Raw genomic sequence first — 229246 nt, forward strand, 5'->3', positions numbered from 1 at the left:
CAGCAGGGCGCTCTCCAGCTCGAACGGCGAGATCTTGTAGTCGGACGCCTTGAACACGTCGTCGGCGCGGCCCACGTAGGTGATGTAGCCGTCCTCGTCGCGGGCGCCGATGTCCCCGGTGCGGTAGTAGCCGCCGGCCATCGCCTCCGCCGTGCGGTCCGGGTCGCCGTGGTAGCCGGTCATCAGCCCGACGGGGCGGTCGGCGAGGTCGAGGGAGATCTCGCCCTCCGACGCCCCGGGCTGCCCGGTGACCGGGTCGAGGAGTTCGACGGTGAAGCCGGGGCTCGGGCGGCCCATGGAGCCGGTCTTGAGGAGCTGGCCGGGGCTGTTGGCGACCTGGACGGCGGTCTCCGTCTGGCCGAAGCCGTCCCGGATCGTGACGCCCCACACCCGCCGGACCGTCTCGATGACCTCGGGGTTCAGCGGTTCGCCCGCCGCGACGACCTCGCGCGGCGGGACCTTCAACTGGCTGAGGTCGGCCTGGATGAGCATGCGCCAGACGGTGGGCGGGGCGCAGAAGCTCGTGATGCCCGACCGGTCCATCTCGGCCATGAGACGGTTCGGGTCGAAACGCGTGTAGTTGAAGATGAAGACGGTGGCCTCGGCGGTCCAGGGGGCGAAGAGGTTGGACCAGGCGTGCTTGGCCCAGCCGGGCGAGGAGATGTTCAGGTGCACGTCGCCGGGCTGGAGGCCGATCCAGTACATCGTCGCCAAGTGGCCCACGGGGTACGACACATGGGTGTGCTCGACCAGCTTGGGGCTGGCGGTGGTGCCGGAGGTGAAGTAGAGCATCAGCGGCTCGTCGGCGTCGGTCTCCCGGGCGGGGGTGAACACCGCGGACGCCTCGGCCGCGCCGGCGTACGACCGCCAGCCCGCCACCTCATCGCCCACCGCGATCCGGGTGTAGCGGCCGGGGACCTCGTCGAACTTCGCCGTGTCCGCGTCCCGCACCAGCACATGGCGGACCCGGCCGCGCTCCACCCGGTCGCGCAGGTCGGCGGGGCCGAGCAGCGGGGTGGCGGGGATGACGACGGCGCGCAGCTTCATCGCGGCGAGCGCGGTCTCCCACAGCTCGACCTGGTTGCCCAGCATCACGAGGATCCGGTCGCCCTCCCGAACTCCCTGCGCCTTCAGCCAGTTGGCGGCCCGCGCGGAGCGTTCGGACATCGCCGCGAAGGAGACCTCGGTGCGCCGGCCGTCCTCCTCCACGATGTGCAGGGCGGTGCGGTCGTTGCCCTCGGCGATGACGTCGAACCAGTCCAGCGCCCAGTTGAAGTGGTCCGCCCGGGGCCATCGGAAGCCGGCGTAGGCCCGCTCGTAGTCCTCGCGGTGCTCCAGCAGGAAGTCCCGGGCCTCCCGGAACGTCTCGGTCGCACTGGTTGCCGACATGTGCCCTCCTCATTACCAACTGGTCGCCTAACATCATGTAAACAGTGACCCAGGTCTCACCACCCCCGGACGGGGGTGCCGGTCTCCCCGACCGGGGGGCGTGCGGGCCGGGGCGGAGGGACGTCGAAGTGCCGGGAGCGGTCGAGGCGGTGGAGATGCAGGCAGCGCTGTTGAGGCTGCGCCGCACCAGCGGGCTTCCCGTGGTGTTCGGCGGCCTCCTGTCGGACGCGCGTCACGCGCGGATCGCCGAGCTGAACGGGACGCAGACCACCGCCCTGCGGGGTCTCGTCATCTCCGCCGGGAGCGGTCTCGGCGGCAAGGCCATCGCCCTGTCGCGGCCCTGCGCGGTGACGGACTACGCCTCCTCGCGCCACATCAGCCACGAGTACGACGCGGCGGTGGCGGCGGAGGGGCTGCGCTCGGTCGTCGCGGTCCCCGTCGTCGTGCGGCGCACGGTGCGGGGCGTGCTGTACGGGGCGATGCGCACCCCGGTCACGCTCGGCGACCGGACGTTCGACGCGGTGGTGGCGACGGCGCGGGACATCGAGCAGTCGCTCGCGGTACGGGACGAGGTGCGGCGGCTGCTGGCGGCGGGGCGGGAGCAGGTGAGCGACCCGGGTACGGTGCCCGGCGCCTGGGAGGACGTACGCGAGGCCCACCGCGAGCTGCGGGCGCTGGTGCCGAAGGTCCTCGACCCGGCGTTGCGCGACGAACTCCTGGAGGTGTGCGGCCGGTTGGCCTCGGCGTCGGGGGCCCGGGCCCCGGCGGCCCGTGACGTACGGCTCGCACCGCGCGAGGTGGACGTGGTGGCCTGCGTGGCGGCGGGCGCGACGAACGCGGCGGCGGCGGAGCGGCTGGGGCTGCGGCCGGAGACGGTGAAGGGGTATCTGCGGTCCGCGATGCGGAAGCTGGGCGCGCACACTCGGCTGGAGGCGGTGGTGGCGGCGCGGCGCGCGGGGCTGCTGCCCTGAGCACGGCGCGCGGGGCCGCTGCTGCTCCGAGTGCGGCGCGCGGGGCCGCTGCCCTGAGCCTCTCGGCGCTTTCCCGGTCCGTCGGGGTCGCGCCCGGGGCCGTTCGCGGTCTCCCGGGGGCATTTCGGACCGCGCGGAGGCCCGTTCAGGACAGGTCGGTCTGTGGCCGGTCACCGAAGTCCAGGAACGTGCCGAACCGGATGTCGTGGTCCGGCGCGTCCGACATCACGGCGAGCATCCGGGCGGCCTCCTCGGTGATCTCCGCCGTCTGCGCGCGGGTCGGCTTCCGCAGCGGCTGGACGGTCAGGACCGCCGTGTCCTGCTCCTGCCGGACCTGCCAGAGGGCGTCGAGGAAGCCGTCGATCAGAACGCTTCCGTACGTCTGGTTGCCCTTGCCGTTGCGGCCCTTGTTGACCGCGGGGATGACGCGGGTGCGGTCGGCGTGGCCGAGGAGGACGTTGTCGAACTCGGGCAGGAAGCGCGGTGGGGCCGGGGTGTCGGGGTCGGGGCGCGGGGCGTCGGGAAGGTCGAAGAGTTCGGCGCCGTTCTCGTCCCGGAAGGTGGTCAGCCGGGGCCTGAGCCGTTCGAACACCTCCTTCGTCCGGGTGATCCCCGCCCAGCTCTGGAAGTCCTTGACCGAGGCGGGGCCGAACGCGCCCAGATAGCGCGTCACGACGGTGTCGAGCGTGGGAGCGGGCCCGGCGGACCGGCCGAGCCAGTGCTCGACCGTGGTCAGCGCGACCTGGCCGCCGCGCCCCCACAGTCCGCGCGGGGTTACCTGGACCAGCGGCAGCAGACAGCGGGCGGCGACGGTGAGTGCGAGGGGGTCGGCGGCCGGCCAGTGGGCGAGCAGTTCCCCCCGCAGCTCCTTGAGCGGGCGCGGGCGCTCCTCCACCAGCCGCTGGGTCAGCGCCGCGAGCCGGTCCAGGTCCACCCCCTCCAGCCCGTGCCGGAAGGACGCCAGCTCCCGGTCGCGCGGCGCCCGGACCAGGGGCCCCAGAGTGAGGGCGTCGTCCGCCGTGTGGGTGTGGAGGGTGGAGCGCAGGGTGACGAGCCGCGCGACCTCGCGTGACTCCATCAGGGAGGACAGCTCGGCCGGATCGAAATCGGCCAGCCGGGCGTAGAGCTGGAAGTACGGGGGCTTGGTGTTCTGGGCCTGGAGCCCGACGAGGTGGCCGACCGCCTCGCGCGCGGACATGGAGGACCGGCGCAGCAGGAGCTGGCGCTCCAGGGTCGCCCGGTTCAGCTCCCGGACGGTGAGGCGGGCGGGGTGTGCGGCGGTGCGGTGCGTCTGCGCGGCCATGGCCCGTACGCTACCGGGGCTCGCGGACGGCCCGTGGTCGCGCGGGGGCGGCGGCGTGAGGGCCGAGCCGGGAACGTACGCCTCTCGTGCGCGGGCGTACGTACGGACCGCGCCTGCCGGAGCGCGCACGGTGGCCGTACCCGGGGTGCGCGCCGCGTACCACCACCGTGTGTGCCGCGTACCACCACCGTGTGTGCCGCGTACGCCCGCCGGGGCCCGTGCCGCGCGGTCCGGGCGGCGCGCGGCCATGATGAACCGGTGATCAGCATCCTGTTCGCCGTCCTCACCGCCCTCAGCAACGGGTGCGCGTCGGTGCTCCAGCGCCGGGCGGCGATGCGGGTGCCCGACAGCGCGGCGATGCGCCTCTCGCTCTTCGGCCGGCTGCTGCGCCAGAAGGTGTGGCTGGCCGGGATCGGGCTGGTGATCGTGGCCGCCGTCTGCCAGGCGGTCGCGCTGGCCACCGGGCCGATCGCGGTGGTGCAGCCGATCTTCGTGATCGAGCTGCCCGCCACGCTGCTGATCGCCGGGTACGTGATGCGCGTCCGGGCGGACCGGGCGCTCTGGTACGGCGTAGCGGCGGTGACGGTGGGGCTCGCGCTCGGGATGGCGTCGGCCGACCCGGTGGGCGGCTCCGACACGGTCCGGGGCGCGGCGTGGATTCCCGCGCTGGTGCTGACCGGTCTGTTCGAGGCGGCGCTGATCGGCTGCGCGCTGCGGACGCGCGGCGACGTGCGGGCGGCGCTGCTGGGGCTGGCCGCCGCGTGCGGGTACGCGCTGACGGCCGCGCTGATGAAGGACGCGATGGCGCGGCTCGACGACGGCGGGGCGGCGGCGCTGCTGTCGTCCTGGCAGCTGTACGCGACGGCGGCGGCCGGGGTCGGGGCTCTGTTCCTGCTGCAGAACGCCCTCCAGGCGGGCAGCCTGGTGGCCGTGCAGCCGATGCTGACGCTGGGCGACGCGCTGATCAGCATCGTCTACGGGGTGACGCTCTTCGGCGAGGTGCTGCGGACCGGCTGGTGGCTGCTGCCCGAGCTGGCGGCGCTGGCCCTGATCGCCGCGGGGTGTGTCCGCCTGGCCCGTACCCCGCTGGCGGCGGGGACGCTCGCCCCGCCGCCGACTGCCCGGTGAGCGCGCTCCGGTGGGCGCGCTCCGGTGGGCGCCCCGTCCGGCCTCCCGGTGAGCGCGCCGACCGCTGTCCGGTGAGCGCCCGCCCTCAGGCCGTGTGGGCCGGGGGGACGCGCTCGCCCGGCGGCACGGGGCCGGGCGGGGTGCCGTCGCCGAACGGGCGTCCGCCGAGCTGTGCGCGGTGGTGCGGGGTGGTCCACCGGGAGAGGTCGGGGCCGAGGGGGACGATGCCGGTCGGGTTGATGCCGGTGTGGACCTGGTAGTAGTGCCGCTTGATGTGGTCGAAGTCGACCGTGTCGCCGAACCCGGGCGTCTGGTAGAGGTCGCGGGCGTACGCCCACAGGACCGGGTCCTCGGTCAGCTTGTTCCGGTTGCACTTGAAGTGGCCGTGGTAGACGGGGTCGAAGCGGACCAGGGTGGTGAAGAAGCGGATGTCGGCCTCGGTGATGGTGTCGCCGACCAGGTAGCGCCGGTCCGCGAGGCGGGCGGAGGCCTGGTCGAGGCGGGCGAACAGGGCCTCGTACGCCGCGTCGTACTCCTGCTGCGAGCTGGCGAACCCGGCCTTGTAGACGCCGTTGTTGACGTCCCGGTAGATGCCCTCCATCACGTCGTCGATCTCCGCGCGCAGCGGTTCGGGGTAGAGGTCGGGGGCGCCGGGACGGTGCAGGGCGGTCCACTCGGTGGCGAGGTCGAGGGTGATCTGCTGGTAGTCGTTGGTGACCAGCTTCCCGCTGGGGACGTCCACGATCGCGGGCACGCTGACGCCGCCGGGGTAGCCGTGCTCCCGCGCGTCGTACGCCTCGCTGAGGTGGTGGATGCCGAGCACCGGGTCCGCGCCGTCCGGGTCGAGGGTGAAGCGCCAGCTGCGGTCGTCCTGGATCGGGTCGGCGACGGCAAGCGACAGGGCGTCCTCCAGGCCCAGCAGCCGGCGGGAGACCAGGGCGCGGCTCGCCCAGGGGCAGGCCCGGCTGACGACGAGGCGGTAGCGTCCGGCCTCGACGGGCCATCCGTCGCGGCCGTCGGCGGTGATCCGGTCGGCGAAGTGGCTGCGGGACCGCTTGAACGGCTTGTGGCCGTAGGAGTCGTTGCCCTCGGTCCCGGCGCTGCCGGTCGTCGTGTCGCTGTCGCTCATGCCGTGCTCCTCGGTGCGTCGGTCGTCCGGTCCGTCGTGCGTCGTCTGCCCCGCCGGTCGGCGCCCACGTCGGCCAGGGCGACGATCAGCCCGGCCAGTACGAAGGCGACGGAGACGATGAGCCCGTGGTCGTAGGCGTCGGCCCAGCCGTCCGGGCCGACCTGGGCGAAGAACACCGAGCCGACGGCGGCGATCCCGACCGCCGAGCCGACCCGCTGGCCCGTCTGGAGGGTGCCCCCGGCGCTGCCGGCCCGGTCCACCGGCACCTCGGCGAGGGTCAGGGTCTGGTTCGGGGCGATGACCAGACCGCTGCCGAGGCCGGCGAGGAGCAGCGGGGCGGCCATGGCCCAGCCCGCCCCGGTGCCGGGGACCAGGTGGACGGCGAGCGCGGTGCCGCCGAGGCCGAGGGCGACCATGGCCAGGCCCGCCACCACCAGCGGGCGGCCGAAGCGGCCGACGAGCCGGCCGCCGATGGACGCCGCGGCGCCGGAGCCGAGGGCGAACGGGGTGATGGCGAGTCCGGCCTGGAGGGCGGAGTAGCCCAGGCCGGACTGGAGGTAGAGCGTCGTGATGAAGAAGATCGAGGTGAACCCGGCGAAGTAGAGCAGGATCAGCAGGCAGCCCAGCCAGTAGGAGCGCAGCCGGAACAGGGCGAGGTCCAGGACCGGGTGGACGCGCCCGCCCGTGCAGCGCGCCTCCCAGGCGACGAAGGCGCCGAGCAGCGCGGCGGCCAGGACGAGCAGGAGCCACTTGCCGTTGCCGGGCCACTGCTGGGCCTGGACGAAGGGCAGCAGCAGCGCCAGCACCCCGGTCCCGAGCAGGGCGACGCCCACCGGGTCCAGGTCGCGCGGCCGCACCCGCCCGGCGGACGGGGTGTCGGGCAGCAGCCGGCGGGCGAGCAGGAGGCAGACGACGCCGAGCGGGAGGTTGACGTAGAAGACCCAGCGCCAGCCGTGGTCCGGGCCCGCGGCCTGGATGAGCAGTCCGCCGAGCAGCGGGCCGACGGCGGTGGAGATGCCGACGACGGTGCCGAACATGCCGAAGGCGCGGCCGCGCTCGCGGCCGGAGAACATCTGCTGGATCAGGGCGGAGATCTGCGGGGAGATCAGACCGCCCGCGATGCCCTGGACCAGACGGGCGATCACCAGCCACAGGCTGGACTGGGCGGCTCCGCAGGCGGCGGAGGCCAGGGTGAACAGGGCGAGCCCGGCCATGAAGACGGCCCGGCGGCCCCGCGCGTCGCCCAGGCGCCCGGCGGGGATGAGGAAGAGGCCGAAGGCGAGGGCGTAGCCGGAGAGCACCCACTGGAGATCGGACTCCGGGGTGTGCAGCCCCGCTCTGATGGAGGGCAGGGCCACATTGACGATGGAGACGTCGAGCAGGGTCATGAACCCCGCCACCAGGCAGACGGCGAGTGCCCGCCAACGCCGGGGGTCGGGGCCGTCCGGGGCGGCGTCGCCCCCGGTCGGGCCGGTGTGCGCCGCGCTCCGTGCCATGGTTCGCACCTTAGGGGTGGTGGGCCGTTTCCTCATCCGGGACGCGGCCGCGCCGGTGGCCCGGATTCCGGTTTCCCGGCCCGGTCCCGGTGCGGCGTGTCCGTCTCCGGCGGGGGTATGGGTTCCCGCATGACTGTGGAGAAAACGAGCGTCCTCGTCCTTGACTGTGCCGAGCCCATGGAGCTGGCCGAGTTCTACGCCGGTCTCTTTGCCGCGGAGACCCGGATCGGCACCGACCCCGATTTCGTGGAGATCGTCGGCAACGACGGCGTGCGGCTCGCGATCCGCCGCGACCACGGCTACGCCCCGCCGAGCTGGCCCCGCCCGGAGGACTCCCAGCAGGCGCACCTGCGGATCCTGGTGTCCCGTGCGGACATCGACGAGGCGGAGCGGGAGGCGATATCGCTCGGGGCCCGGCCCGTGGACACCGGCGAGAGCAACAGCGGGCCGCGTGACGTACGGACGTACGCGGACCCGGCGGGCCACTCGTTCACGCTCGCGGTCTACCCGTTGCAGGAGGACTGAGCGGCGCCGGCCCGCCTTCGGAGGGGCGCGTGGCGGAAGGGTCCCAACGGGCCCTTCCGCCACGCGAGTTAATAGACAGGAAAGTTTCCCAACACCGTTGCGGCAATGGGAAGGAACCTTTACTTTCGATGCTGCCGACATGGCGCCTCCCACCCCCTCCGAAGGGAGCACCACCATGCACCAGCGCACCACTCCCCCCACCGGCTCCGCGTCCCCCACCGGTCGCCGCCGTCTGGCGCGCAAGGCCCTGATCGCCGCCGCGTCCGCACTCGGCGTCGCCACCGCCCTCATGACCCCCGTCCGGGCGGGCGCCGCCCCGGCCCCGGCCGCTCCCGCCGCCGCCACCCCGCTCGCCGCCAACGGCCAACTGTCCGTGTGCGGCCGCCAGCTCTGCAACGCCTCCGGCCAGCCGGTCGCCCTGAACGGGATGAGCACGCACGGCACCCAGTGGTACGCCCAGTGCGTCACCGGCGGCTCCCTCGACGCCCTCGCCAAGGACTGGCGGGCCGACGTGCTGCGCGTCTCCACCTACGTGCAGGAGGACGGGTACGAGACCGACCCGGCCGGATTCACCGCCCGCGCGCAGAAGTTCGTCGACGCGGCGCACGCCCGCGGCATGTACGCGGTGATCGACTGGCACATGCTCGACCCGGGCGACCCGAACGCCAACCTGTCGCGGGCGAAGACCTTCTTCACCGCGATGGCGAAGAAGTACAAGAACCACCCGGGGGTGCTCTACGAGATCGCCAACGAGCCGTCGGGGGTGAGCTGGTCGGCCGTCAAGTCGTACGCCGAGAAGATCATCCCGGTGATCCGCGCCGAGGACTCCGACGCCGTCGTGCTGGTCGGGACGCGCGCCTGGTCCTCGTTCGGGGTGTCCGAGGGGGCGAACGAGTCGGAGGTCGTGAACAATCCGGTCCGCGCCTCGAACATCATGTACACCTTCCACTTCTACGCGGCCTCGCACCGCGACGAGTACCTGAAGACGCTGGACCGGGCCTCCGACAAACTCCCGGTGTTCGTCACCGAGTTCGGCACGCAGGACTACGCGGGCGAGGGGGCCAACGACTTCACCATGTCGCAGCGCTACCTCGACCTGATGAAGCGCAAGAAGATCTCCTGGACCAACTGGAACTACTCCGACGACCACCGCTCGGGCGCCGTCTTCAAGACCGGCACCTGCGACGGCTCCACCTGGACGGGCACCGGGGTCCTCAAGGAGGCCGGGGTCTGGATCCGCGAGCGCATCCGCCAGTGACCTACCCCGGTCCCGGGAGCGTCCGCCGGTGACCGGCTCCGGCTCCGGGAGCATCCGCCGGCGGCCGGTCCCGATCGCGCCCGACCGGGACCGGGAGCCCACCGACGCGCCCGGCGCACGCCCCTTCTCTGGGTCGCGCCGGGCGCGTTGCCGCGCCGCTCACTCCGAGTGCGCCCGGAATTAACCTTCGACGCCTTGTCATACCCGGTTCTACGCGCATAGTTTTTGCCCCTACTACTCAGTTGGGGGCACCTCCCGTGCAGATACACAGATCCGGTTCGGTCCTGCTGACCGGCGCCGTCGCCGCCGCGCTCGCCGTGACCGCCCTGCCCGCCGCCCACGCGGCGCCGTCCGCCACCGCCGTCATCTCCGAGGTGTACGGCGGCGGGGGCAACTCCGGCGCGACGCTGACCCGGGACTTCGTCGAGCTGGCCAACGCCGGCTCCGCGCCCTTCGAGGTCGGGGGCCTCAGCGTCCAGTACCTGCCGGGCAGCCCCTCGGCCGGATCGCAGTGGCAGGTCTCCGCCCTGACCGGGTCGATCGCCCCCGGCGGCCGGTACCTCGTCGCCCAGGCCGCGGGCACGGGCGGCACCGTCGCCCTGCCCACCGCCGACGCCACCGGCACCATCGCCATGGCGGCGGGCAGCGGCACCGTCGCCCTGGTCTCCGGGACCACCCCGCTCACCTGCAAGTCGGCGGCGGACTGCGCGGCCGACACCCGGATCGTGGACCTGGTCGGCTACGGCTCCGCGGTCGTCCGCGAGGGCAGCGGCCCGGTTCCCGGCGCCTCGGCCACCGCCTCCGTCGCGCGCGCCGCCTCGCTCGCCGACACCGACGACAACGCCGCCGACCTCGCCGCGGGCGCCCCCACCCCGGTCAACACCAAGGGCGAGACGTCCGGCGGCGGGCAGCCCCCGGAGGAGCCCGGACCCACCGAGCCCGGCGACGTCCGCATCCACGACATCCAGGGCACCACCCGGGTCTCCCCGCTCGACGGCACCGCGGTGACCGGCGTCCCGGGCGTCGTCACCGGCGTACGGGCCGGCGGGTCGCGCGGCTTCTGGATCCAGGACGCAGCGCCGGACGACGACCCGCGCACGGGCGAGGGCCTGTTCGTCTACACCGGTTCCGCCGCGCCGACCGTCAAGGTCGGGGACTCCGTCCTGGTCAGCGGCAAGGTCGCGGAGTACTACCCGGGCACCGGCACCCAGTCGCTCACCCAGATCACCGCGCCCCGCACCACCGTGCTCTCCTCCGGCAACGCGCTGCCCGCCCCGGTCGTGCTCGACGCCCGCTCGGTGCCCGCCCGTTACGTGCCCTCGGCGGACGGCGGGTCGATCGACGCGCTCACGCTGGACCCGGCCCGGTACGCGCTGGACCTGTACGAGACGCTGGAGGGCTCCCGGGTCACGTTCGCCGACACCCGGGTGACCGGCGCGACGACCGCGTACGACGAGATCTGGGTGACCGTGAAGCCGCGGGAGAACCCGACCCGGCGCGGCGGCACGCTCTACGCCTCGTACGAGGACCAGAACACCGGCCGGCTCAAGGTCATGTCGCTGGACCCGGCCCGCCCCGTCCCGGCGGCCAACGTCGGGGACATGCTCAAGGGCCGCACCACCGGCGTCCTCGACTACGCGAGCTACGGCGGCTACAACGTCCAGGCCACCGAGCTGGGCACAATCGTCGACAACAAGCTGCGGCGCGAGGTGACCCGGAAGCAGCGGAAGGACGAGCTGGCGGTCGCCACGTACAACGTGGAGAACCTCGACGCGGGCGACGACCAGGCCAAGTTCGACACCCTCGCCGCGGGCGTCGCGGTCAACCTCTCCTCCCCCGACATCGTCTCGCTGGAGGAGATCCAGGACGACAACGGCGCGGTCAACGACGGCACGACCGACTCCGAGGCGACGCTGAAGCGGTTCACGGACGCGGTCGTCGCCCAGGGCGGTCCGCGCTACGCCTGGCGCTACATCGCCCCCGAGAACAACAAGGACGGCGGCGAGCCCGGCGGCAACATCCGCAACGTCTTCCTGTACAACCCGAAGCGCGTCTCGTTCACCGACCGGCCGGGCGGCGACGCCACCACCCCGGTGCGGGCCGTCGACACCTGGAAGGGTGTCAAGCTCTCCGCGTCCCCGGGCCGGATCAACCCGGCGAGCCCGGCGTGGGCGGACAGCCGCAAGCCGCTGGTGGGCGAGTTCGTCTTCCGGGGCGAGCCCGTCTTCGTCATCGGCAACCACTTCGCGTCCAAGGGCGGCGACCAGCCGCTGCACGGCCGCTTCCAGGAGCCGACGCGGTCCTCGGAGACGAAGCGGATCCAGCAGGCCGCCGAGGTGAACACGTTCGTCGCCTCGCTGCTGAAGGCCGACAAGTCGGCGCGCGTCGTCGCGCTGGGCGACTTCAACGACTTCGAGTTCTCCCCGACGATGAAGGCGCTGACGAAGGACCGGGCGCTCAAGCCGCTGATCACGACGCTGCCCGAGTCCGAGCGGTACAGCTACGTCTTCGACGGCAACTCGCAGACGCTGGACCACATCCTGACGAGCCCGGGGATCCGCCGCCTCGACTACGACGTGGTGCACATCAACGCCGAGTTCGCCGACCAGGCGAGCGACCACGACCCGCAGGTGGTGCGGATCAAGGTCGGCGGCCTCTGGCCCTGGTTCTGGTAGAGCGCGGTCCCTGCGGGGGCGGGCCGGTCTCCGGTACGCCCCCGCAGGGCTGTTCCGGACCGCCCTCGGCCGTCCGGCCGGACCGGCAGGTCACGGGGCCGTCTGGACCGGCGTACCGCAGGTGCGTCCGGGCCTGAGCGCCTCAGGTCCGGACGCCTGTCCGGACCGGCAGGCCGCGCCCGCCTCTCCGGCCCGGCGTGCCTCAGGTCCGGCCCGCCCGGGCGCCCGCCTGGCGCGGCAGCGTGACGACGCCGGCCGCCGGCCGGCGGCCGGTGAAGAACCCGGCGATCAGCTCGGCCACCTCCTCGGCGCGCTCCAGCACCACCCAGTGGTCGGACTCCTCGATCGTGAGGAACCGGCTGCCCTCGATGGTCGCGGCGAACTCCCGCTGCCGGGCGGGCGAGGTCACCGTGTCGTGCTCCCCGGCGAACACGAGCGCCGGTACGCCGGTGAGCCCCCCGGAGAAGTCGGGCCGGTCGGCGAGCGCCCGGTGGAGGGAGTCCGCCGCGTGCGGGGAGTGGGTGAGCGCGTGCAGGAAGGAGCGCCGCACATAGCGCCGCGCCAATTCCCGTCGATGGACGGGCCGTTCCGGGTCCAGGCACATCAGGGCGTCGGCCGCCGTCGCGGCGAACCCCTCGCGGTCCCCGGCGGCGAGCTGCCGCCGGGCCCGCTCCCAGCAGTCGACCTGGGCCGCGTCGATGTGCACCGGCACGCCGCCGAGCGCCAGGCGCGCGACCCGCTCGGGATGGCGGCGGGCGAACCCGAAGGCGATGGCGGTGCCGTAGGAGAAGCCGAACACGTTGAGCCGCGGGGCGCCGAGGTCGTCCGCGACGGCGAGGACGGTGCGACGCAGCAGGTCGGCGCTGGGCCCGGGCGGCAGCGGGTCGGCGGTGCCCATGCCGGGAAGGTCGGCGGTGACCACGTCGGCGGCGTCGCCGAGGTGGTCGTCCATCTGCGGCCAGCCGAACATGCCCTGCAGCGCGCCGCCGATGATCAGCGCCGGTTCGGTGGCCGGGACGCCGTCGGGCCCGGAGTGCGGCTGGACGCGGTAGCTGAACCGTACTCCGTCGACCGACAGGGGCCGGATGATCTCCTCGGGCATGGGTGCGCCGCGTTCCCTTCTGTTCTGTCATGTCCGGTCCTCAGGCCGGCCCGTGAGCCCGCTCCGTCAGGCGCGGGTGAGGACGAGTGCCGCGTTGTGGCCGCCGAAGCCGAGCGAGGTCTTGACGGCGCAGTCGAAGGCGGCGGACCTGGCCTCCTTGGCGACCACGTCGATCGGGATCTCCGGGTCGGGGGCGTCCAGATTGACGGTGGGCGGGACGCGTTGGTGCTGGAGGGCGAGGACGGTGAGCGCGGTCTCGATGCCGCCGGCCGCGCCGAGCGTGTGGCCGGTCATCGCCTTGGTGGAGGTCACCAGGGGGCTCTCGCCGAGGACCCGCCGGAGCATCGTCGTCTCGATCAGGTCGTTGGAGAGGGTGGACGTGCCGTGCGCGTTGACGTGCCCGACGTCGTCCGGGGAGAGGCCGGCGTCCGCGAGCGCGGCGCGCAGAGCGCGTTCGATGCCGAGGCCCTCCGGGTCCGGGGCGACGGCGGAGAGCGCGTCGCTGGTGGCCCCGTACCCGTTGACGTGGGCGCGGACGGTGGCGCCCCGGGCCCGGGCGTGGTCCGGGTGTTCGAGGACGAGGAGCCCGGCGCCCTCCCCGACGACGAAGCCGTCACGGTGCGTGTCGAAGGGGCGGCAGGCGGCGGCGGGATCGTCCCGGCGGGTCGAGACGGCCTTGAGACTGCACGCGCTGGCGATCAGGAGGCGGGTGCAGGTGGATTCGGCGCCGCCGGCGATGACGATGTCGCAGGCCCCGGAGCGGAGCATCTGGTGGGCGGTGCCGATGGCGACGGTGCCGGAGGAGCAGGCGGTGGAGACGGCCTGGCTGGGCCCGTGGACGCCGAGGTCCAGACTGACGCTGCTGGCCGCGCCGTTGACGACGCTGAGCGGGGCGAGCTTCGGGGAGACCCGGCGGGGGCCGCGCGCGGTGAGGGCGGCCTGCTGTTCGTCGTAGAACGGGAGCCCGCCGTGGGCGGAGCCGATGACGACGCCGACGCGGCCGCTGTCCCAGACGGACGGGTCGAGCCCGGCGTCCGCGACGGCCTCGCGGGCGGCGATGACGGCGAGCTGGGCGAAGCGGTCCATGAGCCGCTGGGCCGCCACCCCGAGGATCTCCCCCGGGTCGCAGTCGGTGACGGAGTAGAAGAAGTCGCAAGGCAGACCGGCGAGTTCGGGCCGGGGCCCGGCGGCGGGCGCGAGGCGTTCGGTGACACCGTGCCAGGCGGCGTCCGCTCCCGTGCCGGCCGCGGTGACCAGGCCGACGCCGGTGACGGCCGCGGCGTACGGGGCGAGCGGGGGCCGGCGGTAGGGCACGGTGGCCGCGCTCATGCGGAGACCTTCCCGTGGACGACCTCGACGAGCCGGCCGACGGTGTCGCGCGACGTGAGTGCGACGTCCTCCAGATCCACGTCCAGCCGGTCCTCGATGTGCAGCCGCAGCTCCTCCAGCGCGAGGGAGTCCAGTCGCAGCCGGTGCAGCGGGATGTCGGGGCGGATGGCGTCCGGATCGGTCCCGAACCTCGTCACCAGCAGCGTGCGGATCTCGGCCGACGTACGCGCCTGCGGGGACGTGCCGGACTCCGGGAAGGCGCTGGACTGCGGGGAGGTGCCGGGGGCCGGGGAGGCGCCGGTCTCCGCCGACGCACGGGCCCCCGGGAACGCGCCGGGCTTCGGGAACGTGCCGGCCCGCGCGGACCCGCCCGTCGTCTCCGGCGTGCTTCCCCGCGCGGCTTCCGGCGCGCTTTCCGGCGTGCTGATCTCTTCCGACGTGCTCATGCGGCTCTCCTGGGCTCGATGACGCGGTGACGCCTGCCGCGCGGTGAGGGGGAGGTGGGAGGGAGGGGCCTTCGGGGGACGCCGGCTGCTCCGGAGGGACCCTTTATACGCCTTCGCGGGCGCGTTCCCGGCCCCTGTTCCCCCGTACGAAGGGACTTCTGCGCAGGCGTACGAATACCGGGGCGGCGTCGGGGTGCCAGGATGGAGGGACCGCCGTACCGGACGGCAGGACCGAAGGAGACGCCCATGACGGCCGAGCACGACGGCAGCACCGAGGTCACCCCGAGCCCGTCCGACTGGGTCGCCCGTCAGGCCGAGCTGTACGAGTCGTCCGGCGGCACGAAGGGCACCACCCAGCTCGGCGTCCCCTGCCTGCTGATGGACTACGTGGGCCGGCGGAGCGGCGCGGTGCGGCGCACGGTGCTGATGTACGGGCGGGACGGCGAGGACTACCTCATCGTGGCGTCCAACGGCGGCTCGGACCGGCCGCCCCTGTGGTACCTGAACCTCCAGGCCCACCCCGAGGTCGAACTCCGCGTGGAGACCGAGCGGTTCGGGGCGGTGGCGGCGACGCTTCCCGCCGAGGAGAAGGCGCGGGTCTGGCCGGGCCTGGTGGAGCTGTTCCCGCGCTACGGGGAGTACCAGGCGGGCACCGACCGGGACATCCCGGTCATCCGGCTGACCCGCCGCCGAGACGGCGGCGCCGGAGCGGCGGGGCGCACGACCGCGCACCGGCGGACGAGCGGGGGCGAATATGCCGGCGGTAAGGCCGCCGCGAGCCCTTCTGGTGCGCTGCCGCGCGCCGTACACTCCGCGATCATGACCATGGAAACGGTTCTGCCCGACCCGTCCGCCCTCGGCGGCCCCGCCCTCTTCGACACCATGTCCACCATGCGCGCCATGCGCCGCCTCACGGCCGACCCGGTGCCGGACGAGACGGTCGAGCGGCTGATACAGGCGGCCGTCTGGGGGCCCAGCGGCGGCAACATGCAGCGTTACGAGTACGTGGTGGTGACCGACCGCCAGGTGATGGCGCGCCTCGCCCCGCTGTGGAAGCGGTGCGTCGACGCGTACCTGGCGACGACCGGGAAGCACGCGCCCGAGGGCATGGACGAGGCGGCGTACGGCCGGATGGTCGCGGCGATCGAGCACCAGCGCGACCACTTCGCCGACACTCCGGTGCTGATCATCCCGTGCTACCGGTTCCCGGAACCGCGCCTGGACGAGGAGGGCCTCGCGGCCTCCGCGCGGGCGCTCGGCCCCGAGGGGACGCAGCGCATGATGGAGACGCAGACGCGCTTCCAGGCGCTGGCGGAGGGCTCCTGCGTCTACCCGGGCGTCCAGAACCTGCTGCTCGCCGCCCGAGGGCTGGGGCTCGCGGCGAACATCACCATCTGGCACCTGATGCTGGAGCAGGAGTGGAAGCGGGAGCTGGGCATCCCCGAGGAGATGAACACCTTCGCGGCGATCCCGGTGGGGTGGCCCGCGGGCAACTTCGGCCCCGTCCGCCGGCGTCCGGTGGCGGACGTCATCCACCGCGACCGCTGGTAGCACCGGTTCGCGTCAACCGGGACCGACTCCCCTGTCGGGTGACGCTCGACGTCACCCGACAGGCCCAGCGCCTTCGCCAACTCCCCACATATTGCAGGATGTTGCCAGCACGAACAGCCAGGTCACACATTGTCATGCCCTGCTCATATCGATAGCCTGACCGCGTTCGTCGTCCCTCCGGCCCCTCACGGGCCCGAGGGCTTTTCTCTTCCCGAACGCCCTTCCCCCCTCACCATCGAGCAGGAGCCCTCATGCACCGACGCACAGCCGCCCGCACCCGGGCCCGCGCCTGCGCCGTGGCGGCCCTCACCGCCGCCGCCCTCCTCGCCACCGGTCAGCCCGCGACCGCCGCCCCGCGCGCGGACACGGCCGACCCGATGAACCGCGCCTTCGCCGAAGCCGCGCGGGAGTACGGCGTACCGCGCGATCTGCTGGCCGCCGTCGGCTACGGCGAGTCCCGCCTCGACGGCCACGCGGGCACCCCCAGCCAGGCCAACGGCTACGGCGTGATGCACCTGGCGAGCAACCCGGCCAACCACTCCCTGGAGAAGGCCGCCGAGCTGACCGGGAGGAGCGCGGCGACGCTGCGCCGGAACACGGCGGCCAACATCCTCGGCGGCGCGGCCGTCCTGCGCGACCACGCCGACGCCCTGGGCCTGGACGCCTCCGAGCGGCGGGACCTGGACGCCTGGTATCCGGCGGTGGCCCGCTACAGCGAGGCCGAGAAGACGGCCGCCGTGCTCTACGCGGACGCGGTGTACACGTTCCTCGCCCAGGGCGTCTCGGCGACCGTGGCCGGCGGCGAGGAGGTGCTCGTGCCGTCCCGCCCCGTCGACCCGGACAAGGGCGAGTTCTCGGCCTTCGACGCGCACGTCCTGAGCACGGACTACCCCTCGGCGCTCTGGGTGCCCGCGTACTCCGGCAACTACGTCGTCGGGCGCAAGGCGGCCGTCGACAAGGTGGTCATCCACACGACCCAGGGGTCGTACGCCGGTTCCATCAGCTGGTACCAGAACCCGTCCGCCAAGGTCAGCGCGCACTACACGATCCGCTCGTCGGACGGCGAGGTGACCCAGTCGGTCCGGGAGAAGGACACCGCCTGGCACGCCGGTTCCACCAACTCCTCCTCCGTCGGGATCGAGCACGAGGGGTACGTCGACAACCCGGCCTGGTACACGGAGGCGATGTACCGTTCGTCCGCCGCCCTGACCAAGCACCTCGCGGCGCGCTACGGCATCCCGAAGAACCGGTCGCACATCATCGGGCACAGCGAGGCACCCGGCGCCACCCACACGGACCCCGGCCCCAACTGGGACTGGAACCACTACATGCGGCTGATCGACGGCGACCCGGCCCCCGGCGGCGACGGGCTGACGTTCTCCTCGTACACGACGCAGAAGTCCGGCTCCACCGGCCCGCAGGTCAAGGCGGTCCAGACGCTGCTCACCGCCCAGGGATACGAGGCGGGCGCGGCGGACGGCAGCTTCGGGCCCACCACGAAGAGCGCGGTACAGGCGTTCCAGCGGGCCCGCTCGCTGGAGGCCGACGGCACGGTCGGCCCGAAGACCTGGACGGCCCTGCTCTCCGCCGGGACCACCCCGGCCCTGGCCAAGGGCGCGTCGGGCGACGCGGTGAAGCGGCTCCAGCGGGCGCTGACGGCGGCGCTCGGCACCACGGTCAACGCGGACGGCAGCTTCGGCCCGGCCACGGAGACGGCGGTACGCAGCTACCAGACGTCCCGCAAGCTCTCCGTCGACGGCCAGGTCGGCCCGGCCACCTGGAGGGCTCTGCAGAGCGGCACGTGACCACGGCCCGGGACCCCGGAGGGACGGATCAGGCCACCGACGTGAGGAGGTGGCCGCCGCCGTCGTGGTGGATGGGGGTGTGGGCCCCGGTGAGGGGTACGCCGCTGCCGCCGCGCCGGACCGCGACGATCTCGGCGGCGATGGACAGGGCCGTCTCCTCCGGGGTGCGGGCGCCGAGGTCGAGGCCGATCGGCGAGTGCAGCCGGGCCAGTTCGCGGTCGGTGAGGCCGACCTCGCGCAGCCGGTCCTCACGGTCCAGGTGGGTGCGGCGCGAGCCCATCGCGCCGACGTACGCGACCGGGAGGCGCAGGGCGGCCTCCAGGAGGGGGATGTCGAACTTGGCGTCGTGGGTGAGGACGCAGAGCACGGTGCGGGCGTCGGTGCCGGTCCCGGCGAGGTAGCGGTGGGGCCAGTCGACGACGATCTCGTCGGCCTCGGGGAAGCGGGCCGCGGTGGCGAAGACCGGGCGGGCGTCGCAGACGGTGACCCGGTAGCCGAGGAACTTCCCGGCCCGGACGAGGGCGGAGGCGAAGTCGATGGCGCCGAAGACGATCATGCGCGGCGGCGGCACGCTGGACTCGACCAGCAGCTCGATCGGCCGCCCGCAGCGCGAGCCCTCCGCGCCGATGGCGAGCGGTCCGGTGCGCCCGGCGTCGAGCAGGGCGCGGGCCTCGGCGGCGGCGGTCCGGTCGAGCGCCGGGTGGCCGCCGAGCCCGCCCTCGTGACCGCCGTCGGGGCGGACCAGGAGCGGGAGGCCGAGCAGGTCGTCGGGGCCGTCGGTGACGCGGGCCAGGGCGGCCGCCGTCCCCTCGGCGGCGGCCGCGAGCGCGGCGGCGAACACCGGCCGGGCGGGGTCGTCCGCCCGGACCGGTGTCACCAGGATGTCGATGACGCCGCCGCAGGTCAGGCCGACCGCGAAGGCGTCCTCGTCGCTGTAGCCGAACCGTTCGCGGACGGATCGCCCGTCGTCCAGGGCCTGGCGGCACAGCTCGTACACCGCCCCCTCCACACAGCCGCCGGAGACCGACCCGACGGCCGTGCCGTCGCGGTCGACGGCGAGCGCGGCGCCGGGCTGCCGGGGCGCGCTGCCGCCGACCGCCACCACGGTGGCGACGGCGAACTCGCGTCCCTGCGAGACCCACCGGTGCAGCTCTTCGGCGATGTCCAGCATGGCGTGTCTCCTCGGAGGGTGAAGGGGGCGGGCGGGCGCGTCAGTGGACGCCCAGCCAGCTCTCGATCGGGTTGAGGGCGAAGAAGACGATGAAGATCACCGTCAGCCCCCACATGAAGGCCCCGACCTCGCGGGCCCGGCCCTGGGCGAGCTTGATGGCGCTGTACGAGATGACGCCCGCGGCGACACCGGTGGTGATGGTGTACGTGAAGGGCATCAGGACCACGGTCAGGAAGACCGGGATGGCGACCGAGCGGTCGCCCCAGTCCACGTGCCGGGCGTTCTGCATCATCATCGCGCCGATGACGACGAGGGCGGCGGAGGCCACCTCGGTCGGGACGATCGCGGTGAGCGGGGTGAAGAAGAGGCAGGCGGCGAAGAAGAGGCCGGTGACGACGGAGGCGAGCCCGGTCCGGGCTCCCTCGCCGACGCCCGTGGCCGACTCGACGAAGACGGTCTGGCCGGAGCCGGAGGCGACGCCGCCGATGACACCGCCGGCGCCGTCGATGAAGAGCGCCTTGGACAGGCCCGGCATGCGGCCCTTGTCGTCGGCGAGCTTGGCCTCGGTGCCGACGCCGATGATGGTGGCCATCGCGTCGAAGAAGCCCGCCAGCACCAGGGTGAAGACGATCATGCCGACCGTCATCACGCCGACGTCGCCCCAGCCGCCGAACTCGACGTTCCCGAAGAGCGAGAAGTCGGGGGCGGAGACCGCGCCGCCCGCCAGCTCCGGCGGGCCGCTGCTCCACGCCTTGGGGTCGATGTCGGCGACCGCGTTGAGCACGACGGCGACCACGGTGCCGACGACGATGCCGATCAGGATCGCGCCGGGGATGTTGCGCGCCTGGAGCATGAAGATGAGCAGCAGGGTGACGCAGAAGATGAGGACGGGCCAGCCGGCGAGTTCACCGGCGGGGCCGAGGGAGACCGGGGTGGCCTTGCCCTGGTGGACGAAGCCGGCCTTGTAGAGGCCGATGAGGGCGATGAAGAGCCCGATGCCCATGGTGATGCCGTGCTTGAGCGCGAGCGGGATCGCGTTCATGATCATCTCGCGGAGGCCGGTGACCACCAGGAGGCAGATCACCACACCGTAGATGACGCACATGCCCATGGCCTGCGGCCAGGTCATGTTGGGCGCGACCTGCGAGGCGAGCACCCCGGAGACGCTGAGCCCGGCGGCGAGGGCGAGCGGCACCTTGCCGACGAAGCCCATGAGCAGGGTCGTGGCGGCGGCGGCGAGCGCGGTCGCGGTGATCAGGCCGGGCTGGCTGAGGAGGTTCTTGTCGACGTCCGGTCCGCCGAGGATCAGCGGGTTGAGCAGGAGGATGTACGCCATGGCCATGAAGGTCGTGACGCCGCCGCGCAGTTCGCGCGCGACGGTCGATCCTCGTTCGGATATGTGGAAGTACCGGTCGAGCCATGATCTTCCGGCGGGGACGCGCGAGCCGGGGCCCGCCTCCTCCGGACTGGTCTTCGGTTCCACTGACTGCTGGGTCATGATGCCTGACTCCCAAGGTTCACAGGGGCACCCGCCGGAGATTCCTGAATGCGGGATTTGGGATGTCTGCGACGGCTGCACGACCCGGGGACGGCCGGGACGGACGGTTGAGGCAGAACGGATGTGCCGGAGGCACGGATGATCCGTGAGGCGTGCCGTGCGCGGTGGCGCGGCGGTGAGGAACCGCGAGCGGTGCGGTACTCGGTGGCTCCGGGCGGTGCGGGGTGCGGAAAAGTGTGACGTTCTCGGCGTCGCGCACCGCCCGGAGGGTTCGGGGGTGTCCGGCTCGGGTGGGCCGGACATCCGGCGGGGGCTGCTCGAAACCGCCGGGCGGGCGGCCGGTGGGGGCCCGCCCGGCGGACGCTCAGGTGCTGGTGAGGTGTTCGGGCCGCACCGGGGTCCTGTCGAGCGCCAGTCCCGTCGCGTTCCGGATCGCCGCGAGGACGGCCGGGGTGGACGACAGGGTGGGGGCCTCGCCGATGCCGCGCAGCCCGTACGGGGCGTGCTCGTCGGCGAGTTCGAGCACGTCGACCGGGATCGTCGGCGTGTCGAGGATGGTGGGGAGCAGGTAGTCCGTGAAGGACGGGTTGCGCACCTTCGCGGTCTTCGGGTCGACGATGATCTCCTCCATCACCGCGACGCCCATGCCCTGGAGCGTGCCGCCCTGGATCTGGCCGAGGACGGAGAGCGGGTTGAGCGCCTTGCCGACGTCCTGGGCGCAGGCCAGTTCGATGACCTTGACCAGGCCGAGCTCGGTGTCTACCTCGACGACCGCGCGGTGGGCGGCGAAGGAGTACTGGACGTGACCGTTGCCCTGTCCGGTCCGGAGGTCGAACGCCTCGGTGGGCCGGTGGCGCCACTCCAGCTCGATGTCGATGGCCTCGTCCTCCAGCACGTCGGCCAGGTCCGCGAGGACCTCGCCGCCGTCGGTGACGACCTTGCCGCCCTCCAGGAGGAGTTCGGCGGTGGCCCAGGCCGGGTGGTAGGTGCCGAACTTGCGCCGGCCGATCTCCAGGACCTGTTCCCGTACGGCTTCGCAGGAGTTCTTGACCGCGCCGCCGGTGACGTACGTCTGGCGGGAGGCGGAGGTGGAACCGGCGGAGCCGACGCGGGTGTCGGCGGGGTGGATGGTGACCTGGTTGACGCCGAGTTCGGTCCGGGCGATCTGGGCGTGCACGGTGACGCCGCCCTGGCCGACCTCGGCCATCGCGGTGTGCACGGTGGCGACCGGCTCGCCGTTGATGACCTCCATCCGGACGCGGGCGGTGGAGTAGTCGTCGAAGCCCTCGGAGAAGCCGACGTTCTTCAGGCCGACCGCGTAGCCGACGCCCCGCACGACGCCTTCGCCGTGGGTGGTGTTGGAGAGGCCGCCGGGCAGGGCGCGGACGTCGACGGAGGTGCCGTCGCTGCCGGCCGTGAGCCACTCCTGCTCGGGCGGCATCGGGCGGGCCTTGACCCGGCGCAGCAGTTCGGCGACCGGGGCCGGCGAGTCGCAGGGCTGGCCGGTGGGCAGGAGGGTGCCCTGTTCCATGGCGTTGAGCTGCCGGAACTCGACCGGGTCCATGTCGAGCTTCGCGGCGAGCTTGTCCATCTGCGCCTCGTAGGCGAAGCATGCCTGGACCGCGCCGAAGCCGCGCATCGCGCCGCAGGGCGGGTTGTTGGTGTAGAGGGCGATCGCCTCGATGTCGACGTCCTCGATCCTGTACGGGCCGACCGAGAGCGAGGAGGCGTTGCCGACGACGGCCGGGGAGGCGGAGGCGTAGGCCCCGCCGTCCAGGACGATGCGGCACTTCATGTGCGTGAGCTTGCCGTCCTTGGTGGCGCCGTGCTCGTAGTGGAGCTTCGCCGGGTGCCGGTGGACGTGTCCGAAGAAGGACTCGAACCGGTTGTAGACGATCTTGACGGGCTTGCCGGTGCGGAGCGCCAGCAGGCAGGCGTGGATCTGCATCGAGATGTCCTCGCGGCCGCCGAAGGCCCCGCCGACGCCGGAGAGCGTCATGCGGACCTTGTCCTCGGGGAGGCCGAGGACGGGGGCGATCTGCTTGAGGTCGGAGTGCAGCCACTGGGTGGCGACGTACAGTTCGACGCCGCCGTCCTCGGAGGGCACGGCGAGGCCGGACTCGGGGCCGAGGAACGCCTGGTCCTGCATGCCGAAGGTGTACTCGCCGGTGACGATGACGTCGGCGCGCTCGGCGGCCTTGTCGGCGTCGCCGCGGATGATCGGCTGGCGGTGCACGATGTTGGGGTGCGGGACGTGGCCGATGTGGTGGTCGTCGCGGTTCTCGTGGACGAGGACGGCGTCGGGCGCGGTGGCGGACGCCTCGTCGGTGATGACGGGCAGCTCGCGGTACTCGATCCTGATCTTCGCGGCGGCGCGGCGTGCGGTCTCCGGGTGGTCGGCGGCCACGAGGGCGACCGGTTCGCCGTGGTGGCGGACCCGGCCGTGGGCGAGGACCGGGGTGTCCTGGATCTCCAGACCGTAGTTCTTCATCTCGGCCGGCAGGTCGTCGTAGGTCAGCACGGCGTAGACGCCGGAGGTGGCGAGCGCCTCGGAGGTGTCGATGGAGACGATCTCCGCGTGGGCGACGGTGGAGCGCAGCGTCTGGCCCCACAGCATGTCCTCGTGCCACATGTCGGAGGAGTACGCGAACTCCCCGGTGACCTTGAGGGTGCCGTCGGGGCGGAGCGTGGACTCGCCGATGCCGCCCTTGGTGGGCGACCCCTGAGTGATCTTGGTGGGTGTTCCGGCCGGTACGTTCCGGGCCTGGGGCGTCGTCGTCATGACCGGGCCGCCTCTCCCTGGCGGGCGGCCGCGAGGCGGACCGCGTCGAGGATCTTCTCGTAGCCGGTGCACCGGCAGAGGTTGCCGGAGAGCGCCTCGCGGATGTCCTGGTCGGACGGGGAGGGGCTGTTCTCCAGCAGTTCGTCGGCGGCGACCAGCAGGCCGGGGGTGCAGAAGCCGCACTGGACGGCGCCGGCGTCGATGAACGCCTGCTGGATCGGGGCCAGTTCGCCGGCCTCGCCGGTCCGGCCGTCGGTGGGCCTGGCCTGCCAGCGCTTGGCGGAGTCCAGGGAGGTGCCGCAGGCGCCGGAGGCGCAGCCGCCGCCCGGGTGGGCGTCCTCGCGGTGCCTGGCGTAGTCGGCCAGGCCCTCGACGGTGACGACCTCGCGGCCCTCGACCTGTCCGGCGGCCACCAGGCACGCGCAGACCGGGACGCCGTCCAGGCGGACGGTGCAGGAACCGCACTCGCCCTGCTCGCAGGCGTTCTTGGAGCCGGGCAGGCCCATGCGCTCCCGCAGGACGTAGAGGAGGGACTCGCCCTCCCACACGTCGTCGGCTTCCTGCTGACGGCCGTTGACCGTGAAATTGACTCGCATGGTTACGCGGCTCCTTCCAGCGCGCGGCCCGCGCCGCGGTACTGCTCCCAGGTCCAGCCCAGCGTGCGGCGGGCCATGATGCCGACCGCGTGCCTGCGGTACTTCGCCGTACCGCGTACGTCGTCGATCGGGTTGCAGGCGCCGGACGCGAGGGTGGCGAACTGCTGGGCGATCGACGGGGTGATGATCTTGCCGTTCTCCCAGAACCCGCCCTCCTCCAGCGCGGCGTTCAGGAACTCCTCGGCCTCCCTGGCCCGGATGGGCGTCGGGGCCGCGGAACCGATGCCGGTGCGCACGGTGCGGGTCTCGGGGTGCAGGGCGATGCCGAACGCGCAGACCGCGATGACCATGGCGTTGCGGGTGCCGACCTTGGAGTACTGCTGCGGCCCGTCGGCCTTCTTGATGTGCACGGCGCGGATCAGCTCGTCCGGCTCCAGGGCGTTGCGCTTGACGCCTGTGTAGAAAGCGTCGATGGGAATCAGCCGCTTGCCGCGGACGGATTCGGCCTCGACCTCGCAGTCGGCGGCGAGCAGGGCGGGGTGCGCGTCACCGGCCGGGGACGCGGTGCCGAGGTTGCCGCCGACGCCGCCGCGGTTGCGGATCTGCGGGGAGGCGACGGTGTGCGAGGCGAGCGCCAGACCGGGCAGCTCGGCCCGCAGGTGCTCCATGATGCTGCTGTACGGCACGGAGGCGCCGAGCCGTACGTTCTCCTGGCCCACCTCCCACTCGGACAGCTCACCGATCCGGTTCAGGTCCAGGAGGTACTCGGGCCGCCGGTGGTCGAAGTTGATCTCGACCATGACATCGGTGCCGCCCGCGATGGGCACAGCCGTGGGGTGCTCGGCCTTGGCGGCGAGCGCCTCCTCCCAGCTGGCGGGGCGAAGGAAGTCCATGAGTGGCTCTCTTCTCGATCGGGTGTTCGCCGGGACTGGGGACGGCCGGCCCGCGACTGGCGCGTTCATGTGGTGTTCACGTGGTGTGTGGCCCAGTACACAAGCCGCGCCCCGGCCGGTGCAGTCACCGAAACACCGAAGGAGTTGGCTGGTCTCCGTCCTCGTCTTGTAGATTCGAACGAATGGCGGAGGATCGTCATCTCTCCGTAATTCACAGGTACCCGTTCTCCCCCTCTCCCCCACCCCTCTCACTCTTCCCACCCCCTTCACCTGTTCCCTCTACGAAAGATCGGCGGCGACGAGAATGCGGCTGCGCGCACTGCTGGAGACCGACGCGCTGGGCCTCCGGCTGCTCGGCGGCGAGGACGAGCTGGACCGCACGGTCCGGGGCGTCATGACGACCGACCTGCGCGACCCCAGCCGCTACCTCTCCGGCGGCGAGCTGGTGCTCACGGGCCTGGCCTGGCACCGGGACCCGGAGGACTCGGAGCCGTTCGTCCGGATCCTGGCGGGTGCGGGGGTGGCCGGGCTCGCGGCGGGCGAGGCGGAGCTGGGCGACATCCCGGCCGACCTGGTCGACGCCTGCCGCCGGCACCGCCTCCCGTTGTTCGCGGTGCACGAGACGGTGGCCTTCGCGACGATCACCGAGCACGTCGTACGCCAGGTGTCCGGCGAGCGGGCCGGGGACCTGGCGGCCGTGGTGGACCGGCACCGGCGGCTGATGACCTCGGGCCCGGCGGGCGGCGGCCCCGAGGTGGTCCTGGACCTCCTCACCTCCGACCTGGACCTGCGGGCCTGGGTGCTCTCCCCCACCGGCCGCCAGATCGCCGGCGCGGGCGCCCCGCTGCCGGCGCGGCTGGGCGCCGTCCTGGCCGGCCACCACCTGGCCGCGACCCGTACCGGCCGCCGGGCCCCGCACCGGGCGGCGGTCGCCGGGACGACGTATTCGCTCTTCCCGATCCGCAACACCGGCCGGGGCGCGGTGCCCGCCGCCCGCGACGTACGGGAGTCGGTGCTCTCCGACTGGCTGCTGGCGGTCGAGGCGGACGCGTCGGACTGGCCCGCCGCCCGCCTCGACCTGCTCCAGGGCGTCACCCAGCTGATCGCCGTCGAGCGGGACCGCCGCGACGCGGCCCGCACCGTACGCCGCAGGCTCGCCCAGGAGGTGCTGGAGCTGGTCCAGGCGGGGGCCGCCCCGGCGGAGATCGCCGCCCGGCTCCGGGTCGCCGCGCCGGTCCTGCTGCCCGGTCTCGGCGCGGCCCCGCAGTGGCAGGTCGTGGTGGCCCGGGTCGACTGGAGCACGGCGGACCGGGCCGCGGCGGCGGGCGACATCGCGAGCGGTCCCGTGGCGCAGGCGCTGCTGGAGGAGATCCTCGTCGATCCGGCGGTCAGCGGCCCCGACTCGGCCGACCGGATCGCCGTCGCCCACACCGGCGAGGAGGCCATCGCCCTGGTGCCGCTGCCCACCGACCCGGCGCCGGAGGCCGGAGAGCCCGGGGACGGGCCCGCGGCGGACGGCGGGGACGCGGAAGCGCTCCACGGGGAGCCCGGCCTCCACGCCGACGCGCTGCTCGCCTCCGTACGCGAACCGCTCTCGGCGGGGCTCGCCGACGACGGGAGGCTGACACTCGGTGTCAGCGCGGCCGTGCACTCCGCCGAGGGGCTGCGCGGCGCACTGGAGGAGGCCCGGCACGCCCGCCGGGTGGCCGCCGCCCGGCCGGGGCGGGTCTGCGCGGCCGGCCACCACGAGCTGGCCTCGCACGTGCTGCTGCTGCCGTTCGTCCCGGACGACGTCCGGCGCGCCTTCACCGCCCGGCTGCTGGACCCGCTGCGCGACTACGACCGGCGCCATCGGGCGGAGCTGATCGAGACGCTGGAGGCCTTCCTGGACTGCGACGGTTCCTGGACCCGCTGTGCGGCCCGGCTGCACCTGCACGTCAACACACTGCGCTACCGCGTCGGACGCATCGAGCAGTTGACGGGACGTGACCTTTCGCGGCTGGAGGACAAGCTCGACTTCTTCCTCGCCCTGCGCATGAGCTGACTCTCCGGCGGCGTGCGGGGCCCGGACGGGCTCCGGAGCGCTCCCGCCGATTGTGAAATATTTCACCTGACATTGTCCGGACCTCTTGGCCCGGAGTGCCGATCCGTGCTGAGATGCGCCGTACCCAACAGCACAATGGCGCGCTCGGGGAGGGCAATGTGGCGCATACCGCCATGTCTGGTTCCGGAACGACAGCAGATGACGATCCGCCGCTCCAGACCGCGGTATGGCGGCTGCGGTCCCGCGCCTGCTGGACGGACGCGGCCGCCCTGCTGGAGCCCCACGCGGGCACGGACGCGGCGGCCGCGCTCCAGCGCACCGCGCTGCTGACCGAGCGGTGCCTGTACACCGGGCAGGGCTGGACCGAGGCGGAGGACGCCCTGCGGACGGCGGAGGCCGTCGCCCGCAGCGACGACGAGCGCGGCTCGGCCGCCTCGGAGCGGGGCCATCTGGCGTACGCCTCCACCCTGTTGGCGGTACGCGACCGGTCCGACGAGGCGAGCGTGGCGCTCAGCCGGTCGGCGGCGCTGCTGGCCCCCGCCTCCCCGGCGCGGCCGCTGCTGGACTTCCGGCGCGGACTGATCGCCCAGAACCTCGCGGATTCCCCGCAGTCGGCGCGGGCCGCGTTCCGCCGGGCGCACGCCGGCGCGGCGGCGCGGGAGGACACGTTGCTGCTGTCGTCCACCTGGCGTCACCTGGCCGCCCTCGACCTGCGCGAGGGCGAGCTGGCGGGCGCCCGGCAGGGGTTCGCCGAATCCCTGCGCATCCGCGAGGAGTTGGGGTTCCTGGTCGGCACGGCGCCGGCGCTGATCTCGCTGGCCCAGACGGCGGAGGAGCCGGAGGCGGCCCGGCTGCGCGCCGAGGCCGGCCGGCTGTTCCGCCTCCTGGGCGGCGTCCCCACCTGGCTCGCCCCGTACCTGGGGCCCCCGGCGCCGCGCGCGGCCGGTACGGACTGACGGCCGGGGCCCGGGTGCGGGCCGTCCGCGAGCGGGCCGGGCGGGTCAGTTCCCGGCGCCGGTGACGTGTTCGGCGACCAGGGCCTGGACGACGGCCAGGTCCCGGGCGGCCAGCGCGTCCAGCAGGGCGGTGTGCTCGGCGGCGTCGGCGAGCAGATCGGCGCGGCGCGTGGCGGGGCCGGAGACCGGCGGCCACTGGGCGCGCCGGTGCAGCTCCTCGGCGACGGCCACGAGCTGTCCGTTGCCCGAGAGCGCGAGGAGCGCCCGGTGGAAGGCCCGGTCCGACTCGGCGTAGGCGGCCAGGTCGCCCACCGCCGCCGCCGCGACCGTGGCGTCCGCGAGGGGCCGCAGGGCGCTCCAGCGGTGCGCCGGGACCGTACGGGCCAGGTCCAGCATCACGGGGACCTCGATCAGCGCCCGGACCTGGGCCAGCTCGGCCCGCTCGCGGGGGCCGCGTTCGCTGACCCGGAAGCCGCGGTTCGGCACGACCTCGACGGCGCCCTCGACGGCCAGCCGCTGCATCGCCTCGCGCACCGGCGTCGCGGAGACCCCGAAGCGGGCGCCGAGCGCGGGCGCGGAGTAGACCCGGCCGGGCTCCAGTTCGCCGTCCACGAGGGCGGTCCGCAGGGCGTCCAGGATCTGCCCGCGCACGGAGTGGCGCCGGACGGCACGCGCCGCGGGCGGCTCGTCGCGGGGGTCCTCGCCATGGGTGTGCTCGCCCCGGGCCTGCTCGGGGAGCCGGGCGGCGGCGGCCCCCCGCGCCTGCGCCGGCACGCGCGCCCCCGCCGACGTACGCGGAAGCACTCCGGAGGCGTACGCCGGACGTGCGCCGTCGTGCGCGCTGCCCTGCTCCACCGGGACCTCCTCCGTATGCCGCGGGCCGACTCGCGTGGGCCGTACCTCGTGTGCACGATAGAGGGAGGAGGCCGCAGTTCAAACATCGACGGCGTCGGGTAAGGTAAGCCTTACCTGCAAACGATCCCGATTCGGTGGTCCCCTGCATGACCCTCTCCCCGCCGCTCACCGGTGCCGCGACGTCCCCCGTGACCGCCGCGTACGCCCGTCTGACCGAGGTGTCCCCCGGTCTGCGGGCCGATGTGCTCGACGGCGACGCCGTCGCCCCGTCCGGCGCGGGCTGGGTCGGCGCCGCGGAGCTGGCGGCCGGCGGCGCCGCCGTGGACGCCTTCCTCGCCTGGGACGACGCACAGGTGCTGCGCGACTACGGGCAGCGGGCCCGGCCGGACGTCGTGGCCAGCTTCGGACTCCACCGGTACGCGTGGCCTGCCTGTCTGCTGGTGACCGTCCCGTGGTTCCTGCAGCGCCGGGTCCCCCGCGTCCCGGTCGAGGCCGTCGCCTTCCAGCGGGCGCTGGGGCACCTGACCGTACGGATCGAGGAGTTCGCCTGCCTGCCGGACGACCCGTCGGCCACGCTGCCCGGGGCCAGGATCGTCCCCGACGAGGCGGCGCTGCGGGCCGAGGTCCTGGACTCGCTGGCCGAGCACCTCGGTCCGGTGCTGGAGGGCTTCGGGCCCCGCATGCGGCGCGGGAAGCGGGCCCTGTGGGGCATGGCGACGGACGAGATCGTCGAGGGCCTCTGGTACGTCGCGCACCTGCTGGGCGAGGAGCGCCGGGCGATGGCCGAGCTGGAGCTGCTGCTTCCCGGAACGACCAAGCCGTACGCCGGACGCGCGGGCTTCCGTGAGCTGACCGGGCCGGACGGGAAGCCGCTGCCGACCCGGGACCGGGCGAGCTGCTGCCTGTTCTACACGCTGCGCCCCGACGACACCTGCGTCACCTGCCCCCGTACCTGTGACGCGGACCGGGTGCGCAAGCTCGCTGCGGCTTCCTGATCCACACCGCCCTTCCGAAGGACGGAAAATCGAACGCAACTCGCTTCGCACGGGCGGGCGTTCGAGGAAATTCCGCCCATCGATAAGCTCTCCCACCCCCATGGCGTGCTCTTGTCCCGAAACCACCGGAGCGGGACGGGAATTCCGTCACGATGGCGCACGAAACGCCCTACGTGACGCAAGGGACCGCGCATGAGACTGACCGACATATCGCTTGACTGGCTGCTTCCGGGCGCCGTACTGCTCGTGGGAGTCATGGCGGCGGTGACGGTGGTCGCACGCGGCAAGCGTGCCGCCGGCAAGGCCGCGGCAGCAGACGACTCCTGGGAACGCAGCGAGGAGCGCCGCAGGCGCAAGGAGGCGCTGTACGCCACCGCCTCGTACGTCCTGCTGTTCTGCTGCGCGGCGGTCGCCGCCGCGCTCTCCTTCCACGGGCTGGTCGGCTTCGGCCGGCAGAACCTGAACCTCAGCGGCGGCTGGGAGTACCTGGTGCCGTTCGGGCTGGACGGGGCCGCGATGTTCTGTTCCGTGCTGGCGGTACGGGAGGCGAGCCACGGAGACGCGGCGCTCGGCTCCCGGCTCCTGGTGTGGACGTTCGCCGGGGCCGCCGCCTGGTTCAACTGGGTGCACGCGCCCCGGGGCATGGACCACGCGGGCGCGCCGCACTTCTTCGCGGGGATGTCCCTCTCGGCCGCGGTGCTCTTCGACCGCGCGCTGAAGCAGACCCGCCGGGCGGCGCTGCGCGAACAGGGCCTGGTGCCGCGCCCGTTGCCGCAGATCCGGATCGTCCGCTGGCTGCGGGCCCCCCGGGAGACCTTCGGCGCCTGGTCGCTGATGCTCCTGGAGGGCGTCCGCACACTGGACGAGGCGGTGGACGAGGTGAGGGAGGACCGCAAGGAACAGGAGCAGACCCGGTTGCGGCGCCGGGAGCAGGCCAAGCTGGACCGGGCCCGCATCAAGGCCCTGAACCGGCAGAACCGGGCCTGGGGGCGCGGGATCCGAGGCGGGCAGCAGGTGGACGTGCCCGCCCTCGCCCCTTCCTCGGGCGGGGCGGCCCCGGCCGTCACGGAGCCCGCCATAGCGGAGCCGGGTCAGCTGCCCCTGCGCCCCCGGCCATCCCTGCAAGCCGTCGGCCCGAAGCAGGCGGACGGAACGGGCTCGAAGGGCCTGAACGCGTCGAACCCGGGAAGTGACCCGCGGACCGTCGACCTCACCGCGGAGGACGACACCCAGACGCTCCCCCGGCTCGACTCGCTGGAACAGAAACTCAAGGATCTGGAGCAGCAGTTCGGCTGAGCACGTCGTGCGGCGGAAGACCCTGAGGGGTCTTCCGCCGCACCTGCGCTTCTTGGCCTTCCGCCGTCGGACGTCCCTCAGGGCCTTCCGCCGCGCAGTTCGAACCAGACGACCTTGCCCAGGAGTTGCGTCTCCACCCCCCAGGCGTCCGCCAGGCTCCGGACCAGGACGAGCCCCCGGCCGTGCGTACCGTCGTCGGCGTTCGGTACGTACGGCGCGGGCAGGTCCTCGGAGGCGAAGTCCTGCACCTCCACGCGGATCCGGGCCGGTGTCGCCGTGGCGGTGACCACGGCGCCGTTCCTCGTGTGGATGAGGGCGTTGGTCACCAGCTCGCTCACCAGCAGCTCCGCCGCCTTGACCTGCTCCTGTCCGGAGCGGTGCTCCAGGAACTCCCGCAGCTCGCGGCGGACCTCCCCCACGGCGGACCGGTCGGCGTGCCCCACCCCCCGGCGCATCCTGGCCGGCGGCGCGTCACCGCCCGGTCTGCACCCCCGGGGGCCGTGTGCCTCGATGACCCCGACCATCTTCTGACGCTTCGTCATGTCCCCCGCCCGCACAGTGGTCTACCTCCTCCGGTCCGGCCGCCCGTCGAACAGCCTCACGGGATGCATGCCCCTGTACGCACACGGTCACGCTTGCGGGGTCATCAATAAGTGCGCGGTCGGAAGCGGCGAGGGGCGCACAGGACATCCCACCCGCGCACGTCATCACCACATGGGCGCAGCAGAGAACAACCACCTTCGAGCACGCGCCAGTTGTCGTCGGCCGTGCGCCGTACACGCGCTTCGCCACGACGGCACGCGCATCCCCACGGACGGCCATGACCGCACGCGCACCCGACGGACGGCCATGACGGCACGCGCTTCCCCACGGATCCCCCGGTTCGGCGGCACGGCCGCCCCTCCGCCCCGGCGACACGGGTGCGCCTCATCCTTCCGCGAGCGGCCGTCGCCCCGTCCGGAGACCGGCGGGGACTGACCGGTGGTCGCTCTGCGGCCGTTCCGGATCCTGACCGTGCGCCCGGACCCCGGCACAGCGGGGTCAGGCGGAGGCGGCCTCAGGGGCGGGGAACGTTGCGCAGGTTGGAGCGGGCCATCTGGAGCATCCGGCCCACTCCCCCGTCCAGTACGATCTTGCTGGCGGAGAGCGCGAACCCGGTGACCATGTCGGCGCTGATCTTCGGCGGGATGGAGAGCGCGTTCGGGTCGGTGACCACATCGACGAGCGCGGGCCCCTTGTGCTTGAACGCGTCCTTGAGCGCGGACTGAAGTTGCTTGGGCTTCTCCACCCGGACGCCGTAGGCGCCGGCCGCGCGGGCGATGGCGGCGAAGTCGGGGTTCTTGTTGGTGGTCCCGTACGACGGCAGTCCGGCCACCAGCATCTCCAACTCCACCATGCCGAGCGCGGAGTTGTTGAAGAGGACGACCTTCACCGGCAGGTCGTACTGGACCAGCGTGAGGAAGTCGCCCATCAGCATGGAGAATCCGCCGTCGCCGGACATTGCGACGACCTGCCGGTTCCGGTCGGTGAACTGGGCGCCGATCGCCTGCGGCAGGGCGTTGGCCATCGAGCCGTGGCTGAACGAACCGATCACCCGCCGCTTGCCGTTGGGCGTCAGATAGCGGGCGGCCCACACGTTGTTCATCCCGGTGTCGACGGTGAACACGGCATCCTCGTCGGCCATGTCGTCCAGCACGGAGGCGACGTACTCGGGGTGGATCGGGACGTGCTTGTCGACCTTGCGGGTGTACGCCTTGACCACGCCTTCCAGGGCGTTGGCGTGCTTCTTCAGCATTCGGTCGAGGAACTTGCGGTCGGACTTGGGCTTCACCCGGGGGGTGAGGCAGCGCAGCGTCTCGCGCACATCGCCCCAGACCGCGAGGTCGAGCTTGGAGCGCCGGCCGAGGCGCTCGGGCCGCACATCGACCTGGACGATCTTCACGTCGTCCGGCAGGAACGCGTTGTACGGGAAGTCCGTGCCGAGCAGGATGAGCAGGTCGCACTCGTGGGTCGCCTCGTACGCGGCCCCGTAGCCGAGCAGACCGCTCATGCCGACGTCGTACGGATTGTCGTACTGGATCCACTCCTTGCCCCGCAGCGCGTGGCCGACCGGGGACTTGATCTTCTCGGCGAACTCCATGACCTCGGCGTGCGCCCCGGCCGTGCCGCTGCCGCAGAACAGCGTCACCCGTTTGGCCTGGTCCACCATGCGGCAGAGCTTGTCGATCTCGTCGTCGCCGGGCCGGACGGTGGGCCGCTCCGTGACGAGGGCGTGCTCGATGGACTTCTCGGGGGCGGCCTTGGACGCGATGTCCCCCGGCATGGTGACGACGCTGACGCCGCCGCGCCCGATGGCGTGCTGGATCGCCGTCTGGAGGAGCCGGGGCATCTGCTCCGGGTTGGAGATCATCTCGTTGTAGTGGCTGCACTCCTGGAACAGCAGCTCCGGATGGGTCTCCTGGAAGTAGCCGAGGCCGATCTCGCCGGAAGGGATGTGCGAGGCGAGGGCCAGCACCGGGGCCATGGAACGGTGTGCGTCGTACAGTCCGTTGATCAGATGCAGGTTGCCCGGCCCGCAGGATCCCGCGCAGGCCGCGAGCGACCCGGTGACCTGCGCTTCCGCCCCGGCAGCGAAGGCGGCGGTCTCCTCGTGCCGGACGTGGATCCAGTCGATGGAGGAGTTACGCCGGATGGCGTCCACGACGGGGTTCAGGCTGTCGCCGACGACGCCGTACAGGCGCTTGACGCCCGCCCTGGCGAGGATGTCGACGAACTGCTCCGCCACGTTCTGCTTGGCCATGGGTACGCGCCCTTCCTTGCCCGTGATCCGTGCACTTCGGTTGTCCGGAGACCGGAGCGGCGAAACACGGTCCGCCGGGCTCCGGAATCCATCAACCCACGGTGGGCGCGGTTACGCCTCCCAGACGGCGGCGCAGGTGCGGTCGTCGGCGTACCCCTTCACGCGGAGCTGGACGTCGGCGAGGAAGGCGGGCAGACCGGGCGCCCCGCCGCTCCCCCAGCGGTCGGCAAGCTCGGCGGGGAGCTCCGGTTCACCGCGCATCGGCTCCGCGAGGCCGCTGCCGCAGAGCATCAGCGTGTCGCCGGGCCGCGCCACGGAGGCCCGGAAGCGGAACGGCTCGGCAGCCGGCTCCGAAGGTCCTCCGGCCTCCTCCGCGGGCGCCGAGGTGATCTGGAGGTCCATGGTCAGCCGGTCGCCGTCCGGCCCCTCCTCGGGCTCGTCGCCCGGCCGCGTGCCCTCGGCGGCCGCCGGAACGACCGGTTCCAGGTCCTGGACGACTGGTTCCAGGTCCTGCCAGAGCCCGTCGCGGAGCCGGAAGAGTCCGCCGCCGCCGACACCGAAGAAGACCCGGGTACGGCACTCGGGGTCGGCGGACAGCAGCAGGCAGCGGAGGTTCGCGGTGTACGCGTCGGGCGCGACGCCCAGTTCGGCGGCGCGGGCGCGCAGCTTTCCGTACGTACGGTCGGTGAGCCGGTGCAGCCCGGACTTGAGGTCGCTCCGGCGGCCGGCCCTTATGTCCTCGGAGAGCCGCAGATGGCTGCGGGCGACGGCTCCGCCGATCCAGCGGCAGGCGTCGGCGGCCGCGAGGTGCGCCGCCTCGCCGCCCCGTCTGCCGCCGGCCAGAGCGACGAGGACGAGGGCGCTCTCGGCGGTCCCGAACCGGGCGGTCAGCAGCCCGTCGCGACGGGGCTCGCCGCGGAAGCGGGCGGAGTCGCCGCGCACGGAGGCGGTGCGCAGGGTGTACGTGCCGTACCGAGCCCCGTCCAGCACGGTGTCGGGGACGAGCGTGTCCAGGTTCTCCGAGGTGGCGGAGGGCAGGGCGGCGGGCTCGGCGTCGTAGGTGGGCGGCCGCTCCCCGAGGTGCCCGACGGCGGGCCGCGCCCCGGCGGCGAAGGCGTCCGCGCCCGCCGGCGGCCCGTGGGGCGCGCCCGCGTCGGCCGCGCGGCCCGGCTCCGCCGGCTCCGGCGCCCGGGGCGCGGCGAAGGTGCGGGGCCCGGAACGCCCGCCGGGCGCCTCCCAGGGCGCGGGGAAGACGGCGGTGCGGGGCGAGGGCGGAGGCGGCGGCGATACGGGCGGCGGGGGCGGGGCGGACCCGTGCCCCGGCGCCCGGGGCGGGAGCGGCGGCGGGGGCCGGAGCGGCAGGCGGGGGTCGGACGGCGGGGACGAGTCGGGCGCGCCAAGGGCGGATGCACGGGCCGGGGGCGGCGGCACGGGCGCGCCGGGGACGGGTGTGCGGACCGGGGGCAGGGGCGGAGGGGCGTGGTCCGGGACGGGCACCGGCTTCGCCTCAGGTGACGCGGGGGCGCCCCGGCCTCCGTACGCCCTCTCGCCACGTTCCGGAGCCTCGTCGCGTTCCGGAGCCTCGTACCGGTCCGGCCCCTCATCGCGGTTTGGCTCGGGCTCCTCGTACCGGTCCGGCTCGGGCTCCTCGTACCGGCCCGGACCCTCGTCGCGGTCCGGCTCCGGCTCCTCGTACCGGTCCGCGTACGGGTCCTCGTACACCTCCGCGTCCGGGCCTCCGTACGCCTCCGCATACGGGTCCCGGGCGGGCTCCCGGGCGGTGTCCCGGTGGTCGTCCACCGGTCCGCCGACCGCGTCCGACACGGAGTCGAAGCGGTCTTCGAGGCTGTCGGCGCCGCCGCTGCCGGGGCCGGCGTCCGGCGCGCTCTCGTCGTACAGCTTGCGCCACCAGTCGTCCTCGTGGGCGGCGGGCTTCTCCCCCTGCTGACTCATGCCCCTATTGTCCACCGACGGGGCGGCCCGAAACCGGGACATCGGGAAAGTGCGGTCCGGGAAAGGGGTCCGCCGGACGTCCTCACCCCCCACGGGAAGGACGCCCGGCGGACCCGGTCGACGTGATCGGCGTCTCGGCGTGTCAGCCGTTCGTACGCTCAGCTCGTACGCTCAGCCGATCACCGGTTCAGCGAACCGCCGTTCACCGCACGGCGTACGCGTCGTGGACGGTCTGGACGACGGTGTTGCCGTTCGCGTCGGTCAACTCCGTCCGCAGGGCGACGGACTTGCCCGGCGCGTCCGCGTGGTCGACGGTCGCGGTCCACCGGCCGCCCTGAGCGGCGGTGGCGGCCGCGTGCCACGTCTCGCCGCCGTCGTAGCTGAAGGAGACCTTCGCGGCGGTGAGTTCGCCGGGGGTGTACCCGGCGTGTCCGGTGGCGGTCAGCCCGATCCGCTGACCGTTCTTCGCGGGCACGGTCTTCATGCCGTCCATCGGCACGTCGTAGCGCGGGAAGAGCATCGGGATGCCCTGCGAGTCCACGTCCGGCTTCCGCTCCGAACGGAAGCCCCAGGTGGTCTCCGTCAGCGTGGACCGCTTCCAGACCTGGGCGGGCGAGCCGATCTTGGTGGTCGTCATGGTCAGTTTGTACGCGGCGTCCTCGGCGGGCACACTGAACGCGCCGTACGGGTAGCCCGTCTCACCGACGACCTCGCCGTCGCGCGTCAGCCGCATTCCACCGATGTCACCGAACGAGCCCTGCTGACCCACGTGTTCGGAGTCGGTCATGAACGCCGGTGCGAAGCCGACCGTGTTGTCCTGACGCTCACCGGCGAGCGCGGGCTCGCCGTCCGCGTCGCGCGGGGCGCCGGGGACCAGGAGCCCCCGGTACCAGTTCTCCGTCAGCGCGCGGCCGGCCTGGTACTCACGGGCGTCACCGGTCATCAGCTCGCCCCACGGGAAGCTGGAGGAGAGCATCTTCTGCCAGACGGTGTCCCCCGCCGTGTAGTACTCGGTGCGCTTCCCGGGAGCCGCGACCACCGCCATGGTGGAGGCGAGGAAGGAGCCGCCGTACGGGCGGGAGACCACGAGCGTGTCGACGAAGTCGGCGGCCACGCCCATGGATTCGTGGGTGGAGACGACCGAGCCGAGCTTCTTGTCCTTGACCTTGTAGGTGCGGTCCGAGGTGATCTGCCCGTTCTCCGGGAACGACAGGTTGTAGACGTACGGGCTGACGGCCGTGGCGGTCCAGGAGACCTCCGACTTCCCCTTGCCGAGGGCCTTCTTCAGTACGGCCGCCTCGTCGGCGCGCAGCCCGAGGACGGGCAGGGGCGCCGCTCCGTAGCCGAGGCTGGGCTGCCAGTCGCCGGCCTCGGAGCGGTGCACCAGGAGCGCCTTCGCCCCGGCGGCAGAGGCGTTCCGCGCCTGGTCCACCGCGCCCGCGTCGTCATCGCCGCCGGTCCTCACCAGGGCGATCCGGCCCTTCGCTCCGGCGGCCTTCAGCTCGGCGGCGCTGCCCGCACCGGCGTCGACGACCTCGGCGCGGCCGGTGCCGTCCAGGTTGACCGAGCCGGTGGTGGCGGGCCGGGGGTGCAGGGCCGCTCCGCCGACGATGCCGAACTTCTGGATCTGCGGGGCGTAGGCACGCCAGTAGGACGTGAACTCGAAGTCCCCGTCACGGGCCTTGCCCTGGACGTCGACCAGGTAGTCCTTGATGATTCCGGTGCCGGAGACCGATCCGGAGTGCAGCCAGGTGTCGTCCCAGGTACGGCCGAACGAGAGGGTCGCGCCGCGGGTCTCGGAGACCCGGTCCTCGGTGCGCACCTTCAGGCGGTGTGCCTTGCGGGCGTCGAGGACGAGGGTGGTGTCCTTCGTGACGTTCAGCTGCGGGCGCGCCAGATAGCCCACGGAGGCGGCGAGTCGACCGGTCGGGTCGCTGGTGTCGGGCGTCTCGATGAAGCTGGAGACGAAGTAGGCGCCGGGCCGCACCTGGTAGGTCTGGTCGGCCGCGCCCTCGTTGAAGCGGCGTTCACCGGACGAGGTGTCGGTGCCGATGAGGTCGACGGAGGAGATGCCGTCCGCGGGCTTCCCGTTGCCGTCGACGAGCTTGACGCGCAGCGTGACCGTCTCCGGTGCCACGTAGAGGGAGAACGGGGTGGAGACCTTCACTCCGCCGGTGGCCGTGGCGAGGATCCGGCCGGTGACGTCGCCGTACTGGGCGGCGGTCAGCCGGGCGTCCGGGGCGACGGCGAGCGGCACCTCGACGGTCTCGCCGGCGGGCACGGTGACCGAAGTCCGCTTCAGCCGGGCGATGTCCGAGCGGACCTTCGAGCCGTCATTGCCGGTGACGCCCGCGACCTTCAGCGACAGCTTCACCGGCTTGGCGCTCGTGTTGGTGTACGGCACGGCGACGGTGGTCCGGTCGCTCTTGTCCTGCGGCCAGTTGAACGTGCCGCCCTGCACGGCGGAGGCGCCGAACACGGGCGTACGGATCGCACGGGCCACATCGAGGCGGCCACCGCCGGTCTCGCGTACGTCACCGGGAACGGCGCTGTGCGCCGAGGAGACCAGGGCCGCCTTGATCTGCTGGGCGGTCCACTCGGGGCGGCGCTGCTTCAGCACGGCCGCGGCGCCCGCGACGTGCGGGGTCGCCATCGACGTACCGGACATGGAGCGGTACGCGTCCGAGCCCCGGCCGCCCGCCGACGCGGCGGAGATCGCGACGCCGGGTGCGGCGATCTCGGGCTTGAGGGTGTGCGAGCCGGTCACGGGGCCCCGGCTGGAGAAGTTCGCGGTGGAGTCGTCGCGGTCGACCGCGCCCACGGTCAGTACGCCGGGTGCGCAGCCGGGCGAGGAGACGGTGTTGAGGGAGGGGCCGAGGTTTCCGGCGGCCACCACGAACAACGTGTCCTTGTTCTGCGCGAGTTCGGCGGCGGCCTGGGCCATCGGGTCGGTGCAGTCGCCGGGCTCGGCGGAACCGAGGCTCATGGAGACGACGTCGGCCTTGTTCTCGACGGCCCACTCCATGCCCGCGATGATCCAGGAGATCGCGCCGGATCCACCGTCGTCCAGGACCTTGCCGACCATCAGGTCGGCACCGGGCGCCACGCCCTTCTTCCTGCCGCCGCTCGCGGCGCCGGATCCGCCGACCGTGGACGCGACATGGGTGCCGTGGCCCTGGAGGTCGTCGGTGGAGCCGGTCTCGGTGAAGTTCTCCGACGCGGTGATCCGGCCCTGGAGGTCGGGGTGTTCGGCGTCCGCGCCGCTGTCCAGGACGGCGACCTTGGTACCGGTTCCGTCGTAGCCGGCGGCCCAGGCTGCGTCCGCGCCGACCTGCTTGGTCGAGCGGTCGAGGCTGGCCTTCACCTTCCGGTCGAGCCAGAGCTTCTTCAGCCCGGAGCCGGAGGACAGCGTGCGGCGTGCGGTGAGGTCGGCCCAGAAGTCGGCGGCGCGCTTCTTGTCGGCCTGGAGCGCCTGTCCGCCGATGACGTCGAGGACCGCTCCGCGCTCGGCGCCGCGCGGGGTGGCGAAGGAGCGGCGGGCCGACTCCGCGGTGTAGGTGGCGATCAGCGGGACGTGGTCGGCCCTGCTGTCGTCGTACCCCTGGCGGATGAGCCCGGTGACGTTGAACAGTTCCTCGTCCACGGTGCCGGCGGCGAGCGCGGAGACGGCGGACTCCGGGTAGACGTACAGGTCCGGTCCGGACTGCCGGGTCTGGATCAGCGGGACGCTGCCGTCCTCGCGGGGCAGGGCGGTGGCGGCGGCCGCGCCCGAGGCGTCGGTGGTCACCAGGAGCCGGTCACCGGTGACGAGGGTCAGCGTGACGGGCTTCGGGGCGGTGGCGGCGGCGGCCGCGCTCCCGGTGATCGGTCTCTTCGCGCCGGGCGCGTCCGGTGGCGCTGCCACGGACGGTGCCACGACGGTGACGGCGAGCACGGCGGCGGTCGCCGCTCCGAGTGCCGTACGCGATATCGGGCGCATCGCTCTCCCCAGGTCAATCCGGAATGAAGCAGCCCAAGGGGCAGAATTCCGGGGCTTGTTGGTGCTGCGGTGGCGCCACATTGGCAGAGGTGCCAGAGGTACGGGGGATGATGTGGGCGGCGGGTTTACGCCGTGGCCTTTTCCCGCCACCCGCAGGCCCGGCAGCACGGGCGCCGCGGTGCGCGATCAGCACGTTCGGGGAGGTCGGGAGAATGCTGGGGGCCATAGGTCTCGACGAGAGGCAGGAGACGGCGTATCGCGCGCTCGTCGCCGCGGGGGCGGCGGAGCTGACCGATCTGGCGCTCCGGCTGGCGCTGCCGGAGGCGGAGGCGGAGCGCGTGCTGCGGCGGCTGGAGCAGCAGGGGCTCGCCGCCCAGTCCTCCGCCCGGCCCGGCCGCTGGGTGGCGGCGCCTCCGGGGGTGGCGCTCGGCGCGCTCCTGATCCAGCAGCGGCACGAGCTGGAGCGGGCGGAGCTGGCGTCGGCGCTCCTCGCCGAGGAGTACCGGGCCGAGGCGAGCGCGCCGGCGGTGCACGACCTGGTGGAGGTGGTGACGGGGGCGGGCGCGGTGGCCCAGCGGTTCCACCAGTTGCAGCTGGGAGCGGTCTCCGAGGTGTGCGCCCTGGTGACGGGCAGGCCGGTCGCGGTGACCGGGATGGAGAACGAGTCGGAGGAACGGGCGGCCTCGCGCGGGGTGAGCTACCGGGTGGTGGTCGAGCGCGAGGTGCTGTCGACACCGTTCGGGATCACGGAGGTGTCGTCGGCGCTGGGCCGGGACGAGCAGTGCCGGGTGGTGGACCGGGTGCCGACGAAGCTGGTGGTCGCCGACGGGAGCCTCGCCATGGTCCCGCTGACCGGGCGCGACGCGGAGCCCGCCGCCCTGGTCGTGCACGCCAGCGGCCTGCTGGAGTCGCTGATGGGCCTCTTCGAGTCGGTGTGGCGCGATGCCATGCCGCTGCGGCTCGGCGGGAGCGGCGGGGTGCGGGAGGAGCGGGTCGGGCCGGATCCGGCGGACCTGGAGATCCTGTCCCTGCTGCTGGCCGGCCTGACGGACGCCAGCGTGGCCAAGCAGCTCGACCTGGGGCTGCGGACCGTGCAGCGCCGGGTCAAGGGGCTGATGGAGCTGACCGGGGTCTCCACGCGGCTCCAGCTGGGCTGGCACGCGTACGAACGCGGCTGGGTCGCCCGCACCGGCCCGGAGAGCTGAGGCGCGGGCCCCCGTCCGGCTGGGCATCGGCGCAGGTCGCCGCAGGTGGCCGGTCCACGCTGACGGGCGGAATGGGGCGCTCTGCGGCAGGCTGGTCGGATGAGTGTGTGGCAGCTCGTGGCCGTGGGCCTGGTCCTGCTGCTGGGCCTGGTCGGGGTGCCGGCGCCGGGCGTGCCGGGGCAGGCGATCGTCTGGGCCGCGGTGCTGTGGTGGGCGCTGACGGACATGACGCCGACCGCCTGGGGCGTGCTGATCGGCGCGACGGCGCTGATGCTGCTGAACCAGGCGCTCAAGCCGCTGCTGCCGCCGCGCCGCCCGGGCGAGTCCGGGGCGCCGCGCCGGACCCTGATGATCGGCGGGGTCGCGGGGATCGTGGGCTTCTTCGTGGTGCCCGTGGTGGGCGGCGCCCTCGGGTACGTGGGGGCCGTCTTCGGCGCGGAGCGGCTGCGGCTGGGCAGCCGGGGCGCGGCCTGGGCGTCGGTCCGCTCGGTGATGCGGGCGACGGGCTACGCGGTGCTGGTGGAGCTGTTCTGCTGCCTGCTGGTGGCGGGCGCGTGGCTGGGCGCGGTGCTCTGGGGCTGACGGAGACCCTCCGCGCGGGACGGGGCCGCCGCCACGGCGTCAGTCCCCGTACGGGTCCCCCGCCGCTTCCCGGTGGCGTACGGCGTAGGAGCGCCAGGGCCGCCACCGCTCCGCCCCGGGTGTTCCGTACGGGTCCACGTCGGGGTCGCCGAGCGCCCGCGTCCGGATCAGGGCGGCGGTGCGCGGGCCGATCCCGGGCAGCGTCAGCAGGGTCCGCTCCGCCTCGTCCCGGTCGGCCCCGGCGTCCAGCCGCAGTACGCCGTCGTCGAGCGCGGCGGCCAGGGTCCGCAGCGCCGGGTCCTCGGCGGAGCCGGCGAGCACGCCGGGCTCCGGGAAGAGGTGGGTGAGCCCGCCGCACGGCACGTCCAGCGCCTTCCCGTACCTCTCGACCAGCTCTTCGGCCCCCGCACGCCCCACGAGAACCCGCACCGCGGCCTCCTCCGGATCGGCGGCGCCCGGTGAGCGCAGTCCCGGGCGGGCGGCGACGAGCGGGGCGAGCCCGGGATCGGCGGCCAGCGCCTCGTCCACCGCGTACGGGTCGGCGTCCAAGTCGAACAGCCGGCGCACCCGCTGGACGGCGGTCGTCAGATCGCGCAGGTCGGTGAGGTGGATCCGGGCCTCCAGCCAGGAGCCGGCGGCCGGCGCCTCGTCGACCGCGACGATCCCGGAGCCGTACGGCAGCCGCAGGGTGCGCCGGTAGGTGCGGCGGCCGGGCGGTCCCGACACCTCCTCGACCCGGGCGACCGCCTCGGCGGCCAGCAGGTCGAACTGGGCGGCGGTGGCGTACGGTCCCCGGTGGGCGAGCCGCAGCGGGATACCGGAGCGCAGCCCCTCACGGCGGGCGCCGCCGAGCCCCGTGCCCGCTTCGGCGCGCAGGGCGCTGGGGGTGCGGGCGTAGATCTGCCGGATGGTGTCGTTGAACTGGCGGACGCTGGCGAAACCGGCCGCGAAAACGATGTCGGTCACCGGCAGCCCGGTGGTCTGGAGGAGCACCCGGGCGGTGTGGGAGCGCTGGGCGCGGGCGAGCGCGACGGGCCCGGCGCCCAGCTCAGCGTTGAGCTGGCGCTGGACCTGCCGGGCGCTGTAGCCCAGCCGCCCGGCGAGTCCGGGGACGCCCTCGCGGTCCACGACGCCGTCGCCGATGAGCCGCATCGCCCGGCCGACGACGTCCGCGCGGACGTTCCACTCGGCGGAGCCCGGAACGGCGTCCGGACGGCAGCGGCGGCAGGCCCGGAAGCCGCCGGCCTGGGCCGCCGCGGCAGTGCGGTAGAAGCGCACGTTGGCGCGTTTGGGGGTGACGGCGGGGCAGCTCGGCCGGCAGTAGATGCCGGTGGTCACGACGGCGAAGAAGAACGCGCCGTCGAACCGCGCGTCACGGCTGCTCACCGCCTCGTACCGGGTCCGATCGTCCATCACACCGTCCAGTGTGCGGCAGCCGGGGCCACCGCACTCGCGGCTTTCGGACATCGACCCCGGTCCGGTCCCGGGGACCGGGCACGAGCCCCCGGCACGCGGGCCGCCGCAGCGGGACCCGCCTCCTCCGCCTGGCAGAGACGGGCCCGCCCGGTGTACGGACCCGCCCGGCGAACGGGCGGTCCGGCCTACGGGCCCGCCCGGCACATGCGCCGGTCCGGCGTACGGACCGGCCGAACACCGGATCGGCCGACTTCCCGGCTACCGGACCCGGCCGCGCTTGGCCTGCATGGCCGCGCGCCCCTCCGCGCCCTTGCGCTTCCAGTCCCGCAGGATCTCCGCCCGCACCCGGGCGTCGGTCTTGGCGACGATCCGCTGGTTCTCGCGGACCAGCTTGCGGTAGCTCTCCAACCGCCGCTCGGAGAGGGTCCCGTCCTCCAGGGCACCGAGGACGGCGCACCCCGGTTCGGCGACGTGCGCGCAGTCGTGGAACCGGCAGTCGGCGGCGAGTTCCTCGACTTCGGAGAACACCTCGCCGACCCCGGTCCCGGCGTCGAAGAGACCGACGCCGCGCAGTCCGGGGGTGTCGATGAGGACGCCACCGTGCGGCAGGACGAGGAGATTGCGGGTCGTGGTGGTGTGCCGGCCCTTCCCGTCGACGTCACGGGCCGCCCGCACCTCCATCACGTCCTGGCCCAGCAGGGTGTTGGCCAGGGTGGACTTGCCGGCGCCGGAGATGCCGAGCAGCACGCTCGTACCACCGGAGACGACGACTCCGAAGACGTCGAGCCCCTCGCCCGTGGTGGAGCTGACGGGCAGCACCTGGACACCGGGGGCGATGGCCTCGATGTCCTGGACGAGGTGGGACAGGGTGACCGCGTCGGGCACCAGGTCGGCCTTGGTCAGGACCACGATCGGCTGGGGCCGGTGCTCCCCGCCGGACCCCTCGCCCAGCAGCGCGGCGCCCTCGGAGCTCGACAGGGCGAGCGCGAGGAACCGCTCCACCCGCCCGAGGTCCAGTTCGACGGCGAGCGAGACGCAGATGGCGATGTGGTCGATGTTGGTGGCGAGCACCTGCCCCTCGGACCGTTGCGAGGAGGTCGAGCGGACGAAGGCGGTACGGCGCGGCAGCAGCGTCCGGACGAACCGGGGGTCGCCGTCCGCGTCGAGCGCCACCCAGTCACCGGTACAGACGATCCGCATCGGGTCACGGGGCACCACGAACGCGGTGTCGGCACGGACCGTGCCGTCGGCGGTGATCACGTCGCACCGGCCGCGGTCCACCCGCACGACCCGGCCGGGTACGAGCCCCTGCTCGGCGTACGGGGAGAAGGCAGCCGCCCAGTCGTCGTCCCAGCCGTACGGAGTCAGCGGGTGCGAGGAGGAGGAGACGGTGGCGGAAGGAGAGAACGAGAAAGACAAGGGAAACCCTTCACAGGGTGGCCCCGGCACGCGCGCTCGGCGCGGAACAGTGAGAGAGGTCGGTCAGCCGGTGGCCACGGGGATGAGGACGATGCTCTTCCGGTTGCGGGCAGTGCCCATCGCAACGACAGTCATCAATGTCCTCACCTCCTGCTTCTTCGGCTTCCGGTCGCACACGTCTGCGCCGCGTGCGGAACGGTGATCACCCTAGCGCCGCCCCGGGGACCACCGTCAACTGATTTTCTCCCGCGCATCGGGCCAGGTCGTTTTTCTCTGGAACACCCGTAGATCTCCCTCTATCGAGTGATACGCATGCATAGGGGCCGTTCCTTGGCCGTTAGTGTGCCGAGCATGACCACACCCCAGGCCCACGTCGGCACGTTCACCCAGGCCCAGTTGGGCACCCAGATCCTGATCGGCTGGAGCGGCCGGCAGCCCGGCGCCGACCAGGACACCGCCTTCCTCCTCGCCTACTCGCTGGGCGACGGACAGGACGGCCCGGAAGCCGGCCGCGAGGCCCTGCACACGGCGCTGGGAAGGGCGGGGCTCCGCGTCGGCGGCCCGATCCAGGACGCCGCCGAGACCCCGGGCATCCAGGCGAAGCTCCTCGTCCAGGCGGGCCAGGCCGTTCTGACGCTGCCGCACCTGTCGGCCCAGTACCCCGCCCCCGCCGAATGGGTGGCCGCGGCCCAGGGGCAGGGCCAGGTGTACGGGATGTTCGCCACCACCCCGTGGCCGGAGGCCGTCCCAGGGCAGCCCGTGAGCGAGGACCGGCTGCGGGCGTTCGTCACGGACGAGGACGTCGTCCGCACCGCCGCCCACTGCCTGCTCCCCGTCCGTACCCTGGGCTGACGGTTCGCCCCACCCGCTCCGCAGACCGGCCGAGGCCCACCGTCCCCCGGGGGACGGTGGGCCTCGGCCGTCCCGTGGCTCGCGGCCGTGCATCCGGGCCGCTGTCGCGGCGGGAACGGGAACGGGCGGCCCGGAGTGATCTCCGGACCGCCCGCGTTCAGCGCTTCAGGCTGAGGAGCGTCAGTTGTTGCCGACGCCGTTGCCCGAGAGGACCGGGATGTCGTCCAGGATGTGCGACAGCGGCTCGTCACCCTTGGCCTGGGTCGAGTTGTCGGCGCACTGCTGGTTCTGCGGGTTGGACAGGACGTTGACGTCCTGGACGGCGATCGGCACGACGCCGATGAGCGAACCGACGTTCGCCTTGAGGGGCAGGCCGACGCACAGCTTGTTCAGGGTGCCCTGGATGAGCTGGCTCTGCGGGCTGAAGTCGCCCTTCGTCTCGGCGTTGCCGATCTCCGACTCGGCACCGTTGCCGTTGAGGGTGGTGGTACCGCCGTCGTTACCGATCGCCATGGCCGAGGGGGCCGCGGCCGCGGACAGACCGAGCAGGGACACGGCCACTGCGGCGCCGGCCATCATCTTCTTCATCAACTTCACCTTTCGGAGCGTTCCGTTGTGGAACGTACTGATCAACTGCCGCCGCCCCGGATCGGTTGCGCCATACCACTCAAATGGGTTGTTTCTCACGCGAGGTGGACGTTTCCTCAGGTCCCGGGGGCTGGCTCCGGGGTACGTGCCGCCGGGACGAACCCGACGACGCGGCGGGGTACGGGGGCCGGGGTCGGTTCGGCGAACGGGTGGCCGCCTCCGGCGGCCTGCCATTCGGCGACCAGCCGGTCGTAGATCGGGGTACCGGTCGGCGCGGGATGCCGCTCGCCGTCGTGCGGGGTCTGACTGTCGTACGGATCCATGGGGAGGCCTTACCCGGCCCGGCCCCGATCGTCAGCCGGGGCTACGGCATCCGGCTCAACCGGATGCCCCGGCCGGAGTCCGTACGGAGTGGTCCGCACACCACGAAGGGGCCGGCCCCGCCGTCACGGCGAGAAGGGTCGCCGTGACGGCGGAAGGGGCCGGCCCCGTGTGCGTCAGCCCGTGCGGGCCTGGGCTGCCGCCCGGTGTCAGTTGTTGCCGGCGCCGTTGCCCGAGAGGATCGGGATGTCGTTCAGCAGGTGCGACAGGGCCTCGTCGCCCTTCGCCTGGGTGGAGTTCTCGGTGCACTGCTGGTTCTGCGGCGAGGACAGGACGTTGATGTCCTGGACCGAGATCGGCACGAGGCCCAGCAGCGAACCGACGTTCGCCTTGGCCGGCAGGGCGATGCAGGGCTTGTTCAGCGAACCCTGGATGAGCGCGAACTGCGGGCTCCAGTCGCCGTGGGTCTCGGAGTTGCCGTACGCCTGGGAGGCGCCGTTGCCGTTGAGCGTCGTGGTGCCGCCGTCGTTGGCGGTGGCCATGGCGGCCGGGGCGACCGCGGCGGAGACGCCGACGATGGAAACGGCGACGGCCGCCGAGGACATGATCTTCTTGAACATGGAAAAGCCCTTCTGGATAACGAGGTGAATCAGGCGGAATAGGCCGGGGAAGGAGCTGTGTCGCGGTGGTCAGCCGCCGAGCGGAACGCCACCGAGCAGCGGGGCGGCGCCCTCGACCGCACCGGTCGCCCGGCCCGCCAGCTTGCCGACGGTGCCGTTCTCCGTGAGCGTCTCGGTGGCGTCGGCGGCCGTGTCGACCAGGGGGTCCACCACCTGCGGGGCGCTGGCCATCACCTGGTTGATACCGCTGTCGAGACTGAAGCTGGGAGCCGTGGGCATGGTGGCGGCGAAGGCGGGGGCGGCCGTTCCGAGAGCGGCCACGGAACCGACAAAGAGGGCGGCGGTCTTCGCGTACTTCACTTTTCTGGTTCCCTTCCGCGCGGCGTCCGCATCGGTCACGTTTCCGTGCCGCGCACAAGGTCTTCTTTGCCTGTGACTTCCGCCGCTTTCCCTCTGATCAACGATCGCGCCGCATTCGGGAAACTGCGGGAGGCCGCTTTTCTCCGGCATCGTCCACGTGTCCGAAAGGGGCCCGCCCACGGAAAAGGACGGGCCCCGGACGGCATCCGCCGTTCGGGGCCCACCGGTTGACGCGGGCACACGGCCCGAGCGGTCAACGGGTCAGACGTTGGCGCAGGTGTTGCCGAAGGCCGGGTTCAGCACGCCGATCACGTTCACGGTGTTGCCGCAGACGTTGACCGGAATGTGGATCGGGGCCTGGACGATGTTGCCGGACAGCACGCCCGGGGAGTGCGCGGCGATGGCCTCGGCACCCGAGTCGGCCATGGCCGGAGCGGCAACGCCCATGGCCATGAGCGTACCGGCGGCGACGGCGGCAACCTTGGTGTACTTCACTTCTCTACCCTTTCCTCGGCGGAGTCCGGTGCGGCCACGGCTGTCGTGCCCGCCCGAGTCAGGTTCTGATCTCTCACGACTCCGGCGCTGTCCTACGTAACGATGAACGGCCGGAAGGGGAACTGTTCGACGGGCGGATTCCGGGATATACGCCCGAATGCCGCAACGACCGGGGCCGGTTCGCGCCGGGCCGTCACGCGCGCAATAGGCGGCGCAACCCGGACGCGTTCCCGGCCCCGGTCCCGGAAAAGCAACGGGCCCGAGCCGCTCGGTGGGAGGAACGCCGAGGGCCCGGGCCCGAGTCGGGCGGCCGGAGATCAGTTGTTGCCGGCGCCGTTGCCGGAGAGGATCGGGATGTCCTCAAGGATGTGCGACAGGGCCTCGTCGCCCTTCGCCTGGGTGGAGTTCTCGGTGCACTGCTGGTTCTGCGGCGAGGACAGGACGTTGATGTCCTGGACCGCGATCGGCACGAGACCGATGAGCGAACCGACGTTCGCCTTGGCCGGCAGGGCGATGCAGGGCTTGTTCAGCGAACCCTGGACGAGCGCGAACTGCGGGCTCCAGTCACCGTGGGTCTCGGAGTTGCCGTACGACTGCGACGCACCGTTGCCGTTGACCGTGGTGGTGCCGCCGTCGTTGGCGATGGCCATGGCCTGCGTCGTGCCGAGACCGAGGATGGAGGCGGCGACAGCGCCCGTAGCCAGAACCTTCTTGATCACGATTAACCCTTCTCGTACTGATCGCTCCGTGGCGGAGCGCCCTGGTCAACCCGGCCCGGGACCATTTGGTTGCGCGCGTTCACCCGAATGCCGGACACCGGAGCACGGGTGACACCGGGGGCGCCGGGGACGGGCTCATCACTCCCGCTCGGCCGGCCGGCGTTCGTGAAGGAATTGCGAACACCTACCCGCTGACGCGTTCCCCCGAACGAGCGAGCGACGGTCACCGGTTCTGACGCACCCTCCGTTCCGATCTGACGGAGGGCCGTGTGTCAATCCCACGTGCATACGGCCGAGTTGACGGCGAAACGGTTCTGCCGCCTTGCCCGCCGGGATGCGCGGAAATCAGGGGCACCACCTATTCGGGTGATTGCACAACTTCCCCTCAACTCCAAGTTTCCCGCCCGGTCCCCGTCTCGTTAGGTCAGTCGTCCAGCGCGCACGTCTTCATCAGCTTTCGCCACGGCTTCCCGCGGATTCCGGCTCTGCCGCGGCTCCGCCCTGCGGCAGCCCGCTCCCCGCGCGCGAAGCACCCACGCGATGTCCCCGCGAGTGTCCTAAGGAAGGGCAAGTAATGCGACAGGTCCTGAAGAAAAGCATGATCGTCATGGCGGCCGCGTCCGGCGTCCTGGCGGCGGTGGGCGGCACCGCGCACGCCGACGCGGCGGCCGAGGGCGCGGCGGTCGGCTCGCCGGGGGTCGGTTCGGGGAACGCCGTACAGGTTCCGGTGCACGTCCCGGTCAACGTCTGCGGCAACACCGTCAATGTGATCGCCCTGCTGAACCCCGCCTTCGGCAACGCGTGCGTGAACGCCGACGGCCCGAAGCACGACCACCCGCCGGTCGACCACCCGCCGGTGGACGAGCCCCCGGTCGACGAACCCCCCGTCGACGAACCGCCCGTGGACGAACCGCCGGTGGACGAGCCGCCCGTGGACGAGCCCCCGGTCGACGAGCCGCCCGTGGACGAACCGCCGGTGGACGAGCCCCCGGTCGATGAGCCGCCGGTGGACGAGCCGCCCGTGGACGAGCCTCCGGTCGACGAGCCGCCGGTGAACAAGCCGCCGACGGACACCCCCGGTACCGACACCCCCGGTTCGGAGACCCCTGGTTCGGAGACCCCCGGGTCCGACACCCCCGGCTCCAACACCCCGGGCGCGCACCTCGCCGACACCGGTGCGGCCGACCTGGGTCTGGCCGCCGGCGCGAGCGCCGCGCTGCTGCTCGGTGGCGCGGTGATGATGCGTCGGGCCCGCAGCGCACGGGACTGATCGGGGCCGGCAGAACTCCTGCGCATGAAGGAGGTCCGGTCGGACGGCGGAGGCCGTCCGACCGGACCTCTGCGCGTCCGCGGCAGCGGCAGCGGGTTCGACCTGCACGAGGCCGTCCGGCCGGCACGTGGTCAGGAACGGCGGGAAGACGCACGCGGGCGGGCCCGGGAGCAATGCCCTGGTCGACCGTCGGTGGTCGCTCGTACTATTCCGGGATGGTGAATACGGCGTGGCGCGTCGCTCTCGGTGTGATGGCTTCCGGCGCGTTCTTCTGGGCAGTCGCCGGTGCCGTTGACCTGGGCCTGGAGCGAACACACAAGGGCTACGGCCTCCCTGACGGGCACTGGTGGTACACCATCGCTCTGTTCGGCGGATTCATCGTCGCCTACATCAGCATGGCCTCTCTCACCGATACGGCCGCGGAGCGGTACACGGCCCTGGTTCCGGCCGCGGGCGCCTGGTTCGGTGTCGCCTCGTGCCTGCTCATGGGCCAGGAAACGCGGCACTGGGTCGCCGCCGCCGTGTTGGCACTGATCGGGACCGCCCTGCCGCTCATCGTTCACCGACGGAAGAGCGGAGAACGCCGCTGACCCGGTAAGCCGGGAGGGGCCCAGGGCCCTGTGAGCGGCACCGGCCCTCGCGGTGCCGGTCACCGCCGTCGCGCTCGGGGCGCGGATCGCCCGGAGCGGGAACACGGCTCAGTCCGCGATGCGTTCGAAGACCGCGGCGAGACCCTGGCCGCCGCCGACGCACATCGTCTCCAGGCCGTACCGGGCCTCGCGGCGGTGGAGTTCGCGGGTGAGCGTGGCGAGGATGCGGGCTCCGGTGGCGCCGACCGGGTGGCCGAGCGAGATGCCCGAACCGTTGACGTTGATCCGCTGCTCGTGGTCCGTATCGCCGAGTCCCAACTCCCGTGTGCAGGCGAGCACCTGGGCGGCGAACGCCTCGTTCAGCTCGATCAGGTCGAGGTCGGCGAGGGTGAGGCCCGCGCGGTCCAGGGCGGTGCGGGTGGCGGCGACGGGGGCGATGCCCATCGTCGCGGCGGGCACCCCGGCGCGGGCGAAGGAGACGAGGCGGACGAGGGGGGTGAGGCCGAGGCGTTCGGCCGTCCCGGCGCTGGTGACCAGGCAGGCGGCTGCCGCGTCGTTCTGGCCGCTGGCGTTGCCCGCGGTGACGGTGGCGTCCGGGTCGGACGTCGCCATCACGGGCCGGAGGGCGGCGAGTTGCTCGGCCGTCGTGTCGGGGCGGGGGTGTTCGTCGGCGGTGACCGTCGTCTCGCCCTTGCGGGTGCGCACGGTGACCGGGACGGTCTCCGCGTCGTAGCGGCCCTCGGCGGCGGCACGGGCGGCCCGCGCTTGCGAGCGGAGTGCCAGGGCGTCCTGGTCGGCGCGGCTGATGCCGTACTCCCTGCGCAGGTTCTCCGCCGTCTCGATCATGCCGCCGGGGACCGGGTGGTGGACGCCTCCGGCGGTCACGCGGCCCCGGGCGAGGGCGTCGTGGAGCTGGAGGCCGGGGCCCTTGATGCCCCAGCGTCCGTCGTGGGTGTAGTAGGGGGCGGCGCTCATCACGTCGACGCCGCCCGCGATGACGACCTCGCTGAACCCGGCCCGGATCTGCATCGCCGCGTCCAGCACCGCCTGGAGCCCGGAGCCGCAGCGGCGGTCGATCTGGGAGCCGGTGACCGTGGTGGGCAGTCCGGCGTCCAGGGCGGCGACCCGGCCGATGGCGGGGGCCTCGCTGGTCGGGTACGCGTGGCCGAGGATCACCTCGTCCACGCGGGCCGGGTCGACGCCGGTCCGGGCGACGACCTCCGCGACGACGTGGGCCGCCAGCGCGGCCGGCGTCTGCTGGGCGAAGACCCCGCCGAACCGGCCGATGGGGGTGCGCAGGGGTTCGCAGATGACGACGTCGGGCTGCACGACGGGGCCTTCCTTTCTCGGGGACGACGGGTGGGGTTTCTCGGGGACGACGGGCGGGGTGCGGGTGACGGGGTACGGGTGGCGGGTGCTGGTTCCGCCGGGAGCGAGCCGCCGTACGGCGGTGGGGTGACCTTCGCATCCGGTGAATCGGTGGGTCCAATACCGAATGCGCCACTCATTGAGTGAGCGGACGTCTCAATCAGGGCCCGGCCCCGGCCCGGGGCCTGGTGTCGGCAGGGCTTCGCGGGCGACGGCGAGCACGGCGTGCAGGGCGGCGGAGGGGTTGTCGGCGCGCCACGCCAGGGCGGCCTGGAGGCGGACGGGCGGTCCGGCGAGGGGCCGGTAGACGAGTCCGCTCTGCTGGATGTGGCGTACGGAGGTGACCGTGAGGGTGACCCCGACCCCGGCGGCCACGAGCGCCATGATCGTGTACGAGTCGGGGGCCTCCTGGACGACGCGCGGGGTGAATCCGGCGCTCTCGCACGCCGCCGTCAGGGCGTCGCGCACGGTGGAGCCGGTGTTGGCGGGGAAGGAGACGAACGGTTCGTCCGCCAGCTCGCCGAGCGGCACGGCGTCGTACCGGGCGAGCGGGTGGTCCAGGGGCAGGGCGCAGAGCAGTTCCTCCTCGTCGATCACCCGGTGCTCCACTCCGGGCCGGTTCACCGGCAGCCGGACGAAGCCGAGGTCGAGCGAGCCGTCGGCGACCCGGTTCAGCGCGACGTTGGCGTACGTCTGACCGGTCATGACCAGTTCGAGGCCGGGGTGCGCGGCGCGCACCGCGCGGGTGAGGCGGGGCAGCGTCTCGTGGCTGGAGGCGCCCGCGAAGCCGATGGTGACGCGGCCGTACTCGCCCCGGCCCGCCGAACGGGCGGCGCGCACGGCCGTGTCGAAGTCGTCGATGACGGTCCGTACGGGGGCGAGGAACGCCTCCCCCGCGCCGGTGAGCCGTACGGAGCGTGTGTTGCGGCGGAAGAGCTGGACCCCGAGCTCCTTCTCCAGCTGCCGGATCTGCTGGCTCAGCGGCGGCTGTGCCATCTGGAGGCGCTTGGCGGCCCGGCCGAAGTGCAGTTCCTCGGCCACGGCGAGGAAGGCCCTCAGGTGGCGCAGCTCCATGCGGGTCCCCCTCGTGCTCCTGCCGGTCCGGGAGTCGTTCGCGGCGCTGTTCGACCGGGTGTCGTTCGTGAGCGCCCCGGTGAGACCTGGGGCATCTCAATACGAGCCTAATTCGGTATTGGACACCGATCAATGGGGCCTGGCACGGTGGGGCGACCTGCACACCGACGTCGGGGAGCGCTGTGGAACGGACGACGGACGCCGGTGGGGCGGCGGGAGACAAGGTCGTCTCGCTGCGGGAGGCCGTCGCACGCCATGTGCGCGACGGGGACACCGTGAGCCTGGAGGGCTTCACCCATCTCATCCCGACCGCCGCGGGCCACGAGATCATCCGGCAGGGCCGGCGCGGGCTGACGGTCGTCCGGATGACGGCGGACATCGTGGTGGACCAGATGCTGGCGGCGGGCTGTGTGGCGCGGCTGGTCTCGTCGTTCGTGGGCAACTCCTCGGCCGGTTCGCTCGGTGAGCTGCGGCGGCGGATCGAGCGGGCCGATCCGGAGCCGCTGGAGTTCGAGGAGTACAGCCACTACGGGATGGTGTGCCGGTACGTCGCCGGGGCCCAGCGGCTGCCCTTCCACCCGCTGCGGTCGTACGGCGGGAGCGATCTGCCGTCGGTCAACCCGGGTATCCGCAAGGTCACTTCGCCGTATCCGGGGCCGGACGGACGACCCGAGCAGATCTATGTGGTGCCGCCCGTCAACCCCGATGTGACGATCGTCCACGCGCAGCGCGCCGACCGCCGGGGCAACACCCAGATCTGGGGGCTGACCGGGGTCCAGGCCGAGGCGGTGTACGCGGCGGACCGGGCCGTCGTCGTGGTGGAGGAGCTGGTGGCGGACGAGGTGGTCCGGGCGGATCCGAACCGCACCCTGATCCCGGCGCACGCGGTGGACGCGGTGGTGGTCTGCCCGCGCGGGGCGCACCCCTCGTTCGCGCAGGGCTACTACGACCGGGACAACGCCTTCTACCGGTCCTGGTCCGCGATCAGCGCGGACCCGGCGCGGCTGCGGGCGTGGCTGGAGGAGTGGGTGTACGGGACGGCGGATCACGCGGAGTACGTGGCGAAGCGGGGCGAGGAGTTCTGGGCGCGGCTCGCGGTGGGCGAGGCGTTGAGCGGGTCGGTGGACTACGGGAGGCGGCTGTGAGCGGGCGGCCGGGGCGGGGCGCGGGCCCCGTCACGGCCTCCGAGCTGCTGTCGGTCGTCGCCGCGCGTGAACTGGCGGGCCGGCGGACGGTGTTCGCCGGGATCGGGCTGCCGACGCTCGCGGTCGAGCTGGCGGCGCTGACCGTGGCGCCGGGCATCGAGGTGGTGTACGAATCCGGGGTCTGCGGGGCGCACCCGTCCCGGCTGCCGGAGACCATCGCGGACGCCGTCCTGATCACGGGGGCCGAGGCGGTGGTGTCGATGCCCGCCCTGTTCGGGTCGGTGCTCCAGGGCGGCCACATCGACGTGGGCTTCCTGGGGGCCGCGCAGATCGACCGGTGGGGCAGCCTCAACACCTCGGTCATCGGGGAGTGGGAGCGCCCGGCGGTGCGGCTGCCGGGGTCCGGGGGTGCGGTCGAGGTGATGGCGAACGCCCGGGAGGTGTTCGTCGTGATGCGCCGCCACACCCCGCGTTCCTTCGCCGCCGCCCTGGACTTCTGCACCACGCCGGGCCCGGACCGGGCGCTGGCGGACGGCATCCGCCCGCTGGGCGTCGGGGTCACCCGTGTCGTCACCGAGCTGGGCGTCCTCGCGCGGGACGGCATCGGGGACGAACTGCGGCTGGTGGCCGTGCATCCCGGGGTGACGGTCGCGCAGGTGCTGGCCGCGACCGGCTGGGAGCTGAGGACCGCCGGCCGGGTCGCGACGACGGAGCCGCCCACCCCCGCGGAGCTGCGGCTCCTGCGCGAGGATGTCGATCCGGACCGCGTCTACCTCCGCTGACCCGGCCCTTCCCGCCGCTCGCTGTTCTCGCTGTTCTCGTTCTTCCCGCCGTTGTCGTCTTCCGTTGTCGTCTTCCGCTGTCGAAAGGGACCTCACCGCCATGCGCATCAGGATCGTCGGAGCCGGGGCCATGGGCCGCGGCATCGCCCAGTGGGCGGCGAGCACCGGTCACACCGTCGAGCTGGCCGACGTACGCCCGGAGGCGGTGCGGGAGGCGTTGGGCTTCGTCGCGTCGATGCTGGACCGGGCGGTCGCCAAGGGCCGGATGTCCGCCGCCGACCGGGAGGCGTCCGTGGCGCGGCTGGTGCCACTCGCCGATCCGTGGGCGGCGGGCCCGGACGTGGAGTTGGTGATCGAGGCCGTACGGGAGGACCTGGAGACCAAGGCCGAGGTGTTCGGGAAGCTGGAGCGGGCGCTGCCCGCCTCCGCCGTCTTCGCCACCAACACCTCCTCCCTGTCCGTGACGCGGATCGCCGCCACGCTCCAGGACCCCACGCGCCTGGCCGGGCTGCACTTCTTCAATCCGGTACCGCTGATGCGGATCGTCGAGGTGGTCCCGGGGGCCGCGACCCGGCCGGAGATCCCGGCGCTGCTGACCGCGTTGGTGGAGGGGTGCGGTCACCGCGCGGTGACCGTCGCGGACACCCCCGGCTTCCTGGTCAACCACGCCGGGCGGGGGCTGGTGACCGAGGCGCTGGCGTTGCTGGAGGAGTCGGTCGCTGAGCCGGCGGCGATCGACCGGATCGCCCGGGACGTCCTGGGGCTGCGGATGGGACCCTTCGAACTGATGGACCTCACCGGCCTCGACGTGACGGCGGCGGTGATCGACTCGATCTGGCAGGGCTTCCGCCACGAGGACCGGCTGCGCCCCTCCTTCCTGACCCCGAACCGGGTGGCGGCGGGGCTGCACGGCCGCAAGACGGGCCGGGGCTGGTACGCGTACGGGGACGGGGCGTCCGGCCCCGCGCCGGAGAGCCCGGTCACCGGGGACGGGGAGCGCCCGGTGTTCCTGGTCCGGGGCGGGCGGCCGGAGACGGCGGCGTACGAGGAGGAGCTGGCCGGCGCGCTGGAGGCGGCCGGGGTCCGGGTCGAGCGGGGCGCGCGGCCGTCGGCGGAGGCCGTGGTGCTGGTCCCCGTCTGGGGGACGGCGGTGTCGGCGGCGGTGGCGGCGGACGGGCTGCCCCGGGAACGTACGTTCGGCGTCGAGGTGCTGCCGGCCGCGGGACGGCGGCGGGTCCTCGCGGTGACGGCGGCCGGCGACGCGACGGCCGCCCGGGACGCGCGGGCGGTGCTGGCACGGGGCTCCGGGGACGGGGAACCGTACGCGGTGTCGGTGGTGCGGGACACGGCGGGCTCCGTCGCGCAGCGGCTGCTGTCCTCCGTGGTGGCGGTCGGCTGCTCGATCGCGGAGCGTTCGCTCGCCGCGCCCGCCGACATCGATCTGGCGGTGACGACGGGCCTCGGCTATCCGGCCGGGCCGCTGGCCTGGGGCGAGCGCGTCGGGGCCGTACGGATGCTGGCGCTCCAGCGGGCGCTGCACGCGACGACGGGCGACCCGCGCCACCGGCCGACGCGGTGGGTCACCGAACGGGCCGCTCTGGGGCTGGCGCTGACCGATCCGGGAACCTCGCCCGCGGACTGCCTGGGGTGAGGGGCAAGGGCCCTCCCCCGTGCCCGTGCCGTCTGCCGGGTGCCGGGTGCCGACGCGGCTACCGGTCGCTCGCGAGGCTTCCCGGGCGGCGACGGTCGCTCACGGCTTCCCGGGCGGCGGTGCGGCCTCCGGTCGTTCACGCGGTTTCCCCGGCGCCGATGCGGTCTCCCGGCTTCGACGGGCCCGGCAGGCACGCCGGGCGGGCGACCGGGCCCCGAAGGCGCCCGCCGGCCCGGGCGGGCGGCGCGGAACACGGCCGCCGGGCCGGTTGGTCGGAGGCGCGGGGCCGGGTGCCTACGATCGGTCCATGACGCCACGATTCGACTCCTTCAGCATCATCACCGCCGACCTCGCCGCCTCGCTGGCCTTCTACCGGCGGCTCGGCCTGGACATCCCCGACGGGGCGGAGTCCGCACCGCACGTCGAGGTGCATCTGCCGGGCGGGCAGCGGCTGTTGTGGGACACGGAGCAGGTCATCGCCGCGTTGGACCCGGAGTGGAAGCGTCCGGCGGGCGGTGAGCGGCTGGCGCTCGCCTTCGCCTGCGACAGCGCGCGGGAGGTGGACACGCTGTACGCCGAGCTGGTCGCGGCCGGGCACACCGGGCACATGGAGCCCTGGGACGCCACGTGGGGCCAGCGCTACGCGGTGGTGCTGGACCCGGACGGCTGCGGGGTGTCGCTGTTCGCCCCCTTGTCCTAGGGTGCCGGTCCGGCCGGCCATGGCCGGGTCCGCGACTCCGGGGCCGTAAGAGCCGGTTCGCGACGCCCGGTCCGCTGCGCCGCCTCCGCGATGCCCGCCGCAGCTCCTCTCCGGTCCTGAAACGGCCGGAGGGCCGCTAGCGCGGCGGCGTCTCCCCGGTCTCGGTGGAGTCCGCCGCCCCCTGGGCGTCCTTGGTCTCCTTCTCACGGGTCGCGTGCAGCCGGGACTTCACGTCGTCGGGCGGCAGGAAGCGCGACCAGCGCTCCGGGAACTCGGAGGGCATGTACGCGGGCCCGCCGTCCTCGTCGTCGTCCTCGTCGTCCAGATCGGCGTAGGCGGCCGAGCGGGACCGGGCGACCAGTTCGGCGGCCTGCGCGGCACGGGCCCGTTCGGTGGCCTCGCGGGCGGCGGCCGTGGCGAGCGAGGGCCACACCCGGTCGATGGCCGCGTTGACGGCGGCGCCGACCAGGACCGCGAAGGCGGAGATGCCGATCCACAGCAGGACGGCGATGGGCGCCGCCAGGGAGCCGTAGATCGTGGGGCCCTCGACGGTGCTGGTCAGGTAGATCCGGAGGAGGAAGCTGCCGAGGACCCACATGGCGAGCGCCACCAGCGCCCCGGGGACGTCCTCGATCCAGGGCGACCGCACGGGCACGGACACGTGGTAGAGCGTCGTGAGGAACGCGATCGTCAGCAGTATCACGAGCGGCCAGTACAGAACGGCTATGACCTCGGTGCCCCAGGGCACGAACTCGACCACCCGGTCCGGGCCGACGACCAGCAGCGGCAGCACCACCGCGCCCAGCAGCAGGGCGACGACGTACAGCAGGAAGGCGAGCAGCCGGGTCTTGACGATGCCGCGGTGACCGTCGAGGCCGTACATGACGGTGATGGTGTCGATGAAGACGTTCACCGCGCGCGAGCCGGACCACAGTGCGATGGCGAAGCCGATGGAGATGATGTCGGGGCGGGCCCCGGTCGTGACGTCGGCGAGCAGCGGTCTGGCGAACTCGTTGACCCCGCGCTCGGACAGCACCGTGTGCGAGGCGGAGAGGATGTTGCGCTCGATGGAGGCGACCGTGGTGGTGGTCGTCCACTCGTCGACGTAACCGAGCAGGCCGATCAGGCCGAGCAGCAGCGGGGGCAGCGAGAGCAGGGTGAAGAACGCCGCCTCGGCGGCGAGCCCGAGGATGCGGTACTCGATGCACGAGTTGACGGTGTCCTTGAGCAGATGCCACGCCATGCGGCGTTTGGAGACGTTGCGGTAGAGCGCTCGCGCCCGGTGGAGCCGGCCCGGGGGCCGCTCGGGTGTTTCGTTTGCTGCCTGCACCTCCTTACCGTATCGGCATGGCAGCCGCCGCCCGCACCGTCTCCGACCAGGTTCCGCCGCCCCCGTCCGGCGGGGCGGGCAACCGCACTGCGGGGGGGGCGGGCACATGTGTCGGCGGCGGGGTCTCGGCGGGCCCGTCGGAATCGGACTCGGCCTCCGACCCCGGGCACCCGGGCCCCGGTCCAACCGCCAGGCGGCAGGCGGCGACATCCGGCTGAGCCGGACCGCCTCGGTCGAGGTGGTTTCCCTCAGGGGCAGCGATCGTGCTGCACCGAGGTCGTATCGACGTCCACGGGCCTGCCGTGCGCGTCGGTGGGGCGCAGCTCCGGGAGCGGCTGACCGCTCTCGTCGACGAGGAGCGAGTGAGGCTCGGCCGGCGCGAAGGCGTGTCGTTCACCCCACTGGCGCGCGGCCACGATGAGAGCGAAGAGGTCTCGGCCGGCTTCCGTGAGGACGTAGTTCCGCCGCCGTCCCGTGGGGGCTGTCTGCCGGTCGAGGATCCCTCGTTCGACCAGGCGCCGCAGCCGGTCGGTGAGGATGTTGCGCGCGATCCCGGTGCGGTGCTGAAAGTCGGTGAACGCTCGCGCGCCGTCCATGGCGTCGCGAACGATCAGCAGGCTCCATCGGTCTCCGACCAGGTCGAGAGTGCGCGCGACGGGGCAGGTGGGGTCCGTCCAGGACATTTCTTCGGTTCGGGCCGCTGCGCCCACCATCACCCCTCCTGAAGAGTTGCGGTTCGAAACCATTCTGCCGTACCTTCTTTTTGGTTGCAAAATGCAACTCATTGGAGGTGTGTCGATGAGCCCGGTGTCTGGCCGCAGGACCCTGTTCGCCGTGATCTGCGCGGTCGCGGTCGCGACGATCTATGTGGCGCAGCCCGTACTGACCCGGATCGGCGAGGATCTGGGCCTGCCGGAAGCCGACTCGGGATGGATCGTCACCACCGGGCAGCTCGGCTACCTGATCGGCCTGGCGCTCCTTGTCCCTCTCGGGGACATGTTCGACCGGCGCAAGCTCATCGCCGGGCATCTTCTCCTCGCCGCGGTCGGCATGATCCTGACCGCAGTCGCTACGCACCTGTGGCTCCTGCTCACCGGACTGGCCATCGCAGGTCTGTTCGCGGTCGTCGTCCAGACCACGGTGGCCTTCGCCGCCGATCTGTCCACGGCGGCGGAACGCGGCCGCACACTCGGCGCCGTCACCTCCGGTGTCATCATCGGCATCCTCGGAGCGCGCGTGATCGCCGGCGGTCTCGCCGCGCTCTGGGGGTGGCGGAGCATCTACGTGGCGCTCGCCGTACTCCTCCTCGCGCTCACCGCCCTCGTGCTGAACCTCCTGCCATCCGACCCGCGCGACGTGCGCCCCACGTACGGCGCGGTGCTGATCTCACTGGGGCACCTGTTCCGTGAGCGCCTGTTCCTCTCGCGGGGACTGATCGCCTTCTTCCTCTTCGCCTCCTTCGGTGTGCTGTGGAGCGGCCTCGCCCTCCCGCTCGGAGCCGAGCCATGGCACCTGAGCACCGCCCAGATCGGCCTCTTCGGAATCGCCGGGCTCGCCGGGGCGCTGGGGGCCTCTCGGGCCGGACGGGGGGCCGACAGCGGCCGCGCCGACGTGATCACCGGAGGCGCACTCGTGCTCCTGGCCGCGTCATGGCCGGCGACCGGACAAGCGTCCCGCTCCCTCTGGGCGGTCGTCGTCGGCGTGATCGTCCTCGACTTCGCGGTCCAGGCAGTGCACGTCAGCAACCAACACCTGCTCACGGCCGCATACCCACAGCGGACGAGCAGCGTCATCGGCGGCTACATGCTCTTCTACTCCCTCGGCTCCGCCGTCGGGGCGACCGGCACCACGGCGCTGTACTCCGCCGCGGGCTGGGCCGGCTCCAGCCTCCTCGGTGCCGCCTTCGGCCTCTGCGCACTCGTGGTCTGGGCCGCCAACCGGCGCACAGCCGGCGACACACGCCAAGACGTGGAGGGCGCTCGGGCCGGGACGCCGGGAGCCCGTCGCCCCGTCACCCCGGTGCGCCGCCGTCGAGGCTCGCGCGGAGCAGTGCCGCCTCCTCGTCGAGGTGGCGCAGGAGGGCTGCGAGGGCGGGGGTGCGGGTGCGGTGGGCAGCCTCGGTGACGCCCACCGTGCGTCCCACCGAGGGGAGTTCGACCGGCAGTGCGGCGAGGTGTTCGTCGTCGCGCAGGACCAGTTCGGGCAGGAGCGCCACCATGTCGGTCTGGAGGAGCAGGGCCCGCATGGTGAGGATGGAGGTGCATTCCACCCGGTCGGCGGGGAGCGGCAGCCCCCGGTCGACGAAGAGGGCGCCCAACTCCTGTCGCAGGGCGGTCTGCTCGACCGGCAGGATCCACGGGTGGGTGAGCGCGTCGGTGAGCGCGACGGTCCCCCCGGCCGGCCCTTCCGCGAGGAGCGGGTGCCCGGCGCGGACGGCGAGCCGGATGGGCTCGCGGTAGAGCATCCGCTGCCGTAGTGCCTCGCCGCCTCCGGGGGCGGGCCCCACCCTGCCGACGATGAGGTCGAGTTCGCCGCCGAGCAGGGCCGGGTGGAGGACGTCGAGGGTGCCCTCGCGGACCACGACGGTGAGCCGGGGGCGCTCCTTCTTGAGACGAGCCACGGCCCGGGGCAGCAGGACGTTGGCCCCGGCGAGCAGGGTGCCCACGGTGACCGTGCCGTCCTGGCCCTGGCGCAGCCCGGTGAGGTGCTCCTTGGCCCGGCGGATCTCGGAGACCACCGCGCGGGCGTGGCCGACGAGCGCCTCGCCGTAGACGGTGGGCCGCATGCCGCGCGGAACGCGGACGAAGAGCGGTAGCTCGGCGACGGCCTCCAGTTCGCGCAGGGTGCGGGTGGCGGCGGGCTGGGTGAGGTGGAGGCTCTCCGCCGCGCGGACGACGCTTCCGTGGTCGTACACCGCGATGAGCAGGGTCAGGTGCCGGAACTTCAGCCGACCGTCCAGGAGGTCCATCGCCGGGGCTCCTTCCCGGGGAAGCGGGGGCCCCGGACCGGGGCCGCACCACTGCATACCAGGATTGTTATGGCTCTCATGCCGATCGGCATTGGATCGGCATAGCTGGGTGGGCGCACTATACCGGCACGCCCCGGGGCGAGTTTCGGACAGCTCCCCGGCCCAGCAACGGAGGTCTGCAAGGTGAGTTCACCCGTGCGGCATTACCTAGGAGGCGGGTTCGACGCGTCCGGCGTGCCGTTCCCGCTCGTCGATCCGGTCACCGGTCGCACCGTCGGCGCGGTGCCGGAGGCGTCGCGGGAACTGGTCGACCAGGCCGTCGCCGAGGCCCGTACGGCGCTGCGCGGGCCGTGGGCCGCGTGGAGCCCTGCGGAGCGGTCGCGGCTGCTGCACCGGATCGCCGACGGGATCGAGGCGCGCTTCGAGGAGTTCGCCGCCGCCGAGTGCGCCGACACCGGCAAGCCCCGCGAGCTGGCCTCGACGGTCGACATCCCCCGCGCGGTGGCCAATTTTCGCTCCTACGCGGATCTGCTGGCCGGGCGGAGCGAGCGTTCCTGGCACACCCCGACCCCCGATGGCCGGGGCGCTCTGAACTACACGGTGCGCAAGCCGCTCGGCGTCGTCGCGGTGGTCTCGCCGTGGAACCTGCCGCTGCTGCTGCTCACCTGGAAGGTCGCCCCGGCCCTCGCCACCGGCAACACGGTCGTCGCCAAGCCGTCCGAGCTGACCCCCGGCACGGCCTGCCTGCTGGCCGAGGTGATGGACGAGGCGGGCGCCCCCGCGGGCGTCTTCAACCTGGTGCACGGGCGGGGCCCGGACGCGGCCGGCCAGTGGCTGACCGAGCACCCCGGGGTGGACGCGGTCGCCTTCACCGGGGCCTCCCGCACCGGTACGGAGATCATGCGGGCGGCCGCGGCCCGGCTGGCGCCGGTCTCCTTCGAGCTGGGCGGCAAGAACGCGGGCCTGGTCTTCGCGGACGCCGACCTGGAGGAGGCGGTGGCGGGCACGCTGCGCTCGGCCTTCACCCACAGCGGCCAGGTCTGCCTGTGCACCGAGCGGTTGTACGTGGAGCGGTCCGTGTTCGACGTGTTCGCGGCGGCGCTGGCCGCCGGGGCGAAGGCGCTGTCCGGCTACGGGCCGATGGTCTCGGCCGCCCACCGTGACAAGGTCCTGGGCCACCTGGAGCGGGCCGTGGCCGACGGCGGCGAGGTCCTGGCGGGCGGCGGGGTTCCGCGCTTCGGGGACGAACGGGACAGCGGCTTCTGGGTGGAGCCCACCGTGCTGGCCGGGCTGCCGGAGGACCATCCGGCGGTCCGGGACGAGATCTTCGGCCCGGTCGTGCACCTGGCGCCGTTCGACACCGAGGAGGAGGCGCTGGCCCTCGCGAACGCGGGGCCGTACGGGCTGGCCGCCACCGTGTGGACCGGCGACGTGCGCCGCGCCCACCGGGTCGCCCCGGCCCTCGACGTGGGCATCGCCTGGGTCAACACCTGGAACCTGCGCGACCTGCGCACCCCGTTCGGCGGGGTGAAGGCGTCCGGCATCGGGCGCGAGGGCGGCGACCACTCCCTGGACTTCTTCTCGGAGCCGATGAACGTGTGCGTGAAGCTGTGACGACGAACCGGAACGACCCCGCGGTGCGCGACGCCGCCGAACGCCTGGACCGGGCTTGGCGCAGCGGGGTGCCCTGCGCCCCCGTCCGGGACCTGCTGCCGGGCGGCGACCTCGACGCGGCCTACGCCGTGCAGTCGCTGCTGACCGGGCGCCGGCTGGCCGAGGGGCGCCGGATCACCGGCTGGAAGGTCGGGCTGACCTCACCCGCCGTGCAGCGGCAACTGGGCGTGGACACGCCGGACTTCGGGGCCCTGTTCGACGACACCGCCGTGCCGGACGGCGCGGAGCTGCCCTGGGGGGCGGTGCTCCAGCCGAAGGCAGAGGCCGAGGTGGCGCTGGTCCTGGAGCACGACCTGCCGCACGAGCGGCACACGGTGGCCGACGTCATCCGGGCGACCGCCTTCGCGCTGCCCGCCGTCGAGGTGGTCGGCAGCCGGATCCGCGACTGGGACATCACGGCCGTGGACACGGTCGCCGACAACGCCTCCAGCGGGGCGTACGTGCTCGGCACCCGACCGGTGCCGCTGCGGGACCTGGACCTGCGGACCGCCGGGATGGTGCTGGAGCGGCGCGGCGAGCCCGTCTCCACCGGCGCGGGCGTCGCCTGCCTCGGCCATCCCCTGCACGCCGCCGTCTGGCTGGCGGACACCCTCGTCCGACTGGGCACGCCGCTACGGGCCGGGGACACGGTGCTCACCGGCGCGCTCGGGCCGATGGCGGCGGTAGCTCCGGGCGACGTGCTGGAGGCCCGTATCGACGGACTCGGTTCGGTGCGCGCGGCCTTCGGGCCCGCCGCCGCGGAAGGAGACCCCCGATGACCCCGGCAGACCCGACACCCCCGGCCGTGCCGGTGGACCCGGCCGCGCTGGCGGAGGCGCTGGACACGGCCGCCCGGGCGGCGCGCCCGCTGCCCGGCGGCGGCAGCGGCCTCACCACCACGGCGGAGGCGTACACCGTGCAGGAGGCGCTGCTGGCGCGGCGGTTCGCGCGCGGCGAGCGGCCCACCGGGGTGAAGCTGGGCTTCACCAGCGCCGCCAAGATGCGGCAGATGGGCGTCTCCGACCTGATCCACGGGCGGCTGACGGACCGGATGGAGATCCCGGACGGGGGACGTTGCGACGTCTCCGGTCTGATCCATCCCCGGATCGAGCCCGAGATCGCCTTCCTGCTCGGCGCGGTCCTCACGCCGGGCGGCGATCCGGCAGCGGCGGTCGCGGCGGTGGCCCCGGCCCTGGAGGTCATCGACTCCCGTTACGACGGCTTCCGCTTCTCGCTGCCCGAGGTGATCGCGGACAACACCTCCGCCGCCGGCTACGCGCTCGGCCCCTGGACCCCGGCGGGCGCGCTGGGCGGACTGCGGTCCCTGGCCGACCTGGGCGTGGTGCTGGAGGTGGACGGCCGCCCGGCGGAGACCGGTTCGACGGCCGCGATCCTCGGGGACCCGCTGCGCGCGCTGGCCGCCGCCGCGCGGCTGGCCGGCCCGCTCGCGGCGGGGACGGTCGTCCTCGCCGGCGCGGCGACCGCCGCCGTACCGCTGCCGCCGGGGACGTACGTGCGGGCCACCGTGGCCCGGCTCGGTTCCGTCGGCCTCACCACCGGGGAGGGGTCGTGATCGTCCCCGGCGCGGCCCCGCCGCGCGGCCGCTTCCCGCACCTGCGGCGCGCGGGCGACCTGGTCTTCGTCTCCGGTACGAGCTCCCGTCGGCCGGACGGCGGCTTCACCGGGGCGAGCGCCGACCCGATGGGCGTCACCGACCTCGACATCCGGGCCCAGACCCGGGCGGTTCTCGACAACATCGCGACCGTCCTGGCCGCCGCCGGCGGCGGCCTGGACGCCCTGGTGTCGGTGACCGCCTACCTGGTCAGCATGAACGACTTCGGCGGCTACAACGAGGTCTACGCCGAGTACTTCGACGAGACCGGGCCGACCCGGACCACTGTCGCCGTCCACCAGCTCCCCCACCCCCACCTGCTGATCGAGATCAGCGCGGTGGCCCACCTGCCCCAGCACCCGAGCGAGGAACAGCACCGATGACGATGAGACCGTTCAACCTCCAGGCGTGGATCGAAGAGCACCGCAACCTGCTGAAGCCGCCGGTCGGCAACGTGCAGATCTGGCAGGACGCCGACCTGATGGTGACGGTCGTCGGCGGCCCCAACCGCCGCACCGACTTCCACGACGACCCCATCGAGGAGTTCTTCTACCAGCTCAAGGGCGACATGGTGCTCCGCGTCATGGAGGAGGAGGGCCGGCCGCCGCGTGACATCCACATCCGCGAGGGCGACGTCTTCCTCGCCCCGGCGCACCTGCGGCACTCCCCGCAGCGGCCGGAGGAGGACAGCATCGGCCTGGTCGTCGAGTTCGCCCGGCCGCAGGGCCACCTCGACGCCTTCGAGTGGTACTGCGTCGCGTGCCACCACCTGGTGCACCGCAGTGAGGTGCAGCTCACCTCGATCGTCGACGACCTGCCACCGGTCTTCTCCGCCTTCTACGCCGACACGGCCGCCCGCACCTGCGGGCGCTGCGGCGCCCTCCACCCGGGCAAGGACTGGCCCGAGCAGCTGCGGCCCCGCACCCGGCGCGACGAGGCGGGCGGCGCATGACCGTCGTCGACGTCCACGCGCACGTCTTCCCCGAGATCGGCCGCGCCGAGTCGCGCCGGATCACCGGTTTTGAGGACGGCCCGTGGCTGCGCACCACGGACGGCCCCGACGCCGGAATGATGATGGCCGGGGCCGCCGAGTACCGGCCGGTGCGCCGCACCCTGTGGGACCCGGCCACCCGCGTCGCCGACCTCGACCGGCTCGGCGTCGACGTGCAGGTGCTGTCCAGCACGCCGCTGCTGTTCGGCTACGGCCTGGAATCGGCACGGGCCGCCGACTGGTGCCGGACCGTCAACGGGCATCTGTCGCGGTACGCCGCGCACGCCCCCGGCCGGCTGGCCCCGCTGTGCCAGGTGCCGCTCCAGGACACCGAGGCGGCCTGCTCGATGGTCACCGAGGCGATGCGGGAAGGCTTCCACGGCGTCCACATCGGCAACCACCTTGGCGACCGCGACCTCGACGACGGCGCCCTCCTCGAATTCCTCGCCCACTGCGCGCACGAGGACGCGGCCGTACTGGTCCACCCGTGGGACCTGCCGACCGATCCGCGCCACTCCCGCTACATGCTGGCCTGGCTGGCGGGGATGGCGGGTGAGACGCACCTGACGATCCTGTCGCTGATCCTCTCCGGCGCCTTCGAGCGGCTCCCGGCGTCGCTGCGGCTGCTGTTCGCGCACGGCGGCGGCAGCTTCCCGTACCTGCTGGGGCGGGCGGAGAACGCCTGGCACCGGCGGGACATCGTGCGCGCCGACAGCCCGCACCCGCCGTCGTACTACACCGAGCGCTTCGCGGTGGACTCGGCCGTCTTCGACCCGGGGGCGCTGCGGCTCCTGGTGGACGTGATGGGCGCGGAGCGGGTGCTGCTCGGCTCCGACCACCCGTTCCCGCTGGGCGAGGAGTCCATCGGCCGGCTGGTGCGCGAGAGCGGCCTGGCGCCCGCCGACCGGGATGCGGTCCTCGGCGGCAACGCCGTCCGCTTCTTCGGCCTCGCCCATCTGCTGAAGGAGGCCGTGCGGTGAAGGCCGCCGTCATCGGATCGGGCAACATCGGCACCGATCTCCTCATCAAGATGATCCGCGGCTCGGGGGTGGTCACCGCCGCCGCGATGATCGGTATCGACCCGGGCTCGGACGGGCTCGCGCGGGCCCGTCGGCTCGGCGTGCCGACCAGCTCCGACGGGGTCGCCGGGCTGATCGCCCTGGACGGCTTCGACGGGATCGACGTCGTCTTCGACGCCACCTCGGCCGCCGCCCACCACCGCAACGCCGCCGCGCTCGCCCCGTACGGGAAGACGCTGATCGACCTCACCCCGGCGGCCGTCGGCCCGTACGTCGTCCCGTCCGTCAACCTCGACGAGCACCTGGACGCGCCCGACCTCAACATGGTCACCTGCGGCGGGCAGGCAACTGTGCCGGTCGTCGCCGCCGTCGCCGCCGTCACCCCCGTGCACTACGCGGAGATCGTCGCCTCGATCGCCTCCCGGTCCGCCGGGCCGGGCACCCGGGCCAACATCGACGAGTTCACCGAGACCACCTCCCGTGCCCTGGAGCGGGTCGGCGGCGCGGCCCGGGGCAAGGCGATCATCGTCCTCAACCCGGCCGAACCGGCGCTGCTCATGCGGGACACCGTGCACTGCCTCGTCGACGACGCCGACACCGGCCGGATCACCGCGTCGGTGCGCGCGAAGGCCGCCGAGGTCGCCGCGTATGTCCCCGGCTACCGGCTCAAGCAGGAGCCGCAGTTCCGGACGCTCGCCGCCGACGACCCACTGGTCCGGCTCGGCGGCGGGGCCCGGCTGCTCGTCTCCGTCTACCTGGAGGTCGAGGGCGCCGCCCACTACCTCCCCGCCTACGCCGGGAACCTCGACATCATGACCGCCGCCGCGCTGCGCACCGCCGAGCGCCTGGCCGAACGGAGCACGGGCCGATGACCCGGGTCTACGTCCAGGACGTCACCCTGCGGGACGGCATGCACGCCGTCTCCCACCGCTACACCCTCGACCAGGTACGGGCGATCGCCGCCGCCCTGGAGGCGGCCGGCGTGGACGCCGTGGAGGTCGCCCACGGCGACGGCCTCTCCGGCTCCTCCGTCACCTACGGTCCCGGGGCCCACACCGACTGGGAGTGGCTGGAGGCGGCGGCCGAGGTCCTCGACCGGGCCCGGCTCACCACGCTGCTGCTGCCCGGCATCGGCACCGCCGCCGACCTGCGCCGCGCCCACGCGCTCGGCGTCACCTCGGTCCGCGTCGCCACCCACTGCACCGAGGCGGACGTGTCCGCCCAGCACATCGCGCTCGCCCGCGACCTGGGCATGGACGTCTCCGGCTTCCTGATGATGTCCCACCTCGCGCCGCCCGCCGAACTGGCCGCGCAGGCACGGCTGATGGAGTCGTACGGCGCGCACTGCGTGTACGTCACCGACTCCGGCGGCCGGCTGACGATGGACGGCGTACGGGACCGGGTCCGCGCCTACCGGGACGTCCTGGACCCGGCCACCGAGATCGGCGTCCACGCCCACCACAACCTCGGCCTCGGCGTAGCCAACAGCATCGTCGCGGTAAAGGCGGGCGCACACCGCGTCGACGCCTCCCTCGCCGGGCAGGGCGCGGGCGCGGGCAACGCCCCGCTGGAACCGGTGGTCGCGGTGTTCGACCTGATGGGCTGGGAGCACGGCTGCGACCTCTTCCCCCTGATGGACGCGGCCGAGGAGCTGGTCCGGCCGACGCAGGACCGGCCCGTGCGGGTCGACCGGGAGACCCTCACGCTCGGCTACGCCGGGGTGTACTCCAGCTTCCTGCGGCACGCGGAGGCGACGGCCGCCCGGCACGGGCTCGACACCCGTGACCTGCTCGTCGAGGCGGGCAGGCGGCGGCTGGTAGGCGGGCAGGAGGACCTGCTCACGGACATCGCCCTGGACCTCACCGGCACCGCCGCCACGGCCGCCTCTCCCACCCCCGACCACGGAGCCCCAGCATGCTGACCGACCCCGCCGGCCTCACCGGCCTCACCACCCGCGCCGCGGCGCTGGACGCCGCCGACCCGCTCGCCGCCGTCCGGGACCGCTTCCTCCTCCCCGACGGGGTCGTCTACCTCGACGGGAACTCCCTCGGCGCCCTGCCCGCCGCCGTCCCGGCGGCCGTCGAGGACGCCGTGCACCGCCAGTGGGGCACAGACCTGATCCGCTCCTGGAACGCCAACGGCTGGTGGGAGGCGCCGGTGCGGACCGGCGACGCGATCGGCCGGCTGGTCGGCGCGGCCCCCGGTCAGACCGTCGCCGGGGACTCGACCAGCGTCCAGCTCTTCAACACCCTGCTCGCCGCCGCCCGGCTGCGCCCCGGCCGCCGGCTGCTGCTGACCGACCCGGACCACTTCCCCACCGACCAGTACATCGCCGACTCGGTGGGCCGGCTGCTCGGCCTCGACGTCCGCCGGGTGCCGGCCCGGGACGCCGCCGCCGTGCTGGCCGCCGAGGCGGGCAACGTCGCCGTCGCCGCGTACGCGCCGGTCGACTACCGGACCGGCGAGCTGTACGACATGGCCGCGCTCACCGCCGCCGCGCACGCGGCCGGGGCCCTGATGCACTGGGACCTGTGCCACGCGGCGGGCGCCCTGCCGGTCGGACTCGACGCGGTCCAGGCGGACTTCGCGGTCGGCTGCGGCTACAAGTACCTGTCGGGCGGGCCGGGGGCCCCGGCGTTCGCGTACGTCGCCCACCGCCACCAGGAGGGCTTCGACCATCCGCTGACCGGCTGGCACGGGCACGCCGAGCCGTTCGCGATGGCGGGGACGTACACCCCGGCGGCGGACATCACCCGGGCCCGGATCGGCACCCCCGCGCTGCTCTCGCTGATCGCCCTGGAGGCCGCGCTCACCGCCTTCGACGGAGTGGAGATGGCCGCCGTGCGGACGAAGAGCCTGTCGCTGACCGGCTTCTTCCAGGAGTGCGCCGACCTCCTCCTCGACGGGCTCGGCTTCACCGCGGCCACCCCGCGCGATCCGGAGCGCCGGGGCAGCCAGGTCGCGCTGCGGCACCCGGAGGCGTATCCGCTGGTCGCGGCGCTCACCGCCCGGGGCGTGATCGGCGACATGCGCGCCCCCGACCTGCTCCGCTTCGGTTTCAACGCCCTGTACGTGACGCACGCCGACGTGCTGCGCGCGGTGGCCGAGCTGCGCGACATCGCTGCCTCGGGGGCCCATCTCGCCCCCGCGTTCCAGCAGCGCCCCACCGTCACCTGAGCCCTCCCCCCACCTGAGCCCCCCCGCCCGCTCCTCCCCGCTCCGCCCTTCCCGCCCCGAAAGGACCGTCCGATGCGCTTCACCCGCAGGAACACGGCTCTCGCCACCGTCGCCGCGGCCGCCGTCACCGCCGGCCTGCTCGTCCCCGGCGCGTCCGGCGCGGACACCGCGACCGCCGCCGCCACCGATCCGAACGTGCGCGCCGTGTGCGCCGACCGCCGCCCCGGGCCGGCCGACCCGGGCGCGTACGGCATGCAGCTCGACGGCACGTTCCGGCACCCCTCCCTCACCCCCGTGGACGAGGAGTCCGACCACCCCTTCCCGGGGCGCAACGCCGCGTACGACACCCGCTCGTACATCAAGAACATGAAGGTCGAAGCGGCCTACGAGGGAGCCGACTTCACCCCCGACTACTTCCACACCTGGCAGAACGTCGTCGACTTCGACGGCCGCCGCTACCTCTTCCAGTACGACCGCTCCGAGGGCCGCGTCTACGACATCACCGACGTGCGGAGGGTGAGGGTCGTCGAGCGGATGAGCCGCGAGGACGTCGGCGGCGACGAGGCCCGTGCCAACGGCGACTGGGCGGCGCACGACTACTGGGGCGCCTCCACCGTCCAGTGGAACAAGAAGCTGAACGCCTACGTCATGGTGCAGAGCTTCGAGAGCAGGCGGCAGATCTCCGAACTCTCCGACCACCCGCCGCTCGACAAGTACAACAACCCCGACGGCGTACGGAAGCTGCGGGAGAAGCCGGGGCTCAAGGGCTTCAAGGTGTACCGCCTCGACGGCCCGCGCAAGAAGGACTGGAAGCTCCTGGCCACCGTCTCCACCGACTCCACCCAGGCCGACCCGCTGCGAAGCGACCCCGCCACCGCACAGCAGGGCTCCGGCTCGATCGACGTGCCGTACTGGACGGGCGAGAAGTACATGTTCATCGCGACCGCGCCCGACGACACCTACTCCGGCAGCGAGTACCCCACCAACCTCCACTCGGCCGGCTACCAGTCCTGGGACATGTCCGACCCGGCGCACCCCCGGCTCCTGGACACCTGGCACCTGCCGGGCCAGCGGACCGGCGAGGACGCCGCCTACCGGCAGAACCCGCGCTGCGGCAACCGCACGAGCTGGATGGGCGCCCGGATGCCGCTCTTCCTCCCCAAGCCCGTGGAGAAGGGCGGGCGTTACGCCTTCGCCGCGATGGGCGGCTACGGCCTCACGGTCCTCGACGTCTCCGACCCGTCGAACCTGCGGACCGTGAGCCACCTCGACCTCCCGGCGTCGGTCTCGGGCACCGAGGGCGACAACATCGACGTCTCCCAGTACGAGAAGACCGGAATGATCTACTACTCCGGCTACCCGCTCACCGAGGACTGCTACGAGCCCTACAAGGACGTCTACCAGATCGACGCCAAGGACCCGGAGAAGCCCCGCGTCGTCGGTGTCCTCCCCCGCCCGGTACCGCCCAGGTCGTCCGGGATCACGGACTACTGCCAGCGGCGCGGCAGCTTCGGCCCCAAGCGGACCGGCTACTACACCAACCCGGGCAAGCACGACGCCGGCGTCCTCGGCTACGGCTTCTACAACGCGGGCGTGCAGTTCTTCGACGTGTCGGACCCCGCCGACCCGGAGGTCTCCGCGTACTTCGTGCCGAAGGCGTACGGCCGCGACACGGCGGAGTACGCCTACGGCAACCAAACCCACGGGGTCTACGTGGAGTGGGACCGGAACATCGCCTGGGCCCTGACCAACCACGGCATCTACGCCCTGTCGTCGAAGGTCCTGGGCAAGCCCGACCTCGACGCCCCCGCCAGGCCGTTCCGCACCAGCGAGTTCTGACCCTCCCCCGTCGCCCACCCCCGTGCAGAAGGGCCCCACCGCCATGGCCTCACCCAGCGACTCCGCACCCCTCGCCCCGGCGTCCGCCGACGGCACCAGACCCTCGCCCGGCTCCGGCTCCGGCTCCGACAAGGGGCTGGTCCGCTCGCTCACCCACCGGCAGACCACCATGATCGGGCTGGGCTCCGCGCTCGGCACCGGCCTCTTCCTCGGCTCCGGTTCGGCGATGTCCGTCGCCGGGCCCGCCGTGATCGTCTCGTACGTGATCGGAGCGGTCCTGGTCGCGATCATCGCCGTACTGCTCGGCGAGATGTCCGCCGCCCACCCCGTCCAAGGCTCGTTCGGCACCATCGCCCGCCGCTACCTGGGCCCCTGGGCCGGCTTCCTCAGCAGCTGGCTGTACTGGTTCAGCGCCGTCGTCGTCATCGGCACCGAGGTCGTCGCCTCCGCGCTCTACCTCCGCTGGTGGTGGCCGGCGGTGCCGATGTCGGTGGCGATCCTCGCCGTCGCGGCGATCGTCCTCGCGGTCAACGTGATCAGTGTGAAGTCCTTCGGCACCACCGAGTTCTGGCTCTCCAGCATCAAGGTGACGGCCCTGTGCGCCTTCATCCTCTGCGCGGCCCTGCTGGTCGTCTTCGGGCTGCCGGACACCGAGGCCACGGGCTTCACGCACCTCACCGACGACGGCGGCTTCCTCCCGCACGGCGTGAGCTCGATCTGGCTGGCCATGTCCGTGGTGATGTTCGCGTACGCCGGTTTCGAGGTCGTCGCCATCGCCTCCGCCGAGGCCGCCGACCCGCAGCGCACCATACGCACCGCGATGCGCCAACTGGCCTGGCGGCTCAGCTTCTTCTACCTGCTCTCCATCACCCTGGTGCTGGCCCTGATCCCGTGGCGCCGGATGGCTGACGGCGACGGCAGCGTGGAGGCGAGCCCCTTCGTCCGGGTCTTCTCCGAGATCGGCGTGCCCGCCGCCGCGACCGTCACCAACGCGGTCGTGCTCATCGCCGCCATGTCCGCCGCCAACGCCCACCTGTACGGCGCCTCCCGGCTGCTCCACTCGCTCGGCGACGACGGCCTCGCGCCGAAGCCGCTGGCCCGGCTCAACCGCCGCGGTGTCCCGGCGGTCGCGATCGCCGCGTCCACCCTGGGCATCGCGGCCGCGGCCCTGCTCGCCTTCTACGACGTCAGCGGTCTCTTCGGCATCATGATGTCGATCGCGATCTTCGCGGTGATGCTGGTGTGGCTCCTGATCCTGGCCTCGTACGTCGCCTTCCGACGCCACCGCACCGCGAACCCCGGGGAGTTCACCGGCTTCTCCGTCCGGGGCGGCGACAAGCTCGCGGTCGTCGCGGGGCTCGGCGTCCTCGCGGTCGCGGCGACGGCGGTGAAGGTGCCCGACATGCGGCAGGCGGCCGTCATCGGCATCGTCTTCACCCTCGCCCTCCTCGCCTGCTACGCCCTGACGGCACGGAGGCGGCCTTCCGGGGCCGGGTATCGAAAGTAGGTCGTGACCGGTGGGTGATCACTGCCCACGGGGCTCGCGGAAACTGATCGCCGGCCCATGATCCAGGGCGGGGCCCGGACACGTCCGGGCCCCGCCCTGGATGCCGTCCTTCACACCCGGCGGCGAGATCCGCCGCTCCGCGGCGCCGCCCGACTCGTCGCCACCGCCCGCCACCGTCACCTGGGATCCACCCGCCACCGGCCGTGGACCGGCGTCACGTGGCGGCCCCTGCCCTTCGGCCTTCGGCGCGGGAGACTTCTCGCGGGACTTCGCTCTGGTCTTCTTCCGGGTGGGCCCGGCGGGAAGCGACGGAGGGTGGTGCTGCGCCGACACGGCACCACCCTCCACGCTTGTGCGGCACCGCGCGACCGGGACAGGCCCGGCGCACAGTGTCTCTGTCACTCTGGTGGAGGACCGGGGAAACTCACCAGAGTTGCAGAGGGTTGCAACATGAGGTGGGCTGATCGGCGGCCCGGCATGATCAGGACGGGCCGGCGGGCGGGCCGGGAAGTGGTCGGGGGGTACGGGGACCATGACGAGCGCAGGTTCTGCGGAGGTGGTGCGGGTGACGGGCCAGGGGGCGGGCCCGCAGGCGGCCCGGTTGCTCCATAGGGCGCGGGAGGCGCGGCTGGCAGGGGAGCGTACCCCCGCGGTGCCCCGGGCGGAGATCGACGCCTCCTGGGACCGGGCGGTGCGCTGCGGCGTCGATCCCGACCAGTCGCCGGAGAGCGAGTTGCTGGAGGCCGACGAGATCGAGCACCGGCGGCACAGTACGGCGCTCGGCGAGCTGATGCCGCTGCTGCGGGCGGGGCTCGCCTCGATCGCGGACGCCGCACGGCAGATCATGGTGGTGACCGACGCCGAGGGCCGGGTGCTGTGGCGGCAGGGCAACGCGGGCGTGCTGCGGCGGGCCCACGACATCTGCCTGGAGGAGGGGGCGGCCTGGAGCGAGGCGGCGACCGGGACGAACGCCATCGGGACGGCGCTGGTCGACCGGGTCCCGGTCCAGGTCCACTCGGCGGAGCACTTCATCCGGGCGCTGCACCAGTGGACCTGCGCCGCGGCCCCGGTACGGGACCCGCGCGACGGACGGCTGCTCGGGATCGTCGACATCAGCGGGCCGGCCTCCACGTTCCATCCGGCGACACTGGCGCTGGTCGACTCGGTGGCCCGGCTGGCGGAGGGCGAGCTGCGCTCCCGTCATCTGGCGGAGATCGAGCGGCTGCGGTCGGTGGCCGCGCCGATCCTGTGCCGGGTCGGCGGGCGGGCGCTGGCGGTGGACGCGCACGGGCGGCTGGCGGCGGTGACCGGCATGGCCCCGGTGGACCGTCTGCCGCTGCCGAAGTCCCTGCGGCCGGGCCGGGTGTGGCTGCCCTCGCTCGGCATGTGCCAGGTCGATCCGCTGCCGGGCGGCTGGCTGGTGCGGGTGGGCGAGGGCCCGGCCGAGGACGTGCCGCGCCGGGTGGTGCTGGACCTGAGCAGGCCCCGGACGCCGGCCGTGCATCTGACCGGGCCGCTCGGCAACCGTACGCAGCGGCTCTCGCCCCGCCACGCGGAGCTGCTGTTCGCGCTGGCGGCGCACCGGGAGGGGCGGACGGCGGCGGAGCTGGCGCGGGACCTCTTCGGCGACGCGGGCCGGACGGTGACGGTGCGGGCCGAGATCTCCCGGCTGCGTCGCCGGCTGGCGGAGGTCCTGGCCCACCGCCCGTACCGGTTCGCCGACGGGGTGGAGGTGGAGGTGGTCCACCCGGACCACGGCGCGGACCTGCTGCCGCACTCGATGGCTCCGGTGGTGGCGGAGGCGCGCCGGGCGGCACGGGCCACCTGAGGCGGGGGCGTACGGGCCGGAGCGGGTCGGCCGAGGCCGGGCCGGGCGGGCGGGGAGGGCTGGGTCGGGCGGCCGTGGCGTGCGAGGGGCCCGATGTCCGCGCGGCGGCGGCTCCGTGGTTGTCTGGCGGTCATGAGCGACACCCCGCAGCCCGCAGCCCCGACCACCGAGGTGACCGTCTGGTCGCTGGAGCAGACCTCGCCCGACGACCTCCGCCCGGCGTCCGCGCCCGAGGGCGATGTGCGCGTCGTCCGGTCCGAGGTCCCCTCGCCGGAGTTCAGCCGGTTCCTCTACACCGCCGTGGGCGGGGACATCCGGTGGACCGACCGGCTGGGCCTGACGTACGCCCAGTGGGACGAGGTCCTGCGCCGGCCCGGGGCGGAGACGTGGGTGGCGTACGAGAACGGCACGCCCGCCGGGTACGTCGAGCTGGACGCGCAGGACGACGGCGTGGTCGAGATCGTGTACTTCGGGCTGATCCCGGCGTTCCGGGGCCGCCGGATCGGCGGGCACCTCCTGTCGTACGGGGTGGCGCGCGCCTGGGACCTGGCGGAGCGGTGGCCGGGGCGGGAGGCGACGAAGCGGGTGTGGCTGCACACCTGTTCGAAGGACGGTCCGCACGCGATGGACAACTACCTGCGGCGGGGTTTCCGGCTCTTCGGTACGGAGACCGAGGTGGAGCCGGAGGTGGCGACGCCCGGACCGTGGCCCGGAGCGTACTGAGACGCGGACGATCTCCGGGGGTGGTGGGCGGGCGCTCCACCACCCCCGGCGGCTTCCCCGAGATCCCGCCGCCGCCCGGGTGGGCGTTTTGTCAGCGAATGGTGTCGTCGCAGCGCGTGACCGACACCACAGCGTCTCACCCCTCGGGACAATGCCGTCCACATAGCGGATAGTGGTGGACTGCCCCGAGATGCGCGTGCCACGCTTCCGTCATGCCTGGAACTGGAATTGCCTTGGTGAGTCGACGCCACGTCGACCTCGGCCGCATGTCCAGCGCCATCTGTCCGGCGAGCTGAGAGACCCAGCACCGCCGCCTTCTTCTTTCCTCTGAACCGCCCTGCGCACCGCCGCGCCTCAGCGCGAGTGCGCTGCTCAGAGCCGCCCTCCCGCAGTCCCGAAGGACGTATTGTCATGGCCGCTACCCCGGATCAGCCTGCGCCCGCCACGCCCCGCCGCAAGGCCGGACGCCACCGTGGCGAGGGACAGTGGGCCGTGGGCCACCACACCCCCCTGAACGGGAACGAGCAGTTCAAGAAGGATGACGACGGTCTCAACGTACGGACACGCATTGAGACGATCTACTCCAAGCGCGGCTTCGACTCCATCGACCCGAACGACCTGCGCGGACGGATGCGCTGGTGGGGGCTCTACACCCAGCGCAAGCCCGGCATCGACGGCGGCAAGACGGCCGTGCTGGAGCCGGAGGAGCTGGACGACGAGTACTTCATGCTGCGGGTCCGCATCGACGGCGGGCGGCTGACCACCCGGCAGCTGCGGGTCATCGGCGAGATCTCCGAGGAGTTCGCGCGCGGGACGGCGGACCTGACCGACCGGCAGAACGTGCAGTACCACTGGATCCGCATCGAGGACGTGCCGGAGATCTGGCGGCGGCTCGAAGAGGTCGGCCTGTCCACCACCGAGGCGTGCGGCGACACACCGCGCGTGATCCTCGGCTCGCCCGTCGCGGGCATCGCCGAGAACGAGATCATCGACGGCACACCCGCGATCGACGAGATCCAGCGCCGGTTCATCGGCAACCCCGACTTCTCCAACCTGCCCCGCAAGTTCAAGTCCGCGATCTCCGGCTCCCCGCACCTGGACGTGGCGCACGAGATCAACGACATCGCCTTCGTCGGGGTGAACCACCCGGAGCACGGCCCCGGCTTCGACCTCTGGGTCGGCGGCGGCCTCTCCACCAACCCCAAGCTCGGGGTGCGGCTCGGCGCCTGGGTGCCGCTGGACGAGGTGCCCGACGTCTACGGCGGCGTCATCGGGATCTTCCGCGACTACGGCTACCGCCGGCTGCGCACCCGCGCCCGGCTGAAGTTCCTGGTCGCGGACTGGGGCGCGGAGAAGTTCCGCCAGATCCTCCAGGACGAGTACCTGAAGCGCGAACTGATCGACGGGCCCGCGCCGGAGCAGCCCGCCCAGACCTGGCGCGACCACCTCGGGGTGCACCGGCAGAAGGACGGCCGCTTCTACGTCGGCTTCGCCGCGCGGGTGGGCCGGGTCGACGGCTCCACGCTCACCAAGATCGCGGACCTGGCGGACCAGCACGGCTCCGGCCGGGTGCGGACCACCGCCGAGCAGAAGATGATCGTGCTGGACGTGGCGGAGGAACAGGTCGACTCGCTGGTCGCCGGCCTGGAGGCGCTCGACCTCAAGGTCACCCCCTCCCCCTTCCGGCGCGGCACGATGGCCTGCACCGGCATCGAGTTCTGCAAGCTCGCGATCGTCGAGACGAAGGCGCGCGGCGCCTCCCTGATCGACGAACTGGAGCGCCGCATCCCGGAGTTCGACCACCCGATCACCATCAACATCAACGGCTGCCCGAACGCCTGCGCCCGTATCCAGGTCGCGGACATCGGCCTCAAGGGCCAGTTGATGCTGGACGAGAACGGCGACCAGGTCGAGGGCTACCAGGTGCACCTCGGCGGGGCGCTCGGTCTGGACGCCGGGTTCGGCCGCAAGGTCCGCGGTCTCAAGGTCACCTCCGCCGAACTGCCGGACTACGTCGAGCGGGTGCTCGGCCGCTTCCAGGAGGAGCGCGAGGACGGCGAACGGTTCGCGACCTGGGCGGCGCGCGCCAGTGCGGAGTCCCTGTCATGAGCGAGCGAGCCGCCCCGTTCCACTGCCCGTACTGCGGCGACGAGGACCTGCGTCCCAACGAGACCGGTCACGGCGCCTGGGAATGCTCCTCCTGCAACCGCGCGTTCCAGCTGAAGTTCCTGGGTCTGCTGACCCGGGGCGTTCAGCGCAACGACGGTGAAGGGGACCGGATATGACGGAGACTCTGCTGAGCGGAGAGCTGACCGACGAGGAGCTCCGGGAGCTGGCCGAGCGGGCCGGTCGGGAGCTGGAGGACGCTTCCGCCACCGAGATCCTGAGGTGGGCGACCGCCACGTTCGGGCCGCGCTTCTGCGTCACCTCCTCGATGGAGGACGCCGTGGTCGCCCACCTGGCGTCGCGGGTGCTGCCGGGCGTGGACGTGGTCTTCCTGGACACCGGCTACCACTTCCCGGAGACCATCGGCACCCGGGACGCGGTGGACGCCGTGATGGACGTCAACGTCATCACGATCACCCCCCGGCAGACGGTCGCCGAGCAGGACGCGGAGCACGGCGAGAAGCTGCACGACCGCGACCCGGACCTGTGCTGCGCGCTGCGCAAGGTGAAGCCGTTGGAGGACGGCCTCACCGCGTACGCCGCCTGGGCGACGGGGCTGCGCCGCGACGAGTCCCCGACCCGGGCGAACACCCCGGTCGTCGGCTGGGACGCCAAGCGCCGCAAGGTGAAGGTCTCCCCCATCGCCCGCTGGACCCAGGACGACGTGGACGCCTACGTCGCCGAGCACGGGGTGCTCACCAACCCGCTGCTGATGGACGGCTACGCCTCCGTCGGCTGCGCGCCCTGCACCCGCCGGGTGCTGGAGGGCGAGGACGCGCGGGCCGGACGCTGGGCCGGGCGCGGCAAGACCGAATGCGGGCTGCACGGCTGATGACGACTGATCAGGAGACTTCGATGAGCGTGACGGAGACGGGGGCCACGATCTGGCTCACCGGTCTGCCGAGCGCGGGCAAGACCACCATCGCGTACGAGCTGGCGGGCCGGCTGCGGACCGAGGGCCACCGGGTGGAGGTGCTCGACGGCGACGAGATCCGCGAGTTCCTCTCGGCGGGCCTCGGCTTCTCCCGCGAGGACCGGCACACCAATGTGGCCCGGATCGGCTTCGTCGCCGAACTGCTCGCCGCCAACGGCGTGAAGGTGCTGGTCCCGGTCATCGCCCCGTTCGCCGACAGCCGTGAGGCGGTCCGCAAGCGGCACGCCGCCGAGTCGACCACGTACCTGGAGGTGCACGTCGCGACGCCCGTCGAGGTGTGCTCCGTACGCGATGTGAAGGGGCTGTACGCCAAGCAGGCGGCCGGCGAGATCAGCGGGCTGACCGGGGTCGACGACCCGTACGAGGCCCCCGAGGCGCCGGACCTGCGGATCGAGTCGCACCGGCAGACCGTGCAGGAGTCAGCGGCGGCGCTCCACGCGCTGCTCACCGAGAGGGGCCTGGCGTGAGTGCCGTCACCACCACCGTGTCCGAGGACACCGCGAACCCGTACGCGCTCAGCCACCTGGACTCCCTGGAGTCCGAGGCGGTCCACATCTTCCGGGAGGTGGCGGGCGAGTTCGAGCGGCCGGTGATCCTGTTCTCCGGCGGCAAGGACTCCATCGTGATGCTGCACCTGGCGCTGAAGGCGTTCGCGCCCGCGCCGGTGCCGTTCACGCTGCTGCACGTGGACACCGGGCACAACTTCCCCGAGGTGCTCGACTACCGGGACCGCACGGTGAAGAAGCACGGGCTGCGGCTGCACGTCGCCTCCGTGCAGGAGTACATCGACGCCGGGAAGCTCCGCGAGCGCCCCGACGGCACCCGCAACCCCCTCCAGACCGTGCCGCTCACCGAGGCCATCCAGCAGCACCGCTTCGACGCGGTGTTCGGCGGCGGGCGGCGCGACGAGGAGAAGGCGCGGGCGAAGGAGCGGGTCTTCTCGCTGCGCGACGAGTTCTCCCAGTGGGACCCGCGCCGCCAGCGCCCCGAGCTGTGGCAGCTGTACAACGGCCGGCACGCCCCCGGGGAGCACGTCCGGGTGTTCCCGATCTCGAACTGGACCGAGCTGGACGTCTGGCAGTACATCGAGCGCGAGGGGATCGAGCTGCCGGAGATCTACTTCGCGCACGAGCGCGAGGTGTTCAGCCGCAACGGCATGTGGCTCACCGCCGGCCACTGGGGCGGCCCCAAGGAGCACGAGCCCGTGCAGACCCGGCTGGTGCGCTACCGCACGGTCGGCGACATGTCCTGCACCGGCGCCGTGGACTCCGACGCCACCACGCTGGACGCCGTGATCACCGAGATCGCCGCCTCCCGGCTCACCGAGCGGGGAGCCACCCGCGCCGACGACAAGATGTCCGAGGCCGCGATGGAGGACCGCAAGCGCGAGGGGTACTTCTGAGGGCCTCCGGTGGGGACCGGGCCGGGCTCGCGTGCCCCGGTACCGCACCTCGCCCCGTTGCCGTCCCTCACCATGGCGACGCCATGACTCCCTCCGCCGCCCTGCGCTGCACGGCACCGGACCCCGCTCCCTGATCCGGCCTGATCCACACGAGAGGCCCCCATGACCACCACCGCTGAGCAGTTGAGCGCCACCACCCTGCTGCGCTTCGCCACCGCCGGGTCCGTCGACGACGGCAAGTCCACCCTCGTGGGCCGTCTGCTGCACGACTCCAAAGCGGTCCTCACCGACCAGCTGGAGGCCGTCGAGCAGGCGTCGCTGAACCGCGGCCAGGAGGCGCCGGACCTGGCGCTGCTGACCGACGGGCTGCGCGCCGAGCGCGAGCAGGGCATCACCATCGACGTGGCCTACCGCTACTTCGCCACCGCCCGCCGCCGGTTCATCCTCGCCGACACCCCGGGCCACGTGCAGTACACGCGGAACATGGTGACCGGCGCCTCCACCGCCGAGCTGGCCGTGGTCCTGGTCGACGCCCGCAACGGGGTCGTCGAGCAGACCCGCCGGCACGCCGCCGTCGCCGCCCTGCTCCGCGTCCCGCACGTGGTGCTGGCCGTCAACAAGATGGACCTGGTCGACTACGCGGAGCCCGTGTTCGCCGCGATAGCCGAGGAGTTCACCGCGTACGCCGCCTCGCTCGGCGTCCCGGAGATCACCGCGATCCCGATCTCGGCGCTGGCCGGCGACAACGTGGTGGAGCCGTCCGCCCACATGGACTGGTACGGCGGGCCGACCGTCCTGGAGCACCTGGAGACGGTGCCGGTCAGCCATGACCTCACCGCCTGCCACGCGCGCTTCCCCGTGCAGTACGTGATCCGCCCGCAGTCCGCCGAGCACCCCGACTACCGGGGGTACGCCGGTCAGATCGCCGCCGGGGTGTTCCGGGTCGGCGAGGCCGTCTCCGTACTCCCCTCGGGGCGTACGACCACGATCACCGGCATCGACGCGCTCGGCGAGAGCGTGGACATCGCCTGGGCCCCGCAGTCGGTGACGCTGCGGCTGGCGGACGACATCGACATCTCGCGCGGCGACCTGATCGCCCCGGCCGACGACGCCCCCGCCGTCAGCCAGGACGTCGAGGCGACCGTCTGCCACGTCGCGGACCAGCCGCTGTCGGTGGGCCAGCGGGTGCTGCTGAAGCACACCACCCGCACCGTGAAGGCGATCGTCAAGGACATCCCGTCCCGGCTCACCCTGGACGACCTCTCCCAGCACCCGGCCCCCGGGCAGCTCGTCGCCAACGACATCGGGCGGGTGGTCGTCCGCACCGCGGAGCCCCTCGCGCTCGACGCGTACGAGTACTCCCGGCGCACCGGTTCGTTCCTGCTGATCGACCCGGCGGACGGGACGACGCTGAGCGCCGGCATGGCGGGCGCCGCGTTCGCCGAGGCCGCCGAAGCCGTCGTGACCGCCGACGACGCCGAATGGGACTTCTGATGACCGATTTCTACTCCACCTTCGCGAAGGAGGGCGGCCGCGTGGGCAGCGGCGCCCTCGGCAGCGGCCAGGGAGGCGTCGGACGATGTGCGTGATGACGTACGCGCACTGCTCGCGCGCCCTCCAGCACCGCCCGCACCGCCGAAGACCTGCCGACCTCCCGGCCGCGCCCCCCTGACCAGACAGCGGGACGCGAGACCGGGCCGACGAGAGGAAAGCCTCCCGTGCCAGCCCCCCGTTCCACCGTTCGCCGCGGCCTCGCCGCCGTCGCCGCCCTGCCGCTGCTCGCCGTCGCGGCCACCGCCTGCGGCTACGGCTCCGAGGCGAAGGACGACGACGCCAAGGCGAACGTCTCCGCCGGAGGGAAGAAGCTCTCCTCCGACACCGTGAAGATCGGGTACTTCCCGAACCTCACGCACGCCACCGCCCTGGTCGGCATCCAGGAAGGCACCATCCAGAAGGAACTGGGCGGCACCGAGGTCGAGTCCACGACCTTCAACGCGGGCCCCTCCGAGATCGAGGCGCTGAACGCCGGCTCCATCGACATCGGCTTCATCGGCCCCTCCCCCTCCATCAACGGGTACAGCAAGTCCCAGGGCAAGGGGCTGCGGATCATCTCCGGTTCGGCCTCCGGCGGGGTGAAGCTGGTCGTCAACCCGAAGAAGATCAAGACCCTGGACGACCTCAAGGGCAAGAAGATCGCCACCCCCCAGCTCGGCAACACCCAGGACGTGGCCTTCCTCAACTGGATCTCCGAGAAGGGCTGGAAGGTCGACGCCCAGAGCGGCAAGGGCGACGTGTCCGTGGTCCGCTCGGACAACAAGGTGACCCCCGACGCCTACAGGTCCGGTGACCTGGACGGCGCGTGGGTGCCCGAGCCGACCGCCTCCAAGCTAGTCTCCCAGGGCGCGAAGGTGCTCCTGAACGAGACGGACCTGTGGCCGGACAAGAAGTTCGTGATCACGAACATCATCGTGTCGCAGAAGTTCCTCGACGAGCACCCGGACGTGGTCGAGGCGGTGCTCAAGGGCTCGGTCGCCACCAACAAGTGGATCAACGCCAACCCGGACGAGGCCAAGGCGTCCGCCAACAAGGCGCTGGAGAAGCTGAGCGGCAAGCCGCTGGCCCCGGAGATCCTCGACCCGGCGTGGGAGTCCATCGAGATCACCGACGACCCGCTGGCCGAGACGCTCAAGACGCAGGCCGGGTACTCCGTGAAGTCCGGTCTGCTCAAGGAGCCCGACCTCCAGGGCATCTACGACCTGGGCCCGCTGAACAAGATCCTCAACGCCGAGGGCCGGCCCGAGGTCGCCGACGCCGGTCTCGGCGTCAAGTAGCCCAGCCCATCCGCACCAGGACGCAATGACTCCCAGGAGGTGACGACCATGGCGACCACCACCCTCACCAAGGCCGAGGACCGTGCGGCGGTCGGGCACGCCGCCCGTCTCACGCACGTCTCGAAGTCCTTCGCCGGGCCCACGGGGGCGCAGCTCGTGCTGGACGACATCTCGCTCGATGTCGCTCCGGGCGAGTTCGTCACCCTTCTGGGGGCCTCCGGGTGCGGAAAGTCGACGCTGCTGAACCTGGTGGCCGGACTCGACCGCCCGTCCGCGGGGTCCATCGAGACCCCCGGCGGGCGGCCGGCCCTGATGTTCCAGGAGCACGCCCTCTTCCCGTGGCTGACGGCGGGCAAGAACATCGAACTGGCGCTGCGGCTGCGCGGGGTGCCGAAGGCGGCGCGCCGCACCGAGGCGGAGCGGCTGCTCGACCTGGTGCGGCTCGGCGGGGCGTACGGCAAGCGGGCGCACGAGCTGTCCGGCGGGATGCGCCAGCGCGTCGCGATGGCGCGGGCGCTCGCCCAGGACAGCCAACTGCTGCTGATGGACGAGCCGTTCGCGGCGCTGGACGCCATCACCCGCGATGTGCTGCACGACGAGCTGACCCGGATCTGGGCGGAGACGAACACCTCGGTCCTCTTCGTCACGCACAACGTGCGCGAGGCCGTACGGCTCGCCCAGCGCGTCGTGCTGCTCTCGTCCCGGCCGGGCCGGATCGCCCGGGAGTGGACGGTCGACATCGAGCAGCCGCGCCGCATCGAGGACACCGCCGTGGCGGAGCTGTCCGTCGAGATCACCGAAGAACTGCGTGGGGAGATCCGCCGACATGGCCAGCACTGACATCACGTCCGACCGGAAGCGGCCGGACGGGGCGGCCGGGAAGGGCGACGCGACCCCCGACGACCTGGCGGGTCTGGAGGCCGGTCTCGACGCGCTCGACGCGGTGCAGATCCGCCGCACCCCGGTCCGCGAGGTCCTGCTGCGCAAGGTGCTGCCGCCGGTCGTGGCGGTGGTCCTGGTCCTGGTGGTCTGGGAGCTGCTGGTCCGCGCCCAGGTGACGGAGACGTACAAGCTGCCGTCGCCGTCCGCCGTGTGGGACAGCGCGCGCGAGATGTGGCTGGCGGGCACGCTGCTGGAGGTCGTCTGGACCAGCGTCTCGCGCGGTCTGCTCGGCTTCCTCCTCGCGGTCGCCATCGGTACGCCGCTGGGGCTGCTGGTCGCCCGGGTGAAGCTGGTCCGGGCCGCGATCGGCCCGATCCTGTCCGGCCTCCAGTCGCTGCCCTCGGTGGCGTGGGTGGCTCCGGCGGTCATCTGGCTCGGGCTGAACGACCGGATGATGTTCGCGGTGATCCTGCTGGGGGCGGTGCCCTCGATCGCCAACGGGCTGGTCTCCGGCGTCGACCAGGTGCCGCCGCTGTTCCTCCGGGCGGGCCGCACGCTGGGCGCGACCGGGCTGCGCGGGACCTGGCACATCGTGCTCCCGGCGGCGCTGCCCGGCTATCTGGCGGGCCTCAAGCAGGGCTGGGCGTTCTCCTGGCGCTCCCTGATGGCGGCCGAGATCATCGCCTCGTCACCCGAACTGGGCCTGGGGCTCGGCCAGTTGCTGGAGAACGGCCGCAGCAACTTCGACATGCCCGGGATCTTCCTGTCGATCCTGCTCATCCTGTTCGTCGGCATCGCGATCGACCTGCTGATCTTCAGTCCGCTGGAGCGGTGGGTGCTGCGCAGCCGCGGTCTCCTCGTCAAGAACTGAGCTCTCCCATGACGCATCCCACCCTCCTCGTCATCGCCCACGGCAGCCGCGACCCGCGCCACGCCGCGACCGTGCACGCGCTCACCGAGCGGGTGCGGGCCGAGCGGCCGGGGCTGCGCGTGGAGACCGCGTTCCTGGAGTTCAACGCGCCGTCCGTGCCTCGGGTGCTGGAGCGCCTGGCGGCGCAGGGGGCGGACGAGGTCGTCGCGCTGCCGCTCCTGCTGACCCGGGCGTTCCACGCGAAGACCGACATCCCCTCGGTCCTGCGCGAGGCCCGCGCCCGGCTGCCGAGGCTGCGCGTCCGCCAGGCCGGCGTGCTCGGCCCGTCCCCGCTGCTGAACGCCACTCTGGAGCGGCGGCTGCGGGAGGCCGGGGTCCGCCCCGGCGACCTCCCCCGAACCGGGCTCGTCCTGGCCTCGGCGGGATCATCCGACCCGGAGGCGATCGCAGTGATCGCTGAAATCGCGCGGGAGCTGCGGCACACCGGTTGGTGCGCCGTGCGGCCTGCGTTCGCCTCCGCACTCCTCCCCCGCACCGAGGACGCGGTGCGGGCCCTGCGCGCCGAAGGCGTGGAGCGGGTGGCGGTGGCCCCGTACGTCATCGCGCCCGGCCGGCTCCCCGACCGCATCGCGGCGGGGGCGCGGGCCGCCGGGGCCGACGTGCTGGCCGATGTGCTGGGCCCGGCACCGGAGTTGGCGCGGCTGCTGCTGGACCGGTTCGACGAGGCCCGGGTGACGGTGGGGGCGTCGCTCTCGGCGTGAGCCGGGGCGGGCGGGGGCGTCCCTTTCGGCGTCGGGACCGGAGCGTCCCTTTCGGCGTGAGGGCCGGTCCTGTCGCGGCACCGGGGAGTGCCCGTAAACCGGAGGCGCCGTGACCCGTACGTCTCGTACGATCGGCCCGCACCGCCCCTCTCGTACACCGAGGACTCCGTGAAGCGCTCCGATCTCTCCGCCGAGGCCCCCTCGCTCGCGGCCGGCATGGCCGCCGCCGACCACAGCCCGACCGGCCAGCTCCTCCAGACCCGCCACCGTGCCGCGCTCGTGGCGAGCTGGGACATCGCGCCCGGCTCGACCGTGCTCGAACTGGGCTGCGGACAGGGTGACACGACCGCCGTCCTCGCCGAGGCGGTCGGGCCCGGGGGCCGGGTGGTGGCCGTCGATCCGGCCGACCCCTCCTACGGGTCGCCGGTCACGCTCGGCGAATCGGCGGACCGGCTCGTGGCGGGCCCGCTCGGGTCCCGTATCGACTTCCGCTTCCGCACCGACGTCCTCGACCCGTCCGTCGACTTCCCCGACGGCGCGTTCGACCACGTGGTGCTCGCGCACTGCTCCTGGTACTTCGCCTCGCTCGGGCTGCTGCGGGACACCCTGGCCCGGGTACGGCCGTGGGCGCGGCGGCTGTGGTTCACCGAGTGGGACCTGACGCCCACGTCCGGCGACCAGACGGCGCATCTCCTCGCCGTGCTGGTCCAGGGGCAGATCGAGGCCGCGGGGTCACCCGGTGTCGGCAACGTCCGCACGCCCTTCTCCCGCGAGGAGTTGCTGCGGCTCCTGCCCGGGACCGGCTGGCGCGCCGAGGGCGGCGGGCCGGTCGATACCGGCGCCCTCCAGGACGGCGACTGGGAGGTCGCCGCCTGCCTCGACCTGGTCGGATCACCGGAGCGCATGGCGTCGCTGCCCGAGCCGGTGCGCCGTCTCGTCCTCAGCCAGGCCGACGTCCTGCGGGCCGTCGCCGTGGAGCGCGGCAACCGTCCGCTCGCCGGATACACGGTCACCGCCCGCTGACCTGTCTTCCCGTGCGGTACGGGCCCGCTGCCCCGTTCTGTACGAGCCGGCCGGGCGGCGGCGCGGCGAGTCGGCCCGCCGGACCGGGCGCGCTCGGGTTCGGAGAAGCCCGCGTCGTGGTGGCGGGCGGCCTCGGCGTCGTACGCGGGCCACTCGCGGGGGCCGCCCGGCCCGTCAGCCGAGGGTCTTGGCCGGCTCCTCGGTCTCCGGCTCCGGGGTGTGGTGGCGGCCGACCGGGATCACCAGCGGGGTCCGGCTCACCGGGTCCGTGGTGACCCGGCAGCGCAGGCCGAAGACGTCCTCGACGGTCTCGGCGGTGATCACGTCGGCCGGGGCGCCCTCCGCGACGACGCGGCCCTTCTTCATCGCGATGACGTGGTCGGCGTACCGGCAGGCCTGGTTGAGGTCGTGCAGGACCATGACGATCGTGCGGCCCTCGTTCCGGTTGAGGTCCACGACGAGGTCCAGGACGTCGATCTGGTGGGCGAGGTCGAGGTACGTCGTCGGCTCGTCGAGCAACAGGACCGGGGTGCCCTGGGCGACGGCCATGGCGATCCACGCGCGCTGGCGCTGGCCGCCGGAGAGTTCGTCCACTGCGCGGTCGGCGAGGTCGGTGGTGCCGGTCGCGGCGAGCGCGTCGTGTACCGCCTGCTCGTCGGCCTTGGTCCACTGCCGCCACCAGGTCTGGTGCGGGGAGCGGCCCCGGTTGACGAGGTCGATGACGGTGAGTCCATCGGGGGCGACGGGTGACTGCGGGAGGATGCCGAGCCGCTGCGCCAACTCCCGGGTGGGAATGGCGTGCAGGGCGCGTCCGTCCAGGCTGACCGTGCCTTCGCGGGGGGCCAGCAGACGGGCCAGGGCGCGCAGCAGGGTGGACTTGCCGCAGGCGTTGGCGCCGACGATGGCGGTGATCCGGCCGGGCGGGACGGCCAGGTCGAGGCCGCTGACGACGACCCGGTCGTCGTAGCCCAGGCGCAGGCCCTCGGCCCGCAGGTCGGGTTCGGCGGTGGACATCGGTCAGCCTCCTGAGCCCGCGCGGTTGACGCGGATGAGCAGCCAGAGCAGCACCGGGGCGCCGAGCACTCCGGTGACGATCCCGACGGGCAGTTCGGTGCCCGGGATCAGTTCGCGTGCCAGAACGTCGGACGCGAGGACGATGGCGGCGCCGGTGAGTCCGCCGGCGAGTGGGGGCGGCCAGGCCGTACGGCAGAGCCGCTGGGCGATCTGCGGGGCGGCGAGCGCCACGAACGCGACGGGCCCGGCGGCCGCGGTGGCGAAGGCGACCAGGCCGACGCCGGTGAGCAGGACGGTCAGGCGGACGGCCTGGACGCGGGTGCCGAGCCCCTTGGCCACGTCGTCGCCGAGTTGCAGCGTCCGCATGAGGCGGCCGATGAGCAGGGCGGCGGGGACCAGGACGACGAGGGCGTACGCGAGGGGCGCGGCCTGCTGCCAGTCACGGCCGTTGAGGTTGCCGACGAGCCAGCCGAGGGCGGCCTGCGCCTGGAAGCGGCCGCCCCGGGCGAGCAGGTAGTCGGTGGCGCTGAGGCAGATCCAGGAGACGCCGATGCCGACGAGGATGATGCGGTAGCCGGTGGTGCCGCGCCGCCAGGCGAGCCCGTAGACGAGGAGGGCGCTGGCGAGGGCCCCGAGCAGACCGAGGGCCTGGGTGCCGAGGCCGAAGTCCCAGCCGAGCACGATGCCCGCGACCACGGCGGTGCCGGCGCCCTGGGTGAGGCCGATCATGTCGGGGCTGGCGAGCGGGTTGCGGGTCATCGTCTGAAACAGCGCCCCGGACATGCCGAACGCGATGCCGGCGAGGAGCCCCGTCATGGCGCGGGGCAGCCGCAGCTCCTGGACGACGAGAAGGGTGCCCGGGTCGCCGGAGCCGGTGAGGGCGCGGGCCACGTCGGTGAGGGGGATGCCGTACTCGCCGATGGAGACGTTCCAGCACAGCGCCACGAAGACGGCGACGGCGAGCCCGGCGGAGACGGCGAGTTGGCGGGGGCGCAGGGTGCCGGACACCGGCGGGAAGGCGAGCCGGAAGGGCCGGGCGGCCCGGGCTCCGGCGGTCTTCCCGGTGGCGGTGTCGGTCTGGGTCTCGGTCTCGGTCTCGGTGGTCATGGTCAGATCTCCGCGAGGCGGCGTCGGCGGACCAGGGCGATGAAGAACGGCCCGCCGAGGAAGGCGACGATGATCCCGGCCTGGACCTCGACGGGCCGGGCGATGACCCGGCCGAGGATGTCCGCGCCGAGCAGCAGTCCGGCGGCGAGCGCGGCCGAGAGCGGGAGCAGCCGGCGGTGGTCGGGGCCGAGCCCGGCGTACTGGGCGAGGACCCGGGCGACGTGCGGGACGACCAGGCCGATGAAGACGACGGGCCCGATCACCGCGACCGCCGCCCCGGTGAGCAGCGTGACGGCGACGACGCCCTGGAGGCGGACGAGGCCGAGCCTGCGGCCGAGGGAGGCGGCCACGTCGTCGCCGAGGGCGAGGCTGTTGAGGGCGGGGGCGCTCGCGAGGGCGAGGAGCGCGCCGAGTCCGAGGAAGGGCAGGACGCGCAGCACGGTGGAGGCGTCCTGGTCGGCGAGCGATCCGGCCGACCAGAACCGGAAGCGGTCCAGCGCGGCCGGGTCGGTGAGGACGACGGCGCTGGTCAGCGAGGACAGCACGGCGGTGACCGCGACTCCGGCGAGCGCGAGTTTCACCGGGGTCGACCCCGAACGCCCCAGCCGGCCCAGCAGATAGACGACGACGCTCGCCGCCATGGCCCCGGCGAAGGCGAACCAGATGTAGCCGAGCAGCGAGCCGATGCCGGCGACCCCGGCGGCGATGACGATGGCGAACGCGGCTCCGGCGCTGACGCCGAGGATGCCGGGGTCGGCCAGCGGGTTGCGGGTCAGCGCCTGCATCACGCAGCCGGAGAGGCCGAGGGCGGCTCCGGCGGCGAGGCCCAGGACCGTACGCGGGACGCGCACGGACCAGACGACGTCCTCGACACGGGGGCCGGTCGGCTGTCCCGTCAGGGCCTTGATCACGTCGCCGGGCGGGATGCTGAGCGCCCCGAGGCCGAGCGAGAGCAGGCAGAGCACGACCAGCACGGCGGCGAGTGCGACCACGAGCAGCGCGGGGCGCCATCGGGCGGGGCGGGTCACGGGGCTGGCTCCACGGTCCGGTTCCTCACGGGAGGGGTGGGCGGGCCGCCCCGCGTCGACGGGGCGGCCCGGAAGGGACGGGTGGCCGGCCAGAACGGCAGCACACCCGAGGGCGTCAGGACGCGGGGTGCTCGACCTTCGTGTCCGTCTTGCCGTCCACGGCGGCGGCCAGCATCGGGACCAGGCGGTCGACGGTGTACGGGAGGCTGAGCGGGCTCACGAAGGAGATGGCGCTGCCGAAGTGGCTGCTCTCCTTCACCATGACCTCGCGGCCCTCCTTGGCGACGGCGAGCTTGCCGTACAGCGGGTCGGCGTGGAGCTTCCGGGTGTCCTTCGCCGGGTCGGTGACGATCCAGACGACGGCGTCGGTGTCCAGGAGGTCGGTGCGCTCCTTGCTGATGTTCGCGCCGAACGCGTCGCCGACGACCGTGTTCAGGTCGGTGGGGAGCTGGAAACCGAGGCCGTTGAGGAGGCGGGAGCGGTTGTCCTGCGGGCCGTAGACGTACATGCCCTCGTACGGGGTGGCCATGACGGCGCTCCTGCCCTTGAACTCGGGGTGCGCGGCGGCGGCGTCGGTGATGTGCTTCTCGGTCCTGGCGACCAGGGCCTCGGCCTCGTCGCTCTTGCCGAGGGCCTTGCCGACCTGCGCGGTCTGGTCCTGCCAGGAGATGGACCAGTCCGGGCCGTCCTTGGGCTGGGCGACGACCGGGGCGATCTTGGAGAGGGTGCGGTACTGGTCCTTGGTGAGGCCCGAGTACAGGGCGAGGATCAGGTCGGGGCGCAGCGAGGCGATCTTCTCGACCTGGGGGCCGGTGCCGTCGTCGTGCAGGACGGTGGGCCGCGCCTTGTCGCCGAGGGCCTTCTCGGCCCAGGGGCCGATGGCGCCCTTGAACTCGCCGAGCCACTCCGTGGTCCCGACCGGGACCTTGCCGAGCGCGAGCACGGCGTCCTGGTCGGAGAGGCCGACCGTGACGATGCGCTGCGGCTCGGACTTGAGGGTGGTCGCGCCGTACTTGTGGTCGAGGGTGACCGGGTAGGCCCCCTTCTTCGCGCTGTCGCCGGACGGTGCGGCGGCGTCGTCGCCGCTGTCGCCGGAGCCGCAGGCCGCGGCCCCGAAGAGCAGCAGGGCGGACGCGGCCACGGCGGTCAGCCGGGTGCGCTGGAACATGCGGAACATGACGGTTTCCTTCGGGAGGGCGGGCGGGCGCCGGGACGGACGTGGGCGTGGGGTCAGGGGTGCGGTGCTTCAGGGGTGCGGTGCGGCACGGCTGCCGGACCAGGCGCGCCACAGGGCGGCGTACGGGCCGTCCGCGTCGCGCAGCATCTCGTGGGGGCCGCTCTCGACGACGCGCCCGGCCTCCAGCACGACGACGCGGTCGGCGGCGACGGCCTGGGTGAGGCGGTGGGCGACGACGAGGGCGGTGCGGCCGGTGAGGGCGGCCCCGGCGGAGCGTTCCAGGGCCCGCGCCCCGGCGCTGCCGGCCTCGGCGGTCGCCTCGTCGAGGACGGCGAGGGCCGGGTCGGCCAGGACGAGCCGGGCGAGGGCGAGCTGCTGGGCGCGGGCGGCGTCGAGCCGGTGGCCGCCCTCGCCGACGACGGTGGCGAGTCCGTCCGGGAGCGCCGCGGCCCAGTCGAGCGCGTCCACGGTGGCCAGGGCCGCGCGGAGGTCGTCGTCGGTGGCGTCGGGGCGGGCGAGGCGGAGGTCGTCGGCGAGGGTGCCGGTGAAGACGTGGACCTCCTGGGTGACCAGGACGACCGACGGTCCGCCCGGGCCTGCCGGTGCGGTGACCGTTCCGGCGGTGGGACCCGTGACCGTTCCGGCGGTGGGCTGCTGGACGCCGGCGACGATCCGGGCGAGCGTCGACTTCCCGGCTCCGCTGGCCCCGACGAGCGCGACGTGTTCGCCGGGCGCCAGGGTGAGGGACACCTCGTGCAGCACGGGGCGGCCGGGGCCGTAGGCGTGGCTGACGGCGTGGACGGAGACGGCGGCTTCCGGAGAGGCGACGCGCTGACGCGGTACGGAGGCGGGCGCGGCCTTTCCGGGCGTCGCCTTTCCGGCGGGCTCCGGTTCTCCGGGCAACGGCTCTCCGTCGGGCTCCCGCCTTCCGGGCTCCGGCTTTCCAGCGGGCTCCAGCCTTCCGGGCTCCGGCCTTCCAGCGGCCTCCGGCTTTCCGGGCTTCGGCTCCGGCTGTTCCGCGAGGTCGGTCACGCCGACCAGGCGGGCGAGTCCGGCCGCCGCCGACTGGGCGTCGTCGAGGAGGACGAGCGCGGCGTTGACGGGCCCGAAGAGGCTGTGGAAGTAGAGGGCGGCGGCCGTGGCCGTACCGATGGACACCGCGCCGTCGCGGACCAGCCAGAATCCGGCGATCAGGACGGCGGCCAGGCCGATGTACTCGGCGATGTGCAGCCGTCCGTAGAAGCCGAGCACCAGGTTGACGCTGCGCATGGTGAGGTCGACGGCCTTGCGCGAGCGGTCCGCGCCGCGCTCGGTGTGCCGCTCCTCCAGCCGGTGGCCGCGTACGGTGACGGCCCCGCCGATCGTCTCCAGGAGCTGTTGCTGCTGAGCCCCGTTGGCGACGCGCTGGTCGGCGTAGAGCGTGACGGCGCGGCGTACGTACCAGCGGGCGGTGAGCAGTTGGACGGGGACGGCGAGCAGCGCGGCGAGGAGGAACCGTACGTCCAGCAGGGCCAGGGCGCCGAGGGTGAGGCCGATCGCGAGGACGGAGCGGGCCATCTCGGGCAGGGCGGAGCGGACGGCCTCGGTGACCCGAGCGACGTCGCCGGTGACGCGGGCGGTGAGGTCTCCGGAGCCGGCGCGTTCCAGGCGGTCGGCGGGGAGGTTCAGGGCGCGTTCGACGAACTGCTCGCGCAGCCGGGCCAGGACGGTCTCGCCGAGGCGGGCGACGCGGGTCAGCCCGAGGGTCGTGGTGACGCCCTGGACGGCGGCGACCGCGATGAGCAGCACGACCGGAAGGGTCAGGTCTCCGGCGGGGCGGCCGTCGGCGACGACGTCGACGATCCGGCCCAGCAGCGGCTGGACGAGGAGACCAATGACGGTGGCCGCGACCAGCACGCCGATGCCGGTGAGGGCGAGGCCCCGGTCGGGCCGCACCAGGGTGCGCAGGGCTGCGCGGGTGCGGGCAGCGGTGGCGACGGGGAGGAGCTCGGCGCCCTCGTCGGCGGTGTGCGGGGGCGTGGTCATGTGAGCACCGCCGTGCGGTAGACGGGATGGTCGCGTACGAGGTCCTCGTGCGGGGCCTCGGCGGCGACGGTCCCGCCGTCGACGAGGACGACGCGGTCGGTCGCGGCGAGCAGGGCCGGGCTGCTGGTGACCAGGACGGTGGTACGGCCCGTGCGGGCGCGGCGGATGCCGGCGGCGATGCGGGCCTCGGTGGCGGCGTCGACGGCGGTGGTCGGGTCGTGGACGACGAGGACGGCCCGGTCGGCGGCGAGGGCGCGGGCCAGGGCGACCCGTTGGCGCTGGCCGCCGGAGAGGGAGCTGCCGCGTTCCCCGATCCGGCCGTGCGCGCCGCCGGGCAGGGTGGCGGCCACCTCGTCGACGGCGGCGGCGTCCATCGCGGGGTGCGGGTCGGTCCCGGCGGGGGCGGCGGCGGTGACGTTCTCCAGGAGGGTGCCGTCGAAGAGCTGGGCGTCGTGCTCGGCGACGAGCAGTGCCGAGCGCAGGGCGGCGGGGGCCAGTTCGGTGAGGGGGACGCCGTCGAGTTCGACGCTCCCCCGGTCCGGGTCGCAGCGGCGGGCCAGGCAGTGCAGCAGGGTGGCGGCGTCGGCCGGGTCGGTGACGACGAGCCCGAGGTGTTCGCCGGGGCGCACGGTCAGGTCGAGGGCGTCGAGTCCGGCGTGGCCGAGGCCGTTCAGGCGCAGTTCGCCGGGGGCGGGGACGGTGGGCTCCGCGCTGCCCCCGGTGGTCTCGCCGGGGGCGGCCAGCACATCGGCGATGCGGGCGGCGGAGGCGCGGCCCTTGGCCAGTTCGGCGCCGACCCAGGCCAGCACGCTGATCGGTCCCGGCAGGAAGAGGGCGAGGCCGACGGCGGAGACGAGGGCGCCGAGGCCGATCGAGCCGCTGAGGACCAGACGGCCGCCGACGAGGGCGACGAGCGCGATGAACGAGCCGGTCAGCGTGAGCATCAGACCGGTCTGGAGGGCGGCGGCGCGGGCGGCCCGCACGTTGGCGTCGCGGGAGGCCCGGCTGGTGGCGCGGTAGCGGGCGACGGCGGCGCGCTCGGCGCGCAGGCCCTTGAGCACACGGACCCCGGCGACCAGGTCGGCGGCCACCCCGGAGGCGTGCGCGGCCTGTTCCTGTTCGGCCTCGCTGCGGTGTTCCAGAGGGCGGGCCAGGAAGTGGCCGAGCGCCATCAGCACCGGGGCGCCGACAAGGACGAGGAGGCCGAGGGGCACGGAGGCGCGCAGCAGGAGCACCGCGCCCGCGACGACTCCGACGACGGCGGCGACGCCCAGGGTCAGGGCCATGTTGACCGCCCCGACGCGGCGGGCGTCCTCGGTGGCCACGTTGACCAGCGCGCCGGGCGGACGGCCCGCTTCCGCTCCTCCGTGCGGGGCGAGGACCCGGCGCAGGACGTCCAGGCGCAGTCGGTGGGCGGCCTGTTCGGCGGCGCGCTCACCGGCGCGGGCGCCGAAACGGAAGCCGTAGGAGAGGAGGGTGTAGACGACGGCGAGGACCACCAGCCAGAGCGTCAGCGCTCCTCCGTCGGGGCGGACCACGGCACGGTCGACGACGATCCCGATCAGAACGGGGACGAGGGCCTCGCCGATCTGGTGGCAGGCCCCGAGGAGGGAGCCGGCGACGACGTCCCGGCGCTGCCCGGCGACGGCGCGGCGTATGACGCCCCGCCCGGCGGCGCTGTCGGCCCCCATTCCCCTGCTCCTCACCGTGTCACGGACGGCGGAGAGGGCGATTTCCGGACAGCCACCTCCAGCCAAACGAAGGCAAGGCTAACCTGTATCGGGCGGGGTGGGGGCCACGGCCCCCTTACCGTGATCCGCAGCGTCCGAACCGTGATCTGAGGGCGCCGAACCGTTACCTCGGGGCCGTCGCGGCGGCTCGCGCGGTGCGTCGGCTCGCACGGCCCGGTGCGGCGACTCGCGCGGCCCGGCGCGTCGCCGCCGTGGGGGCTCGCGCGGCCCGGTGTGACGGCTCACGCGGCCCGGTGCGGCATCGGCGGGGGGCTCGCGCGGCCCGGTGCGCCGTCGCCGTGCGATCAGGCGGCGGATCCGACCCGCTCGCCGCGGCCGGCCGACTTCGTGCGCCCGTCGGCCCGGTCTCGTCCGACGGGTCCTTCCCCGTCCGCCCGGTCTCGCCCGGCCCGCCCGCCCCGCACCGCTCGCTCCGCCCGCTCCTCCCCCTCGTCGTGTTCCTCCGCGGCGAGGAGAGCGTGCATCCGGCGCAGGACGTCGAGCTGGGCCGTGTTGGAGAACTCGGCGAGGGCTTGCGCGACGACGGATCGGGCGACCGCCCCGTCGCGGCGGGAGGACGCGTCCAGGTCCGCGATGAAGGGGTGCGCCTCCTGCTGGCGGCGGGCCTCGGCCGCCAGCAGACGCGCCAGCCGGTCGCGCTCCTCCTCGGTCGCGTCCTCCGTCAGCTGCTCGAACTCGGTGGCGCTGTCGTCGCGGGGCGCGGCGAACTGCTCCCGGATGACCGACATGGCGCGGGGTGTGAGGATGCTGGAGTACGCCACCAGGAGCGCCTGCTGGGGCTGCGGCAGGTCGGACGCCGCCGCCCCGAACTCCGGTGGCAGGCCGAGGGAGGTGCCGTCGTCCAGCACGGCCGCGATCTCGCGGCGCATGCGCTGCTGCCGTTCGATGTTCCGTGCCAGCTCGCCGTCCAGGGTGCGCAGGATCTGTTCCGCCCGGCCGTCCGCGGCCTGCACCGAGGGGACGTCGGCGAGCTGCACGCCCAGGTCGACCAGACGGCGGATGCCCATCAGCCGCACCAGGTGCTTCACACCGTACCGCTTGTAGCCGTTGGCCGATCGTTCCGGCTCCTCCAGCAGGCCCAGCTTGTGGTAGTGCCGCACGGTCTTGAGCGTCGTGCCGGCGAGTTCCGCCACCTGCCTCGTGCTCCACGTCACGGCAAGCCCTCCAGGCGCCCGCTTCCTGCCGCCCGCGGCACGGCGCCGCCCGGCGGGCCGCCCCGGTGGACGGCCTCTCCACTCCTGTGCCCCGGCCCGGCTGTTCGATCCCCGTCCGCCCCCTGCCCGATTCCGCCCGATCCCGGCGGCCCCCGCCCGCTTCCCGCCCGCTTCCCGCCGCCCCCGCCCGTTCCCGCGATCACGCGGCGGGGCGGTCTTGACCATGCCCCGAGGGCACGGAGTGCGATGGGCGCGACCGCGGCACCGAGAGCGCATGGGGAGAACCGACATGACACGATCACGCGGAATCCGGCGGAGCGCGGCCCTGGCGGTCGCCCTGGGACTCGGACTCGGCGGTTCGCTCGCCACCGGACCGGCCGTCGCCGAGGGGCCGCCGAAGCGGACGCCGACCTGGGGCGCGTGCCCCGACGACGTGGTGGCCGAGGCCGCCCCCACCGTGCTGGAGTGCGCGACCGTCCCCGTACCCGTGGACTACGGCGATCCGGACGGCGCCGGGATCGACCTGATGATCTCCCGGCTCGCGAGCACCGATCCGGACCGCCGGCGCGGCACGCTGATGCTCAACCCGGGCGGGCCCGGCGGATCGGGCCTGTCGCAGCCGGCGTTCCTCGTCTCGATGGGGCTGCCCGCGAGCGTCCTCGACACCTACGACCTGATCGGCATGGATACCCGGGGCATCGGGCGCTCGTCCCCGCTGGCGTGCGGACTGACCCCGGACGGGCCGTACTTCGCCAACGTCCCGCCGTACGCGGTCGACGACGCGGCGGTCCTCTCCCAGGCGAAGATCGCGAAGAAGGTGGCCGCGCAGTGCGAGAGCAAGGACACCAAGGGCCTGCTGCCCCATGTGACCACGGCGAACGCCGCCCGCGACCTGGACCGGATCCGGGAGGCGCTCGGCGAGGAGCGGACCAGCTACCTCGGGTACTCCTACGGCACCTCGCTCGGCGCCGCGTACGCCTCGATGTTCCCCGAACGCTCCGACCGGATCGTCCTCGACAGCGTCATCGGCGACACCCACCTCGATCCGGAGGGGATGCGCCGCTACGCGCTCGGGATGGAGCAGACGTTCCCCGACTTCGCCCGGTGGGCCGCTGCCCGGCACGAGAGCTACGGGCTCGGCCGCACCCCCGCCCAGGTGCGGCGGAGCTACCTCGACCTCGCCGCGCGGCTCGACGAGAAGCCGGTGGCCGGTGTGAACGGGGTCCAGTTCCGTCAGCTCGTCTTCGCCTTCCTGTACAAGGAGACGCGCTACCCCCAACTGGCCCAGCAGTGGCAGGCGCTGGAGAACGGAGACGCGGCGGGCGTCCGTGCGGCCGCCCCGCCGGAGCCGAGCGCCGCGGACACCCCGGCCGGGCTGGACAACTCCCTCTCCGTCTTCATGGCCGTCACCTGCAACGACGTCGACTGGCCCGAGAAGGTCGGCGTCTACCGCAAGGCCGTCGCGGAGCACCGTGAGCGCTATCCGCTGTTCGGCGCCGCCGCCGCCAACATCAACCCGTGCGCGTTCTGGCCGTACGCCCCGGCCGAGCCGCCGGTCGCGATCGACGACGACGGGCCGCGCAACATCCTGCTCGTCCAGAACGTGCACGACGTGCCGACCCCGTACGTGGGGGCCAAGGCGCTCCGGAAGAAGTTCGCGGACCGGTCCCGGCTGCTGTCGGTCGCCGACAGCGGGCACGGCTCCTATGTGCTGGGCGACAACGCGTGCGGGCTGAACACCACCACGCGCTACCTGGTGGAGGGCGAGCTCCCCCGGAAGGACACCTTCTGCCGGTAGGCCGGGCGAGCGGCCGACCGCTTCCCCGACGACTGATCGCGCTTCCCGGCCGCTGACGGCACGGGCCTCGCCGCCCCGGGCGGTACGGACCCCGGGCGGTACGGGTCCGTCTTCCCGGGCAGTGCGCCCCTCGCCGCCCCGGACGGTACGAGCCGTCCGGGGCGGCGAGGGGACCCGGCCGGTTCGTTCAGTCGCGGGTCAGCTCCACCAGCTTGGCGACGGTGTTCCAGTTGCGGGTGGTGGCGGTGAGCCCCTTGACGTGGCGGGGGCGGGCCAGCGCCTCGGCCAGCTTCGAGCGGCCGAGGCCGTCGGGGGCGTACAGGTACAGACAGCGGTCGCCGAGCCGGAACTCCTCGGGCAGGAAGCCGCCCGCCTCCAGGTCCGCGAAGCGCTCGGCGTCCACGGCCCGGTCGAAGTAGGTGACGTGGAGCTGCCTGCCCTCCAGCTCGGCGGCGGGGAAGGGGCAGGCTTCGGCGACGGCGGCGAGATAGCCGGCGTCGCGGACGAGGCAGTCGACGGTGAAGCCGAACCGCCGGTGCAGGGCCTGTTCCAGCGCCGTGGCCAACGCGTTCTCGTCGTCGCCGTCGCTGCGGAAGACGGCGTTGCCGCTCTGCAGATAGGTGGCGATGCCGGTGTGCCCCAGCTCGGTGAGCACGGTGCGCAGTTCGGCCATCGGGACCCTCTTGCTGCCGCTCACGTTGATCCCGCGCAGCAGGGCCGCGTACGTCGTCGTCATGGCGACTCACCCTAGTGCGCGGTCCGCCGGGACCTCGGGTGATTCGGCCCTCCGGCGATCCCGTCCACGGGCGCCCCGGTCCGCCCCCTCCGGGAAACGGCGCAGCCGCCGCGCCCCGTGGGGGAGAGCGCGGCGGCTGCTGTGCGCGGTGTCCGGGCGGCGGGGTGTGGGGCCTCCGCCGCCCGGCGTCCGGTCAAGAACCGGATGGGTGGGACGGGGTGTTACTCGACGACCTTGAGGAGCTTGTTGGCCGTGCCCTCGGTGGCGTTGCTGATGGCGTCCGGGGTGGCTCCCTCGGTGAGCGCCGTGGCGACGGCCTCCGGGGTGGCGTCCTGGTGGCCCGCCAGGTAGACGGCGGCGGCGCCGACGACGTGGGGGGTCGCCATGGAGGTGCCGGAGATGGTGTTGGTGCCGCTGTCGCTGTCGTTCCAGGTGGACGTGATGTCCGAGCCCGGGGCGTAGATGTCCACGACCGAGCCGTAGTTGGAGAACGACGACTGCTCGTCGTCCACGGTGGACGAGGCGACGGTGATCGCCTCGGGGACGCGGGAGGGCGAGCCCTGGCCGGCGTCGCTGGACTCGTTGCCGGCGGCCACGCCGAAGGTGATGCCCGCGGCGATGGCCTTCTGGACCGCTTCGTCGAGCGCCGGGTCGGCCCCGCCGCCGAGGCTCATGTTGGCGACGGACGGGCCCTTGGCGTTGGCGGCGACCCAGTCGATCCCGGCGATGACCTGCTCGGTGGTGCCCGAGCCGTTGTCGTCGAGGACGCGGACGGCGACGATGTCCGCCTTCTTGGCGACGCCGTGCGCCGCCCCGGCTATGGTGCCCGCGACGTGGGTGCCGTGGCCGTTGCCGTCGTCGGCGTCATCGTCGTTGTCGACGGCGTCGAAGCCGGAGGTGGCGCGGCCCTCGAAGTCCTCGTGGGTGACGCGGACACCGGTGTCGATGACGTACGCGGTGACGCCCTCGCCGCCCGCGTCGGGGTAGTTGTACGCCTTGTCGCCCGCGGTCTCGGTCTGGTCGATGCGGTCGAGACCCCACGACGGCGGGTTGTCCTGGGTGGCGTCGATGCTGAACTTCTTGTTCTGCACCACCTTGGCGACGGCCGGGTCGGCGGCGAGGCGCTTGGCCTCGGTCTCCGAAAGGCCGCTGGCGGAGAAGCCGTTGATGCTGGAGGAGTAGTCGCGCTTGAGCTTGCCGCCGTACTCCTTGGCGAGTTCGGCCTTGTCGGCCTTCTTGGCGTCCAGCATGACGATGTAGCTGCCGGAGACGGCGGTGGCCGCGTCCGTGCCGTAGACCGTTCCCATGGGGGCGGGCGCGGCTCCGGCGAAGGAGGTCCCGAAGAGGGTGACCCCGGCGGCGGCCGCCACAGCGGTGACGGCGGCGGTCAGCTTGGTACGACGGGTGCGCTGGTGCTTGGCCATGAAGAGGGTTCTCCTCGTCATTCTTTGTGGGGGGATTGGCCCTCGGCCGGAAGATCTCCGGGGGCTGGTTCGAAACCCTGACCGATTGACGAGCACAGTTCAAGACCCTCATGGAAGCGTGACTTGTTGAACAAGGTTGCGTAACGGAAAAACGGCCCTGGCTGGTCAGACCGGCCGGGGAACGCCGGCACCGCCCCGGCTCACCGAAATCGTCACCCCGAAGGCGACCGGGCATGGCCGTCGGCCTTTCCCATATCGCCTGCTCAGAAGGGTTGTTGGGGCTGCCCACCGACGCCATGCCGCACGGCGTCACCGCCCCGTCACCCCGCTCCCGGCCGAAGTGACCCCATGTGAAGACACGTGAAGATCTGTGAAGGCGTGCGCGACGGGGGTGAACGCCCGGTCCCGGGTGTGAAATCGCCAGGACGGGCGTGCAGATGCGCCGACCGGACCCGGCGTCACATCGGCTTCACAGCGCCGAAACAGCGGCGCCCCGCCCCACGAAGCCGCAGGTCGCGGCGGGTGGGGCGGGGCGGGGCCCGTCCGGATACCAGTCCGTCGGGTCCGCTCAGCGCGACAACTCCGCCTCGATGAGGTCCGCAGCGCGCGGAGTGCCGCCCTCGCGCGCCATCTGTTCGCTCAACCGGGCGCAACGGGCCGCCACTTCGGGGTCGTCCACCAGGGTCAGCACGGCCTCGCGCAGGGTCGCGGCGTTCGCCTCCTCCATCGGGAGGTGCCGCGCGACCCCGAGCGACTGGAGCATGTCGGCGTTGCCGAACTGGTCGACGGCCTGGGGGACGGCGACCATCGGAGTGCCGGTGGCGAGCCCCTCCTGGCTCCCGCCCGCGCCCGCGTGCGTGATGAAGGCGTCGGCCTGCCGGAGGACCGACAACTGGGGCACCCAGTCCCGCACTTCCACATTGGCGGGTACGTCGCCGAGTTCGGCGGGGTCGACGTGTGCGCCGATCTGGAGCACCACGTGCCAGCCGGGCAGGTCACCGAAGGCCGCGACGCACGCGCGGTAGAAGGCGGGCTGCTTGGTGAAGGAGGAGCCGAGCGAGACCAGCAGCACCTTCTCCGCGCCGGCGGGCCGTCGCCACTCACCCTGGGCGGAGCGGTCGCCCTGGCAGGCTCCGACGAAGGTGTACATGGCGCGGTTCACCCGGTCCGCGTGGGGCTGGAGCGCTTCGGGGATGAGGACGAGCCCGAGGCGCGGGCGGGAGACGAAGTCGTCGGCGGGGAGGTGGCCCAGACCGTTCTCGGCGAGCCAGGCGTCGAAGCGCGCGTAGTACGCCTTGCCGCGCTCGGTCTGCCGCAGCGCGGCGGTCATCGGTTCGGCCACCTCCTTCTCGTACCCCTCCCACGGGACCAGGTTGGGCCAGAGGGAGACGGCGGGGACGCCCCAGCGGTGGGCGAGGACGCGGGCGGGATAGGAGGTGATGTCGTGCAGGACGAGGTCGGGCTCGTCGCCGGCGAAGGCGTCGGCGAGCTGCGGCAGCGCCTGGACGGCGTCGGCGAGGAAGGGCTCGATGTTGTCGATCAGCTCCGTCCCCCAGGCGTCGGGGTCCTCGTCGGTCGGCAGGGTCGACGTCCAGATCACCGGCTCGGCCCCGGCGGCGGCGACCTTGTCGGCGAAGGAGGCGGGGATGGCGTAGCTGACGCGGTGTCCACGGTCGACGAGCTCGCGGATGACGTCGAGGCTCGGGTTCACATGTCCGTGGGCGGCGATGGAGAACATGGCGATGTGGGCACGCGGGGTTTCCGTCATGCCGGTGACACTAAACGAGACGAGACGTCTCGTGCAACCTCTTGTCTCCGCCGAACCGCCGAAGGTCCGCTCCCCGGATCAGCGTTGGTAGCGGGCGAGCACCCGGTTCCCGTCCTCCACCAGCCGTTCCCTCAGCTCGTCGGCGTCGATCGCACCGCTGTAGAACTCCTGGTACGCCGGGGTCGCCACCTTGTCCTTCCACTCGGGATAGCCGCGCACCGACTGCGCGGGGGCGGACCGCAGCCCCTCGGCCAGGGCGGTGCCGACCGCCCAGCCGTGCTCTGCCGAGCGCAGCGACGGGTCGGCCAGCGCCTCCGTCCCGGTGGGCAGCATCCAGTCGCCGCGCGCCAGACGCACCATGTTCGCGGGCCGCAGCAGGAAGTCGATGAACGCGACGGCCTCCTTCTTGTGCGGGCTCTCCTCCGCGACGGAGAGCGTCTGCGGGCTGACGCCCTGGACCGCGCCTCCGGCGCCCGTGGGCATCGGCAGGACCGTCCAGTCGAATCCCTCGGGGGCCTGCTGGATGATCTGCTGGCGGTAGGAGAACCCGAGCGGGAGCATCGCGTACTTGCCGCCGAAGAACCCGGGCAGCGCGTCCGAACCTCCCATGCCCAGCGCGCTGCGGGCCGCGCTGCGGTCGGTGTTGACCTGGTCGTGGATGGTGCCGGACACCACGCCGTCGCCCGGCTCGAAGCGCAGGACCGCCTTGCCGTCGCCGTCGCGGTGGAAGAGCTGACCGCCACCGGACAGGCCCAGGTTCAGGGTGACCGAGACCGGTTCCTTGAGCGGCCAGGCGACCCCGTACCGCCCCTGGCCCGACAGCTTCTTCGTCACCTGCCGGAACTCCTTCCAGCTCCAGGGGCGCTCCGGGGTCGGGATGCGCGCGCCCGACGCCTTCAGCAGCTTCGTGTTGGCGATGAGGACCCGGGGCTCCTGGAGGAACGGCACCCCGTGGACGCCCTCGCCGAACGTGGTGGTGCGCCAGGACCGCTCGGGGATGTCCGCCCGGAGCCGGGCGGGCAGGTAGGGGCGGAGGTCCGCGAGGTAGCCCCCGTACGCGAAGTCGGCCAGGTCGTCGGAGGCGTCGTGGATGATGTCGGGCGCCTCACCGCCCTCGAACGAGGTGAGCAGTTGGTCGTGGACGCTGTCCCAGCTGCCCTGGACGTACTCCACCCGGACCTCGGGGTGGGCGGCGTTCCACTCCTTCACCAACTGCTTGTTCGCGTCGACGGACTCCTTCTGCCAGGCCAGCGACTGGAACCGGAGCCGGATCGTGCCGTCCGCGTCCCGCCCGTCGCCGTCGCCGCCGGAGCAGCCGGTGAGCAGCAGGGCCAGGACGGCGGCGGTGGCCGCCCGCCGGAGAGCGGCGCGCATCAGTGCTTCACCGCCCCGGCCGCCATCCCGCCGGTGATCCGCCGCTGGATGAAGGCGAAGAGGACGAGGGAGGGCAGGGTGGCGAGGAACGCGGCGGCGGCGAGCGGGCCGAGGTCGGCCACGCCCTCCGCGCCGAGGAAGTGGGTGAGGACGACCGGCAACGTCTGCTCCTTGGGGGTCTTGAGCAGGACGAGCGCGAAGAAGAACTCGTTCCATGCGGTGATGAAGGCGAACAGCGCGGTGGCGACGAGGCCGGGGGCGAGCAGCGGGGCGACGACCGAGACGAGGGTGCGGACGCGGCCCGCCCCGTCGACGGCGGCGGCCTCCTCCAGTTCGGCGGGGACCGCCCGTACGTATCCGGCGAGCATCCACAGCGCGAAGGGCAGCGACCAGACGACGTAGACGAGGACCAGGCCGGCCAGGGTGTTGATCAGATGCAGGTTCTTCAGCACCAGGAAGAGCGGGATGATCACCAGGACGAACGGGAACGCCTGGCTGACCACGACCCAGCCGGTCGCGGCGGAGGCGAGGCGCCCCCGGTGGCGGGCCATCACGTACGCCATCGGGGTGGCGATCACGACGGCGATCAGAGCCGCGGAGACGGCGGCGATCAGCGAGTTGGCGGCGGCCTGGAGCAGCGGCTGCTCGTCGAACGCCTGCCGGAAGTTGTCGAGGGTGGGGTGCTCGGGGATCCAGGTGGGGTGCAGCGAGCCCAGTTCGCGGGCGGGTTTGAACGCGGTCGAGATCAGCCACACGAACGGGAACGCGAGGAAGACCAGGTACGCCAGGAGCGCCACGTACTGCCCGGCGCGGGCGGCCCGGCCGGTGCGCAGCCCGGTGGACTCGCGCCCCGTCGCCCCTCGGTTCATCGGGCCTCGTTTCATCGGTCCTCCCCTCCCCTGAGCCGGCCGACGAGGTAGAGGGCGAGGAGCACGGAGATCACCGCGACCATCACACAGCCCATCGCGGCGGCGTAGCCGAACTGCCCGTAGCGGAACGCCTCCTCGTACGCGAAGAGCATCGGCAGCCGGGTCCGGCCGCCGGGCCCGCCGCTGGTCAGCACGTAGACGAGGGCGAACGAGTTGAAGTTCCAGATCAGGTTGAGCGCGGAGATCGCGAGCGCGATGGGCTTGATCGCGGGCCAGGTGACCGTACGGAACCGGCGCCAGGCGCCCGCCCCGTCCAGGGCCGCCGCCTCGTGGAGTTCGCGCGGGGTGTTCTGGAGTCCGGCGAGCAGCGCGACGGTGGTCTGCGGCATGCCCGCCCAGACGCCGACGAGGATCACGGCGGGGAGCGCGGTGGCGAGGCCGGTCAGCCAGTCCCGCCCGTCTCCGAGGCCGAGGTCGCGGACGGTCTCGTTGAGGATGCCGGCGTCGGGGTTGTAGACGAGCCGCCACATGATGCCGACGACGACCTCGGGCATCGCCCAGGGGATGATCGCCAGCGCACGGGCCAGCCAGCGCATCCGCAGGTTCTGGTTGAGCAGGAGGGCGAGGCCGAGCGCCAGGAGGAACTGCGGGATCGTGACGCCGGCGGCCCAGATCAGCCCGATCCGGAACGAGTCCCAGAACAGGGTGTCGTGGAGCAGGTCCTGGAAGTTGAGCGTGCCGATCCACTGGGTGGAGCGGGTCCGGCCGGACTGGGCGTCGGTGAAGGCGAGCGCGATGCCGTAGAGGAGCGGTCCGACGCTGAGGACCAGGATCGGGATGAGCGCGGGCAGCACCAGGAACCAGGCGGCCCGGTCCCCGAACGCCTTGCCCCCCGGCGGGCCCGAAGCCCCGGGCCGCCGGGATCCCGGCGGGCTCCCTCCCCGTCCTCCCCGGCCGGGCCGGCCGCCGCGCGGTTCGTCCGGCCCGGACTGCTGCACCGCAGTCACCGATGTCACGAAGAAGACCCCTCTGTCCCGTATCTGCCTGATGTACCTGAGGCGGACTTCATCCCGTTCCGGCTGCCCGGAAGCCCCCGTCATGGTGCTGACGGGCCGTCGCTTCGTCAAGGTGGCCTGCGCGGATGCGAAAATCGCACCCATGGACGAGATGCGTGCGCGCGAGGTACTGACGGCCGCCGGGCTCCCCGGTGCGGCGGAGCTGCTCGCGCTGGGCGAGAACGCGGTGTTCGCCGCCGGTGACCTGGTGGTCAAGGTCGGCCGGGACGCCACCGGCCACCCCGAGCTGCGAGAGCGGGCCGAGCGGGAGGTGGCGCTGGCCGACTGGCTCGCCGCCTCCGGCGTCCCGGCCGTCCGCGCCGCCGAGAGCGAGGTGCGGGTCGTGGAGGGCCACCCGGTGACGCTGTGGCACCGGCTCCCCGACGCCGTACGCCCCGCCGAGCCGCGCGACCTCGCCCCGCTGCTGACCCTGGTGCACGCGCTGCCCGCCCCGACCGGCTTCACGCTCCCGCGCCGCGAGCTGCTGGGCGGCGTGGAGCGCTGGCTGACGCTGGCGGGCGACGCGATCGACCCGGCGGACGCGGACTACCTGCGCGAGCGCCGCGACGGTTTCGCCGCCGCGGCCGCCGCTCTGGTCCCCCACCTCCGGCCGGGCCCGATCCACGGCGACGCGCTCCCGCGCAACGTCCATGTCGGGCCGGACGGCCCGGTCCTGGTCGACCTGGAGACGTTCTCCGCCGACCTGCGGGAGCACGACCTGGTGGTCCTCGCCCTCTCCCGCGACCGCTACGGCCTGGACCCGGCGGCCTACGCCTCCTTCACCGCCGCGTACGGCTGGGACGTCCGGGAGTGGGAGGGGTGCGCGGTCCTGCGCGGCGCCCGCGAGACGGCGAGCTGCGCCTGGGTCTCCCAGCACGCCCCGGCCAACCCGAAGGCCCTGACGGAGTTCCGCCGCCGGGTGGCATCGCTGCGCGAGGGCGACCCGGAGGTCCGGTGGTACCCGTTCTGAACATCGAGGGGGCACCGTCCGCAGCACTTAGGTTGACCCCATGGGATTCTTCGACAGACTGACCGGGACCAGACACCCCGAGGCCGGGGCCGAGCCGAGGTCCGCCGAGGAGGTGCGGTCGGCTCTGCTCGGTCTCAACGGGCCGGACGTCCCCTACGTCATCGGTGACGGCGCGGCGCACGGCGCCGATCTGGTGGCGGAGTGGCGGCTCGCCGAGCCCGCCTGGCAGCACGTCTTCGTCCAGTCCCAGCTGACGCACGCCGTCCGGATCCGGATGCGGCTGGCCGGGGACGTCCCCGAGGTGCGTGCCGTCGAGGAGAGCTGGGAGGTCACCCGCGTCGGGAATCCTCCGCGGCTCCGGACCTCGGCGGCGTACACGCGTGGCGGTGGACGAACCGTCTCGCGCAGGTACACGCTCCAGCGGGGGGAGAGCGGCCGTCTCGAAGCGGCCGAGTCGTTCGCCTTCGACAGCGCGCAGTTGACGGACCCGCTGCGGGACACCGCTCTCGCATCGGGCTGGACCTGGCGCGGAGTGGTCTTCGGCAAGCTCTGAGAGCTCGTCGCCCCTCCGGCGGTCCACCGGCGACAAGGACTCCGCGGGCGCTCCGGGCGCGCAGGCCGCGAAGCCGCTCAGCGCATCCGGGGAATGAGCGGCCAGGCCGGCTCGACGACCGCCGCCGGGTCCGTGGTGCGCCGCAGGTACGCCTGCAGGGACCGCGACTGCTCGGCCGCCGCGTGCACCTGGAGGCCGTGCAGCTCCTCCAGGGGCATCACGCCGACCGGCTGGTGCTGCTCCCCCATGCGCCGCACCACGCGCGCGGCGGCGACGGCGTCCGCGCGGGCGTCGTGCGCGTCGTCGAGCGCGACCCCGTAGTGGGCGCACAGGGCGTGGAGGGCCCGCTTCCCCTTCCGGTACTTGTCGACGTGCTTGTCGATGACCAGCGGGTCGATGACGGGTGAGGGCGCGGCTCCCAGCCGGTCGCTGACCGAGGCGACCCCGTACCGGCGGCACTCCCGGTCCAGCAGGGACAGGTCGTAGCGGGCGTTCATCACGACCAGGGGAACGCCCGTGCGCAGTCCTTCGGCGACGGCGCCCGCGATCTCCTCGATCGCGGCGGCGGCGGGCAGCCCGTGCTCACGGGCCCGTTCGGTCGAGATGCCGTGGATCGCCGACGCCTGCTCCGGTATGGCCACGCCCGGGTTCAGCAGCCAGGTCCGCTCCTCGGACACCGAGCCGTCGGCCTCCAGCCGGACGACGGCGGCCGTCACGATGCGGTCCGACTCGACGTCCGTGCCCGTCGTCTCCAGATCGAACGCCATCAGCGTCCCGCTGAGCCAACTCATCCCGTTTCCTCCGTCTGTGGTGCATTCCCCACGTGACGACCACCCTCGCACGCGCCACTGACAGCAGTGGACGGGCCCCTTCGTCCCACGGGCCGTCAGGTGAACGGCCGGAGCGGGATGCGCCGGGACGGCCGGGGCCCGACCGGACCGCTCCCTTCCGCGCCTACCCGCCGGGGCGCGCCACACGCAGGTCAGGAGACCGGCCGGGAGTCCGTCCAGACCGACTCGAACTCCTCGCGGTACGTCTCGAACAGGCCGTTCTCGCTGTCCTGCCCCGCGCGGACCACCGTGCGCCGGCCACCGCCGCGCAGCACCAGCACCGGCGCCTCCATGCCCCGGGCCCGCCGCAGATAGGGCTGGACCACGCCCACCGCGTCCGGGCCGTCGCCGTCCACCAGATAGGCGGTGAAGCGCGGGGTCTCGTCGAAGACCTGGATCTCGAACGCCCCCGGGTCGCGGAGCCGGGAGCGCACCCGCCGCATGTGCAGGATGTTCATCTCCACCGAGCGGCTCAGCTCGCCCTTCTTGAGGCCGAGCTCCCGCTCCCGGCGCTTCACCGCGCTGCTGGCCGGGTTGATGAACAGCAGCCGGACCCGGCAGCCCGACTCGGCGAGCCGCACGAGCCGGCGGCCGGAGAAGTTCTGCACGAGCAGGTTGAGCCCTATGCCGATGGCGTCGAGCCGCCGCGCCCCGCCGAACAGGTCCTCGGCCGGGAGCTGGCGCTGGAGCCGCACCCGGTCGGAGTGGACGGAGACCACGTCCGCGTACCGGTCGCCGACCAGCTCCTCCACGGCGTCCACGGGCAGCCGGTCGGCCGACGGTACGCCCGCCCCGCCGCCGAGGATGTCCAGGAGCCGGGCGGAGGCGCGTTCCGCCTGGGCGAGGACGGCCTCGTTCAGCGCCCGGTTGCGGGAGACGACGTTGCGCGCGACCTCCAGCTCGTCCAGGGCCAGCTCGACATCGCGGCGGTCGTCGAAGTACGGCTCGAAGCACGGCCAGTGCTGGACCATCAGCTCACGCAGTTGCGGCAGCGTCAGGAAGCTGAGGACGTTGTCGTCGGCCGGGTCTAGCAGATAGCCCTTGCGGCGCGACACCTCGCGTACGGCGACGGCGCGCTGCACCCATTCCTGACCGGCCGGACCGGCGGCGGCCACCACCCACTCCTCGCCGTGCACCGGCTCGTAGACCGGCCGGAGCACGGCGGCGACGACGGCGCGCAACCGCTGTTCGACCAGATTCAGCCAGATATAGGCGCGGCCGGCCCGCTGGGCCCGGGTCCGCACCTCGTTCCAGGACTCCGATCCCCACTCCAGCTCGGCGCCGATCTCCATGGGCTGCGCGAGGGACACCGCCCCGGGCGGGGCATCCGTCGGTTCCCCCTCGCGACCTGCGTCACCTGGGGGCAGCTCGAACCCTCCCGAGCTCACCCGCGTACCGCCTTCCACTCCCCCACCCAACGATCAAGGAAGGGTACTCCGGGAGCGTGATCCGACGCAGCCCGATGCACAGGGGACTTTGCCAACTCCTGCGTGGACACGGCTTGTTCCGTGCGGCGAGATCGGATGGAGTGAGCGGATTCATAGTGATTGGGGCCCCCGTTCCGGGGCGCGAACCGGACGCCTGCCGGGTGACGACGTCCGGAAGCACGTCCGGGGCGGCACGGAGGTGTCCGAAGTTGACCGGTGAGAGGGCCGCGGACGACGGGACCCGGCCGCACCGGGTGACGTCCTAGGTGAGCGCCCCGTTTTCGGGGAAGATTCGGGACGTATTCGGGAAATGTTCGAGGAGCCATCGGGCCGAGGAAAGCCGCAGCCCCCGGATCAGAAGTGGAAGAGTCTCATCATGCAGGTCTGGCCGGGACACGCTTACCCGCTCGGCGCCACGTACGACGGCGCCGGGACCAACTTCGCGGTCTTCTCGGAGGCCGCCCACCGGATCGAGTTGTGCCTGCTGCACGACGACGGTTCCGAGACGGCGGTCGAACTCCGCGAGACCGACGCCTTCGTGCGCCACGCCTATCTGCCCGGGGTGATGCCGGGTCAGCGCTACGGCTTCCGGGTGCACGGACCGTACGAGCCGCAGAACGGGCAGCGGTGCAACTCCGCGAAGCTGCTGCTGGACCCGTACGCCCGCGCCGTGGCCGGGAAGATCGACTGGGGCGAGGCGGTGTACGGCTACCCGTTCGGGAAGCCGGACGAGCGCAACGACCTCGACTCGGCGCCGCACACCATGAGCTCGGTGGTGGTCAACCCGTACTTCGACTGGGGCGACGACCGCCTGCCCCGGACGGACTACCACCGGACCGTGATCTACGAGGCCCATGTGAAGGGCCTGACGATGCTGCACCCGGGGCTGCCACCCGAGATGCGCGGCACGTACGCCGGGCTGGCGCACCCGGAGGTGATCGCCCACCTGACCGAACTGGGCGTCACCGCGATCGAGCTGATGCCCGTCCACCAGTTCGTGCAGGACCACCGGCTCGCGGACATGGGGCTCGCCAACTACTGGGGCTACAACACCATCGGCTTCTTCGCCCCGCACAACACGTACGCCTCGTGGGGCGACCGCGGCGAGCAGGTGCTGGAGTTCAAGCAGGCGGTGAAGGCGCTGCACCAGGCGGGCATCGAGGTCATCCTCGACGTCGTCTACAACCACACCGCCGAGGGCAACCACCTGGGGCCCACGCTCTCCTTCCGCGGGCTCGACAACGCCTCGTACTACCGGCTCACCGACGACCAGCGGTACTACATGGACACCACGGGCACCGGGAACTCGCTGCTCATGCGGTCCCCGCACGTCCTCCAGATGATCATGGACTCGCTGCGGTACTGGGTGACCGAGATGCACGTGGACGGCTTCCGCTTCGACCTCGCGGCCACGCTGGCCCGCCAGTTCCACGAGGTGGACCGGCTCTCCTCGTTCTTCGACCTGGTCCAGCAGGACCCGGTGGTCAGCCAGGTGAAGCTGATCGCGGAACCGTGGGACGTCGGCGAGGGCGGCTACCAGGTGGGCAACTTCCCGCCGCTGTGGACCGAGTGGAACGGCAAGTACCGCGACACCGTCCGCGACCTGTGGCGGGGCGAGCCGCGCACGCTGGCGGAGTTCGCCGGGCGGCTCACCGGCTCCTCCGACCTCTACCAGGACGACGGCCGCCGCCCGCTCGCCTCCATCAACTTCGCGACCTGCCACGACGGTTTCACCCTGCACGACCTCGTCGCGTACAACGACAAGCACAACGACGCCAACGGCGAGGAGAACCGGGACGGCGAGAGCCACAACCGGTCCTGGAACTGCGGGGCCGAGGGCGGGACGGACGACCCGGAGATCCTGGAGCTGCGAGCCCGCCAGATGCGGAACTTCATCGCCACGCTGATGCTCTCGCAGGGCGTGCCGATGCTGTCCCACGGCGACGAGTTCGCCCGTACGCAGAACGGCAACAACAACGCCTACTGCCAGGACAACGAGCTGGCCTGGGTGCACTGGCCCGATCCGGACGAGCCCGCCGACGCCCCGGCCTCGACGCTGCTGGAGTTCACCCGGGCCATGGTGTGGCTGCGCCGCGACCACCCCGTGTTCCGGCGCCGGCGCTTCTTCCACGGGCGGCCGGTGGAGGGCACCCACGACGACCTGTCCGACATCGCGTGGTTCACCCCCGAGGGCGAGGAGATGACGCAGGAGGACTGGCAGGCGGCGCACGCCAAGGCCATGACCGTCTTCCTGAACGGGCACGCGATCTCCGAGCCGGGGCCGCGCGGCGAGCGGATCTCCGACGACTCGTTCCTGCTGATGTTCAACGCGAGCGCCGAGACGCTGGAGTTCGCCGTCCCCGTCGCCCACGGCGAGCAGTGGCAGGTCGTGGTGGACACCGCACGCCCGGACGGGGTCCCCCCGGGGACCGGCCCGAAGGTGGCCGAGGGCGAGCGGGTCACCCTGATCGGGCGCAGCCTGACGGTCCTGAAGCGGCCCGCCTGAGGGGCCGCCGGTCCCGAAGCGGCCCGCCCGAGGGGCTGCCCGACGTTACGGCGAGGGTGAGGTTGTGCCCGGGGTGACACGGATCGCCCCGGGCGGGGTACGGAGAAAGCCATGACGCCCACCGCCACGTACCGGCTTCAGCTCCAGCCCGACTTCCCCTTCGCCGCCGCCGAGAAGGCCGTGCCGTACCTCGCTTCGCTCGGGGTCTCGCACCTGCACCTCTCCCCCGTCCTGGAAGCGGTCCCCGGCTCCACCCACGGCTACGACGTCGTCGACCACGGCCGGGTACGGGAGGAGCTGGGCGGCGAGGAGGGGCTGCGCTCGCTCGCCTCGGCCGCCCGGGAGCACGGTCTCGGGCTGGTCGCGGACATCGTGCCCAACCACATGGCCGCCTCCCCCCGGCACAACCGCCGGCTGTGGGAGGTGCTGCGCGAGGGGCCGGACTCCCCGTACGCCCGCTGGTTCGACGTCGACTGGGCGGCGGGCGGCGGGAAGGTGCTGCTGCCGGTGCTCGGAGGGCCGCTCGGCGGGGAGCTGGAGCATCTCGCGGTGGACGGGGAGGTGCTGCGCTACCACGACCACGCGTTCCCGCTGCGGGACGGCACGGCGGGCCTCCCGCTGCCGGAGCTGCTGGACGCCCAGCACTACCGGCTCGGCTGGTGGCGCCTGGCCCGCACCGAGCTGAACTACCGACGGTTCTTCACCGTCCCGGAGCTGATCGGGGTGCGCGTGGAGCATCCGGAGGTCTTCGAGGACACCCACGCCAAAATCCTCGAACTGCTCCGCGACGGCGTCCTGGACGGGCTGCGCATCGACCACCCGGACGGCCTCGCCGCCCCGGCCGCCTATCTGGAACGGCTCCACGAGGCCACCGGCGGGCGGTGGACGGTGGTGGAAAAAATCCTCACCGGCGACGAGCACCTCCCCGCGGAGTGGGCGGTGGCGGGCACCACCGGGTACGACGCGCTGCGCCGCATCGACGGGCTGTTCACCGACCCGGCGGGGGCGGCGGAACTGCTGGGTCACTACCGGGAGTTCGCGATCCCGCCCGCCGACCGGGGCGGCGACTGGACGGAGACGGCGCGCCGGGCCGCGTACCGGGTGGTGACCCATGAGCTGGCGTCCGAGACCGCCTGGCTGACCCGGTTGGCGAGCGCCGTCTGCGAACGGGACCCCGCCCTGCGCGACCACGCCCCCTGGGCGCTGCGGACGGCGGTCCGGGAGCTGCTGGTGCGGGTCCCGGTCTACCGGCCGTACGTCACGGCGGGCGAGCGGCCGAGCCGTACGGCACAGGAGGCGCTGCCCGACGAGGCGGTGCGGGACGCGAAGGCGGTGTTCGCCGTGGAGGAGGAGGCGGCGGCCGTGGACGTCGTACGGGAGCTGGCGCTCGGGCGGCTCGGCGGCGGCCCCGAACAGACGGCGTTCAGCGTCCGGTTCGCCCAGACGGCGTCCGCACTGCACGCCAAGTCGGTGGAGGACACGGCGTTCTACCGGTACGTGCCGCTGCTCTCGGCCACCGAGGTGGGCGGCGACGCCGGACGACCCGCCGTGTCGCCGGACGAGTTCCACGCGTTCGCGGCCCGCATCGCCCGTGACTGGCCCGCCACCGGGACGGTCCTGACGACCCACGACACCAAACGCAGCGCGGACGTCCGGGCGCGGATCGCGGTGCTGACGCAGTGCCCGCAGCGGTGGGCCGCGCTGCTGGCGGAGGTGACGGAGACGACCCCGGTCGCCGCTCCGGACGGCCAACTGGCATGGGCGGCCTGGCAGTCGGCGTACGGCTGCGCGGACATGCCGGCCGAGGAGCTGGGCGGGCGGCTGGAGCCGGCGCTGCTGAAGGCGGTGCGGGAGGCGGGGCTGTTCACGAGCTGGACGGAGTCGGATCCGGCGTACGAGCGGGCGGTGTCGGACTTCGTCGCGGCCGGGCCGGGGCGCGCGTCGGGTCCGGCCCGGGACCGGATCGCGGAGTTCGCGGGCGCGCTCGCCCCGCATGTGCGCGCCCAGGTGCTGGGGGCGGCGCTGGTGCAGCTGACGATGCCGGGTGTGCCGGACCTCTACCAGGGCACGGAGAGCGCGTACCTGGCGCTGGTCGACCCGGACAACCGGCAGCCGTTCCGGCGGCCCGACGCCCCCGACGAGAAGCAGGAGCTGACGGCGGCCGCGCTGAGGCTGCGGCGGGAGGCGCCGGACGTCTTCGGGGAGTCGGGGACGTACGAACCGCTGGGGGCGTCGGGTCCGGCCGCCTCGCATCTGGTGGCGTTCTGCCGGTCGGGCGAGGTGGTCACGGCGGTGACCCGGCTGTCGCTGCGGCTGGCCGAGGGCGGCGGCTGGGGGGACACGGTGCTGGAGCTGCCGGACGGGGGTGTCTGGCGGGATCTGCTGTCCGGCTCCGCGGAACGGGAGTTGGCGGGGGGCGCGGTGCGGGCGGAGGAACTGTTCGCCGAGCGACCGGTGGCGCTGTTGCGGCGTGTACGGGACTGACCGGGCGTCATGTGCCGTGGGGGGCCCGGGGCCGGCGGCCGCCGTCAGGACGGGCGGACGAGCAGCGTGCGCGGGCTCCGGGTGAGCAGACCGCCCGCCACCGGCCGGAAGCCGTCGGCCCACCGGATGCCCGGCATCGCCGTCAGCAGGGCGCGCAGGCCGTGTTCGGCCTCCAGCCGGCCGAGGCGGGCGGCCGGGCAGTGCGCCGGTCCGGTGAGGAGGGTGTCCGCGTCGGCGCGCAGCGGATCGAACCGGTCGGGGGCGGTGAACCGGGCCGGGTCGCGGCCCGCCGCGCCGATGAGGCAGGCGACGGGCGCGCCCGCCGGGAGGGTGCCGCCGCTGACGGGCACCTCCGTACGGGTGCGGCGCAGCACGATCTGGACCGGCGGGTCGCGGCGCAGGGTCTCGGCCCAGGCCCGGTCCAGCAGCGTCCCCGAGGCGTGTGGCGCCGCTGCGCCGGCGGTCGCGGCGGCCTGGAGGTCGGGGTCGTCGAGCATGTTCGCGAGGAACGAGGCGAGGGCGTGCTCGCGCAGGGCGGTGGAGCGGGCGCAGTCGTCCGCTCCCCCGCCGGTCCGCCGGTGTGGTTCGCCTCCGGTGCGGCCGTTCACGCCCGGGTAGGAGAGCCCGGCCGCGGCCGCCGCGGCCCCGGTGGGCAGCCAGCGGCAGAAGTCGGCGACCAGGTCGGCCCGGTCCCGGCCGACGATCCGGCGGGCCAGTACGTACGCGGTCCGCTCGACGGCCGGCTCCACCGTGCGGTACGGCACGGCGGGCGGCGCGCAGACCTGGGCGCCCCGGCAGAGTCCGAGCGGTACGGGGGCCCGGCCGCGCGGGGCCCCGTCGTGCGGGTAGCCGGTGAACCGGGGGTCGGTGAGCGCCAGGGCCACGTCCACGTACCGGCTCAGCAGCCAGGCGTCGAGCGCCGGGTCGTAGCCGAGCGGGTATTCGGTGCGCAGCAGGCGGTAGAGGCGCAGGCGGTACGGGTCCGTCGTGGCCCCCGGGGCGAGCAGCCCCGGCTGACCGCCCGCGATCCGGTGCGGGCGGCGGGCGTCGGGCACGGCCTCGGGGCGGTCGACCGGCATCCCTGCCCCCTGGAGTCGGTGCGCCGGTGATCGGCGCGCGCCCCTCCAGCGGACCACCGGCGGGGGCGTGCCGCAGTCGGCGGACGGCCGTTCGGGTGAAGGGCGGCGGGGCCGGGGCTCAGGCGGACGGCGGGGGCTGCGGCCCGGACGCGGACGACGGGCGGTCCGGGCCGGGCTGCGGCTGCGCGGCACCCGGCAGCGGGGGCGCGGGCGCGGGCCGCTGAGGGGGGTGCCCGCCGGGGTCCTGATGAGCGACATCGGGCTGCGGACGACGGTCCGGGCCGGGCTGCTGCTGTTGCGGCGCGGCACCCGGCTGCGGGGGCGCGGGCTGCTGAGGGGGGTGCCCGCCCGGCTGCGGCTGAGCGTGGGCGGGGCCCGGGGCCGGGTGCGGCGGCGGTATCGCCCCCTGGCGCGGCAGCTCCGGGGCCCCGGGCGGCGGTCCCGGCGCGTGGTGTCCCGGCAGTCCGGCGGAGGGGCGGGGTGCGGGAGGCGGCGGCAGTTCGAGCGGGCGGTGGGCCGGGGCGGTGAGGCGGAAGCTCATGTGGCCGAAGCTCACCTGGTCCCCGTCCCGCACCGGGATGGCGCCGACGAGCCGCTGCCCGTTGACGCAGGTGCCGTTGGTGGAGCCGAGGTCGCGCAGCAGCCAGCGGCCGTTCAGCGCGTGGAGTTCGGCGTGCAGCCGGGAGACCGTCTCGTGGTTGAGGCGCAGTCCGTTCGCCGGGTCGCGGCCGATGAGCAGCGGATGCGGGCCGGGCACGGGGAGCAGCAGCCTGGGCAGCCGCTCGGTCTGCCAGGCGCGGCGCAGCCGCCCCGGGAAGGCGGAGATCCCGCCCACCGCGCGGACCAGTCCCTGGGACCAACGGCCGCCGCTCTCCAGGTCGGAGGTGAGGGCCGCCAACTCCTCCGGGCGGCGGGCGGCGAGGGCGAGCTCCATCCGGCGCAGGAACGTGTCGTGCGACAACTTGCCCTGTGCGGCACCCTCCCTGAGCACGCCGAGGACACGGTCGCGCTGGGCGTCCGACAGCCGCGCGGGACTCATGTGGAACTCGGAGGAGGATGTCACGTCGACGATTGTCGGGCCGAAGGGCCCGGAGTGTCCAGACGAGCCAGGGTTTCCTCCCCCGCTGACCTGCGCCGCTCCCACGCGGGGCCCGCTGCCGGGGTGTTCGGCGGGACGGGCGGGGCCGCGCCGTCCGAACGCGGTGGATGGCGGGCCCTCCGTTCAAACGCGGTGGACGGCCGGTGCGGAAGGCGGCTACGGTCGGCACCGCCGTCGATCAAGATCGTGAAAGGGGGTGGGACCGTGCGTGCGAACACCACCGGTGCCGCCGGCTTCAGCAGCTTCTTCTCAACCCCGCGCTCCCGTCCCGCCCATGGGGCGGTGTCGGACTCCGTCTGACCGGGAGCGCGGCGCTTCTTCCCGGAGGATCTCTCCATGACCGATCTGGTCATCCGCGCGCTCACCACGAGCGACGCGCATCTTTTCCACGCTCTTCAGGACGCCTCCCTCGTCGGGCGCGGCGCGTTCGGCCACCGTTACGCCCCCGTGGCGGAGGGCGGCGAGTACCGCCCCGACTGGACGTGGGTCGCCCTGCGCGACGGCACCGTGGTGGCCAGGGCCGCCTGGTGGGCGGCGCCCGACGACACCGCGCCCGTCGCCCTCGACTGGTTCGACTTCGCGGACGGCGAGGAGGAGGCGGGCGCCGAACTCCTGCGCCGCTCTCCCCTCCGTGCCGAGTTCTCCCTGCTGGTGCCGCCCGGCTGGCGGGAGATGCCCGAGGTCCGGGCCGCCGCCGAGGCCAGGATCGACGCGGCGCGGGCCGCCGGGATGGAGGTCCTCGTCGAGCGCTACCGCTATGAGTGGACCCCCGACTGCCCGCTGCCCGAGCGGCCGGGCCGGCTCACGTTCCGCCCCGAGCCGGACGACGCCGTGATCCTCGACGTCCTGCGCCGGTGCCACTCCGTCACGCTGGACGCGCACGCCCGCCGGGCGATCGCGGGGCCCGGCGGCCTGGACGCGGCGGCGCAGGCGGAGTTGGACATCTTCCACTGGTTCCCCTCGCCGAGGGAGTGGTGGCAGCTCGCGTTCACCCCGGACGGAGAGGTCGCGGGGATCCATGTGCCCGCGCACAACCCGAATGGACCCTGCATCGGCTTCATCGGGGTCGTCCCGGAGGCGCGCGGCCACGGGTACGGCTACGACCTGCTGGTGGAGTGCACCCGCTTCCTGGTGGAGCGGGGCGCCGAGTCCATCGCGGGCGCGACGGACCGGGGGAACACGCCGATGGCCGCCGCGTTCGCCCGCGCCGGCCACCCCGTCGCCCAGGAACGCATCGATCTGGTGTGAGGCTACTGCCGGGCCACGTCCTCGGCGAGCCACTCCAGGCGCAGGCTCTGCTCGGCGGGGATGGTCGCGTCCTCGCCGCGCGGGCCCACGTTGAGCAGGACGTTCCCGCCGTCGGCCGCCGTGTCGCGGACCAGTGAGGTCAGGGCCGCGCGGTCGAGGAAGGCGTCCGGGCCGGAGTTGCGGTTGTAGCCGAAGCTGTGGTCCACGCCCCGGGTGATCTCGTACGGGTCGGAGCCCTCGTAGCGGGCGTACTCCGGGGTGCGGAAGTCGAAGACGGGCGGTGTGCGCGGGACGAAGCCCTCGCCCCGCGCCACCGTCCGCCGGTCCCACCAGTTGTACAGCGCCTTAGCTCCCGGCAGCCCGAGGCCCCGCCAGTGCGGTGCGCAGGGCAGCAGCCGGTCGTTGACGACGCCGTGCGGGACGGTGAAGCGGTAGAAGTCGACGAGCGAGCGGATCTCGTCGGCGGACGCCGGCCAGGCGATGTCGTTCCAGAGGATGTCGGGGCGGTAGCGGCGGATCAGCTCCCGCATCTGCGCGTCCGCGTAGGCGGGGTAGCGGCCGCGCGGGACGGCGGAGAACATGTCGGCGGCGGTGCCGATGGGCCGGTCGTCGAAGGTCCAGTCGAGTCCGCCGGAGTAGTAGACGCCGAAGCGCAGGCCCTCGGCCCGTACGGCCTCGGCGAATTCACCGACCACGTCCCGGGTGGTGTGCCAGCCGGCGCGGTGCGGGTTCCGCGTCTCGGAGGGCCAGAGGCAGAAGCCGTCGTGGTGCTTGGTGACCAGGACCGCGTAGCCGGCCCCCGCCTCCCGGAAGGCGCGGGCCCAGGCGGCCGGGTCCCAGCCGGCCAGCCCGTCCTCGAAGTCATGGCCGAAGTCGGTGTAGGGCCGCGTGCCGTAGGTGGCGCGGTGGTGGGCGGAGACCGGGGAGCCGGGGAAGCGGAGCGCGTTCTCGTACCACTCCGCGTACGAGGTCCAGCCGAGCGGGGCGCGTCTGCCCGCCGCCGGGAGTTCGGCGGCGGGGACGTAGGGCGGGGCCCAGCCGGGGACGGAGGCGGGTGTCCAGTGAACGAAGATCCCCAGCCGGGCCCGGGACCACCATGAAGCGACCATGGCGGGAAGTATTGATCACTCGGCGGGCGTCGCGTAAGCCCTTTCGGCCGCCGGATCGCGCTGCTGGGACTTCTGGGCGCGAATCAGGTCGCGGTACCAGGCGTAGGACTTCTTGGGCGTACGGGTCAGCGTCTCGTAGTCGATGTGGACCAGGCCGAACCGCTGGGACGCGCCCTCCGTCCACTCCACGTTGTCGGTGAGGGACCAGGTGAAGTAGCCGCGCACGTCCACCCCGGCGTCCATCGCCGCGCGCAGGGCGGTGAGGTGGCTCTCCAGGTAGGCGATGCGGCGGTCGTCGGCGTGGGGTTCCTCCAGGGCGCAGCCGTTCTCGGTGATGTAGAGCGGCGGGAGGCGGTCGCCGTAGCGGGTGTGGAGCGTGGTGACGATCTCGGTGAGCCCCTCGGGGACCACGGGCCAGCCGAAGCCGGTCTTCTCGTACCCCTCGATCTCGCGTATGCCGAAGGGGAGTTCGGCGGGCATCGTGAAGCCGGAGAAGGTCTCCAGGGCCTCCGGGCGGGGTGCTCCGACGAGGATGGGGTTGTAGTAGTTGACGCCGTACCAGTCGAGCGGGGTGGAGATGGTCTTCAGGTCGTCGGCGACCGGTCCCGGCATCAGGGCGGCGAGGCTCTCGTCCGGGTAGCGGCCGGTGAGGACGGGGTCGGCGAAGAGCCAGTTGGTGAGCGTGTCGTAGAGCTCCGCGCCGAAGCGGTCCTCGTCGGTGTCGCCGGCGGTCCAGACCGGGGCGTGCGAGAAGGCGGCGCCGATGTTGTCCGCGCCCGCCGCGCGCAGGGCGCGGACGGCGAGGCCGTGGGCGAGGAGCTGGTGGTGGGCGGCGGGCAGGGCGTCGAAGAGGAGGGCGCGGCCGGGGGCGTGCTCGCCGAGCGCGTAGCCGAGGAGGGTGACCTCGGCGGGTTCGTTGATGGTGATCCACATCGGGACCCGGTCGGCGAGGCGTTCGGCGACGATGCCCGCGTACTCGGCGAAGCGGTAGGCGGTGTCCCGGTCGAGCCAGCCGCCGGCCTCCTCCAGCGGGAGCGGGGTGTCCCAGTGGTAGAGGGTCGGGGCGGGGGTGACGCCGTGGGAGCAGAGTTCGTCGACGAGCCGGTCGTAGAAGTCGAGCCCGTCGGCGTTGACGGCCCCGCTGCCGCCGGGCACCACGCGGGGCCAGCTGATGGAGAACCGGAAGGCGTCCGCGCCGAGCCCGGCCAGCAGGGCGGCGTCCTCGCGGTAGCGGGCGTGGAAGCCGGTGCCGCGGGTGGTGTCGGTGCCGTCCTTGATCCGGCCCGGCTGTGCGGCGAAGGCGTCCCATCCGGAGGGGCCCTTGCCGTCCGCGTCCACCGCCCCCTCGGTCTGGAAGGCGGAGGCGGAGGCGCCCCAGAGGAAACCGGGCGGGAAGATCGGCAGGGTCATCGCGGCCTCCAGCAGCCGTACGTGTGAGCGGAACCAGTGCGGGTGAACAGAACCTGTATGAGCGGGAACCTCACCGGGCAATGATCAGGACCAGACCTTAATGGCCGGTGGCGGGCGGGAACAGGGTCCGTCGCGCGGATCGTGAAGCCCGTTCCCGGGCGACCGCGCGCCCCGGCCGGCGACGAGGAGTGGTGGATGCGGTTCGAGGTGTGGGCCCCCGAGGCGGACTCGGTCGTGCTGGAGGCGGCGGACGTGCGGTCCCCGATGGAGCGCGATCCGGGGCGCGAGGGGTGGTGGACGGCCTGGGCGGAGGCGTCGGACGGGGACCGTTACGGCTTCCGGCTGGACGACGGCCCGCTGCTGCCGGACCCCCGTTCGCGGCGTCAGCCGGACGGGCCGGACGGGCCGAGCGCGGTCGTCGACCAGGAGGCGTACGCCTGGCGCGGCCCCTGGGCGGGGCGGCGGCTGAACCGCGCCGTGCTGTACGAGCTGCACGTGGGCACGTACACCCCGGAGGGCACGTTCGACGCGGCGGCGGCCCGGCTGGGCCATCTGGCCGAGCTGGGCGTCACCCATGTGTCGCTGATGCCCGTCTGCCCGTTCCCCGGCGTCAACGGCTGGGGGTACGAGGGCGTCTCGCTGTGGGCGGTGCACGAGCCGTACGGTGGGCCGGAGGGGCTGAAACGCTTCGTCGACGCGGCGCACGGGCTGGGGCTCGGGGTGGTCCTGGACGTCGTCCACAACCACCTGGGCCCGTCCGGCAACCATCTGCCCGCCTTCGGCCCGTACTTCACCGACACCCACCACACCCCGTGGGGCGCGGCGGTCAACCTGGACGCGCCGGGCTCGGACGAGGTGCGGGCGTTCCTGCTGGGGAGCGCGCTGGCCTGGCTGCGGGACTACCGGCTCGACGGGCTGCGCCTGGACGCGGTGCACGCGCTGGCCGACACCCGGGCGCTCACCTTCCTGGAGGAGTTGTCGACGGCGGTCGACGCGCTGGCGGCCGAGGTGGGTCGGCCGCTCGGGCTGATCGCCGAGTCCGACCTCTGCGATCCGCGCACCACGACGCCCCGCCCGGCAGGCGGCCTCGGGCTGCACGCCCAGTGGAACGACGACTTCCACCACGCCCTGCACACCGCGCTCACCGGTGAAGCGCAGGGCTACTACGCCGACTTCGCCCGCGCCCCGCTCGCCGCCCTCGCCAAGACGGTGACGTCGGCGTTCTTCCACGACGGGACGTGGTCCAGCTTCCGGGGCCGCACCCACGGCCGCCCGGTGGACGTGTCCCGCACCCCTGCGCACCGCTTCGTCGGATACGCGCAGACGCACGACCAGATCGGCAACCGGGCGCTCGGCGACCGGCTCGCCTCCGCCCTCTCCCCCGGTCTCCAGGCGTGCGCCGCCGCACTCGTGCTGACCGGGCCCTTCACGCCGATGCTGTTCATGGGCGAGGAGTGGGGGGCGCGCACGCCCTGGCAGTTCTTCACCGACCACACGGACCCGGAGCTGGCCGAGGCCGTACGCAACGGCAGGCGAAGGGAGTTCGGGGCGCACGGCTGGGCGGAGGAGGAGATCCCGGACCCGCAGGACCCCGCCACCCGGGACCGCTCCTGCCTGGACTGGACCGAGCCGGAGCGCGAACCGCACGCACGGCTGCTCGCCTGGTACCGCGAGCTGATCGCGCTGCGGCGTACGCTGCCCGATCTGCACGATCCCGATCTGGCGGCGGTGAAGACCGCGTTCGACGAGGACGCCCGGTGGTTCGCGTACCGCCGGGGGGACGTGCGGGTCGTGGTGAACCTGGCGGACCGTCCGGCCGCGATTCCGCTCGGCCTCGGCCGCCACCGGCGCTCCGGGGGCCGGGTGCTGGCGTCGTGGGAGCCGGTGGAGGCGCCGGGGCCGGACGGCGTGCTGCACCTGCCGCCCGAGTCGTGCGTGGTGCTGGCGGACGACTGAGCGGGCTCGGGCCCGGTCCGCCGGACGTGCCCCGGCGGCCGGGGGCCGTGGGCCGAGCGCCGGCCGCTCGTCCGGGTCCGTGCGCGCCGTTCTACAGTTCCGGGATGAGCAACTCCGCCGCCTCCGCCGTCCTCACCACCGCTTCCCTGCCGGAAGCGATCCGCGCGGTGCGCACCCTGCTGGACATCGCGGACACCGATCGTGCGGAGGTCGACTTCGAAGCGGTGATCAGGTCGCCGGACGTCCTGGCGCGCGTGTGCGCCGTACTGCCCGGTCTCGAATGGTGGGCGGCGGAGGGGAAGGAGCACGGGTCGTCGGAGGCCGGCGACGACCCCGCGGACTTCCTGCCGGTCCAGGTGTTCGACTGGTGTCGTCCGCTGGACCGCGCCGAGCCCTTCATCGGCGCACTGGGGCCGGATGCCGCCGCGGTCAGGTGGGACCTGGACGCGTGGCCCGACGTTCCCGAGGCGGGGCTGGAGCACATCTCGCAGAAGTACGCCTACCTCACGCTGACCGTGAACTCCCGGGACCTCTACCAGGAGGAACTCTCGCGGGACCACACGGTGTACGTCCACACCCGGGCCGGGGACGACGAGCAGCTCGCCCGCGTCCACTGGCTCGCCGCCCAGGTGGGCGGCGAGTTCACCGGCAGGGTGGAGTCGGCGCGCCTGTGACCCGGGTGGTACGGCCGGCGGCGGCCGTACGCGTACGGCTGCCGCGCCGGACGCGGCTGCCCCGGGTGCGCCCGGTCCTCCGCGGAGGACCGGGCGCACCGCGGTCTACTCCACGACGGCGAGTTCGCGGGCGGTGGTGTTGAGCCGCCGTCCGCCGTCCTCGGTGACGGCCACGATGTCCTCGATGCGGACGCCGAAGCGGCCCGGGAGGTAGATGCCCGGCTCCACCGAGAAGCACATGCCGGGGACGAGGGGCTGCTCCTCGCCCTCGATCATGTAGGGCGGCTCGTGGGTGGTCACGCCGATGCCGTGGCCGGTGCGGTGGATGAAGCGGTCGCCGTAGCCGAACTCGGTGATCACCGCGCGGGCGGCCCGGTCGATCTCCTGGCAGGAGACGCCGGGCCGGACGGCCGCGCAACCCGCCGCCTGGGCCTCGCGGACGATGTCGTGGACCCGCTGCTCCTCGGCGGTGGGCTCTCCGACGTGGACCGTACGGGAGGTGTCGGAGCCGTAGCCGTGCTTCAGTCCGCCGAAGTCGAGGACGACCATGTCGCCCCGCTCGATGGTGCGTTCACCGGCCTCGTGGTGCGGGTTGGCCCCGTTGGGGCCCGAGCCGACGACGGTGAAGTCCACCTGGGAGTGGCCGAACTCCCGCAGCAGCGCGGCGAGATCGGTGGCCACGTCGACCTCGCGGCGGCCGGAGAAGCGCACCTTGAGGATCTGCTCGTACGTGGCGTCGGCGGCGGCCCCGGCGGCGGTCAGACGTTCCAGCTCGGCGGCGTCCTTCACCGCGCGGAGCATCGGCAGGGCCTCGGTGAGCGCGGTGTACGAGGTGCCGGGCAACTCCCGCTGGAGGCCCAGCAGATGCATCGCCCAGGCGTTGTCGCTGACGCCGAACCGGCCCTCGGCCTTCAGCAGGGGCGCGGTCACCGTGTACGGGTCGGTGCCGTCGGTCCAGTCCCGCAGGGTGAGGGCGGGCGCGCCGGTCGCGGCGGCCGCGTCGGGGGCCTCCAGGGTCGGGACCACCAGCACCGGGTCGTGGCCGGCCCGCAGGACGAGGAGGGTGAGGCGTTCGGTGCTGACGGGGCGGTAGCCGGTGAGGTGGACGAGGTCGGGGCCGGGCGCGACGATCACCCCGGCGAGCCCGGCCTCGGCGGCGGACTCGGCGGCGCGTGCCATCCGGGCCCGGTAGTCGTCGGCGGTGAAGGGCGGCGGGGCGGGGTGCTCGGCGGACGGGCTGGGGCGGGACATCGGGGCCTCCTGACGGTACGACACGGCACACAGCATCCTGCCCGCCCGACGGAACGCACGCGACCGGCTTCCGGGCGCGCTGCGGGCCGGGCGCGGTCGCGGGATGCCTCGGGCTCGGCGTGGCCGCTGCCTGCCTCCCGTCGCGCTTCGGCCTCGGCGCGGTCGCGGCCCGCTTCGGGCTCGGCGCGGTCGCGACGCCCCCTCCAGGCGCGTCACTCGCCACAGCCGGCGATTCCCCTCCGGCTGCCGGCCCGCCCCGGACGCCGGTGCGGCACCGCCACCCGCCCGCCTCAGCCGTCCACCTGCCACGCCCGTCTCAGCCGGCGGCCGGTGTCAGCCGTACGACCAGGTCGGCCCGGTCGCGGCCGCGCTCCACCAACCGGGCGTTCGCCTCGTCGGAGCGGGCCACCCACTCCTCCGCCTCGCGCCGGGGCCTGCCGTGACGCACGTGCCGGTCGACAAGTCGACGAACCCGCGTCCCGGGGTCGAGCTCCAGGAACCACACCTCGTCGAGCAGCCCGCGCACCGGGGCCCAGGGGCCGTCGTCGAGCAGCAGGTAGTTGCCCTCGGTGATGACGAGGGGGACGTCCGGCGTCACTGGCAACGCGCCCGCCACCGGCTCCTCCAGGGACCGGTGGAAAGCCGGGGCGTAGACCGCGTGCACCGGGTCCGGGGCCCGCAGCCGCCGCAGCAGGGCCGCGTACCCGGCCGCGTCGAAGGTGTCGGGCGCGCCCTTGCGGTCGGCGCGGCCGAGGCGGTCCAGCTCGGCGGCGGCCAGGTGGAAGCCGTCCATCGGGACGACGGCGGCGCGCCCGTCCAGGGCCGCGGCCAGCCGTTCCGCCAGAGTGGACTTGCCGGCTCCGGGCGGGCCGGCGATCCCGAGGACGCGCCGCCGCCCGGTGTCCGCGAGCGCGCGGGCCCGGTCGGTCAGCGCGGCCAGGCCGGCGGTGCTCGTCGCGTCCACGGAGTCCATGCGGCGCATTGTGCCCGGTGGCCGAGGGCCGACGCGTCGGCATACGGCACCCATAGCGATAGTGTTACGTATAACCCAGGGGCGTGTCCGGCGGATCGGGACCGGACGGGCCCCACCGCTCCAGCACCCCCGGAGGACCCCACCATGTCCCACATCGCCCTGGTCACCCTGGTCGTCCGCGACTACGACGAGGCGATCGCGTTCTACCGCGACGCGCTCGGCTTCGACCTGGTGGAGGACACCGACCGGGGCGACGGCTCCCGCTGGGTCGTGGTGCGCCCGCGCGGGGCGGCGGACCGCACGGGGCTGCTGCTGGCCCGCGCCAAGGACGAGGCGCAGGGCGCGGCGGTGGGAGCGCAGACCGGCGGCCGGGTGGGCTTCTTCCTGCACACCGAGGACTTCGCGGCCGACCACGAGCGGATGCGCGCGGCCGGGGTGCGCTTCCTGGAGGAGCCGCGCCACGAGACGTACGGCTCGGTCGTGGTCTTCGAGGACCTGTACGGCAACCGGTGGGACCTCCTCCAGCCCGCCGCCTGACGCCGGGACGTACGTACGGGTTTCCCCGCGTGGTCGCCATTCGGCCCACAGCCGGGGCGCGTCCCGGCCGCGTCGGCGGACGATGGGCACATGGAGGACACGCAGAGCGCCGCGCCGGCCGAGCGGCACGCGGGCTGGAACGAGCTGTTCTTCGACCTCGTCGTCGTCGCCGGGGCAGGGCAGCTCGCCCATCTGCTCCACGACGGGCCCCACGTCGCCGACCTCGCCCTGTACACGGTCCTCTACCTGGCGTTCTGGACCACCTGGGCCGGGTTCGCCGTCTACGGGGACATCGCGGCGGCCGACACCCGGGTCCGTACGCTGCTGATCGCGATGTTCGGCATGGCCGTGATGGCCGCCTCCGTGCACGCCGTGCAGACCAGCCACGCCGTCGCCTTCGTCATCGCCTACGTCGCACTGCGGTGGCAGGCGGGCCGGGTCTGGCGGCGGGGCAGCATCGTGGTGGACTGGCCGCTGGCCCAGTTCGGGGCCGGGGCGGTGCCCTGGCTCGTCTCGCTCTTCGTGGAGACCCCGCTGCGGTACTGGCTCTGGGCGCTCGGCATCGCGCTGGACGTCGTCACCCTGCTGGTCTCCACCCGGGACCGCACCCTGCGCAAGGCCGGCGAGCGGGCCGCGCGCCGCCGCGAGGGCCGCCCTCCGCCGGGCCCCGCCCACTCCCCCGCACCCGAGCCGCCCCGGCTCAGCGAGTCGCGGATCGACACCGCGCACATGGGCGAACGGCTCGGGCTGTACGTGATCATCGTGCTGGGCGAGGGCGTCATCCAGATCATCGACGCCGCCTCGGAGCGCGAGCACTGGGACCGGCCGCTCGCCGCCACCGGCCTGGGGGCGTTCGCCCTGCTGGCCGCGGTCTGCACGCTGAGCCTGCTGTACGGCACCAACGGCATCCCCCGGCTGCGCGAGGGCACGCTCGCGCCGAGGCTGGCGATGCTGCTGCACGCGGTGATGACCGGCTTCCTGGTCGCGCTGGCCACCGCGCTGGGCTCGGCGGTCGCCCACGGGGACGACGTCCTGCCGAAGGGGCAGCACTGGCTGCTGTGCGGGGCGATGGCCGGGTACTTCGCCGCCGGTCTGGTCGCGGCGCTCCCGTCGGCCGGGCGGGCCGACCGCCTCGGGCTGCTGGGCCGGTCGCTCCCCTGCCTGGCCGTGTCGGTCGCCCTGGCCCCGCTCGGCGCAGGGCTGCCGGCCTGGACCACGATCTGGATCCTGGTGGCGCTGGTCTGCTGGCAGATCGCCTACGACCCCGAGCGTCCGAAAGCGGCCGGGACCGGCCGGCGGCGGTGGTTCCGGCGCGCTGCCGCTCCGGGTATCGCCGGGGCGGAGAAGGGCTGAGCGGGTCAGGCGCGGGCGGCCGGGTCGGCTTCCCGTACGGCCGCCGCCTCCAGCGCGTCCAGCACCGGCCGGATCAGCGGATGGCCCTCGGCCCCCTGGCGTACGGCGGCGAAGACCCGGCGGGTGGGGGCGCTGCCCTCGACCGGGCGCACGACCACCCCGGCCAGCTCCATCCCGCGCAGCGCGGAACGCGGCACCAGGGCCACCCCCGCGTCCGCCCCGGCCAGGGCCACGACCGCGCGGAAGTCGTCCGAGGAGTGCTCCATGCGCGGGACGAACCCGGCGAACTCGCAGGCCAGGACCGCCACGTCGTGGCAGGGGTTGCCCGGGTACGGCCCGATCCACGGGTCCTTCGCGAGGTCCGCCACCGCCACCTGGCCCTGGTCCGCCAGCCGGTGGCCCACCGGGAGCACCGCGTCGAACGGCTCCGAGTACAGGGGCACGCGGGTGAGGCGGCGGTCGTCCTCGGCGGGCGCGCCCCGGTACTCGACGGCCACCGCCACGTCGACCTGCCGGTCCAGCACCATCGGCACGCTCGCGTCGCCCTCCGCGTCCTGGACCTTGACGCGGATGCCGGGCGCGGTGCGGGCCAGCTCGGTGAGGGCGGGGGCGAGCACCAGGCCGATGCCGGTGGCGAACGCGGCGACCGTGACCGTGCCGGCGACGCCCGCGCTGTAGTCGGCCAGCTCCGCCTCGGCCCGCTCCAGCTGGGCCAGGACCAGGTTGGTGTGGCTGAGCAGGATCTCCCCGGCGGCGGTGAGCCGGGCCCCGCGCGCCCCGCGTTCGACGAGGCGGTGGCCGGTCTCCTGCTCCAGGGCGGCGAGCTGCTGGGAGACGGCGGAGGGCGTCAGGTACAACGCGGCGGCGGCCGCGGTCACCGTGCGGTGGTCGGCCACCGCACGGAGGATTCGCAGCCGCCGCGCATCGATCATGTACCCATTGTCCCAGGTCGCGCGGGACGTCCCGACCCGACCGACCCGCCCGCCGGGGCCTGCTCGGGTGAGCCGGCCGTGCCGCCGGGTCAGGCGGTCTCCGCCTCCAGCGCGGTCCGCGCGTCGACGAAGGCGTCCACGGCGCGGTTCACGTCGTCGGTGGAGTGCGCGGCCGAGAGCTGGACGCGGATGCGGGCCGCGCCCTGCGGGACGACGGGGTACGAGAACCCGATCACGTAGACGCCGCGCTCCAGGAGCAGCTCCGCCATCCGGCCCGCCCGGCCCGCGTCGCCGATCATGACGGGGGCGATGGCGTGGTCGCCGGGGAGGATGTCGAAGCCCTCCTCGGTCATCCGGGTGCGGAACAGCTCGGTGTTGGCGGCGAGCCGCTCGCGCAGGTCGCCGGCGGACTCCAGCAGGTCGATGACCTTGAGGGAGGCGGCGGCGATGACCGGGGCGAGGGTGTTGGAGAAGAGGTACGGGCGCGAGCGCTGGCGCAGCAGGGCCACGATCTCGGCGCGGGCCGCGACGTAGCCGCCGGAGGCTCCGCCGAGCGCCTTGCCGAGGGTGCCGGTGATGATGTCGACCCGGTCCATGACGCCGTGCAGCTCGGGGGTGCCGCGACCGCCGGGGCCGACGAAGCCGACGGCGTGCGAGTCGTCGACCATGACCATGGCGTCGTAGCGGTCGGCCAGGTCGCAGATCTCCCGGAGCGGGGCCACGTACCCGTCCATGGAGAACACGCCGTCGGTGACGATGAGGCGGCGGCGGGCCCCGGACGCCTCCTTGAGCTGCGTCTCCAGCTCGGCCATGTCGCGGTTGGCGTAGCGGTGGCGCTTGGCCTTGGAGAGCCGGATGCCGTCGATGATGGAGGCGTGGTTGAGGGCGTCGGAGATGACCGCGTCCTCGGGGCCGAGAAGGGTCTCGAAGACACCGCCGTTGGCGTCGAAGCAGGAGGAGTAGAGGATCGTGTCCTCCTGGCCGAGGAAGGCCGAGAGCCGCTGCTCCAGCTCCTTGTGGACCTCCTGGGTGCCGCAGATGAAGCGGACCGAGGCCATCCCGTAGCCCCAGCGGTCCAGCGCCTCGTGGGCGGCGGCGATCACCTCGGGGTGGTCGGCGAGGCCCAGGTAGTTGTTGGCGCAGAAGTTGAGGACCTCGCCGGGGCGGCCGCCGGAGGTGACCTCGACGGTCGCGGACTGCGGGGTGCCGATCACGCGCTCGGGCTTGTGCAGCCCGGCGGCGCGGATCTCGTCGAGGGTGATGCGCAGGTCGTCGCGTACGGAGTCGAACATGCGGGTTCCTTAGAGGGATGCGGTCGGGCGGGCGGTCTCAGGCGGTCCAGTCGAGGATGACCTTGCCGCCGAGGCCGCTCGCGGCGTCGTCGAAGGCCGCCTCGAAGTCGCGGAAGCCGTAGCGGCCGGTGATCACGGGGGCCAGGTCGAGGCCGCCCTCCAGCAGGACGGACATGGCGTACCAGGTCTCGAACATCTCACGGCCGTAGATCCCCTTGACGGTGATCATCGACGTGACGATGCGGGCCCAGTCGACGGCGAACTCCTCGGCGGGCAGGCCGAGCATGGCGATCCGGCCGCCGTGCGTCATGTTCGCGACCATCTCGCGCATCGCCTCGGGGCGGCCGGACATCTCCAGGCCGATGTCGAAGCCCTCGCGCAGACCCAGCTTCTGCTGGCCCTCGGCGATGGTGTGCTGCGCGACGTTCAGGGCGAGGCTGACGCCGACCGTGCGGGCGAGGTCGAGGCGGGCCTCGCTGACGTCGGTGATGACGACGTTGCGGGCCCCGGCGTGCTTGGCGACGGCGGCGGCCATGATGCCGATCGGTCCCGCGCCGGTGATCAGGACGTCCTCGCCGACGAGCGGGAAGGAGAGCGCGGTGTGCACGGCGTTGCCGAACGGGTCGAAGATCGCGGCGATGTCGAGGTCGACGGGGACCCGGTGCACCCACACGTTGGAGGCGGGCAGGGCCACGTACTCCGCGAACGCGCCGTCCCGCCCGACGCCGAGGCCGACGGTGGAGCGGCAGAGGTGGCGGCGGCCGGCGAGGCAGTTGCGGCACTTGCCGCAGACGAGGTGGCCCTCACCGCTGACCAGGTCGCCGACCGCGATGTCGGAGACGTCGGAGCCGATCGCGGCGACCTCGCCGACGAACTCGTGGCCGAGGACCAGCGGGGTGGTGACCGCCTGCTGGGCCCAGCCGTCGTAGGCGCGGATGTGCAGGTCGGTGCCGCAGATGCCGGTGCGCAGGACCTTGATCAGGACGTCGGTGGGGCCGTACTCCGGCTCCGGGACGTCCATCAGCCACAGTCCGGGCTCGGCCTTCTGCTTGACGAGTGCCTTCACGGCTGTGGCTCCCTGACGTCGGTACGCGGGTGGGTGCCCCGGGCCTCGGGGCGGTCGACAGCCCTGCGGCCCGGGGTGGTCTTCGGTGGTCCGCCCCCCGGGGCGGGGGCGCGGCGGGCCGGGGCGGAGCACGCGACGCGCGAGCGCACGTCGTCGTACGCACGGCACGGCCGCACGGCATACGGACGGCGTACGGGGCACGCGCCGCAAGGCTCCACGCGCCATCCTCGGCCGTCACGGAGAAATCTGCCGCACGACGGGGCCCGGGTCCATCGAGGATTTCTTAAGCGCGGCCGCAGAAGATCTTCACACCTGGCCGTGGCCTCACGGACCGCTGCCGCCGGGCGGCCTCTCCGTACCGCCGGACGGCCACTCCGTACCGCCGGACGGGAGCGTCGCCGGGCCGAGCCCCGTGTCGGGGCCTCGCCTCGCCGGCACCGGCGTCCCGGCCCCCACAGCTCGGGCCAACGCCTGACGCAGCGTAGGAAGTTCTTTCCCGCCCTTGATAACGTCGCCCCCGCGGCTGCGGACTCCTCCCCGACCCAGCCGTACGGGGTGGGCACGGGGACCGGGCGCGGCAGGACGAAGAGGGCCGACAGATGAGCCTTGCACAGATGCACTACGCCTCCGCCGCGCCGGGGGACCAGGAAGCGGAGGGCCGGTTCACGGCGGTCGGGCCCGGGGTCTCCGGGGCGCTGCTGGCCGAGATCGAGCCCCTGCTGCGCCACGGCCTTCCCGAGGGCGTGGCCGAACGCCCGACGGATGGTGAACTCCGTTCTCTGCCACAGCCGTTCACCTATGCCGTGCTGGCCGACGGCGGCCGGCTGGTGGCGCGTTCGGCGGCGGTGCGGGAGACGGGCGGCGGGCCGGGGGTGCGGTTCCACGCCCACGCGGTGCACGTGCCGCCGGGCGTGCCCCTGCCGGACGACCGGATGGCGGTGGAGGCGTGGCGGTCGCCGCACTGGGTGGCGGCGACGCCGGGCGGGCCGGTACCGGATCCGCTGTCGCTGCCGCCGGGTCCGGCGGCGGTCTCCGAGGGCCTGGACGACTTCGCGGTGTCGCGCGGCCCCTGGCTCGCGGCGGTCCTGGCGGATCTGCGCCGGGCGAGCGGCGTGGAGCCCGCCGGGGGCGGTCCGGTGGTGCTGGTGGAGCGGCAGTGCGCGGACGTGGCGCGCTGGCTGGGCCTGGCCTCCGCGACCTTGCCGCGGGCGTACGCGGAGCGGCTGACGTTCACCACGTACACGCGCCGGCCCGGGAGTTCGACGCTGCGGGTGGTGGGTGTGCGGCCCGAGGACGCGGAGGCGGCCCGGAGCGCGGGTCTGCGGGTCCACCTGTGTGCGGGGCCGTCTCCGGCGGTCGGTGGTGCGGGGGATGTGTGGGCGGTGACGGCGGCGCGGGTCTGGCGCAGCAGGTCTCCCGAACTGTTCGACGTGGCAAGCGAGTTGCCGGGTGAGCCGTTCGCCGCGGGCCCGCTGGCCGTGACGGCGCTGTGTGCGGGGATCGCGCTCGGCCCCGACGAGCGGTCCGCAGCCGCCGGTTGGGCCGCCGACCGCCCGTACGCGCTGGACGCACCGCGCACGGGCCGGCTGGTGGAGGCCCTGACCTCCCCCGCCGTCGACGACCGTACGGGCGCGGAATTCGACGCGGTCGGGCGGCTGTTCGGCGCGCTGGAGGGCCGCTGTCCGGCGTCGGTGTCCGCTCCGCTGGCCGCGATGCTGGTGACGGAGGCGGTCCGGGGCGGCAACGGATCGGTGGAACTCCCCCACCGGGACGCGTTCACGGGCCCGGAGGGGGCGGCGGTCGCCGAGCGGCTCGGTCCGGAGATCCTGAACGAGCTGCGCGGCGGAGCGGCGGGCACGCACCCGGTGGCGCGGACGGTGCAACTCCTGCGCGTGGCACGGCTGCTGGGCGTGGACACCGCCGAGCTGCTGCCGGAGGTCGTGGCGCGCCTGGCGTCCGCGCTGCCCGCCGAGACGGTCGGATGCGGCGAGCCGGTGGACGGGAGCGGGCGGGAAGGTCCCTCGGGCGGGGCCGGGGCGGACCCGGGCGGGCCGCCGGACTTCGCCCCGGCGCTGCTGGAGCTGCTGGACGAGCAGTTCGAGGTGCGGACGGCGTTGCTCGGCGCGCTGGACCGGCTCGCGCCGGACGATCCCGGGGCGGTGGCGCGGTTCCTGGAGCGGGTGGCGCTGCCGTTCACCGGCACGCAGGCGTTGCCGCATCTGCGGATGTGCGCCGAGGCGCCCGGGGCGATGGCGGCGCAGGGCGGCGACCGGGCGGCCGTCTGGCGCCGGGTGCTGCGGTCGGCGGGCCTCTCCCCGTTCGCCGAGCCGCTGGTGCTGCGTACGGCGGTCGGCCTGGTGTGGGAGGACCGGGCCCCCTCGGTGGAGGAGGCCCGGATGCTGCTGGAGGCGGCGACGTCGGACGCGCACCGCGCGGCCGGCACGTGGGCGCGCCTGGTCGACGCGGCGCTGGGCGCCTCCGCGGCGGAGCCGTCCGCCGCCGGATCGCACGCGGACGGCCCGGCCGCCGCGGGCGCCGACGAGGGGGCCGCCCTCGCCCATGACCTGCTGCGCGGGTTCCCCGAGGAGATCGGCGGCCGGGAGCGTGCGGGCCTCCTGCTGCTGGACCTGGCGCGCGAGCTGCGTACGGGCGCGCCGGACCCCGGCTGGACGGAGACGGTACGCGCCCTGTGCGCCCGGGCGGAACCCGTCGGACCGGCGCTCCGGGAACGGGCCCACACCGCCCTGGTGGAACGGCTGCTGGCCCCGGACCGCCCGGGGGCCGAGCTGTACGCCTTCGTCCACGCCGACGACGCCGAGCTGGTCGCCGCGTACGACCGGGCGGCCCGTACGGAGACCGTACGGGCCCGGCTGCGCACGCAGCCCGCCTACGCGGCGGACTGCTTCACCGTCTGGACGGCGCACCCGCACGCGGGCACGGCCTGGCCCCCGGTGGCCGCGGCGCTGCTCGCCGAGGTCCTGCGCCCGGCTGTCCGCGCCATGTCGGCCGAGGAGGTCGCGGAGGTCGAGGCGACGGTGGGCCGCACCGGCAGCAGCGGCCGGGCCGGCGCCTTCCGCGCCTGGAACCGCTCCAGCGCCCTGGGCCGGCTGGGCCGCCGGATCGCGGGGCGGGTGCGCCGGGGGTGATCAGGCGGAGGCGCTCAGGCGCTCCTGAGCGCCCGGAGCCGCTTGACCCCGGCCTTCACGAGCGCCACGCGGCCGACCCGCAGGACGAGATTGCCGCGCTTGGCCGGCACGACGTACCAGGGCAGCCCTCGGCGGTACCAGCGCGTGCTCTTGAGGCCCGGCTGGACCGCGACGGGCTTGGACCAGCCCTCGTCGCGCTGGGACGGCAGCCACATCGACACGGCCCAGGTGCCCGAGGCGAGCCCCTGCACCGGAACGTTCGCCGTGAAGCCCTGGTCGCCCTGCGGGGTGACGGGAAGCGTGACGGCCTTGCCGCCGTCGCTCTGCAGCCGCACGCTCAGCGCGGAGACGGGCCCCGCGGCCAGCTTCCAGCTGCCGGAGACTTCGAGCTGCGAGGGGATCGACGACGACCAGCGGACGCTGTCGACGTGCAGCTTGTCGGCGACCTTGTGCATCTTCTCGCCGATGTCGAGGGTCAGGTTGCTGTACGGGTTCGTGTAGTACAGGGCCGCGGCGAAGTTCTCCTCGCCGTCGGTGACGACGTACGTCTGCGGTGCGGACTGCACCGAGGGGAGCCGCCGGTGGCCGAACCTGATCTCCTTGACCACGTCCTCGATCCGGACAGCGACAAGGACGTCCCACAGCCCCTTGGGGAGCCGGCTGCCGTCGACGGCGTTCGCCAGGTCGATCTCGGCCGAGAAACCGGCTGCGGGGTAGCGGTACTTCCCGCCATCCTCCTTGCCCGCGCCGAGCTCGGGGGTCGCCAGGACCGTGGTCGGGAAGCGGTGCTCCACCTTGCTGCCGCGCTCACGCAGCACCAGCTCGGTGGCGGCCGCGTCCTGTGAGACCCGTCGCACATAGGCGTGCCCGGTGATCTTCAGGACGCTGCCGTCCACGGTGACCGAATCCAGTTGGTGCCGGTCCTGGAGGGCCGTCGTGACGTCGTAGATCTCGTCGGGGATGCCTCGGTCGGCGTCCCGGAAGAACGGCAGCCGGGTGTAGGCGCGGTCGCCCTCGACGAGGACATCGGGCTGGACGCCGGTCGAGCGGTGCTCGCGGTCGACCTTCTCCAGCTCGATCGTCTCCTGCAGCATCCCGCGCTGAATGAGCTCGCACCGCAGCCGCGTGACGGCGTTGACCTGGGCTTTCAACGAGTCGGGGTAGGAGCGCTCCAGCAGGGCGGCCAGCTGCTGGTAGTTCTTCTTCTGCAGCTCCGGGTCGGACTCCCTGGCCAGGTGGATCAAGGCGTGGAACATGTCGATCGACAGATGCCGGTTCATCAGCCCGTCGCGGTCGGGGCCGGCCGGCACCTGCTTCTCGACCATGTCGACCATCAGCTCCAGCACGCGGATCCGGGTGTCGGCGCCCCGCGTGGTGGTGGTGATGTTGCCGCCGTCGTCGCGCTTGACGATGAAGAGGCAGTCGTAGTCGGCGACGACGGAGATACCGTCGGCCTTGAGGTAGAGCATGCCGGTGAAGAGCTGGTCCTCACAGGTCTTGTAGCCGAGCGGGAAGCGCAGCTCGTGCTTCTCGATCAGCTCTCGCCGGATCAGCTTCAACGGGTTGAGCGCCCAGTAGACCCGCGAGTTGAAGACGTCGGTACGCGGCTGGTTGCGCCGGAACATCGAGGCGGGGGCGCCTCGGCCGTTGACGCCGACCATCTTGCCGAGCACCACGTCGGTGTTGTTCTTCTCCGCCATGGCGAGCATGCGCTCGAGAGCCTCTGCACCGAGGTAGTCGTCGGCGTCGAGAAAGAAGACGAACTTGCCGCGAGCGTTGTCCAGCCCCTTGTTGCGGGGGGCGGAGGGGCCGCCGGAATTCTCCTGGTGGAACACCTGGAAAAGGCCGGGGTACTGCGCGGCGAACCGCTCCAGCTCGTCGCCGGTACCGTCGGTGGACCCGTCGTTGACGGTGATGATCTCCAGACGATCGCGTCCGATGGTCTGCTCGACCACGGAAGTCAGCGTCTTCGTCAGATACGGCATGGCGTTGTAGGCGCCGATGATCACGGAGATGTCAGGCGTGGTCAAGGTCGAGTCCGTTCCGGATGCAGCCCGAGCGCCGGACGCCGCACGCGGCGCAGCCCCGGCAGACTCGATGCGCTATTCAGGTATACAGATAAGGTCAAGTTCATCCTACAAACGACCACAGCCGTGAACGCGCAGTGAACGTCACGGTGTGGAAACAGTATACGGAGCGAAGGGTTACGGATTCCGGCGCCGGGAAGGTCTCCCCGAACGTCCGCGTTTCCCCGGCCGGGAGCAAGGACCGACCCGACGGCAAGCCGTCCCACGGCACATGAGGCCCAGGCGAACGCTTGCGTGGGTGCGGTCCGGGGCGGCTCCGGACCGGCTCCCGGGTTCCGTATCCGCCCCGCGTCGGTGCGCACAGTGTGTCCGGGCTCACCGGAGCGGATCGGGCCGCCGCCCCTGAGCCGATGGCGACAGCGGCCCGGCGACAGCGCCGAGGCGCCTCCGCCGCCGACGCACCCCGCGTCCACGCTCCGCAGCGCGCCCCTCACGCCCGGTCGCCCGGGACCTCCGTGCCGCTCAGCACGGTCCGCACCGCGTACACCGGGTTCAGGGGCTCCACGAGTTCCCCGGTGGCGACGGCCACCAGGCGGGCGGGCGCCTCGCCCTCCAGCAACGCGCTGACGTAGGCGAGGGCGTCGGCGGGCGAGAGCACGGGCAATCTCCGACGCAGGGTCCGCACCGCGTGCAGGCGACCGCGCGCCGATGCGAGGTCACGGAGCGCGTCGTGCAGATCGTCCACGGCGGTGCGGACCGGCAACCCCCTCACACGGCCCCGGTAGTCGTCCTCCCACGCCCCCGTCGCCGACGAGACGACGCCGATCGTGTGCAGCCCTCCGTCGATCCGGTCGACCAGGTACGGGCCGTTGCCCGCGAGCATGAACCTCGGGTCCCCGGTGCGCGCGAACGCCTCGGACGTCCAGTGGACGATCCACACCAGCTCGTGCTCCTCCACCTCCGCCACGGCCATGCGGAGCGCCGCCTCGTCCACGGCACGCCACCGCCGGTAGTCACGCTCCAGTTGCTCCTCGACGGCCCTGACGGCGAACTCTCGACCGACCATGCCCGCAGCCTTCCGCACCGTGCCGGCCCCGTCCAGCACGCCTCCGCCTCCGCCGGGCGGCCGTCCGCATCACGGGCGACGCAGGTCCGGGCCCCGTGAGCGACCGGCGCGATCCCCTCAACCTCGCCGGAATGCCTGTCCAGAAATCGCACATGCATACGTTGCACTGCATCGCCCGGGATAGGTTGACGCTCCGCAGGCTCGGCCCTGCCGCGCCGCCGCCAGCCGTTCTCCGGGGGGATCGAGCATGCTGACATTCGACGATGTGATGAACGCACCCGTCAGCAGGCTGAGAAATGCGGCCGACGACTGGGACACCATGGCGGCACGGCTCGAAAAACTCGCCGAGGAAGCCCGGACCGGCATGAAGGCGAAAGCGGAGAAGGCCCGGTGGGAGGGGGTCAACGCCGGGGTCACCAAAGAGTTCATCGGGAAGACGGCTTCCGAATTCCACGATGCCGCGACCCAGGCTCGGGGCATCGCGTCACTGCTGGCGGACGCCTGCACGTCGTTCACTTCCGCCAAGAGGCAACTGGCGGTGATGCAGGGCGAGGAAGGCCCGGCAGCCGGGGTGGTGATCAACGCGAGGGGCAAGGTGCTGCCACGCCACGACCTGCGCGACGACCGTACCGCCCGACGGGATCCGGCCTTTCCGGAGGCGCTGCGGCAGCAGGAGGAGGCGGTCGCCGCCTGGCAGCGAAGGGTCGATCGGGTGGTCGAGGACTGCCACGACGCCGACGAGTCGTTGAAGCGCGCGCTCGAAGCGAATATGAAGAGCGAGCACGACTTCACCAAGCCCGCCTACAAGACCCTCGACGCGGAACAGGCCGGTCACGCAGCGGAGTTGCTGCGAACGGTCACCGGCGCCGGCGGCACGGCGCGCAACGTCGAAGCACTGCGCGAACTCGAAGACATCATCGACGACAACCGGGGTGACCCGGAGTTCGCCACCGCTTTCTACCGCAGGCTGGGCGCGGAGGGAACGCTGGAGGCGTTCGCGCGGATGTCCCTGGACTCCACGTCCCTGGGCCCGGCGGGGGCGGACCGGGTGGGCCTGGTCCGCGACATCCAGAGCGACATGGGGGCACTGCTCGGCCTGGCCACCACCCCATCGGTGCCGAACCACCTGGACGCCGCCTGGACCGACCGACTGCTGAAGGCGGGGCGCCAGGAGATCGACGTCTCCGGGTTCGCGGGGGTCGGCACGAAGGTGTACGGCTACCAGGCCCTCGGGGCCCTGTTGAGGGAGGGCACGTACGACCAGCGGTTCCTGACGTCGGTCGGCCGGGACCTGATCGCCATGGACAAGAAGGATCCCGAGATCTGGTCCCGGAACCTGCCGTACAACCAGGACATGGCGTTCAACCTCGGCGCGGAGGGCGGCAGGGGCTTCAACCCGCTCACCGGTCTCATGGACGCGATGAGCAGGCACCCGGCGGCAGCGGCGGAGTTCTTCAACGAGAGCCTGAGGTCGGACACCAACAACGACGGCATCGTCACCATGCTGGACCTGGAGACCAGCGGCAAGGACGCGCAGAGTGTGGTCGACTACATGCTCGACAAGAAGCCCGCGGACGACTGGTACGACGCGACGGCCGACAGCGGCACCACGCTCGGCCAGAAGGCCATGGGCAATGCCTTGGAGGCGGCGGTCACGGGCCGCGTGCCGGGCGACGACGACGCACCGCCGGTACGCCACTCCAAGGACATGAGCGGTGTCATGGAGAAGGTCGTCGAGAAGATCGGCACGAACCCGGAACTGATCTCGGCCAAGGCCGGGGACCCGCCCGGCCCGCTGAGCGCCCTGGCCCCGCAGTTCGGCGACATGGCGGCGGAGTACATGCCGGACTTGCAGGCGACCGCCGAGAACGCCGCGGGCCAGATCAAGCCGTTCGGCGAGCCGGCCCAGTTCGAGAAGCACCTGATGACCCGCTTCCTCGGCTCGGTCGGCCAGGACCCGGACGCCTACGGCGCGATCACCCACGCGCAGCAGGCCTACACGACGGGGCTGGTGGGCGACGCCCTCCGTCACCCCGAGCGCCACGCGGACATGGGAGAGGCGATTCGTAACGCCGTCCATCCGGGCGGGGAAATCGCGGGGATGATGTCCGAGGCGAGGGCTCACGCGGTCATCGACCTCAAGACACATGAAAACAGCGAGTACAACGAAGGCGTCGAGAACAATGCGAAGTGGACGAATCGAATCATTGATCTCGTAGGGGCCAAGTATCTCGAGCTGCTCCCCGTAGGCGGGGATGTCGTCACGTGGATCCAGGAGGACATCACCACGACGGCAGTGGCGAAGTCGAGCAGGGACAGCACGGAGGAAGCCGCATTGGCGTCCGGGAGAGACTACACAAGCGCTGAAGAGGCGGCCAGGGACGCAGCAGCGAAGGCTGTTTCCGCCGGCGGAAAAGCCGCCGGCCTGACACCCGCCGAGTACGAGGTTTACCAGGGGTCTGCTTCCGCATCGACCGCAGGCGCGCACTCCGTCGGACGCGACCTGGCGCAAGCCAACCGCCCCTGAAGGAGCATCAAACATGCACTCGATCAGTAGAGTCGCGACTGCCGTCGCCCTTTCTGCCGCTCTGACGGTAACCGCAACTGGCTGTTCGCAGGAGGAGAAGAAGGCAGCACCAAAACTTCCTGCAGACTTCTGCTGGAACGCATTCTCCGCAGAGGACGTGCAGCCCCTGCTTCCGGTCGGCGACAACCTGAGGGAGGACTCCGACCCCTTCCGTTTCTCAGAGGGAAAATGGTTTGCGAGCTGCCTTCTGTACATTGACGGGAATGACGGATTCCACGCCTGGGCGAAGATGGAGGACGACGAAACTTTCGCCGAGCGAGAACTCTACGAAACAGCCGACCCCGACCCGATCCCCCTCGGCAGAAAAGGCCTCGTCTGGAATACGGGCGCGACCACCCACATCGCCTGCCGCCCCACCGAAAGCGCTGATCTGTTTCCCGGAAAGTATCTTCGACTCAGCGTCGAGTTGCGCGGCACCAAGGGACAGAACGAGCGGAAAACCCTCCCCGGCCTCCTGAAGCAGTTCACCGCCTTCGCCGAGAAGCACCTCACATGCGCATGACTCGATGAACGCACGCCACAGGCGGCAGCAGGAACGCCCGAGCGCGACGAGGCCGCAGGGTTATCCGAGCAGGGGTGCCAGGTAGCCCCCGTCGGCGTCGAGCAGGGCCGTGAGCAGGCGGCTCGGGCGCCAGTCCTCGGCCCGTTCGTCCGGGCTGTCCTGGGCGAGCCAGATGTCGAGGTCGCGGAGTTGGTCGAGGATCGCGGCACCGTGGATGAGCGCGGGACCGTGAACCGGATGCATGTGGCGCGCGGCGATCTCCAGCGCGGCCGCGCCCGCCTCCGAGTCCACGCGTCGGCCGTCGTCGGACACGCGGGCCTCGCACACCAGGCGGCACAGGTCGATCTCGATCGGGCCGAGCACGGCGAACTCGAAGTCCAGCACGGCGGTCACCTCTCCGTCCCACAACGCGTTCATCAGGGCGAGGTCGCCGTGGTTGACGCACTGCTCGACGAGGGGCGCAGCCCGGAAGTAGCCCTCGACGACCGCGTGGAGCCGCGACTGCCGGGGGCCGGACAGCCCGAGCGCGGCGGCGGTCCGGTCTGCGGCTGCGGCTGCGTCGCCGAGCGCGGCCGGGATGAAGCCCCCGTGTGCCGCGACGTACGTCCTGAGGGACGGGCTCGCGTCGTGCGCGAGGTGGACGCGGGCCCACAGTCGGCGAATCGCGTGCCGCTGTTCCGCAGCCGTCAGCGTCGGCCATGCCTCGTGCAGGTTCTGGCCGCGGACTTCCCTGGTCACGATCCAGCCGTGTCCTTCGGTGGTTCCCTCCCCGAGGATCTCCGGGTGTCCGATCCCCCGTGGCAGAGCACGTACGAGCGCGGCTTCACGGGCCATGCCCACGGGAGTGTGCGCGACTCGCACCGCGATGCCGTCACCGACCCATGTCGCGTTCGAGTACCCGTTCGCCCGCCGCATCCGCGCGAGGTCGCCGCCGAAGCGGGCGGCCACCTCGGCGGCCATGCCGCGGACCCGGGCCGCCTCGGACGGGTCACGGTGCTGGTCGAGCGGATGCGTGTCCGCGCTGGGCTCAGGCGTCATGGGAGGCATTGTCCACGAGCGGGTGGCACCGCCCCCGCGAAGGGCCCGGGGCGGGGTCTGCGGCAGGCGAGGGGCGGCACCGTCGAACCCACCCGGTGGCGTCGAGGCCGGACCGGTACTGAGCGACACGTCACCGCGGCACCCGGTAGTAGGTGACCGGTGGCAGGGTCAGCGCGAACACCGTGCCGTACCGGCTGCGGACGCCCTGCACACCTCCCTCGGGCGAGGGCTCGCACAGAAGACGCAGGCGATGGTCGTACGGAGACTCAGCGGGTTCGGGAAGAGGGGCGGCGGGCCGGTCCCAGGTCAAGGCGTGTCCGGCCCGGGACAGTTCACCGGAGTCGTGCGGGCGGTCGGAGCCGACGAGTTCACGTGTGAAGGGGATGCCGGACAAGGCGCGCTCCCCCGCGTCGAGGATCCGTGAGAGCGTTTCGGCCGATGGCAGCGGTGAACTGAAGTACGCCGTGACAAGCATCCGGCAGGACACCCTGCAGTCGGCCCTGTGCAGGGTGAACAGGCCGGATCCCGCCACCCCGGGCGCGTAGCGGTCCTCGATGACCAGGAGGCGCGGCTCCAGCGGCGTACTCACGGCGTACGTGGCCACGATGGCGCGGAGCCTGGCCTCCGCGTCTCGCGCGGCCCGGCGGGCCGGGGCGGCGGAAGCAAGGCGGCACGCTCGGCGACGGCCGGTCGAGCCGAAAGCCGTCCACACGCGGGCCACACCGGCGAATACGACCAACAAGGGCCGCTCCACCGCTCCCAGCAGACGAGGCTGCACCAGGGCCCACATCCGGCGGGCCGTTCTCGGGCGTCTCGGATCATCCATGCGTACGAGCGTCCGCCCCGCACCAGCCGCCCGCCATCCGCGCGGCTACTCACCCGCCGCAACCCGGCTCCAGTCCCCGCCCGGGACCGTCAGGCGCGGTCGTGGAGCGTGACGTGGTAGCCGTCGGGGTCGGCGAAGGTGAACGTCCGGCCGAAGGGTCCGTCGATCGGGGCCGCGACGATGGTGTGGCCGTCGGCGGCGAGCGCGTCGTGGATCGCCTGGACGTCCGTCGCGTGGAACCAGAGCGCGACGCCGATCCCGGGCTGGGGCACGGAGGCGAGGTCCGTGCCGGGGATGACCTCGCGGAGGGCGAACGCGATCGGCTTCGTCTCGAAGACGACCGCGTGCGGGGGCCCGGCCGGCGAACGGACGAGGCCGAGGTACTGCTCGTAGAACGCCTGCGAGGCGTCGAGGTCGCGCGCCTGGAGCGAAATGAAGTCGGGACCGGTGGCGGGCATGGCGATGCTCCTTGCTCTCCGTGGTTCGTGTCAGCTATCTGACACGAACCACGGTATGTCAGACTCCTGACATGAGTCAAAAGCGCTCCGGCATCGAACTCGACACCTCCCTGGGCTACCTCCTCAAGGAGGCGTCGACCGCCCTGCGCCTGGCCATGGAGGAGGTGCTGCGCCCCCTCGGGATGACCGTGACCCACTACTCCTGCCTCGAACTGCTGGCCCAGCGCCCCGGCATGTCGAACTCCGAGCTGGCGCGGGGAGCGTTCGTGACCCGGCAGTCGATGAACGTGCTCCTTCAGGCCCTGGAGCGGGACGGCCACGTGACCAGGCCCGCCGAGGCGGCGGTGGGCAAGGTGCTCCCCGCCCGGCTCACACCCCGGGGCCGGGAGAGCCTCAGAGAGGCGTCGGCGGCGGTCCGGGCCGTCGAGAGCCGCATGCTGGGGGGCATGAGCGACGGCGAGCAGGCGGAGGCGTTCCGGCTGCTCCAGGGCATGATCCGGTCCCTGCGCGACGACAGCGACGGAGGCCACGGGAGCGACGGGAGCGACCAGAGCCACGGGAGCGACCGGAAGGGCTAGACGACGCGGCCGCCTTCACCGCGCCCCACACGTACCGGCTCCCGCACCACCGGAGCCACTGGACGACGGCCCGAACTCTTAGCCGGGCAGGTCCAGTTCCGCACGGACCGTCTTGCCCGGGTTGCGGTCCAAGATCTCCCAGCGGTCCGCCAGGGCCTCCACGATCAGCAGCCCGCGACCACTGTCGGCGCCGTCGTCCGGAGCCGCGACCGCACCGGGGCCCGGCGGCCGGCGCTCGCCCCGGGCGTCGGACACCTCGATCCGCAGAAGGCGGGGCGCTTCCGGCCCGCCGGGCATGTACGAGAGCCGCAGGGCGAAGTCGCGGCCGGGGACGCGGCCGTGGGTCACCGCGTTGGCCGCCAGCTCCCCGATGATCAGCGCCGCCGACTCCGAGGCGTCACTGAGATACGGAACGCCCCACGCGTGCAGCTTGTGCAGGCCGACGCGGCGAGCGAGCCGGGCGCCCTGCGGAGTCGCCGGGTAGTGGTGATTGAACACACGTACGGTTACGGGGTATTGAGGCTGCGCGAGTGCTTCCATGCCCCCAATTTCCGGGCTTTCGGCCCCCTCCACCAGGTCAGGAACTCGTACGCTGAGTCAGCGTACGAGCGCGAAGGGTGGACGGTACGGATCACGGTCCGTAAGCATGGGCGGGTTGCTCACCGGCACCAGGACACGGGGAGGTGGCCGTCCATGACGCACGGCACCGACGGCATCGGCACCATCGGGCAGGGGGCCTCGAAAGGCAGTGGCGCACGCGGACGCGCCGCCTCGGAACCCGAATCGCAGTACAGCCTCAAGGTGTTCGGGGAGGTGGTCAAGGCCTTCCGCAAGCGGGCCCGGCTGACGCAGGAGGAGTTCGCGCCGCTCGTGCGGTACTCGGTGGAGACCATCGCCTCCATCGAGCAGGGCCGCCGCTTCCCTCCCCCTGACTTCGTGGAGCGCGCGGAAGCGGTACTCGACGCGTTCGGCGTGATCGAGGCCGCGGCGAAACACCTGACGCGCAAGAGGGGGCTCGCGAGTTGGTTCCAGCAGTGGGCGCAACTGGAGCTGTCGGCGCTGAGCCTGCACACGTACGAGTGCCGGATGATTCCGGGACTGCTGCAGACGCCCGCGTACGCACGGACGCTGTTCACCGACCAACTGCCGCCGCTCACCGACGAGCAGATCGAGGTCCAGTTGGCGGCTCGGCAGGAGCGCCAGCAACTCCTGCGGAACCGGCCGAACACCGCCTTCAGCTTCATCCTCGAAGAGCACCTGTTCCTGCGGAACCTGGGCGGCGACGAGGTGACCAGCGAACAGCTCGACCACCTCCTCGAACTGTCCGAGCTGCGTAACGTCACGATCCAGATCATGGATGTGGTACGCCCTCACCACTCCGGGCTGGGCGGCCCCATGCAGTTGCTGGAGACTCCGCAACACCAGTGGTTCGGCTACCTGGAGGGGCAGAAGTACGGCCAGCTCGTCACCGACCCCAAAGCGATCAGCACGTACCAGATGCGGTGTGCCAGTATGCGTTCACAGGCTCGTACAGCGGAGGACTCCAGGAGCCTGATGCAGCGGATGCGAGGAGCAACATGAGCACCACACCCCTGGCCTGGTTCAAGAGCAGCTACAGCAGTGGATCCGGCGACTCCTGCGTAGAGGTCGCGCTGGAGTGGCGTAAATCGAGCTACAGCAGTGGTGACGGCGACTCCTGCGTAGAGGTCGCCATGGACTGGCACAAGTCGAGCCACAGCGGCAGCTCCGGGGACGACTGCGTCGAGGTCGCCGCCTGCCCCTCGACCATCCACGTCCGGGACTCCAAGCTCGACGAGAGCCCTCAGCTCGCCCTCGCCCCGGCGTCCTGGACCAGCTTCCTCGGGTACGCGGTCCAGGGCCGGGACTGACTGAGGCTGCGGGCAAGTCGCCTACGGCTACGACGCGACGGCCGCGAAGACGCCCCGCGCGGCCGTTCCGTCCGGCCAGGCCCACCCGGCGACCAGGTGCGCCTCCGGGCGCTCCTCGGCCTCGGCCGACGTGAGGACCCGGTTGATCCGGACGTCGAACCCGCCGTCGGGGCCGGTCCCCCGTACCGTCACGGACGGATCGGGGGTGTCGCTCTCACGCTGGTGCTGCGGTTCCGCCTGTCCGCGCAGCAGCGCGCCCAACTGGGCCTGCACCACCGGGTCGTGGGTGCCGTCGTAGATCCAGCGGGTGCCGAGCACCCCGTGCTCGGAGGTGCCGAGCAGCGCCCCGTCGGGCGCGCCCTCCAGCGCCGCGCCGCGATAGCTCAGCGGCACCAGGTACGCCACCGGCTCCTCGGCCGCGCTGTCCACCACGACCATGAACTCGATGCCGACCTCGCCCTCGGGGTCGTCCAGGCGGAACCCGCCGGCGTTCGTCAGATCGGGTGTCGCCGGGCCGCCCGCGTACCACTTCTGCTGCGGCAGCCAATCGGTGATCAACTCCAGTTTGCCGGGCGACAGGGTGGTGCGGTGCACAGTGGCCACGGAAGCTCCCTCATCGGTCGATCTGCGATCGGTCCGCCCCGCCCTCCCCGGCCGGTCGGGCTCAGCGGGACGGGACGCTGTCCGAACCTACCGCGACCGGCCCGGATGCGCGGCGGCGGTGTCGTCGCCGGATCCGTCCGCCCGCCTCAGTTCGCGGAGTCGACCAGGACGCCGAGCCCCGCCACCAGACCGGCGTAGGCGAGCACCAGCACCAGGGCGCCGAGCATGAGCAGCCAGCCGGTGAGGAGGGCCAGCAGCGCCAGGCCCCGGTCCCGGCCGCCCAGCTTCTTGCCCCGGCGGCGGCCCGCGTGTCCGGCCGGGACGGCGACGAGGCCGCAGAGGAAGAGGGCGGCCGTGTAGAAGCCGCCGTACATCAGCCAGAACATCGGCGTCAGCACGATGGCGGCGATGAGGCCGACCCCCAGGGCCGCCGACCAGGCGGCGACCCGGGCCGGAGTGTTGCGCGCCCGGTTCCCCGGCACTGCCGCCGCCTGCTGAACGTTCCATGCCATGACCGGCCTCCCCCTGTCGATGTCGATCTGCGGATCTGTCGATATATACGGATCGACGGAGCTCGCTTCCCGGCCCCGCGTCAGCACCTCCGGGCGCCCGGACCGGTCCGGTGATCCTACGAGCCGCCCTGCGGCCGTCGCACGGTCCGGTGCCGCCGGTGGTACGACCAGGTCACCACCGCGAGGAGCGGTCCCCGGAGCAGAAGCGGGGCGTAGGCGGCGGGCAGCCCCTCGCGGTCGGGCGCGCTCAGGGCGGCCCGGTACCGTAAGAGGGACACCGGTACGACTCGTGAGCCTCCATACGGGCTGCGTGCCCCAGAAGGAGGAGCCCACCACCATGACGACCAACCGCGGCCGCAAGGACGTCATCCGCGACCGGATGGCCGCCACCGGCGAGTCGTACAACGTCGCCGCCCGCCATCTCAAGGCCATGAAGGACACCGCCGCCACCCGCGACGCCGTCCTCGTGCAGCGGTGGACGCCCGCCGACTCCTTCGACGTGCCCTGCCCCTGCGGCGGGACCTGCGAGCCCGGCGAGACCTGCGACCACTGCCACGCCCGCCACCGGCACGTGAAGCGCTACCCCGGCTCCACGACGGAGGTCGAGACCTGGGCCGACCGCTACGAGTGCACCGGTTGCTCGTCCTCGTACACCCTCACCGTCCATCTGGCCGGGCGGCCCTGGGGCGTCGCCGAGACCGTCGTCCGGGGCGGATCGGCCGAGGAGACCGTGCAGGCGACCGTCTTCCCGGGCGTGATCCACCCGCTGCTGCGGTCCGAGGCGGACGCCGGCTGAAGCGGGGCGAGGGGCTCCGCTTTTCCGCGCGAACAGTCAGGCGGCGGCTTCGAGCCGGGCCGATCGCGCCCGCACCCGGGTGGCGTACCAGGCGACGGCGAAGCAGACGCAGAGGTAGATCGCGGCCGCCTGGGTCGCGTAGTTCGGGTAGTCGATGACCCAGGCGCTCTGCGCGGGGTCGGCCTCGTGGGCCGGGTTGGCCCACACGTACGGCATCATCCACGCGAAGACACCGCCCACCCCCTGCGCGGCGATGTACAGGACGACGAACTCGGCCAGGCTCCGCAGGGAGGCGCGACGATCGGACCGGAGCATGGCGCGAGTGCGGGACCGTGCCCGGCCGGGACGCCAGTGGTCGCCCGCCGGCGCGACCCGGGCACTGACCTCCGGGGCGATCACCACCGCGCTCGTGACGAGAACCAGCAGCAGGAAAGAGCCGACCATGAGGAGCGCCTCCGAGCCGGCGCGGCTGCGGAGCAGTTGCGGGACCAGGAGCAGGGCCAGGAGCGGCAGATTCACCACAAGAGTGGCGGCGTAGGTGCGGAACAGTACGCGGGAGTCCAGCAGCGGGCGCCCGGCGGTGCGCGTCGCGGAAATGGTGGTCATGGGAACAACCTAGCGAGAATATTTCACTGAAGTGAAGTAGTTTTGCTAGCCTCTTCCCATGACCACTGCGGATGTCTCAAGGGCCGCCGGCAACGCCCTGGGGCAGGAGTTGAGCCTGCGGGTCGTCCTGTTCCACGAGGCCGTCGCCGCCCACCTGGGTCTCAATGCGACGGAACACAAGATCCTCTCCCTGATCGCCCGGTCACCGGGCACGAGCCCGGGCGAACTGGCGGCCCACACCGGACTGAGCAATCCGGCGATCACGAAGGTCGTGCACCGGCTGACCGGGCTGGGGCACGTGGAGCGGCGCCGCGACGCCGCCGACGGCCGCAGGTACTCCCTGCACGTGGCCCCGGGGCGCCGGCGTGACCTCGCCCGGCTCTTCTCGCCGATGGCCGAGGCGATGAACGCCCTGGTCGAGGAGATGGACGCCGCGGAGCGCGCGGCGGTCACCCGCTGGGTCGGAAGCACCATCGACATCCTGCGGCGCTCCACCGAGGAGCTGACCCGCGCACGGCAGGCGAGCGGAGAAGCGGGCGGCACGGCGGAGTGAGCCTTGAGGCGGGGCCCGCCCCTGTCCGGCTCACACAGCCACGACGTGCACGTCATGCGGTCGCAGAACCGCCAGGTACGCCAGCAGATCATCGGGGTCGCTGGTGAAGATCACCGCACCGCCATGGCGTGCGGCAGCCAGAGCGACCCAGGCATCCACCGCGTCCGGCTTCTTCTTCGCCGGCAGCGCCGCCTGCCCGAGTGCTGTTCCGACGCGTCGCCAGTCGGTGAGGTCCGGACCGGTAGCACAGGCCAGACATGCCGGGCGACCCGCCTTCGTCTCCCGCATGGGCGGCTCGGACGACCGGGCCTGCGGAACCGTGCAGTCTTTCAGCACACCGGACAATGCGTGAATCGTCGAAGGACGAGGACGCCAGACCTGAGCCAGGACGGGCCCGAGCACCAGCGCACGGTGCGCGGACGTACGCATTCCCTCGTGGAGGGCGACTGCTTTGGCCCTTCGGTCCGCGAGCGCGATCAGCATGCCCGAGTCGTACACGGGAACACGTCCGCTCACGCCGCGTGGCCCGGAGTCCTCGCGCCCTGCTGGTCGGCACCGTGCACGAGCGCGAGTGCGGCCTCGACGTCGCGGCGTTGCCGCTCGGTCAGTTCCGCCGCATCCGCCTCGGCCTCATCAGGCATCGCACCGGCTTCCGCCTCCGCCCGCGCGATGGCCGCGTCCACCTCCGCGAACTGTTCCTCTATGGCATCGCTCTCTGCCATCTGGCGCGCCGCGGCGTGCACCAGATACGCGGAGACGTCCATTCCGGCCCGCTCCGCATGCTCTCTGATCCGCTCCGCCTGCTGCCGGTCAAGGCTGATACTGATCCGAGTTTTCGCCATACTTCGAGCGTAAGACGCGTATGACGACAGATCAAGCCGCTCTCACGCCGCCCCGGGCGCCTGACAGCACTGTGCCCCGGACCTCCCCGTTCGAGGAGGTCCGGGGCACCACACCCCGACCTGCCGGGACCGGCCGATCGATCGACCGACGGACCGGACGAGGGCTCAGCCCTCGTCCGGCGCCAGGGTCAGCGAGATCGAGTTGATGCAGTAGCGCTGGTCCGTGGGGGTCGGGTAGCCCTCGCCCTGGAAGACGTGGCCCAGGTGGGAGCCGCAGCGGGCGCAGCGCACCTCGGTGCGGACCATGCCGTGGCTGCGGTCCTCGATGAGTTCGACCGCGTCGGTGTCCTTCGGGTCGTAGAAGGACGGCCAGCCGCAGTGCGACTCGAACTTGGTGTCGGAGCGGAACAGCTCCGACCCGCAGGCCCGGCAGGAGTAAACCCCCGCCGTCTTGGTGTCGGTGTACTCACCGCGGAAGGCGGGTTCGGTGCCGGCCTGGCGCAGCACCGCGTACTCGGCGGGGGTCAGCTCTTCCCGCCACTGCTCGTCCGGCTTCTCGACGTCGTACGGCACGGCTCGCTCCTCAGCTCGACTGGTGACCGCTGGACAGGTGCTCCAGGATGCGCGGGCCGAGGTCGGTGACGTCGCCCGCTCCCATGGTGAGAACGAGATCGCCGGGCTTCGCCATTCCCGCGATCACCCCGGGGACCTCGGCCTGGTCGTGGACGGCGGTGACCTCGGCACCGGCCGCCTTCGCCGCGTCGATGATCAGGGCGCTGGTGATGCCCGGGATCGGGTCCTCACGGGCCGGGTAGATGTCCAGGACCGCGGAGGCGTCGGCCAGGGCGAGGGCCTGGCCCATCTCGGTGCCCAGCTCCTGGGTGCGGGAGAACAGGTGGGGCTGGAAGACGACCAGGATGCGCGCGTCGGCGGCCGCGCCGCGCATGGCCTCCAGGTCGGCGGTCATCTCGGTCGGGTGGTGCGCGTACGAGTCGATGACCTGCACGCCCGCCGCATCGCCCTTGAGCTGGAGGCGGCGCTTGACCCCGGTGTACGAGCCGAGCGCGGAGGCCAGGTTGTGCGCCGGGATGCCGAGGGCGACCCCGGCGGCGAGGGCGGCGACCGCGTTGTGGGCGTAGTGGGCGCCGGGGACCGAGACCGTGAAGGTGAGGAACTTCCCGTTCAGCAGGACCGTGACCTCGCTGGTCAGGCCGCGCGGGGTGACCTTGTGGACGCGTACGTCGGCGTCCTCGGCGGAGCCGTAGGTGACGACCTTGAGGTCGGAGAGGTCGCGGACCCTGCGGGTCAGCTCGACCGCGCCCGGCTGGTCGGCGGAGATCACCAGGGTGCCGCCGGGGACGATCTTGCCGACGAAGGTCTCGAAGGAGTCGTAGATCTCGTCCATCGAGGCGTAGTTCGCGTGGTGGTCCAGCTCGACGTTGAGGACGATCGCGACCTCGGGGTCGTACTTCTGGAAGCTGCGGTCGCTCTCGTCGGCCTCGGCGACGAAGATGTCCCCCTCGCCGTGCGTGGCGTTGGTGCCGGGCCCCTCCAGATCGCCGCCGATGGCGTACGAGGGGCCCAGGCTCAGCGAGGAGAGGGCGACGGCCAGCATCGAGGTGGTGGTCGTCTTGCCGTGGGTGCCGGCCACCGCGATGGCGCGCAGGCCGTTCATCAGGGAGGCCAGCGCGTCGGAGCGGTGGACGACGGGGACGCCCAGCTCGCCCGCCCGGAGCAGCTCCGGGTTGTCGGCGCGGATGGCGCTGGAGACGACCACGCACGACGCGTCGTCGGCCAGATGGGCCGCCGCGTGTCCGATGTGCACGGTCGCCCCCAGCGCCCGCAGGGACTCGGCGGTGGCGGACTCCTTGGCGTCGCTGCCCGCCACCTTCGCGCCGCGCTGGGCGAGGATCTTGGCGATACCCGACATTCCGGCGCCGCCGATGCCGATGAAGTGCGGTCGTTCCATGGCGGCGGGAATGCCGGGGGCCATCTGTACTCCTCGGGGTGCGTGTCGTGGCGACGCGGTACCGGCTTGCCTCCGGCGACCGCGCGGCTTCAGCCTATTCGCTGTGCGCGAAGAGCTTGAGCACCGGGACGCCGACCTTGTGGCGGGCGCGGGAGGCCCAGTCGCGGTGGAAGAACTCCTCGACGTAGTGCGGGGCGGTCAGGACGATCACCTCGTCGGCGCCCGCGTCCTCGACGACGGTCTTCAGCTTGTCGAGAGGGTGTTCCTCGATCACCTGCCCGACCGCCTCGGCCCCTGCCTGGCGCAGGGCGCGTAGGGAGTATTCGAGGCCGATCTCGGCGGGTTCCCGGGCCTCGCCGCCCTCCGGCTCCTCGCCCTCGCGGACCGCTTCCTTCAGTTCCCCCATCGCCACGTCGTCGATCGCGCGCAGCAGGACATCGGCCTGGTCGCCGCGCGGCTGCAACAGAACGACGAACGAGATGCGCTCCTCCCCGTGGAGCGTGGTGACGAAGTCCACGTCCTCGGGGCTGAGCGGCTTCTCGATCATCAAAACGCTTGTGAACACGACAGGCGCCCTTCCGGTTCTTCGTCTCGTCCCCGGCGCTCTCGGCCGTGGACGGTCGTTTGCTGAAACCATCCTTCCCCGTGCTTCCACGGGGACTGCAGGGGTAAGTGTGCCCATCCGAAGCTAAGCGGAACGGCAAATTCCGCTAACTGTCAGTCCGACGGTACCGAGAGAAGAGGAAACCGGCCTCTTCCAGGAGCGATGCCAGGAAAAAACGTTCCGGCACGACGACGCCGGGGCCCCCGGCAATGCGCTGAGCGTCACCCGCTGTGAGCATCGGGGAGATCGTGAGGCACAGCTCGTCCAGCACCCCGGCCGCCACGAACTGGCCGAGCAGCCGGGGGCCGCCCTCGGTGAGCTGCCGGCGCAGCCCCCGGTCGGCCAGCTCACGCACGGCCCTCGCCGGGTCCACCCCGGCCCCGTCGCCCGCGATCACCACCTCCGCGCCCGCCTTCCGGGCCGCCGCGATCCGGTCGGCCGGAGCCGCCGCGCCGGTCAGGACGAGGGTGGGGACCAGGGGCTCGGTGAACAGCGGCAGCGAGAAGTCCAGCTCCAGGGAGCCGCTCACCACCGCGACGGCGGGCGCGGGGCCCTGCCCGGCGGCCGCGCGCCGCGCCGCGAACGCCTCCCGGGCGCGGGCGGGGCGGTACCCCTCCTGCCGTACGGTCTCGGCTCCGGCGATCACCACGTCGGCCAGGCCCCGCAGGGTGCCGAAGATCCGCATGTCGGCGGCGCAGGAGATGGGCTGCGAGCGCCCCTCGTGCTGGGCGGCCCCGTCGAGGGTCGAGACCATGTTGGCCCGCAGCCAGGAGCCGCCGGACGGGTCCGCTCCCCCGGCGGCCGGTGCCCGGCGGTCCGGAGCGGCGGGGTAGGCGTACGCCTCCGCCAGTTCGTCGAGGCTCCACTCGCGGTCGGCCGAAGGCCCTGCCGGGCCCCCGCCTTCCGACGTGCTGGTTGTCAGGTCCGTCACAGGGAACAGGCTTCGCATGGGTTGCAGTCTGGCACGGGCCTTAGGGTGGAGAGTTGTGTCGTCCTCCACCGCGTTTCCGGGGCAGAGCCCCCTCTCCGAAACGGCCCCGCTGTCCCTGTGCGCCCGCGAGCCGCACGTCCCCGCCGACCGGCTGGTCGCCGAGATGGTGCCGCCGCCGCGCTTCGATTCGGTGCGCTTCGACACGTACGTGCCCGACCCGAACCAGCCCAGCCAGCGCGAGGCCGTCACCGTTCTGGCGGACTTCGCCGCCGGGCTCGGCGGGGCGCACGCCACCGGTTCCGGCCGCCGCAAGTGGTTCGGGAGCAGGAAGCCGGCCGCCCCGGCCGGACCGCGCGGGATCTATCTCGACGGCGGCTACGGCGTCGGCAAGACCCACCTGCTGGCCTCCCTGTGGCACGCCACGCCGGCCGAGCCGTCGCTGAAGGCGTTCGGCACGTTCGTGGAGCTGACCAACCTCGTGGGCGCGCTGGGCTTCCAGCAGACCGTGCGGACGCTGAGCGGGCACCGGCTCCTGTGCATCGACGAGTTCGAGCTCGACGACCCGGGCGACACGGTGCTGGTCTCCTCGCTGCTCAGCCGGCTCGTGGAGGCCGGGGTGGCGCTGGCCGCGACCTCGAACACGCTGCCGGGCAAGCTCGGTGAGGGCCGGTTCGCCGCCGCCGACTTCCTGCGCGAGATCCAGGGGCTTTCGTCGCACTTCCGCCCGTTGCGCATCGACGGCGAGGACTACCGGCACCGCGGGCTGCCCGAGGCCCCGCCGCCGTACAGCGACGAGCAGGTGACCCGGGCCGCTTACGCCACCGAGGGCGCTTCGCTGGACGACTTCCCCGGGCTGCTGGACCACCTGGCCAAGGTGCACCCGAGCCGGTACGGCGCGCTCACCGACGAGTTGGGCGCGGTGTGCCTGACCGGGGTGACGGCGGTGCCCGACCAGTCGACCGCGCTGCGCCTGGTGGTGCTGGCGGACCGGCTGTACGACCGGGAGGTCCCGGTGCTGGCGTCGGGGCTGCCGTTCGACCGGCTGTTCAGCGACGAGATGCTGAACGGCGGCTACCGGAAGAAGTACTTCCGGGCGATCTCGCGGCTGACGGCGCTGGCGCGTGACGCGAAGGGGCTGGTGGCGCAGTAGGTTCGGGGCGTGACACGGCGGGGAGCGGCGCACGACGGCGCACCCCGCCCTTACCCGTACAACCGCGCACACCGTTCGAAGGGATCCAGCATGGCTACCACGCGTCAGGCGCACACGGTCTGGGAAGGCAACCTGATCGAGGGCAAGGGGGTCGTCTCCCTCGACTCCTCCGGCATCGGTGAGTACCCCGTCTCCTGGCCCGCGCGCTCGGAGCAGCCGAACGGCAAGACCAGCCCGGAGGAGCTGATCGCGGCCGCGCACTCCAGCTGCTTCTCGATGGCGCTCTCGCACGGGCTGGCCCAGGCAGGTACCGCGCCGACCAGGCTGGAGACGAAGGCCGACGTGACCTTCCAGCCCGGCACCGGCATCACCGGCGTCCACCTCACCGTCGTGGGCGAGGTCCCCGGTCTCGACGAGGCCGGCTTCGTGAAGGCGGCCGAGGACGCCAAGGCCAACTGCCCGGTCAGCCAGGCCCTGTCGGGCACGACGATCACGCTGTCGGCGTCGCTGGCCTGACGGCCGCCCGGGTCCGGCGCTCCGGCGCCTGACGGACCCGCCGGGAAGACGCCCCGGGGGAGTCCCGACGGAACTCCCCCGGGCTTCCCACGGACGGCCCTCCCCACCTGGGCCGTCCCAGCAGCGACACGGGGCGCGGGGGCGCGCATGGTTCCCCCGCGCCTTCGTGCGTGCTACACACGTGCGGGTCACTTCACCTGTCCGCCAACAGGGAGTCACCTCATGTCAACCGCACCTCGCACCACCGCGACACGACGACAGGTCCTGGCCGGCAGCGGCGCGGCCGCCGCGATCGCCTTCACGGGGGCCTTCTCCGAACTCTTCGCGGGTACGGCGGCCGCACGCGGCCACGACGGCTACGGCCCCCTCGTCCCCGACCCGGACGGTCTGCTCGATCTGCCGAAAGGATTCCGCTACCGGGTGCTGTCCCGGGAGGGCGACCCGCTGCGCTCCGGTGAGGGCCGGGTGCCCAGCAACCACGACGGCATGACGGCACTTCAGGGCCGCCACGGCCGGGTCCACCTGGTGCGCAACCACGAGAACCGGCACACGGCGGCGATCGGCGTCCCGACGGTCGCGGGGCTGACGTACGACCCGGCGGCCAAGGGCGGCTGTACGACCCTGGAGCTGGACGGCCGCAACAAGGTACTCGGCGAGCGGGTCGCCATCGCGGGTACGGCGGTCAACTGCGCGGGCGGGCCCACCCCGTGGCGCACCTGGCTGACCTGCGAGGAGACCGAGGACCGGGCCGGAACCAACGGGTACACCAAGGACCACGGCTTCATCTTCGAGGTGGACGGCGCCGATCCGCGCCGCACCGGGGCCGTCCCGCTCACCGCGATGGGCCGCTTCCAGCACGAGGCGATCGCCGTGGACCCGAGGTCGGGGATCGTGTACGAGACGGAGGACGCGTTCGACAGGCCGTTCGGCCTCTTCTACCGCTTCCTGCCCGAGAAGCCGCTCGGCGGCACCGGGTCGCTGCGGGCGGGCGGGGCGCTGGAGGCGATGCGGGTGCCGGGCGTGCCGGATCTCTCAGCCGTTCAGGAGACCGGCAAGAGCTTCGACCGCATCGAGTGGGTCCCCGTACCGGACCCGCTGGCCAAGGAGACCCCGATCCGCTTCCAGGACTTCGGCCGGAAGGGCATCACGCACGCCCAGAAGCTGGAGGGCTGCTACTGGGGCGAGTCCTCGGTCTACTTCGTCTCCAGCTTCGCCCGCAGCGAGGAGGGCTCGGCGGCCGACCACTACGGGCAGGTGTGGCGGTACGAGCCGAAGAAGCGGCGGCTCACCCTGGTCGTCCTCTTCGGCCCGGACACCGACATCCAGCTGCCCGGCGAGTCCCCCGACAACATCTGCCTGGCGGCCGACGGCGGGCTGATGGTCTGCGAGGACGGCGGCGGCGCGCAGCACGTGCTCGGGGTGACGCGGCGCGGGGAGGTCTACCCGATGGCGCGCGGGCGGCAGAACATCGGGACACCGGAGGAGCCGGAGTGGGGCGAGTTCGCGGGGGTCACGTTCTCGCCGGACGGTTCGACGATGTACGTGAACTGCTACACGCCGGGGACGACGTTCGCGGTGACGGGGCCGTGGTGCTGACGTAGCCGGCCGCGTGGGCCGGCACCCGGAGCGCCGCCGAACCATTTAGTCGTATTGTCGGATATTTTCCGTTGGTGATCACTACTGCGCGGACGACGACGGCTCTGACGGTGGCGGGGGTGCTGGCCTGCACCGCCCTGACGGGGTGCGGGGGCGGGGGGTCCGCCCCCGGCGCCCTCGCACCCCCGCCGAAGGCGTCGGCTCCTCCCCCTTCCGTCCCTGCCCCGGATTCCGCTTCCGCCCCGGCCACTGCCCACGCTTCGGATTCCGCTTCTGCCTCCGCCTCCCCGAAGAAGCCGCCCACGATTGCTCCCGGCCCGGCGGGACGCACGCCGGTCTTCGAGCGGAGGGCGACGGACGGGGGCGCGGCGGGCCGGTCGGCGGAGAAGGTCGTGGCGCTGACCTTCGACGCCGACATGACGGCCGATCAGGGCCCCCGGGCCGCCTCCGGTGAACGCTTCGACAACCCGGACCTGATCGCCCTGCTCCGCCGGTCGAAGGTGCCCGCCACCGTCTTCATGACCGGCCGCTGGGCCGAGGAGTACCCGGCGCAGGCGAAGGCCATCGGGGCCGACCCGCTGTTCGAGGTCGCCAACCACTCGTACAGCCACCACGCCTTCAGCTCCCCCTGCTACGGCCTGCCGGTGGTCGAGAAGGCCGCGATGACCGCCGATGTGCGACGCGCCTTCACCGCGTTCCGGAAGGCGGGCGTGCGGAACGTGGTGCCGTACTTCCGCTTCCCCGGCGGCTGCTACGACGACGCGGCGCTGCGCGCGCTGGCCCCGGCGAACGTGACGGCGGTGCAGTGGGACGTGGTCAGCGGCGACGCCTTCGCCACGGACGCGGACGCGGTGGCCCGGCAGGTGCTGGACGGGGTGCGGCCGGGGTCCCTCGTGGTGATGCACTGCACCCGCAGCGCCGCCCCGGCCACCGAGGCGGCGGTACGCCGGATCGTGCCGGAACTCCGCGCGCGCGGCTACCGCTTCGTGAAGGTGTCGGAGCTGATGGGGAACGGCGGAGGGCGGTAGGGGAGCCTCTTCCCGGGAAGCGGGATGCGGGGAGCGGGAAGCCGGAAGCGGGATGCGGGGAGGGGGCGCGAGGCGCCCGGTCACGGTCCGAGCTGCGGGCCGATCTCCGTACGGGAGGAGACGCCGAGCTTGCGCAGGGCACGCGCCACATGGTGTTCGACCGTCCGGTGCGAGAGGACCAGCTCGCGGGCGATCTCCCGATTCGAGAGCCCGAGCGAGGCCAGCCGGGCCACCGCGCGCTCCCGGGGCGAGAGGTGGTCGCCGTACCCCAGCGCGCCGGGCCTGCGGACGGTGACCTCACCGTGCTCCCGCAGCCCGCGCTGGCAGCGCAGGACGTCCCACACGGCGTCGAGGTCCTGGTAGGCCGCGATCGCCTCGTGCAGCACCGTCCGCCCACCCGCCGTCCCGGTGGCCAGCAGGTGGAGGCCCCACGCCTCCCTGACGTACGCGGCTTCCCAGGGCCGCTCCAGCCGCGTCCAGGCGTCGGCGGCGGCTCCGTACAGCGCGTCGGGCGTCGCGCTCCCGGGCCGGGGGCCGTCCGTGGCGGTGGGCGGGGCCGGGCTGGCCGCGGGGTGCCGGCCCTCCTGCGGGGTGAGCAGGGCCCGGCAGGTGAGCAGGGCGGCGCGGGCGGCCGGCGCGTCCCGGTCGGCGACGCCCTCGGCGAATTCGGCGGCGAGCCGGTGCGCCTCGTCCGGGCGGCCGTCCCGGATCAGGGCGTCGACGGTCGTCGGCACGAGGGGCGTCGCCCACGCCCACGCCCCCGTGCGGCGGACGTGGTGCAGCGCGCCCTCCGCCGCCTGGACGGCCTGCGCGGGGCGGGCGGCGGCCAGGTGGACACGGGCCGCGGCAGCGGCGGCGGAGGTGAGCACGACACCGGTGTCCAGCGCGGTGGTGCGCACGGCCTGGTCCAGCAGGCGGCGCGCCACATCCGTCTGGCCCTTGGTGTGGAGGCGGAGCAGCCCGCAGACGAGCAGGGCCTCGGCGTGGAAGTCGGGCACGTTCCGGTACTGCTCCTCGGCGCGTTCGGCCCGCTCCAGGAGCCCCTTCCACCGGCCGCCGGTGAAGGCGGCGACCAGGTCCGTGGTCTCGACGAACGCTTCCAGGTACGGGGCGTGGTGCGTCCGTACCGCCTGCCACGCCCGGTCCTGGAAGGCCCGGGCCCGGTCGGGGTGTCCGAGGGAGGTCGCGGCCCCGGCGAGGTTGGCGTACACCCGCGCCGCCGCCTCACCGGTGAGGGTGCCGGGCAGGTCCGCCACCGCGTCCCCCGCCGACGGGTCGCCCATCAGGGCCAGGGCGGTGGCCCGGTTGGCCAGCACGGCCGACCGCAGCTCCTCCTCGGCGACCTCGGGCAGCAGCCGCTCGGCCTCGGCCAGCAGGCGCCGGTGTTCGCGGAACGACCAGCCCTTGAGCGAGGGGATGGCGGTGATCGCGAGCGCCCGTGCGGCCTGTCCGGTGGAGACGGTGAGCAGGTCGGGGACGGCCCGTGCTATCTCCTCCAGCGCCGCCGTGCCGGAGCCCGACTGGTTGCGCAGCAGCAGGCCCAGCAGCAGCCGGATCTCACCGGCCGGGCCGGGGTCGAGGGAGTGCCGGTCGAGCACCTGCCGCAGGGCTGCGGGCACTTGGGGGCCGGGGCGGGCGTTGAGCGCGACGCGGGCCAGCTTGAGCGCGATCCGGTCCCGGGCGGCGGGCGACGGGCCGTCGCCCAGGGCGTCGAGGTAGTGGGCGGCGGCCGTCCCCGCGTCGCCACCCCCGGCGGCCCGGTCGGCGGCCGCCTCCAGACAGCGCGCTGCCTCGGTGCGTCGGCCGGCGTGACGGTAGTGCCCGGCCATCGCCGCCAGCGGTACGGGGCCGGGCTGCCGGGCGAGGGCGCGGGCCGCGCGCAGGTGCAGGACGGGGCGTTCCGGTTCGGGGATCGCCTCGTGGGCGGCCCGGCGCGCGAGGTCGTAGGGGAAGGCGTAGCGGCCGTCCGCCGCCCGGAGGACGCCGTGGTGGAGCGCCGCGGTGAGGGCGCGGCGGGCCTCCGGTCCGCCCGACCCGGCGACGGCGGACAGCAGGTCCACGGGCGCGGGGTCGCGCAGGACCGCCGCCGCGGCGACCACCCGGCGCGCGGCCGGGGGAAGGCGGTTCAGCCGCTCGACCACGATCCGGCGTACAGAGGCGGGCAGGGGCAGTTCCGGCGCTCCGTCGGGGGGCGCGAAGCCGGGTTCGCCTCCCGCGACCGTGCGGCCGGGGTCGCCTTCCCGAGCCGAGCGGCCGGGTTCACTTCCCCGTACCGGACGGCCCGGGTCGCCTCCCCGAGCCGGGAAGCCGGGCTCGCCTCCCCGGGCAGGGCGGCCGGGTTCACTTCCCTGGGCAGGGCGGCCGGGTTCGCCTCCCGCCACTTCCTCCGCTTCCTCCGCTTCGGCGCCCGGGGCGGAGCCCGCTGCCCCGCCTCCGTCGCCGCCCTCATCCGTACGGCCGGGGCGTCGGCGCAGCACCTCCTCGACCACGTACGGCAGCCCGCCCGTCCCCCGGTGCAGGCGCTCGGCGAACTCCTCCGGCACGGCCCGCGCGCCGAGCAGTCCGGCGGCCAGTTCCCCGGTCTCCGCCACCGACAGCGGCGGGAGGCGCTGCTCGGCCACCGTGACGTGGGACGGGGCGCGCAGGGGGACCGGGAACGGGAGCCCGTCGCCGTCCTCGCGGGCGGTGAGGACGAGTCCGAGGCGCGGCGGCGGGTCGGAGACGACCGTACGGAGGAAGGTGCGGGTCCCGGCGTCGGCCCACTGGAGGTCCTCCACGGCCAGCACGGCGTCGCCCAGGTGCGCTGTCATGGCGCACAGGGCCCGCAGGACGCGATGGTGTTCGGCCTGCGGTTCGGCCAGGGGCGGCGGCGCGGGCGGGAGCCGGTCGGCGAGGTCGGGCAGCAGCCCGCGCAGGGCCCCGGTCACCGGGGGCAGGTCCCGGGGCAGGGCGTCGAGCAGTCCGGCCGCGAGGGGGCCGGTGGGCGTGAACGCCTCGATGATCGGGGCGAACGGCGGGGACGGCGGAGTGTTCGACGCCGGACCGCAGGCGCACGGGGCTGGAGACTCGTCCGCCGCACGGCCGCAGACACACGGCGCTCGGGCTTCGTCCGGCGGGCTGCCGCAGGCCGCGCACGGGGCCGGGCTCGTGTCCGGCTCCCGGCAGCGGGCGGTCAGGACGATGCCGCACGGCGAGGGGGTGGCGGCCCCGTGGAGGAGTTCCCGGACGAACCGGCTCTTCCCCACACCCGTCTCCCCGGTGATCGCCACGACGGAGGGTCGCCGTTCGAGTTCCGTACGCAGGTCGTCCAGGAGCCGGGAGCGTCCGATCAGGGCGCCGGGGGCGGAGAGTGGTGGCTCGGCGTTCATGGCGTCCCTCCGCACCCCGGGCGGCATCGGCATGACGAGCGGCCGAGCGGATGCGGCCGTGCCGCCGGGACGGCCTCATGATGGCCTGTCCCGGCGGCGGGGAGAAGAGTGGGGACGTCCGCGGCGCGAGTGCGGACGCCGCGGACGCCCCCCGCCGGCCGGTGAGTTCGCGGAGAGGTTCACCGGCCGGGTGAGCCGGGGATCCACCGTGGTTCGGGACGTGGATCACCGGCAGTCGTCCGGGCCGTTCCCGGGGCGGGGCGGCCGGTCCCCGGGCGGGGGCTGAGGACCCCGTCCCGGGCGGCCGGCCCCTGGACCGGGGCGGCCGGTCAGAACTGGAGCGACCAGGCGTTGATGTTGCCCGTGTCGTTGACCCAGTTATCGGTGACGCGCAGCTTCCAGACACCGTTCGCGGGGCTGCTGGAGGCGTTGACCGTGAACGTGCCCCGGACGTCGTCGGCGCTGTCGTTGGCGTTGTAGTTCTTCAGGACGGTCACGCCGCCGCCCGGGGCGACCAGCTCGACCTTGAGGTCACCGCGGAAGGTGTGGCGGATGTCGACGGTGACCGCCAGGGTGGCGGGCGCGTTGCCGGAGACGCCGCTCACGGTGATCGGTGATTCGACGGTGGCGTTGTCGCGGATCTGGACCTGACCGGAGCTCTCGAACTTCTTGCCAGGCGGGTCGGTGGGGTCCTCCCCGCCGCCGGTGCCGGTGAAGAGCAGCCGGTTCGGGGAGCCGGTCCGGGCGTCGCTGATCTTGTCCGGGGTGGCGTTGGCGACCAGTTTGTCCCGCACCTGGGCCGGGGTGAGCGACGGCTCGGCGGCCAGGAGGAGCGCGGCGGCGCCGGCGGTGTGCGGGGAGGCCATGGAGGTGCCGCTCATCGACTGGTTGGCGTTGTCGCCCCCGTTCGAGGTGGAGATGATCTTGTCGCCGGGCGCGAAGATGTCCAGGCAGGTGCCGTAGTTGGACGCCTGGCCGTTGCTCCAGCCGGTGGCGCGGGCGTCCGAGCTGTTCGTGGCGCCGACCGTGATCGCGGCCGGGGTGGACGAGGGCGAGTACTGGCAGGAGTCGGCGTTGTTGTTGCCCGCCGCGACGACCCAGGTGATGCCCGAGGAGATGGAGTTGTTGATGGCGTCGTTGATGGACTGGGTCTTGCCGCCGCCGACGCTCATGTTGACCACGGCGGGCTTCTTGGCGTTCTTGGTGACCCAGTCGATGCCCCGCAGGACCGGGTCCCAGGTGGTGCCGGAGCTGCCCTGGCAGTTCAGGACCCGGACGCTGACGATCTTGGCGCCCTTGGCGACCCCGTAGGAGCCGCCGGCGGCGGTCCCGGCCACGTGCGTGCCATGCCCATGACAGTCCGACGCGTTGGAGTCGTTGTCGATGAAGTCGTAGCCGCTGGTGGCCCGACCGCCGAAGTCGCTGTGGCTCATGCGGACGCCGGAGTCGACGACGTAGACCGTGACGTTGGAGGCGTCGCTGGGATAGGTGAAGCTCTTGTCCAGCGGAAGACTGCGCTGGTCGATCCGGTCCAGGCCGTAGCTGGGCGGGTTGGGCTGGGTTCCGGTGGCGTACGCCGCGCCGTCTGCCTCGACCCGGGCCACGGAGGGGTCGGCGGCGAGCCGCTTCGCCTTCTCCTCGCTCATCTTCACGGAGAAGCCGCGCAGGGCGGTGGTGTAGGTGCTCCGTACCGTGCCCGAGTGACGCTTGGTCAGGGACTTGGCGACGGAGGGTATCTCCGTGCGGGCCACGGAGTCCTTGAGGGTGACGATGTAGGAGCCTTCGACGGCGTCGGGCCGGTCCGCACCGACGATCCGGCCCTCGCCGCCGCCCGGCGGCACGGGCGCGGCGGCGGCCCCGGCGGTCGAGGCGGCGCCGACGAGCAGGGCGGCACCGGCGCCTACGGCGAGCAGTCTGCGCAAGGTGCGCACGGGACGATCCACAGTGTCTCCTCTTGGTGCGTCACAGACCCGGTCGGGCCTGGCGGGGGGTGGGCCGCTCGGCACGGAGCGTCGCGGGAAGAGGCGGGGGCGGAGGCCGCCCCGTGCGGGCCGGTGGGTCGGCCCGTGGCGGAACGCGCCGCGCGGAAAGGCCGTCGCCCTCCGCCCGGTCGCACCGGGACCACGCCCGACGGCGGGGTCGAGGCAGCCGAACACCCGTGTTCGCGAGGGGTGTCGTAGCCACGGGACCTTCCGCCCGCCGTCCGGCGTGTTCCGGCCACCAGAGTGTGCGGCGGCCGACCGGCGCCTATCAATGCGTAGCGCTACCTAAAGGAAGGGGGGCGTGGCGGACTCCCTGAATTCCTCTCTGTCAGGAATTGTCTTCAGCGCCACCGCGACGCCCCCGAAGCCCCTGCGCCGCCGTACCGGGTTCGGGTGAGGCTGCCGTACCGGATTCAGGTGAGGTCGAAGGGGGCAGGGGGGACGCCCCGCCAGATCCGGAGCGAAGCCTGCTCGGGATAGGGGACGGTCCTCGGTTCGGCGGCCAGGACGCGGGTCAGCTGGCGGCCGGGATCGTACGCCGCCCACCCGGGGCTGCCGGTGGAGACGAACCGGACCCACCCCCGCTGGAGTTCGCGCGACACCTCGACGGCCTCGGACGCGGCCTCGTCGCCGAGGAGCTGCCTGCCGGTGGGGCTCTCCATCGTGCCGAACGCCAAGGGCACGTCGAGACTGTGGCAGGCGCCGCCGATGGTCGGTGAGCCGAGTTGCAGCTCGAACAGGAACGAGCTGCCGCCCGCCGCCGTGTTCGCCTCGGCCAGCAGCAACGACGGCATACGGAAGGTGGCGTCGGAGAACACCGTCTCCAGCAGGTCTTCCGGGTCCGCGTGCGGGTGGGCGGCACGGTACGCGTCCGGGCCGTCCGGCGCGGGGGCGAACAGGTCCAGGGCGGTGTCGGCGTCCTGTGCGGTGAACGTTCCCCGCAGCCCCGTCGCGACGCTGAACAGCCGGAACTCGTCGCGGGTGTGGCCGACGAGGAGGTCGACACCGGCGGCACGGCCGCCGGTCAGAGCGGTCCAGGGCGTTTCCGTGAGGACGTCGCCGTCGATCACGGGGCACACCGCGATACCCAGGTGGGCGAGCCTTCCCCAGCGCTCCCGGTACTGCGGGAGGTCGACGCACAGACCGGTCAGTTCGTCCGCCAGACGCTGCGGGGCGACGCCGGCCAGCGCCGAGGCGGTGGGCGCGACGCCGAGGCGGTCCGCGAGCGTGGCGGTGACCTGTTCCGCCAGGGCGGGCATGCAGTGCAGTCCCGGCACCGAGTGCGTGATGGCCCTCCGGAACAGGGCGCGCGCCGACGCCATCGTCAGGAGCGCGGCGACCGACCCCGCCCCGCCGGACTGCCCGGCCACGGTGACCAGTTCCGGGTCCCCGCCGAACCGGGCGATGTTCCGCCGCACCCATTCCAGTGCCGCGACCTGGTCGAGCAGGCCGCGGTTGGCCGGAGCGCCGTCGAGCAGGGCGAACCCTTCCGCGCCCATTCGGCAGTTGACACTCACGACGACGAGCCCCGCCCCGGTCAGCACGGCGGGGTCGTACATCGGATCACCGGAGTCCCCCGCCATGTAGCCTCCGCAGATGATCCACACCAGCACCGGCAGGCCCCCGCCGCCGGGGTCCGGCGTGGACACATCGAGCGTCAGCCAGCCCGTGCCGTCGGACGGATCCGCCCGGGTCGGCCCGGACTGCGGTGCGGCGGGTCCGAATGCGACCGCCGGCCGGACGCCCTCCCAGGGACGCGCGGGGACAGGCGCGGCGAAGCGGAGCGCGCCCACGGGCGGCTGAGCGTAGGGGATACCGCGGAACACCGCGTGACCCTGTCGCCGGCGGCCCTCCACATAGCCCTCGGCGGTGCGCACTCTTGGCTGCTCAGGCACAGCTCGTCCTCTCCGGCCGGTGTCCGTAGGTTCCCCAGGGTTTATCGGTCACCTGTATTATGTCAACTGTATGAGAACCAGGAACGGGGCGGACCATGCCGAAACAAGTGGATCACCGCGAACGCCGCGAAGCGATCGCCCGAGCGCTGTGGAGAGTGGTGGATCTGCGCGGAGTGCAGCACCTGAGCCTGCGCGAGATCGCACGGGAGGCAGGCATCTCCCATGGACAGCTGCAGCACTACTTCGCCTCTCGGCAGGCCTTGCTCACATTCGCCATGGACTTCGCCGCCGAGCAGACGACGCAGCGCATCAGCCGAAGCCTGGAACAGCTCGGTGATCCGCCGCACCCCCGCGACGTACTCCGACTGACGCTCACGGAAATGCTTCCGCTCCACGCCGACGCCCGTGCGACCAGCCGGATGAACGCCGCGTACGTCCTGGAGGCGCTGCACGACGAAGAGGTACTCGCGCGCACGCGTGACGCCATGGCCAAGGGACGCGCTCAGATGGAGGGGTTGATTCGCCGGGCGATCGCGGACGGGCACATCGACTCCACCCGCGACCCGGCGACCGAGACCGACCTTCTTCTCGCTCTCACCGGCTTCGCCACCCTGATCGAACTGCGCGTGATCGATCCCCAGGACGTGCTCAAGGCCGTGGACCAGCACCTGGACAGGCTGTTCGACCAGTAGCGCCTTGTCGGATGGGGTCGCGGGGCGGCCATGGGGCGGGGTGCCGGTCGGCGGGCCGGACATCCCGTACGTGACCGGCCCGCTCGCGCTCTCCGGTCACCGGGCCCACGGGACGTGTGCCCGGGGCGCCCATGACCGCGCCCAGCGACGGGTTCGCGGTACTCGCCGCGCACCCCGGCGACGCGCCCGGCGGGGTGGTTGGCGTGCTGAGGGGTGCCCGGCGGACCAGGGTCGAACAGGCGCGCTGAGGGGTGTCCGGCGGATCAGGGGCGGACAGGCGGGCCAGCGTCGTGGACCCGGTCAGGACGCGCCGGACACGCTCTAACCGGAACAGGCCGAGCGGCCGGCCTCCTGCCAGGCGCAGACCGGGCAGAGCGTGGCGCCCGGGGTCGACTCCGGGTACTCGGTCGGCTCGCGGCACAGCACGCACTCGGCGTACGGAGGACCGCCGGCCGCGCCTCCCGGGCCGGGAGGCGCGGCCGGTGCTCCGGGCCCGGCAGGCACGCAGTACGTACCGTCGTCGTCCGCGCCGCCGCCCGTGCTCGTACCCGTACTCATGCCCACGAGCCTACTCACCCGCGCCGGGCGGCTGTTCGGCACACGAAGTACGCCACGGGAGCGGCGACGGCCAGCGCGGCGAGCAGCGGCAGGACGGGCTGATGAAACGTCCCGGTCCGCGATCCGGTGACCAGATCCGTGACCGCGTACCGCGCGGGGGAGCCCGCGGCCACCAGCACGAGGAGCGACCCGAGTACGGCCGCCGCGACGGACCAGCCCCGGCGTTCCACCACGGGACGTGTGCTCAGCGCGCCCACGACCGCGCCCAGCAGTACACAGCAGAGGGAGGCGAGCAGTCCCGCGAGCGCGGCGGAGGACCGGGCGACCTCGTGGGCGCCGTCGTCGGTGACGGGGGCGCTGACGAGAAGGACGACGGCCGTACTCACCACCGCGAGCGCCGCCGCACAGCCCGTGCCGGTGAGCAGGGACGCCAGATGGACTCGCCGGGCCCCGACGGCCGCCGAGACGACGGTCCGGGCGGCGGGCGGTTCCTGACCGACGCAGAGGTGGACGGCCCAGGCGGTGACGGGCAGCAGGGCGGCTGCCGCGACGCCGAGCGAGCCCAGCACGGGCTGCCCGCCCTGCACACCGACGGCGAGGACGGCGGCGTACAGCAGAAGGGGCGCGAGCCAGCGCTGGGAGCGGGCCAGCAGTGCGGCCTGGTAGCGGAGGAGCGCGGTCACGGTGTCGCGGGCCTCTCGATCGGCTGAGCGGAGCCGGTCGCCCGAACGCTCCCGCCCGGCCCGGGTGACGTCGGCCCCTCGGCACTCCCGGCAGGTCGGACGGTCCGGGACGGCTCCGGCGGCCCCATCGCGGCGACCTGCCGGATGTGCCAGGGCGGACGGGCCGTCAGCAGCGTCTTCAGGAGCGCGTCCGAGTGGGACGCGGCGACCGTGAGGCGTACGGAGTCGGAGCCCGGAGTGCCGGCTCCCCGTTCCCGGTCCGGGTCGCCGGGCAACGGCGTCGGCAGGGACGCCCCGCGCGGCCCCACGGCCACGACCAGGACGCGGGGGCCCGGGGCGATACCGGTCGCGACCGGCGCGGTCACCGTACCCACCCCGCCGTCCCCGGCCCGCAGCGTGAGATCAGCCGCTCCGGCCAGACGTCGGGGATCGTGGTCGACGAAGACGACGGTGGCGCCGGCCGCGACGCGCTCGGCCACGGCACGGTCGAGTTCCGCGCGGGCGGCCGCGTCGAGCCCCGTCCACGCCTCGTCCAGCACCAGCAGGTCGGGGGCGGCGAGCAGCGCCTGGGCCACGGCCACCTTCTGGCTGGTGCCCTTGGAGAGCTCAGCGAGTGGGGTGCGGGCGTGCTCGGCCGCCCCGAACCGGGTCAGCCACTCCCCCGCGCGCCGCTTCGCCTCGGCGGTCCGCAGGCCGTGGACGCGGCCGAGGTGGACGAGGTAGTCGGTGGCCGTCAGGGGCAGCGTCGCCGAGAAGCGTTCGGGGACGTACGCCGTACGGGCCCGGCGGCCCGTGATCCGCCCCTCCGCCGGGGTGTCGATCCCGGCCAGCAACCGCAGCAGGGTCGACTTCCCGGCCCCGTTGGCGCCCTCGACCCGGACGAGGGCGCGGGCGGGCAGCGCGACGTCCACCCCGCGCAGCACCCAGGCGCCCCGGAGGCCGTACCGGTGCCCCACTCCCCGCAACTCCACGCCCCGTACCCCCGGGCCCCTTCGGTGCGGCCTCAGTTGGAGGTCTTCTCCGGCCTGGCCTCGCTCGGGCGGATGATGACGAAGCCCTCGCCCTGGAGCATCAGCTGGACCGCCTCGCCGGAGCCGCCGCGCACCATCGAGCCGACGCTCTGGGAGCGGTGCAGGCTCGTCGTGAGCTGCTGGCTCCAGCCGACGACCGCGTCCGTGTCCACGTACACCGGCTGGGCGGAGGTCACGGGGATCACGATCGGGGTGCCCTCGCACATCAGGCCGAGCTTGCCGTAGCCCGTGAAGACGCTGTTGAAGAGGCCGCCGCCGACCATGCCGGCGCCCTTCACCGTCTTGATCTCGTAGGAGAGCGTGGGGTCGAAGCACAGGACGTTGCGGCCGTTGATGGTGATGGAGTCGCCCTGGTCCAGCTCCACGATGAAGCAGTTCGCCGCCTCGTGCGCGAACCACGCCTCGCCCTGGCCCCGGACGGCCATGAGCGCGAGGCCCTCACCGGTGACCGCGCGCTTAAGCATGCCGCCGATGCCCTGGCCCTTGCGCTCGAACTGGAGGTTGCCGCGGAAGGCGATCATCGAACCCTGGCGGGCGTGCATCTCCCCGTTGACGGCGTACTTGATCGACTTGGCGTTCTGCAGGGTCATGCCGGGGGCGGTGGCCGGCTGGGCCAGGTGCTCGCTGGAAAAGAGATCGCTCTTCATGCGGAGCATCCTCACCCGGACCACGCCGTTCCGCCAAGCAGGTGACCGCGCCCGCCTGGCAGACTGGGGCGGTGAGCAGCGACGACATCCCCTCCCCCGCCTCCGAGAGCCCCTTCCGCAGCGGCCCGACCGACCGCGACCAAGCGCCGCAGTTCGTCCTGCCGCTGGTGCTCCACCTGGAGAAGACGGACCCGCCCGCCCGTACCGACGCCCTGCGGACCGCCGCCCGCGCGGTGCTGACGATCCTCGCCGACGAGCGGTCCCTCGGCGACGGGGCGTGGGCGGAGGCGATGCGGGACTGGCAGGACGCCCGCATCCGCAAGGTCGTGCGCCGGGCGCGCGGCGCGGAGTGGCGCAAGGCCGCGGCGCTGGACGGCATCACGGTGACGGGCGAGGACGGCGCGGAGGTACGGGTGTTCCCGCCGATCCCGCTGGACGGCTGGCCCAAGGAGCTGGCGAAGCTCCAGGTGTCGGGCACCGATCTGGAGGACCCGGAGCCGCCCGCCGCGCCCGACCTGTCCGGCCCGGTGCTCTGGCTGAACCCCGAGGTCGACATGTCGGCGGGCAAGACGATGGCCCAGGTCGGGCACGGGGCGCAGCTCGCCTGGTGGGAACTGTCCGGGACCGAGCGCAAGGCGTGGCGCGAGGCCGGGTTCCCGCTCTCCGTGGCGACCCCCGGGGCGGCGCGCTGGCGGGAGCTGACGGAGAGCGGGCTGCCGGTCGTGCGCGACGCCGGGTTCACCGAGATCGCCCCGGGCTCCTGCACCGTGATCGCCGACCATCCGGCGCTGCGCCGCTGAGCGCCTCCTCCGCCACCTCCCCGGAGGCCGCCGATGCCCGCGGCGGGCGGGCCGGGGGCGGCGGGCGCGGCGGGCCGGGAACCTCAAATCCTGCTCTGAACGTCCCACTGCTCGGGTTCATCGCCTCGTGACGGGGCCATGACCCCGGAACAGAACGAGGTGAGCAGGGGGACGGGGGCACCATGGAACTGGGCATCGGCATCGGGTGGCGGCCGGAGATCGCGCACGAGGTGGAGGCGCTGGCCGGGATCGACTGGGTGGAGGCGGTCGCGGAGAACCTCTGCGCCGACCATCTGCCGGACTCCCTGGTACGGCTCCGGGAGCGCGGCGTCACCGTCGTGCCGCACGGGGTGGCGCTCGGCCTCGGCGGCGCGGACCGGCCCGATCCCGGCCGCCTCGCCGCCCTGGCGGCGCGGGCCGAGTTGCTGGGCGCGCCGCTGGTGACCGAGCACATCGCGTTCGTACGGTCCGGGGGGCCGCTGACCGCGTCGCCGGGGCTGGAGGCGGGGCACCTGCTGCCGGTACCGCGCACCTGGGACGCGCTCGACGTGCTGTGCGAGAACGTGCGGATCGCGCAGGACTCGCTGCCGGTGCCGCTCGCCCTGGAGAACATCGCCGCGCTGATCACCTGGCCCGACGAGGAGCTGACCGAGGGGCAGTTCCTGGCCGAGCTGGTCGAGCGGACCGGGGTGCGGCTGCTGATCGACGTGGCCAATCTGCACACCAACCACGTCAACCTCGGCCAGGACCCGGCGAAGGCGCTGGACGAGCTGCCGGTGGAGGCCATCGCGTACGTCCACGTGGCGGGCGGGGTCGAGAAGAACGGCGTCTGGCACGACACGCACGCCCACCCGGTGACCGCTCCCGTGCTGGAGGTGCTGGCGGAGCTGCGGTCCCGGGTCGAACCGCCGGGCGTGCTGCTGGAGCGGGACGACGCGTTCCCGCCGGCGCGGGAGCTGGCGGGCGAACTGGACGCGATCCGGGCGACGCTGCGGAAGGCGGCGCCCCCGGCGGGGTCTCAGGTTCCGGTGGGATCCCCGGCCCGGACGGTCACCGTTCCCGCCGCCCCCGCGCCCTCCGTCTCCGCGTCGTCCGTCTCCGACGCCGCCCGTGACCGTACGGCCGTCGCACAGACCGCGCTGCTCTCCGCGCTGGTCGCCGGGACGCCCGCCCCCGCCGGCTTCGACCCCGCGCGGCTGCGGGTGCAGAGCAGGTCGCTGGCGGCCAAGCGCGCGGACGTCGTCGCCAAGGTCGCCCCGGAGCTGCCGGAGATCCTCGGCGACGGCTACCGCGCGGCGTTCCTCGCGTACGCGGGAGGCCGGCCGATGTCCGGCGGCTACCGGCGCGACGCCCTGGACTTCGCCGAGCACGTGCTCATCGCGGGCGGCCCCGCCGATCCGGTGGCGCGGCGCGAGCTGACGTACTGGTGGCGGGACCGCTCGGGTTCCCGCCCGCCGGGCCGGGCCACCCGGCTGATCCGTGCGGCGCGCGCCGCCCTCGTGGGGAGGTGAACGCCGTGAACGCTCTCGCTCTGCTGCTGAACATCGCGGCTCTCGTCTCGGCGGTCCTCCTCGTCACGACCGCCGTCTCCGCCGGGTCCCGCCGCCCCTCGGCCGGGCCCTTCCCCGGCGTCCACGACCTCTACGAGGCCGCGTTCCTGAACGGCGGACCGGCCAGGGTGGTGGACACCGCGCTCACCGCCCTGTACGCGGACGGCCGCGTGCTCATCGGCGGCCCCGGCATCATCTCCGTACAGCGTCCGCAGGCGGACGACCCGGTGGAACGCGCCGTGCTCCACGAGCTGTCGGCCGCTCCGAGCGGCGCGCTGCACGTCATACGGGAGGCGGCGATGCGTCACCCGGCGGTGCAGGAGATCGGCGACGGGCTGGCACAGCGCGGGCTGCTCGTCCCGCCCGCCGCGAACCGCGGCGTATGGCGCTGGGGGCTGGTACAGGGCGTGAGCTGCCTGGTCGCGTTCCCGGTCTCCATCGTGCTGACGGTCCTCCAGTACGCGACGCACGGCGCGTCCTTCGACCTGCCGGCCCCGTTCGTCGTCAAGATGCTGCCGGCGATCGTGGTCGGCGGGATCAGCGGTCTCGTCGTCGCCTCGGTCGCGGCGAGGCGGATCACCGGGGCGGGCCGCCGGGCCGCGCAGGGGTTCGGGGCGGCCCACGCCCAGGCGGCCGACCCGGCCCACCTGGTCGCCGTGCGGGGGCTGCGCGCGCTGCCGGACCCGGCGCTCCGGGCCCAGCTGATCGCGGCGGCGCGGCTGGGCGCCCCGCGCCGCCGCCGCTCCTCCGGCCACACCTACGGGTCCTCCACGACGGGGGCCACCGCCGTCGCCGCCACGACGGTCTGGTGCGCCGCCTCCGGCCCCGGCGCATCGAGCTGCGGCGGGTCCAGCGGGGGCGGTTCCGGGTCGGGATGCGGCGGCGGGTCCGGGTGCTCCTCGGGCTCCGGGTGCGGCGGTGGCTCGGGGTCGAGCTGCGGAGGCGGCGGATCGAGCTGCGGAGGGGGAGGCGGCGGCTCCGGCTGCGGGGGCGGAGGCGGTGGTGGGTGCGGAGGCGGCGGCTCCTGAACCGGACGCCTCGGAGACGGCGCGGCTCCTGAAACCGGGCGCGGCGAAGACAGCCGTGGCCCCTGAAGCGGACGCGGCGGAGACGGCTCCCGGACAGGACCCGAGCGGCCTGAAACAGCCCTGTACGTAAGGTCGTTGACCACCCATAGGGGTGGTTCACGGGGACATGCGACGACAGTGCTGGACATCGCCGCCCGCCCGCCCGACCATCCCTCTCCGCATCCGCGGAGAGGCACCGCCGTCCCTCTCCTCATCCGCAGAGAGGTACCGCGCGTGAGAACAGCTGCGCTCTACACCACCGTCGGCTCCCTGGTCCTGTCCGCTCTGGCCGTCGCGCCGGCGGCCGCCCGGGAGGGCCGGGGCCCCGCCGAGGCCCGGGGCACCGCGATCGCCGCCGCCCGCGCCGCGTCCGCCGGGATCGACTTCGCCGCCTGCCCCGAGGAGGAGATGCTCCCGGACTCCCTGAAGTGCGGCACGGTGAAAGTGCCGCTCGACTACGCCGAACCGGACGGGCGGCAGCTCGAGCTGACCGTCAGCCGCACCCCCGCCACCGGTCCGGCCGAGGACCGGCAGGGCGCGTTCGTCTACAATCCGGGCGGGCCCGGCGCGTCCAGCATCACCTTCCCGATGGCCGGGGAACTGCCGGAGTGGAAGGAGATCGCGGAGGCGTACGACCTGGTCGGCTACGCCCCGCGCGGGGTGAACGGGTCCTCCTCGCCGCTGAGTTGCCAGGACCCGTCCGCGTACACGAAGGGCCCGACCGACGCCCCCGTCCACCCCACGCAGGCGGACAAGGAGCGGCGGATCGCCCGTGCGCGGGCCTACGCGCGAGGCTGCGCCGAACACGCGGGCGACTCCCTGCGCCACTACACCTCGCTGAACAATGCCCGGGACCTGGACGTGCTGCGGGCCGCGCTGGGCGAGCCGCGGCTCACGTTCATGGGGGCGTCCTACGGGACGTACTTCGGCGCGCTGTACGCGACCCTGTTCCCCACCCACGTACGGCGCATGGTCTTCGACTCGGTGGTCGACCCGGACCCCGAGCAGATCTGGTACCGCTCCAACATGGGCCAGTCGGTGGCCTTCGAGCGGCGGTGGGAGGACTTCCGGCGCTGGGTGGCGAAGCACGACGACGTGTACCGCCTGGGCACCACCCCCGAAGCGGTGGGGAAGCACTACGACGCGGTGCGCGCCGAGTTGGCGGTGAAGCCGGCGGGCGGCAAGGTCGGACCGGGGCAGTTGCACGGGGCGTTCCTGTCGGCCGGCTACTACGACGACTACTGGGCGATGCGGGCGACGGCGCTGTCCGAGTACGTCCGGGGCAACCCGGAACCGCTGGTGGCGCAGGCGTCCCCGCGCGCGGTGGCGGCCAAGGACAACGAGAACGCGCAGGCGGTGTACACGGCCGTCGAATGCAACGACGCGCCGTGGCCCGAGGACTTCGCCGTCTGGGACCGCGACCACACGGAGCTGGCGCGCGTCGCGCCCTTCGAGGCGTGGGACAACGCGTTCACCAATCTGCCGTGCGCGTTCTGGCCGGCGCCCCGGCAGCGCCCGCTGGAGGTCGGGACGCGGTGGGGCGTGCTGCCGCCGGTGCTGATCCTGGCGGCGGAGCGGGACGCGGCGACCCCGTACCGGGGGGCGTTGGAGCTGCGGAGGCGGCTGCCCGGCTCGTCGCTGGTGACCGAGCGGGGCGCGGGGACGCACGGGGTCGGCGGGGCCGGGAACCCGTGCGTGGACGAGCATCTGCGCCGGTACCTGCTGACCGGCGAGGTGCCGGGGCGGAGCGCGGACTGCGCCGCCCGACCCGAGCCCAACGCGGTGTCGCTGGACTGACGCCGAAGGCGCGCGCCGTACGGGCACGCGGACGGACGTAAGGGCGTACGAGCACAGCAGCGCACCGGCGTACAGGCACGCGGACGCAGCGGCGTACGGGCGTACCCGCGTACGGCGAGGGGGCCGCCGCACCTTCACGGTGCGGCGGCCCCCGAAGCCGAACCCGGTGTCGCTGGAACGGCGGGCGGCACGGTCGGTGCCCGGTGCCCGCCCTTCTGATCTTCCGGGCTGGGGTGGTGCGGGACTCGCTGGCTATGCGAGCCCGGCCACCAGGTGCGCGACGCTCTTCCTGCGGCCCGTGTAGAACGGGACCTCCTCGCGCACGTGGAGACGTGCCTCGGAGGCGCGCAGGTGGCGCATCAGGTCGACGATGCGGTACAGCTCGTCGGCCTCGAAGGCGAGGATCCACTCGTAGTCGCCGAGCGAGAACGAGGCGACGGTGTTGGCGCGGACGTCCGGGTAGCCCCGGGCCATCTTGCCGTGGTCCGCGAGCATGCGGCGGCGGTCCTCGTCGGGCAGCAGGTACCAGTCGTAGGACCGGACGAAGGGGTAGACGCTGATGTAGTCGCGCGGCGTCTCGTCGGCGAGGAACGCCGGGATGTGCGACTTGTTGAACTCGGCGGGCCGGTGCAGGGCCATGTTGGACCAGACCGGTTCGAGAGCGCGTCCGAGCTTGGTGCGGCGGAAGAGGTTGTACGCGTCCTGGAGCTGGTCCGAGGTCTCGGCGTGCCACCAGATCATGATGTCCGCGTCGGCCCGCAGACCCGAAAGGTCGTAGGTGCCGCGGACGGTGACGTCCTCGGCGGCGAGCTGGTCGAACAGCTCCTGGACCTCGTCGGCGTATCCGGCGCGGTCCAGGGGGAGCACGTCGCGCAGCTTGAAGACCGACCACAGGGTGTAGCGGATGACCTCGTTGAGGTCCTTGGCCTTCTTGCCGGCGTTCGGACTCTTGCTTGATGTCGCAGTCTCAGGAGCACTCATACGGCTATTGTCCCGCCTCGCTCCCCGTGCCCCGAACCCGGGTCGGCGTGGCGATGATCTCCCCCGCGATCTCCCCGTCGATCCGCGCCGGGTTCATGCCCGTGCTTCCGCCCGGGTTCTCCGCCAGGTCGCGGAGGATCTCGTCGGCCGCCCGGTGCGCGCTCGCGACGCAGGCCGGGATGCCGACCCCGTCGTAGACCGCGCCGCAGACCCGCAGCGCGGGCAGTCCGGCGACCGCGTCGCGGATGCGGGCGACCCGGGCGAGGTGGCCGACCGGGTACTGCGGCAGGCCGCCGATCCAGCGGGTGACCTCGGTGTCCACGGGGCGGGCGGTGAGGCCGGTGGCGGCGGCGAGGTCGCGCAGGGAGACGGCGACGAGTTCGCCGTCCTCGCGGTGGATGTGGTCCTCCTCGCCGTAGCGGCCGACGGAGGTGCGGAGCACGAACAGGTCGGGCGCGGCGTCGGCGACCCACTGCCACTTGTTGCTGGAGAACGTGGACGCCTTGATGGTGTGCCCGTCGACCGGCGGCACGAGGAAGCCTGAGCGCCCGCGCAGCGCCGTGTGCGCCTCGATGTCGGCGCGCCGGAAGGCCAGGGTCACCAGGGCCATCGAGGCGTACTCGACGCCGGACAGTTCGGCGGAGGCGGCCGGGGACTCGGCGGCCAGCAGGGTGGCGGCGGACCAGGCGGGGGCGGCCAGGACGACGCCGTCGGCGGCGATGGTCCGGGCGTCGGTGCGGACGGCCCAGCCGGATTCCGTACGGGTCAGGCCGAGGACGGGGGTGGCGGTGAGGATCTCGCCGCCACCGGCCCGTACGGCGTCGCCCACGGCGGCCGGGAGCGTGCCGATGCCGCCCGCGATGCCCTGGAACACGGGGCCGGTCTGCTGCCGGGCCGCGGCGCGTTCCTGGATGCGGCGGACGGCGTCCAGCAGCGGGCCGCCCTCCTGGACCGCGTCGAAGAGCTGGGGCACGGCGGCGCGCATCGAGATCCGGTAGGCGTCGCCCGCGTAGACCCCGCCGAGCAGGGGCTCCACCAGCCGGTCCACGACCTCGCGGCCGAGCCGGTCGGCGACGTACGCACCGACCGCGACGTCGTCGCCCACGGCGGTCGGGGTGAGGTCGCGCTCCTCGGCGATCCGGGCCAGGCCCTCGGGCGACAGCACCTCGCCGAGGACCGCCGGGTCGCCGGGCACGCCCATTACGTGGCCCTTGGGCATGGGCCGCAGCGCGTCCCGGGTCCAGAGGGAGGCGGTGGCGGTGGCGGGCGGCTGGAGCCGGTCGGCCAGGCCCACCTCCTCGGCCAGGGCGACCGCTTCGGGGCGCCGGGCGAGCATCGACTCGGCCCCCAGATCGACCTGGACGCCCGCGATCTCGCCGGTCATGAGCTTGCCGCCGAGCCGGTCCGTCGCCTCCAGGAGGGTGACGCGCACCCCGGTGGCGACGAGGCGGTGGGCGGCGGCCAGGCCGGCGATGCCGCCGCCGATGACGACGACGTGGCCCGGGGGCGTGTCCGCACGCTGTTGAGAACGCTGCATGGGTCCACTCTCTCAAACCCGTTCCGCGTCCTGACCGTGACCACTTCGCAACCGCCCACCGGCAACCCGTCACGGGACCGCCCCGTCGAACAGACGACATCAACCGAGGTCCTGGGGGGACGTGTTGTGAGCATGAACAGCGGAATCGATCGGTCCTTCGTCCGGGGGCGCGCGGTGCTCGTCGCCGGAACGCTCGGCCTCCTGCTCGCCGTCGGCGGCTGCGGGGCGTCGGGCGACGCGTCGGACAGCGGGGCGAAGGCGGCGGACGGGAAGGCCGCTTCGCGCGAGGGGTTCGCGGACGGGCCGGACGGGGCCGGGGCGGCCTCCGCCGCCACCGAGTCGCGGGCGGACGGCAAGGCGTCGGGGAAGAAGGCGCCGAAGACGGCGGCGAGCCACGTCATCCGTACGGCCACGCTCTCCGTCGAGGCGAAGAGCGTGCCGAAGGCCGTGGCCGCCGCGCGCGCCGCCGCGGAGGGGGCGGGCGGTCTGGTGGCGTCGGAGAACACCGAGCGGCTCGACGACACGCGGGAGACGTCGCACCTGGTGCTGCGGGTGCCGCAGGAGCGGTTCGGGGAGGTGCTGCGGGAGCTGTCCGGGTCCGGGAAGCTGCTGGCGCGCACCTCGAATGCGAAGGACGTCACCGACCAGGTGGTCGACGTGGAGAGCCGGATCTCCACCCAGCGGGCGAGTGTGGCGCGGGTGCGCGAGCTGATGGACAAGGCGGAGCGGATCAGCGACGTGGTCGCCCTGGAGGGCGAGCTGAGCAGCCGCCAGGCCGATCTGGAGTCGCTGCTGGCCCAGCAGGCGAGCCTGAAGGACCGCACCTCGCTGGCGACGATCACCCTGGACCTGACGCCGCCGGACGCCCCGGGCGACGACGGGGAGGAGAAGGACGACGACCCCGGGTTCCTGGACGCGCTGGGCGGCGGCTGGGACGCGTTCGTGACGATGCTGCGGTGGATCGCGGTGGCGTTCGGGGCGACGTTCCCGTTCCTGCTCACCGCGGCGCTGGGCGTGGTGGTCTGGCGGGTGCTGCGCGGGCGCCGGGAGGCCCGTCGTACGGCCGCTTCGCTTCCGGCGCGGTCGGCCGGCGACAACGGGGGTGCGGCGGCCTCCTGACCGCCCCGGCACCGTAGCGTGGGGCCCTCTGATCGGACGGAAGGAGCCCGGCATGGCAGCGGAGCGACTGGTGGTCATCGGCGGGGACGCGGCGGGCATGTCCGCCGCGTCCCAGGCCCGCAGGCTCAAGGGGCCGGACGAGCTGGAGATCGTCGCGTTCGAGCGCGGCCACTTCACCTCGTACTCCGCGTGCGGCATCCCGTACTGGGTGAGCGGCGACGTCGGGGCGCGCGACGACCTGATCGCCCGTACGCCCGAGGAGCACCGGGAGCGGTCCATCGATCTGCGGATGCGGACCGAGGTGACCGGGCTGGACGTCTCCGGGCGGCGGGTGCGGGCGCTGGACCGGGAGAGCGGTGAGGCGTACTGGACGGGGTACGACAAGCTGGTGATCGCCACCGGGGCGCGTCCGGTCCGCCCGGAACTGCCGGGGATGGACGCGGCCGGGGTGCACGGGGTGCAGACCCTGGACGACGGTCAGGCGCTGCTCGACTCGCTGGACGCGCTGGGCACCGAGGGGGCCCGGCGGGCGGTCGTGGTGGGCGCCGGGTACATCGGCGTCGAGATGGCCGAGGCGATGTTGAAGCGGGGCTTCGAGGTGACCGTCCTGAACCGGGGCGAGCAGCCGATGGCGACGCTCGACCCGGACATGGGGCGGCTGGTGCACGAGGCGATGGACGGGCTGGGCATCACCACGGTCAACGGGGCGGCCGTGACGGAGATCCTGACCGGGGCGGACGGCCGGGTGACGGGGGTGGCGACGGACGCGGTCAGGTACCCGGCGGACGTGGTGGTCCTCGGCATCGGCGTCGAGCCGGAGACAGGGCTGGCGCGGGAGGCCGGTCTGCCGCTGGGCCCGCAGGGCGGACTGCTGACCGACCAGGCGATGCGGGTCGTCGGCCACGAGGACATCTGGGCGGGCGGCGACTGCGTGGAGGTCCTGGACCTGGTCTCGGGCCGGCCCCGGCACATCCCGCTGGGCACCCACGCCAACAAGCACGGCCAGGTGATCGGCTCCAACGTGGGCGGCGGGTACGGCACGTTCCCGGGCGTGGTCGGTACGGCGGTGAGCAAGGTCTGCGACCTGGAGATCGCCCGGACCGGGCTGCGGGAGAAGGACGCGGCGGCGGTCGGGCTGCGCTTCGTCACGGCGACGATCGAGTCGACGCAGCGGGCGGGGTACTACCCGGGGGCGAAGCCGATGACGGTGAAGATGATCGCCGAGCTGCGGACAGGGCGGCTGCTCGGGGTGCAGATCGTCGGCCGTGAGGGGTCGGCGAAGCGGGTGGACGTGGCGGCGGTGGCGCTGACGGCCCGCATGACGGTGGAGCAGATGACGGCGCTGGACCTGGGGTACGCGCCGCCGTTCTCGCCGGTCTGGGACCCGGTGCTGGTCGCGGCCCGCAAGGCGGTGGCGGCGGTGCGGGGCGCGGGGAACTGAGCCCGGGGGCCGCGCGGCCCCGTCGCCGGGAGGAGGCGCGGGGCCGCGCTGCGGGAGGACGTCGCCCCTGGTTGACTGGGGTGGGCCCGGCCGCCGCTCCCGGGGCGGGGCGCGGCCCGCTCTCGACCCCGGCGGTGGATGGTGCCCAAGCTGCTGATCGTGGAGGACGACGCCGCGACGGTCGTGGCGCTGCGCGGGCTGCTGCTGCGGGCCGGGTACGAGGTGGTGACCGCCGCCGACGGCCGTGAGGGCCTGCGGCTGCTGTTCGCGCAGCGGCCCGACCTGATGGTCCTGGACCTCGTGGTGCCTGAGCTGGACGGCTGGCGGGTGCTGAACCGGGCCCGTGACGTGAGTGATCTGCCGGTGCTGGTGCTGTCGGGCCTGGAGGGCGTCGAGCACCGGGTGCGGGCGTTGCGCGCGGGTGCCGACGACTACCTGGTGAAGCCGTTCCACGGCGAGGAGCTGGTGGCGCGGGTCGAGGCGCTGCTGCGCCGCGTCGGGCACCGGCAGTGGGCCGGCGAGGGCGTGGGCGAGCACCTGCGCCTGGTGCCCGAGCGGCGGGCCGTGCTCTGGTACGGCGAGGAGGTGCGGCTCAGCGACATCGAGTACCGGCTGCTGTGGCTGCTCGTCCGCAACCGGGGCCGCGTCGTCACCACCCGGCACCTGCTGACGCGGGTGTGGGGCGACAGCGGCGGCACGGGCGGGGACCGGGTGAAGTTCGCGGTGCTGCGGCTGCGCCGGAAGCTGCGCCGGGCGGCCGGTCCGGACAGCCGGGACCCCGTCGAGGCGGTACGGGGGCTGGGGTACCGCTTCGTCCCCGGGGACGAGGACGCCGACGGTTCGCAGAGCGCCCCCTGACCCGGGACGAAAGGCCGGGGCACAAAGTCCTCGAATACCGTAAAACCGGCGAAGCAACCGTGGAGCAACCGGAACGCACCCGTTCCGGCAACGGGGGGACGTAAAGCTCACGCCATGACGTTCTCCGCAGATCGCAAGGTCGCCGTCGTCCTCGGCACCCGGCCCGAGCTGGTCAAGCTCGCCGAGCTGATCCGGCTGCTCGGCCCCGCCGCCCGGGTCGTCCACACCGGACAGCACTACGACGACGCGCTGTCCGGGGCCTTCCTGGACGAGTTGGGGCTGCCCGAACCCGAGTACCTGACCGGCGTGGGCGGGCGGCCCCGGGCCGTACAGGTGGGGTCCGCGCTGGCCGCGCTCGACGGGCTGTTCGCCGCCGACCCCCCGCTCGCCGTGGTCGTCCAGGGCGACACCAACGCCGCGCTCTCCGGCGCCCTCGTCGCGAACGCGCGCTCGATCCCGCTGATCCACGTCGAGGCGGGGCTGCGCAGCCACGACCGTTCGATGCCGGAGGAGCACAACCGGGTGGTCATCGACCGGCTGGCGGACGTCCTGTGCGCGGCCACCCCGGAGAACCGGGCGCTGCTGCTGGCCGAGGGGGTGGCGGACGAGCGGATCGAGGTCACCGGCAACACCGTCGTGGAGGCGGTACGCGACCACCTGCCGCCGGCCCGGGAGCGCGCACGGCTGCTCGGCGGCCTCGGTCTGACGGCGGACGCGTACGTGCTGGCGACCGTGCACCGCCCGGAGAACACCGACGATCCGGCCGTGCTGGCGGCCGTCCTCGGCGAACTGGCCGCGCTGAGCAGGACGCTGCCCGTCGTCCTCCCTCTGCACCCACGCACCCGGACCCGGATCGACGCGGCCGGCCTGCGGCCGCTCCTCGACGGGCTGACGGTGATCGACCCGACCTCGTACGGCACGTTCCTCGCGCTGGCCCGGGAGGCCGCGCTCCTGGTCTCCGACAGCGGAGGGGTGCCGGAGGAGGCGACCGTCCTCGGCCGCCCGCTCGTCGTGGTCCGCCGGTCCACCGAGCGCCCCGAGGCGTTCGCCGACTTCGCCGAGCTCGTCGCGCCCGGCCCCGGCATCGGCGAGGCCGCGCACCGCCGCCTCGCCGAGGGGCCGGACGGTCTGCGCCGGCTGGCGGCCCTCCCGAGTCCGTACGGCGACGGCTCGGCGTCCCGGCGGATCGCGGAGCTGATCGCCGGGGTGGTCCCGCGCGGCGCCGCGGGCGCGGCCGGTCCCGCTCCGCTGCTCGCCGCCTGAGCCGCGTCGCGCCGGTGCGGCCGCCCCACCCCGGACCGCCGAGGCGGGGCGGCCGCCGCCCACCCGCCCCACGACCCCCTTGAGGACCCCGCATGATCCCGGAGCTCGCGCTCGCCGTCTTCCCGTTCCTCCTCCTCGGCTGCTTCCTGCTCTACTGGGCCGGCTCGCGGCACGCCTACGCCCGGCGCGGGACCACCGAGCCCGGTGACCCCGCCGCCTGGGACTGGCACTTCTTCGTGCCGTGCCGGGACGAGGAGACGGTGATCGCGACGACGGTCGCCCGGCTGCGCGACGACTTCCCCCGCTCCCACGTCTGGGTCATCGACGACGCCAGCGACGACCGGACGGGCCCGATCGTGGCGGCCCTCGCGGCCGAGGACCCCGCCGTCCGGCTCGTCTCCCGCCGCCGCCCCGACGCCCGGATCGGCAAGGGCGCCGCGCTCAACGCCGCGTACGAGGCGCTGAACGCCCACCTCGGCGACGTGGACCGCTCACGTGTCGTCGTCTGCGTGGTCGACGCCGACGGCCGGCTCTCCCCCGGCGCCCCGGCGATGGTCTGCGGGCCGGACGGGTTCGGTGACCCCGAGACGGGCGGCGTGCAGATCGGCGTACGGATGCGGAACGTGGACGACGAGCGCCCGCTGCCCGAGCGCGGCAGGCTCGCCAACGCCTACGCGCGGGTGCTGATCCGCATGCAGGACGCGGAGTTCGCCGTGTCCAACACCGGTATGCAGATGCTGCGCCGCCGCACCGGCTCGGTGGGCCTGGGCGGCAACGGGCAGTTCACCCGGCTCACCGCGCTCGACCGGATCGCCGCGGCCGAGCGCCGCCCCTGGAAACAGGACGCCCTGCTGGAGGACTACGAGCTGGGGCTGCAGATGCGCCTGGCGGGCTACCGGGTCACCCACGTCCCCGACACCTGGGTGACCCAGGAGGCCCTGCCCCACACCCGCCGGTTCCTGACCCAGCGCACCCGCTGGGCGCAGGGCAACATCCAGTGCGTGCGGTACGCGGGCCGGATCATCGGTTCGCGCCACTACCGCGCCCGCGGGGTGCTGGAGGCGGTCTACACGTTCTTCCAGCCGATCGCGCACCTCGCGGTCCTCGCGCTGACCGCGCTCCTGGTGTTCCTCCTGGTCACGGCGGCCACGGGCACGGTGCTGCTCGCCGCGTGGCCGCTCGCCCTGGCGCTCGGCGTCCTGTCCGTGCTGCCGTTCGTGCTGTGGGGACCGGTCTACCGGAAGGAGTACGCCCCCGACCGCTCACGGCTGACGGGGGTGCTGTGGGGCCTCGCCCTGTGGCTGTACGCCTACCACCTGTTCATCGTCTCCACCCGCGGCTCGGTGCGCCTGGTGCGCGGGAGGACCGGGTGGGCCAAGACGCGGCGCAACGCCGAGACGGGCGCCGGCCCCACCGCGACCGAGGCGTAGGGCGCGTCCCGGCGGACACGCCCTTGACCGGGTCCGCCGGAAGCGCACCGTCCCCGCGTACGGCGTCCGCTCAGCGCGCGGTCTGCTCGTGGACGTAGCTCACGAGGCGGGTGAGCGCGTCCGGGTCCATCGTCGGCATGACGCCGTGGCCCAGGTTGAAGACGTGGCCCTCCAGTCCGGCGGCCGCGTCCAGCACCTCGCGGGTCTTCCGCTCGACGGCCGGGGCCGGCGCGTAGAGGACCGCGGGGTCGAGGTTGCCCTGGAGCGCCTTGCCGGGGCCGACGCGGCGTGCGGCCTCGTCCAGCGGGACCCGCCAGTCGACGCCGACGACGTCCGCGCCCGCCTCGCCCATCAGGCCGAGGAGTTCGCCGGTGCCGACGCCGAAGTGGATGCGGGGTACGCCGTAGGGGGCGACGGCGTCGAAGACCTTGGCGGAGGCGGGGAGCACGGCGCTGCGGTAGTCGGCGGGGGCGAGCGCGCCGACCCAGGAGTCGAAGAGCTGGACCGCGGACGCCCCGGCCTCGATCTGGACCTTGAGGAAGGCGCCGGTGATCTCCGCGAGCCGGTCCACGAGGTCGGCCCAGAGCTGCGGGTCGCCGTACATCATGGCCTTGGTGCGCTCGTGGTTGCGCGAGGGGCCGCCCTCGACGAGGTAGCTGGCGAGCGTGAACGGCGCCCCGGCGAAGCCGATCAGCGGGGTGGAGCCCAGCTCCGCGGTGAGCATCCCGATGGCCTCGGTGACGTACGGGACGTCCTCGGGGGTGAGGTCGCGCAGCCGGGCCAGATCGGCGCGGGTGCGGATCGGCTCGGCGATCACGGGTCCCACGCCGGGCTTGATGTCGAGGTCGATGCCGATGGCCTTCAGGGGGACGACGATGTCGCTGAAGTAGATCGCGGCGTCGACCTTGTGGCGGCGGACGGGCTGCAGGGTGATCTCGGCGACCAGCTCCGGCATCATGCAGGAGTCGAGCATCGCGATGCCCTCGCGGACCTTGAGGTATTCGGGCAGCGAGCGTCCCGCCTGGCGCATGAACCAGACCGGCGTGTGGGGTACGGGTTCGCGTCGGCACGCCTTGAGGAACGCCGAGTCGTGGGTGGCGTGGCGGACCGCGTCGAGGCTGGCGGAGGTCGTCGTCTGCTGGCCCGAAGGGCTGTCGTTGGCACTCACGCACAGAATCTTCGCACGCGGGGCGAAGGAGCCCGGCCCCGCACGGGTGTCTCTCCCCGCACGCGGCCCGCCTTCCGCCTACTCTTCCCCGCATGGCTCCGGCTCAGGGACAGTTCTCCGATCATTCCGACGGCGTCGACGGCAAGGACCGCGCGGAGGAGGGGCCTCCCGTGCCTCCCGCGTTCCTGGCGGCGGTCGACGCGCTGCGCTCCGCGCGCCTGCGCCCCGAGCTGGAGGTGGAGGCGACCAGGCCGCCGCGTCGCCTCGCTCCGCACGCGTACGCCCTGGAGGCGGCGGTGGTGGACGGCGAGGAAGACCTCGCCGACGGCAGGCTGGTGCTGCTGCACGACCCGGCCGGGCAGGACGCCTGGAACGGAACGTTCCGCCTGGTGACGCTGGTCCGGGCGGAGCTGGAGCCGGAGATGGCGGCGGACCCGCTGCTGCCGGAGGTCTGCTGGTCCTGGCTGACGGGGGCGCTGGAGGACCGGGGCCTGGCGTACGGGGAGGCTTCCGGGACGGTGACGCGCGCCGGATCGCACTACTTCGGCGCGCTGTCCACGCGCCGCCCGGCGACGCAGATCGAGATCCGCGCCTCGTGGACGCCGCGCGAGGGCCGGGGCGGCGTCCCGGAGACGGCGTCGCATCTGACGGCCTGGGGCGATCTGCTGTGCCAGATCGCGGGGCTGCCGCCGTCGGAGCCGTCGGACGCGGCGGTGGTGACGCTGCCGCAGCGGCGCGGCCCGCAGGTTTCGTGACCCTCCGTCACCCGTATCGCACAGGCGCCGACTCTCTTTTCGTACAATCGATCGCGCGTCCTATTTGCCCGAATTGTTACTCATCAAATCGCGAACTTCCCTAAAGGAGGACGGGCGCACTGCCGAAGAGGTCAATGACCCTTCCAGCACGGTTCGCCCCCCGGCTACATCCCCCCGAGCCGAGCCGGCCCGTCCCGCCACTCCCCCCAGGAGGCCTGGTGTCCGTTCTCCTCGAGCAGCCCGCAAGCCTGGTCGCCTACCGCCCGAACAAGCCGACGGCCATGGTCGTCGTGGCCGACCCGCGCGTCCGTTCCACCGTCACCCGCCATCTGTGGGCCCTCGGAGTACGTGACGTCATCGAGGCGTCGTCCATCGCGGAGGCACGTCCCCGCGTCGGCAATCCGCGCGACATCTGCATTGCCGACGTCCACCTGCCCGACGGTTCCGGGCTGACCCTGCTGTCCGAGACCCGCGCCGCAGGCTGGCCCAACGGTCTCGCCCTCTCCGCCGCCGACGACATCGGCGCCGTTCGCAACGCCCTCGCGGGCGGGGTGAAGGGGTACGTCGTCACCGGCACCCGAACCAACATCGGCCACCCCGGCCGCCCCGGCGTCGCCCCCGTCGGCGCCAACGCGGCCCGTATGCACCGCCGGCCCCCCGGGTCCCCGAGCCACCCGGGCGGCTACCGCGAACTGTCCGGGCGCGAGGTGGAGGTGCTCCGCCTGGTCGCCGAGGGCCAGTCCAACAAGGCCATCGGCGTCTCGATGGGCCTCTCCGCCCTGACCGTCAAGTCCCACCTCGCCCGGATCGCCCGCAAGCTCGGCACCGGAGACCGCGCCGGCATGGTCGCCGTCGCCCTGCGGACGGGCATCATCCACTGACCGCACCCCGCCCGGACGTGCCCCCGCACGGTTCCGGCTGGAATACGCGCATGGCCGCCCGTCGACGGAACGTTCCGTCGACGGGCTCCGCGCATACACAGATACCCTTGACACGTGACCGACGCCCAAGAGACCGCAGCAGACACTTCACTGCGAACCACCGGGGGCGCTCCCCCGGACGACGTCGCCCCGGCGCCGATCCCCTTGCTCGAACCACGCGAGGGCATCCCCCCGGTGGTGACCTCCGACGACGCCCTGGCCGAGGTGGTCGCGGCCTTCGCCGCCGGCACCGGCCCGGTGGCCGTCGACGCCGAACGCGCCTCCGGGTACCGCTACGGCCAGCGCGCCTATCTCGTCCAGCTGCGCCGCGAGGGCGCGGGCAGCGCCCTGGTCGACCCGGTCGGCTGCCCCGACCTCTCCGGTCTCGGCACCGCGCTGAGCGGCTCCGAATGGATTCTGCACGCCGCGACCCAGGACCTGCCCTGCCTGCGGGACATAGGCATGACCCCCACCTCGCTCTTCGACACCGAGCTGGCCGGGCGGCTCGCGGGGTTCCCGCGCGTCGGCCTCGGCGCGATGGTGGAGAACGTCCTCGGGTACGCCCTGGAGAAGGGCCACTCCGCCGTCGACTGGTCCACCCGCCCGCTGCCCGAGCCCTGGCTGCGCTACGCCGCGCTCGACGTGGAGCTGCTGATCGACCTGCGTGACGCGCTGGAGGAGGAGCTGGAGCGGCAGGGCAAGCTGGAGTGGGCCCGCGAGGAGTTCGACGCGATCGCCTCCGCGCCGCCCGCCCCGCCGCGCAAGGACCCCTGGCGCCGCACGTCGGGCATGCACAAGGTGCGCCGCCGCCGCCAGATGGCCGTCGTCCGCGAGCTGTGGACCGCCCGCGACCAGGTGGCCCAGCGCCGCGACATCTCCCCCGGCAAGGTCCTCGGCGACGCCGCGATCGTCGAGGCAGCGCTCGCCCTGCCGGCCAACGTCCAGGCGCTGACCGCGCTGCCCGGATTCGGCCACCGCATGGGGCGCCGTCAGCTGGAGCAGTGGCAGGCCGCGGTGGAGCGGGCCAAGGCGCTGCCGGAGTCGGCGCTGCCGCAGCCCGGCCAGCAGCCGGCCGGACCGCCTCCCCCGCGCTCCTGGGCCGACAAGGACCCGGCCGCCGCCGCCCGGCTCTCGGCCGCCCGCGCCGCCGTCTCCGAGCTGGCCGAGCGCCTGCACATGCCCCAGGAGAACCTGATCACCCCGGACACCGTGCGCCGGATCTGCTGGGAGCCGCCGAAGAACCCGACCCCGGGCGCGGTCGAGGACACCCTCGCCGGTTACGGGGCGCGGAACTGGCAGATCCAGCAGGTCGCCCCGCTCCTGGTCCGGGCGCTCGCGGCGTCCGCCTGACCCCGCACACACCTGAAGCACCCCCGGCCGCCCGGCCGGGGGTGTTCGACTTCCTCCCGGGCCGTGAGGGCCGCGGGAGCGGACGTGCCTCCCGGATCCGGCGGCACGGCGACGTACGGGGGCGGACGTGGACAGCACGGGATACGGCGACTGGATACGCGACTTCGAGACAGCCCGGCGGGGAGCGCGCCGGGCAGGGCGATCCGGACTGGCGGACCGGGGTGCCGTTGCACCCCGCGATCCGGCGGAGCGTGCAGCGCTTCCAGGTCGGCGAGGACGGCGACGGGGCCGAGCTGATCACCAAGGCGGAGGCGGCCGGTGACGCGGAGTACGCGTCGGCGGTGCGGATGTTCGTCGCCGAGGAGCGAAATCACGCCAGGTTGCTGGCGCTTCTGCTGGCCTCCGGGGACGCGCCGACGATCGCCTCGCACTGGAGCGACCACATCTTCGTGACGCTGCGCCGGGCGCTCGGGCTCCGCCTGGAGCTGCTGGTCCTGATGATCGCGGAGGTGGTCGCGCTGCGCTACTACCGGGCGCTGCGGGACGGGGGTGAGGACGCGCTGACCCGGGAGGTGGCCGGGCGCGTCCTGGCGGACGAGGAGCGGCACGTGCCGTTCCACTGCCACCGGCTGCGCCGGGCGCTGCGCCCGCTGCCCGCGCCGGTCCGGGTGCTGGTCACCTCCGGCTGGCGGGCGGCCCTGGCCGCGGCCTGTCTGGTGGTGGCCGTGGACCACGGGCCGGCGCTGCGGCGGCTGGGGGTCGGGCGCGGACGGTTCGCCGTGGAGGTGGTCCGGTCGTCGGGGCCGATCGCGGCGGCCATGCGGTGACCCGGTGCGCGTCGCCGGAACCGCCGGGCCCGGCGAACGACGCCGTCCTGTCGGCCCCGGTGGACGCGGGCGGCGCCCCGTGACGAGCGCGTGCCGAGGCGGGAGGCGTACGGCGGGCGCGGTGGGGAAGGACCCCGGTGCCCGGCCGCGCGGTGTGACCTTCGACGCTCCGGCCGTGGGGGGTGGGCAGTCTGGTTACCCGCAAGTAGCATGATGGCAGGCGGTGCGCCCCCGTGGCGCGCCCCGCAGCAGTGCCATCCCGCACCCTGGAGGAGAGCCATCGTGCCTCGTACCATCCGGGACGTCGTCTTCGTCGACGGCGTCCGCACCCCGTTCGGCAAGGCGGGCCCGAAGGGCGTCTACCACGAGACCCGCGCCGACGACCTCGTCGTCAAGGCCATCCGGGAGCTGCTGCGACGCAACCCGGATCTGGACCCCAAGAAGATCGACGAGGTCGCCATCGCCGCGACCACGCAGATCGGGGACCAGGGGCTGACGCTGGGCCGCACCGCCGGGATCCTCGCCGGTCTGCCGCAGTCCGTCCCCGGCTACTCGATCGACCGCATGTGCGCGGGCGCGCTGACCGCCGTCACCTCGACTGCCGGTTCCATCGCCTTCGGCGCGTACGACGTCGTCGTGGCCGGTGGCGTCGAGCACATGGGCCGCCACCCCATGGGCGAGGGCGTGGACCCGAACCCGCGCTTCGTGTCGGAGAAGCTGGTCGACGAGTCCGCCCTGTTCATGGGCATGACGGCGGAGAACCTGCACGACCGCTACCCCACGATCACCAAGGAGCGCGCCGACGCCTACGCGGTGCGCTCGCAGGAGAAGGCCGCCAAGGCGTACGCCAACGGCAAGATCCAGCAGGACCTGGTACCGGTCTCGGTGCGCCGCACCAACGCCGAGGCGGGCGAGACGGGCTGGGGCCTGGTCACCGCCGACGAGCCGATGCGCCCGGGCACCACGATGGAGTCCCTGGCCAACCTGAAGACCCCGTTCCGCGCCCACGGCCGGGTCACGGCCGGTAACGCCGCGGGGCTCAACGACGGTGCCACCGCCTCCCTGATCGCCGCCGAGGACGTCGCGCGCGAGCTGGGCCTCCCGGTCAAGATGCGCCTGGTCTCCTACGCCTTCGCGGGCGTGGAGCCGGAGGTCATGGGCTACGGCCCGATCCCGGCCACCGAGAAGGCGCTGGCCCAGGCCGGTCTGGCCATCGGCGACATCGGTCTCTTCGAGATCAACGAGGCGTTCGCCGTCCAGGTGCTCGCCTTCCTGGAGCACTACGGCATCGCCGACGACGACGCCCGGGTCAACCAGTACGGCGGCGCGATCGCCTACGGTCACCCGCTGGCCTCCTCCGGTGTCCGCCTGATGACCCAGCTGGCCCGGCAGTTCGAGGAGCAGCCCGAGGTCCGCTACGGCCTGACGACGATGTGCGTCGGCTTCGGCATGGGCGCCACGGTCATCTGGGAGAACCCCCACTTCAACGCTGACGGAGGCGACAAGTGAGCTCCACCACTGAGCTTCTGAAGGGTGCGGCCGAGCTGTTCCCCGGCGAGGTCGTCACGCAGGCGCACGTACGCCACCTGGACCTGCCGTTCGGCGCCGGGCGGTTCGCGCTCATCACGCTGGACAACGGCCTGGACCACACCAAGCCGACCACCTTCGGACCGCAGTCGCTGGCGAACCTGAACGCCGCGATCGACCAGGTCGAGAAGGAGGCCGCCGACGGCGCCGTCACCGGTGTCGGCATCACCGGCAAGCCGTTCATCTTCGCGGTCGGCGCCGACCTCAAGGGCGTCGAGCTGCTCGGCCGCCACGAGGACGCGCTCGCCATCGGCAAGGGCGGCCACGACGTCTTCCGCCGCCTCTCCGGCCTCGCGGTCCCGACGTTCGCGTACTACAACGGCGCGGCCATGGGCGGCGGTGTCGAGGTCGGTCTGCACTGCACCTACCGCACCGTCTCCAAGGCGCTCCCGGCGTTCTCGCTGCCCGAGGTCTTCCTCGGCCTGGTCCCCGGCTGGGGCGGCTGCGTGCTGCTGCCGAACCTGATCGGCGCGGACCGCGCGGTCTCGGTGATCATCGAGAACTCGCTCAACCAGAACCGCCAGCTCAAGGGCAAGCAGGTCTTCGAGCTCGGCATCGCGGACGCGCTCTTCGAGGGCGCGGACTTCCTGGAGCAGTCGCTGATCTGGACCGCGAACGTGCTCAAGGGCTCGGTCACGCCTCAGCGCGCGGAGATCGACCGCGGCGACGCCTGGGACCAGGCCGTCGCCCGGGGCAAGGCCGTCGCCGACTCCAAGGTGCACGGCGCGGCCCCGGCGGCGTACCGCGCGCTGGACATCATCGCGGCGGCCAAGGACGGCGACCTGTCCGCCGGCTTCGACGCCGAGGACCAGGCGCTGGCCGACCTGATCATGGGCGGCGAGCTGCGCAGCGGCATCTACGCCTTCAACCTGGTGCAGAAGCGGGCCAAGCGCCCGGCCGGCGCCCCGGACAAGAGCCTGGCCCGCCCGGTCACCAAGGTCGGCGTCGTCGGCGCCGGTCTGATGGCCTCGCAGCTGGCGCTGCTGTTCCTGCGCCGCCTGGAGGTCCCGGTCGTCCTCACGGACATCGACCAGGAGCGCGTCGACAAGGGCGTCGGCTACGTCCACGCCGAGATCGAGAAGCTGCTCGGCAAGGGCCGCATCAACCAGGACAAGGCCAACCGCCTCAAGGGCCTGGTCTCCGGTGTGCTCGACAAGGCCGAGGGCTTCGCCGACGCGGACTTCATCATCGAGGCCGTCTTCGAGGAGATCGGCGTCAAGCAGCAGGTGTTCGCGGAGGTCGAGGCGGTCGCCCCGGCGCACGCGATCCTCGCCACCAACACCTCCTCGCTGTCGGTGACCGAGATGGCGTCGAAGCTGAAGAACCCCGAGCGGGTCGTCGGCTTCCACTTCTTCAACCCGGTCGCGATCCTCCCGCTGCTGGAGATCGTCCGCGGCGAGCAGACCGACGACGCCTCGCTGGCGACGGCGTTCGGGGTGGCGAAGAAGCTCAAGAAGACCGCGGTGCTGGTGAAGGACGCCCCGGCGTTCGTCGTCAACCGCATCCTCACCCGCTTCATGGGCGAGATCCAGAACGTCATCGACGAGGGCACCCCGGTCGAGGTCGCGGAGCGCGCCGTCGAGCCGCTCGGCCTGCCGATGTCCCCGCTGGTGCTCCTGGAGCTGGTCGGCCCGGCCATCGGCCTGCACGTCTCCGAGACCCTGAACCGCGCCTTCCCGGAGCGCTTCACGGTCTCCGAGAACCTCGCGGCGGTCGTCAAGGCGGGCAAGCGCGGCTTCTACGTCTACGACTCCGGCGCGCCGGTCCTCGACCCCGAGGTCGCCGCGCTCCTCAAGCAGGGCGACACCGTCCTGACGGAGGAGCAGGTCCGCGACCGGGTGCTCGACGCGGTGGCGCAGGAGATCGGCCTGATGCTGGACGAGGGCGTCGTCGCCGAGGCCCAGGACATCGACCTGTGCCTGATCACCGGCGCGGGCTGGCCCTTCCACCTGGGCGGCATCACGCCGTACCTGGACCGCGAGGGCGTCTCCCAGCGGGTGAACGGCAAGCCGTTCCTGGAGCGCGGCGTGGCGAGCGTGCCCGCGTAGCCGGCACGGCGTGAACGGGGCGGGCCGTACGGGATGATTCTCCCGTACGGCCCGCACACGTGTACGGGCCCGGGAAGGATCGCATGCGGAACGATACGGGCGGGGCCGGCCCGTACCGGCCTTCGGTGCGTCCGCTCGTCGTGCTGGCCGCGGCACTGCTCGCGCTGCTCCCGGTCTCGGCTCCGCTGCCCGCCCCGGCCCTTCGGACGGTGCCGGACGACCTGCGGATCGCCACCTGGAACATGTGCGGCGTGACGCAGTGGAACTGCGGGGGCACCGGCGGCGCCCAGCTCAAGATCCGGGCGCTCACCAGGCTGGCCACCCAGGACGGCGCGGACGTGATCCTGCTCCAGGAGGCCTGCTCGGACGATGTGGCCGCCGCCCGACGAGCGCTGGGCGCCGGTTGGGACACGGCCTTCCAGGGGTACGCCCATCGCCGGGCCACCGGACGGTACGCCCAGGTCGGCTGCGGGGCCGGCCGCGGCCGGGCGGGGATCGCCGTCCTGTCCGCCGCACCGCTGTCCCGGATCGAGACGGTGGACGCCCAGCAGCCCGAGGTCGGCCTTCACCGCGGCACACTGTGCGCGACGGTGTTCGAGCCCGGGATCCGGGTGTGCGGCGCCCATCTGAGCCTGCCGGGCAGCGACCGCGCGCATCCGGAGTGGGAACTGGGCGACGACCAGCTCGCGGCGCTGGTCGACGCGGCGGGTGGGCGTACGGTCTTCGGAGGAGATCTCAACAGCACGCCGCCCGGCGCCTCCAACGCCCGCTCCTGGATCTGGCCCGACGGGCCCTACGGCCGGTACCGGGAATGCGATCAGCAGGGGCCCGACGATCGCACGGGGCGGCCGACCCTGGTCTCCGGCGGCAAGGTCGACTACCTGTTCACCGATCTGCCGCGCTCCGGCTGCTCGGTGCGCGACACCTCGGCCTCGGACCACTTGGCCCTGATCATGGAGGTCCGCGCGGGCTGACGCCGCCGGTGTCAGCTCCGGTGGGCGTGGACCACGCCGAACCGCACGACGGTACGCGGGGATTCCTGACCGGAGGCGTCGACCGCGCGGCACTCCACGGTGTGCTCACCCTCGGCCCACGACCACCCGGGCTCGAAGGCCCAGCGCGTGTCCGGCGCCACCGGGGCGACGCCCAGTCGCATGCCGTCCTCGACGAAATCGACGCGGACGGCCCCCTCGGCGTATCCGGCGATGCCGATCAGCGGTCCCCGGACCTGATGTCCGGATCCCGGGACGACGATCACGGGCGCCGGGGGTGCCCCGGCCGACGGCAGGGGCGGGGCCTCCCCGGGCCGCGCCTGTCGCGGAACAGCTCCTGTGCCGACGGGGTGCTCTGCTCCCTCCGGCGCCTCCGCGACGGTGAACGTGATCTCGGCACGCTGGGAGTGGTAGCCGGCCGCGTCGACTCCCAGGATCCGCACGGGGTGGTCGCCCACGCTCCAGGGGCGGCCGAGTTCCCAGCTCCAGGTTCCGTCCGGTGCCACTTCCGGGGCGCCGAGGAACTTGCCGTGCTCCCAGACGCTCAGCCGGGCCGCGCCCGGGGCGATCCCGGTGAACGTCACCGACCGTTCGTACACCGTGCCGCCGGTCGGCGGGGTGTGGACGACGGGGGCGGCGAACGACTCCTGCACCTGCGAGGTGGCCTTGAGGTAGGCGTCGATGGCCGACGTGTCCCTGTCGGGCTGTTCTCCGCCGCTGCGCACGAACCCGATCCGCGGCGCGATCCCGTCGATGAGGAAATTCACGAGCCCCATCAGGACCGGCAGGTTGCGGCCCGTGACATGGGCGTGGTCGACGATGTGCGGCGAGTCGCTGAAGATGAAATTGAGGTTCTCGTAGCCGGCGAAGAGCGGCAGGAACGGTTCCACCTGCTCCTTGAACTGCTCGTCCTGCGGCGAGGAGAGGATGTAGATGTTGGCCCCGCGGTTCGCACCCGCCCGGACGAGCGACGGTATCGCGTCGTCGATGACGTGCGTGTTCTGTTCCGTGACCTCGCCCATCATGTGCTCGGCGATGGACGGGTACTGGAGGACGTAGCTGCCGATCCGGAACTGCGGAACCATCGAGACGATGTTCCGGAAGCCGTACTTCAGCCCGAAGTAGAGCGCGGCGCTCCCGCCCTTCGAGCCGCCCCACATGGTGCACTGGTCCGGTGTGAGCCCCAGCGAGTTCAGCACGTTGGAGATGAGGGAGACCACGGACCGCTCCAGCCCGAAGTCCATCCCCTTGCAGAGGTAGTAGCTGTTCTTGCCGTGGAACCGGTCACGGATCCACAGGACGTTGGACCGGAGCGTGTCGAACACGCCGTTGGACCACCCGTAGTCGCCGGGCACCGAGAAATTGGCGAAGACGACCACCAGATGGCGGTTGCCGTTGCGCGCGTGCGCGAACCGGTACTCGACCGGGAACGTCCCGGAGTTGTCGATACCGGTGTGCAGCGGACGGCCCGGGGCTGCTTTGGACACGGCGGGTGTTTCCCATCTCATGCAGGTCGGCGACCACCGGCCCGGAAGGCCGCGGACCGGTGGCCGCCCGTAGGTCAGACGTGCTTCACGGAGAACGACAGGTCGTTGTCGTCGGTGATGTAGGCGACGGTACGGTGCGCGACGCCGAGCTCCGAAAGGTCCACCGACGCGGGGAACCGGTCGGTGTGCTTCCGGCGGATGATGTCGCCGCCGATCCGTCCGGCCCGCATCTCGAACTCGTCGCCGATCCGGATGAACAGGTCCCAGATGTCGGTGGCGCCGAGGCGGCGGGCGAGGAACTCACGGTGCGGAACGGCGAACGTGACCGAGGCTCCACCGGCCGCCTGGGCGGGGACGGTGAACTCGGTCGTCCGGTCACCGCGGTGGCGCAGCACGGCGTGGACCGCCGTGCCCGCCCGCGCGGGCCGCGGCAGCAGCAGGCCGACGTGGAGGCCGGTGCGCCCCTCGTCGACGACGACCTGGCCGATCTCCGCGTGGGCCGGGCGGTACCACGTACGCAGGGCTATGAAATCGTCCATCGTCCGGTAGGGAATGGCGGCCGAGACACCCTGGGCATCCTGCCAGGGCTCCTGACCGCTGAGGTACTGATTCTCCACCCCCTCGGCCACGATGCGTTCGTCCTGGCCGTCGGGGCCGTGCAGCCTCAGGTCCCACGTTCCCTCGTGCGGGCGCAGCAGGCGGGGATCGATCGACGTCTCCGTCCAGAGCCGCCCGCGGGCGTCCTTGACGAGCCTTCCCGGTTCCACGGGGACCGTGCGGAGTTCCGGACTGTCGCGGAGCTTGATCCCCACCGCGTACCCGACGGCACCCTCGCCGGTGGTCTTCAACTGGAGCCGGAATCCGCCGCCCGGGGCCGCGACGAGGCGGCCCTGAGCCAGGACACGGGACTTCTGCGGCACGGGGCTGCGCACCCGGTCCGTGAGGAGGTGCTCGATGAGTTCCTCGTACCGCTGGGCGATGACGTCGGGGGCGAAGCGGTAGGCGTTCTGACGGGCCGCCTCGCTCATCTGCAGACGCAGCCGGTCGTCGTTGATGATCGCCAGCAGTCCCTGGGCCACCGACTCCGGGTCGCCGGGAACGGCCAGGAACCCGTCGACCCCGTGCTGAATGATCTCGCGGGGCCCCAGGGGGCAGTCGGTGCTGACGACGGGCAGGCCGGCCTGCATGGCCTCGACGATCGTCATGCCGAAGGACTCGTTGTCGGAGGTGACCGCGGCGATGTCGCCCTTGGCCCACTCGCTCTCCATGGGCGCGTGCGCGCCCATCAGCCGGACGTGGTTGTACAGGCCGCGTTCCATCACCAGATCCCGGAGGGACTGCTCCTCCTTGCCGGAGCCGTAGATCCGCAGCGTCCAGTCGGGCCGGCTGCGGACCACGGTCTCGAAGGCGCGGATGAGCACGTCGTAGCGCTTGACCTTCACCAGTCGCCCGGCGGCCACGACGATCCGCTGTCCGCTGCGGGCGGGCATGACGGTCGGCAGGGCCACCGGGTTGGGGATGGAGAGGATCCGGGAGGCGGCGTGCGGCAGGACGCCTCGGTAGATCTCCGCGTCGGCGTGGGAGACCGTCACGAAGGCGTCCATGTCGCCGATGATCTGGTTCTGCCGTTCGCGCTGCTCGGGGATCTGCGAGTCGTGGGTCAGGTGCTCCTGACCGATCCGGAGGTAGTCGCGTTCGCCGAAGTGCGCCAGGTACATGAGCAGCACCGGCCGGGTGGCTATGACGACGTCGGCCGTCGTCCCGTCCAGGTAGGAACCGATCCGCTGGTCCGTGAGCGCGTTGTACAACGGGGAGAACGAGGGGCTGCTCGGACTGACGGCGGACGGCCGTCGTGACAGCTGGTGGCCGCTGTCCGCGCTGTTGGCGCGGATGTCCACCAGCGGGGTCAGCCGGACGCCCGGCTCCACGGTCCCTTGCGGGGTGTCGCGCGTACGGAAGACGGAGACGATCTCGACCTCGTGGCGCTTGGCCAGCGCGCCGGCGAGGTTGAGGGTGGCGCTGACCGTGCCGCCGATGCCGTAGGCGTCGTGCAGCAGAAAGGCGATCTTCATGAGTGTTCGGTCTCCGGGGTCGGGTGGCTCGTACCGTGAGGGCGCTGGTCCGTGGCGGCGCCTGGCTCGTCCAGGGCCGCCACGGCGTCACATGACGATTCCCTCGTAGACGCGCTCGCCGGGAGCGGGCGCCCGGTCGTGCGGGCTTACCGCTTCCCCGAACGCCCGGCCGTCGGCCGGGAGGGTGCGCTGCGCCCCCTGACGGATGATCGACGGCGATGCCGTCCGGAGCTGCTGGATCGGCTGTGTCTGCTCCAGCACCCGGCGTGCCGGACGTTCCTGGCGTATCGGCACGGAGCCCACCGCGGGGGCCTTCGCCCGTTCGGGAGCGAGGTCGCCGCCGGCGATCAGGATGCGGTCGGTCAGCCGTGCGGAGGCGTAGCCGTCGTCCAGGTCGCAGAACTGGTCCTGGAACCAGCGGTACCGGTCGGCGTACGCCTCCTGGATGTTGTCGATGTCCCGGATCGCCGAGACCAGTTCGGCGGACTCGGACACCAGGGGGCCCGGCGCGCTCTCGGCGAACTCGAAGTAGAACCCGCGCAGGGTGTCCCGGTAGTGCTCCAGGTCGTAGGTGAAGAAGAGGATCGGCCGTCCCGTGTTGACGTAGTCGAACATCAGCGACGAGTAGTCCGTGATCATCACGTCGGTGATGAGGGACAGATCGGCCATGTCCGGGTAGTCGGAGACGTCGAAGACGAACCCGTCGCCGGCGCCCGGCACCGGGTCCACCACGTTCGGGTGGCGCCGCACCATCAGGACGTGGTCCGCTCCCAGCCGGGCGCGGGCGTCGTCGAGGTCGATCCGGAAGTCGAACTTGTACTTGCCCGGAGCGTAGAACTGGTCGTCGCGCCAGGTCGGGGCGTACATGATGATGCGCTTGCCGGCCGGAAGGCCGATGCGTCGGCGGATCTGCGCCGCCCGTTCCTCGGTCCCCGGCCTGCGCAGCAGGTCGTTGCGGGGGTAGCCGCATTCGACCATCTCGCCGGGGAACTGGAAGGCCCGTTTGAGGATGGGTGTGGAGAAGCTGTTCGGGGAGACCAGCATGTCCCAGTTCCGCACCTCCTTCGCGACCCGCTCCAGATAGCGCTGGTCGGCGAAGTGCACCGCCTCGATGTCATGGCCGATCTTCTTGAGAGGAGTGCCGTGCCAGGTCTGCACGACCACCTGTTCGGGACGCTTCTCGAACCAGTCGGGGAGGTGGTTGTTGGCGACGATGTAGCGGGAGGTGGCGAGCGCCTCGTACCACTCCTGGGACCACATCCGTACGGGGCGCGCCGTGGGCGGCAGGTCCACCTGGTCGTCGCGGACCACCCAGAGCTGTTCGATGTCGACGCCCCGGCCGATCATCTCCTCGTGGACGGCGCGCGGACTGTCCGAGTACTGCGTTCCCTTGAACGCGTCGAAGAGCACGGCGGGCCGGATCTCCCGGCGCCGGGCCTGCGGGTAGGTCTTGGTCCGGAGCAGCTTCTGCCGGTACGGGCCCCGGGCGTCCTCCGCCATCGCGGAGCGGACGAGGAGGGAGAGCCGGTCGTACGCTTCCGCCTGGAGGTCGTATCCGCGCCCGTCCAGTTCGGCCTCCTGGGGGAAGCCGGGTATCAGTTCCTGCTCGATCTTCAGCATGAGGTCGGGAGAACGGTCGGCGGGAGCCACGGTCGAGGGGTCCTGACGGCGCAGGAAGAAGTCCCAGCGGCCGGCCGCCAGCGGGACGGCTCCGGCCAGGGTGCGCATGGCGGCGGGGGTGACGAAGCAGCGGAAGCGGTGGCCGTCCCATTCCAGCGGGACCGCCCGCTCGGCGCCGTGGGCCCGGGACCTGACGACGACATGGGCACTGGTGTGCTCGGCAGGGGTGAGCAGGTCGTTGCACGAGTAGCCGCCGATGAGTTCCAGCGTGCCGTCCTCGTGCCAGCGCGTCTCGGTGACCAGCGGCAGCGTGTCCCGTTCGAAGAGGACGACGTAGCCGGAGCCGTTGCGGTGGACGACGACCTCCCGGTCCCCCGCCGCGGTCTGGATCTCCGCCGGCATCCGGTAGTGGCCGTCCGGGGTGCCTTCGGCCATCACCGGGTACAGCGGGCCCTTGCGGCCCTCCATGTGGACGGTCAGCTTCCACCCGTTGCTGCCCATGGTCCATGCCTGGGGTACGGAGTCGTCGCCGTCGGCACGCGACCCGGGCACGAGGTTGCGCAGCGGGACGCGGGTGGTGAAGGTGCACCACCCCTCGCCCCCGGGCTTGAACGACAGCCAGGACTCGTGCCGGCCGGCGCCGTTCATGCTGACGACCCGGACCTTCCCCCACTCGGGGACCCGGGGGGCCAGATAGACGCCGCCGAGCTCCAGGTGCCCGCCCACGATCCGGTGGCGGGTGATGCGGCACCGGACGATCTCGACGCGGAGCTTGAGCGAGCCGTGAGCGAAGAGGGGCACGATGCGGGTGTTCTTGTCGACATAGCGGTACGGGGGGTTGGCGGCGGATCCGGACCCTCCCCGCCCGACGCTCTTGTAGCGGAAGAGCCCGCGGCTGAAGACGCCGGCGGCGACGTCCCAGGTGCCCTCGACCCACTGCCCCTTCTTCTTGAGCCGAGTGGTGTCGAAGCGGCTCTCGAAGCCGGCCCAGTCGTAGCAGTAGCGGTTCTGGTTGGAGTACTCGGTCGCCTGCGGGTAGTAGACGGTCCGGGCCAGATTGACGATCTTGCTCCCGGACTTCTTGTTCCGCAGCGCCAGCGCCTTGGTGGACATGTGCTTCTTGTGCACGTTGATGAACCGGATGTACGCCGAGCCGGTCAGCGTCAGCCACTCGGCGTCCCAGTGCGCCCCCGTGAGCGAGCTGGCGGGGGACAGTTCCCGGTCGAGGCGGTAGTCGCTCTTGTACAGGCCCGTCTTGCGGTTCTCCAGGTGCGGGTAGTTCAGGTACCGCCGGAGCCGCCTGCGGACGGGGAGGGGGCCGCCCTTGCGCTCGAACTCGATGACGTCGAGCAGTTCGCCCAGGCGCCCCTGGTGGACCAGGAGCCACTTCACGCGGGCGTCGGCGGGCAGCTCCTCGATGAGGTCCTCGTCGGCCTCCCCCAGGAACTCCTGGGCCGCGTACATGAAGGCGTCGCGGTACTCGTCGTCCGCGTCGGGCAGCACCTTGAGGTGGAGCATGAGGTCGGATTTCAGGCACGCCAGGTCGTACTTGCGCTTGTACTCCTTGTACGCGCGCGACCGGTGCCCGCCGAGGAACCGGCTGACCGACTGCACGGCGGCGACCCGGTCGCGGAGGTTGTCGAGTTCGGTGTGCCGTTGGGTGATGGACGGCGCAGCGCCCCCGTCGCGCCGGCGCCAGAAGTAGACGATGTCGGTGATGACGTCGACCTTCAGCGCCTTGAAGTGCGCGAACATGTTGACCCAGGAATCCTCGTAGAGGACGCCCTCGGGAAAACGAATGAGGTGGTGGTCCCAGAAAGAGCGGCGGAATACCTTGTTCCACACGGTGCGGTCATAGATCAGCGCGTCGAACCGGGTGATGTGGGTGCCGCGACGGTCCTTCTGCATCGGCCCCTTGTGCAGGGGGGACTGCCACTTCTTGGTGGAATTCATCATCTGGACGTTGCCCGAGACGAAATCCGATCCGGACTCCGAAACCGTTCGTATGAGCAGTTCGTACGCGTACTCGGGAATGACGTCGTCGCCGTCCGCGAAGACGAGGAACTCGCCGTCCGGGTGCATGGCGTTCAGCCCCGTGTTCCGGGCGTGCCCGGGCCCCTGGGAGTCCTGACGGATCAGGCGGAAGCGCGGATCGCGGGCGCAGAACTCCTCCGCTATGGCTGTGGACCGGTCGGTCGAACCGTCGTCGACCATGACGACCTCGAAGTCCCGGAACGTCTGGCGGGCGATGGACTCCAGGCACTCGTCGAGGTAGGTCTCAACGTCCTGGAACGGGACGATGACACTCAGACGCGGCCCAGAGGCCATGCTTCACTCTCCAGTTCACAGCAGCAGTGAGCACACGGCCACCACCAAGATCCAACTCTGCCCACTACCCTCGCCCGAGCCCCCGTTGGCCCAGAGTCGGTCTTCTTCGATCGCGCACGGTCAACTCTCGAAGCTGTAGCACCAAGCACAAATCTTAGGTGAACATTAAAGGTTGTCAATGTGAGGATGAAGTGATGATCGCTCGATGATTCTGGACAGAGGCGCGTGATGTATGTCATGGACCACGCGGTGCAACCATCCGCGAAGAATCGCGATTCAGACCGTTCGCCAGTCGTCGAGCGTGAGGCCCGGACCTTCCGTCTGCCGAGCCATGCGCGGTTCGCCGTCTTCACCGACCACCGCCATCACCAGCATGCCGCGACCGTCGAGCGCCAGAGCGGGCGTACCCAGACAGCGGACCCCGGTGTCCGACCACCAGACCCCGTTGGCCTCGTTCTCGGTGACGCCGAGCCCCACCGCGGCCGTGCCGTCGGCCCCCTGATGGGCGAGCACCGTGCAGTCGTACCCGTCCACCGCCACCCGAATCGCCGCGTGCGGCCCGTCCCCGGGCGCCCCGCCCAGCGCCATCGGCCACGCACCCGCACGGAAGCCGACGACCCCGCCGGCCGGGTCGGTCCAGTAGTACGTGGCCCGGCCCGGCGCGGTCTCCAGCGCGGCCGTCGTGCCGGCCAGCACGGCCAGGCGCGACGGCTGCGCCTCGTGCCAGTCCCCGCCCGCCTCCTTCTGCTGCCAGTACAGCGTTCCGCCCTCGACCGCGGCGAAGAACTCCACCGCCCCCGAGGCGAGCGCGACCGCGACGGGATCGCCCTCCATGCGCGCCCCCTTGAGGTCCTCCCAGCCACGCCACGTGCCGTCGGGCCGTTCACGGCGCAGCATCAGCCCGCCGCCCGCGTTCCGCAGAACGATGTGGACCTCGCCCGAAGCGCTCACCACGACGTCCGGCGCTCCTATGCGGTGCCCTCCCGGCGCGTCCTTGTGCGGGTTGCCCAGCGACCGCCACGCGGTGACGGGACGGCCCGTCTGGTACTGGATCGCGTACACGATGTCGACGGCGGGGGTGGAGCCCGACGTACGCTCCCGCCGGCCGACGAAGTGAACGTAGCCATGGGTGTCCTGCACCACGGTCAGGTGGCCGAGCGAACCCCCGGTGGCGATATCGGCAACCGTCCAGCGGCTGCCCCCGGCCCGCTCCTGGGTCCAGCGGCGCAGGCCGTCCGCGCTGTGGACGTACAGGGTCAGGCGGCCGTCCTTGCCATGGGTCAGCCAGATACCGCTCGGCGCCTGGATGGAAGGGGCGACCTCCGAAGTCGCACGGGCATCGCGTCCGGGCATGGTTCCGCCGTCACCTTTCCAGTAGGAGCATCTGCTACGTCACGCCATGACTGACATATCGCTCACGATTTCGAATCCGCCCTATCCTAGACCTCGCCGGAGACACGGTTCCGGCGCACGGAACGACGCCGTCGGCCCTGTTCCGCCGCTGCCGCACCGCTCACCCCACAACGGCGCACCGTGCGCTCGCACGGGCACTCGATCGACTGTCTATAGTTCTTGTCCGCTTATAGTTCAGCTCCATTACCCATACGGACCGGCCCCTCCCCCCACCCGAGTCCACCCGCCACAGCCCTCCACCGGGCCGCGAGACCTAGGGACTCGAAACAGGATGAGCAACGACGTCATGCCGCCGGGCTCGCGCGCCTCCCGGCGCTCGGCACCGCCCCGCAAGCGCCGCCGCGGCCTCAAGATCACGCTCGGGATCCTGCTCGTCCTGCTGCTCGCCGGCGGTGGGACGGTCTACTGGCTCTACAGCCAGCTCGACAAGAACATCACCGGCGTCGACATCGACAAGGCGCTCGGCGACGACCGCCCGGAGAAGCTGCCCACCAGCGGGCAGAACCTGCTGGTCCTCGGCTCGGACTCGCGTGCCGGGGCGGAGAACAAGGAGCTGGGAGGCGGCGGCGCCGTCAGCGGCGCGCGCTCCGACACGGCGCTGGTGGTGCACATACCCGAGGGCCGGACGAAGGCGGTCGCCGTCTCGATCCCGCGCGACACCCTCGTGACCCGGCCCGAGTGCGTCGGCGAGAACGGCTCCACCGTCTCCTCCAAGGAGCGGGTCATGTTCAACTCCGTCTACTCCCAGGTCGGTCCGGCCTGTGTGGTGAAGACGGTGGAGAAGATGTCCGGCGTCCGCATCGACCACTACCTGGAGATCAACTTCGCCGGGTTCAAGGGCCTGGTGGACGCCATCGGCGGCGTCACCGTCGACGTGCCGCAGGACATCGACGACAAGGCGTCCGGGCTGCACCTGACCGCGGGCCCACAGAAGCTCGACGGCACCGAGTCCCTGGCGTACGTACGGACCCGGCACGGCATCGGCGACGGCAGCGACCTCGGCCGCATCGGGCTCCAGCAGCAGTTCCTGCTGGCCCTGCTGAGCGAGGTCAAGTCGCAGGACCTGCTGGGCAGTCCGGCCAACTCGTACAAGATCGCCAAGTCGGCCACCGAGTCGCTCACCACCGACAAGGAGCTCGCCTCGCTCACCTCGCTGGCGGAGTTCGCCCGTTCGATGAACGGCGTCGACCCGGCCTCGATGGAGACGATCATGCTGCCGGTGGCGTACGACCGGATCGACAGGAACCGGGTGGTCGCGGCCGAGCCGCAGGCGGGCCGGCTGTGGAAGGCGATCCGCGAGGACAACGCCGTCCCCGAGGACGCGAAGAAGTCCCCCGCCACCGGGGGCTGACGGCCTCTCGCACCGCGCTCCCCGTGACACCCTGCCGGGATGAGCGAGGAGAGCGCGGTGCTGGTGATCGTGGACGGGGCCAACGTGGTCGGCTCCGTACCGGACGGATGGTGGCGGGACCGGCGCGGGGCGGCCGAGCGGCTGCGGGACGCACTGGTCCACCGCGCCGAGGGGGGACTGCCCGGCCTGCCCGGCCCGCTCGACCTGGTGCTCGTCGTCGAAGGAGCGGCCCGGGGCGTCGCGTCCGTGCCCGGCGTCCGGGTGGCCTCGGCCCCCGGCAGCGGCGACGACCTGATCACCGAGCTGGCGGCCGGGGCGGGGCCCGGCCGGGAGTGCGTCGTCGTCACCGCCGACCGCGAGCTGCGCCGGCGGGTCGAGGCGTACGGGGCCCGGTGCGTGGGACCCCGTACGGTGCGGGCGGGGCAGCCGGACGGGCGGTGAGGCCCGACGGCGGGGCCGGGGAGGGCCGGGGTCTCGCCCGGCGGTGCGGTCCCGTGGAACCCGGGGCCCGTGAAGCCCGCAGGAACCCGGGGCCCCGCCCGGCGGTGAGGCCGACAGGACCCGGGGCCCCCGTGAGCCCCGCAGGCCCCGGGGCTGCGGGCACTCCTCAGCGGTTCTCCCTCGCCATCCGGCTGTGCGAGCGCCCGTAGACGAAGTAGATGACCACCCCGAGCACCATCCAGACGCCGAACCGCAGCCAGGTCTCCACCGGCAGGTTCAGCATCAGCCAGACGGACGCGGCCACCGAGACCACCGGGAGCAGCGGCACCAGCGGGGTGCGGAAGGCGCGGGGCAGATCCGGGCGGGTGCGGCGCAGGACCAGGACGCCGAGGGCGACGACGACGAACGCGAAGAGCGTGCCGATGTTCACCAGGGTGGCCAGCTCCTCGATGCTGGTGAACCCGGCGATGATCGCGATCAGCACCCCGAGCAGGATCGTCGGGCGGTACGGGGTGTGGAAGCGCGGGTGGGTCTTGGAGAAGAAGCGCGGCAGCAGCCCGTCCCGGCTCATCGCGAAGAAGACGCGGGTCTGGCCGAGCAGCAGGATCATGCAGACCGTGGTGAGGCCGACCGCGGCGCCGAAGCTGATCAGCCCGGCGTAGAACGGGTGCCCGGTGGCCTTGAAGGCGTCGGCGAGCGGGGCGCTGACGGACAGTTCACTGTAGTGCTGCATGCCGGTGACGACGATCGACACCGCCACGTAGAGCACCGTGCAGATGACGAGCGAGCCGAGGATGCCGCGCGGCATGTCGCGCTGGGGCAGCTTGGTCTCCTCGGCGGCGGTGGCCACCACGTCGAAGCCGATGAAGGCGAAGAAGACGATGGAGGCGGCGGTGAAGATGCCCATCACGCCGAAGTTGGTGGGTTCGTAGCCGAACATCAGCTGCACCAGCGGGGCGTCCCAGCCGCCGCCGGACTCCTGCTTCTCGGCCGGCGGGATGAAGGGCTTGAAGTTCTCCGCCTTGATGAAGAAGAGTCCGGCGATGATCACCATGAGGACCACGCCGACCTTGATCGCCACGACGACCGAGGTGACGCGGGCGGACAGCTTCATGCCGATGACCAGGATGACGGTCAGCACCAGCACCAGGGCGAAGGCCAGGATGTCGAAGCCGAATCCTTCCGCCACGTCCGTGCCCGACAGCACGTCGGGGAGTTTCCAGCCGGCGTTGTCCAGCAGTGAGCGGATGTAGCCGGACCAGCCGACCGCGACGACCGCGGTGCCGAGCGCGAACTCCAGCACCAGGTCCCAGCCGATGATCCAGGCCACCAGCTCGCCCAGCGAGGCGTACGAGAAGGTGTACGCGGAGCCGGCCACCGGGACGGTGGAGGCGAACTCGGCGTAGCAGAGCGCCGCCAGTCCGCAGACGACGCCCGCGACGACGAACGCGATCGCGGTGGCGGGGCCCGCCGTCTCCTTGGCGACCTGGCCGGTGAGGACGAAGATGCCGGTGCCGATGATGACGCCGACGCCGAAGACCGTCAGGTCCAGGGCGGAGAGGGACTTCTTGAGCCCGTGTTCCGGCTCCTCGGTGTCCCGGATCGACTGCTCGACCGATTTCGTCCGGAACATACCGTTTCGACGGGGTGGTGTGACCTGCGCGCTCACCTGCGTTACCTCCACGCATTCGATGTGAACGCCATGATTCGGACCGGTTTGGCGAGGGAACACGCCATCTGGCCCGTTTCATGCGAATGGGCCGGGAGAACCACCCGTACAGGGGCGGTTCGCCCGGCCCGTCGGCCGTACGAAGCGGTACGCGGATCAGTCGCGCGCGGGCTCCGCGGCGCGGCTCTCGAAGCGGCCGTCCAGCTTGGCGACCAGACCGGTGACCTGGCGGGCGATGTCCGGCGCGGTCAGTCCGATCTCGGCCATGACCTCGCCGCGCGAGGCATGGTCGAGGAAGACCGGCGGGATGCCGAAGTCGCGCAGGGGGACGTCCACGCCGGCGTCGCGCAGGGCCTGGGCGACGGCGGAGCCGACGCCTCCGGCGCGGCTGTTGTCCTCGACCGTGACGACGACCCGGTGGCGCTCGGCGAGCGGGGCGAGCGCCTCGTCGACCGGCTTGACCCAGCGCGGGTCGACGACCGTGCTGGAGATGCCCTGGGCGTCCAGCAGGTCGGCGATCTCCAGGCACATCGGGGCCAGCGCGCCGACGGAGACGAGCAGCACGTCCGGCCGGGCGTCCGTCTTCGGCTCGCGCAGGACGTCCATGCCGCCGACCCTGCCGACCGCCTTGACGGCGGGGCCGACCGCGCCCTTGGAGAAGCGGACCACGGTGGGGGCGTCGTCCACGGCGACGGCCTCGCGCAGCTGGGCGCGGACCTGGTCGGCGTCGCGCGGGGCGGCGATGCGCAGGCCGGGCACGCACTGGAGGATCGACATGTCCCACATGCCGTTGTGCGAGGCGCCGTCGGTGCCGGTGATGCCGGCCCGGTCCAGGACGAAGGTGACCCCGCACTTGTGCAGGGCGACGTCCATCAGGACCTGGTCGAAGGCGCGGTTGAGGAAGGTGGCGTAGACCGCGAAGACCGGGTGGAGGCCGCCGGTGGCGAGGCCGGCCGCGGAGACCGCGCCGTGCTGCTCGGCGATGCCGACGTCGTAGATCCGGTCGGGGAAGGCCGCCTCGAACTTGCCGAGGCCGACCGGCTGGAGCATGGCCGCGGTGATGGCGACGATGTCCTCGCGCTCCTCGCCGAGCTTGACCATCTCCTCGCCGAAGACGGAGGTCCAGTCGAGGCCGGAGGTGGAGATCGGCAGGCCGGTGTCCGGGTGGATCTTGCCGACGGCGTGGAAGCGGTCGGCCTCGTCCTCCAGGGCCGGGGTGTAGCCGCGGCCCTTCTCGGTGAGGCAGTGCACGATGACGGGGCCGCCGAAGCGCTTGGCGCGCTGGAGGGCCGATTCCAGGGCCTCGATGTCGTGGCCGTCGATGGGGCCGACGTATTTGAGGCCGAGGTCCTCGAACATGCCCTGCGGGGCGATGAAGTCCTTGAGGCCCTTCTTGGCGCCGTGCAGGGTGTCGTACAGCGGGCGGCCGACGACCGGCGTGCGCTCCAGCAGGTCCTTGCCGCGGGCCAGGAACCGTTCGTAGCCGTCGGTCGTACGGAGCGTGGCCAGGTGGTTGGCGAGGCCGCCGATGGTCGGGGCGTAGGAGCGCTCGTTGTCGTTGACGACGATGACGAGGGGGCGGTCCTTGGCGGCGGCGATGTTGTTCAGCGCCTCCCAGGCCATACCGCCGGTGAGCGCGCCGTCGCCGATGACCGCGACGACGTGGTCGTCCTTCTTCAGGACCTCGTTCGCCTTGGCCATGCCGTCGGCCCAGCCGAGGACGCCCGAGGCGTGGCTGTTCTCGATGACGTCGTGGTCGGACTCGGCGCGGGAGGGGTAGCCGGAGAGGCCGCCCTTGCTCTTGAGGCGGGAGAAGTCCTGGCGGCCGGTGAGCAGCTTGTGCACGTACGCCTGGTGGCCGGTGTCCCAGAGGACCTTGTCCCGGGGCGACTCGAAGACGCGGTGCAGGGCGATGGTGAGCTCGACCACGCCCAGGTTGGGGCCGAGGTGTCCGCCGGTCTTCGACACCGCGTCCACCAGGAAGGTGCGGATCTCCTCCGCGAGCCGGTCCAGCTCACCGAGGCTGAGCCGGTCCAGGTCGCGCGGTCCCTTGATGCGGGTCAGCAGATCCACCCGTGCCTCCTTGCGTTTGAGCTGATCGAGCGTGCGTGCCGATCCGATGAGTCTAATGTTCCGCTCCCGGGAGTGGGCAGCGGGCGGTCCGGTTCGTAGCGATACCCGGACACGCGCAGGTGCCCGGCACCCCCCTGGGGGCGCCGGGCACCTGCGCGGATGTGCGGTCAGGCGCGACCCGCGGTCTTCTGGGTCTTACGGGTGACGGAGTCGATGACCACCGTGGCCAGGAGCACGGCGCCGGTGACCATGTACTGGATCGGCGTGGCGATGCCCTCCAGCGACAGTCCGTACTGGATGGAGACGATCACCATGACGCCGAGGAGCGCGTTCCAGGTGCGGCCGCGGCCGCCGAAGAGGCTGGTGCCGCCGATGACGGCCGCCGCGATGACGTTCATCAGGAGGTCGCCGGTGCCGGAGCCCTGGTTGGCCGCCGCGATCTTGGAGGCCCAGAACAGGCCGCCGATCGCGGCGAAGGTCCCCGCGATGGAGAAGACGGAGATCCGGATCGCGGTGACGTTGATGCCGGCACGCCGGGACGCCTCGACGCTGCCGCCGAGCGCGAAGATCTTCCGCCCGTAGGCCGTGCGGCGGAGCAGGAAGTCCGTGCCGACCAGGACGATCAGGAAGAGGACCAGGGCGAGCGGCAGGCCGCGGTACTGGTTGAACATGTACGCGGCGGCGAAGGCGAACACCGCGAGGACGGCGGTGCGCACGGCGATGTCGGCGATCGGCCGGGACGGGATGCCCGCGGCCTCGCGGCGGCGGGTGTCCAGGAAGGCGGCGGCGAAGTAGCCGACGACCGCGATCGCGGCGAGCCCGTAGGCGGCGGCGACGTCGGTGAAGTAGTACGTGGTCAGCTGGCCGACCACGCCCTCCCCGTCCAGGTTGATGGTGCCGGAGTCGCCGAGGAGCTGGAGCATGAAGCCCAGCCAGAACAGCAGGCCGGCCAGGGTGACGGCGAAGGCGGGGGCCCCGATCCGGGCGAAGAAGAAGCCGTGGATCGCGCCCATCACCGCGCCGCTGACGATGGCGACGACGATCGCCAGCCACTCGTTCATGCCCTGGGTGACGCTGAGCACCGCGACGAGGGCGCCGGAGACGCCGGAGACGGAGCCGACCGAGAGGTCGATCTCGCCGAGCAGCAGGACGAAGATGATGCCGACGGCCATCATGCCGGTGGCGACCATGGTGACCGCGATGTCGCTGATGTTCTTCGCGGAGAGGAACTCGGAGTTCAGGCTCTGGAAGACGATCGCGATGATCGCGAGGCCGATGACGACCGGGATGGAGCCCAGGTCGCCGCCGCTGATCTTGCGCTTGAACTCGGTGAGGTACCCGGCGAAGCCCTGCTCGCGGATGAGCAGGCGGGGGTCGACGACGGTGGCGGCGCCGTCGGCCGCGTCAGGGTTGCCGACCGGCGGGGCGTCGACGGGGTCGGCGCCCTTGTCCAGGGACGGGCCGGCCTTGTCCGCCGTGTTGGCGGTCTCGTCGGTGGTCACTTCGAAACCTCCGCGTTGCGCGCCGCACGTCGGGTCACGGCGTTGTCCGTGGCGCCCGTGATGGCGGAGATGATCTCTTCCTGGGAAGTGGTCCTCACATCGAAGACCCCGTTGTTCCGGCCCAGCCGGAGCACCGCGACCTTGTCCGCGACGGCCTTCACGTCGGCCATGTTGTGGCTGATGAGGATGACCGCGTGGCCGCGCTCGCGCAGCCGCTCGACGAGGTCGAGCACCTGGGCGGTCTGCTCGACGCCGAGGGCGGCGGTCGGCTCGTCGAGGATGACGAGCCTGGGCTCGCCGAGCATCGAGCGGGCGATGGCCACGGTCTGGCGCTGACCGCCGGAGAGCGAGGCGATCGGGATGCGGACGCTCGGGATGCGGATGGAGAGCGTGGAGAGCAGCTCGCGGGAGCGGCGCTCCATCTCCACCTCGTCCAGCACGCCGAAGCGGCGCAGCTCCCGGCCGAGGTAGAGGTTGCCGACGACGTCGATGTTGTCGCACAGCGCGAGGTCCTGATAGACGGTCGCGACGCCGAGGTTCTGGGAGTCGTGCGGCTTGTTGATCTGCACGGCCCGGCCTTCCCACTCGATGACGCCGTCATCGATGGGGTGCACTCCGGCGATCGTCTTGACCAGCGTGGATTTACCGGCGCCGTTGTCGCCGACCAGGGCGACCACCTCGCCGGCGTGGACCTCAAGCTCTACATCGGTGAGTACCTGGACGGCACCGAAGCGCTTGGAGACCCCTCGCAACGCCAGCACGGGCGTAGCGGACACATGAACCATCTCCTTCGCCGCCTGACCGGCGGGGATGCCGCGCCCGGGGGAAGGCGCGGCGGTGTCGAGCAGAAGGGATACGGGAAAGGGGGAAGCGTTCCGCCCGGCGCCCCGCCCGGTAGCGGGACGGTTGGTGTGCGGGGCGCCGGACAGGCTTCGTGGCGCGTGCCGGGCCGGTGGGCCGGGCGCGTGCGCGGGCGGTGGGCCGCCCGGTCCTCGCGCGGGTGCGCGGCGGACCGGGTGGCGGTGGAGCGGGCGGGGGCCGGCCGCTCGGGGGCGGAACGGAGTCCCGGGGCCGGGCCCCGGGGCGCCGCTCCGGACTACTTGAGGCCGATCTTGTCGCAGGCGGCCTTGTACTTGGCCGAGCAGATCTCGTCCATGGTCCAGATGCCGTCCTTGATGACGGTGTCCTTGATGTTGTCCTTGGTCAGGGAGACGACCGGGACGAGGACCGTCGGGATGCCCTTCGCGGTGGCGCTGTCGACCTTCGAGGTGGCGATGGAGTCGAGCTTCTCGCCCTTGGCGAGGGCGACGGCCATCTCGGCGGCGACGATGCCCTCGGCCGGGTAGGACTTGTAGACGCTCATGAACTGCTCGCCGGAGACGATGCGCTGCACGCCCGCGAGTTCGGCGTCCTGGCCGGTGACCGGCGGGAGCGGCGAGATGCCGGCGGCCTTGAGGGCGGTGATGATGCCGCCCGCCATGCCGTCGTTGGCGGAGTAGACGCCGTCGATCTTGTCCTTGCCGAGCGCGGTGATCGCCGCTTCCATGTTGGCGTTGGCGTTCTCCGGCTTCCACTCCTTGGTGTCGTACTCCTTGCCGTACTTCACCTTGCCGTCGAGGACGGACTTGGCGCCGGACTTGAAGAGCGCGGCGTTCGGGTCGGTGATCGCGCCGTTCATCATCACGATCGTGCCGCCGTCGGCCTTGTCGCCCAGGGCCTCCAGCAGGGCGGTGCCCTGGGCCCGGCCGACCTCTTCGTTGTCGAAGGAGGTGTAGGCGTCGATGGGGCCCTCGGCGAGGCGGTCGAAGGCGACGACGGGGATGCCGGCGTCCTTGGCCTTCTTGACGCTGTTGGCGATCGCCTTGGAGTCCACGGAGCCCAGGATGAGCGCGTCGACCTTGTTGGTGATCATGGTGTCGACCTGCTGGGCCTGCGTGTTCGCATCCTGCTTGGCGTTGGCGTAGGTGACCTTCGCCTTGCCGCCGGTGAGCTCGCCGATCTTCTTCTCGATGATCGGACGGTCGAACTTCTCGTAGCGGGCCGTCTGGTTCTCGGGGAGGAGCAGACCTATCTTCAGGTCGTCGCCCTTCTTCTCCGAGCCTCCTTCGGCCTTGTCGCCGGACTCCTTGGCGCTCCCGCAAGCGGCCAGCGAGATCGCCATGGTGGTGGCGGCAACGGCAACGGCGGCACGACGCATACGCGTGTTCATTCTCGAACCTCCCTGACGAGGCCGCGACGTTGCGGCCGAGGTGGCTGGAAGTCAACTCGGCCGCAGCGTCAGCGTCAAGGAGTAAATCCTTAACGAGATGACAACGGTGCCATTCGTTATCTAAGTGAAGGCAGGAGTCGCCGCGGGGACGGTGCTCTCCAAAAGGGTCGAATCCCCCATCTCGCTCAGCACCAGGGCGAGCGCGCCCAGGACCTCGGCACGGCCGCCGAGCGCTCCGGGGAGGACCGACAGCTGCCGGGCCGCGCTGGGGATCGCGTACCGCGACACGGAGTCCCGTATGGGCCCCAGGACCAGCTCCCCGGCCTCCGCCAGCGAGCCGCCGAGCACGACGCGGCTGGGGTTGAGCAGGTTGCACAGGTTGGCCACGCCGCTGCCGATGTGGCGGCCCACGTCGCCGATCACCCGGCGGCACCCCGGATCGCCCTCGCGGGCCAGCTGGACCACCCGCTCCATGGTGAGCCCGGGACCGTGGCTGGGCTGGAGCAGGGGCAGGACGTACCGGGCGGCGGTGAAGGTCTCCAGGCAGCCGCGGTTGCCGCAGCGGCAGACCGGGCCCGACTCGTCCAGCGTGATGTGGCCGATCTCCCCGGCGGTGCCGCCCGGGCCCCGGTAGATGGTCCCGTCGATCACCAGTCCGGCGCCGACGCCGCTGGCCACCTTGATGTACGCCAGGTCCTTGACGCCCCGGCCGCTCCCCCAGACCAGCTCGCCCAGCGCCCCGAGGTTGGCGTCGTTGTCGACGTACACGGGCACGCCGAGCCGGCCGGAGAGCTCTTCGCTGGGGTTGATGCCCGTCCAGCCCGGCAGGATCGAGGTGGAGCCCAGCGTGCCCGACTCGACGTCGATGGGGCCCGGCACGCCGAGACCGATCCCGATCACCTTGTCGGGGCCGATGCCGGTGGCCTCGATCAGCCGCTTGACCAGGACTTCGGCCCGGTCGAACCCCTCGGCGGACGAGGCGTCCACGTCGAGCGGCTCGGACTCCTCGGCGAGCACCTGGTGGGCGAGGTTGCCGACCGCCACGCGCAGGTGCGTATGGCCGAAGTCGACGCCGATGACGATGCCCGCGTCACCGCTGAGCGAGACGCTGCGCGCGCGCCTGCCGCCCGCGGAGGTGGGCGTGACCTCGACCGTTCCGCCGTCCTTCAGCTCCCGGACGATATTGGAGACCGTGGCCGCCGAGAGTCCGGTGCTCCGGGCGATCTCCGCCTGGGTGAGCGATCCCGCCATCCGTACGGCGCGGACGACCCGCTCCAGATTGGCCCTGTGCAGCGATGTCTGCGACCCGGGAGTCTCCATCGACTCATCCACTCCTGCCCTTGGCGGGCGGTCCGCGAGGACCGCCCCGGCCGGGGCCGCAGCGACGAGACCCCGGCTTCCTCCAACATGTGAACTCTAAGCTGACCTTTCGGGGGTGCCTCCCGTCAAGACCTGAGCACCGGCGCACGCACGACGGCCCGGTGCCCCGGCGGACGAACTCCGCCGGGGCACCGGGCCGTACAGGGGACGGGGGCTACTTCAGGGCGCCCGCCGTCAGGCCGGAGACGACCTGCCGCTGGAAGATGATGTACGCGGCCAGCACGGGCAGCATGGCGATCACCAGACCGGCGAAGAGGCCGGAGTAGTCGCCCTTGTACCCCTGGCTGGCGGCCAGCTCCACCAGGCCCTGGGCCAGCACGCGCTTCTCCGGGTCGGTGTTCAGCACCGTCGGCAGCATGTACTGGTTCCACTGCCCCAGGAAGTTGAAGATCCCGACGCTGATCAGGCCGGGCTTGGCCATCGGCAGCATGACCTGGAAGAACGTCCGGGTGTGCGAGGCCCCGTCGATGATCGCCGCCTCCGCCACCGAGGTCGGCAGCGTACGGAAGAACGAGGTCAGGAAGAAGACCGTGAAGGGCAGCGAGTACGCGATGTACACGGCGATCAGGCCGTGGATCGTGTTCAGCAGCCCCATGTTGTCCATGACGTAGAACAGCGGGACCAGCGCCAGCATGATCGGGAAGCTCATGCCGCCGACGAACAGGAAGTAGATGAACCGGTTGCCCGGGAACTCGAAGCGGGCCAGCACATAGGCGGCCATGGAGCCGAGGACCAGGGTGCCGACGAGCGAACCGCCCACCACCAGGATGGTGTTCAGGAAGTACTCGCTCATGTGGGCCTGGCTCCAGGCCCGGCCCCAGCTGTCGAAGTTCAGCGAACTCGGCAGCGACCACGGGGTGTTGAAGATGTCCGAGTCGGTCTTGAACGAGGACATCACCGCCCAGAACAGCGGCAGGACGACCATGATCGCCCACAGGATCAGCATCCCGTGCGAGAAGACGTTGAGGACGTGGCCCTCACTGCTCTTCGCGGGGGCCGACGAGCCCTTGGAGACGCTCCCGGAGCGCTGGGCCGGGACCGCGGCCGTGTCGGCGCCGGAGGGCCTGGACGGAGGGGTGTCAGTGGTCTTCATCAGAACTCCAGCCGCTCGCGCCGGCCCACCCGCATGACGATGGCGGCGAACGCCAGGGTCACGATGAGCAGGGCGACACCGATCGTGGTCGCGTAGCCCGCCTGTCCGTCACGGAACGCCGCCTGGTAGACGTACAGCGGCAGGACGGTGGTCGAGTAGTCGGGCCCGCCGGGGCCGACGCTCATGATGTGGACGATGGCGAAGCCCTCGGCGCCCAGCGCCAGGATGCCCATGTAGACCCAGCCGGACTGGACGGTGTCCCACAGCAGGGGCAGCGTGATCCGGAAGAAGGTCGTGAAGCGGCTCGCCCCGTCCAGCAGGGCGGCTTCGTAGAAGTCCTTGGGGATGGAGGCCATGCCGGCGGAGAACAGCACCACGAAGAAGCCGGTCGTGCACCAGACGAGGACCGCCATGATGACCCACAGGGCCAGGTCCGGGTCGCCCAGCCAGGTCGGCACGTCGTCGAAGCCGACGGCCTTGAGGGTGCCGTTGATCATGCCCTGGGCCGGGTCGAAGGCGAACTGGAACAGGATGGCCACGATCGCGATCGAGAGCACCTGCGGGAAGAAGTACGCGATCTTGTAGAAGCCCGAGCCCCGTACGCCGGTGACGGCGGCGCCCTTGCGGCGCCGTCCGCCCACGTTGAGCATGAAGGCGAAGAAGAGCGCGAGGCCCAGCGTCACCAGCGGCAGCAGTACGGCCAGCAGCACGCTGTGCTGCAGCGATTTCCAGAAGACGTCGTCGTCGAGCATCTTGGCGTAGTTGTCGAACCCGACCATCTTGAAGTCGGGGCTCAGGCCCGTCCAGTCCGTGAACGAGTAGTAGATGGACTGGATGAAGGGCCAGATGACGAAGATGACGTACAACGCCATCGGAACCACCAAGAACCCGACTATGAACCGGTATTTACCGTGTTGCATCGTTACCGACTCCGACCTTCCCGTGCTGCCGCCGCTGGTGACGCGTGGTCACTGGTGCTTGAAGTGCTTGATGGACTGGTCCTTGGCGGTCGCGTCGGCGAAGGCCTGGATCTTCTTGATGGTCTCGGCCGGCTTGGCGCGGCCCGCCATCATCTCGCCGAGCGCGGCGACACCGATCTGCTCCTTCTGGAGCTTCACGTACCAGTCCTGCAGGCGCGGGTTGACCACGTTGGTGCCGGCCTTCTCCAGCGCGGCGACACCGGACTTGAGGCCGTCGGAGAGCTCGATGCCGTCCGTGCCGCCGTTGAAGGCGGACAGCGACTTGGTGCTGGTGGTGAAGGACTTGGAGGACGCCTCGCTGAGCATGATGCGCAGCTGCTCCAGACCGCCCTCGGGGTTCTTCGCCTTGCTCGGGACGATGAACGGCTCGCCGCCGGAGGCCCAGATGGTGCCGAAGGGCATCTTGTCGGAGGAGTCGAGGCCGGAGGGGGCGCCCACGGACAGCTTGAAGTCCTTGGGGATGATCGCCGCTTCCTCGTTCTCCACCCAGGAGCCGTTCGGGATGAACAGCGCCTTGCCGCGGGCCCACGCGCCCTGCGAACCGCGGTGGTCCAGGCCCGGGGTGCCCTCCAGGATGTAGCCCTTGGCGACGAGCTCGTAGTACGCCTCGAAGGCGGCCTTGACCGCGGGGTGCTCCCAGGCCTTCGGCTCCAGGTTGTCGATCGCGTCGAGGACCTCGACGCCGCCGATCTTGGCGATGAAGGGGTACAGCGAGAAGGGGAGGTAGTAGGGGTGCTTGCCGGGGTACGTCCAGCCGGCGATGCCCTCCTTCTTCGCCTTCGCGCAGAGCGCGAGCATGTCGTCCCAGGTCTCCGGGTACGTGGCGTCGAGCTTCTCCAGCGCCGTCTGCGAGTACCAGACGCCGTAGACCGTGTACGCGTAGTACATGATCCAGACCGGGTCGCCGTCGAACTGGCCCATCTCGACGATGCCGGGCCGCAGGGTGTCGCGGACCTTCTTGGCGGGGTCGTCGATGGAGGGGGCGTCGAGGAGCGGGGTCAGGTCGGTGAGCTGCTTCTTGCCGACCAGGACGCCCATGTCCATCTGCTGGGCACCGGAGTTGTCGATCAGGTCCGGCGGGGTGCCACCGTTGAACCGGGGCTGGAGGACCGACTGGATCTTCTGCGTCGCGGAGAACTTGACCTTCGCCTCGGGGTAGGTCTTCTCGTAGACGGCCTTGGCGTCCTCGGCGTACTTGGTGCCGAAGCCGCCGTCGAAGATGACGATCTCCAGGGGCGCGCTGCCGTTGACGGCCAGCGGGTTCTTGTCGGTCTTCTCGCCCTTTTCGACCTTGTCGTCGCTGCTGCTGTCGCCGCTCGCGCAGGCGGACAGGAAGCTCATCGTCGGAACGGCGATCAGGCCGAGGGCGGCCGAACGCTTGATCAGATCGCGACGGCCAAGGCCCTCATTGTTGTGGGCGGAGGTGGATCCCATGCTCAAGTCCTCGCCTTCTCCAGGACTCAGGCGGTGTACCGGTCACCCGTGGAAACTCGCCTCAGGCGAAGGGGCCCGCCACCGCGGTCAGTTGTGCTGATGGGTCATGCGGATGTGCAGATGTACCGGCCGGGCCGGTGCAGGGGGGGGCGTCGGGAGACAGTACAGCGAGGGCGCCTCAACCGCCCCCGTGACCGTCGCTGTTCTCCCCCGTGCGCGCACATCCGCGTGAAGCGGCTGTGCAGGTGCCGACAGGTATAGTCCACTTGTCGCCAACTGAGCAAGATCGAATGCACGTTTGGGCGGCAGTCTTTCCCGAGTTGAGACCTGGCCGACATTCCGGTCGGCCGCCTCCCCCACCCCGGGCGGCTATCTCCCCATTCCGGCCGATTCGCCGTGCGGCCCCTCGGCAACACCCTTGACACGCCCCTTCACTTGGCTCCCTACTGGACCTTGCATCCCGCTATGACAACGTTGTCCATGCATTTTCCCGGGGAGGAACGGCTCGGCATGCAGCCACCCAGCGGCCTCAACCACGGCGCCGACAAGGCCCCTCACACGGTCCCCCGCCCGGCCCCCCGCCGGAGACGGACCCCCACAGCAGCCGTCCTGGCGGCGTCCCTCGCACTGGTGGTGATCGCCCCCGCGGCCGCCGTCGCCCAGCCCTCCGCGCCGGACCGCAAGCCCTCCGGGGAGCGGACGTTCGCCTCCTCCTTCGAGGCGGACGAGCGGCAACCGGACTGGCGTGACACCGTCGAGGAGGGTCCCGACGGCACTCCGCGCTCCTCCGGCGTCGACGGGGGCTTCTCCTCCGGCATACCCGGCAACGTCACCGGCCGGGTGACGGAGGTCCGCGCGAGCGGCGAGAACAGCGCGAGCGGCGAGGTCAAGGAGAACCTGGTCGACATCGAGCCCGGCTCCAAGTGGCTGGCGTTCGCGAAGACCGGCTGGGTCGAGTTCGACCTGGACGAACCGGTCAAGGTCGTGACGTATGCCCTCACTTCGGCCAACGACCACGCCGAACGCGATCCGCGCGACTGGACGCTCAAGGGCTCGGCGGACGGCAAGGAGTGGACGGACCTCGACACCCGTACCGGCGAGACCTTCGCCAAGCGGCACGAGACGAAGACGTACGGGATCGCGGCCGGCGCCGAGTACCGGCACTTCCGGCTGGAGATCACGAAGAACGGCGGCGCGGACGCGTTGCAGCTGGCCGACGTTCAATTCTCGAACGGTGACACCTCCACCCCGGTGCCCGACGAGATGCGCAGCCACCCCGACCGCGGCCCCTCCGGCTCCCCCACCGCGAAGTCGGGCGCGGGATTCACCGGAAAGAAGGCGCTGCGGTACGCGGGTACGCACACGCCGGACGGACGCGCGTACTCGTACAACAAGATCTTCGACGTGAACACGGCCGTCACCCGGGACACCGAGCTGTCCTACCTCGTCCACCCGCAGATGGGCGAGACGGACCTGGACTACCCGGCCACCCACGTCGCGGTGGACCTCGCCTTCACCGACGGCACGTACCTGAGCGAGCTGAAGGCCACCGACAGCCACGGCGGGCTGCTGACCCCGCAGGGCCAGGCGGACGCCAAGCGCCTCTACGTCAACCAGTGGAACAAGGTCTCCGCCCGCATCGGCGCGGTCGCGGCGGGCAAGACAGTCGACCGCGTCCTGGTGGCGTACGACTCCCCGAAGGGCCCGGCGAAGTTCCAGGGCTGGATCGACGACATCTCGATCGCCCCGAAGAAGCCTGAGAAGCGCAAGGCTCACCTGTCGGACTACGCGCTGACCACCCGGGGCACCAACTCCTCGGGCAGCTTTTCACGCGGTAACAACATCCCGGCCACGGCGGTCCCGCACGGCTTCAACTTCTGGACGCCGGTCACCAACGCCGGTTCGCTGAGCTGGCTGTACGACTACCACCGCGGCAACAACGCGGACAACCTCCCCACGCTCCAGGCGTTCGGCACGAGCCATGAGCCGAGTCCGTGGATGGGCGACCGGCAGACGTTCCAGGTGATGCCCTCGGCTGCCAGCGGCACCCCGGACGCCTCCCGGACGGCCCGCGCGCTGCCGTTCCGGCACGAGAACGAGACGGCGAGGCCGCACTACTACGGCGTCACGTTCGAGAACGGCCTCAAGGCCGAGATGACGCCCACCGACCACGCGGCCCGGATGCGGTTCACCTATCCGGGCGAGGACGCCAGCCTGATCTTCGACAACGTCTCGAACGACGGCGGCATCACCCTGGACCCGAAGACCCGCTCGTTCTCCGGCTTCACGGACGTCAAGAGCGGGCTGTCCACCGGCGCGACCCGGATGTTCGTGTACGGCGTCTTCGACGCGCCGGTCACCGACAGCGGCAAACTGAAGGGCGGCGGGGGCGACGACGTCACCGGCTTCTTCCGCTTCGACGCCGGCAAGGACCGCACGGTCAACCTGCGCCTCGCCACCTCGCTGATCGGCGTCGACCAGGCGAAGAAGAACCTGGCGGCGGAGATCCCGGAGTCCGCCTCCTTCGACCGCGTGCGGCGTACGGCGCAGAGCGCCTGGGACGACGTCCTGCGGACCGTCGAGGTCGAGGGCGCCACCGCCGACCAGCTGACCACGCTCTACTCCAGCCTGTACCGCCTGTACCTCTACCCGAACTCCGGCCACGAGAAGGTCGACGGGAAGAACCGCTACGCCAGCCCCGTCTCCAAGGCGACCGGCGAGAACACCCCGACCCGGACGGGCGCGAAGATCGTGGACGGCGAGGTGTACGTCAACAACGGGTTCTGGGACACCTACCGCACGACCTGGCCGGCCTACTCCTTCTTCACCCCGAAGAGGGCCGGGAAGCTGGTGGACGGCTTCGTCCAGCACTACAAGGACGGCGGCTGGACCTCGCGCTGGTCCTCCCCCGGCTACGCGGACCTGATGACCGGCACCAGCTCGGACGTGGCGTTCGCCGACGCGTACGTCAAGGGCGTGAAGTTCGACGCCGAGGCGGCCTACGAGGCTGCGCTGAAGAACGCCACGGTCGCCCCGCCGTCCTCGGGCGTCGGCCGCAAGGGGCTGGAGACCTCGGTCTTCAAGGGCTATGCCGACACCGCCACCCACGAGGGCCTGTCATGGTCCCTGGAGGGTTACGTCAACGACTACGGCATCGCCCGCATGGGCGAGGAGCTGTATCGGAAGACGAAGAAGGCGCGGTACAAGGAGGAGTCCGCGTACTTCATGAACCGGGCGCAGAAGTACGTCAAGCTCTTCGACGGCAAGGCCGGGTTCTTCCAGGGCAGGAAGCCGAACGGCGACTGGCGGCTCCCCTCGGACCAGTACGACCCGCGCGTCTGGGGCTACGACTACACCGAGACCAACGGCTGGGGCTACGCCTTCACCGCCCCGCAGGACAGCCGGGGCCTGGCCAACCTGTACGGCGGCCGCGCGGGTCTGGGCAAGAAGCTGGACACGTACTTCTCGACGCCGGAGACGGCGGGCCCGGAGTTCGTCGGCAGCTACGGCGGGGTCATCCACGAGATGACCGAGGCGCGGGACGTGCGGATGGGCCAGTACGGCCACAGCAACCAGGTCGCCCACCACGCCACGTACATGTACAACGCGGCCTCGCAGCCGTACAGGACGCAGGAGAAGGTCCGCGAGGTGCTGGGCCGGCTGTACGTCGGCAGCGAGATCGGGCAGGGCATCCACGGCGACGAGGACAACGGCGAGCAGTCCGCCTGGTTCCTCTTCTCCTCGCTCGGCTTCTACCCGCTGGTGATGGGCAGCGGGGAGTACGCGATCGGCTCGCCGCTCTTCAAGAAGGCGACCGTCCGCATGGACAACGGCCGCAAGCTGGTCGTGAAGGCCCCGAAGAACAGCGACACGAACATCTACGTGCAGGGCGTGAAGGTCAACGGCAAGAAGTGGACCTCCACGGCGCTCCCCCACGACGTCCTGGCCAGGGGCGGCACGGTGGAGTTCGCCATGGGACCGAAGCCCTCGGCCTGGGGCACGGGCGAGGACGCGGCCCCGGTCTCGGTGCAGAAGGACGACGAGGTCCCGACGCCCAAGGGCGACGCGCTGAAGGGTGACGGCGCGCTGTTCGACGACACCTCGGCCACCTCGGCGACGGTGGAGTCGGTGGAGCTGCCCGTCGCCTCGGCCACGAAGGGCGTCCAGTACACGCTGACCTCGGCGGCGGCGGACAAGGCCCCGAAGGGGTGGACGCTCCAGGGTTCGACGGACGGCGAGAAGTGGAAGGACGTCGACCGCCGCTCGGGCCAGTCGTTCGCCTGGGACAAGCAGACCCGGGTGTTCTCGGTGGCGAAGCCCGGCTCGTACACGAAGTACCGGCTGGTGCTGACGGGTTCGGCGACGCTGGCGGAGGTGGAGCTGCTCTCCTGATCCGTACGGGCTGAGACCGGCGGCCGGCATCCCGAGGCGACGGGGTGCCGGCCGTCGGCGTGTCAGCGGTTCTCGCCGAACCGGTCCGGGGGGCTCGCGGGCGTCGTCGCGCGGGGGCGGCGGGGCTGACGCCCGGCGCGGCTCACTCCGGCTGGAGGCTTTCGGGCAGGGCCACGTTGAGGGCGGCGACGACGGGCCGGCCGTGTTCGGTGCCGAGGCGGGAGACGGCTCCGGTGGCGAGCTGGAAGAGGCGGCCCTCGGCGGGGGTCAGCCCGAGGTAGCGGGCGGTGAGGACGCGCAGGAAGTGCGAGTGGGCGACGAGCGCGATGTCCGCGTCGCCGATCCCCTCGGCGGCCGACCGGACGCCCGCGAGCACCTGGTCGGCGCGCTGCCCGATCTCCTCGGGGCTCTCGCCGGGGTGTTCGTCGGATCCGGGGTCGACGCCGTCGGTCCACAGGTTCCAGAAGGGGCGGGTGCGGCGGATCGCCCGGGTGGTGATGCCCTCGTAGCCGCCGTAGTCCCATTCGCGCAGCTCGGGGGTGACCCGGGGGGCGTGGAGCCCGGCCAGTTCGGCGGTGCGGCGGGCGCGGATCATCGGGCTGACGAGAGTGAGCCCGATGTTCCGGTCGGCCAGCAGCGGGACGAGCGCGCGGGCCTGGCGCTCCCCGGTGCCGGTGAGGGGGAGGTCGGTCCAGCTCGTGTGCTGTCCGGAACGGGACCACTCGGTCTCGCCGTGCCGGATGAGGATCAGCTCTCCCATGGTGGTCCGTTCTCTTTCTGTACAGGTGGTGCGGGTGGGGCCGATGGGGCCACGTACGGTAAGCCCCTCAGCTGATCACATTCCCGTGGGGGGACCGCATGTCCGACACCTTTCCGCCTCCGCCGCCCGAACAGCCGCAGCCGGAGCCGGAGCCGCGGTACCGGTCTGCGGAGCAGGTGTCGCCGTGGGCCGCGCCGGCGGTGCCGCAGCGCAAGCAGCGTACGGGGTTGATCGTGACGCTCGCCGTGGCCGGCGGGCTCGTCGTGGCGGGTGGCACGGTGGCGCTCGTCGTCTCGACGATGTCCGCCGTCCAGGACTCCATCGCGCTGCCGCCGCGGTCGGACGCGCCCTACTCCGCACCGTACGAGGACGAGACGTACGACGAGGAGCCCGTGGAGCCCGCGCCGGGACCGGACCCCGAGGGGGACGTCACGGTCGCGACGTGCGGGCGCGACTCCCTGATCGGCTGGCCGCACGCCGATCTGAAGATCGTGAACAGGACCGAGGGCCCGGCGGCCTACATCGTCACCGTCAGCTTCGTGGACGGTGACGGCGAAGAGGTCGACGACGGCATCGCGACCACCGAGGAGATCGCTCCCGGCGACGCGGTCACGGTGCGGGCCCTGGGGTCGGGCGAGGTGGCGGCGGGCACGAAGTGCCGGACGGGCGAGGTCGAACGCTACGTGCCGTGACGGTCCGGGGGACGCGCCGGACGCGGAAGGGCCGCACCCCGGATTCCCCGGGGTGCGGCCCTTCTTCGCTCGGCCGGACGCCCTGGCCGCGGATCAGGACCGGACAGGCCGCGGCGTCCGGGGCGGGGCACCGCACGCGCGATGCGGGACGGGAACCGGCCAGCCGTTCGGCGTCCGTGAGCGGGGCCCGGGCGGCGCCGGTCGCCTCCGCTTCCCGGATCTGCCCCACGTCCGCGCATTCCGTCGTGAACGCGTGCCCGATGCCGAGGCGGAAGTGATCCGGCTCGCCCTTATCGGGCCGCGCCGACACGCCCGTACTCCGCGCATGTCCGCCATGGCTTCCTCCGCGCATGTCCGCCATGGCTTCCGTTCCCCGATGGCCCTGCCCCGGCCGCCGCGACGGGCCGGCGATGCCGTTTCGGCCAAGATCGCGTCCGTTCCTCCCGATCGGAGGGCGGGGTCGTGGATCCTTTCCCACCCGGAATCCCCGGAGAACAAGGGTTCGACGTTCGGCTGAAAGGCGTGTCCTCGATCCGTGCTCGCCCTCGTTGGACCCGGCATCCCCAACATCCAGCGAAGGGAGCGACGTTGACGCCTATCGGCTCACGCCGCAGCACCACCCGCCGCACGCGGACCCCCCGGGCCCGGGACGCGGCGCACGGCCATCAGCGCCCGGCTCCGCGGTTCGATCGGCGAACGCCGGCGACCCCCTCGGCCTGGCGGCTCGCCCCCCGGGCGGTGAGCGCATGAGCAGCTCGCCGGACGACGCCGCGGGAGCGCCGGACGAGGCGCACCCGTCGGCCTCGGAGAAGCTGCTGTTCGGCGGGGAACTCGCCTACGACGCGGGCTGGGCGCAGCACCACCACGCCTGGCTGAAGCTGAGCCTGAAGGCCATGGCTCTCTCGTTGCCGAAGCAGATCGCTGTCGCGGTCCGGCTCGCGCATCAGGCCGACCGCCGGGCGCTGTACACGGTGGCGGCCGGCGAGATCGGGCGCGGTGTCGCGCAGGCGGCCTCCCTGGTCATGGTGAACTCCCTGCTGGTCGAGTTGCTCTCCGAAGGCGCCATGGAGGAGCGGTTGCGCTCGGCGGTGCCGTCGATCATCGCGGTGGGGCTGCTCGCGGTCGTCGGGTCGGTGCTGGCTTCGGTGTCGGCGGCTGCCACCGCGATCCTGGAGCCGAAGACCCAGCGGGTCGCGACCGAGCGGTACTTGGCGCTGGTGGCGCGGGTGGAGCTGGAGGCTGTGGAGGACGACGACTTCCACCGGCTGATGGACTCCGCCCAGTACGGCGCCGATGCGGCGCGGCGGCTGGTGGTGTACTGCGCGGCGGTGGTCACCGCCGCGATCTCGCTGGTCGCCGCCGGCGGCGTTCTGACGGTCCTGCACTGGGCGCTGCTGCCGATGCTGATCGCGATGGCGGCACCGCGGGCGTGGAGCGCACTGGCGATGGCCCGCCACCGGTATGCGAGTTTTCACCGGTTCATCCAGCACGTACGGGCCTCCCAGCTGATCAGCCGTCTGCTGATCGACCAGCAGGCGGCCGGGGAGGTCCGTGTCCACGATGTCGGGCCGTTCCTGCTCAAGCACTTCCGGGGCATGGCTCTCACCAGCGAGCGGGAGCAGACCCGGCTGGCGAGGATCGGGGTGCGTATCACCCTGGGCGCCGACGCCGCGGCGGGGCTGGCGACGCTGGTGACCTATGCCGCGCTGGGCCTGCTGCTGTGGCAGGGGCAGATGGCGCTCGCCGTCGCGGGTACGGCGGTGTTCGCCATCCGCACCGGGGCCGCGAGCATCACCGATCTCGTGGGGCGCGTCACCGATGTCCAGGGCGAGGCCCTGTTCGTCGCCGACCTGGAAACGCTGTGCGAGGAAGCGGCCCGCCGTGCCATCCCCGCCGGCGGGCGGGATCTTCCCCGGACGGTCGAGGAGATCCGCTTCGACAAGGTCACCTTCACCTATCCCGGGGCCGACGCTCCGTCGCTGTGCGAGGTCGATCTCGTCGTTCCTCGTGGGAAGACCGTGGCCCTGGTGGGCCGCAACGGAAGCGGCAAGTCGACTCTGGTGAAGCTGCTGTGCGGGCTGCGGGCCCCCGACAGCGGGCACGTTCTCTGGGGCGGGGTATCCATCGCCGAGGCTGATCGCGCCCAGGTCTTCGACCGGGTGGCGATGGTCGCCCAGGATTTCTACCGGTGGCCGTTCACCGCGCGCGTGAACATCGGGGTGGGGCGTCCCGCGGCGCCGATGGACGACGCGGCCCTCGCCCCGGCCGCCGCGTACGCCGGGGCCGACGAGGTCGTCTCCTCCCTGCCCCGGGGCCTGGACACCCTCCTCGCACGCGGGTACAAGGGCGGTCACGAGATCTCCGGCGGGATGTGGCAGAAGGTGGGGCTGGGCCGGGCCCGCCACCGCCAGGGGCAGATCCTGATCGTCGACGAGCCGACCAGCGCCCTTGATCCCGTCGCCGAGCAGCGCGTCTTCGACCAGATCCACCGGCTGTCCGGTGAGGGGCAGACCACCGTCCTGATCACCCACCGCCTGCACAGCGTCCGCGACGCCGATTACATCTACGTCCTGGACGACGGCCGCGTCGCCGAGCACGGCACCTTCGCCGACCTGATGGACCCGGCCACCGGCACCGGAGCCTTCCGCGAGGCCTACGAGCTGCAGGCCGCCCAGTTCCGTGCCCCGTCATCCGCGGTTCCCGGCCAATCGGGCCCGGGCACCGACGTCGCCGGCGCGACGGCTACGGCAGAGGGGACGGCCTCCGCGTGAGCGGCGGGCCAGTCCCCGCCCGAGGACGCACAGAGTTGTAGCAGGGCCCGCGACCACGGCCGCCCCGGTTCTCGGTGGCGGCCCGGGAGTTCTGCCGCACGTCACACCCGGCCCGGCCGGATCCTCGACCACCACCTCCTGAAAGGCGCCGCCCATGCCGCCGTCCCGAACGCACATCCATGAACTCGTCACCGCCTACCTCGGCCGTCACCCCGGTGAGCGTCCCGCCCTGGGCCCGCTGGTGGAGGCCCTCGATGCTCCCGGCGAGGTCACCGCCCGGGCGACGATTCCCGGGCACATCACGTGCAGCGCCGCCGTGATCGACCACGACGGACGGGTGCTGCACGTTCGGCACAACGCCTCCGGCGGGAAGTGGCTCCTTCCCGGCGGCCATGTCGAGCCCGAGGACGCCACGCTGATGGCGGCCGCTGTGCGCGAGATCCAAGAGGAGACGGGCATTCCTCCGCAGGCGCTCTGCCGGAGCGCGGCGTTCCGCCACGAGCCCGCCGACATCGACGTCCACCCCATCGACGCCAACCCCGCCAAGGGCGAACCGGCACACCAGCACTACGACTTCCGGTTCGTCTTCCACCTCGTACCGCCCTCCGCCGAGACCACCCCGCAACCCGAGGAGGTTTCCGGGACGGACTGGCGGCCGATCGACCAGGTCACCTCCCTCACGATGCGCAGCAAGCTCCTGGCCGCTGACCTGAGCGCGGGCCCGGAGCCGGTCAACGCCCCGGTGATCCGCCGGCACGCCGCCCAACACCCCCCGTCCGCTGCGCGGCCCGTGCCGGATCACCACCTCCCGACCGACGGAACCCCCGCCGGAACGGTGCTCCACGTGGTCGGGGTCCACCTGTTCCTCCAGGACGCCGACGGCCGTGTCCTGCTGGGGCTGCGCCACCCCGACTCCGCGTACGCCGGAAGGCTCTGGCACACCCTGGCCGGGCACTGCGAGCGGGAGGACGCGGTCAGCTCCCTGATCCGGGAGGCCGAGGAAGAGGCGGGACTGCTCCTCGACCGCGACGCGATCGACCTCGTCCATCTGGTCCACAGCCAGAACTCACCCACGGCGAGCCCGAGGATCCAGTTGTTCTTCCGGGCCCGGACCTGGTCCGGCGTGCCGCGGGTACGGGAGCCCGACCGGTGCGTGGAATGGCGGTGGTTCGACCCCGGGAGCCTGCCGGACAACACCATGCCGTACACCCGGCAAGCCATCGAAGCGATCCTCGCGAGCCACCCCTACTCCGACATGGGGTGGACCCGGTGACCGGCACGCCCACGAACCCCCTCGCCAGGACGGAACCGAGCGTGTCGATGATGCGGATGGCCCGGCTCGCCGACGCGGCCCCCGGGCCGCCCCCGGCGCCGCACTACGCGGAGACGGTCCCGAAGTTCACCGCATGGGCGTGCGTGTTCCTCACCGATCAGGACGGGCGGGCCGTTCAGCTGCACGCCACGTACTCCCCCTCCCACCCCTGGCAGTTCCCCGGCGGCACGATGGATGACGGCGAGGAGCCGCTCCAGACCGCTCTGCGGGAGTGCCACGAGGAGACCGGACTGATGGTGAAGGGGCCGCTGAGGCTGCTCGCCTCCGTCTTCACACCGCCAGGCGGATCCTGGCCGTACGGGACGGTGGGGTGGGTCTTCGACGGAGGGTTCCTCACCCCGGAGGAGATCCGGTCGATCACGCTGGACGCCGAGGAGCACGACGACGTCCGAGTCCTGGCGGTGGAGGACTGGCAAGGGCTGATGCCCGCCCAGGACTTCGCCCGCCTGGAGGCCGTCATGAGCGCCCGGGCCACGGGCACCGCCCAGCAGATCACCTGGGGTTGGGGGGACGTATGAGCATGATCGTGATGTCCGGCCCGCGCGTTCACCGGCCCCCGGAACACACCGCGTCGCCGGCTTCCGACCCGGACGCACGCTGGCAGAGGCCATGAGGCCCCGTTCCGAGGGAGATTGACGGCCCAGGCCCAGCGCCCTCTCCTCGCCACACGCCCGCAAGGACAAAGGACAGAGGGACCCCGTACCTGATGCCAGGTACGGGGTCCCTCGTCATCGCAGGGTGCGCGGCTCCGTTCCGGAAACAGAGCGCCTGCGATCATGCTCGCGGGCGCGTCCTCCGCCCCGTCGGGCGCGAGCGCCCCGCCCTCCGCAGGCGAAGCAGGGGCGCGGCCCTCACGTCGTACCGCTCGCTGATCAGCTGCGGATCAGGCTGCGGAGCACGTACTGCAGGATGCCACCGTTGCGGTAGTAGTCGGCCTCGCCGGGGGTGTCGATGCGGACGACCGCGTCGAACTCCACACCGGTGTCGGTGGTGACCTTGACCGTGCGGGGGGTCGTGCCGTTGTTCAGCTCGGTGACGCCCGCGAAGGAGAACGCCTCCTCGCCGGTGAGACCGAGGGTCTCGGCGTTCTGGCCCTCGGGGAACTGGAGCGGGAGGACGCCCATGCCGATGAGGTTCGAGCGGTGGATGCGCTCGTAGGACTCGGCGATGACGGCCTTGACGCCCAGGAGCGCGGTGCCCTTGGCGGCCCAGTCGCGGGACGAGCCGGAGCCGTACTCCTTGCCCGCGAGGATCGCGAGCGGGGTGCCGGCGGCCTGGTAGTTCTGCGAGGCGTCGTAGATGAACGACACCGGACCGCCGTCCTGGGTGAAGTCGCGGGTGTAGCCGCCCTCGGTGCCCGGCGCGATCTGGTTGCGCAGGCGGATGTTGGCGAACGTGCCGCGGATCATGACCTCGTGGTTACCGCGGCGCGAGCCATAGGAGTTGAAGTCACGGCGCTCGATGCCGTGCTCCGTGAGGTACTTGCCGGCCGGGGTGTCGGCCTTGATGGCGCCGGCCGGGGAGATGTGGTCGGTGGTGACCGAGTCGCCCAGCTTGGCCAGGACGCGGGCGCCGGTGATGTCCTCGACCGGGGCCGGGTCCATCGCCATGCCCTCGAAGTACGGGGGCTTGCGCACGTAGGTGGACTCGGCGTCCCACTCGAAGGTGTTGCCGGTCGGGATCGGGAGCGCCTGCCACTGGGCGTCGCCCGCGAAGACGTCCTGGTAGGACTTGTTGAACATGTCCTCGCCGATGGCGTTCGCCACGACGTCGTTGACCTCGGCCTCGGTGGGCCAGATGTCCGACAGGTGGACGGGCTTGCCGTCCTGGTCGACGCCGAGGGCGTCCTTGGTGATGTCGACCTTCATCGAACCGGCGATGGCGTACGCGACGACCAGCGGCGGGGACGCCAGGTAGTTCATCTTGACGTCGGGGTTGATCCGGCCCTCGAAGTTGCGGTTGCCGGAGAGCACCGAGGTGACCGCGAGGTCGTTGTCGTTGACGGCCTTGGAGACCTCTTCCGGCAGCGGGCCGGAGTTGCCGATGCAGGTGGTGCAGCCGTAGCCGACGAGGTTGAAGCCGACCTTGTCGAGGTACGGGGTCAGGCCCGCCTTGTCGAAGTAGTCGGTGACGACCTTCGAGCCCGGGGCGAGGGTGGTCTTGACCCACGGCTTGCGGGTCAGGCCCTTCTCGACCGCCTTCTTCGCCACGAGCGCGGCGGCGACCATGACGTAGGGGTTCGAGGTGTTGGTGCAGGACGTGATCGCGGCGACGGTGACGGCGCCGTGGTCGATCTCGTACGTCGAGCCGTCGGGGGCCGTGACGGTGGTCGGGTTCGACGGGACGCCGTTGGAGACGGCCGGGGAGTCGGAGGCCGGGAAGGACTCCTTGCCCGCCTCGTCGACACCGGTGTCGGAGACGTAGTTGCGCACGTCCGAGGCGAACTGCTGCGCGGCGTTGGCCAGGACGATGCGGTCCTGCGGGCGCTTCGGGCCGGCGATGGAGGGGACGACCGTGGCGAGGTCGAGCTCCAGCTTCTCGGAGAAGTCGGGCTCGGCGTCCGGGTCGAGCCAGAGGCCCTGCTCCTTGGCGTACGCCTCAACCAGGGCGACCTGCTGGGCGTCACGGCCGGTCAGGCGCAGGTAGTTCAGGGTCTCGTCGTCGATCGGGAAGATCGCGGCGGTGGAGCCGAACTCCGGCGACATGTTGCCGATGGTGGCGCGGTTGGCGAGGGAGGTGGCGGCGACGCCCTGGCCGTAGAACTCGACGAACTTGCCGACGACGCCGTGCTTGCGGAGCATCTCGGTGATGGTCAGCACGAGGTCGGTGGCGGTGGTGCCGGGCTTCAGCTCACCGGTCAGCTTGAAGCCGACGACGCGCGGGATGAGCATGGAGACCGGCTGGCCGAGCATGGCGGCCTCGGCCTCGATGCCGCCGACGCCCCAGCCGAGCACGCCGAGGCCGTTGACCATGGTGGTGTGCGAGTCGGTGCCGACGAGGGTGTCGGGGTACGCCTGGCCGCCGCGGACCATGACCGTACGCGCCAGGTGCTCGATGTTCACCTGGTGGACGATGCCGGTGCCCGGGGGGACGACCTTGAACTCGTCGAAGGCGGTCTGGCCCCAGCGCAGGAACTGGTAGCGCTCCTTGTTGCGGCCGTACTCCAGCTCGACGTTCTGGCCGAAGGCGTCCTTCGTGCCGAACTTGTCGGCGATGACGGAGTGGTCGATGACCAGCTCGGCCGGGGCCAGCGGGTTGATCTTCGCCGGGTCTCCGCCGAGCTCCTTGACGGCCTCGCGCATGGTGGCGAGGTCCACGACGCAGGGCACGCCGGTGAAGTCCTGCATGATCACGCGGGCCGGCGTGAACTGGATCTCCTGGCTGGGCTGGGCCTGGGAGTCCCAGCCGCCGATGGCCCGGATGTGGTCGGCGGTGATGTTCGCGCCGTCCTCGGTGCGGAGCAGGTTCTCCAGCAGGACCTTCAGGCTGTACGGGAGGCGCGCGGAGCCCTCTACCTTGTCCAGCTTGAAGATCTCGTACGACTCGTCGCCCACGCGCAGCGTGCTGCGGGCGTCGAAGCTGTTCGCCGACACGACAGTCTCCTTCTTCAATGTGCGCGTATCTCCGCGCCGCGCCTCATTGGCAGTCGGCGCCGCGTTATGCCTTCCGCGGCCCCGACCATCCGCTAAGGTAAGGCTTAGTTAGGTAACCCTTACCGGGCGGCGGCTGTGGTACGCCTCGGCAGATATCTCGATGTCGAGATAACTCTAGTACATAGCCGCCGCCCGGTCATGCCCAGGTGCCCCCGACTCACGTGGCGAAGCATGGTTCGGGCGACGGTCCTGCCGGTAGCGGGCGGGCGGCCCGGTCGCGACGCGGCTGTCGCGGCGGACGTCCAGCGATGGTCGGGGCGGACGTCCGGCGGTGGTCAAGGCAGTCGGTTCAGTAGCGGTCGGAGCAGTCGGTCGGTCGGCAGCCGGGGCTGCCGGTCGGGTGTGGTTCGGTGCGAAGGTACGGTCGCCGGTCGGCACGGATCGCGAAGTAGGCGGGGGCCGCAGCGGCCGCCACGGCCGCCGCGAGCAGCAGGGCGGCGGGCAGGGAGCGGGTCGCGAGGGGGCCGGCGGTCGCCGCGCCCACCGCGAATCCGGTGATCTTGACGCTGGCGCCGGTGGTGAAGACCTGGCCGCGCAACCGCTCCGGCGCCTCCCGGTGGCGGACGGTGAACAGGGCGGCCAACTGAGGCCCCTCGGCGCACCCTGTCGCCAGGAAGGCCACGACGAGCACCAGCGGCGCCCCGGTGGCGGCCGACGCCAGGGCGGCGGCTTGGACCAGGGCGCCGGCCCAGATGACCGTCCCGGGGGCGAGCGCACGGGGAAACCGGGCGAGCACGGCGGTGGCGAGCAGGGCGGAGACCGCCGCGCAGGAGAGCAGCGCGGCACCCCGGCCGGCCCCTCCCAGGACGCGCTCCCCCAGGAGCGGGACGCACGCCGTCAACATGCCCTGGGCGACGCAGGAGACGGTGGAGGCGAGCGTCGCACGGGCCAGGGCCGGCCTGGCGACGATGATCCGGACCCCGGCAAGGAGGTCGCCGGCCATCGAGGCCGTCCGGGTGCCCCGGTCGCCCCGGCCACCCCGCGTCCGGGCGGAACGGCCGGGTTGCCTCTCCCGGGCGGGGCGGCCGGGGGGCTTCACCACGTCGGGGCGGGCGGAACGCTCGGGTTCTCTCTCCCGGGCGGGGTGCTCGGGCGGCGCCGCCTCGCCGGGGCAGACGGGGCGGGCGGAGCGCTTGGGCGGCCTCGCCCGAGCAGAGGGCTCAGGCGGCCTCGCCCGGCTGGAGCGCTCGGGCGGCCCCGTCCCGCCGGGGCAGACGGGCCGTACGGGCGGCGCTGCCCCTTCCTCACGGGCACGGGTGGGTCGCACGGGTGACCTCGCGGGCAGCGCCCACGCGGCGGGCAGCGCCAGAGCGACCAGCATCACCGAGGCCACCACGGCCCACGGGGCTCCCGCCGCCTCCGCCACGCCTCCGGCGAGAGCCGGACCGGTCAGGGCCGCCGCGCTGAACGTCATGGCGTCGAGCGCATTCGCCCTCGGCAGTCGGTCGCCGGGCACCACCCCCGGCAGCTGGGCCGTCCACCCGCCCGACAGGGCCGGCCCCGCCAGCCCGGTCACGGCGGCGATCAGGACGGTGACGGCGAAGGGAAGCCGCCCGAGCCCCGCCAGGATCGCCCCCAGCCCGGCGGCGTACAGGACGAGGGCCCCGGCCAGCAGCCTGCCCGGCCGGGCCGCCCTGTCGAGGAGCGCCCCGAGCAGCGGTCCACCGACGGCGGCGGAGAGGGTGATGCCCGCCAGCAGCGACGACGCCTCGACGGACGATCCGGCCACGGCGAACCCCGCCAGCATCAGCGCGGGCCCCGCCATCTCGTCCCCGGCGCGAGCCACCACCGCCCCGACCAGATACCTGCGGAGCGAGTAACGCTTTCTCATGGTCAGGACGTTACGGAGGTAACTCAAAACTCAGCAAGATGCGTTACATTCCGCAGGTGCTCTCCCACCGCTCCGACCGTGACGACTGGTCCGCCCGCCACTCCGTCCTGGCCACAGCCCGGCGGACCGCGGCCCTGGTCAACGTGCTCGCCGAGGACCTCCCCGATCCGGCGGCGGTCGCGGAGGTGCTCCGCGACCACGGCGAGACGGGCCCCCTCGACCTCACCGCCGACGAGGTCGCCGCGATGCGCGCGGCTGCCGCGATGCTCCGGCCGGTCTTCGCCGCCGAGCACGCCGACGAGGCCGCTGCCGCCCTCAACCACCTGCTGCGGGAGCACACCGGCCCGCTCCGCCTGACCTCGCACGCCGGGACGACCCCGTGGCATCCCCACCTCGACCACGACGACGACGCCCCCTGGGACGCATGGCTCCTCGCCTCGTCCTGCATGGCCCTGACCGTCCTCGTCTGGGACCGCCAACAGCCGCCCGGCAGGATCTGCGCATCCTCCGCGTGCGACGCCGTCTTCATCGCCCGGGGCAGCGGCCCGGAGCGCCGCTACTGCTCGCGCCGGTGCGCGACCCGCGAACGCGTGGCGGCCCACCGCCGCGCCCGCACCGCCGGAGGGCCGGGCGAGGGGCGACGGTCTCCGGAGGTGGGCGCGGTCCCCGCTGAGAATCAGCGGTGAGAAGGCGGCGCGGCCGGGAGCGGAGCCTCCTCGCGCCGCGTCGCCCTCACGCCACAGGCGTACGCAGCACGCGGTCCAGGGCAGCGCGTCCGACGGGCCCCCAGGCCGGCTTGCCGCCGGGGAGGCCCTGCTCCCCGTTGCGTCCCATGAGCATCAGGAAGAGGCTCTTGACGACCGCCAGCCCTCGGGCGCGCCGGATCGTCGCGTCGTCGGCGCGCTCGTACGCGTCGAAGAAGCGTGGCGCGGTGCCGGACGGGAGGATGACCCAGGCGGCCGCGA

General features: G+C 72.7%; 187 protein-coding genes and 4 pseudogenes (2 of these 191 cut by a window edge). 94 read left to right on the forward strand and 97 right to left on the reverse strand.

Annotated elements, in window-relative coordinates:
* Positions 1–1389, reverse strand: partial view of an AMP-binding protein gene (locus IF19_RS0100750; RefSeq protein ID WP_030118764.1) — the 5' portion only. The gene continues 288 nt to the left of window position 1, outside the view; 1389 of the gene's 1677 nt are visible here — the first part of the coding sequence; it begins with the start codon at positions 1387–1389; the stop codon falls past the left edge of the window.
* A gap of 155 nt (positions 1390–1544) precedes the next feature.
* On the opposite strand from IF19_RS0100750, the gene IF19_RS0100755 reads away from it, so the two are divergent.
* Entirely contained in the window at positions 1545–2360 is an 816-nt protein-coding gene (locus IF19_RS0100755; RefSeq protein ID WP_202479427.1) for a response regulator transcription factor, read from the forward strand.
* 145 nt (positions 2361–2505) lie between these two features.
* Here the strand turns inward: IF19_RS0100755 and IF19_RS0100760 are convergent, their stop codons facing one another.
* Positions 2506–3663 carry a winged helix DNA-binding domain-containing protein gene (locus IF19_RS0100760; protein WP_030119902.1) on the reverse strand — a complete coding sequence of 386 codons (1158 nt, stop codon included), beginning with the start codon at positions 3661–3663 and terminating at the stop codon, positions 2506–2508.
* 258 nt (positions 3664–3921) lie between these two features.
* On the opposite strand from IF19_RS0100760, the gene IF19_RS0100765 reads away from it, so the two are divergent.
* Positions 3922–4791 (forward strand): DMT family transporter, encoded by an 870-nt coding sequence (locus IF19_RS0100765; protein WP_030118761.1) that lies wholly within the window; start codon positions 3922–3924, stop codon positions 4789–4791.
* An 85-nt stretch (positions 4792–4876) separates the two neighbouring features.
* Here the strand turns inward: IF19_RS0100765 and IF19_RS0100770 are convergent, their stop codons facing one another.
* Positions 4877–5920, reverse strand: a complete 1044-nt coding sequence (locus IF19_RS0100770) for a glutathione S-transferase family protein (RefSeq protein ID WP_030118760.1) — start codon at positions 5918–5920, stop codon at positions 4877–4879.
* Positions 5917–7416, reverse strand: a complete 1500-nt coding sequence (locus tag IF19_RS0100775) for an MFS transporter (protein ID WP_030118759.1) — start codon at positions 7414–7416, stop codon at positions 5917–5919. The genes IF19_RS0100770 and IF19_RS0100775 overlap by 4 nt, the downstream gene beginning before the upstream one ends.
* Before the next feature lie 129 nt (positions 7417–7545).
* Here IF19_RS0100775 and IF19_RS0100780 point away from each other — a divergent pair, with 129 nt between their 5' ends.
* The 3 genes from IF19_RS0100780 to IF19_RS0100790 all read left to right on the forward strand — a co-directional run bounded on the left by IF19_RS0100780 (position 7546) and on the right by IF19_RS0100790 (position 11874).
* The gene (locus IF19_RS0100780) at positions 7546–7941 is read left to right on the forward strand and encodes a VOC family protein (protein ID WP_030118758.1); all 396 of its coding nucleotides are present in this window, start codon (positions 7546–7548) and stop codon (positions 7939–7941) included.
* A 175-nt stretch (positions 7942–8116) separates the two neighbouring features.
* On the forward strand, positions 8117–9199 hold the full coding sequence (locus IF19_RS0100785) for a glycoside hydrolase family 5 protein (RefSeq protein ID WP_030118757.1): 1083 nt from the start codon (positions 8117–8119) through the stop codon (positions 9197–9199).
* Between the two features lie 257 nt (positions 9200–9456).
* Positions 9457–11874 carry an endonuclease/exonuclease/phosphatase family protein gene (locus IF19_RS0100790; protein ID WP_030119899.1) on the forward strand — a complete coding sequence of 806 codons (2418 nt, stop codon included), beginning with the start codon at positions 9457–9459 and terminating at the stop codon, positions 11872–11874.
* Between the two features lie 202 nt (positions 11875–12076).
* On the opposite strand, the gene IF19_RS0100795 is transcribed toward IF19_RS0100790, so the two are convergent.
* The 3 genes from IF19_RS0100795 to IF19_RS0100805 all read right to left on the reverse strand — a co-directional run bounded on the left by IF19_RS0100795 (position 12077) and on the right by IF19_RS0100805 (position 14508).
* On the reverse strand, positions 12077–12976 hold the full coding sequence (locus tag IF19_RS0100795) for an alpha/beta fold hydrolase (protein WP_030277374.1): 900 nt from the start codon (positions 12974–12976) through the stop codon (positions 12077–12079).
* Positions 12977–13042: 66 nt separating this feature from the next.
* Positions 13043–14305: a beta-ketoacyl-[acyl-carrier-protein] synthase family protein gene (locus IF19_RS0100800; protein ID WP_030118753.1), complete on the reverse strand. Its 1263-nt coding sequence runs from the start codon at positions 14303–14305 to the stop codon at positions 13043–13045.
* Complete coding sequence (locus tag IF19_RS0100805) at positions 14302–14508, reverse strand: acyl carrier protein (protein WP_030118752.1); 207 nt, start codon at positions 14506–14508, stop codon at positions 14302–14304. Before IF19_RS0100805 ends, IF19_RS0100800 begins: the two co-directional genes overlap by 4 nt.
* 489 nt (positions 14509–14997) lie before the next feature.
* On the opposite strand from IF19_RS0100805, the pseudogene IF19_RS1000000135800 reads away from it, so the two are divergent.
* The 3 genes and pseudogenes from IF19_RS1000000135800 to IF19_RS0100815 all read left to right on the forward strand — a co-directional run.
* Positions 14998–15441, forward strand: a pseudogene (locus tag IF19_RS1000000135800) (nitroreductase family deazaflavin-dependent oxidoreductase); the annotation flags it as partial.
* A 129-nt stretch (positions 15442–15570) separates the two neighbouring features.
* Positions 15571–16302 (forward strand): nitroreductase family protein, encoded by a 732-nt coding sequence (locus tag IF19_RS0100810; protein WP_030118751.1) that lies wholly within the window; start codon positions 15571–15573, stop codon positions 16300–16302.
* Positions 16303–16553: 251 nt separating this feature from the next.
* Positions 16554–18107 (forward strand): peptidoglycan-binding protein, encoded by a 1554-nt coding sequence (locus IF19_RS0100815; RefSeq protein ID WP_030118750.1) that lies wholly within the window; start codon positions 16554–16556, stop codon positions 18105–18107.
* A 28-nt stretch (positions 18108–18135) separates the two neighbouring features.
* On the opposite strand, the gene IF19_RS0100820 is transcribed toward IF19_RS0100815, so the two are convergent.
* The 5 genes from IF19_RS0100820 to IF19_RS0100840 form a co-directional block, all read right to left on the reverse strand.
* Positions 18136–19278, reverse strand: coding sequence for an XdhC family protein (locus IF19_RS0100820; RefSeq protein WP_030187599.1), 1143 nt, complete (start codon positions 19276–19278; stop codon positions 18136–18138).
* A 40-nt stretch (positions 19279–19318) separates the two neighbouring features.
* Positions 19319–20776, reverse strand: coding sequence for an NCS2 family permease (locus tag IF19_RS0100825; protein WP_030116514.1), 1458 nt, complete (start codon positions 20774–20776; stop codon positions 19319–19321).
* A 364-nt stretch (positions 20777–21140) separates the two neighbouring features.
* Positions 21141–23558: a xanthine dehydrogenase family protein molybdopterin-binding subunit gene (locus tag IF19_RS0100830; protein ID WP_030116513.1), complete on the reverse strand. Its 2418-nt coding sequence runs from the start codon at positions 23556–23558 to the stop codon at positions 21141–21143.
* Complete coding sequence (locus tag IF19_RS0100835; RefSeq protein WP_030116512.1) at positions 23555–24154, reverse strand: (2Fe-2S)-binding protein; 600 nt, start codon at positions 24152–24154, stop codon at positions 23555–23557. The genes IF19_RS0100830 and IF19_RS0100835 overlap by 4 nt, the downstream gene beginning before the upstream one ends.
* A 2-nt stretch (positions 24155–24156) precedes the next feature.
* Positions 24157–25047 carry an FAD binding domain-containing protein gene (locus IF19_RS0100840; protein WP_030116511.1) on the reverse strand — a complete coding sequence of 297 codons (891 nt, stop codon included), beginning with the start codon at positions 25045–25047 and terminating at the stop codon, positions 24157–24159.
* Between the two features lie 304 nt (positions 25048–25351).
* Here IF19_RS0100840 and IF19_RS0100845 point away from each other — a divergent pair, with 304 nt between their 5' ends.
* Positions 25352–27091 (forward strand): PucR family transcriptional regulator ligand-binding domain-containing protein, encoded by a 1740-nt coding sequence (locus tag IF19_RS0100845; RefSeq protein ID WP_030277372.1) that lies wholly within the window; start codon positions 25352–25354, stop codon positions 27089–27091.
* 173 nt (positions 27092–27264) lie between these two features.
* Entirely contained in the window at positions 27265–28047 is a 783-nt protein-coding gene (locus IF19_RS0100850; RefSeq protein ID WP_030116509.1) for a hypothetical protein, read from the forward strand.
* Between the two features lie 45 nt (positions 28048–28092).
* Here the strand turns inward: IF19_RS0100850 and IF19_RS0100855 are convergent, their stop codons facing one another.
* On the reverse strand, positions 28093–28902 hold the full coding sequence (locus IF19_RS0100855; protein WP_030116508.1) for a GntR family transcriptional regulator: 810 nt from the start codon (positions 28900–28902) through the stop codon (positions 28093–28095).
* A gap of 146 nt (positions 28903–29048) precedes the next feature.
* Here IF19_RS0100855 and IF19_RS0100860 point away from each other — a divergent pair, with 146 nt between their 5' ends.
* Both IF19_RS0100860 and IF19_RS0100865 read left to right on the forward strand, forming a co-directional pair.
* Positions 29049–29897, forward strand: coding sequence for a (2Fe-2S)-binding protein (locus IF19_RS0100860; RefSeq protein ID WP_030116507.1), 849 nt, complete (start codon positions 29049–29051; stop codon positions 29895–29897).
* Positions 29898–30089: 192 nt separating this feature from the next.
* The gene (locus tag IF19_RS0100865) at positions 30090–31193 is read left to right on the forward strand and encodes a DUF2637 domain-containing protein (RefSeq protein WP_030116506.1); all 1104 of its coding nucleotides are present in this window, start codon (positions 30090–30092) and stop codon (positions 31191–31193) included.
* A 77-nt stretch (positions 31194–31270) separates the two neighbouring features.
* On the opposite strand, the gene IF19_RS0100870 is transcribed toward IF19_RS0100865, so the two are convergent.
* From IF19_RS0100870 to IF19_RS0100885, 4 genes are all read right to left on the reverse strand, one after another.
* Positions 31271–31636 (reverse strand): ATP-binding protein, encoded by a 366-nt coding sequence (locus IF19_RS0100870; protein WP_030116505.1) that lies wholly within the window; start codon positions 31634–31636, stop codon positions 31271–31273.
* 614 nt (positions 31637–32250) lie between these two features.
* The gene (locus IF19_RS0100875) at positions 32251–33993 is read right to left on the reverse strand and encodes a pyruvate dehydrogenase (protein WP_030119893.1); all 1743 of its coding nucleotides are present in this window, start codon (positions 33991–33993) and stop codon (positions 32251–32253) included.
* A gap of 111 nt (positions 33994–34104) precedes the next feature.
* On the reverse strand, positions 34105–35946 hold the full coding sequence (locus tag IF19_RS0100880; protein ID WP_030289816.1) for a protein phosphatase 2C domain-containing protein: 1842 nt from the start codon (positions 35944–35946) through the stop codon (positions 34105–34107).
* A gap of 202 nt (positions 35947–36148) precedes the next feature.
* Complete coding sequence (locus IF19_RS0100885) at positions 36149–39925, reverse strand: S8 family peptidase (protein ID WP_030116500.1); 3777 nt, start codon at positions 39923–39925, stop codon at positions 36149–36151.
* Positions 39926–40137: 212 nt separating this feature from the next.
* Here IF19_RS0100885 and IF19_RS0100890 point away from each other — a divergent pair, with 212 nt between their 5' ends.
* Both IF19_RS0100890 and IF19_RS0100895 read left to right on the forward strand, forming a co-directional pair.
* The gene (locus tag IF19_RS0100890) at positions 40138–41130 is read left to right on the forward strand and encodes a helix-turn-helix transcriptional regulator (RefSeq protein WP_030116499.1); all 993 of its coding nucleotides are present in this window, start codon (positions 40138–40140) and stop codon (positions 41128–41130) included.
* Between the two features lie 99 nt (positions 41131–41229).
* Positions 41230–41712, forward strand: a complete 483-nt coding sequence (locus tag IF19_RS0100895; protein ID WP_030116498.1) for a DUF456 domain-containing protein — start codon at positions 41230–41232, stop codon at positions 41710–41712.
* Positions 41713–41751: 39 nt separating this feature from the next.
* Here IF19_RS0100895 and IF19_RS0100900 read toward each other — a convergent pair whose 3' ends face one another.
* Together IF19_RS0100900 and rsgA are read right to left on the reverse strand one after the other, a co-directional pair.
* A complete protein-coding gene (locus tag IF19_RS0100900; RefSeq protein ID WP_030277968.1) occupies positions 41752–43125 on the reverse strand; it encodes a DNA-3-methyladenine glycosylase 2 family protein in 1374 nt (457 codons plus the stop codon).
* 261 nt (positions 43126–43386) lie between these two features.
* A complete protein-coding gene (rsgA, locus tag IF19_RS0100905; RefSeq protein WP_030116495.1) occupies positions 43387–44547 on the reverse strand; it encodes a ribosome small subunit-dependent GTPase A in 1161 nt (386 codons plus the stop codon).
* A gap of 351 nt (positions 44548–44898) precedes the next feature.
* On the opposite strand from rsgA, the gene IF19_RS0100910 reads away from it, so the two are divergent.
* Positions 44899–45399 (forward strand): DUF5949 family protein, encoded by a 501-nt coding sequence (locus IF19_RS0100910; protein WP_030116494.1) that lies wholly within the window; start codon positions 44899–44901, stop codon positions 45397–45399.
* Positions 45400–45579: 180 nt separating this feature from the next.
* Here the strand turns inward: IF19_RS0100910 and IF19_RS0100915 are convergent, their stop codons facing one another.
* The 6 genes from IF19_RS0100915 to IF19_RS0100940 all read right to left on the reverse strand — a co-directional run bounded on the left by IF19_RS0100915 (position 45580) and on the right by IF19_RS0100940 (position 48502).
* Positions 45580–45987 (reverse strand): rodlin, encoded by a 408-nt coding sequence (locus tag IF19_RS0100915; protein ID WP_030116493.1) that lies wholly within the window; start codon positions 45985–45987, stop codon positions 45580–45582.
* 116 nt (positions 45988–46103) lie between these two features.
* Positions 46104–46310 (reverse strand): hypothetical protein, encoded by a 207-nt coding sequence (locus IF19_RS0100920; protein ID WP_030116492.1) that lies wholly within the window; start codon positions 46308–46310, stop codon positions 46104–46106.
* Positions 46311–46517: 207 nt separating this feature from the next.
* Entirely contained in the window at positions 46518–46928 is a 411-nt protein-coding gene (locus IF19_RS0100925) for a rodlin (protein WP_030277969.1), read from the reverse strand.
* A 69-nt stretch (positions 46929–46997) separates the two neighbouring features.
* On the reverse strand, positions 46998–47288 hold the full coding sequence (locus IF19_RS0100930; RefSeq protein ID WP_030114979.1) for a hypothetical protein: 291 nt from the start codon (positions 47286–47288) through the stop codon (positions 46998–47000).
* A gap of 261 nt (positions 47289–47549) precedes the next feature.
* The gene (locus IF19_RS0100935) at positions 47550–47783 is read right to left on the reverse strand and encodes a chaplin (RefSeq protein WP_030114978.1); all 234 of its coding nucleotides are present in this window, start codon (positions 47781–47783) and stop codon (positions 47550–47552) included.
* Positions 47784–48100: 317 nt separating this feature from the next.
* On the reverse strand, positions 48101–48502 hold the full coding sequence (locus IF19_RS0100940) for a rodlin (RefSeq protein WP_030187567.1): 402 nt from the start codon (positions 48500–48502) through the stop codon (positions 48101–48103).
* Between the two features lie 574 nt (positions 48503–49076).
* Between IF19_RS0100940 and IF19_RS0100945 the strand changes: the two genes are divergently transcribed.
* Positions 49077–49772, forward strand: coding sequence for a chaplin (locus IF19_RS0100945; RefSeq protein WP_030114975.1), 696 nt, complete (start codon positions 49077–49079; stop codon positions 49770–49772).
* Between the two features lie 215 nt (positions 49773–49987).
* On the forward strand, positions 49988–50362 hold the full coding sequence (locus IF19_RS0100950) for a hypothetical protein (protein ID WP_128647554.1): 375 nt from the start codon (positions 49988–49990) through the stop codon (positions 50360–50362).
* A 108-nt stretch (positions 50363–50470) separates the two neighbouring features.
* On the opposite strand, the gene IF19_RS0100955 is transcribed toward IF19_RS0100950, so the two are convergent.
* On the reverse strand, positions 50471–51691 hold the full coding sequence (locus tag IF19_RS0100955) for an acetyl-CoA C-acetyltransferase (RefSeq protein ID WP_030114973.1): 1221 nt from the start codon (positions 51689–51691) through the stop codon (positions 50471–50473).
* A 195-nt stretch (positions 51692–51886) separates the two neighbouring features.
* Positions 51887–52804, reverse strand: a complete 918-nt coding sequence (locus IF19_RS0100960; protein WP_030114972.1) for a LysR family transcriptional regulator — start codon at positions 52802–52804, stop codon at positions 51887–51889.
* Positions 52805–52986: 182 nt separating this feature from the next.
* Here IF19_RS0100960 and IF19_RS0100965 point away from each other — a divergent pair, with 182 nt between their 5' ends.
* From IF19_RS0100965 to IF19_RS0100980, 4 genes are all read left to right on the forward strand, one after another.
* Positions 52987–53949: a CoA transferase subunit A gene (locus IF19_RS0100965; RefSeq protein WP_030114971.1), complete on the forward strand. Its 963-nt coding sequence runs from the start codon at positions 52987–52989 to the stop codon at positions 53947–53949.
* Positions 53946–54731, forward strand: a complete 786-nt coding sequence (locus tag IF19_RS0100970; protein WP_030119887.1) for a CoA-transferase subunit beta — start codon at positions 53946–53948, stop codon at positions 54729–54731. The genes IF19_RS0100965 and IF19_RS0100970 overlap by 4 nt, the downstream gene beginning before the upstream one ends.
* Before the next feature lie 100 nt (positions 54732–54831).
* Complete coding sequence (locus tag IF19_RS0100975; RefSeq protein WP_030114970.1) at positions 54832–56382, forward strand: 3-hydroxyacyl-CoA dehydrogenase; 1551 nt, start codon at positions 54832–54834, stop codon at positions 56380–56382.
* Between the two features lie 307 nt (positions 56383–56689).
* Entirely contained in the window at positions 56690–57082 is a 393-nt protein-coding gene (locus IF19_RS0100980) for a VOC family protein (protein WP_030114969.1), read from the forward strand.
* A 136-nt stretch (positions 57083–57218) separates the two neighbouring features.
* Here the strand turns inward: IF19_RS0100980 and IF19_RS0100985 are convergent, their stop codons facing one another.
* A complete protein-coding gene (locus tag IF19_RS0100985) occupies positions 57219–58412 on the reverse strand; it encodes a YihY/virulence factor BrkB family protein (RefSeq protein WP_030114968.1) in 1194 nt (397 codons plus the stop codon).
* 248 nt (positions 58413–58660) lie between these two features.
* Positions 58661–59125, reverse strand: coding sequence for a winged helix-turn-helix transcriptional regulator (locus IF19_RS0100990; RefSeq protein ID WP_032748699.1), 465 nt, complete (start codon positions 59123–59125; stop codon positions 58661–58663).
* Between the two features lie 85 nt (positions 59126–59210).
* Between IF19_RS0100990 and IF19_RS0100995 the strand changes: the two genes are divergently transcribed.
* The gene (locus tag IF19_RS0100995) at positions 59211–60536 is read left to right on the forward strand and encodes an MFS transporter (RefSeq protein WP_078580389.1); all 1326 of its coding nucleotides are present in this window, start codon (positions 59211–59213) and stop codon (positions 60534–60536) included.
* On the opposite strand, the gene IF19_RS0101000 is transcribed toward IF19_RS0100995, so the two are convergent.
* Positions 60424–61380, reverse strand: a complete 957-nt coding sequence (locus IF19_RS0101000; RefSeq protein ID WP_030277973.1) for a LysR substrate-binding domain-containing protein — start codon at positions 61378–61380, stop codon at positions 60424–60426. The genes IF19_RS0100995 and IF19_RS0101000 overlap by 113 nt on opposite strands.
* Before the next feature lie 195 nt (positions 61381–61575).
* On the opposite strand from IF19_RS0101000, the gene IF19_RS0101005 reads away from it, so the two are divergent.
* The 25 genes from IF19_RS0101005 to IF19_RS0101120 all read left to right on the forward strand — a co-directional run bounded on the left by IF19_RS0101005 (position 61576) and on the right by IF19_RS0101120 (position 86599).
* Complete coding sequence (locus IF19_RS0101005; RefSeq protein ID WP_199807279.1) at positions 61576–62994, forward strand: 2-hydroxymuconic semialdehyde dehydrogenase; 1419 nt, start codon at positions 61576–61578, stop codon at positions 62992–62994.
* Positions 62991–63812, forward strand: a complete 822-nt coding sequence (locus IF19_RS0101010; protein ID WP_030114962.1) for a 2-keto-4-pentenoate hydratase — start codon at positions 62991–62993, stop codon at positions 63810–63812. The genes IF19_RS0101005 and IF19_RS0101010 overlap by 4 nt, the downstream gene beginning before the upstream one ends.
* Positions 63809–64606: a 2-keto-4-pentenoate hydratase gene (locus tag IF19_RS0101015; protein ID WP_050492634.1), complete on the forward strand. Its 798-nt coding sequence runs from the start codon at positions 63809–63811 to the stop codon at positions 64604–64606. Before IF19_RS0101010 ends, IF19_RS0101015 begins: the two co-directional genes overlap by 4 nt.
* Entirely contained in the window at positions 64603–65028 is a 426-nt protein-coding gene (locus IF19_RS0101020) for a RidA family protein (RefSeq protein WP_030114960.1), read from the forward strand. Before IF19_RS0101015 ends, IF19_RS0101020 begins: the two co-directional genes overlap by 4 nt.
* On the forward strand, positions 65025–65597 hold the full coding sequence (locus IF19_RS0101025) for a 3-hydroxyanthranilate 3,4-dioxygenase (protein ID WP_030114959.1): 573 nt from the start codon (positions 65025–65027) through the stop codon (positions 65595–65597). The genes IF19_RS0101020 and IF19_RS0101025 overlap by 4 nt, the downstream gene beginning before the upstream one ends.
* On the forward strand, positions 65594–66616 hold the full coding sequence (locus IF19_RS0101030) for an amidohydrolase family protein (protein WP_030114958.1): 1023 nt from the start codon (positions 65594–65596) through the stop codon (positions 66614–66616). Before IF19_RS0101025 ends, IF19_RS0101030 begins: the two co-directional genes overlap by 4 nt.
* Positions 66613–67527 carry an acetaldehyde dehydrogenase (acetylating) gene (locus IF19_RS0101035; RefSeq protein WP_030114957.1) on the forward strand — a complete coding sequence of 305 codons (915 nt, stop codon included), beginning with the start codon at positions 66613–66615 and terminating at the stop codon, positions 67525–67527. Before IF19_RS0101030 ends, IF19_RS0101035 begins: the two co-directional genes overlap by 4 nt.
* Positions 67524–68576, forward strand: a complete 1053-nt coding sequence (dmpG, locus tag IF19_RS0101040; protein WP_050493735.1) for a 4-hydroxy-2-oxovalerate aldolase — start codon at positions 67524–67526, stop codon at positions 68574–68576. Before IF19_RS0101035 ends, dmpG begins: the two co-directional genes overlap by 4 nt.
* Positions 68570–69832 carry a kynureninase gene (kynU, locus tag IF19_RS0101045; protein ID WP_030114954.1) on the forward strand — a complete coding sequence of 421 codons (1263 nt, stop codon included), beginning with the start codon at positions 68570–68572 and terminating at the stop codon, positions 69830–69832. The genes dmpG and kynU overlap by 7 nt, the downstream gene beginning before the upstream one ends.
* A gap of 72 nt (positions 69833–69904) precedes the next feature.
* Positions 69905–71671 (forward strand): LVIVD repeat-containing protein, encoded by a 1767-nt coding sequence (locus IF19_RS0101050; protein ID WP_030114953.1) that lies wholly within the window; start codon positions 69905–69907, stop codon positions 71669–71671.
* Positions 71672–71714: 43 nt separating this feature from the next.
* Positions 71715–73178 (forward strand): amino acid permease, encoded by a 1464-nt coding sequence (locus tag IF19_RS0101055; RefSeq protein WP_030114952.1) that lies wholly within the window; start codon positions 71715–71717, stop codon positions 73176–73178.
* A gap of 532 nt (positions 73179–73710) precedes the next feature.
* On the forward strand, positions 73711–75006 hold the full coding sequence (locus tag IF19_RS0101060; protein ID WP_030114951.1) for a helix-turn-helix domain-containing protein: 1296 nt from the start codon (positions 73711–73713) through the stop codon (positions 75004–75006).
* Positions 75007–75138: 132 nt separating this feature from the next.
* Positions 75139–75729, forward strand: a complete 591-nt coding sequence (locus tag IF19_RS0101065; RefSeq protein ID WP_030114950.1) for a GNAT family N-acetyltransferase — start codon at positions 75139–75141, stop codon at positions 75727–75729.
* 212 nt (positions 75730–75941) lie between these two features.
* Positions 75942–76025, forward strand: coding sequence for a putative leader peptide (locus tag IF19_RS1000000138780; protein WP_310739661.1), 84 nt, complete (start codon positions 75942–75944; stop codon positions 76023–76025).
* A 115-nt stretch (positions 76026–76140) separates the two neighbouring features.
* The gene (locus tag IF19_RS0101070; RefSeq protein WP_030114949.1) at positions 76141–77838 is read left to right on the forward strand and encodes a nitrite/sulfite reductase; all 1698 of its coding nucleotides are present in this window, start codon (positions 76141–76143) and stop codon (positions 77836–77838) included.
* The gene (locus tag IF19_RS0101075; RefSeq protein ID WP_030114948.1) at positions 77835–78014 is read left to right on the forward strand and encodes a hypothetical protein; all 180 of its coding nucleotides are present in this window, start codon (positions 77835–77837) and stop codon (positions 78012–78014) included. Before IF19_RS0101070 ends, IF19_RS0101075 begins: the two co-directional genes overlap by 4 nt.
* Positions 78011–78727: a phosphoadenylyl-sulfate reductase gene (locus IF19_RS0101080; protein ID WP_030114947.1), complete on the forward strand. Its 717-nt coding sequence runs from the start codon at positions 78011–78013 to the stop codon at positions 78725–78727. The genes IF19_RS0101075 and IF19_RS0101080 overlap by 4 nt, the downstream gene beginning before the upstream one ends.
* Positions 78727–79296: an adenylyl-sulfate kinase gene (gene cysC, locus IF19_RS0101085; protein WP_078580390.1), complete on the forward strand. Its 570-nt coding sequence runs from the start codon at positions 78727–78729 to the stop codon at positions 79294–79296. Before IF19_RS0101080 ends, cysC begins: the two co-directional genes overlap by 1 nt.
* Entirely contained in the window at positions 79293–80231 is a 939-nt protein-coding gene (cysD, locus tag IF19_RS0101090; protein WP_030114945.1) for a sulfate adenylyltransferase subunit CysD, read from the forward strand. The genes cysC and cysD overlap by 4 nt, the downstream gene beginning before the upstream one ends.
* Before the next feature lie 162 nt (positions 80232–80393).
* Complete coding sequence (locus IF19_RS0101095) at positions 80394–81725, forward strand: sulfate adenylyltransferase subunit 1 (RefSeq protein ID WP_030114944.1); 1332 nt, start codon at positions 80394–80396, stop codon at positions 81723–81725.
* Positions 81726–81949: 224 nt separating this feature from the next.
* Complete coding sequence (locus IF19_RS0101100; protein WP_030114943.1) at positions 81950–83062, forward strand: aliphatic sulfonate ABC transporter substrate-binding protein; 1113 nt, start codon at positions 81950–81952, stop codon at positions 83060–83062.
* Positions 83063–83110: 48 nt separating this feature from the next.
* Positions 83111–83902, forward strand: coding sequence for an ABC transporter ATP-binding protein (locus IF19_RS0101105; protein ID WP_030114942.1), 792 nt, complete (start codon positions 83111–83113; stop codon positions 83900–83902).
* Complete coding sequence (locus IF19_RS0101110) at positions 83889–84815, forward strand: ABC transporter permease (RefSeq protein ID WP_030114941.1); 927 nt, start codon at positions 83889–83891, stop codon at positions 84813–84815. Before IF19_RS0101105 ends, IF19_RS0101110 begins: the two co-directional genes overlap by 14 nt.
* Positions 84816–84823: 8 nt before the next feature.
* Positions 84824–85576, forward strand: coding sequence for a sirohydrochlorin chelatase (locus IF19_RS0101115; RefSeq protein WP_030114940.1), 753 nt, complete (start codon positions 84824–84826; stop codon positions 85574–85576).
* Between the two features lie 168 nt (positions 85577–85744).
* A complete protein-coding gene (locus tag IF19_RS0101120; protein ID WP_030114939.1) occupies positions 85745–86599 on the forward strand; it encodes a class I SAM-dependent methyltransferase in 855 nt (284 codons plus the stop codon).
* 174 nt (positions 86600–86773) lie between these two features.
* Here IF19_RS0101120 and IF19_RS0101125 read toward each other — a convergent pair whose 3' ends face one another.
* The 7 genes from IF19_RS0101125 to IF19_RS0101155 form a co-directional block, all read right to left on the reverse strand.
* Complete coding sequence (locus IF19_RS0101125) at positions 86774–87613, reverse strand: ABC transporter ATP-binding protein (RefSeq protein WP_030114938.1); 840 nt, start codon at positions 87611–87613, stop codon at positions 86774–86776.
* A 3-nt stretch (positions 87614–87616) separates the two neighbouring features.
* The gene (locus tag IF19_RS0101130) at positions 87617–88720 is read right to left on the reverse strand and encodes a FecCD family ABC transporter permease (RefSeq protein WP_030114937.1); all 1104 of its coding nucleotides are present in this window, start codon (positions 88718–88720) and stop codon (positions 87617–87619) included.
* A 2-nt stretch (positions 88721–88722) separates the two neighbouring features.
* Positions 88723–89748 (reverse strand): FecCD family ABC transporter permease, encoded by a 1026-nt coding sequence (locus IF19_RS0101135; protein WP_030119882.1) that lies wholly within the window; start codon positions 89746–89748, stop codon positions 88723–88725.
* A 115-nt stretch (positions 89749–89863) separates the two neighbouring features.
* Positions 89864–90925 (reverse strand): iron-siderophore ABC transporter substrate-binding protein, encoded by a 1062-nt coding sequence (locus tag IF19_RS0101140; protein WP_030114934.1) that lies wholly within the window; start codon positions 90923–90925, stop codon positions 89864–89866.
* Between the two features lie 69 nt (positions 90926–90994).
* Complete coding sequence (locus IF19_RS0101145; RefSeq protein ID WP_030276165.1) at positions 90995–92950, reverse strand: ABC transporter ATP-binding protein; 1956 nt, start codon at positions 92948–92950, stop codon at positions 90995–90997.
* Positions 92947–94641, reverse strand: a complete 1695-nt coding sequence (locus IF19_RS0101150) for an ABC transporter ATP-binding protein (RefSeq protein ID WP_030276163.1) — start codon at positions 94639–94641, stop codon at positions 92947–92949. The genes IF19_RS0101145 and IF19_RS0101150 overlap by 4 nt, the downstream gene beginning before the upstream one ends.
* Positions 94642–94985: 344 nt before the next feature.
* A complete protein-coding gene (locus IF19_RS0101155) occupies positions 94986–95855 on the reverse strand; it encodes a MerR family transcriptional regulator (protein ID WP_078580391.1) in 870 nt (289 codons plus the stop codon).
* 289 nt (positions 95856–96144) lie between these two features.
* On the opposite strand from IF19_RS0101155, the gene IF19_RS0101160 reads away from it, so the two are divergent.
* Positions 96145–97653, forward strand: coding sequence for an alpha/beta hydrolase (locus IF19_RS0101160; protein WP_030119876.1), 1509 nt, complete (start codon positions 96145–96147; stop codon positions 97651–97653).
* A gap of 187 nt (positions 97654–97840) precedes the next feature.
* Here the strand turns inward: IF19_RS0101160 and IF19_RS0101165 are convergent, their stop codons facing one another.
* The 6 genes and pseudogenes from IF19_RS0101165 to IF19_RS0101190 all read right to left on the reverse strand — a co-directional run bounded on the left by IF19_RS0101165 (position 97841) and on the right by IF19_RS0101190 (position 104831).
* On the reverse strand, positions 97841–98389 hold the full coding sequence (locus IF19_RS0101165; protein ID WP_030114926.1) for a DUF1697 domain-containing protein: 549 nt from the start codon (positions 98387–98389) through the stop codon (positions 97841–97843).
* A gap of 221 nt (positions 98390–98610) precedes the next feature.
* Positions 98611–99813: a S8 family peptidase gene (locus IF19_RS0101170; protein WP_030114925.1), complete on the reverse strand. Its 1203-nt coding sequence runs from the start codon at positions 99811–99813 to the stop codon at positions 98611–98613.
* A 568-nt stretch (positions 99814–100381) separates the two neighbouring features.
* Positions 100382–101660, reverse strand: a pseudogene (gene mgt, locus IF19_RS0101175) (macrolide-inactivating glycosyltransferase).
* On the reverse strand, positions 101660–102955 hold the full coding sequence (locus tag IF19_RS0101180) for an ABC transporter substrate-binding protein (RefSeq protein ID WP_030114923.1): 1296 nt from the start codon (positions 102953–102955) through the stop codon (positions 101660–101662). Before IF19_RS0101180 ends, mgt begins: the two are co-directional and overlap by 1 nt.
* On the reverse strand, positions 102955–103824 hold the full coding sequence (locus IF19_RS0101185; protein WP_050493736.1) for a carbohydrate ABC transporter permease: 870 nt from the start codon (positions 103822–103824) through the stop codon (positions 102955–102957). Before IF19_RS0101185 ends, IF19_RS0101180 begins: the two co-directional genes overlap by 1 nt.
* Positions 103825–103835: 11 nt before the next feature.
* Positions 103836–104831 (reverse strand): carbohydrate ABC transporter permease, encoded by a 996-nt coding sequence (locus IF19_RS0101190; protein WP_050493737.1) that lies wholly within the window; start codon positions 104829–104831, stop codon positions 103836–103838.
* 151 nt (positions 104832–104982) lie between these two features.
* Between IF19_RS0101190 and IF19_RS0101195 the strand changes: the two genes are divergently transcribed.
* Together IF19_RS0101195 and IF19_RS0101200 are read left to right on the forward strand one after the other, a co-directional pair.
* Positions 104983–105849: a phosphotransferase enzyme family protein gene (locus IF19_RS0101195; protein ID WP_030187463.1), complete on the forward strand. Its 867-nt coding sequence runs from the start codon at positions 104983–104985 to the stop codon at positions 105847–105849.
* 40 nt (positions 105850–105889) lie between these two features.
* Positions 105890–106402, forward strand: a complete 513-nt coding sequence (locus IF19_RS0101200; RefSeq protein ID WP_030114918.1) for a hypothetical protein — start codon at positions 105890–105892, stop codon at positions 106400–106402.
* A 77-nt stretch (positions 106403–106479) separates the two neighbouring features.
* On the opposite strand, the gene IF19_RS0101205 is transcribed toward IF19_RS0101200, so the two are convergent.
* Together IF19_RS0101205 and IF19_RS0101210 are read right to left on the reverse strand one after the other, a co-directional pair.
* The gene (locus IF19_RS0101205; protein ID WP_030114917.1) at positions 106480–107193 is read right to left on the reverse strand and encodes an exonuclease domain-containing protein; all 714 of its coding nucleotides are present in this window, start codon (positions 107191–107193) and stop codon (positions 106480–106482) included.
* A 191-nt stretch (positions 107194–107384) separates the two neighbouring features.
* The gene (locus IF19_RS0101210) at positions 107385–108620 is read right to left on the reverse strand and encodes an SAV2148 family HEPN domain-containing protein (RefSeq protein WP_030187461.1); all 1236 of its coding nucleotides are present in this window, start codon (positions 108618–108620) and stop codon (positions 107385–107387) included.
* 415 nt (positions 108621–109035) lie between these two features.
* Here IF19_RS0101210 and glgX point away from each other — a divergent pair, with 415 nt between their 5' ends.
* A complete protein-coding gene (glgX, locus tag IF19_RS0101215) occupies positions 109036–111165 on the forward strand; it encodes a glycogen debranching protein GlgX (protein WP_030114914.1) in 2130 nt (709 codons plus the stop codon).
* A gap of 111 nt (positions 111166–111276) precedes the next feature.
* Positions 111277–113649: a malto-oligosyltrehalose synthase gene (gene treY / locus IF19_RS0101220; RefSeq protein WP_030276161.1), complete on the forward strand. Its 2373-nt coding sequence runs from the start codon at positions 111277–111279 to the stop codon at positions 113647–113649.
* A 44-nt stretch (positions 113650–113693) separates the two neighbouring features.
* Here the strand turns inward: treY and IF19_RS0101225 are convergent, their stop codons facing one another.
* Complete coding sequence (locus tag IF19_RS0101225; RefSeq protein WP_030276159.1) at positions 113694–114728, reverse strand: cytochrome P450; 1035 nt, start codon at positions 114726–114728, stop codon at positions 113694–113696.
* Between the two features lie 505 nt (positions 114729–115233).
* Positions 115234–115791, reverse strand: a pseudogene (locus tag IF19_RS1000000138785) (FHA domain-containing protein); the annotation flags it as partial.
* A gap of 372 nt (positions 115792–116163) precedes the next feature.
* Between IF19_RS1000000138785 and IF19_RS0101235 the strand changes: the two are divergent.
* Complete coding sequence (locus IF19_RS0101235; protein ID WP_030114910.1) at positions 116164–117075, forward strand: GNAT family N-acetyltransferase; 912 nt, start codon at positions 116164–116166, stop codon at positions 117073–117075.
* Between the two features lie 2 nt (positions 117076–117077).
* On the opposite strand, the gene IF19_RS01000000134460 is transcribed toward IF19_RS0101235, so the two are convergent.
* Entirely contained in the window at positions 117078–118184 is a 1107-nt protein-coding gene (locus tag IF19_RS01000000134460; RefSeq protein ID WP_106973570.1) for an alpha-L-fucosidase, read from the reverse strand.
* 15 nt (positions 118185–118199) lie between these two features.
* Complete coding sequence (locus tag IF19_RS0101245) at positions 118200–119594, reverse strand: GH1 family beta-glucosidase (protein ID WP_030114909.1); 1395 nt, start codon at positions 119592–119594, stop codon at positions 118200–118202.
* A gap of 195 nt (positions 119595–119789) precedes the next feature.
* Between IF19_RS0101245 and treZ the strand changes: the two genes are divergently transcribed.
* Positions 119790–121550 carry a malto-oligosyltrehalose trehalohydrolase gene (gene treZ, locus IF19_RS0101250; protein WP_030114908.1) on the forward strand — a complete coding sequence of 587 codons (1761 nt, stop codon included), beginning with the start codon at positions 119790–119792 and terminating at the stop codon, positions 121548–121550.
* Between the two features lie 104 nt (positions 121551–121654).
* On the forward strand, positions 121655–122224 hold the full coding sequence (locus IF19_RS0101255) for a hypothetical protein (protein ID WP_030114907.1): 570 nt from the start codon (positions 121655–121657) through the stop codon (positions 122222–122224).
* Between the two features lie 105 nt (positions 122225–122329).
* Here the strand turns inward: IF19_RS0101255 and IF19_RS0101260 are convergent, their stop codons facing one another.
* Complete coding sequence (locus tag IF19_RS0101260) at positions 122330–123475, reverse strand: M24 family metallopeptidase (RefSeq protein WP_030114906.1); 1146 nt, start codon at positions 123473–123475, stop codon at positions 122330–122332.
* Between the two features lie 316 nt (positions 123476–123791).
* Positions 123792–124448, reverse strand: coding sequence for a nucleoside/nucleotide kinase family protein (locus IF19_RS0101265; RefSeq protein ID WP_030114905.1), 657 nt, complete (start codon positions 124446–124448; stop codon positions 123792–123794).
* A 144-nt stretch (positions 124449–124592) separates the two neighbouring features.
* On the opposite strand from IF19_RS0101265, the gene IF19_RS0101270 reads away from it, so the two are divergent.
* Complete coding sequence (locus IF19_RS0101270) at positions 124593–124985, forward strand: VOC family protein (RefSeq protein WP_030114904.1); 393 nt, start codon at positions 124593–124595, stop codon at positions 124983–124985.
* 90 nt (positions 124986–125075) lie between these two features.
* Positions 125076–126338, forward strand: coding sequence for a low temperature requirement protein A (locus tag IF19_RS0101275; RefSeq protein WP_030276156.1), 1263 nt, complete (start codon positions 125076–125078; stop codon positions 126336–126338).
* A gap of 5 nt (positions 126339–126343) precedes the next feature.
* On the opposite strand, the gene IF19_RS0101280 is transcribed toward IF19_RS0101275, so the two are convergent.
* From IF19_RS0101280 to tdh, 3 genes are all read right to left on the reverse strand, one after another.
* On the reverse strand, positions 126344–127270 hold the full coding sequence (locus tag IF19_RS0101280) for a LysR family transcriptional regulator (RefSeq protein ID WP_030276154.1): 927 nt from the start codon (positions 127268–127270) through the stop codon (positions 126344–126346).
* An 89-nt stretch (positions 127271–127359) separates the two neighbouring features.
* The gene (locus IF19_RS0101285) at positions 127360–128562 is read right to left on the reverse strand and encodes a glycine C-acetyltransferase (RefSeq protein ID WP_030114900.1); all 1203 of its coding nucleotides are present in this window, start codon (positions 128560–128562) and stop codon (positions 127360–127362) included.
* Between the two features lie 37 nt (positions 128563–128599).
* On the reverse strand, positions 128600–129628 hold the full coding sequence (gene tdh, locus IF19_RS0101290) for an L-threonine 3-dehydrogenase (protein WP_030114899.1): 1029 nt from the start codon (positions 129626–129628) through the stop codon (positions 128600–128602).
* Between the two features lie 599 nt (positions 129629–130227).
* Between tdh and IF19_RS0101295 the strand changes: the two genes are divergently transcribed.
* On the forward strand, positions 130228–132774 hold the full coding sequence (locus IF19_RS0101295; RefSeq protein WP_078580392.1) for a GTPase-associated protein 1-related protein: 2547 nt from the start codon (positions 130228–130230) through the stop codon (positions 132772–132774).
* 14 nt (positions 132775–132788) lie between these two features.
* Here the strand turns inward: IF19_RS0101295 and IF19_RS1000000135315 are convergent, their stop codons facing one another.
* Both IF19_RS1000000135315 and IF19_RS0101305 read right to left on the reverse strand, forming a co-directional pair.
* The gene (locus IF19_RS1000000135315; protein ID WP_050492630.1) at positions 132789–134804 is read right to left on the reverse strand and encodes a glycosyltransferase; all 2016 of its coding nucleotides are present in this window, start codon (positions 134802–134804) and stop codon (positions 132789–132791) included.
* 487 nt (positions 134805–135291) lie between these two features.
* Complete coding sequence (locus IF19_RS0101305) at positions 135292–135867, reverse strand: YrhB domain-containing protein (protein ID WP_030289824.1); 576 nt, start codon at positions 135865–135867, stop codon at positions 135292–135294.
* Positions 135868–136186: 319 nt separating this feature from the next.
* Here IF19_RS0101305 and IF19_RS0101310 point away from each other — a divergent pair, with 319 nt between their 5' ends.
* Both IF19_RS0101310 and IF19_RS0101315 read left to right on the forward strand, forming a co-directional pair.
* Positions 136187–138394, forward strand: a complete 2208-nt coding sequence (locus tag IF19_RS0101310) for a DUF6571 family protein (protein WP_234315935.1) — start codon at positions 136187–136189, stop codon at positions 138392–138394.
* A gap of 13 nt (positions 138395–138407) precedes the next feature.
* On the forward strand, positions 138408–138956 hold the full coding sequence (locus tag IF19_RS0101315; RefSeq protein ID WP_128647553.1) for a hypothetical protein: 549 nt from the start codon (positions 138408–138410) through the stop codon (positions 138954–138956).
* A gap of 60 nt (positions 138957–139016) precedes the next feature.
* Here IF19_RS0101315 and IF19_RS0101320 read toward each other — a convergent pair whose 3' ends face one another.
* The 3 genes from IF19_RS0101320 to IF19_RS0101330 all read right to left on the reverse strand — a co-directional run bounded on the left by IF19_RS0101320 (position 139017) and on the right by IF19_RS0101330 (position 141278).
* On the reverse strand, positions 139017–139994 hold the full coding sequence (locus IF19_RS0101320; RefSeq protein ID WP_030114891.1) for a phosphotransferase family protein: 978 nt from the start codon (positions 139992–139994) through the stop codon (positions 139017–139019).
* A gap of 130 nt (positions 139995–140124) precedes the next feature.
* Positions 140125–140583: a hypothetical protein gene (locus IF19_RS0101325; RefSeq protein WP_128647552.1), complete on the reverse strand. Its 459-nt coding sequence runs from the start codon at positions 140581–140583 to the stop codon at positions 140125–140127.
* Between the two features lie 326 nt (positions 140584–140909).
* Positions 140910–141278 (reverse strand): VOC family protein, encoded by a 369-nt coding sequence (locus tag IF19_RS0101330; protein ID WP_030114889.1) that lies wholly within the window; start codon positions 141276–141278, stop codon positions 140910–140912.
* Between the two features lie 71 nt (positions 141279–141349).
* Here IF19_RS0101330 and IF19_RS0101335 point away from each other — a divergent pair, with 71 nt between their 5' ends.
* On the forward strand, positions 141350–141856 hold the full coding sequence (locus IF19_RS0101335) for a MarR family winged helix-turn-helix transcriptional regulator (RefSeq protein WP_050493065.1): 507 nt from the start codon (positions 141350–141352) through the stop codon (positions 141854–141856).
* Positions 141857–141934: 78 nt separating this feature from the next.
* On the opposite strand, the gene IF19_RS0101340 is transcribed toward IF19_RS0101335, so the two are convergent.
* A complete protein-coding gene (locus IF19_RS0101340; protein WP_030114887.1) occupies positions 141935–142396 on the reverse strand; it encodes an ATP-binding protein in 462 nt (153 codons plus the stop codon).
* Positions 142397–142549: 153 nt separating this feature from the next.
* Between IF19_RS0101340 and IF19_RS0101345 the strand changes: the two genes are divergently transcribed.
* Positions 142550–143437, forward strand: coding sequence for a helix-turn-helix domain-containing protein (locus tag IF19_RS0101345; protein WP_030114886.1), 888 nt, complete (start codon positions 142550–142552; stop codon positions 143435–143437).
* Positions 143434–143745 carry a DUF397 domain-containing protein gene (locus IF19_RS0101350; RefSeq protein ID WP_030114885.1) on the forward strand — a complete coding sequence of 104 codons (312 nt, stop codon included), beginning with the start codon at positions 143434–143436 and terminating at the stop codon, positions 143743–143745. Before IF19_RS0101345 ends, IF19_RS0101350 begins: the two co-directional genes overlap by 4 nt.
* A 27-nt stretch (positions 143746–143772) precedes the next feature.
* Here IF19_RS0101350 and IF19_RS0101355 read toward each other — a convergent pair whose 3' ends face one another.
* The 3 genes from IF19_RS0101355 to IF19_RS1000000137525 form a co-directional block, all read right to left on the reverse strand.
* Complete coding sequence (locus tag IF19_RS0101355) at positions 143773–144348, reverse strand: maltokinase N-terminal cap-like domain-containing protein (RefSeq protein WP_030114884.1); 576 nt, start codon at positions 144346–144348, stop codon at positions 143773–143775.
* Positions 144349–144494: 146 nt separating this feature from the next.
* Positions 144495–144860, reverse strand: coding sequence for a hypothetical protein (locus IF19_RS0101360; protein ID WP_128647551.1), 366 nt, complete (start codon positions 144858–144860; stop codon positions 144495–144497).
* A gap of 116 nt (positions 144861–144976) precedes the next feature.
* Positions 144977–145138 carry a hypothetical protein gene (locus IF19_RS1000000137525; RefSeq protein WP_156095446.1) on the reverse strand — a complete coding sequence of 54 codons (162 nt, stop codon included), beginning with the start codon at positions 145136–145138 and terminating at the stop codon, positions 144977–144979.
* Positions 145139–145197: 59 nt separating this feature from the next.
* On the opposite strand from IF19_RS1000000137525, the gene IF19_RS0101370 reads away from it, so the two are divergent.
* Entirely contained in the window at positions 145198–145656 is a 459-nt protein-coding gene (locus IF19_RS0101370; RefSeq protein WP_030114882.1) for a hypothetical protein, read from the forward strand.
* Between the two features lie 36 nt (positions 145657–145692).
* On the opposite strand, the gene IF19_RS0101375 is transcribed toward IF19_RS0101370, so the two are convergent.
* Positions 145693–146262 (reverse strand): hypothetical protein, encoded by a 570-nt coding sequence (locus IF19_RS0101375; protein ID WP_030114881.1) that lies wholly within the window; start codon positions 146260–146262, stop codon positions 145693–145695.
* A gap of 58 nt (positions 146263–146320) precedes the next feature.
* On the opposite strand from IF19_RS0101375, the gene IF19_RS0101380 reads away from it, so the two are divergent.
* On the forward strand, positions 146321–146815 hold the full coding sequence (locus tag IF19_RS0101380; protein WP_030114880.1) for a MarR family winged helix-turn-helix transcriptional regulator: 495 nt from the start codon (positions 146321–146323) through the stop codon (positions 146813–146815).
* Between the two features lie 30 nt (positions 146816–146845).
* Here IF19_RS0101380 and IF19_RS0101385 read toward each other — a convergent pair whose 3' ends face one another.
* The 6 genes from IF19_RS0101385 to IF19_RS0101410 all read right to left on the reverse strand — a co-directional run bounded on the left by IF19_RS0101385 (position 146846) and on the right by IF19_RS0101410 (position 151179).
* The gene (locus IF19_RS0101385) at positions 146846–147298 is read right to left on the reverse strand and encodes a hypothetical protein (RefSeq protein WP_050490929.1); all 453 of its coding nucleotides are present in this window, start codon (positions 147296–147298) and stop codon (positions 146846–146848) included.
* Between the two features lie 29 nt (positions 147299–147327).
* The gene (locus tag IF19_RS0101390) at positions 147328–147657 is read right to left on the reverse strand and encodes a ribbon-helix-helix protein, CopG family (protein WP_030114878.1); all 330 of its coding nucleotides are present in this window, start codon (positions 147655–147657) and stop codon (positions 147328–147330) included.
* 165 nt (positions 147658–147822) lie between these two features.
* A complete protein-coding gene (gene msrB, locus IF19_RS0101395) occupies positions 147823–148230 on the reverse strand; it encodes a peptide-methionine (R)-S-oxide reductase MsrB (RefSeq protein WP_030114877.1) in 408 nt (135 codons plus the stop codon).
* 10 nt (positions 148231–148240) lie between these two features.
* The gene (gene murC / locus IF19_RS0101400) at positions 148241–149650 is read right to left on the reverse strand and encodes a UDP-N-acetylmuramate--L-alanine ligase (RefSeq protein WP_030114876.1); all 1410 of its coding nucleotides are present in this window, start codon (positions 149648–149650) and stop codon (positions 148241–148243) included.
* Between the two features lie 70 nt (positions 149651–149720).
* Positions 149721–150173, reverse strand: a complete 453-nt coding sequence (locus tag IF19_RS0101405; protein ID WP_030114875.1) for a hypothetical protein — start codon at positions 150171–150173, stop codon at positions 149721–149723.
* Positions 150174–150336: 163 nt separating this feature from the next.
* A complete protein-coding gene (locus tag IF19_RS0101410) occupies positions 150337–151179 on the reverse strand; it encodes a pyrimidine reductase family protein (protein WP_030114874.1) in 843 nt (280 codons plus the stop codon).
* Positions 151180–151216: 37 nt separating this feature from the next.
* Here IF19_RS0101410 and zapE point away from each other — a divergent pair, with 37 nt between their 5' ends.
* The 4 genes from zapE (at position 151217) to IF19_RS0101430 (ending at position 155451) form a co-directional block, all read left to right on the forward strand.
* A complete protein-coding gene (gene zapE, locus IF19_RS0101415) occupies positions 151217–152311 on the forward strand; it encodes a cell division protein ZapE (protein WP_030276151.1) in 1095 nt (364 codons plus the stop codon).
* A 90-nt stretch (positions 152312–152401) separates the two neighbouring features.
* Positions 152402–152827 (forward strand): OsmC family protein, encoded by a 426-nt coding sequence (locus tag IF19_RS0101420; protein ID WP_030114872.1) that lies wholly within the window; start codon positions 152402–152404, stop codon positions 152825–152827.
* 222 nt (positions 152828–153049) lie between these two features.
* Positions 153050–154423: an alkaline phosphatase PhoX gene (locus IF19_RS0101425; protein WP_030114871.1), complete on the forward strand. Its 1374-nt coding sequence runs from the start codon at positions 153050–153052 to the stop codon at positions 154421–154423.
* A 104-nt stretch (positions 154424–154527) separates the two neighbouring features.
* Positions 154528–155451, forward strand: coding sequence for a polysaccharide deacetylase family protein (locus IF19_RS0101430; RefSeq protein WP_030114870.1), 924 nt, complete (start codon positions 154528–154530; stop codon positions 155449–155451).
* Between the two features lie 80 nt (positions 155452–155531).
* Here IF19_RS0101430 and IF19_RS1000000138045 read toward each other — a convergent pair whose 3' ends face one another.
* The 3 genes from IF19_RS1000000138045 to IF19_RS0101445 all read right to left on the reverse strand — a co-directional run bounded on the left by IF19_RS1000000138045 (position 155532) and on the right by IF19_RS0101445 (position 162696).
* The gene (locus tag IF19_RS1000000138045; protein ID WP_030276149.1) at positions 155532–158819 is read right to left on the reverse strand and encodes a helix-turn-helix transcriptional regulator; all 3288 of its coding nucleotides are present in this window, start codon (positions 158817–158819) and stop codon (positions 155532–155534) included.
* 329 nt (positions 158820–159148) lie between these two features.
* Entirely contained in the window at positions 159149–160762 is a 1614-nt protein-coding gene (locus tag IF19_RS0101440; protein ID WP_030114867.1) for a S8 family peptidase, read from the reverse strand.
* 452 nt (positions 160763–161214) lie between these two features.
* Entirely contained in the window at positions 161215–162696 is a 1482-nt protein-coding gene (locus tag IF19_RS0101445; RefSeq protein WP_030276147.1) for a carboxylesterase/lipase family protein, read from the reverse strand.
* 95 nt (positions 162697–162791) lie between these two features.
* Between IF19_RS0101445 and IF19_RS0101450 the strand changes: the two genes are divergently transcribed.
* Positions 162792–163388, forward strand: coding sequence for a TetR/AcrR family transcriptional regulator (locus IF19_RS0101450; RefSeq protein WP_030114864.1), 597 nt, complete (start codon positions 162792–162794; stop codon positions 163386–163388).
* A gap of 321 nt (positions 163389–163709) precedes the next feature.
* Here the strand turns inward: IF19_RS0101450 and IF19_RS0101455 are convergent, their stop codons facing one another.
* The 4 genes from IF19_RS0101455 to IF19_RS0101470 are packed head-to-tail and all read right to left on the reverse strand — an operon-like array spanning position 163710 to position 166307.
* Positions 163710–163946: a hypothetical protein gene (locus IF19_RS0101455; protein WP_030114863.1), complete on the reverse strand. Its 237-nt coding sequence runs from the start codon at positions 163944–163946 to the stop codon at positions 163710–163712.
* A gap of 14 nt (positions 163947–163960) precedes the next feature.
* Positions 163961–164629 (reverse strand): hypothetical protein, encoded by a 669-nt coding sequence (locus tag IF19_RS0101460; RefSeq protein WP_030114862.1) that lies wholly within the window; start codon positions 164627–164629, stop codon positions 163961–163963.
* Positions 164626–165600 carry an ABC transporter ATP-binding protein gene (locus tag IF19_RS01000000134470; protein WP_030289827.1) on the reverse strand — a complete coding sequence of 325 codons (975 nt, stop codon included), beginning with the start codon at positions 165598–165600 and terminating at the stop codon, positions 164626–164628. The genes IF19_RS0101460 and IF19_RS01000000134470 overlap by 4 nt, the downstream gene beginning before the upstream one ends.
* Before the next feature lie 32 nt (positions 165601–165632).
* On the reverse strand, positions 165633–166307 hold the full coding sequence (locus IF19_RS0101470) for an AIM24 family protein (RefSeq protein ID WP_030114860.1): 675 nt from the start codon (positions 166305–166307) through the stop codon (positions 165633–165635).
* A 71-nt stretch (positions 166308–166378) separates the two neighbouring features.
* Between IF19_RS0101470 and IF19_RS0101475 the strand changes: the two genes are divergently transcribed.
* The 4 genes from IF19_RS0101475 to IF19_RS0101490 all read left to right on the forward strand — a co-directional run bounded on the left by IF19_RS0101475 (position 166379) and on the right by IF19_RS0101490 (position 171521).
* Positions 166379–167107 carry a peptidyl-tRNA hydrolase gene (locus IF19_RS0101475; protein ID WP_030114859.1) on the forward strand — a complete coding sequence of 243 codons (729 nt, stop codon included), beginning with the start codon at positions 166379–166381 and terminating at the stop codon, positions 167105–167107.
* A 182-nt stretch (positions 167108–167289) separates the two neighbouring features.
* The gene (locus IF19_RS0101480) at positions 167290–168618 is read left to right on the forward strand and encodes an MbnB/TglH/ChrH family RiPP precursor modification enzyme (protein WP_030114858.1); all 1329 of its coding nucleotides are present in this window, start codon (positions 167290–167292) and stop codon (positions 168616–168618) included.
* A gap of 5 nt (positions 168619–168623) precedes the next feature.
* Entirely contained in the window at positions 168624–169685 is a 1062-nt protein-coding gene (locus IF19_RS0101485) for a TIGR04222 domain-containing membrane protein (RefSeq protein WP_030276145.1), read from the forward strand.
* Positions 169686–169958: 273 nt separating this feature from the next.
* On the forward strand, positions 169959–171521 hold the full coding sequence (locus IF19_RS0101490) for an alpha/beta hydrolase (RefSeq protein ID WP_030114855.1): 1563 nt from the start codon (positions 169959–169961) through the stop codon (positions 171519–171521).
* A 252-nt stretch (positions 171522–171773) separates the two neighbouring features.
* Here the strand turns inward: IF19_RS0101490 and hemQ are convergent, their stop codons facing one another.
* Both hemQ and hemG read right to left on the reverse strand, forming a co-directional pair.
* Positions 171774–172502, reverse strand: coding sequence for a hydrogen peroxide-dependent heme synthase (gene hemQ, locus IF19_RS0101495; RefSeq protein ID WP_030114854.1), 729 nt, complete (start codon positions 172500–172502; stop codon positions 171774–171776).
* A 4-nt stretch (positions 172503–172506) separates the two neighbouring features.
* Positions 172507–174039, reverse strand: a complete 1533-nt coding sequence (hemG, locus tag IF19_RS0101500) for a protoporphyrinogen oxidase (protein WP_030119860.1) — start codon at positions 174037–174039, stop codon at positions 172507–172509.
* A 132-nt stretch (positions 174040–174171) separates the two neighbouring features.
* Here hemG and IF19_RS0101505 point away from each other — a divergent pair, with 132 nt between their 5' ends.
* The 5 genes from IF19_RS0101505 to IF19_RS0101525 all read left to right on the forward strand — a co-directional run bounded on the left by IF19_RS0101505 (position 174172) and on the right by IF19_RS0101525 (position 180150).
* Positions 174172–175158 (forward strand): DUF4349 domain-containing protein, encoded by a 987-nt coding sequence (locus IF19_RS0101505; RefSeq protein WP_030114851.1) that lies wholly within the window; start codon positions 174172–174174, stop codon positions 175156–175158.
* Positions 175159–175210: 52 nt separating this feature from the next.
* Positions 175211–176599 carry an FAD-dependent oxidoreductase gene (locus IF19_RS0101510; RefSeq protein ID WP_030114850.1) on the forward strand — a complete coding sequence of 463 codons (1389 nt, stop codon included), beginning with the start codon at positions 175211–175213 and terminating at the stop codon, positions 176597–176599.
* A gap of 138 nt (positions 176600–176737) precedes the next feature.
* Positions 176738–177457, forward strand: coding sequence for a response regulator transcription factor (locus IF19_RS0101515; RefSeq protein ID WP_078580395.1), 720 nt, complete (start codon positions 176738–176740; stop codon positions 177455–177457).
* Positions 177458–177571: 114 nt separating this feature from the next.
* Positions 177572–178720 (forward strand): non-hydrolyzing UDP-N-acetylglucosamine 2-epimerase, encoded by a 1149-nt coding sequence (gene wecB / locus IF19_RS0101520; protein ID WP_030114848.1) that lies wholly within the window; start codon positions 177572–177574, stop codon positions 178718–178720.
* A 92-nt stretch (positions 178721–178812) separates the two neighbouring features.
* On the forward strand, positions 178813–180150 hold the full coding sequence (locus tag IF19_RS0101525) for an XrtP-associated glycosyltransferase (RefSeq protein WP_030119857.1): 1338 nt from the start codon (positions 178813–178815) through the stop codon (positions 180148–180150).
* A gap of 70 nt (positions 180151–180220) precedes the next feature.
* On the opposite strand, the gene hemE is transcribed toward IF19_RS0101525, so the two are convergent.
* The gene (hemE, locus tag IF19_RS0101530) at positions 180221–181318 is read right to left on the reverse strand and encodes a uroporphyrinogen decarboxylase (RefSeq protein ID WP_030114845.1); all 1098 of its coding nucleotides are present in this window, start codon (positions 181316–181318) and stop codon (positions 180221–180223) included.
* Positions 181319–181410: 92 nt separating this feature from the next.
* On the opposite strand from hemE, the gene IF19_RS0101535 reads away from it, so the two are divergent.
* The 7 genes and pseudogenes from IF19_RS0101535 (at position 181411) to IF19_RS0101565 (ending at position 189779) form a co-directional block, all read left to right on the forward strand.
* Positions 181411–182073, forward strand: a complete 663-nt coding sequence (locus IF19_RS0101535; protein ID WP_030114844.1) for a DUF3000 domain-containing protein — start codon at positions 181411–181413, stop codon at positions 182071–182073.
* A gap of 218 nt (positions 182074–182291) precedes the next feature.
* Positions 182292–182954, forward strand: coding sequence for a helix-turn-helix transcriptional regulator (locus IF19_RS0101540; RefSeq protein WP_030114843.1), 663 nt, complete (start codon positions 182292–182294; stop codon positions 182952–182954).
* 114 nt (positions 182955–183068) lie between these two features.
* Complete coding sequence (locus IF19_RS0101545) at positions 183069–184343, forward strand: HRDC domain-containing protein (RefSeq protein ID WP_030724658.1); 1275 nt, start codon at positions 183069–183071, stop codon at positions 184341–184343.
* 127 nt (positions 184344–184470) lie between these two features.
* A pseudogene (locus tag IF19_RS01000000134475) lies at positions 184471–185170 on the forward strand (ferritin-like domain-containing protein).
* A gap of 282 nt (positions 185171–185452) precedes the next feature.
* The gene (locus tag IF19_RS0101555) at positions 185453–186679 is read left to right on the forward strand and encodes a thiolase family protein (RefSeq protein WP_030114841.1); all 1227 of its coding nucleotides are present in this window, start codon (positions 185453–185455) and stop codon (positions 186677–186679) included.
* Complete coding sequence (locus IF19_RS0101560) at positions 186676–188805, forward strand: 3-hydroxyacyl-CoA dehydrogenase NAD-binding domain-containing protein (protein WP_030114840.1); 2130 nt, start codon at positions 186676–186678, stop codon at positions 188803–188805. The genes IF19_RS0101555 and IF19_RS0101560 overlap by 4 nt, the downstream gene beginning before the upstream one ends.
* A gap of 83 nt (positions 188806–188888) precedes the next feature.
* A complete protein-coding gene (locus IF19_RS0101565; RefSeq protein WP_050493738.1) occupies positions 188889–189779 on the forward strand; it encodes an endonuclease/exonuclease/phosphatase family protein in 891 nt (296 codons plus the stop codon).
* A gap of 11 nt (positions 189780–189790) precedes the next feature.
* Here the strand turns inward: IF19_RS0101565 and IF19_RS0101570 are convergent, their stop codons facing one another.
* From IF19_RS0101570 to IF19_RS0101585, 4 genes are all read right to left on the reverse strand, one after another.
* The gene (locus IF19_RS0101570; RefSeq protein WP_030119856.1) at positions 189791–191284 is read right to left on the reverse strand and encodes a hypothetical protein; all 1494 of its coding nucleotides are present in this window, start codon (positions 191282–191284) and stop codon (positions 189791–189793) included.
* Between the two features lie 74 nt (positions 191285–191358).
* Positions 191359–193356, reverse strand: a complete 1998-nt coding sequence (locus tag IF19_RS0101575; protein WP_030114836.1) for a glycosyltransferase family 4 protein — start codon at positions 193354–193356, stop codon at positions 191359–191361.
* A gap of 87 nt (positions 193357–193443) precedes the next feature.
* Positions 193444–197304 carry a bifunctional glycosyltransferase/CDP-glycerol:glycerophosphate glycerophosphotransferase gene (locus IF19_RS0101580; RefSeq protein WP_078580396.1) on the reverse strand — a complete coding sequence of 1287 codons (3861 nt, stop codon included), beginning with the start codon at positions 197302–197304 and terminating at the stop codon, positions 193444–193446.
* A gap of 276 nt (positions 197305–197580) precedes the next feature.
* Positions 197581–198657, reverse strand: a complete 1077-nt coding sequence (locus IF19_RS0101585) for a PLL family lectin (protein ID WP_030114833.1) — start codon at positions 198655–198657, stop codon at positions 197581–197583.
* A 331-nt stretch (positions 198658–198988) separates the two neighbouring features.
* Here IF19_RS0101585 and IF19_RS0101590 point away from each other — a divergent pair, with 331 nt between their 5' ends.
* Complete coding sequence (locus tag IF19_RS0101590) at positions 198989–200068, forward strand: LCP family protein (protein ID WP_030114832.1); 1080 nt, start codon at positions 198989–198991, stop codon at positions 200066–200068.
* Positions 200069–200107: 39 nt separating this feature from the next.
* Positions 200108–200509 (forward strand): PIN domain-containing protein, encoded by a 402-nt coding sequence (locus IF19_RS0101595; protein WP_030114831.1) that lies wholly within the window; start codon positions 200108–200110, stop codon positions 200507–200509.
* 166 nt (positions 200510–200675) lie between these two features.
* On the opposite strand, the gene IF19_RS0101600 is transcribed toward IF19_RS0101595, so the two are convergent.
* The 9 genes from IF19_RS0101600 to ngcE all read right to left on the reverse strand — a co-directional run bounded on the left by IF19_RS0101600 (position 200676) and on the right by ngcE (position 212849).
* Positions 200676–202142 (reverse strand): amino acid permease, encoded by a 1467-nt coding sequence (locus IF19_RS0101600; RefSeq protein ID WP_030114830.1) that lies wholly within the window; start codon positions 202140–202142, stop codon positions 200676–200678.
* Positions 202143–202334: 192 nt separating this feature from the next.
* Positions 202335–204251 carry a 1-deoxy-D-xylulose-5-phosphate synthase gene (gene dxs / locus IF19_RS0101605; protein WP_030114829.1) on the reverse strand — a complete coding sequence of 639 codons (1917 nt, stop codon included), beginning with the start codon at positions 204249–204251 and terminating at the stop codon, positions 202335–202337.
* A gap of 167 nt (positions 204252–204418) precedes the next feature.
* On the reverse strand, positions 204419–205705 hold the full coding sequence (locus tag IF19_RS0101610) for a sugar ABC transporter permease (protein WP_032747358.1): 1287 nt from the start codon (positions 205703–205705) through the stop codon (positions 204419–204421).
* Between the two features lie 44 nt (positions 205706–205749).
* A complete protein-coding gene (locus IF19_RS0101615) occupies positions 205750–206538 on the reverse strand; it encodes an ATP-binding cassette domain-containing protein (RefSeq protein ID WP_030114826.1) in 789 nt (262 codons plus the stop codon).
* 311 nt (positions 206539–206849) lie between these two features.
* A complete protein-coding gene (locus tag IF19_RS0101620) occupies positions 206850–207962 on the reverse strand; it encodes a sugar ABC transporter substrate-binding protein (protein WP_030114825.1) in 1113 nt (370 codons plus the stop codon).
* Positions 207963–208082: 120 nt separating this feature from the next.
* On the reverse strand, positions 208083–209282 hold the full coding sequence (locus IF19_RS0101625) for an ROK family transcriptional regulator (protein ID WP_030114824.1): 1200 nt from the start codon (positions 209280–209282) through the stop codon (positions 208083–208085).
* Between the two features lie 214 nt (positions 209283–209496).
* Positions 209497–210435 (reverse strand): carbohydrate ABC transporter permease, encoded by a 939-nt coding sequence (locus IF19_RS0101630; protein WP_030114823.1) that lies wholly within the window; start codon positions 210433–210435, stop codon positions 209497–209499.
* Positions 210435–211355 carry a carbohydrate ABC transporter permease gene (locus IF19_RS0101635; RefSeq protein ID WP_030114822.1) on the reverse strand — a complete coding sequence of 307 codons (921 nt, stop codon included), beginning with the start codon at positions 211353–211355 and terminating at the stop codon, positions 210435–210437. Before IF19_RS0101635 ends, IF19_RS0101630 begins: the two co-directional genes overlap by 1 nt.
* 48 nt (positions 211356–211403) lie before the next feature.
* Positions 211404–212849: an N-acetylglucosamine/diacetylchitobiose ABC transporter substrate-binding protein gene (ngcE, locus tag IF19_RS0101640; protein WP_030114821.1), complete on the reverse strand. Its 1446-nt coding sequence runs from the start codon at positions 212847–212849 to the stop codon at positions 211404–211406.
* A 510-nt stretch (positions 212850–213359) separates the two neighbouring features.
* On the opposite strand from ngcE, the gene IF19_RS0101645 reads away from it, so the two are divergent.
* Complete coding sequence (locus IF19_RS0101645) at positions 213360–217241, forward strand: GH92 family glycosyl hydrolase (protein ID WP_030114820.1); 3882 nt, start codon at positions 213360–213362, stop codon at positions 217239–217241.
* Positions 217242–217383: 142 nt separating this feature from the next.
* On the opposite strand, the gene IF19_RS0101650 is transcribed toward IF19_RS0101645, so the two are convergent.
* On the reverse strand, positions 217384–218001 hold the full coding sequence (locus IF19_RS0101650) for a histidine phosphatase family protein (RefSeq protein ID WP_030114819.1): 618 nt from the start codon (positions 217999–218001) through the stop codon (positions 217384–217386).
* Positions 218002–218099: 98 nt separating this feature from the next.
* Here IF19_RS0101650 and IF19_RS0101655 point away from each other — a divergent pair, with 98 nt between their 5' ends.
* The 4 genes from IF19_RS0101655 to IF19_RS0101670 all read left to right on the forward strand — a co-directional run bounded on the left by IF19_RS0101655 (position 218100) and on the right by IF19_RS0101670 (position 223315).
* Positions 218100–218693 carry an FxLYD domain-containing protein gene (locus tag IF19_RS0101655; RefSeq protein WP_030114818.1) on the forward strand — a complete coding sequence of 198 codons (594 nt, stop codon included), beginning with the start codon at positions 218100–218102 and terminating at the stop codon, positions 218691–218693.
* A gap of 746 nt (positions 218694–219439) precedes the next feature.
* Positions 219440–221464 (forward strand): ATP-binding cassette domain-containing protein, encoded by a 2025-nt coding sequence (locus tag IF19_RS0101660; RefSeq protein ID WP_030276140.1) that lies wholly within the window; start codon positions 219440–219442, stop codon positions 221462–221464.
* A 154-nt stretch (positions 221465–221618) separates the two neighbouring features.
* Positions 221619–222737, forward strand: a complete 1119-nt coding sequence (locus IF19_RS0101665; protein WP_030114815.1) for an NUDIX domain-containing protein — start codon at positions 221619–221621, stop codon at positions 222735–222737.
* Positions 222734–223315 (forward strand): NUDIX hydrolase, encoded by a 582-nt coding sequence (locus tag IF19_RS0101670; RefSeq protein WP_317992297.1) that lies wholly within the window; start codon positions 222734–222736, stop codon positions 223313–223315. The genes IF19_RS0101665 and IF19_RS0101670 overlap by 4 nt, the downstream gene beginning before the upstream one ends.
* Before the next feature lie 354 nt (positions 223316–223669).
* On the opposite strand, the gene acnA is transcribed toward IF19_RS0101670, so the two are convergent.
* Together acnA and IF19_RS1000000135820 are read right to left on the reverse strand one after the other, a co-directional pair.
* Positions 223670–226390: an aconitate hydratase AcnA gene (gene acnA / locus IF19_RS0101675; protein WP_030276138.1), complete on the reverse strand. Its 2721-nt coding sequence runs from the start codon at positions 226388–226390 to the stop codon at positions 223670–223672.
* A 349-nt stretch (positions 226391–226739) separates the two neighbouring features.
* Entirely contained in the window at positions 226740–228281 is a 1542-nt protein-coding gene (locus tag IF19_RS1000000135820) for an MFS transporter (protein ID WP_078580397.1), read from the reverse strand.
* A 38-nt stretch (positions 228282–228319) separates the two neighbouring features.
* On the opposite strand from IF19_RS1000000135820, the gene IF19_RS0101685 reads away from it, so the two are divergent.
* Positions 228320–228967 carry a CGNR zinc finger domain-containing protein gene (locus IF19_RS0101685; protein ID WP_078580398.1) on the forward strand — a complete coding sequence of 216 codons (648 nt, stop codon included), beginning with the start codon at positions 228320–228322 and terminating at the stop codon, positions 228965–228967.
* A 46-nt stretch (positions 228968–229013) separates the two neighbouring features.
* Here the strand turns inward: IF19_RS0101685 and IF19_RS0101690 are convergent, their stop codons facing one another.
* A protein-coding gene (locus tag IF19_RS0101690; RefSeq protein WP_030114810.1) for an aminoglycoside phosphotransferase family protein crosses the window boundary here: on the reverse strand, positions 229014–229246 show its 3' end. The gene runs 670 nt beyond the window's last position; the window shows 233 of its 903 coding nt (coding positions 671–903); its start codon lies beyond the right edge, outside the window; its stop codon occupies positions 229014–229016.

This window comes from Streptomyces californicus, from assembly GCF_000717645.1.
Classification (GTDB): domain Bacteria; phylum Actinomycetota; class Actinomycetes; order Streptomycetales; family Streptomycetaceae; genus Streptomyces; species Streptomyces californicus.

What these genes read in the sequence shown, in the direction of transcription:
- cysC (WP_078580390.1), top strand. Translation starts at nt 78,727, where the DNA reads ATGACGACTGATCAGGAGACTTCGATGAGCGTGACGGAGACGGGGGCC.
- IF19_RS0101200 (WP_030114918.1), top strand. Translation starts at nt 105,890, where the DNA reads ATGGGATTCTTCGACAGACTGACCGGGACCAGACACCCCGAGGCCGGG.
- IF19_RS0101080 (WP_030114947.1), top strand. Translation starts at nt 78,011, where the DNA reads ATGACGGAGACTCTGCTGAGCGGAGAGCTGACCGACGAGGAGCTCCGG.
- IF19_RS0101630 (WP_030114823.1), bottom strand. Translation starts at nt 210,435, where the DNA reads ATGAAGACCACTGACACCCCTCCGTCCAGGCCCTCCGGCGCCGACACG.
- IF19_RS0100835 (WP_030116512.1), bottom strand. Translation starts at nt 24,154, where the DNA reads ATGCGAGTCAATTTCACGGTCAACGGCCGTCAGCAGGAAGCCGACGAC.
- IF19_RS0101565 (WP_050493738.1), top strand. Translation starts at nt 188,889, where the DNA reads ATGCGGAACGATACGGGCGGGGCCGGCCCGTACCGGCCTTCGGTGCGT.
- IF19_RS0101115 (WP_030114940.1), top strand. Translation starts at nt 84,824, where the DNA reads ATGACGCATCCCACCCTCCTCGTCATCGCCCACGGCAGCCGCGACCCG.
- IF19_RS0100975 (WP_030114970.1), top strand. Translation starts at nt 54,832, where the DNA reads ATGCGCATCAGGATCGTCGGAGCCGGGGCCATGGGCCGCGGCATCGCC.
- IF19_RS0100820 (WP_030187599.1), bottom strand. Translation starts at nt 19,278, where the DNA reads ATGCTGGACATCGCCGAAGAGCTGCACCGGTGGGTCTCGCAGGGACGC.
- IF19_RS0101130 (WP_030114937.1), bottom strand. Translation starts at nt 88,720, where the DNA reads ATGACCACCGAGACCGAGACCGAGACCCAGACCGACACCGCCACCGGG.
- IF19_RS0101375 (WP_030114881.1), bottom strand. Translation starts at nt 146,262, where the DNA reads ATGACCACCATTTCCGCGACGCGCACCGCCGGGCGCCCGCTGCTGGAC.
- IF19_RS0101205 (WP_030114917.1), bottom strand. Translation starts at nt 107,193, where the DNA reads ATGAGTTGGCTCAGCGGGACGCTGATGGCGTTCGATCTGGAGACGACG.
- IF19_RS0101390 (WP_030114878.1), bottom strand. Translation starts at nt 147,657, where the DNA reads ATGGCGAAAACTCGGATCAGTATCAGCCTTGACCGGCAGCAGGCGGAG.
- IF19_RS0101180 (WP_030114923.1), bottom strand. Translation starts at nt 102,955, where the DNA reads ATGCGCGCCGCTCTCCGGCGGGCGGCCACCGCCGCCGTCCTGGCCCTG.
- IF19_RS0100885 (WP_030116500.1), bottom strand. Translation starts at nt 39,925, where the DNA reads ATGCGCCCGATATCGCGTACGGCACTCGGAGCGGCGACCGCCGCCGTG.
- IF19_RS0100900 (WP_030277968.1), bottom strand. Translation starts at nt 43,125, where the DNA reads ATGGACGATCGGACCCGGTACGAGGCGGTGAGCAGCCGTGACGCGCGG.
- IF19_RS01000000134460 (WP_106973570.1), bottom strand. Translation starts at nt 118,184, where the DNA reads ATGGTCGCTTCATGGTGGTCCCGGGCCCGGCTGGGGATCTTCGTTCAC.
- IF19_RS0100990 (WP_032748699.1), bottom strand. Translation starts at nt 59,125, where the DNA reads ATGGTGGGCGCAGCGGCCCGAACCGAAGAAATGTCCTGGACGGACCCC.
- IF19_RS0101055 (WP_030114952.1), top strand. Translation starts at nt 71,715, where the DNA reads ATGGCCTCACCCAGCGACTCCGCACCCCTCGCCCCGGCGTCCGCCGAC.
- treZ (WP_030114908.1), top strand. Translation starts at nt 119,790, where the DNA reads ATGCGGTTCGAGGTGTGGGCCCCCGAGGCGGACTCGGTCGTGCTGGAG.
- IF19_RS0101405 (WP_030114875.1), bottom strand. Translation starts at nt 150,173, where the DNA reads ATGATCGAGAAGCCGCTCAGCCCCGAGGACGTGGACTTCGTCACCACG.
- IF19_RS0101320 (WP_030114891.1), bottom strand. Translation starts at nt 139,994, where the DNA reads ATGACGCCTGAGCCCAGCGCGGACACGCATCCGCTCGACCAGCACCGT.
- IF19_RS0101685 (WP_078580398.1), top strand. Translation starts at nt 228,320, where the DNA reads ATGCGTTACATTCCGCAGGTGCTCTCCCACCGCTCCGACCGTGACGAC.
- IF19_RS0101075 (WP_030114948.1), top strand. Translation starts at nt 77,835, where the DNA reads ATGAGCGAGCGAGCCGCCCCGTTCCACTGCCCGTACTGCGGCGACGAG.
- IF19_RS0100810 (WP_030118751.1), top strand. Translation starts at nt 15,571, where the DNA reads ATGACCATGGAAACGGTTCTGCCCGACCCGTCCGCCCTCGGCGGCCCC.
- IF19_RS0101265 (WP_030114905.1), bottom strand. Translation starts at nt 124,448, where the DNA reads ATGGACTCCGTGGACGCGACGAGCACCGCCGGCCTGGCCGCGCTGACC.
- IF19_RS0101410 (WP_030114874.1), bottom strand. Translation starts at nt 151,179, where the DNA reads ATGCGAAGCCTGTTCCCTGTGACGGACCTGACAACCAGCACGTCGGAA.
- IF19_RS0101620 (WP_030114825.1), bottom strand. Translation starts at nt 207,962, where the DNA reads ATGAACACGCGTATGCGTCGTGCCGCCGTTGCCGTTGCCGCCACCACC.
- IF19_RS0101345 (WP_030114886.1), top strand. Translation starts at nt 142,550, where the DNA reads ATGACGCACGGCACCGACGGCATCGGCACCATCGGGCAGGGGGCCTCG.
- IF19_RS0100860 (WP_030116507.1), top strand. Translation starts at nt 29,049, where the DNA reads ATGACCCTCTCCCCGCCGCTCACCGGTGCCGCGACGTCCCCCGTGACC.
- IF19_RS1000000138045 (WP_030276149.1), bottom strand. Translation starts at nt 158,819, where the DNA reads ATGAACGCCGAGCCACCACTCTCCGCCCCCGGCGCCCTGATCGGACGC.
- IF19_RS0100800 (WP_030118753.1), bottom strand. Translation starts at nt 14,305, where the DNA reads ATGAGCGCGGCCACCGTGCCCTACCGCCGGCCCCCGCTCGCCCCGTAC.
- IF19_RS0101450 (WP_030114864.1), top strand. Translation starts at nt 162,792, where the DNA reads ATGCCGAAACAAGTGGATCACCGCGAACGCCGCGAAGCGATCGCCCGA.
- IF19_RS0100910 (WP_030116494.1), top strand. Translation starts at nt 44,899, where the DNA reads ATGACCACACCCCAGGCCCACGTCGGCACGTTCACCCAGGCCCAGTTG.
- IF19_RS0100960 (WP_030114972.1), bottom strand. Translation starts at nt 52,804, where the DNA reads ATGGAGCTGCGCCACCTGAGGGCCTTCCTCGCCGTGGCCGAGGAACTG.
- glgX (WP_030114914.1), top strand. Translation starts at nt 109,036, where the DNA reads ATGCAGGTCTGGCCGGGACACGCTTACCCGCTCGGCGCCACGTACGAC.
- IF19_RS1000000138780 (WP_310739661.1), top strand. Translation starts at nt 75,942, where the DNA reads ATGCCTGGAACTGGAATTGCCTTGGTGAGTCGACGCCACGTCGACCTC.
- IF19_RS0101510 (WP_030114850.1), top strand. Translation starts at nt 175,211, where the DNA reads ATGGCAGCGGAGCGACTGGTGGTCATCGGCGGGGACGCGGCGGGCATG.
- IF19_RS0101665 (WP_030114815.1), top strand. Translation starts at nt 221,619, where the DNA reads ATGCCGCCGTCCCGAACGCACATCCATGAACTCGTCACCGCCTACCTC.
- IF19_RS0100775 (WP_030118759.1), bottom strand. Translation starts at nt 7,416, where the DNA reads ATGGCACGGAGCGCGGCGCACACCGGCCCGACCGGGGGCGACGCCGCC.
- IF19_RS0101095 (WP_030114944.1), top strand. Translation starts at nt 80,394, where the DNA reads ATGACCACCACCGCTGAGCAGTTGAGCGCCACCACCCTGCTGCGCTTC.
- IF19_RS0100890 (WP_030116499.1), top strand. Translation starts at nt 40,138, where the DNA reads ATGCTGGGGGCCATAGGTCTCGACGAGAGGCAGGAGACGGCGTATCGC.
- IF19_RS0101480 (WP_030114858.1), top strand. Translation starts at nt 167,290, where the DNA reads ATGGAACTGGGCATCGGCATCGGGTGGCGGCCGGAGATCGCGCACGAG.
- IF19_RS0101590 (WP_030114832.1), top strand. Translation starts at nt 198,989, where the DNA reads ATGAGCAACGACGTCATGCCGCCGGGCTCGCGCGCCTCCCGGCGCTCG.
- IF19_RS0101315 (WP_128647553.1), top strand. Translation starts at nt 138,408, where the DNA reads ATGCACTCGATCAGTAGAGTCGCGACTGCCGTCGCCCTTTCTGCCGCT.
- IF19_RS0101285 (WP_030114900.1), bottom strand. Translation starts at nt 128,562, where the DNA reads ATGTTCGACTCCGTACGCGACGACCTGCGCATCACCCTCGACGAGATC.
- IF19_RS0101170 (WP_030114925.1), bottom strand. Translation starts at nt 99,813, where the DNA reads ATGGCCAAGCACCAGCGCACCCGTCGTACCAAGCTGACCGCCGCCGTC.
- IF19_RS0101335 (WP_050493065.1), top strand. Translation starts at nt 141,350, where the DNA reads ATGAGTCAAAAGCGCTCCGGCATCGAACTCGACACCTCCCTGGGCTAC.
- IF19_RS0100920 (WP_030116492.1), bottom strand. Translation starts at nt 46,310, where the DNA reads ATGGATCCGTACGACAGTCAGACCCCGCACGACGGCGAGCGGCATCCC.
- IF19_RS0100830 (WP_030116513.1), bottom strand. Translation starts at nt 23,558, where the DNA reads ATGACGACGACGCCCCAGGCCCGGAACGTACCGGCCGGAACACCCACC.
- IF19_RS0100815 (WP_030118750.1), top strand. Translation starts at nt 16,554, where the DNA reads ATGCACCGACGCACAGCCGCCCGCACCCGGGCCCGCGCCTGCGCCGTG.
- IF19_RS0100995 (WP_078580389.1), top strand. Translation starts at nt 59,211, where the DNA reads ATGAGCCCGGTGTCTGGCCGCAGGACCCTGTTCGCCGTGATCTGCGCG.
- IF19_RS0101420 (WP_030114872.1), top strand. Translation starts at nt 152,402, where the DNA reads ATGGCTACCACGCGTCAGGCGCACACGGTCTGGGAAGGCAACCTGATC.
- IF19_RS0101525 (WP_030119857.1), top strand. Translation starts at nt 178,813, where the DNA reads ATGATCCCGGAGCTCGCGCTCGCCGTCTTCCCGTTCCTCCTCCTCGGC.
- IF19_RS0100925 (WP_030277969.1), bottom strand. Translation starts at nt 46,928, where the DNA reads ATGTTCAAGAAGATCATGTCCTCGGCGGCCGTCGCCGTTTCCATCGTC.
- IF19_RS0101050 (WP_030114953.1), top strand. Translation starts at nt 69,905, where the DNA reads ATGCGCTTCACCCGCAGGAACACGGCTCTCGCCACCGTCGCCGCGGCC.
- IF19_RS0101185 (WP_050493736.1), bottom strand. Translation starts at nt 103,824, where the DNA reads ATGAACCGAGGGGCGACGGGGCGCGAGTCCACCGGGCTGCGCACCGGC.
- IF19_RS0100760 (WP_030119902.1), bottom strand. Translation starts at nt 3,663, where the DNA reads ATGGCCGCGCAGACGCACCGCACCGCCGCACACCCCGCCCGCCTCACC.
- IF19_RS0101065 (WP_030114950.1), top strand. Translation starts at nt 75,139, where the DNA reads ATGAGCGACACCCCGCAGCCCGCAGCCCCGACCACCGAGGTGACCGTC.
- IF19_RS0101235 (WP_030114910.1), top strand. Translation starts at nt 116,164, where the DNA reads ATGACCGATCTGGTCATCCGCGCGCTCACCACGAGCGACGCGCATCTT.
- IF19_RS0101330 (WP_030114889.1), bottom strand. Translation starts at nt 141,278, where the DNA reads ATGCCCGCCACCGGTCCCGACTTCATTTCGCTCCAGGCGCGCGACCTC.
- IF19_RS0101370 (WP_030114882.1), top strand. Translation starts at nt 145,198, where the DNA reads ATGACGACCAACCGCGGCCGCAAGGACGTCATCCGCGACCGGATGGCC.
- IF19_RS0101645 (WP_030114820.1), top strand. Translation starts at nt 213,360, where the DNA reads ATGCAGCCACCCAGCGGCCTCAACCACGGCGCCGACAAGGCCCCTCAC.
- IF19_RS0101280 (WP_030276154.1), bottom strand. Translation starts at nt 127,270, where the DNA reads ATGATCGATGCGCGGCGGCTGCGAATCCTCCGTGCGGTGGCCGACCAC.
- IF19_RS0101655 (WP_030114818.1), top strand. Translation starts at nt 218,100, where the DNA reads ATGTCCGACACCTTTCCGCCTCCGCCGCCCGAACAGCCGCAGCCGGAG.
- IF19_RS0101000 (WP_030277973.1), bottom strand. Translation starts at nt 61,380, where the DNA reads ATGGACCTCCTGGACGGTCGGCTGAAGTTCCGGCACCTGACCCTGCTC.
- IF19_RS0100945 (WP_030114975.1), top strand. Translation starts at nt 49,077, where the DNA reads ATGCGACAGGTCCTGAAGAAAAGCATGATCGTCATGGCGGCCGCGTCC.
- IF19_RS0101105 (WP_030114942.1), top strand. Translation starts at nt 83,111, where the DNA reads ATGGCGACCACCACCCTCACCAAGGCCGAGGACCGTGCGGCGGTCGGG.
- hemQ (WP_030114854.1), bottom strand. Translation starts at nt 172,502, where the DNA reads ATGAGTGCTCCTGAGACTGCGACATCAAGCAAGAGTCCGAACGCCGGC.
- IF19_RS0101060 (WP_030114951.1), top strand. Translation starts at nt 73,711, where the DNA reads ATGACGAGCGCAGGTTCTGCGGAGGTGGTGCGGGTGACGGGCCAGGGG.
- IF19_RS0101255 (WP_030114907.1), top strand. Translation starts at nt 121,655, where the DNA reads ATGAGCAACTCCGCCGCCTCCGCCGTCCTCACCACCGCTTCCCTGCCG.
- IF19_RS0101275 (WP_030276156.1), top strand. Translation starts at nt 125,076, where the DNA reads ATGGAGGACACGCAGAGCGCCGCGCCGGCCGAGCGGCACGCGGGCTGG.
- IF19_RS0101505 (WP_030114851.1), top strand. Translation starts at nt 174,172, where the DNA reads ATGAACAGCGGAATCGATCGGTCCTTCGTCCGGGGGCGCGCGGTGCTC.
- IF19_RS0100915 (WP_030116493.1), bottom strand. Translation starts at nt 45,987, where the DNA reads ATGAAGAAGATGATGGCCGGCGCCGCAGTGGCCGTGTCCCTGCTCGGT.
- IF19_RS0101160 (WP_030119876.1), top strand. Translation starts at nt 96,145, where the DNA reads ATGACACGATCACGCGGAATCCGGCGGAGCGCGGCCCTGGCGGTCGCC.
- IF19_RS0101575 (WP_030114836.1), bottom strand. Translation starts at nt 193,356, where the DNA reads ATGAAGATCGCCTTTCTGCTGCACGACGCCTACGGCATCGGCGGCACG.
- IF19_RS0101600 (WP_030114830.1), bottom strand. Translation starts at nt 202,142, where the DNA reads ATGTTCCGGACGAAATCGGTCGAGCAGTCGATCCGGGACACCGAGGAG.
- IF19_RS0101260 (WP_030114906.1), bottom strand. Translation starts at nt 123,475, where the DNA reads ATGTCCCGCCCCAGCCCGTCCGCCGAGCACCCCGCCCCGCCGCCCTTC.
- IF19_RS0101295 (WP_078580392.1), top strand. Translation starts at nt 130,228, where the DNA reads ATGAGCCTTGCACAGATGCACTACGCCTCCGCCGCGCCGGGGGACCAG.
- IF19_RS0101195 (WP_030187463.1), top strand. Translation starts at nt 104,983, where the DNA reads ATGGACGAGATGCGTGCGCGCGAGGTACTGACGGCCGCCGGGCTCCCC.
- IF19_RS0101070 (WP_030114949.1), top strand. Translation starts at nt 76,141, where the DNA reads ATGGCCGCTACCCCGGATCAGCCTGCGCCCGCCACGCCCCGCCGCAAG.
- IF19_RS0101245 (WP_030114909.1), bottom strand. Translation starts at nt 119,594, where the DNA reads ATGACCCTGCCGATCTTCCCGCCCGGTTTCCTCTGGGGCGCCTCCGCC.
- IF19_RS0101425 (WP_030114871.1), top strand. Translation starts at nt 153,050, where the DNA reads ATGTCAACCGCACCTCGCACCACCGCGACACGACGACAGGTCCTGGCC.
- IF19_RS0101635 (WP_030114822.1), bottom strand. Translation starts at nt 211,355, where the DNA reads ATGCAACACGGTAAATACCGGTTCATAGTCGGGTTCTTGGTGGTTCCG.
- IF19_RS0100780 (WP_030118758.1), top strand. Translation starts at nt 7,546, where the DNA reads ATGACTGTGGAGAAAACGAGCGTCCTCGTCCTTGACTGTGCCGAGCCC.
- kynU (WP_030114954.1), top strand. Translation starts at nt 68,570, where the DNA reads ATGCTGACCGACCCCGCCGGCCTCACCGGCCTCACCACCCGCGCCGCG.
- IF19_RS0101270 (WP_030114904.1), top strand. Translation starts at nt 124,593, where the DNA reads ATGTCCCACATCGCCCTGGTCACCCTGGTCGTCCGCGACTACGACGAG.
- IF19_RS0100895 (WP_030116498.1), top strand. Translation starts at nt 41,230, where the DNA reads ATGAGTGTGTGGCAGCTCGTGGCCGTGGGCCTGGTCCTGCTGCTGGGC.
- IF19_RS0101385 (WP_050490929.1), bottom strand. Translation starts at nt 147,298, where the DNA reads ATGCTGATCGCGCTCGCGGACCGAAGGGCCAAAGCAGTCGCCCTCCAC.
- IF19_RS0101380 (WP_030114880.1), top strand. Translation starts at nt 146,321, where the DNA reads ATGACCACTGCGGATGTCTCAAGGGCCGCCGGCAACGCCCTGGGGCAG.
- IF19_RS0101165 (WP_030114926.1), bottom strand. Translation starts at nt 98,389, where the DNA reads ATGACGACGACGTACGCGGCCCTGCTGCGCGGGATCAACGTGAGCGGC.
- IF19_RS0101360 (WP_128647551.1), bottom strand. Translation starts at nt 144,860, where the DNA reads ATGGCATGGAACGTTCAGCAGGCGGCGGCAGTGCCGGGGAACCGGGCG.
- IF19_RS0101110 (WP_030114941.1), top strand. Translation starts at nt 83,889, where the DNA reads ATGGCCAGCACTGACATCACGTCCGACCGGAAGCGGCCGGACGGGGCG.
- IF19_RS0100850 (WP_030116509.1), top strand. Translation starts at nt 27,265, where the DNA reads ATGTCTGGTTCCGGAACGACAGCAGATGACGATCCGCCGCTCCAGACC.
- IF19_RS0101310 (WP_234315935.1), top strand. Translation starts at nt 136,187, where the DNA reads ATGGCGGCACGGCTCGAAAAACTCGCCGAGGAAGCCCGGACCGGCATG.
- IF19_RS0100785 (WP_030118757.1), top strand. Translation starts at nt 8,117, where the DNA reads ATGCACCAGCGCACCACTCCCCCCACCGGCTCCGCGTCCCCCACCGGT.
- IF19_RS0101145 (WP_030276165.1), bottom strand. Translation starts at nt 92,950, where the DNA reads ATGACCACGCCCCCGCACACCGCCGACGAGGGCGCCGAGCTCCTCCCC.
- treY (WP_030276161.1), top strand. Translation starts at nt 111,277, where the DNA reads ATGACGCCCACCGCCACGTACCGGCTTCAGCTCCAGCCCGACTTCCCC.
- IF19_RS0101030 (WP_030114958.1), top strand. Translation starts at nt 65,594, where the DNA reads ATGACCGTCGTCGACGTCCACGCGCACGTCTTCCCCGAGATCGGCCGC.
- IF19_RS0101350 (WP_030114885.1), top strand. Translation starts at nt 143,434, where the DNA reads ATGAGCACCACACCCCTGGCCTGGTTCAAGAGCAGCTACAGCAGTGGA.
- IF19_RS0101650 (WP_030114819.1), bottom strand. Translation starts at nt 218,001, where the DNA reads ATGGGAGAGCTGATCCTCATCCGGCACGGCGAGACCGAGTGGTCCCGT.
- IF19_RS0100795 (WP_030277374.1), bottom strand. Translation starts at nt 12,976, where the DNA reads ATGCCCGAGGAGATCATCCGGCCCCTGTCGGTCGACGGAGTACGGTTC.
- hemG (WP_030119860.1), bottom strand. Translation starts at nt 174,039, where the DNA reads ATGCAGCGTTCTCAACAGCGTGCGGACACGCCCCCGGGCCACGTCGTC.
- IF19_RS0100840 (WP_030116511.1), bottom strand. Translation starts at nt 25,047, where the DNA reads ATGGACTTCCTTCGCCCCGCCAGCTGGGAGGAGGCGCTCGCCGCCAAG.
- IF19_RS0100880 (WP_030289816.1), bottom strand. Translation starts at nt 35,946, where the DNA reads ATGAGTCAGCAGGGGGAGAAGCCCGCCGCCCACGAGGACGACTGGTGG.
- IF19_RS0101585 (WP_030114833.1), bottom strand. Translation starts at nt 198,657, where the DNA reads ATGCCCGGACGCGATGCCCGTGCGACTTCGGAGGTCGCCCCTTCCATC.
- IF19_RS0101125 (WP_030114938.1), bottom strand. Translation starts at nt 87,613, where the DNA reads ATGTCCACCGCCGAACCCGACCTGCGGGCCGAGGGCCTGCGCCTGGGC.
- IF19_RS0101515 (WP_078580395.1), top strand. Translation starts at nt 176,738, where the DNA reads ATGGTGCCCAAGCTGCTGATCGTGGAGGACGACGCCGCGACGGTCGTG.
- IF19_RS0101615 (WP_030114826.1), bottom strand. Translation starts at nt 206,538, where the DNA reads ATGGTTCATGTGTCCGCTACGCCCGTGCTGGCGTTGCGAGGGGTCTCC.
- IF19_RS0100770 (WP_030118760.1), bottom strand. Translation starts at nt 5,920, where the DNA reads ATGAGCGACAGCGACACGACGACCGGCAGCGCCGGGACCGAGGGCAAC.
- IF19_RS0100865 (WP_030116506.1), top strand. Translation starts at nt 30,090, where the DNA reads ATGAGACTGACCGACATATCGCTTGACTGGCTGCTTCCGGGCGCCGTA.
- IF19_RS0101535 (WP_030114844.1), top strand. Translation starts at nt 181,411, where the DNA reads ATGGCTCCGGCTCAGGGACAGTTCTCCGATCATTCCGACGGCGTCGAC.
- IF19_RS0101140 (WP_030114934.1), bottom strand. Translation starts at nt 90,925, where the DNA reads ATGTTCCGCATGTTCCAGCGCACCCGGCTGACCGCCGTGGCCGCGTCC.
- IF19_RS0101660 (WP_030276140.1), top strand. Translation starts at nt 219,440, where the DNA reads ATGAGCAGCTCGCCGGACGACGCCGCGGGAGCGCCGGACGAGGCGCAC.
- IF19_RS0100980 (WP_030114969.1), top strand. Translation starts at nt 56,690, where the DNA reads ATGACGCCACGATTCGACTCCTTCAGCATCATCACCGCCGACCTCGCC.
- IF19_RS0101150 (WP_030276163.1), bottom strand. Translation starts at nt 94,641, where the DNA reads ATGGGGGCCGACAGCGCCGCCGGGCGGGGCGTCATACGCCGCGCCGTC.
- IF19_RS1000000135820 (WP_078580397.1), bottom strand. Translation starts at nt 228,281, where the DNA reads ATGAGAAAGCGTTACTCGCTCCGCAGGTATCTGGTCGGGGCGGTGGTG.
- IF19_RS0101625 (WP_030114824.1), bottom strand. Translation starts at nt 209,282, where the DNA reads ATGGAGACTCCCGGGTCGCAGACATCGCTGCACAGGGCCAATCTGGAG.
- ngcE (WP_030114821.1), bottom strand. Translation starts at nt 212,849, where the DNA reads ATGGGATCCACCTCCGCCCACAACAATGAGGGCCTTGGCCGTCGCGAT.
- IF19_RS0100845 (WP_030277372.1), top strand. Translation starts at nt 25,352, where the DNA reads ATGCGGCTGCGCGCACTGCTGGAGACCGACGCGCTGGGCCTCCGGCTG.
- dmpG (WP_050493735.1), top strand. Translation starts at nt 67,524, where the DNA reads ATGACCCGGGTCTACGTCCAGGACGTCACCCTGCGGGACGGCATGCAC.
- IF19_RS0101340 (WP_030114887.1), bottom strand. Translation starts at nt 142,396, where the DNA reads ATGGAAGCACTCGCGCAGCCTCAATACCCCGTAACCGTACGTGTGTTC.
- IF19_RS0101225 (WP_030276159.1), bottom strand. Translation starts at nt 114,728, where the DNA reads ATGCCGGTCGACCGCCCCGAGGCCGTGCCCGACGCCCGCCGCCCGCAC.
- IF19_RS0101595 (WP_030114831.1), top strand. Translation starts at nt 200,108, where the DNA reads ATGAGCGAGGAGAGCGCGGTGCTGGTGATCGTGGACGGGGCCAACGTG.
- IF19_RS0101305 (WP_030289824.1), bottom strand. Translation starts at nt 135,867, where the DNA reads ATGGTCGGTCGAGAGTTCGCCGTCAGGGCCGTCGAGGAGCAACTGGAG.
- IF19_RS0100825 (WP_030116514.1), bottom strand. Translation starts at nt 20,776, where the DNA reads ATGACCCAGCAGTCAGTGGAACCGAAGACCAGTCCGGAGGAGGCGGGC.
- IF19_RS0101025 (WP_030114959.1), top strand. Translation starts at nt 65,025, where the DNA reads ATGACGATGAGACCGTTCAACCTCCAGGCGTGGATCGAAGAGCACCGC.
- IF19_RS0100755 (WP_202479427.1), top strand. Translation starts at nt 1,545, where the DNA reads ATGCAGGCAGCGCTGTTGAGGCTGCGCCGCACCAGCGGGCTTCCCGTG.
- IF19_RS0100875 (WP_030119893.1), bottom strand. Translation starts at nt 33,993, where the DNA reads ATGGCCAAGCAGAACGTGGCGGAGCAGTTCGTCGACATCCTCGCCAGG.
- IF19_RS0101455 (WP_030114863.1), bottom strand. Translation starts at nt 163,946, where the DNA reads ATGAGTACGGGTACGAGCACGGGCGGCGGCGCGGACGACGACGGTACG.
- IF19_RS0101015 (WP_050492634.1), top strand. Translation starts at nt 63,809, where the DNA reads ATGACCCCGGCAGACCCGACACCCCCGGCCGTGCCGGTGGACCCGGCC.
- IF19_RS0100950 (WP_128647554.1), top strand. Translation starts at nt 49,988, where the DNA reads ATGGTGAATACGGCGTGGCGCGTCGCTCTCGGTGTGATGGCTTCCGGC.
- IF19_RS0101580 (WP_078580396.1), bottom strand. Translation starts at nt 197,304, where the DNA reads ATGGCCTCTGGGCCGCGTCTGAGTGTCATCGTCCCGTTCCAGGACGTT.
- murC (WP_030114876.1), bottom strand. Translation starts at nt 149,650, where the DNA reads ATGGCCCCCGGCATTCCCGCCGCCATGGAACGACCGCACTTCATCGGC.
- wecB (WP_030114848.1), top strand. Translation starts at nt 177,572, where the DNA reads ATGACGTTCTCCGCAGATCGCAAGGTCGCCGTCGTCCTCGGCACCCGG.
- IF19_RS0101470 (WP_030114860.1), bottom strand. Translation starts at nt 166,307, where the DNA reads ATGAAGAGCGATCTCTTTTCCAGCGAGCACCTGGCCCAGCCGGCCACC.